Consider the following 229,736-nt stretch of genomic DNA (forward strand, 5'->3'; position numbering starts at 1 on the left):
GCGCGGGAGATTTCTCGCTTCCCGGCAAACCGTCGAGATATCGCCGTTGTGGTGGCTGAAAACGTCCCCGCAGAAGATATTTTGGCAGAGTGTAAGAAAGTTGGCGCAAATCAGGTAGTTGGCGTAAACTTGTTTGATGTGTACCGTGGCAAGGGCGTGGCAGAGGGTTATAAGAGCCTGGCTATCAGTCTGGTATTGCAGGATACCGCTCGTACACTGGAAGAAGAGGAGATAGCCGTTACCGTTGCAAAATGTGTAGAGGCTCTAAAACAGCGATTCCAAGCATCCTTGAGGGATTGAACCTATGGCGCTTACTAAAGCTGAAATGTCAGAACACCTGTTTGAAAAGCTTGGGCTTAGCAAACGGGATGCCAAAGACCTGGTAGAACTGTTTTTCGAAGAGGTACGTCGTGCTCTTGAGAACGGTGAGCAGGTGAAACTGTCAGGTTTTGGCAATTTTGATTTGCGTGACAAGAACCAACGTCCGGGGCGTAACCCGAAGACCGGCGAGGACATTCCGATTACGGCGCGCCGCGTGGTCACTTTCCGTCCAGGGCAAAAACTGAAAAGTCGGGTAGAGAACGCAAGCCCGAAAGAGTAAGTTGCGTGAAACCAAAAAAGGCCGCTTTTGCGGCCTTTTTCTTTTTTTGAAGAAAAATTCGGGTTATTCCTAAATTATGGCCGTAAGAACCTATGCGATTAAATAAAGTAGGTTGGTGTTTAATATTAAGATATAAATTTTTTGCGGATTTTTCTTATGGATATTAATTTCCTTGCTTTACCTAAAATAAAACCAGGAGCCTCGGCTCCTGGTTTTTAATAATGGTTGTAATAGTGGCCCGGGCCACCACCGCCACGATGACCGCCACCGTGGGGGCCGAAGCAGCAGGCGCTGAGCGCGGTGGTCAGCACGGCGACCGTGAACAACATTCCAATGCGTTTAATCATAATAATATCTCTTTGATAAGTGTCAGCGTCATTATAAATAGCGGCATGGCATCCGGTATGTCAGCTATTCGTTAAACGTTGTTAGCAGCTGTTTTATTTAATCTGAAAAATGAGAGTGTATGGATTATGTAAGCGAGGTGAAAACGATCTGAAAATAGGCATTGAGGCGATAGGCGTAAAATAAACGCGCTGATATAACCAGCTCAGCAAAAAATAAAGTGAGAGTGCCAAAATGAAAAAGATCCTGTTGCTGGTGTGTTTACCGCTGCTGCTGCCGCTCGTGGCCCAGGCAGATGTCTCCATTGATATCAACGTGCCGGGCGTCTCGGTCCATCTGGGGGATCAGGATCGGCGAGGTTACTACTGGGACGGCTATGACTGGCGTCCGCCACAGTGGTGGCATGCCCATCAGGGACGCGGCGTGGGTGAGCGTAACAGCCGTGGTCTGTACTGGGACGGTGGTCGCTGGCAACCCTCACCGCCGCGCGGCAACGATCACCGGAGTCCAGAGCGGGGCGGCAATCCGTTCCACGGTGAACGCGATAACCGTAACGATGGCAACCGTCATGATAATGACCACGGTAAGGGCCGCGGCAACGACAATGACCACGGTAAACCCTACCCACAAAACGGAAATGATCCGCGACGCTAATTGAGTGTACGACGTCTGGTGTTGCCCCTCAGTGGAGGGGGCAGCATCAGCCGTTGTTTTCCTGCCATAATCCTTAAGCAAGGCTTTCCCTTCTGGCGCTAACCCCCTAATATTTGACCCAGACGTCAATTATTCGACCGCCGCTCGCGGCCCGCAGGGAATCGCCACACCTATGCCAACCAGCCAGACCTTTACTTTATTACTGCACAAACAGCGTCATCGCGATAAACGCCATTTATGGCTGTTGGCGCTGGGCGTTGCCGTGGCTTTTGTTTTTAGCCTCAGCGCGGGTGATGTCTGGCTTTGGCCCTCACAGTGGTCAAGTGATGCGGCACAGCTGTTTGTCTGGCAATTACGCCTGCCGCGTGCGCTAGCGGTGATGTTGGTCGGAGCCAGCCTGGCCATTGCCGGTGCGGTAATGCAGGCCTTGTTTGAGAATCCGTTGGCTGAGCCTGGCTTATTGGGAGTGGCTAATGGTGCCGGGGTTGCACTGGTGCTAATGGTATTACTGGGCAACGGCCTGCTGCCGGTAGCGTTGATGAGTCTGAGCGCCATTGCGGGTGCGTTAATCATGACCTTTATGCTGCTGAGCTTTGCTCGTCGCAAGCGTCTGACCAACGCGCGATTATTGTTGGTCGGCGTTGCCTTGGGCATTGTGTGCAGCGCAGTGATGACCTGGGCAGTGTACTTCAGTTCCAGCCTGGATCTGCGCCAGCTAATGTACTGGATGATGGGCGGCTTTGGCGGCGTAGACTGGCGCCAAAAATGGCTGGTGCTGGCCCTGGTGCCGGTGGTGCTGTGGCTGTGTTGCCAGGGCAAGGCGCTGAACTTCATGGCGCTGGGTGAGGTACAGGCCCGCCAGCTCGGGCTTTCACTGCATTTGTGGCGTAATCTGCTGGTGCTGGCAATCGGCTGGCTGGTAGGCGTTAGTGTGGCGTTGGCGGGGGTGATCGGATTTGTCGGGCTGGTGATACCGCATATGCTGCGCCTTAGCGGTTTGACCAATCAGCGTTATTTACTGCCGGGTTGCGCACTGGCCGGTGCCGGCGTCTTGCTGGCGGCCGACGTGGTGGCGCGTATTACGCTGCTGTCGGCTGAATTGCCCATCGGGGTGGTGACAGCCACCCTGGGGGCACCTCTGTTTATCTGGTTGCTCACTCGGGTAAAAAGCGTAAGGTAGTTTCTCTGTTCACCTGCAAGTAAAACAAGAGGATAAGCTCCATGACTCAAGCTATTTATGACATTCCGCTGAACACCATCGAGAATCAATCTACCACGCTGGCACAATATAAAGGCCGCGTGTTGCTGGTGGTGAATGTGGCGTCGGAATGCGGCCTGACCAAGCAATATGAAGGGCTGGAAGCCCTGTACGAAACCTACCGGGATCAAGGTTTTGAGGTGCTGGGATTCCCCTCCAACGAATTTCTGGGGCAGGAGCCAGGCAGCAACGAAGAGATCCTGGCGTTTTGCCGGGGTACCTTTGGCGTTCAGTTCCCTATGTTTGCCAAACTGGAAGTGAACGGCGAAAACCGCCATCCATTGTATCAGGCGTTGACCGCCGCCAAACCGCACGCCGTTGCGCCGCAGGGCAGTGAGTTCCTTGCGCGTATGAGCAGCAAGGGGCGGGCACCAAAGCAAACTGGCGATATCCTGTGGAACTTCGAGAAATTCCTGATTGGCCGCGATGGCAAGGTCATCGAGCGCTTTTCCCCGGATACGACGCCGGAAGATCCTGCATTGCTGGCCGCCGTCAAACAGGCGCTGGCCGACTAAATAAGGAGCGGTAATACATCATGCTGCAACTCAGGCAGGTTGGGGTAGAAGGGCGCTTGGCCCCGTTTTCAGCACAGGTTGATGCTGGGTTGCAGTTTCACCTTATTGGCCCGAACGGCGCCGGTAAAAGCACGCTGTTGGCCTGCCTGGCGGGTATCTTGCCCGGTATCGGGGAGATCCTGCTGGACGGTCATCCGCTGAAAAGTTTTCAGGGCAATGAGCTGGCACTGCGTCGTGGTTATTTAAGCCAACAGCAGCCCCCGGTGGCGTTGATGCCGGTATTCCAGTATCTGGCATTGCATCAACCGGCGGGAGCTTCGGAAGAGGCGCTGGAAAGCGCCATTCTTTATCTGTGTCAGCGTTTAAAGCTGATGGACAAGCTGCCGCGTATGCTGACTCAGCTATCCGGCGGGGAATGGCAGCGAGTACGTCTGGCCGCGGTGCTGCTGCAGGTCTGGCCGACGGTTAACCCGTACAGCCAACTGCTGTTGTTGGATGAACCGACCAACAGCCTGGACGTGGCGCAGAAGGTGGCATTGGACCGACTATTAAGAGAGTTTTGCCAGAGTGGGCGCAGTGCCTTGGTTTGCGCGCACGATCTCAACCACACCTTACAGCAGGCCGATCGGGTCTGGCTGCTGCATGCAGGGCGCTTAGTTGCTCAGGGCAGCACGCGGGAGGTGATGGAGCCGGTTCTGCTGTCACAAATTTATGACGTCGATTTTCATTTGCAGGCGGTGGGCGATCAACGCTGGATTATGACCAAAACCGCCTAGTGCGTTAGCGTATTGAAAATGCGGCCTAAACGAAAATTAAACGGACTCGATATAAATAGCCGAGTAAGCATCGGCTTTATTTCACTCTTCGCTAAAAATCACCTCATAAATCTTGAAAACCGTCGCTGACGTGCTACGCTGATTTAGTTCGAATAAAATAAGTAAATAATTATTAATAACTATAACTAATTGATTTTTAAATCAATATAAAATGATGATGATGGCCCTCGCAAATCAGATAGTCCGCTGATAATTAATCTCGCCTTAAGGTTTAGTTAAGCTTGCGGCCGTACATTGGCAGTTAATCCACCGGGAACGATTCTCTCTGGCGTTTAATATTCGTTAAATAAAAGAGATCTACAGTGTCATTAAAAGAAATTTGATACGTTTGGGGTTAACTATGGATCAATTTTTACCTTTCTCACGCCCGGCGATCGGCGATGAAGAAATCGCGGCGGTAGAAAAGGTATTGCGCTCAGGGTGGATCACCACCGGACCGCAAAATCAGCAGTTGGAAAGTGAGTTTTGCGCCACCTTCGGCTGCAAACATGCGATTGCCGTTTGTTCCGCTACTGCAGGCATGCATATCACCCTGATGGCTCTGGGCATTGGTCCCGGCGATGAAGTCATCACTCCCTCACAAACTTGGGTTTCAACCCTCAACATGATTGAGTTGCTCGGCGCCACGCCGGTAATGATCGACGTTGACCGCGATACGTTGATGGTCAATGCCAGAGATGTTGAAGCCGCCATTACGACCAAAACCAAAGCTATTGTCCCGGTGCATTACGCTGGTGCGCCATTGCAAATGGATGCATTGCGAGACGTGGCCAAACGCCATAATCTGCCGCTGATTGAAGACGCTGCTCATGCGGTGGGTTCCCGTTACAACGGTGAATGGGTTGGCGCACAAGGAACGGCTATCTTCTCGTTCCACGCGATTAAAAACCTGACCTGTGCCGAAGGTGGCCTGATTGCCACCGACGACGATGTGCTGGCGGATCGTCTGCGCTGTCTGAAGTTTCACGGTCTGGCCGTTGACGCTTTCGACCGTCAGCAACTGGGGCGCAAGCCGCAGGCCGAAGTGGTGGAGCCGGGCTACAAATACAACCTTTCGGATATCCACGCGGCCATCGCCGTCGTACAGCTGGCGCGCCTGCCGCAGTTGAACGCTCGCCGTAAAGAGCTGGCACAGCGTTATCTCACCGCGCTGGAAGGTTCACCTTTCCTGCCTCTGGGGTTGCCTGATTATCCGCATGACCACGCCTGGCACCTGTTTATGGTGCGCGTTGACGCCGAGCGTTGCGGTATCGATCGCGACCAACTGATGGAACGCCTTAAAGACGTGGGCATTGGTACCGGTCTGCATTTCCGTGCCGCGCATACCCAGAAGTTTTACCGCGACCGCTATCCGCAATTGTCCTTACCCAATACCGAATGGAACTCGGCGCGTTTGTGCACCTTGCCGCTATTCCCTGATATGACCGACGCTGATGTTGATCGCGTGGTCAAAGCCTTATCTTCTGTTGTGGAGTCGTTACGTGTCTCGCGTTGAACCGATTAAAAAAGTTTCGGTGGTGATCCCGGTGTACAACGAGCAGGAAAGTCTACCTGCCTTGCTTGAACGTACCACCGCCGCCTGTAAACAGCTGGCCCAGCCCTATGAAATTATCCTGGTCGATGACGGCAGCAGCGACAATTCTGCCGATATGCTGACCGCTGCCGCCGAACAGCCCGGCAGTTGCGTCATTGCCGTATTGCTGAACCGCAACTATGGGCAGCACTCGGCAATCATGGCCGGTTTCAATCAGGTGAGCGGCGATCTGGTGATCACGCTGGATGCTGACCTGCAAAACCCGCCGGAAGAGATCCCGCGGTTGGTGCGGGTGGCGGAAGAGGGTTACGACGTGGTCGGCACTGTGCGCGCCAACCGTCAGGACTCCTGGTTCCGTAAAAGCGCCTCCCGCATCATCAATATGATGATCCAGCGCGCTACCGGTAAATCGATGGGCGACTATGGCTGCATGTTACGCGCCTATCGCCGCCACATTATCGAAGCGATGCTGAACTGCCACGAGCGCAGCACCTTTATCCCGATCCTGGCGAATACCTTCGCCCGTCGTACTACTGAAATTGACGTGCTGCACGCTGAACGCGAGTTTGGCGACTCTAAATACAGCCTGATGAAGCTGATTAATCTGATGTACGACCTGATCACCTGTTTGACCACCACGCCGCTGCGTTTGCTGAGCGTAGTGGGCAGCGTGATTGCGCTTTCGGGTTTCGTGCTGGCGGTATTGCTGATCGCCCTGCGTTTGATCATGGGCCCTGAATGGGCGGGCGGCGGGGTGTTCACCCTGTTTGCCGTGCTGTTTTCCTTTATTGGCGCCCAATTTGTCGGCATGGGTCTGTTGGGAGAGTACATCGGTCGTATTTATACCGACGTGCGTGCTCGTCCTCGTTATTTTGTTCAGAAAGTGGTCGGTGAACAGCCGAACCACAATACTCAGGAAGAAGAATGATGAAAGCTATTGTATTTGCTTACCATGATATTGGCTGCGCAGGTCTGAAAGCGCTGACTGACGCAGGCTATGACGTTCAAGCAGTATTCACGCATACCGACGATCCTGGTGAGAACAACTTCTTCTCCTCCGTTGCCCGTGTGGGTGCAGAATTGGAGTTACCGGTCTATGCGCCGGAGGACGTTAACCACCCGCTGTGGATCGAGCGCATTCGCCAGATGCAGCCGGACATTATTTTCTCCTTCTATTACCGTAATCTGCTGAGCGACGAGCTGCTGTCGCTGGCGCCGCTTGGCGGTTTCAACCTCCATGGTTCACTGCTGCCTCGCTACCGTGGCCGCGCACCGGTGAACTGGGCGCTGGTGAACGGCGAAACAGAAACCGGCGCTACGCTGCATAAAATGGTCAAGCGTCCGGATGCCGGCGATATCGTTGGCCAGCGCAAAGTGGCAATCACCGCTGACGACACGGCGCTGACGCTGCACAAAAAAGTGCTGGAAGCCGCACAGTCATTGCTGAAGGACGAACTGCCGAAGCTGAAAAACGGCACGGCGACATTCAGTGCGCAAAACGAAGCCGAAGCCAGCTACTTTGGCCGCCGGACTGCGGCAGACGGTGAGATCCTGTGGCATAAATCGGCGCAGGAAATCAACAACCTGATCCGCGCAGTGACCGAACCTTATCCTGGCGCCTTCAGCTATCTCGGTCAGCGTAAATTGATTGTCTGGCGTGCTCGCGTGCTGGATGCGCAGCATGACAAGCAGCCTGGCACCGTGCTCAGTACTTCTCCGCTGGTCATTGCCTGCGGCGAAGGCGCACTGGAAATCGTTGCCGGTCAAAACGATGCCGGCCTGTACGTACAGGGTAGCCGTCTGGCGCAGGAAATGGGCATCGTCACCGACGTACGTCTGGCTGCCAAGCCCAACGCAGTGATGAAGCGCAGAACCCGCGTACTGATCCTCGGCGTTAACGGCTTTATCGGTAACCACCTGACCGAACGTCTGCTGCGTGACGATCGTTACGACATTTACGGTTTGGATATCGGTTCTGATGCCATCAGCCGTTTCCTGGATAACCCGCGCTTCCACTTTGTGGAAGGGGATATCAGCATCCATTCCGAGTGGATCGAGTATCACATCAAGAAATGTGATGTCGTTCTGCCGCTGGTGGCCATCGCCACGCCGATCGAGTACACCCGCAATCCACTGCGCGTGTTCGAGTTGGATTTTGAAGAAAACCTGAAAATCGTTCGTGACTGCGTGAAATACAACAAGCGCATCATCTTCCCGTCCACCTCCGAAGTGTACGGTATGTGCGACGACAAAGAGTTCGACGAAGATCATTCCCGCCTGATCGTCGGGCCAATCAACAAACAACGCTGGATTTACTCGGTGTCCAAGCAGCTGCTGGACCGAGTCATCTGGGCCTATGGTGCCAAAGAAGGGCTGAAGTTTACGCTGTTCCGTCCGTTTAACTGGATGGGGCCGCGCCTGGATAACCTGGATGCAGCGCGTATCGGTTCTTCCCGTGCCATCACCCAGTTGATCCTCAATCTGGTGGAAGGTTCGCCGATCAAACTGATGGACGGCGGGGCGCAAAAACGCTGCTTTACCGATATCAACGACGGTATTGAAGCGCTGTTCCGCATCATCGAAAACCGCGACGGGCTGTGCGATGGACAAATCGTCAACATTGGTAATCCGACCAACGAGGCCAGCATCCGCGAACTGGCGGAAATGCTGCTCGAAAGCTTCAATAATCACCCGTTGCGCGACCGCTTCCCGCCGTTTGCCGGCTTTAAGGATGTCGAAAGCAGCAGCTATTACGGCAAGGGTTATCAGGACGTTGAGCACCGTACGCCAAGCATCAAAAATGCCCGTCGCCTGCTGGATTGGCAGCCGACCATCGCGATGCAGCAAACCGTTGCCGATACCTTGGACTACTTCTTGCGCACCACCGTTCAGGAAGGTGACGGTGCATGAAGAAAGTCGGTCTGCGAGTTGATGTAGATACCTTCAGCGGTACCCGTGAAGGGGTACCGCAGTTGCTGGAGTTGTTCGACAAGTACAACATTCAGGCCAGTTTCTTCTTCAGCGTAGGGCCGGACAATATGGGGCGCCATCTGTGGCGCCTTTTACGTCCGAAATTCCTGTGGAAAATGCTGCGCTCGAACGCCGCGTCGCTGTACGGCTGGGATATTCTGCTGGCCGGCACCGCCTGGCCGGGGCGTAATATCGCCCGTGCCTTGGGGCCATTGATGAAACTCACCGCCCAGGCCGGGCATGAAGTGGGCTTGCACGCCTGGGATCATCAGGGCTGGCAGGCCAAGGTCGGCCGTTGGTCTGAGGCGCAGTTGACGCAACAGGTGCAGCTGGGTGTTGATGCGCTGACTGCCAGTACCGGGCTGCCGGTCAAATGCTCGGCCGTTGCCGGTTGGCGCGCGGACACACGGGTGCTGGAAGTGAAGCAGCGCTTCGGTTTTCACTACAACAGCGATTGTCGTGGTACCCATCCGTTCCGTCCGCTGTTAAGCGATGGCCGTGTGGGAACCGTGCAGATCCCTGTGACGTTACCGACCTTTGATGAGGTGATTGGCAGTGAAGTCAGTATGGCTGACTTCAACGATTACATTTTACGGGCGATTGAAAACGATCGCGGCGTGCCGGTTTATACCATTCATACCGAAGTTGAGGGTATGTCTCAGGCCGCAATGTTTGAGCAGTTACTGCAACGGGCGCAACGGCAGGGCATAGAATTCTGCCCGTTAAGCACCTTGTTGCCGCAAGATTTGGCGTCATTGCCATTGGGCCGCGTCGAGCGTGCTCCTTTCCCTGGCCGCGAAGGTTGGCTGGGTTGTCAAACCGATGTGAAGGACGATTCATGAAGGCGCTAAAAGGATCCTGGGCCATTGTGTTGGCCATTTTTTTTGCTCTGGTTTACCTGATCCCCCTCAATGGTCGCCTGCTGTGGCAACCGGATGAAACTCGTTACGCCGAGATCAGCCGTGAAATGCTGCAACGCGGCGACTGGGTAGTGCCGCATCTGCTTGGGCTGCGTTATTTTGAAAAGCCGGTTGCCGGATATTGGTTCAACAACATCAGCCAGTGGCTGTTTGGCGATACCAACTTCGCGGTGCGTTTTGGCTCGGTATTCAGCACCGGCATGACCGCCGTGCTGGTATTCGCGCTGGCTATGCTGATGTGGCGCAACGCGCGCCGCGCCAGCCTGGCGACGTTGATTTTCCTGTCGATGGTTCTGGTGTTCAGCATCGGCACGTACAGCGTGCTGGATCCGATGATTTCCCTGTGGCTGGTGGCGGCCATGGTCAGTTATTACCTGACGCTGAAAGCCACCACGGTCAAGGGTAAAGTCGGCGGTTACGTGCTGCTGGGGCTGGCCTGCGGCATGGGCTTTATGACCAAGGGGTTCCTGGCGCTGGCGGTGCCGGTGATTGCGGTGATCCCGATAGTCATTCAGCAGCGACGGATCAAGGATCTCTTGATCTACGGCCCGTTGGCGATCCTGACCGCGGTATTGCTTAGCCTGCCTTGGGCGCTGGCTATTGCTCAACGTGAGCCGGACTTCTGGAACTACTTCTTCTGGGTGGAGCATATTCAGCGTTTTGCCGAGGATAACGCCCAGCACAAAGCGCCGTTCTGGTATTACATCCCGATTTTGATGGCGGCGGTATTGCCGTGGTTGGCGTTGTTGCCGGGATCTTTGCTTAAGGGTTGGCGTGAACGCGTCCAACGGCCGGAGCTGTTCTTCCTGCTGAGTTGGGTGATGATGCCGCTGATCTTTTTCAGCATCGCCAAAGGCAAACTGCCGACCTATATTTTGCCGTGCATGGCGCCGTTGGCGCTGTTGATGGCCGCTTACGCTGAGGATTATGCGGCAACCTTGCGCAGCAAAACTTTCAAGATCAACGCATTGCTGAACGGCTTATTTGGTCTGATTTGCGTGGTGGCGCTGCTGGTGCTGGGTTCAGGATTGCTGCCGAAGGTGAAGCTGTTTGGGGCACAAGAGTGGCCGAAGATCGTCATCGGCATTATTATGTTCGGCGGTTGGCTGTTATTTGCCATAGTGTCGGCGCGTAATAATGCGCAACGCTGGCGCTGGGCGGCGGCTTGTCCGCTACTGCTGTGCTTGCTGGTGGGTTACGCCATTCCGCAGCAGGTCACTGACTCCAAGCTGCCGCAAAACTTTATCAGCGTAAATATGGCGCAGTTGGGCCATAGCCGTTACGTATTGACCGACAGCGCAGGGGTAGCGGCAGGGCTGGCCTGGGAGTTGAAGCGCAGCGATGTGCTGATGTTCAGCGAGAAAGGTGAGGTGGCTTATGGCCTGGCCTACCCGGATTCCCGCAGCCATTTCATCAGCGATGCCGACTTCCCGCAGTGGTTAGCTCAAGCGCGTAAACAGGGTGACGTCTCATTGGTATTGCAACTGTCGAGAGGGGATCACGTGCCGCAAACCTTACCGGCAGCGGATAAAGTGGTTGAGATGAACCGCTTAGCGCTGCTTTGGTATCAACAGCAGCCATGATAGTCGGCTACTTGCTGGTGCTGGTGGTCAGCCTGCTCACCTGCGGTGGGCAGCTGTGCCAGAAACAAGCGGCCCAGAGTTGGCAATTGCCCCCCGACGTCAGACGGGGGGTGACGCTGCGCTGGCTGCTTCTGGCGGTGTTTTTGCTGGGGTTGGGCATGGCGGTTTGGCTCAACGTGCTGCAGCGTTTGCCGCTCAGCCTGGCTTATCCGACGCTCAGCCTGAATTTTGTGTTGGTGACACTGGCCGCCCGGTGGCTGTTTAACGAACCCACCACCGCACGCCATTGGTACGGCGTGGCGTCGATCATGCTGGGGATCCTGCTGATGAGTATCAATCCATGAGGGGCTACGCCTGGGGCGCTGCCAGCGTACTCTTGGTCACGCTGGCGCAACTGTTGATGAAGTGGGGTATGGCGCAGATCCCATTGATGTCGTTTGCCGACGTTACGTTAAGCCTGTTTGCCCAGTATTGGGTGCCGCTACTGGCGGTCAGCGGTGGTATCTTCGGTTATGCGTTGTCCATGCTATGCTGGTTCTTCGCGCTGCACCATCTGCCACTAAACCGCGCTTACCCACTGCTGAGCGTGAGCTATGCGCTGGTGTACCTGGCCGCGGTGATCCTGCCGTGGTTTAACGAATCCGCCACCCTGTTGAAAACGTTGGGAACGCTGTTTATCCTGTTTGGCGTGTGGCTGATTAACAGCCAGGCCAAGGTAAAAACGCCTCAATAGCGCAAAAAGTGGCGCCAATGCGATTATCTCCTTCACCGTGCTTGCCTTTTTCCCCTGCAGGGGGATAAATTAGCCCCAAATAGCGCTTTCCTTACGTGGTGCCGGCTTTGCCTCGCAGGCGGTATGCTTTTACCGGACGGCATGATGCGGCAACGTGTTCAATGAAGGGATATTATGCGGATGCGTATTTGGTTTTTATTAGCCAGTTTAATTCTTGCCGGTTGTAGCAGTCATGCACCGCCGCCCAGCGGTCGGCTGGCGGACTCTATCGTGGTGGTGGCTCAGTTGAATGAGCAACTGCGTCAATGGTACGGCGCACCTTATCGTTACGGTGGGGTCGATCGCGGCGGCGTTGACTGTTCCGGTTTCGTTTATCGCACCTTCCGCGACCGTTTCGATATGCAACTACCTCGTTCGACTGTGGAACAAACCTCGCTGGGAACCAAGGTCTCGCGTGATGAGCTGATGCCGGGCGATCTGGTGTTTTTCAAAACCGGCGGCGGTGAGAACGGTTTGCACGTTGGCATTTATGATACCAACGATCAGTTTATTCATGCCTCCACCAGCCGTGGCGTAATGCGATCCTCGCTGGACAATGTATATTGGAAAAAAGCCTACTGGCAGGCGCGGCGCATTTAATCTTAAGCTGTTGATTTGGTGTATCATGGCGGCATCACGTGCTTAGCGGGGACCGCCATGAATAACTTACGCTTACTGATTTCCGATTCTTATGACCCCTGGTTCAATCTGGCCGTGGAAGAGTGCATCTTCCGCGAAATGACCACGCAGAAAATCCTGTTCTTATGGCGCAATGCCGAAACGGTGGTTATAGGCCAGTCACAAAACCCATGGAAAGAGTGCAACACCCGGCGAATGGAGCAGGACGGTATTCGCCTGGCGCGTCGTAGCAGCGGCGGTGGGGCGGTATTTCACGATCTGGGCAATACCTGTTTTACCTTTATGGCGGGCAAACCGGGTTACGACAAAACTCTTTCAACCGGCATCATTCTGCAGGCGTTGGCGCAGTTGGGTATTTCTGCCACGGCGTCGGGTCGCAATGATCTGGTGATCGAAACGCCGGAAGGTGTGCGTAAAATCTCCGGCTCGGCCTATCGGGAAACCCAGGATCGCGGATTCCACCATGGCACCTTGCTACTGAATGCCGATCTTAACCGTCTGGCGGATTATCTTAATCCGGATCCCAAAAAGCTGCAGGCCAAGGGCATCACCTCGGTACGCTCCCGGGTGGCCAACCTGGTGGAATTTAAACCTGACATCAGCCACCAGCAGGTCTGCGATGCGGTGACTCAGGCATTCTTTGACTACTATGGCGAGACCGCTACGGCGGAAATCATCTCACCGGATGTCTATCCCGATCTGCCGGATTTCGCCGCGCAGTTTGCCAAACAGAGCAGTTGGGAATGGAATTTCGGCAAGGCGCCGGCATTTAGCCATTTGCTGAATGAACGCTTTGTTTGGGGCGGGGTGGATATCTTCTTTGACGTAGAAAAGGGGTTGATCTGCCGGGCGCAGATTTTCACCGACAGCCTGAGTCCGGCACCGCTGCAGCGTTTGGCAGAGATGCTGGTGGGTTGCGCCTACCGCAGTGAAGCCTTGGCTGAGTGCTGCGACAAGCTGATTGCTCAGTTCCCGGAGCAGGCTACCGAGTTAGCCGAGCTGCGGCAATGGCTGGTAGAAACGATCAAATAGTAATCAAATTTTGAATATCAAAGGATGACAGTGTTCATCCTTTTTTTACATCTCAAGTTGGCTGCGCTTTATTGTTGTTATCCATTCTTAGGGGCTGGAATCCACCTAAATCCCAGGTAGCATGAATTTCCTAAAAATCAAGGTGGGCATTTTTTCGCATTTTCAATGCAAAGAATAACGTACGGAATTGATGTGTTATTAAATTTAATCAGTTGGCGATAGGCTTGCGCTTGTGCAGGTTTCATGCTTAATTGATATTTAGATGTGTTTAAGAATTTCTTTAATGAAAACAATGACAATAAGTTAAATTTTTAGAGTGAATATACCACTTAACCTAAATACACCTTAAATTCAGCGAAGTGATGGCAATTTTGCCATAAGCCAAATTGGTTCTGACTCTGCGCCAAGTGGACGCAACATAGCTTTAATCTATCAATTAAATGATAAGTTATCACTAATTGCATTGATATTTCCGATTAATCTCAGAGGGATTGATCGATAAAATATATTGATATACGATGAGATGCTCGCCATTCAGCCTGTGGCATTGAAATGAAAATACAATTCGAAGCTGACTTTATTAGTAGCTATGTTTTTCAACCTGTTTACTCAATGGAGGGCAGGCTGTTAGCGGTGGAAATTCTGAACCGCTTTAATAGTCTGGACGGTGATTTGGCTATGCCGGCTGACATTGGGATTAATTTACTGACCGCTGAGCAAAAGATTGAGTTATTTAATGAGCAATTGAAATTGGCAGAACAGAATGCATCCTGGTTTGTCGAAAACGACGTTTTGTTGACGTTAAATATTGAAGAAACCCTGGTCGATTTGATACTCGCTGACGGTCAACTCTGTGATCGTATCAGGCAGTGGTCATTTATTGCCTTTGAAATCAGTGAGGGTTTTCCGAATCTTTCGGCCGGCAAAAACAATGAGAAAATCCTCCGGCTTAGCGAGTTGTTTTCGCTGTGGTTGGATGATTTCGGTTCCGGTCAGGCGACCCTGACCGCCTTGTATGATGGGTTATTCGACTACGTGAAGATCGACAAACGTTTTTACTGGCAGTTGTTTACCCATCAGGGATATGACGTGGTCATTGACTCGTTATTAAAGAATATCAATCTACTGTGTAAGGGGGTAATCGTCGGAGGAATTGAGAAGAGGGAATATTTTAATAAGCTCAGACACGCCGGGGTTTTTGGCCTACAAGGTTTTTTATGGCCTAGCGTTGGTGTGGATAATCTGACAGCGTTACGGGTAACACCCGATGAGTTCAATAACAATAATTGAGAGTACTACACACAACGGAGCCAATAATGGACTGGATGATGTTTACCGTGATTCCTGTGCTGTTATTCATTATGATTTTTTCGCTGAACGCGTATTTTTCCTCTCAGCGTAAAAAGGTCTTAAAGCCGTATCGGCATAAACGCTGATCCCCGCATCTGCCCAGGTATCAGGCAGATGCGTTCTCCCTGCATTTCCTCTGTGTTAATCGCCCCGTTCAAGCTCTACACTAGGTGCAACGGAGGGCCTATGCCGCAGTTTGAAAACGCTTACCAACATCAGTTAGCCGGTTTTTATACCGAATTGAAACCCACTCCGCTGAAAGGCGCTCGTTTGCTGTATCACAGTGAACCGCTGGCACGCGAACTGGGGCTGGACGAAAGCTGGTTTACCCAGGACAAAACCCCGATTTGGGCGGGTGAGAAACTGCTGCCGGGCATGCGACCGTTGGCGCAGGTTTACAGTGGCCATCAGTTCGGCGTTTGGGCTGGGCAGTTGGGGGATGGCCGGGGCATTTTGCTGGGTGAACAACGCCTGGCGGACGGCCGTAGCATGGACTGGCACCTGAAAGGGGCGGGGTTGACGCCTTATTCACGCATGGGCGACGGCCGTGCGGTACTGCGTTCGGCGATCCGTGAGTTCCTCGCCTCCGAGGCACTGCACCATCTGGGCATTCCAACCACCCGTGCGCTGACCATTGTGACCAGTGAAGAGCCGGTTTACCGTGAGCAACCTGAGCGTGGAGCGATGTTGCTACGCGTAGCGGAAAGCCACGTGCGTTTCGGCCACTTTGAGCATTTTTATTACCGTAAGCAGCCGGAACAGGTGCAGCAATTGGCCGATTTTGTCATTGCCCGTCACTGGCCGCAGTTGCAAGATCAGGCGGAGGGCTACTTACTGTGGTTTACCGACGTTGTCGAACGCACTGCACGGCTCATCGCCCATTGGCAGACCGTCGGTTTCGCTCACGGCGTAATGAACACCGATAACATGTCGATTCTGGGGCTTACCATCGACTATGGCCCTTATGGCTTCCTCGACGACTACAAGCCCGACTATATTTGCAACCACTCTGATCATCAGGGGCGCTATGCCTTCGATAATCAACCGGCGGTGGCGCTGTGGAACCTCCATCGGCTGGCACAGACCCTGTCCGGGCTGATGAGTACCGAACAGCTGCAGCAGGCGCTGGCGGCCTATGAACCGGCCCTGATGCGCGCTTACGGGGAACAGATGCGTGCCAAGCTCGGCTTCTTCACCCAATCGCAACAGGATAACGATTTGCTCACCGGGTTGCTGAGCCTGATGGCGCAAGAAGGCCGGGACTATAGCCGAACTTTCCGCTTGTTAAGTCATACCGAACAGCAACAGGCGCAGTCGCCGCTGCGTGATGAATTTATCGATCGCGCTGCGTTCGACGGTTGGTACCAACAATACCGCCAGCGCTTGCAGCAAGAACAGGTGAGCGACGCTGAGCGTCAACAGGCGATGAAGGCGGTGAACCCGAAGCTGATCCTGCGCAACTATCTGGCGCAGCAGGCGATTGAAAGTGCCGAACGGGATGATGTCAGCAAACTGGCGCGCCTGCATCAGGCTTTGTTGACGCCGTTTGCTGACGCGCCGGAATATGACGATCTCGCCGCATTGCCGCCGGATTGGGGCAAGCATCTGGAGATATCCTGCTCGAGTTAGAGGCACTGAAATGAAAGGATGACGGGCGCGGCGGGTACCGCGCCCGGTACTGCCGCTACTGGCGCAAATACACCTGCGGTAACGCCACTTCCGGGTGATGTACTACCCCCAAATCTGCCTGATACCAGCGGGTGAGTATTTCCGCCTGCAACACCTCCTGCGGCGTACCCGAGGCGACCAATTGCCCCTGATGCAGCAATAAAATGCGGTCGGCATACAGCGCGGCCAGGTTGAGGTCATGCAGCACGCAGCACACCGCGATCGGCTGTTGGCGCGTAAGCGTGCGCAGCAACCTCAGCGTATGTTGCTGGTGGTAGAGATCCAGTGCCGAAGTCGGTTCGTCAAGGAACAGCCAGGACGGGGTGGGCTGTGGCTGCCAAAGTTGCGCCAGCACGCGGGCCAGCTGTACCCGTTGCTGCTCGCCGCCGGAAAGCTGGCGATAATCGCGTTGGGCCAGTTCAAGGCAGTCGGTTTGCGCCATCACCTGTTGCACCGCATGCCGTGCATCGCGTTTGCCGTGCGGTGCCCGTCCCATGCTGACCACTTCCTCCACGGTAAAAGGAAAGGCCAAATCACTGTGTTGACGCATCACCGCGCGTACCTTCGCCAATTGCTGCGGTTGCCACTGCTCTAACGGTCGTCCCAGCAGCTGACATTCGCCGCAACCCGGAGCCAGATAGCCAGTTAACAAACGCAACAACGTAGACTTACCTGCGCCGTTTGGCCCGATTATTGCCACCATTTCGCCGCTGGCGATACTGAGCGAAACGTCGTTTATCAGCCGACGTGAACCCAGGCTGTAACGCAATTGCTGCGCCGTCAGGCTTGAGGAGTTATCCACCCACACGCTCCCGCTGGCGCATCACCAGCCATAAGAAGTAAGGCCCGCCGATCAGGCTGGTCATCAACCCGACCGGCATTTCCGCCGGTGCTACCAGGGTGCGTGCCAGCGTATCGCTGACCAACAGCAGGCAGGCACCGCCCAACGCGGAGCAGGGCAACAGCCAGCGGTGGTCGCCGCCGAGGCGCATGCGTACCAGGTGCGGCACCACCAGACCGATAAAGCCAATCACGCCGCTCATCGCCACCGAAGCGCCAATCAACAAGGCGCTAAGCAACAGCAGTTGCAGCTTGGTGCGCTGGACGTTGACCCCGAGGTAATGTGCTTCTTCGTCCCCCAGTTGCAACAGATTCAGGCGACGCGCCTGTAACAGGGTCAGTAAGGTGGTCGGCAGGATCAGCGAAGCGCATACCACCAGCGTCGGCCATTGCGACTGGCTAAGGCTGCCCATCATCCACAGCGAGAACTGACGCAACTGTTGGTCGTTGCTGAGGTAAGACAGCACGCCAATCGCCGCCATGCACAGGGCGTTGATGGCAATCCCCGCCAGCAGCAGGCGCGACAGGCTGCCGTGGCCACTGCGGCTGATACCGTAGATCAACAGCGACACCAGCATGCTGCCGAGGAATGCCGCCAGCATATGGCCATACAGGGCAATCACCGGAGGCAACGCCAGAGGCATCACGATAATCAGCGCAACAAACAGCGCGCCGCCGCTGCTGATGCCCAGCAGGCTCGGGTCAGCCAACGGGTTGCGAAACAACCCTTGCATCACGGCACCAGATACCGCTAATGCACAGCCGATCACCACCGCCAGCAGTACGCGCGGCAGACGGATGTTTAGCCAGATATGCCAGGCAGTGTCGCTGAACGGCTGTTGCCACAGAGTGCGAAACGACAGGGTCAATGCCCCCATATTGGCGGCACCCAGCGCCAGCAGCGCCAGTAACACCAGCAGGCCGGCAATCGCCACGCGTGGGGAAGTGCGACTGCGCATTACTTTTGCTCCGCCGCGTGGCGTAGTTTGGCCAACGCCGCCGGCGTTTCCAGCCCAAAGCCCAGCAGCGCCATATCGTCAACCACCAGCACGCGGTGGTTTTTCCCCGCTGGCGTGAGCGCGACGCCCGGCAAGTTCCACAATTGTTGTTGGCCACCGAGCGTTTTTATGCCGTCAGTGGTGACCAACAGCAAATCGGGCGCGCTGGCGATCACGCCTTCTTGTGACAGGGGACGATAGCGACTGAATCCCTGCATCGCATTCTTCAAACCGGCTGCCGTGATGACCGCGTCGGCGGCGGTGTGTTGCCCGGCGGCCATCGGCGTAATCCCCCCGTGGCTCATGACGAACAGGACCTTGACCGGCAGAGCATCGGTTTTCACCGCCGCCAGCTGTTGCTGATACCGTTCGCTCAGCTTTTTGCCTTGCTCGGTACGCTGCAACGCATTGGCGATCACCTCGATTTTCTCCGGCACGCTTTGCAACGTGGTATCGCCCGGAATGCGTACGACCTTAACGCCGCTTTCTTCCAGCTGTTTGAGCACCAGCGCCGGTTCGGCCAGTTCGGTCGTCAGCACCAGCGAAGGTTTCAACGCCAGAATACCTTCGGCATTAAGCTGACGCATGTAGCCGACATCCGGCAGCTTTTTGACGGCTTCTGGTTGCAGACTGGTACTGTCGCGCGCAATCACTTCATCGCCCGCGCCGAGTGCGAAGGCAATTTCGGTGACGTCACCGCCTATCGAGACAATACGTTCCGCCGCCGCAGCGGAGAAGGGTAACGCCAGCGCAATGCACAACGCCAGGCGACGGGTCAATGAGGGTTTCATGCGGCAATGTCCTTGGGTTCAAGCGCGGCAACCTGCTCACGCCACTGGGTTTGTTCCGGCTGGCCTTCGGTACGCTGGCCGTAAAGCTGGGCGATTTGCGTGCCGTCCGCGGCAAACAGCTCCAGGCTGGTGACAAAGCCGTCTTTGGTTGGCTTGCGGGTGATCCAGCTTTCGGCAATTGCGTCTTCGATCAGGTGCAGGGTGAAACGACGGTTAAACACGTTAATCCAGCCTTCCTGCGGCATCAGACGCTCGATCTGACCGGTGAAGATCTGCACGCAGCCACGGTTGCCGACAAAAATCATGATTTCGTTTTGCAGACCCAACGCTGCGTTGAGCAATTGGGACAGGGCGCTGTTATCCACCCGGTAAGCCAAATCGTTGCCGACGGCCTTGAAGGCCTGCTGACGCGTCAGCTTATTGCGGCTTAACAACTGGAAGAACTGGTGAACATCGGTCATTTCACGCCATTCGCGGTCGATCTTTTCGTTGTCCGGTGCGGCGTTACTGACGGTGGCGTCCGGGGCTTTCAGTGCCAACGCCGGGTTTTCTGCACTCAGGTGGCGTTCCACCAGCGCCATCCAGGCTGCCAGGTCGGTTTCGTCGGTGGTGTACACCTTATGCAACGCATCACCCTGATGATCGAAGAACTGAATGCTGTGACGCACACCGCGCTTGTTGGTTTCGCTCATGGCGAAGGCGCTGGCCCACTGGTTGAGGAACAGCCGCAAATCCAATTCGCGTGGGTTGAGGATCAGCCCCGCGTGGCCGTTCAGATGCTGGTTGAGGTAGCGCCCCATCTGCTCGTGCACCGCGTAGCTGTTACGGGTGATGGATTTGGTGACGCCAACCTGCTCCAGCTCGGTCAGCAGAGTGCGGGCATCGGCCTGCAGACGACGAGTATCCTGACCGACGCGAGCATGGGTCAGTTCCGCTTCGCTAACGCCAAGCAGCTCGGCCAGATCGCGCGCGTATTTGCCTGGGTTATCAATTTTTGCCTGCTGGTAGCGTTGGTAGAGGGTATTGCTCATTGATAGTTCTCCTGTGAGAGGTGCAATCGGCGGGCATTCGGGTTGCCCGCCGGATTCAAAACGTTACCACTGGTAGCTGACCAACAGTTTGGCGTTGCGGCCATCCTGCGGAATGCCCTGCGGCGAGTAGTATTCTTTGTCGAAGGCGTTGCCCAGCACCACGGTGGTGGTAACGCCCTGCAGACGATCGCGGCCTTTATAGCTCAGGTAGAAATCATTGACGCCGTAGCCGCCTTGCTCGGCGGTGCCGGTTTTCACATGTGTGGAGCGCTCGGCGAAGGTAGCGACCCAGCCGGTAGACAGGCCGGTTTCACCCAGCGGAACGTCCAACGAACTGGTGACGGTATCCGGGTTGATATCGCTCAGCCATTCACCGCTGTTGCCGTTCAATTCCCCGCTGCGCGACTTATCCTTGCCGCGCGTGCGGTTGTAAGCCAAATCCCAATTAAACCACTGGGTTTGATAACCCAGTGACGTATCCCAGCCCCAAATTTTAGCGCGTGAGATATTTTGCGACGAAGTCTGGGTCCGTGTGACGTACAGGCTAATGTAGTCCTTGGCGTCGGTATCGAAGTAGCTGGCTTTAAACTGCAGGTTATCGCCGGCCATCAACAGATCGTCAAAGCGCAGGCCGAAACCGTACTCGGCGGTGCTGGTGGTTTCCGGTCTTAGATTCGGGTTGGGTACCCAATAGTTGCCGGGGAAGTGGCGAGAATCATTGTACATTTCACCCATGGTCGGCGCACGAAATGCCTGCGAGTAAGAACCGAACAGCATCAGCCAGTCGGTTGGTGAATAAGTCAGTGCACCACGAGATGACCACTTGTCGGCATCGACGTCGTTGTGGCCCTGGCTGCTACCTTTGTAGTTGTCGTAGCGAGTGCCGGCCAGTAGGGTGACAGGAATATCACGCAGCGTGATTTCGTCCTGCATCCAGCCGGAAGCGAAGTTGATTTTCGCCTGTGGGAAGCTGGTGGTAGCGCCGCCAGGATGTTGTTTTTGCTGATAGCTTTCCGAGCCGTAGGTCAACAGATGCGAAGCAAAGCTGTCGGCAAACAGGCGGGTGCGGTTTTCCAGCTTGGCACCGTGAGTGGTTTGTTTGCGGAATTCGTCCGTGGAAGCCGCATTGTGAGCGTTGATTTTGACCTCAGAGGTATACAGCTTGACGTCGGCGTCCAGCCACTCCTGATCCAGGGGTTTTAATTTATAGCTCAATACCGCATCGCGCTGGATGGTGGAGCGGTTGGTCATCGGATTTCTGCTGGAGTAATCAGGATCCTGGGGATTTTTCGGTTCACGGGCGCTGTTATTGTAATAGCGCAAATCGCCGCTCAACGACTGGGCATCATCAATCTTCCAGGTGCCTTTGGCCAGCACATTGCTGATGGTCTCGTCGTTGGGCGCGTCAAAACCGTTGCCCTGACGCAAATCGCCAACGTCGCGGGTGCCGAATGACAGCAGGCCGTCGAGGTTGTCGGTCTTGCCATAGGCGCTGGCGCCCATACCCAGGCTGTGATCGCCACTGCCCGCTGTGCCGTAAACCCGGAACCCGGTGTCATGACCTGGCAGCAGCAGATCGGCGGCATCCACGGTTTCATAAGCAATTACGCCGCCCAGTGCGCCACTGCCGTAAAGCAGGGCCGAAGGGCCGCGTACCACTTCAATGCGTTTTACCAGTGCCGGATCCAGGAAGGTGGCGCCAAGATGACCGGTATCGGTGCCTTGACGGATACCGTCTACCAGTGTCAGTACGCCGTTTTTACCGTAGCCGCGCATGAAAACATCTTGGCCATTGGTACGGCCGGTGCCATTGACGGTTATGCCCGGCACGCGGCGCAGCATGTCGGCGGCGCTGGTGGCGGTCTGGCTTTCAGGACTATTGCCTTCGATCACGGTGACCATCATTGGCGCTTCAAAACTGCTGCGTGCATTGCCGGTGGCGGCAACGGTCAGGGTTTCGTCGTTAGCTTTGTCCGTTTTAGCCGACACATCGCTGGAAGAAGAAGCCGTGTGGTTGGTTTGTGCAAAAGTCACCGTCGGCAGAGCGCAGGCAATCGCCAGACTCAATGCGGATAAACGCAGCCGGGTGTAAGGGATCAGAGGCATGTCGCAACTCTCCGTATGTTTTTAACATATCAATAGATTTGCTGGCTGCCTGGATCAATATCGATCGGGGTGGCTGGCGTTGAGGGATGGGTGTTATTTGGTCAGGATCAATTTCCCGGCTTTGGTCTGCCGCAGCTGGTAGCGCTGGCCCTGATGGATGATGATTGCCACGCCGTCTGCATCAAGCAGCTGAGCGCTGTCGTAGCAGGGAGGCGAGGTCAGGCCACTCACCGCGGGGCTTACGGTTTTGGCAGGTAAGTCGTGATTGTGATTATCCATCGTCATGTGTTTATAAAACAGACCGTTAAATAGTAATTAATATCAAAGTGAGAATCATTATCATGTGAACGAAAGGTTACATCAAGGAAAATTTTCTTACCGATGGAACCTTTTTGTAGGAAGGGAAGGTGACAGGGGCTGAAGGGGCTCAGCCCGTCTAAAACAAGGTTATTTCAGCAGGGTTTCAATGCGGTCGAACAGGCGCTCGGGTTTGGTGATCGGTGCGAAGCGTTTCACCCGTTGACCGTCGGCGGTCAGCAGGAATTTGGTGAAGTTCCATTTGATTCGCTGGCTGCCCAATACGCCCGGAGCAAGGCGTTTCAATTCATTGAACAGTGGATGCGCCCCAGGGCCATTGACCTCAACCTTGCTGAACAGCGGGAAGCTGACGCCGTAGTTCAGAGTGCAGAAGTTGGCGATCTCCAGGGGATTACCGGGCTCTTGCGAACCGAACTGATTGCAGGGAAAGCCCAGCACCATCAGCCCCCGTTCGCGGTAATACTGCCACAGGTTTTCCAGCCCACGGTATTGCGGCGTAAAACCGCATTTACTGGCGGTGTTAACCACCAGATAGGCTCGGGCGGGGAAATCCCCCAGCGTTTTGTGTTCCCCTTGCAGGGTGACGCAGGGGATGGATAACAGTGAGTGGATCATGTCGAGGTTCCAAATCCTTTCCAGGGAGACTGCGAGAATTGCTAACAGTATAGATGAGCGGATGACAGGGGAAAAAGCCGGGACGGGCGCCCCGGCTTTGGCATCAGAAGCGGGTATCTACCGAATCGGCCAGCATGGCCAGCAGCTGTTCGCTGTCGGCCCAGCTCAGGCAAGGATCGGTAATTGACTGACCGTAGGTGAGCGGTTGACCGGCCACGATTTTCTGGGTGCCTTCCACCAGGAAGCTTTCCGCCATCACGCCGGTCACGGCAGCAGAACCGGCACGGATTTGCTGGCAAACATTTTCTGCTACTTCCAACTGGCGGCGATGCAGTTTCTGGCAGTTGCCGTGGCTGAAGTCGATCACCAGGTGTTCCGGCAGGTCGAATTCACGCAGGCTGTCGCAAGCGGCAACGATATCGGTAGCATGGTAGTTCGGGGTTTTGCCACCGCGCATGATGATATGACCGTAAGGATTGCCGCTGGTCTGATAGATAGTCATCTGGCCGTGTTTGTCCGGGGACAGGAACATGTGTCCGGCGCGCGCCGCACGAATGGCGTCAATGGCGATGCGGGTATTGCCGTCGGTACCGTTTTTGAAGCCCACCGGGCAGGAGAGCGCCGAGGCCATCTCACGGTGGATCTGGCTTTCGGTGGTCCGTGCGCCAATCGCGCCCCAACTGATCAGGTCGGCGATGTATTGACCGACCACCATATCGAGGAATTCGGTAGCGGTAGGCAGGCCGAGCTGGTTCACTTCCAGCAGCAGCCGACGCGCCATTTCGATCCCACGATTCACCTGGAAGCTGCCATCCAGCGCCGGATCGGAGATCAGGCCTTTCCAGCCCACCACGGTACGCGGTTTTTCAAAATAGGTGCGCATCACGATTTCCAGGCGATCCTGGTAACGTATGCGCAGTTGGTTCAGGCGGCCAGCATAGTCTACGGCTGCGTCGAGATCGTGTATCGAGCATGGGCCGATAACCACCAGCAGGCGGCGATCTTCACCGGTCAGGATTTTTTCAATGCGTTGCCGGGAGGCCGTCACGTTATCCGCGATTTCCGCCGAGATCGGCAACTTCTCCGCCAGTTCTTGCGGCGTGACAAGGCTGTCGATGCGCGCGGTCCGCAGTTCATCTGTTTTGTGCATGATTTTCTCTAAAGACTTTTCTTCGCTGCGGCAGGAGTGCCGGGAAGTGATGGCGATCACAATAACGTAAAAACCGATGAATTCAACCGGAGAAACTGTGTTCTGTTGATCAGAATCGCTAAAAAAAGCACAAAAAACGTCGCCAATGAAGAAATAAGCAGCACGCGGCAGGTGACCGGCCCACCGCGTGAAAACTAGAACATGCGGCGGCTCATGCCCAGAATGTCCAGAATTTTGGTCGAGATCTCCTCTACCGAATAATTGGTGGTATTGAGATAACGGATCTGGTTTTTACGGAACAGCGCTTCCACCTCGGCAAGCTCCATTCGACACTGGCGAATAGAGGCATAACGGCTGTTTTCGCGTCGTTCTTCACGGATGGCGGCCAAACGCTCCGGATCGATAGTCAGGCCGAAAAGCTTGTGCTGAAACGGCTTCAGCGCGGCGGGAAGGTGTAAATTGTCCATATCATCGGCGGTAAACGGGTAGTTGGCGGCGCGGATGCCGAACTGCATCGCCAGGTACAGGCTAGTGGGGGTTTTGCCACAGCGTGAAACCCCGAGCAAAATCACCTGGGCCTGGTCGAGATTGCGCAGCGAAATGCCGTCATCATGGGCTAACGTGTAGTCAATAGCCGCGATACGCGCATCATATTTACCGAGGTTGCTGGCCGTCAGGCCGTGGGTACGATTAGGGACCGGGGTGGGCTCCACCTCTAACTCGCCCTGCAGCGGGCCGACCAGTGCTTGCACAATATCCTGACAAAACCCTTCGCTCTGGGTGATGACTTTGCGCACTTCCGGCGAAATGATCGAGTAAAACACCAGGGGCCGCACGCCGGTATCTCGATAGATATCGTTAATCTGCTGGCAGACTCCACGGGCGCGCGCCTCGGTTTCGACAAAGGGCAGCGTAAAGGTTGTGGCCTTCACCGGAAATTGAGACAGCACGGCGTGGCCCAAAACCTCGGCGGTGATCGCCGTGCCATCCGAAATATAAAAAACGCTTCTTTCCACCCGAGGCTCCTTACCTGAAACGGTGATGCAGTTATCGCATCTGCTTGCTCTTATCATGGGCTTGAGATGATCGAGCGGTAAAGGGGCGGGCAAAAAAAATGTGATAGTGAGGGCAGAGTCGTCGATTAATTTCGCCAGAAGGGAATAAGCTTTCGTCGAAGCGTTATTGATTGAAACGCTATTTTAAATTTTATGAAAAGCAGGGATTTCTTTTTCTTGAGGAATGGTTCTACAGAACGATGTTATTTTCACCAAAGTCATTATTGATAATATGGTTTTTAAAAATCAAGTTTAAAAATTATTTAATTTGTTGAGATTTAAGCTATTAGTGCGACAGGGAACGATTCCATCCTCATTTTTCATTTCAGGAAGTTTTCCTAAAATCCATTTTCTTCGCCGGGTTGATCGATTCACCTTTCCATTTCCTATGGATCATTGTGCTAGTCTGATTCGGCACCGTTTTAGCGGCGCTGAGAAAGCAAGCGAATTAAATCCGTCTATACCCTACTGATAGCAATAAGGATTGTCTCGATGTCCAACAATGGCCCAGACTTGCGTAATGTGCTTTGGTACAACCAGCTCGGCATGCACGACGTTGACCGTGTCGGCGGCAAAAATGCCTCCCTCGGTGAAATGATCACCAATCTTTCCGATTTGGGCGTAGCCGTGCCAAACGGTTTTGCCACCACCGCGCAGGCGTTTAACGATTTCCTCGAGCAAAGCGGTGTTAACCAGCGCATCTATCAGTTACTGGATCAAACTGACGTTGACGACATTGCCCAACTGACCAAGGCCGGCGCGCAAATCCGTCAATGGATCATCGACACGCCGTTCCACGCAGAGTTCGAGCGCGAAATAAACCTGGCTTACCAGCAACTGGCCGACGGCGAGCCGGAAGCCTCTTTTGCCGTGCGTTCTTCCGCCACCGCAGAAGACATGCCGGACGCTTCCTTTGCCGGGCAGCAGGAAACCTTCCTCAACGTGCAGGGCATCGACGCCGTAATGGTGGCGATCAAGCACGTATATGCCTCATTGTTTAACGACCGTGCCATCTCTTACCGCGTGCATCAGGGTTACGATCACCGCGGCGTGGCTTTGTCGGCCGGCGTGCAGCGCATGGTACGTTCTGACCTGGCGTCTTCCGGCGTGATGTTCACCATCGATACCGAATCCGGTTTTGACCAGGTGGTGTTTATCACTTCCGCCTTCGGCCTGGGTGAAATGGTGGTGCAGGGCGCGGTAAACCCTGACGAGTTCTACGTGCATAAACCGACGCTGCTGAAAGGCAAGCCGGCTATCGTGCGTCGTAACCTCGGGTCGAAGAAAATCCGCATGGTGTACGCACCTTCGCAGGATCACGGCAAGCAGGTACAAATTGAAGACGTGCCAGAGCAGCAACGCAATCGTTTCTCTCTGACCGACGAAGAAGTACAGGGCCTGGCGCATCAGGCACTGCTGATCGAAAAACACTACGGCCGTCCGATGGATATCGAATGGGCCAAAGACGGTCATACCGGCAAGCTGCTGATTGTTCAGGCCCGTCCGGAAACCGTGCGTTCCAACGAACAGACGATGGAGCGTTACCAGCTTAACGGCAGCAGCCCGGTGCTGGTGGAAGGGCGCGCCATCGGCCACCGCATTGGCGCAGGCCCGGTAAAAGTCATCCACAACATCAGCGAAATGGACCTGATCGAGCCAGGCGACGTGCTGGTAACGGACATGACCGATCCGGACTGGGAACCGATCATGAAAAAGGCCGCGGCAATCGTCACCAACCGTGGCGGCCGTACCTGCCACGCGGCGATCATCGCGCGCGAGCTCGGCATTCCTGCCGTGGTCGGTTGCGGTAACGCTACCGATCTGCTGAAGGCAGGCCAGAAGGTCACCGTCTCTTGTGCGGAAGGTGATACCGGCTTTGTGTACAGCGATATGCTCGACTTCAGCGTGCAGAGTTCCGAAGTGACCGAGCTGCCGTCACTGCCGCTGAAAATCATGATGAACGTCGGTAACCCCGACCGCGCCTTTGACTTTGCGCGCTTGCCGAACGAAGGCGTGGGCCTGGCCCGGCTGGAATTTATCATCAACCGCATGATTGGCGTACACCCGAGGGCGTTGCTGGAGTTTGATCAACAGACTCCAGAACTGCAGCAGGAAATCAAGGCGCTGATGCAAGGCTACGACCATCCGGTCGAGTTCTATGTGGGCCGCCTGACGGAAGGGATTGCCACGCTGGGGGCGGCATTCTGGCCGAAGCGAGTGATTGTGCGCCTGTCTGACTTCAAATCCAATGAATATGCCAACCTGGTGGGCGGTGAGAAATACGAGCCGCATGAAGAGAACCCGATGTTGGGCTTCCGTGGCGCTGGCCGTTACGTCGCCGACAGCTTCCGCGATTGCTTCGCGATGGAATGCGACGCGGTAAAACGCGTGCGTAATGAAATGGGCCTGACCAACGTCGAAATCATGGTGCCTTTCGTGCGTACCGTAGCGCAGGCGGAAGCGGTGGTCGCCGAATTGGCGCGCCAGGGTCTGAAGCGTGGCGAAAACGGCTTGAAAGTGATCATGATGTGCGAAATTCCGTCCAATGCCCTGTTGGCCGATCAGTTCCTGGAACACTTCGATGGCTTCTCCATCGGCTCCAACGACATGACCCAGCTGACGCTGGGGCTGGATCGCGATTCGGGCGTGGTGTCTGAACTGTTTGACGAGCGTAACGAGGCGGTTAAAGCGCTGCTGTCGATGGCGATTCAAGCGGCTAAACGCCATGGCAAATACGTCGGTATTTGCGGGCAGGGCCCTTCCGATCATGAGGACTTCGCCGAGTGGTTGATGGAGCAGGGCATTGACAGCCTGTCGCTCAACCCGGATACCGTGGTGCAAACCTGGGTCAATCTGTCGAAGAAAAAGTAATTCTTCGACATAAGATTCCGCATTAACTCTAAAGCCGTAGCTCAGGTTACGGCTTTATTATTTCTGAATGTAAATAGAATGGATTTCGCCATTAATCTTGGCCAAAAAAAGAATAAAAAAAAGCCCATCATAGGAGACGGGCAAAGACTACACACAGCAATTCACATGTATGGCATTACATTGTTTGGAAATCTTGCTTTAAATCAGATGTTTGAAGCAATAGATGGCAATAATACTAGATATTTAAACGAAATTAGTCATTAAGAATCATCCTAATCAAGATCCAGGTTCCCATTTATTTTAAACCTTGCTCAATTCTATCTTCAGGCTAAAAAGATGTATTCATGCGGTATGTTTAATTAATGCCCGTTAGCCCGGCATTCAGAGGGACTTTATTAATTATCGCCGCGACGGATTGAAGTAAATGAGAATGGATATGGATAAAGAAAGGATTCTGCCCGGGGAGCCGGGCAGAGATCCGGATTACATCTGTTCCAGGTCTTTGGCGACTTCTTCCAGATCGGTCGTCGGTTCCGGCGCTTCGTTCATCCAGGCGGTGAGCAAGCGATAAGACACCGCCAGCACCACAGGGCCGATAAACAGGCCAATCATGCCGAAAGCCAATAGGCCGCCGATAACACCGGACAAGATCAGCAGCATCGGCAGATCGGCACCCATGCGGATCAGCACCGGCCTCAATACGTTATCCAGCGTAGCCACCACGCAGCTCCAGACCAGCAGCACGGTGCCCCAGGTGGTATCACCGCTCCAGTACAGCCAGATAATGGCTGGCACCAGCACCAACAGCGGCCCCAGTTGCGCGACACAGCAGATAAAGATCAGCACCGTCAGCAGGGTGGCGGCAGGAATGCCAGTCACCGCCAGGCCAATACCGCCCAATACCGATTGTACCAGCGCCGTCACCACCACGCCCAAAGCTACCGCACGGATTGCCTGACCACCCAGCACGACGGCAGCATCGCCTCGTTCGGCGCCCAGACGCGTTGCGAAGTGGCGAATGCCCAGGGCAACCTGTTCACCACGGGCATAGAGCAATACGCTAAACAAAAGCATCAGCGTGCAATGTAACAACAGGCGACCAATATGCGCCGCCTGCGCCACAAACCAGGTGGCGGTTTGGCCGAAGTAGGGTTGCACTTTCGCCACCAGGGCGGTGCCGCCGGCACTCACCAGCGTATGGTAGCTGTTATAAATCTTATCGCCGATCATCGGGATCGATTGCAGCCACGCCAGATCGGGAATATGCAGCTTGCCGGGGGTACTGGCCCAGGCAACCACGGGCGCGCTGTTGTCTACCACGCTGCTGACCAGCAGAGAAATCGGCAGGATGAACAGCAGGATCAACAGTAACGTCATGACCAACACGGCCAGCGAGCGGCGGCCCCAAAGTATTTTTTGCAGCTTGATCAGCAGCGGCCAGGTGGCGATAACCACCATGCCGGCCCAGGCGAAGCCGAGAATGAACGGTTGAATGACCCAAAAACAGGCGACGATCATAATGGCGATAAACAGCACGCCAAAAATAATCCGTGGCAAATCGTATCGGGACTGGGGGATTGTCATGAATGGGTTCTCATCCTGGTAAGTTAATTCCTTTGTTTAGATTAAGCATGGTGCATTTTCGTCACTTTTCATCATGCGCCGCACCTTTTATTGCGCGTCGTCTGACGACCTAATAATGTGCATGCCTTCACTAAACGAGTATGTTAGTTTTTATGCCTAATAAAAAGTAGGGTGGGTCTGAATAAAGGCCTGATTCAGCGTGCATAAGCGCATAAAAAATAGACAGACAGGGTCAAAAAGCGAATGATCCCACAGATTTCTCAGGCACCCGGCCTCGTTCAACGGGTGCTCGACTTTTTGGAAGCCTTAAAGCAAAACGGATTCAATGGCGATATCGCCACCAGCTACGCCGACCGGCTGACGATGGCGACCGACAACAGTATCTATCAGTTGCTGCCCGACGCGGTAGTGTTTCCCCGCTCCACCGCAGACGTGGCGCTGATTGCACGCCTGGCGGCTGAAGAACGTTTCAGCGCGCTGACCTTCAGCCCCCGCGGCGGCGGAACCGGCACCAACGGACAGTCGCTTAACAGCGGCATCGTGGTGGACATGTCGCGCCACATGAACCGTATTCTGGACATCAACGTCGAGCAGGGGTGGGTCAAGGTGGAGGCTGGGGTGATCAAAGACCAGCTTAACCAGTACCTGCGGCCCTTGGGTTATTTTTTCTCGCCGGAGCTTTCCACCAGTAACCGCGCCACGCTGGGCGGCATGATCAATACCGACGCTTCCGGCCAGGGGTCGCTGGTGTACGGTAAAACCTCCGATCACGTACTGGGCCTGCGGGCGGTTTTGCTGGGCGGCGATATGATCGACACTCGCGCCATGCCGACGCCACTGGCGGAAACGATTGCCTGTGAGGAAACCCTTGAGGGGCAGATTTACCGAACGGTACTCAACAGTTGCCGTGACCAACGCGCGCTGATCCTGGAAAAATTCCCCAAGCTAAACCGCTTCCTGACCGGCTACGATCTGCGGCACGTGTTTAGTGACGATCTGCAAACCTTCGATTTGACGCGTATTCTGACCGGTGCCGAAGGAACTCTGGCCTTTATTACCGAAGCGCGGTTGGACATTACGCCGCTGCCGAAGGTGCGCCGCCTGGTGAACGTTAAATACGACTCCTTTGATTCCGCGCTGCGTAATGCGCCCTTTATGGTTGAAGCCAAGGCGTTGTCGGTAGAAACCATCGATTCCAAGGTGTTGAACCTGGCGCGTGAGGATATCGTCTGGCATTCGGTGAGCGAACTGATCACCAACGTGCCGGATAAAGAGATGCTGGGCCTGAACATCGTCGAATTTGCCGGTGACGACGAGGTCCTGATCGACCAGCAGATGGAGAGTCTGTGCCTGCGATTAGATGAACTGATCTCCGAGAGGCAGGGCGGCGTGATTGGCTATCAGATCTGTGGTGATTTGGTGGGCATCGAGCGCATTTATAACATGCGCAAAAAGGCGGTCGGGTTATTGGGTAACGCCAAAGGGCGGGCCAAACCGATTCCCTTTGCCGAAGACACCTGCGTGCCGCCTCAGCATCTGGCCGATTACATCGTCGAATTCCGTCAGTTGCTGGACAGCCACAACCTCAGCTACGGCATGTTCGGTCACGTCGATGCCGGCGTGCTGCATGTGCGTCCCGCGCTGGACATGTGCGATCCCCAGCAGGAAGTGCTGATGAAACAGCTCTCCGATCAGGTGGTGGCACTAACCGCCAAATACGGCGGCTTGCTGTGGGGTGAACACGGTAAAGGTTTCCGCGCCGAATACAGCCCGGAGTTTTTCGGCGAGCAGCTGTATCTGGAACTGCGTCGCATCAAAGCCGCATTCGATCCGAACAACCGCCTCAACCCCGGCAAAATTTGCTCGCCGTTGGGCGTCGATGCGCCAATGATGAAAGTGGACGCCGTCAAGCGCGGTACCCTCGATCGCCGCATTCCTGTCGAGGTACGTACTTCATTCCGGGGGGCGATGGAATGTAACGGCAACGGTCTGTGCTTCAACTTTGACGTGCGTAGCCCGATGTGCCCGTCGATGAAAATCACCGGCAATCGTATCCATTCGCCAAAAGGCCGGGCCGCGCTGGTGCGTGAATGGCTGCGTCTGCTGTCCGAGCAGGGCGTCGATCCCGTGGCGTTGGAAAAACAGCTGCCACAGCAGCGGCTCAGTTTCCGAACGCTGATCGAGAAAACCCGTAACAGCTGGTACGCCGGCAAAGGCGAATATGATTTCTCGCACGAGGTGAAAGAGGCGATGTCCGGCTGTCTGGCCTGCAAAGCCTGTTCTACCCAATGCCCGATCAAGATTGACGTGCCGGGCTTCCGTTCGCGTTTCCTGCAGCTTTACCACACGCGTTATCTGCGGCCGGCGCGTGACTATATGGTTGCCGGAGTAGAGAGCTATACGCCGCTGATGGCGAAAGCGCCCAAGGTGTTCAACTTCTTCTTCCGTCAGCCCTGGGTACGTGAGCTAAGCCGCAATACTGTCGGCATGATTGATTTGCCGATGCTCTCCAGCCCGACGCTGCGTCAACAGCTTTCCGGCCATGGTGCTACGACCATGACGTTGGAACAGCTTGAAGCGCTGAATGCTGAACAACGCGAGCAGCACGTTTTGATCGTGCAGGATCCCTTCACCAGCTATTACGATGCCAAAGTGGTGGCGGACTTTGTACGGCTGGTGGAAAAGCTCGGCTACCGGCCGGTGCTGCTGCCGTTTTCTCCGAATGGCAAGGCGCAACATATCAAAGGATTCCTGACGCGCTTTGCTCGTACTGCGCGCAAAACCGCCGACTTCCTCAATCGGGTGGCAAAACTTGGCATGCCGCTGGTGGGGGTCGATCCGGCGCTGGTGCTGTGTTATCGCGATGAATATAACGAGATCCTGGGGGAAACCCGCGGGGACTTCCAGGTGCAACTGGTGCACGAATGGTTGCAGCAACTGCTGGCCGAGCGGGCTGAACAGCCTGCTACCGGTGAGGCCTGGTATCTGTTCGGTCACTGTACTGAAACCACCGCCTTACCGGCCAGCGGTCAGCACTGGACGTCGATCTTTGCTCGCTTCGGCGCCAGGCTGGAAAATGTCAGCGTAGGCTGCTGCGGCATGGCGGGTACTTACGGGCATGAAGTGAAGAACCTGCAGAATTCGCTCGGCATTTATGAGCTATCATGGCACCAGGCATTGCAACGTTTGCCGCGGCAACGTTGTCTGGCGACCGGTTACTCCTGTCGCAGCCAGGTCAAACGCATTGAGGGTAACGGTGTACGGCACCCATTACAGGCACTTCTGGAGATGATTGAGTGAAACTGTGGAAACGAGAAACGACGCTGGAACAATTAAACCAGGCTGGTGAAGGCTGTATGGTCAGCCATGTGGGGATCCAGTTTACTCGAATGGAAGAGGATTACCTTGAGGCTACCATGCCTGTGGACCACCGTACGCGGCAGCCGTTTGGTTTGTTGCACGGTGGGGCCTCGGTGGTGCTGGCGGAGTCGATGGGATCGATGGCTGGTTACCTGTGCAGCGAGGGCGATCAGAAAGTAGTAGGGCTGGAGATCAATGCCAACCACCTGCGAGCGGTGTTTGAAGGCCAGGTACGCGGAGTTTGTCGCGCACTGCATGTTGGTCGTCGGCATCAGGTGTGGCAGATTGAAATCTTCGATTCGCGCGACCGCCTTTGCTGCACTTCGCGTTTAACCACCGCAGTGATCGATTAAGTTTCCTTCCCCCGCAGGCATTCCGGCCTGCGGGTTTCTTGTCAGTCGGCGGGGTTACAGCTGAAACGGCACCCGCTTGACGAAGTCCTTCTGGAAGGCGTTCGCTTTCTCCCAGGTGCCTTCCATCGCGTATTTCTGGCAGATCAGGGTCAGGGTATGGCGGGCAAAATGGTAGCTCTGAACCCGAAACAGCTGGCAGCGCTGCGGATTGTTGATTTCCACGATCAGCCGATTATGCAGCTTGCTCAACGCGTGCAGATAGCTTTCATCATCGCCGTTTTCCAGGCACAGATTGGCCATGTTGAGGCTGACGTTGTTGTAGCGTTTCAGGTGGTTGATATTGCACTCCGGCCGCTTGAGCGACGCTTCTGCCATGTAGAAATCTACCGTGGCGTCACGCACGCTGAACTTATAGTCATCAATTTTGCCCAGCAGCCACGCATTCATCGAGATATTCATTTGCCCGCGCTCAATTTGTAATTGAATGATAATCATTATCATATTTACTGGCGCGTTTACGATCAATCATTCTGTTGAAATTTTTATCGCGGCAGGGGGATGCATTGAGCGCACGGCGACCCAATATGGTCAGTAACGACTAAACTTTAGTCATAGAGCGTGCGAATTGTCTGCCTGCAGTGAAGCGCGAAAGAGTGGGAAAAGTCCCTTATTGTCGATAAACGCATTTTTAAGACAGACAAAATTCAGAAATAGGTATTTTCTATGAATGTTTAAAGCAAAATAAAAATCCGGATCTGTAAAGCGTTCGAGCCAATAGGCAAGCACGAAGGTAGTACAGGATGTGCTGTAAATTCATAGGGATAAATTGATCCCCTTGCCGACCTGCAGCGATTGTGTCGCTGACTGTCCCGCGCGCTTGCCGCATGCCGAAACGAAAATCCGGGTTTTTGGCGGATACCCCCGCAAAACAAACGGTTGAAGTGATAATTGTTATCACTAACATAGTAGCAACCCAGATTGGCTGTGGAAAAACACGAGTGTGAGGTAGGCCATATGCAAACGGAAAATGTCGGCACCTTTTCTCTGGACGAAAATGTCTGGCAAGGCATTTTGCTCAGTGATAATGCCGTACAACAAATTACTAAATTAATGCAGCAGGATCCGCAGGTGAAGGGGCTGCAGCTCGGGGTGAAGCAGTCAGGCTGCGCCGGGTTTGCCTATGTGCTGGATCTCACCCGTGAACCCGCTGACGACGACCTGCTGTTTGAGCGCGATGGCGCCAAACTGTATGTGCCGTTAAAAGCCATGCCGTTTATCGATGGCACCACGGTGGATTTTGTCCGTGAAGGGCTGAATCAGATATTCAAATTTAATAACCCTAAAGCTCAGCATGCCTGCGGGTGCGGCGAGAGTTTTGGCGTTTGAGCGATGCAATCAACATGACACGAAGCAATGTAGAAATGCCTAATGAAGTGCAGGCTTGGGTCAGCGAAGGTCGCTATAAAGAAGGCTTTTTTACCCAACTGGCTACCGACGAGTTAGCGAAAGGCATCAACGAAGACGTGGTGCGCGCTATCTCGGCCAAGCGTAACGAACCTGAGTGGATGCTGGAGTTCCGCCTGGAGGCTTACCGTGCCTGGCTGCAAATGGAAGAGCCACACTGGCTGAAAGCCAACTACGACCGGCTGAATTACCAGGACTACAGCTATTATTCGGCGCCGTCCTGCGGCAGTTGTGATGACGCCTGCGGCTCGCAGCCCGGCGCAGAACAGCAACCCGGCGCGGTCACGGACAACAATTACCTGACCAGCGAGGTTGAACTGGCGTTTAACCAGCTCGGCGTGCCGGTGCGAGAAGGCAGTGAAGTGGCGGTGGACGCGATCTTTGACTCCGTCTCGGTCTCCACCACCTATCGCGAGAAGTTGGCCGAGAGCGGGGTGATTTTCTGTTCTTTCGGCGAGGCGATCCACGAATACCCGGATCTGGTACGCAAATACCTCGGCCGCGTCGTACCCTCAAACGACAACTTCTTCGCCGCGCTGAACGCCGCGGTGGCCTCTGACGGGACCTTCGTCTATGTGCCGAAGGGCGTACGCTGCCCCATGGAACTGTCGACCTATTTCCGTATTAACGCCGCCAAAACCGGGCAGTTCGAACGCACCATCCTGATCGCCGACGAAGGCAGCTATGTCAGCTACATCGAAGGCTGCTCGGCTCCGGTACGCGACAGCTATCAGCTGCATGCGGCGGTGGTGGAAGTGATCCTGCACAAAGACGCCGAAGTGAAATACTCGACCGTACAGAACTGGTTCTCCGGCGGTGACAGCAAGGGCGGGATCCTGAACTTTGTCACCAAGCGCGCACTGTGCGAAGGCGCCGGGTCGAAAATGTCCTGGACCCAGTCGGAAACCGGCTCGGCCATCACCTGGAAATACCCGAGCGTGATCCTGCAGGGCGACAACTCTATCGGTGAATTCTTCTCTGTGGCGCTGACCAGCGGCCATCAGCAGGCGGACACCGGCACCAAGATGATCCACATCGGCAAGAACACCCGTTCAACCATCATCGCCAAAGGCATCTCTGCCGGGCACAGCGAGAACACCTATCGCGGCCTGGTGAAGATCCTGCCGGGGGCGGAAAACGCCCGTAACTTTACCCAGTGCGACTCGATGCTGATCGGGCCGGACAGTGGCGCCCATACGTTCCCTTATGTTGAGGCGCGTAACAACAGCGCGCAGCTGGAGCATGAAGCCACCACCTCAAAAATTGGCGATGACCAACTGTTCTACTGCCTGCAACGTGGCATCAGTGAAGACAATGCCATTTCGATGATCGTCAACGGATTCTGTAAGGACGTGTTCTCTGAGCTGCCGCTGGAGTTCGCCGTCGAGGCGCAGAAGTTATTGGCCATCAGCCTGGAACACAGCGTGGGCTAATCGCCGGATTTACAGCGCGAAAGCGCGACCTAAGGACACTGCATGTTAAGTATCAAGAATTTAAAAGTCAGCGCGGAAGGCAACGAGATCCTCAAGGGTCTGGACCTGGAGATCAAACCCGGTGAAGTGCATGCCATCATGGGGCCGAACGGCTCGGGCAAAAGCACGCTTTCGGCGACCCTCGCAGGACGCGAAGAGTATGAAGTCACTGAGGGCGAAGTGACCTTTAAAGGTAAGGACCTGCTCGAGTTGGATCCGGAAGACCGTGCCGGCGAAGGCGTGTTTCTGGCGTTCCAGTATCCGGTGGAAATTCCCGGCGTCAGCAACCATTTTTTCCTGCAGACGTCCGTGAATGCGGTGCGAAAATACCGCCAGCAGGAGGCGCTCGATCGCTTCGATTTCGCTGATTTTATCGAAGAGAAGATTGAACTGCTGAACATGCCGCCCGATCTGCTGACCCGTTCGGTCAACGTCGGTTTCTCCGGTGGGGAGAAAAAGCGTAATGATATTCTGCAGATGGCGGCGTTGGAGCCGGATCTGTGCATTCTGGATGAAACCGACTCCGGTTTGGATATCGATGCGCTGAAGATCGTCGCCAACGGCGTTAACTCGCTGCGCGACGGCAAGCGCTCGTTCATTATCGTCACGCACTACCAGCGTATTCTGGATTACATCAAACCGGATTACGTTCATGTTCTTTCCCAGGGGCGTATCGTCAAATCTGGCGACTTCTCCCTGGTGAAACAGTTGGAGGAGCAGGGCTATGGCTGGCTTACCGACGAACAATAACTCACGCGCGCTGCAGCAGCTTTACAGCCTGTTCGAAGAGCGCGGCGGCGAGCATTCCGCGCATGCGCTGGCGCACTGGCAGCAGGCTTTACGCCTGGGCTGGCCGACCCGCAAGCATGAGAACTGGAAATACACGCCGCTGGAAGGCCTGCTGGAGCAGCAGTTCCTGGAGCCGGCTATAGAGCAGGTGACCACGGCGCAGGTGGATGCACTGGCGTTGGCTATCGATGCATATCGGTTAGTGTTTATCGACGGCCGTTTCAGTGCGGCGCTGAGCGATGGCGAACTGGGCGATTATCAGTTTGACGTTGCCTCCTACGGCACGCCACAGGCGCTGCCTGAGCCCATTCAGCCTGAAATTTTTCTGCACCTGACCGAAAGCCTGGCGCAGGAAACCAGCATTATCCGCGTAGCGGCCGGTAAAAGCGCGTCACGCCCTTTGTACCTGTTGCATATCAGCAGCGGACGCGGTGCTGCAGGCGAAGTGAATACGGTACATCACCGCCATCATCTTGAGATTGGGCGCAGCGCCCAGGCCGAAGTGATTGAGCATTACGTCAGTTTGAATGATGCCGCGCATTTCACCGGCGCACGCCTGACCGCCAATGTGGCTGACAATGCCCAACTGCATCACTGCAAACTGGCGTTTGAAAGCCAGCCAAGTTACCACTTTGCCCATAACGATTTGGTGATTGGCCGCGACGCGCAGGTGAAGAGTGACAGCTTCCTGCTCGGTGCGGGCCTGACGCGCCACAACACCAGCGCGCAGCTTAACGGTGAAGGATCTAATTTGGCGATCAACAGCCTGGTGCTGCCGGTCGGCAAAGAGGTGTGCGATACCCGAACTTACCTGGAACACAACAAGGGTTACTGCGAAAGCCGCCAATTGCACAAAGTGGTGGTTAGCGACCGCGCCAAGGCCGTGTTCAATGGCATGATCAAAGTGGCCAAGCACGCGATAAAAACCGATGGGCAGATGACCAACCACAATCTGCTGTTGGGCAAAGTGGCTGAGGTCGATACCAAACCGCAGCTGGAAATCTATGCCGATGACGTGAAGTGTAGCCATGGCGCCACCGTCGGGCGTATCGATGAAGAGCAGCTGTTCTATCTGCAATCACGGGGCATCGACAAGCACGCTGCGCAGCAGATGATTATTTTTGCCTTTGCCGCTGAGCTGACTGAGGGGATCGGTAACGAAACCATTCGTGAATCGGTGCTGGCGCGCATTGCACGGCGCTTGCCGGAGCCGGGGGAGGCCGCATGAGTTTTCCCATCGAACGGGTACGCGGCGATTTCCCGATCCTGTCGCGTGAGGTCAACGGCCAGCCTCTGGCTTACCTCGACAGCGCGGCCAGTGCGCAAAAGCCGCAGGCGGTAATCGATCGCGAGCTGGATTTTTATCGTCACGGTTATGCGGCGGTGCATCGCGGCATCCACACCATGAGCGCCGAGGCGACTCAGGAAATGGAAGCGGTGCGTGAAAAGGTGGCGGCGTTTATCAATGCCGGCTCGGCGGAAGAGATCGTATTCGTTAAAGGCACTACCGAAGGCATCAATCTGGTGGCCAACAGCTTTGGTCGCCACTTCCTGCAGCCCGGTGACAGCATCATCATCACCGAGATGGAGCACCATGCCAACATCGTGCCCTGGCAGATGCTGGCGCAAGAGCGTGGGCTGAACCTGCGCGTCTGGCCGCTACAGCAAGATGGTACGTTGGATGTGGCGCAGCTGCCTGGATTGATCGATGCCACCACCAAACTGCTGGCGTTGACTCAGGTTTCCAACGTGTTGGGCACGGTCAATCCGGTGCAGGAAATTACGGCGCAGGCCAAAGCTGCCGGTCTGAAGGTGCTGATTGACGGTGCGCAGGCGGTCATGCACCAACGGGTTGATGTGCAAGCGCTGGATTGTGATTTCTACGTGTTTTCCGGTCACAAGCTGTATGGGCCTTCCGGTATTGGCGTTCTCTACGGTCGTCAGGCGCTGTTGCAGCAAATGCCACCGTGGGAAGGCGGCGGCTCAATGATTCAGCAGGTGAGCCTGACTCTAGGCACCACCTATGCCGAGCCACCGTGGCGTTTTGAAGCCGGTTCCCCCAATACTGCAGGCATGATGGGACTGGGGGCGGCGATTGACTACGTGAACGCGCTGGGGCTGGAGGCGATTGCTGATTATGAGCATTCGCTGATGCATTATGCGCTCGAAGCGCTGCAGCAGGTACCGACGCTGAAGATCTATGGTCCGGCGGATCGCGCTGGGGTGATCGCCTTTAATCTGGGCGAACACCATGCCTATGACGTCGGCAGCTTCCTGGATCAGTACGGCATCGCTATTCGCACCGGGCATCATTGCGCGATGCCGCTGATGGCGTTCTATAATGTGCCGAGCATGTGCCGCGCCTCGTTGGCGTTGTACAACACCCGCGAAGAAGTTGACCGGCTGGTGGCCGGGTTGCAGCGAATTCAAAAACTGCTGGGATAGGGTAGACTGTCGGGCTTGGCGCTATTGGCTGAGCGCCGGTGGCCAGTGACATGGGGTCGGCATGCCGGCCCCTGAATTATTGAAAGGAACCTCATGGCGAACTTGCCGGATAAAGAAAAGTTGGTGCGTAATTTTTCCCGTTGCCTGAACTGGGAAGACAAGTACCTGTATGTCATCGAACTGGGCGCGAAGCTGCCGGCGCTTGACGATAGCGAACGTCAGGCGGGCAATCTGATTTCCGGTTGTCAGAGCCAGGTGTGGATTGTGATGCGGCTCGATGAACAAGGACAGGTCGAGTTTCACGGGGATAGCGACGCGGCTATCGTCAAAGGGCTGCTGGCGGTGGTGTTTATTCTTTATCACCAAATGACGCCGCAGCAGATTGTCGAGCTGGACGTGCGGCCGTTTTTCGCCGAACTGGCGTTGAGTCAGCACCTGACGCCTTCCCGTTCTCAGGGGCTGGAAGCCATGATCCGCGCAATCCGCAGTCAGGCCGCCAAACTCTGATATTCCTAAGGCTCATTGATAAGGCGTTTATATTTGCTATGTCAATGAGTCTTTACAAAACCCGCCCAACCCTGCCATTCACCCCGCAAATCAGTGACATATCAGCAGCTTATCCCTTGACGTTATACTGACAAATGGAGAAAGCGATTACGTTATAACATGTTGATTTTTAGAGGACTTATTGCCTTTGACGTCAGCATTGCTAGTATTAATCAGGTCTTGTCTGATTTACCGGTCACCAAGTGCCAGATAGCCTTGTGGCCGAACCGTAATAAGCATATAGGGATGATAATGAAACGTGCGTTGAGTTTAATGGGCATGCTATTTGCCACCGTACTGACCGGCACACAAGCCGCCAGCGCGAGCGAATACCCGCTGCCGCCGCCGGACAGCCGTCTGATTGGCGAGAACACCACCTATACCGTACCGAACGATGGGCGTCCGCTGGAGGCGATTGCTGCCGACTATAAAATTGGTCTGCTGGGCATGCTTGAGGCCAACCCGGGTACCGATCCCTTCCTGCCCAAGCCGGGTTCGGTGTTGACCATCCCGACCCAAATGCTGTTGCCGGACACCAAGCGTGAGGGGATTGTCGTCAACCTGGCCGAACTGCGTCTGTATTACTACCCGAAAGGCGAGAACAAGGTCATCGTTTATCCTATCGGTATCGGCCAGACCGGGATGCACACTCCGCTGCAGGTGACCTCCGTAAGCCAAAAAATCCCGAACCCGACCTGGACGCCGACCGCCAATATCCGCAAGCGCTATCTGGAGAAAGGCGTGAAGCTGCCGGGCGTGGTGCCGGCCGGTCCTGAAAACCCAATGGGCTTGTTCGCTATGCGTCTGGCTATGGGGCACGGTGAGTATCTGATCCACGGCACCAACGCCAACTTCGGTATCGGCATGCGCGTCAGCTCTGGCTGTATCCGTCTGCGCCCAACCGATATCGAGGCGTTGTTCAACATGGTACCGCGCGGTACCCGTGTTCAGGTCATTAACGATCCGGTGAAAATCTCGGTTGAACCGGACGGCAAACGTTACGTAGAAGTGCATCAGCCGCTGTCGAGAGTTGAAAGCGACGATCCGCAGACCATGCCGATTACGTTGTCCAAAGCCGAGAAGGCTTTTGTCGGCGATGCACAGACCGATAAGGCCGTGTTCGATAGCGCGGTTGTACGCCGCTCTGGCATGCCGGTGCTGGTTAACGTGGGGCAGAACCCCTCTGACGTCAGTTTAACGCCTGTAGCCTCGCAGGAAGCGAATAAGGGCCCGTTCAAGGGTGCACCTATCAGTTCGGTGAATTAAAAAGTAGCCGTAGCGGTCAATACCGATGGGTTCAGCGTGCTGAGCCCTTTTTTTTCGCCTAAAGACGGAAGGGAGGAAATGCGGAAATGACAGGCAAAAAAACGGCGCACAATGTGCGCCGTTTTCAATAACCGAAGCTATCTTACTTTTTGTAAGCGTGAGCTTGGTTGTCCAGGCGCTGGTTAGCACGTGCTGCGTCGTCTTTAGCTGCTTGAACGTCAGAACGGATTGCGTTCACGTCGTTGCTCAGCTGGTCAACTTTAGCGTTCAGAGTCTGAACGTCAGAAGACAGTTGATCGATTTTAGCATTGCTAGAGCAGCCTGCCAGCAGAGTGGAACCCAGGATTACCGCGCCCAGTACCAGTTTAGTACGATTCATTATAACACCCTCTAGATTGAGTTAATCTCCATGTAGCGTTACAAGTATTACACAAACTTTTTTCGAAAGAGAATAATTTTTTTGTATTGGAGTGCTTTATTTTGATCGTTCGCTCAAACTTACAGCTTCTTTTGAAAAATAGTTAAAAAATGTAGGGAAAACAGCTGGATTCCATGGGACAACTCCGATTTATAATTAGCTAAATAATGAGCAATCCACGGTTGCGTTTTTGAGAAAACAGTTTACCAGTGCTAAAAAAAACGCCGCTAAGCGGCGTTTTCATCAAAATAATTATGTCACGTTTTATATTAAAGCACGTGAACCGAGGCAGTATTGGTTGTGCCGCTCGGAACCAGAGCACCGGAAACCATCACCACAACGTCGCCTTTTTGTGCCAGGCCACTGGCCAGCGCCGCTTCTTTACCGATGCGATAGAAGTCGTCGGTAGAGGCAATTTCCTTGACCATCTGTGGGATCACGCCTTTGCTCAGAATCAGCTGATGCGCGGTGACTTCATTGGTGGTCAGCGCCAGGATCACGGCGTTAGGGAAATATTTACGCACGGATTTGGCTGATTTGCCGCCGCTGGTGGCAACCACGATCAGTGGCGCATCCAGTTTCTCTGCGGTTTCAACGGCGCCGCGGCATACGGCTTCGGTGATGCGGAGCTTGCGGTTGTCATTCAGGCTGTCGATACGGCTTGGCATCACGCGGTCAGTGCGCTCACAGATGGTCGCCATGATGGTAACGGCTTCAAGCGGGTACTTACCCTTGGCGCTTTCGCCTGACAGCATCACTGCGTCGGTACCGTCCAGAATGGCGTTGGCAACGTCGCCGGCTTCTGCGCGGGTAGGGCGTGGGTTCTTGATCATGGAATCGAGCATTTGGGTGGCGGTGATCACCACTTTACGTGCGCGGTTACATTTTTCGATCATCATCTTCTGCGCGAAGATCACTTCTTCTACCGGGATTTCTACGCCCAGATCGCCACGAGCGACCATGATGCCGTCAGAAGCTTCGAGGATTTCGTCGAAGTTGTTCAGGCCTTCCTGGTTTTCGATTTTGGAGATGATCTGGATCTGCTCGCCGCCGTGGGCTTTCAGGTGCTCACGAATTTCCAGCACGTCGGAACGCTTACGGATAAAGGAAGCGGCAACAAAGTCCACACCCTGTTCGCAGCCGAAGATCAGGTCGCGTTTGTCTTTTTCAGCCAATGCCGGCAACTGGATGGAAACGCCCGGCAGGTTAACGCCTTTGTTTTCGCCCAGGTCACCGCTGTTAAGCACCTTACAAACCACTTCGTTTTCGGTCACGTTGGTGACTTCCATGCCGATCAGGCCGTCGTCCACCAGTACGGTGTTGCCGATTTTCAGATCTGCGCTAAAGCCGGCGTAGGTTACTGCAACGCGTTCGTTGTTGCCGATAACGCTCTGATCGGTGGTGAAAGTAAAGGTCTGGCCGGCAACCAGAGAGGCATCTTTGCCGCCTTCCAGTTTCATGGTGCGGATTTCCGGGCCTTTGGTATCCAACAGGATACCGGCGTTCTGACCGGTTTTCGCCATCACGGCGCGCATGTTCTTGATGCGGTTGCCGTGCTCTTCGTAATCGCCGTGGGAGAAGTTAAGGCGCATTACGTTCATGCCAGCGTTCAGCAGGTTGGTCAGCATTTCTTCCGATTCGGTTTTTGGACCGATGGTACAAACAATTTTGGTCTTTTTCATGACGGAGTTTTCTACAAGTTGTGATGGATAATAAAACGAATAAAACCAGCGGTCAGGCCACTGATAAGGGATTTGAGTCGTGCCTGGTGGTGCAAAACATAGTTAAGGATAGGTGACCGGAGTCGAAATGGGGCGGAAAAATTCAGCCCGCGCCGGGATGCGGGGATGCTGCGCAACGTGATGAGATGAAAATGTGTTGTTATTGCGTTTTCGCAGATCAAGGGCTGAAACCATTCAACTGAAAGACGTTGCGCATTATAAAGGCTAAGCGGCGGGAAACAAAATAAAAAACCGGTGCTAACGCTCGGATCCGGCAAATCAGCAGCAAATGTGGCGCAAATGCAAACTGACAGCTGCAGTTTGTTGCGCAAATAACCTTAGTGTAAACATGTCATTGGCCGATTTTAGCCGGATACGATAATTTCCAGCAGCGTACCGGCCGACAGGCAGAAGCAGCCGCTGGCAATGTTAGCGGGGATGGCGATAGTTTCACCGGCCACGATCACCTGGGTATCATTGCCGACGGTGAATTCAAACTCACCGGAAACCACCCGCGTCTGCAGAGCGTAAGCCCGCTTTTGCAGTTGACCGAAGGTTCCTGCGTCGAACTTTACTTCCGTGGCGCTGGTGCCGTCGCTCATTACCCCTTGCCTGCGGGTAAGACCGGTGTCCAGTTTTTCAAACGCAGTCTCTGCGGTAAATTTCAGCATGGGATCTGTCCTGATAGGGTATTGGCCTTGATGATACCTGATGTGGTTTGCGGTAGCAGGAGCAAAGTTTTAAAGCTTGAGGAACTGTCGGGTCGAAAGGGGGGAGCTGCGGATATTATGATTTGGTGCGTCCGAGTGGACTCGAACCACCGACCCCCACCATGTCAAGGTGGTGCTCTAACCAACTGAGCTACGGACGCACTGCACTGCTTTAGAATTTTGGTGCGTCCGAGTGGACTCGAACCACCGACCCCCACCATGTCAAGGTGGTGCTCTAACCAACTGAGCTACGGACGCACTGTACTGCTTTAGGAATTTGGTGCGTCCGAGTGGACTCGAACCACCGACCCCCACCATGTCAAGGTGGTGCTCTAACCAACTGAGCTACGGACGCATCTTTTCCTGTCTGTCATGGCTGACAGCGGGGACGAATATTAACGAGCTACCCGCGCGCTGGCAAGGAGAAAAACGTAATTTTATCCGGTATTTCACGCGATTGCTGCGCTTGTGTGCAGTGCGGCGGTTTTTTCTGCAATCCATGCTGCTGAAGCCACCGGTCGGCGTAACCGACCGGTGGTGATAGTTAGCGGGTAGAGCGCTGCAGGATCAGTGCCGCAGGCTGTTTTTGCAGCCAACGCATACGCAAGGCCATCATGATGGCGGCGAAGGTCAGCCCGATAATAAACCCAATCCAGAAGCCGCTAGGCCCCATCGCCGGGACGACAATGTCGGTCAACGCCAGCAGATACCCGCTCGGCAGACCCAGCATCCAATAGGCGATAAAGGTGATGAAGAAGATCGAGCGGGTATCTTTATAGCCGCGCAGCACACCGCTGCCAATTACCTGAATAGAATCGGAAATCTGGTAAATAGCTGCCAACAGCATCAGCTGTGATGCCATGGCCACTACCGCCGGGCTGTCGTTGTACAGCAGGGCGATTTGCTCGCGGAAGGTGGCGGTAAACAGCGCGGTGCAGCAGGCCATCAGAATACCGACGCCGATAGCCGAATAAGCGGCAATCCGCGCGCCTTCGACCGATCCTTCACCCAATCGATAGCCAACGCGAATAGTCGCGCTGACGCCCAACGACATAGGCAACACAAACATCAGCGCGCTAAAGTTCAGGGCAATCTGATGCCCGGCCACCGAAACGATGCCCAATGGAGAGACCAGCAGAGCGACGACGGCGAACAGCGTGACCTCGAAGAACAGCGCCAGCGCGACCGGCAGACCGATGCCGAACAGGCGTTTTATTGCTGGCCAGTCGGGCCGCGGGCTGCTGCCTTCGTGCGGCAAAATATCGCGCTGCGACGGGGCGCGCTTCACGTACCAACGCATCGCCAGGAACATAAACCAGTAAACGCTGCCGGTTGCCACGCCGCAACCTACGCCACCCAATTCCGGCATGCCGAATTTACCGTAGATAAAGATGTAGTTGATCGGGATATTCACCAGCAGGCCGAGAAAGCCAATCACCATGCCCGGCTTGGTTTTCGACAGCCCTTCGCATTGGCCGCGCAGTACCTGGAAGAACAGATAGCCCGGCGCGCCCCACATGATGGCGTGCAGATAGCCCACGGCTTTATCCGCCAATTGCGGGTCGATATTGTGCATCAAGTCGATGACGAACTTGCTGTTATACAGCACGATAATCACCAGCAACGAGACCGCCCCCGCCAGCCAGAACCCCTGACGCACCTGATGAGCAATACGATCTCGTCGGCCCGCGCCGTTGAGCTGGGCGATGACCGGTGTCAGCGCCAACAACAGGCCGTGCCCGAACAAAATGGCAGGCAGCCAAATAGAGGTACCGACGGCAACCGCCGCCATATCTGTGGCGCTGTACGCACCGGCCATAATGGTGTCTACCACACCCATTGCGGTTTGTGATATTTGCGCGATGATTACCGGGATTGCGAGGGCCAATAAACTACGCGCTTCAATGAAGTACTTCTGCACGCATACACCTTTTCTATTTATTTATGATGGAGGGGAGGGTCGTCGCGAAAGGACAACAATTAAAAATAGCGGAATTTTGTCAAAAAGATTGTACCCGCTCGGCGAGGTTAAGCAAATGCTGTGATGAAATAGTTATTAAATGCGCAGGCACAGACTTTTTGTCGCCACGGGTTTGGTTTTCCTCGCCAACTGGGGCAAACTGCCCCAAGCGCTTTAAACATTTTCAGAAAGAAGAGGCTCACATGTTCACCGGTATCGTACAAGGCACCGCGCCGCTGGTCGCCATTGATGAAAAATCCAACTTCCGTACCCACGTCATAGAAATGCCTACCGAGCTGCTGCCTGGATTGGAGCTCGGTGCGTCTGTGGCGCATAACGGCTGCTGCCTGACCGTCACGGCGGTAGAAGGTAACCGCGTCAGTTTTGATTTGATCAAAGAAACGCTGCGCCTGACCAACCTTGGTGAACTGGCGCTGGGCGATGTGGTTAACATCGAAAGGGCGGCCAAGTTTAATGATGAGATTGGCGGTCACCTGATGTCCGGCCATATTATCTGCACGGCGGAAGTTGCCAAGATTTATACCTCCGAGAATAATCGTCAGGTATGGTTACGTATGCCGAATGCGGAACTGATGAAATATGTTCTGCACAAAGGTTTTATTGGTATTGACGGAATTAGCCTGACCATCGGTGAAGTGGTGAATAACCGTTTTTGCGTGCATCTGATCCCGGAAACGCTGGAACGTACCACGCTGGGCAAAAAACGCCTGGGTGATAAGGTGAATATTGAGATCGACCCGCAAACGCAGGCGGTGGTAGACACCGTTGAACGGGTGTTGGCAAGCCGCGAAGCGGCAATGGCGGCGGCGAGTGCGCTGGCGCAGAAGATCTGACAAACGACCCACCAGAGAGGAGCAATCGCGTGAAGTTTTATGGGAAAACGTTGATGTTAACGGCGCTGCTGGCGCTGAGTGCTTGTAGCAGTTCGCCGGACCAGGGCGCAGCCAACCCGACAGTGGATGCCGATAGCGACACCTGTGGTGCGGCGCAATACCAGAATTATGTCGGTAAACCGATGTCTTCGCTGGAAGGCGTACGAATTGAGTCGCAGGTACGTGCGATTCCGTATAACTCAGCGGTCACGATGGACTTCAACCTGCGCCGCCTGAATTTCCTGGGCGACAGCGAGGATAAAATCATCCGTGTTTATTGCGGCTGATGCTTTTGCAGGTCATGTATAAGAATAACCCCGGTTAATTGGCCGGGGTTTTTTATTGTGCGTATTTAGCGCGTCACGCGGATACCGCCTTCTACGCCTTTCGGGCTGAAGACGACCTGCCAGAGTTGAATGTCACGGGCGCGAAATGCTCCAGCGCAGGCGTTCAGGTAATAACTGAACATGCGTTCGAAACGATCCGAATAACGTTGGGCCAACTGCGGCCATGCCTGTTTGAATTTTTCGTACCACGCCATCAAGGTGCGATCGTAGTCAGCGCCAATATTGTGCCAATCTTCCATCACAAAATGCCCTTCGCTGGCCTGGGCAATATGGGTAACCGACGGCAGGCAGCCATTCGGGAAGATATATTTGTTGATCCACGGGTCAACATTCATATCTGTCCGATTCGAACCAATGGTATGCAGCAGGAATAGGCCGTCCGGTTTTAAATTACGTTCCACCACGTTGAAGTAGGTGCGGTAATTTTTCGGACCGACGTGCTCAAACATACCGACGGAAACAATACGGTCAAATTGCAGATGCAAATCACGGTAATCCTGCAGCAGGATCTCGACATCCAGCCCGGCACAGCGCTCCTGTGCCAGCTTTTGCTGCTCGGCAGAAATGGTCACGCCCACCACCGAAACGCCATAGTTTTTCGCCGCATAGGCAGAAAGCCCGCCCCAGCCACAGCCGATATCCAGCAAATTCATACCCGGCTGCAGCTGCAGCTTTTCGCAAATCATCCGTAATTTGGCTTCCTGCGCTTCTTCCAGCGTGGTCGCCTCTTTCCAGTAGGCGCAGGAATACTGCATATAAGGATCCAGCATCAGGGTAAAGAGATCGTTCCCCAGATCGTAATGTTCTTTGCCGACTATCCAGGCGCGTTTCTTAGATTGCAGATTGGTTAATCGCGCGGCGGCAATTCGCAGGGTATCTTTGAGGTGGCGGGGCAATTTCTTTTCCAGACCGGCGCGGACCACGTGATGAAAGAATATATCCAGCCGTTCGCATTCCCACCAGCCGTCCATATAGCTTTCGCCCAGGCCGAGAGAACCCTCCTGCAGCACACGTTTAAAAAAATTAGGATTTTTAACCTGAATATCGAAAGGGCGCGAGCCGTTTATTTCAATACCGGCCATGCTGAGCATTTCATGAGCGATACGGTACCATTGGTTGTCCTGGATGCTCACATCTTCTATACACGATGAACTCATAGCTTCTCCATCACCTTCTTCTGACTTATGACCCGTCAAAAAATAGCTTAGACAAATTCTGCGGGTGCATACGTTTACCTACGGTAAGAATCCCGTGGCGTCTGATATCCGACTATGAACAGAGGAAAATTTTAAGAAGGTTCCAGCGCAAGAAACGCGGGAAAGACAATCCTTAAAAAACTGTGACGCCATACGCGTACACAACAGTTGCTAGTGATAAAGAAATTATAAAAGTGTTATTTTTAAAGGTCGTTTTTGAGTATAGGCTTGCCGAGGCGCTTACTCAACTGTAAATCGCACTCGGCAAAAATATTCTTTAAGTAATTATTAATACTGGCAATTATGACGCGGAGTTAGCATGTTCCTGACGCGTCGCCTGTCGATCGTCCATTACCTTTCTCCGTTGCATCAGATAGCCCAACGCGGCCAATACCACCGTCGACACCATTACCGTGACCGTTGCCAACAGAGGCTGGGCGATAAAGGCCGAAACCAGCATGCTGGCGACAAAACACAGGCCTAATTGCAGGGTGTTTTGCAAGGCGGCAGCTTTACCGGTTCCCTCCGGGAACGGGGTCAACGCATTGGCTACCACGATAGGGTAAATGGCTCCGTTGACCAACGCCATCACGCAGAACGGAATTAACAACGTAGTGAGCGTGGGCTGAGTCAGGGTGGCAACCAGATATAATGCAACCATACTGACACCATAAACTACCAACAGCCAAGGCAACAAGGTGTTGCCATTCATGCGGTTCAATGCGGTACGACAGCCATAGCCCCCTAATAAGAACGCCAGCGTCTGCGGCACATAGCTCAGACCGATGTCGTTCGGGCTATACCCCATATCACCAAGAATAAACGGTGAACCGGTCAGCCAGGCGAAGAAGCCGGCAGAACAGGCGGCAAAAATCATAACGTTGCCACTGAAGATGCGTGACTTTAATAGTTGGAAGAAACTGAGCGCGCTTTTCTTATTGTCGTCGGAAGGCACGGTTTTGGCGCTTTCTTTCAGCAGCAGCGTCGGCAATAGCAGAAGCACGGTAATGCCCAGCAACACGGCGAAAATGGCGCGCCAGCCCATGTGGTTCAGCAACCAGGCACCCACCAACGGAGCCAGCGCCGGTGAAAGGGCTACCAGCGGCATAATGGTCGCGAACACGCGGTTAGCCTTGCCTTCGCGATAGCGGTCAATCACCAAGGCCTGCCAGGTAACGGCAGCGGAGCAAACCCCAATCGCCTGGATAAAGCGCAGCGACCAAAGTTGCACGGCATTTTGCACCCACAGCATGCCGAGGCAGCCGAGGGCAAACAGCGCCAGACCGATCAGCAACACCGGTTTACGGCCGAGGCGATCGGAAAGCGGGCCCCACAGCAGTTGTGCAAAGGCAAACCCGGCCAGGAAGATGCTCAGGCTGGCGCTGATTGCCCCGGCGGAAATCTGCAGATCTTGCTGCATCATGCCGAAGGCGGGCAGATACATATCGGTGGCCAGGTATCCCAGCATGCTCAGGCCGGCAAGGTAGAACATAAAACCAAAGGAATTTCGCATGGTATTTCTCGTTAATATTTTATTGTCGCAGGTTTTTAGCGCCGGCAAGTGTATCCGGCTGGATCTCTGCTTGTGAAACGGTAATATTTGCGAGGTGCTGTTAAAAAAATTGAAGGCAAAGCTATGTGGTCTGAATATTCCCTGGATGTCGTCGATGCGGTGGCCCGCACCGGCAGTTTCAGCGCCGCGGCGCACGAGCTGCATCGGGTACCGTCGGCGGTAAGTTATACGGTGAGGCAGTTGGAGCAATGGCTGGCGGTACCGCTGTTTGAGCGCCGTCATCGCGACGTGGAACTGACACCGGCTGGCGTGCTGTTTATTCAGGAAGCGCGTGGTGTCATCAAAAAAATGCTCGACACGCGCCGACAGTGCCAACAGGTCGCTAACGGCTGGCGGGGCCAATTGAAAATAGCGGTGGATATCATCGTTAAACCCCAACGCAGTCGCCAATTGGTGCTGGATTTTTACCGCCATTTCCCCGACGTCGAATTGCTGGTTCAGCCGGAGGTGTTTAATGGCGTATGGGATGCGCTGGTGGACGGTCGTGCCGATATGGCGATCGGCGCCACAAGGGCGGTGCCGGTGGGCGGCGGTTTCGCCTTTCGCGATATGGGAGATATGCGTTGGTTGTGCGTGGCCAGTCCGCATCACCCGCTGGCCGCGATAGAGGGGCTGTTGAACGACGATCAACTTCGGCCCTTTCCGTCGCTGTGCCTGGAAGATACCTCGCGCAACCTGCCCAAGCGCGTGACCTGGACGTTGGACAACCAGCGCCGCCTGGTGGTGCCGGACTGGGCTTCTGCGGTGGACTGCCTGTGTGCCGGGTTGTGCGTTGGCATGATGCCCGCGCATCAGGTATTGCCTTTGGTGCAGCGCGGGGAACTGGTGGCGCTACAGTTGCAACAGCCATTTCCCGCCAGTCCTTGTTGCCTGACCTGGCAGCAAAATACGCCGTCACCGGCTATGGCCTGGTTGCTGGATTATCTGGGAGACAGTGAAACCTTGAATCAGGAGTGGCTAAGCGAAGAATGACGCCGGAAACCGTGAGAGTTTCCGGCGCAGATAATTAGCGGCGGTAATCGATGAACGGGCCGTCAGCGACCGAACGGCGCTCAACCAGCTTGGGATGAACCTCAATCACCTGCGACTCTTCACGCTTGCTGATGATGCGATCCAGCAGCATGGTGAAGGCCATCTCGCCCAAACGCTCTTTGGGCTGATGAATGGTGGTCAGTGCCGGGGTGAAGTAGCGGGCGTTTCGTACGTTATCGTAGCCAATCACCGATATGTCTTGTGGTACGCGCAGGCCAAGTTCATCGGCGGCGCAGATCGCACCCATGGCCATGATATCGCCACCGCAGAAGACTGCGGTAGGACGTTGTTTCTGCGACAGTATCTGATGCATGGCCTTGTAACCAGATTCCGGCTCAAAGTCGCCCTGAACAATCCACTCTTCACGCACGTCGATATTGGCTTCTTCCATGGCTTTTAAAAAGCCCTGATGGCGGCCGCCGCCGGTATTACGCGCCAGTTGGCCCGGAATGGCCCCGATATCGCGGTGGCCGCGTTCAATCAGGTAGCGCCCGGCCAGATAGCCGCCTTCGAAGGCGTTATCGATAATGGTGTCGGTAAAGTCACCGCGTGCGGCGCCCCAATCCATGACGACCATCGGGATATTGCGATAATCTTCCAGCATGCCCAGCAGTTGGTCCGGGTATTCCGAACACATGACTAACAGGCCATCGACGCGCTTTTGCGCCAACATCGCCAGATAGGCGCGTTGTTTGTCCAGATTGTTATGTGAGTTGCACAGGATCAGCGTATAGCCTTTGCTGTAGCAGCTGTTTTCCACCGCCTCGATCACTTCGGCAAAGTAGGGTGCTTCGCTCGATGTGGCCAGCAGACCAATAGATTTGGTGTGATTGACCTTGAGGCTGCGCGCCACGGCGCTGGGTGAATAGTGCAGCTCTTTGATCGCGGCGCCAACGGCCGCTTTTGTTTCTTCGGCGACGAAACGAGTCTTATTGATGACGTGCGAAACGGTGGTGGTGGAAACGCCAGCGCGTTTGGCCACATCTTTAATCGTTGCCATGTAAAGAATGACTCCTGAACTCACATGTTGCAGTATGTAAGTGTGATGTTAATCGTTTGCCTGCGTAGATCCTTCTCCAAAGAAGCGAAAACTGAGTTTTTAGTGTGTTGAAGTCGTCAGCGCTTGGTCAGGAGGGGCATTTTGCCGGTACACAGTTGTGAACTGCGAATTTTGTCCCATATTGAGCAAAAGGGGAAGAGGTAATCGGTATTATAAACTGGGAAATGATAACAAGATTTTATCGGCCAACTGTGGGAAAATGGTTTAACACATTAATTGTGTGCCTTTTACCCTTGGGAAACCCAATCTGAAAAGGAGTTGTAATGGATACCGATTTGAAAATGTCACTGTTCACCACCCTGGGTGCGCTGGCTGTGATTATCGCTTTTAGCTTCACCGCAGCATTGAACTGATACTCTTCAGTCAACCAGGCGCAGTTCGCTACGCCTGGTTGTATTTTCCCCGCGTTACGCCAGATTTTCCTCCACAAATGCCCAGTTAACCAGCGCCCAGAAGTTTTCCAGGTAGGCCGGTCGTGCGTTGCGATAATCGATGTAGTAGGCGTGTTCCCAAACGTCGACGGTCAGCAACGGTTTGTCTTCACCAGTCAACGGCGTGGCCGCATTCGACGTATTAACAATCGCCAGCGAGCCATCCGGCTTTTTCACTAACCAGGTCCAGCCTGCGCCAAAGTTTTTCACCGCGGCGTCGCTGAATTGTTCCCGGAAGGCGGTAAAAGAACCAAAAGCCTGGTTGATCGCGGCAGCCAATTTGCCCTGAGGTTCCCCACCGCCCTGAGGTGACAGGCAGTGCCAATAGAAGGTGTGATTCCATACCTGAGCTGCATTGTTGAAGATGCCGCCGCTGGAAGCCTTGATGATTGCTTCAAGGGATAATCCTTCAAACTCGCTGCCTTTCAGCAAATTGTTCAGGTTGACCACATAGGCGTTGTGATGCTTGCCATAGTGGTATTCCAGGGTTTCTGCCGAAATGTGCGGTTCGAGGGCATTTTTTTCATAAGGTAGTGCGGGCAGTTCAAACGACATTGCTTCCTCCTTGTACAGTGTCAACTCGCCGCTAAAGCAACGGACCTTAAATTGACCTGTTTTTATTGTGGGTATTTAGCTTAGCAATTTTCGCGATGAAATACAGTGGGGGCTGGCTAAAGGATTGGGTGCTTTAGGGACAGTAGGAAAATCAGTCAGGGGAGAGCGGCTGGGCAAGCCAGCCGCCAAAGAAATTATCGAATGGTTTTCGGTGTTACTACACGGCGGGCGCCGATGTAATGGTTTTGCCAGTAGTCATTGTCGAGTTGGCTGATCCGAATTTCTTCACCGGTACGCGGTGACTGAATAAATTTGCCGTTGCCCAGATAAACGCCAACATGGTCTGCCACGCCGCGGTTATTAATGCGGAAGAACACCAGGTCACCGCTTTCCAGTTCGCTTCTCTTGATCGGCGCGGCGTCTCGCAGGTGATACATTTCGTTGGCGGTGCGCGGCATTTTTATTTTCACCACGTCTTTATACGCGTAGTAAATCAGGCCGCTGCAGTCGAAACCGGTTCTTGGTGAAGTACCGCCCCAGCGGTAAGGCTTGCCCATTTGGTCCATCAGTTTGGCCATCGCGGTTTGCTTGGCGTGCTGATAGCGTTTTTTGTGCGCTGGAGTCAGCTTCAACGGTTTATCATCACGCACCAGTTTTGCGGTGGCCATCCCGGCTTCGCGGTGGCGACCATAGCCTTTTTTGTAACCCTTTTTCGGCGGGGTAACTTTGATTTTGGCTATTTTCTGAGTTTTGCCTTTCGATTTGGCGCTGACGATCTTTTTAGCGGTTTTTTCCGTTTTGGCTTTGGAAACCTTGGCGGTTTTCTGCGGGGTGGTGGTTTTTGCTTTTTTGCTGGCTTTTACCGCTTTCTTTTTCTTGCGGTCATCTGGCCGGGCTTCGTTGACATGGCTTTTGCGTTGCTCGGCGGCAATACGCGCCTGTGGCGCAGCATGCGCCAGATTGAAGAATAGCTGTGTAAACAACAGCACAAAAAGCGTAAGAATTAAACGCATGTCGACGTTACCAACCTTGGCCCCGGAACAGATATCGAAAGAAGGACAGTATTCCCGAATTTCGCCATATAAAACAGCGAAGAACTCATAAATGATAATCCATATTGTGAGAAAACGTTAATGGCATTTTTTTTGCTGAAAAATCAATCCGTTGATGTATAAAAAAGCGACAATCACCGTCGGCGGGATTATTTAACGGCGCATTTTGATGGCAAAATATATTAGTGAAATGGCCAGATTAAAAATGTTATTCTGCGCATATGTTTTGACCGGAAAGGCTTTGCCGGTAAGACGCGACTGACTACGGGGAAATGCCCTTGCAAAAGATGGCGTTTTCTTGCGACTGTTCCAGCCGCTACAATGGCCGGTGTGATGCATGTTGTAGCCATAAGACTTGGCTTGAGGAAGCAATACAATGACGACGACGATTGAAAAAATTCAGCACCAGATCGCTGAGAACCCGATTCTGCTGTACATGAAAGGTTCACCGAAATTGCCAAACTGCGGTTTCTCTGCGCAAGCCGTGCAGGCGCTGTCTGCCTGTGGCGAACGCTTTGCCTACGTTGATATTCTGCAGAACCCGGACATCCGTGCCGAGTTGCCGAAATACGCCAACTGGCCGACCTTCCCACAGCTGTGGGTCGACGGTGAGCTGGTAGGCGGCTGCGATATCATCATCGAAATGTATCAGCGCGGCGAACTGCAGCAGCTGATCAAAGAAACGGCAGAGAAGTACAAACAGCAGGAAGACCAGCAGCCATAATCGGCTCGGTTTTATTGTTGGGATCCATCGGGCGGCACCAGTGAAGACTGGGCCGCCCGATTTTTTTGTCTTAGTCGGTGTTTTCGACCGCCAGTGGCCAGCCACCCAAGCGTTTCCAACGGTTGACCAGTTCACAGAACAGCAACGCGGTTTGCTCGGTGTCATACAGGGCAGAGTGTGCCTGGGAACTGTCGAACGGGATATTGGCGGCGATGCAGGCTTTGGCCAACACCGTCTGCCCCAGTACCAGCCCACTCAACGCCGCAGTATCAAAGGTGGCGAATGGATGGAAGGGGTTACGTTTCAGGCTGGCGCGCTCTGCGGCGGCCATCAGGAAGCTGTGATCAAAATTGGCATTGTGCGCCACAATGATTGCCCGGTTGCAGCCACGATCCTTAATGCCCTTGCGCACGGCTTTAAAAATAGCGTGCAACGCATCGTGCTCACTGACCGCACCGCGCAATGGGTTACTTGGGTCTATGCCGTTAAAGGCCAGCGCTTCCGGCTGCAGGTTGGCACCTTCAAAAGGCTCCACGTGGAAGTGCAGGGTCTCGTCCTGCTGCAACCAGCCGTTTTCATCCATTTTTAACGTAACGGCGGCAATTTCCAGCAGTGCGTCGGTTTTGGCATTAAATCCGGCAGTTTCTATGTCTATGACTACGGGGTAAAACCCACGAAAACGGCCACTCAGGGCGTTAAGATCACTTTTTTCGGCCATCAGTTTCTTATCTTCATCGAATGCAGCGCGCATTATGGCAAATTTTGCGCCCGGTTGCAGGCGGTTATCACGCAGATAAAAATAAGGGCGCAGGAAGCGCCCTTAATCGACCTCAGTGGCCCAGACCATGCCCAGCATGTTTGTTCTCGATCAGTTCGATCTTGTAACCGTCCGGGTCTTCAACGAAGGCAATCACCGTGGTGCCACCTTTAACCGGGCCGGCTTCGCGAGTAACCTTGCCGCCGGCGTTACGGATGCTGTCACAGGTTGCAGCGACATCGTCGACGCCCAGCGCCAAATGGCCAAACGCGCTGCCCATTTCGTAGCTGTCGGTGCCCCAGTTATAGGTCAGTTCAATCACCGCACCTTCGCTTTCATCGGTATAGCCTACAAACGCCAGCGAGTATTTGTATTCCGGGTTTTCGCTGGTACGCAGCAAGCGCATGCCTAATACCTTGGTATAAAAGTCGATGGAACGTTGCAGGTCACCGACGCGGATCATGGTATGGAGTAAGCGCATAATTCCTCTGATTGGATGTGCCGTTGCCAATGGCGGATGGATTGAAGCGAAATTCAGTATAGCGTTGCCGCATAAGGGATTTCAATGTATGCCGGGGCGGGAGCGGCAGAGTTTCTGTGACATTGTCACCTTATCAATAGCAATCGCACAGTATGTGCCCTATGGTTGATGGAAATAGGTACTATACCCCTCGCAAGGAACAGCAGGGTCGGATAGCGATCCAGACTCAGGGTGAATGGCCTCAATTTATACATTTGGATCTGGTTAATATGCTTTTTTGTTTTTACCCGTGTGGAATGATGGCTACTGCCGAAGGAGATCATTAATGGACGAAATGCTGATTCTGGTGGACGCCGAAGATAATTCCGTGGGGTCGCAAACCAAAACGCTGGTGCACCAGCAGGGATTACTGCACCGGGCGTTTTCAATTTTTATATTTAATAGCCAGGGCAGACTGCTGCTGCAACAACGGGCTTACGGTAAATACCATTCTGCCGGGTTGTGGACCAACACGTGCTGTGGTCACCCGCGCTGGGGAGAGGCGACGCAGGCAGCCGCACAGCGGCGGTTGCAGGAAGAGATGGGCTTTTGCACTGAGCTACTGCAGGTATCGAGTTTTACCTACCGCGCGGAAGTGCCAGGCGATTTAATTGAGCACGAATTCGATCATATTTACGTGGGCTTGTTTGACGGTGAACCGCAAGAGGATCCCGAAGAGGCCCACAGCTGGTTGTGGGTCGATATTCGGCAATTAGCCCAGGAGATAAAAAACGATCCTGATAAATTTACCGTTTGGTTCCGCACCATAATGAACAATATCGACGCCGCTGAGATCGAACGTTGGGGAAAGTTGGTTCCCCGTTAAATTGCCCCTGAATCGAAAAACGACAAAAGCCCGCCGGCATTCGCATACCGGCGGGCTTTCTTATCTGGTATTCCGCGTTATTACAGCGTCGGGTAGTCAGTATAACCCTCTGCACCGCCGCCATAGAAGGTGGCAGGCTGCGGCTCGTTCAACGCAGCATTCTGCTTGAAGCGCTCTACCAGATCCGGGTTGGCGATATAGCTGCGGCCGAAGGCCACCGCATCGATAAAGCCTTTATTGATCAGCTCTTCTGCTTTCTCGGCGGTATAAGCGCCGGCACCGACGATGACGCCTTTAAAGTGGGCGCGTACCGAGTCACGGAAGGCGTCGGAATAAGGCTTGCCGCCGGCCCAGTCGGGTTCGGAAATGTGCAGATAAGCGATATTGCGCTTGTTCAGCTCTTCCACCAGATACAGCGCCGCTTCTTCCTGATCTTCCCCGTTATCCAGGCCGTTGAACGGACCCAGCGGTGAAATACGGATGCCAATGTGTTCTGAACCCCATTCGGCGATGCTCGCGTCAACCACTTCCAACGTCAGGCGAGTGCGGTTTTCGATGCTGCCGCCGTATTGGTCGGTACGTTGGTTAGACGCAGGCGACATAAACTGGTGCAGCAAATAGCCGTGCGCAGCGTGCAGCTCAATAAAATCAAAGCCGGCTTCACGCGCGTTGGCGGTGGCCTGACGGAAATCGTTGATGATCCCCGGGATCTCGTCGGTTTCCAGCGCTCGTGGGGTAGAGGTCGGCACTCGTACCCAGGCTCCGGTTTCGTCACGCACGGTGGTGCGGGTGTCGGCATTGATCGCAGAAGGGGCCACCGGTGCCTGCTGGCCCGGTTGCAGGCTGTTGTGGGAAATACGGCCCACGTGCCACAGTTGAACGGCGATATGGCCATTCTTATCGTGTACAGCCTGGGTGATTTTTTTCCACGCGGCGATCTGCTCTGGAGTGTGCAGCCCCGGAGCGCCGGCATAGCCTTTCGCCTGGAAAGAAATCTGAGTGGCTTCAGTGACGATCAGGCCGGCACTGGCGCGCTGAGCATAATATTCGCCCATTAACGGAGTAGGGATATCGCCGGGCTCAATGCTGCGCAGCCGCGTCAGTGGGGCCATAAACACGCGGTTTGGCAGGGTGATAGCGCCAACCTTCAACGGGGAGAACAACTTTTCAATCTTCATAGTGCATCCTATATTAATAGACCGGTCGACTAGTAATGTAATAAAACTGCCCCACAGGGCAAGTTTCGATAAAACCAGGGTGTTTCGTTTAAGGTTGCGGCGGACGCAACAGCAATTCAATACTTTCCAGCGCGCTGGTCAACGGCGCGACCGAGCGGCGGATTTTGGCACGCAGCGAAGCGCCAAGCCACAGTGAATACAGCGTTTCTGCCGTTGCTGCCGGGCTCATGGCAATCGACAAGGCGCCTTCGCGGATACCGCGTTCAATCGCGTCCTGCAGGTGAGCAATCACCCGGGCGGTTCCCGTTTCCAATGCATGACGCATCGGTTCTGACAGATCACTCACCTCGGCGGAAAGCTTCACCGCCAGACAGGCATTGTGGCATTCGCTGCGGCAGTGATAGCTGATTGCCTGGGCGTAATAGCTCAGCAACTGGTGGCGCGCATCGCTTTTATCGTCGGCAAACAGCTGTTTCATTTGCCCATCATAATGCTCGAAATAACGTTGCAGCATCGCTTCACCAAAGGCTTCTTTCGAACGGAAGTAGTGGTAGAACGAGCCTTTCGGCACCCCGGCCGTATTCAGCAGTTCACTCAGCCCCATGCCGGTAAAACCAAGGCGCAGGCTTAGCGTCTCGCCGGTAGCGAGCAAATGTTCACGGGTGTCTGTCGGGCAATGCGCATGTTTAGTCATAATGGCTGTCAGCATAATAGACCAATCGGTCTAGGTCAATAGCAATAAAAAAACCGGCGTAAGAACGCCGGTTGCGATGAGCGGTATTTTGCCCGAGCGGAATGAAGATGTTAAGCGGTTATGAACCGCTGCGGCAGCGTTGCAGAATATCCAACTGCGATTGATACTCGCGAGTTTGCACGTTCATCATACCGAGCAGGGTATGGAACAGGTTGTCTTGCGAGACTTCGTCCTTTTCCGCCATATTGTTCAGACACTGGCGATCGATCTTGAAGTTGCGCTCATAGTCCGCAGACATCCACATCAGGAAGGGAACGTGGGTCTGCTGGCTTGGTGCGAAGACATAGGGCGTACCGTGCAGATACATACCGTTTTCACCCAATGATTCACCGTGGTCGGAAAGGTACACCAGCGCCGTATTGAATTTCCCGCTGTACTGCTGCAGCAGTTTGATGGTGTCGTCCAGCATGGCATCAGTATAAAGCAGCGAATTGTCATAGGTATTGACCAACTGCTCGTGGGTGCAATCCTGGATCTGATTGCTGTCGCAGGTCGGCAAGAACTTCTGGAACTCTGGCGTACTGCGGCGGTAATAGGCCGGCCCGTGGCTGCCCATCTGATGCAGTACGATCACACCGTCGTCTTTCAGGCTGTTGATGTAGTCGTTCAGCTTGTACAGCAATACCTTATCCATGCACACATCGCCGTCACAATCCTGCGGCAGTTTCAACTTGGTCATGTCTACGTGCGGTACGCGATCGCATGCACCTTTGCAGCCGCCGTCATTTTCACGCCACAGCACGTTAACACCGGCATGAGCCAGTACGTCTAGTACACCTTCCTGATGCGTAGCCAGAGTCGCATCGTAATCCTTGCGCGGCATGTTGGAGAACATGCAGGGGACGGATATGGCGGTTTCAGTGCCACACGAGCTGGCGTTTTTAAAATAGGTCACATTGTCTTGTTTCAGGCGCGGGTTGGTTTCGCGGCCGTAGCCCCCGAGCGAGAAATTCTCGGCGCGCGCCGTTTCGCCCACCACCAGGATCACCAGGGTTTTCTTTTGCTGTGAGGCTATCAGCGGCCCTTTGCGAGCATCTTCACCAATTTTCACCAGCGGCAGGTTACGGGTGAAGTAGCGTTGCTGGGTAAACTTGATGGTGCCGGCGACGAAGTTGGAGGGCGTCAGCATTTTCACTACGCTTTTGTTATTGCGGATCAGCGAAGCGTAGTCCTTATAAAACAGCGCGGCGATAATCAGGATCACCACCACGGAAAGCATCACGTTGGCGGCTCGCAGCCCGGCCATGTACCACCAGGGGCGAGTTTTTCGGATATCGGTAAAGCAGACCGCCACCGCCGGAAGAATACCGAGCAACACCAGCCACAGCCCCATGCGGGGTGTCAGCAGGGCCGTGGCCTCCTGCGGGTTGGTCTCGAAGGCGTTCTGCATCATATTGCCGTCGATGACCACGCCATAGCTGAACATAAAGTAGTTGGCGGCCGCGCTGCCGAGCAGGAAGAAAATCATCAGCGGTTTACGCAGGAAGGGCACGGTCAGCACGCTGAAGATGATATTCAACGCGCAAAAAATCACTACCGGCATGGTGGCGGCGAAAATAACGCTGTGGACGTTATCGAAGCTGATATACGACCAGGCCTTATGAAGGAATAACGCATTCTGGAACAGAGTGAAGAACAAGGCGCTGGCGAGGATAAAACCCAGGCTGTTGCACTGTAAGCGTTGACGTAACCACATTGCCAAATCTAAGTCCTGCTATTAAGTAATGCGCTGAAATTTACAGGATGAAACTTAAGAAAACCTTAGAGATTCAGAATGGTGGCGAAGTCGTTTAGTTTTGGTTTAGAAAAAAGGTCGCCAGACCGGGGGACGGTCTGGCGATGCGATCAGTAAGCGGCGGTAAATTGCGCTTTGATAAACTGCGGTTTTTCAATTTCGTCGATGATGGCGACCGACAGATCTTCCACCGAGATACCGGCTGGCGCCTGGCCATTCATCAACAGTTTGGTGGTGCCAAGGCGGAACTGGCCGGTGCGCTTGCCAGGTTCCAACAGGGCAGCTGGCGACAAATAGGTCCAGTCGAGCGAAGTCTCGTTACGCAGTTTGTTGCGTAAATCGCGTACCGCTTGTGCGCCTGGACGGATATTTTCCGGGAATTCCGGCGTGTCCACCAATTCAACGCCCGGCGCGACTTCCAGACTGCCGGCACCGCCCACCACCAGCAGGCGTTTAACGCCGGCTTTTTTAACCGCGTCCAGGATCTGCTGTGCGCCGCGGCTGGTTTTTTCGTAAAGGTTGTCTTCCGCCCAGCCTGGGTTATAGGCGCTGATCACCGCATCCTGACCGGCCAGCTGTTTCGCCAGCCATTCGGTGTCGGCGACGTCGCCCAGCGCTATGCTCAGGTTGGCGTTTTCCGGCAGGTCTTTTTGCTGACGGGCAATCGCCGTGACTTGCAGTCCACGTGCCAGAGCTTCATCCAGCACGCGGCGGCCTACAAAACCTGTTGCTCCAATAATGGCTACTTTCATCTTTATGCTCCTGTCAGTAAAGGGGTCAGTATTAACTTTCTGCTCAGATTGACCCGAGCGGGTATAGATAATGTAGTACTTAACAATGATGTTGATTAGTGCCATATTCATGCTTTCTTGATTAAGTAAAACTTCATAATCATGGATAAACTGAATCGAATGGCGGTATTCGCCACCGTGGTGGCCGAAGGATCGCTAGCCGGAGCCGCCCGGCGACTGGGAATGACGCCGTCAGCGGTCAGCCAGCACCTGCGCTCACTGGAAAAAACGCTTGGCGTGCCCTTGTTACACCGTTCTACACGCCGCCTGGCGCTCACCGAAGCGGGGGCGGCGTTCTATCCCGGTTGTGAGGCGATGTTGTTTCAGGCGCAGCAGGCCGAACAGCGTCTGGCGGAACTGCGCGATACCCTGGTGGGAGAATTGCGCATCGCGACGACCATCGGTATCGGTGGTCGCCCGTTAGCGGAGGCGATGGCGCCATTGTTGCAGGCGCATCCCAAGCTGACGCTGAAGGTGCTGGCTGACGACCGGATTGTCGATATGATTGATCAACGTATCGATATTGCGCTGCGGGTTAATCGTCAATTGGCGGACGCCAATATGATTGCCCACCCGCTGGCCGAATGGCCGATGGTGCTGTGTGCCGCTCCTCGCTATCTCAGCCAGCATGGCGTGCCGGAGACGCCACAAGACCTGGTGCAACACCGATGGATCACCGGGGCTTTCAGCGGTGCGCATCTCGATTTGCATCACCAGAGCGGCCAACAGCTTAAATTGCGTCTGGCGGAAGGGCAGATTGTCAGCGACAGCATGACCGTCATGCGCGCCTTCACCCGCAATGGTTTGGGGATCTCGATTCAACCCCTGTATGAAATAGAAGATGAGCTGCAACGCGGTGAGTTAATCCAACTGATGCCTGAATGGCGGCCGACACCGTTACGGCTGCATGCGATGACGCTCGAGCGGGCGATGCCGGAGAAAAATCGCCAGGCGCTGCGTTACTTGCGCGACTATTTTCGCCGCCACACCGAAAAGTCACTTGCCAGCGGCGCCGATGGCGTCTTCAATTAGCAAGAGATAACAGGAGGACGCGTGCCGCAGCAGCTTGAGTTTTTTGACATCCCCAGCCCGTGCCGAGGTATCTGCCAGGCCGATGACCGAGGCTTTTGCCGTGGCTGCCTGCGCAGCCGCGAAGAACGCTTTGGCTGGATGCAAATGAGCGATGCGCAAAAAAGGGATGTGCTGCGCCTGTGTCACCAACGCTTCCTGCGCCTTCAGCGAGCCAATAAACAGCCCGATGAGCCGCAACCCGAACAGCCGTCGCTATTTTGACCGGTACCCGATCCGCCGCACGTTAGCGCGGCTTTCCCCTTTCCACGTCGTTACCCGCTTGTGTATGCTGGCATCAAACACTGTCATGAGGTTTCAATAATGGAAAACCGTATTCAACTCGCGCCGCAGGGGCCTGAATTTTCCCGCATGATTTGCGGATACTGGCGTTTGATGGAGTGGGGCATGTCGCCGCAACAGCTGTTGGCGTTCATTGAACAGCATATCGAGCTGGGCGTGACCACTGCCGATCACGCGGATATTTACGGCGGTTATGCCTGCGAACAGGCTTTTGGCGAAGCGATGCGGCTGAAGCCGTCATTGCGCCAGTCGATGGAGTTGGTGTCCAAATGCGGTATCGCCACTACAGCCAAACCGGGCAACGCCATCGGCCATTACATCACCGACCGCGAGCATATCGTTTATAGCGCGGAACGTTCGTTGGCGCATCTGCATACCGACTATCTTGACCTGTTGCTGATCCACCGTCCGGATCCGCTGATGGATGCCGATGAGGTCGCCGAGGCCTTTGTGTCTCTGCACCAAAGTGGCAAAGTGCGTCACTTCGGCGTTTCCAACTTCACACCGGCGCAATTTACGTTGCTGCAATCGCGGCTGCCATTCTCGCTGGTGACCAATCAACTGGAGATTTCACCGATTCATCAGCCGAGTATCCTGGATGGATCGCTGGATCAGTGCCAGCAATTACGCATCAAGCCGATGGCCTGGTCTTGTCTGGGGGGCGGCCGCCTGTTCAGCGACGCCGAGTTCCAGCCGCTGCGTGATGAGTTGCAGGCGGTGGCGCAGGAAATAGGGGCCGAGACTATCGAGCAGGTGGTGTACGCCTGGGTGATGCGTCTGCCGTCGGCACCGTTGCCGATTATCGGCTCAGGCAAGATTGAACGCGTGCGTTCTGCATTGAAGGCGCAGCAATTGACGCTGGATCGTCAACAGTGGTTCCGCATCCGCAAAGCGGCGCTGGGTTACGACGTACCTTAAGCGGCACAATAAAACGGGCAGCCTCGGCCGCCCGTTTTTAACGTTAATGTCCCGGTGTTCAGGCCAGTACCACCTGGCCGTCCGACAGGCTATCGAACCCGACCCCGACTAAAGTGACCGTATTGCCGCCAAAATTAAACACCAGATTGTCGTTCACCTCGGAAGCAAAATCACGGAAATTACCGCCCGTACTGCTGCCGTCGGTACCGATAAATACCAGCTTGTCTCGGGCCTGATAGCCGTAAATCAGATCCTGACCGAAGTCGCCGCTGAACAGGAAGGTATTGTTGCCGCCCTGGCTGTGCATAACGTCGTTACCCGCGCCTCCGACGAACACGTCATTGCCTTTGCCGCCAAACAGCTGGTCATTTCCCTCCAGACCGAATAGCCAGGAGCCGGAATCCTTGGCGGTCAGAACGTCATCGGTCGCGGTACCGTTCGCCGAACTGGCGTAGGCGGTCAACCCCTTGGTGGAAAGTAATCCGTTGTCGGTCACCTGATGATCAACCTCTTTGGTGAAAATCAGCAGTGACGACTCTTTGCTTTTCAGCGTGCCAATCGAGTTAGCCAGAGTGATGCCACCGTCAGCATCGCGCAAATAGAGCGTATTGCCGTCGTACGCGACATCGGTATTTTTCAATGCATGTTGCAAATCCAGGGTGTTATGGCCTTCACCGCCGGAAATAATATTAAAACCCCCATCGTCACGGAAGGTGTCATTGCCGGCGCGGCCCTCGAGATAATCATTTCCCGCGCCGCCCTTGATAAGGTCATTGCCGTCACTGCCGACAATAAAGGTTGGGCCGCTGTGTTGCTCGGCGTTACGGTTGAGGTCTTCCACCCAGGTATTGCCGCGGGTAACGTCAGAAAGATTGGAGACAATCACCGTCGAATCTTTGCTGGTCAGCGAGTAGAACTCTGAATTCAATACGCGCATCAATCCGTCCTGATAAAAGAACGGCAGGTGAGATAACCAGGTTGGCACATTGAGGATAGAGAAGGGCAGAATATTCCAGGCGGTGGAGGCATAGTGGTCGTTGAAATTAACGATGTTATTGGTAGCGGACTCTTGTGGTGCGTCATGCACGCCCAGCGTTGCCGAAGTGCGCGTCGTGCCATCCAACGCGCGGAATACCGGATCGTTTTCGTAGCCGATATTAATGACTTTATCGCCGGTTTCGTATTGGGTAGGAGAAGCGAAGGCGATATAGTTGGACTGCGCATAGAAGCCACCCCAATTGCCGTCGCTGAGCGCCGCCATGCTGTTTACCGCCAAGCCGCCGAGGCTGTGACCACTGATGGTAATGTCATCCCCACTCAGCCCGTGAGACTGGGCGAACTTGGCCACATCCCCCAGCAGGGTGCCGAAGGCTTTCAGGCTGTAATTATCGGCATAACCACTGGGGCCGAAACCGGCCAGCAGGTCATTGACCAGATCGCCGATGGTATCGGTGATTAACGATTCACGCGGGCCGCTGGTGCCGCGAAAAGCAATGCCGATGCCGGTGAGATTACCCTCGCTGTCGTATTTTCCCAGTACTTCGGCCTGTGCAGTGGTATAGCCCAGAGTTTCACCGTAATAGGTGCCACGAGCGTCCGTTTTGCCCTGATAGCCTAATTGATCTGCGCTAATCAATGACCAGCCGGCGTTATTTACCGCCGCCAGCGCCGCCTTTTCCGAGTCAGGGTTCCAGGGAATACCGGGTAATCCCCCCTGTGATTGAGTACTGCCTATCAACGCGGTGACCAGGGTTAAGGGCAGGCCCAGCCCGAAGCCGGTATTATGATAGCCTTCATCAAAACCATTATCGATATTGTGATAGGCGTAGGTAGAAATTGCCATGGCATCGGTAAATAACGCTTTGGACTTCGCCTCATCGAGGCCTTGATAATTAAAGATTCCCATATCAGTTCCTTATGAATTAGCTGCGTTGCCGGGTTAATCTTTGAATAGCTATTGCAGCGAGTCGCAATGAAATGAGTATGCCGCACGGCGTCTGGTCGGAGGACCGACATCGGTAGAATTATTATTAGTAGTAATTATTAAGAATGCGAATTTGATCGCCAAAATTGTGCGTGTTTTGTGCGGTGACGCGGCAGCTTCCCCTATACTGAACACTCACAGAGACTTCAAGGAGATTGATTGATGAAACACTATTGGTATGCGGCCTTTGGTTTGATGGCCTGCGGCGTTGCTCAGGCGGCGACGGTGGATGTTGACATGAATCTGGTGACCGGACAGGGAATTGGTCAGGATATTGGCAAGGTGACGATCAGCGAAACGCCTTATGGTTTGTTGTTTACGCCACAGCTCAAAGCCTTGCCGGCCGGCGTGCACGGTTTTCACGTTCATGAGAAGGGCAGTTGCGAACCGGGAATGAAGGACGGCAAGGCCGTCGCGGCGTTGGCGGCCGGCGGACATCTTGATCCACAAAAAACCGGTAAGCACCTTGGGCCATACGCCGACGGTCATTTGGGGGACTTGCCGGCCATTTACGTGACCGACGACGGCATGGCCAGCTACCCGGTGCTGGCGCCTCGGCTGAAAAAAATCAGCGAAATCAGCGGCAAGGCACTGATGGTGCACGCTGGTGGTGATAATCACTCCGATCATCCCAAACCGCTGGGTGGCGGAGGCGAACGCTTCGCCTGCGGCGTGATTAAGTCATAACAACGGTTAGCGGGCGGTGGATGTCGTCGCTGCGCTATCAACAGGGACAATCGCCTGCTGTAGCTGCTGCAACGAACAATAAAGCCGCCAAATTAAGCCTGCCAGATCGCGCGCCGCCTGTTCCGGGTGGTGCGCCAGCGCAGTACTCATGCGCTGCAGTTCTTGCAAGCTGGCGTCCAGCGAACTGTGCTGCACGCCTTTCTCCGTCATGATTCCCCGCAGGCAATGAATACAGACGTCGCGAACCGCCGAGAGCGGATCGGAACGGGTTTGCCAGTCACGCAGTTGCCAGACGATATGGCTGCAGTTGAGCAGCACCACGCCCCAGCGCAATAACCAACTGCGCGCTTCTTGATCCTGACTTTGATTCAGTTGGCTGATGCGATGATAGATTCGCGATTCAAACTGGCTCTCGCTTTGCTGCGGTTTTTTGCTTAACTGATCGATAAAGTCCCGCCGCAGGGCGCGGATAATGCGCCGACTTTTGCGTTTGTCCGAGCTGGGTCGCAATATTTGGAAGGCTAAACCGGCCAGCAATACCCCGACAATCTTCCCGATGCTGTCATTGATAAACGACTGATAGTCGTAGCTTGGTGGATTGGTGACGGAAAGAAAAGAACCCATGAATACGATCAGTTGGCCCCAGAGTGCGGCGTAGGAGGGGTGCTGCAGCTTGATCATCTGCATCGTTACCAGCACCGGGAACAGAAAGGCACAGAACAGCCAAAAATCATCAATCTGAATCATCAGGCCAAATTTCACCACAAAGCAGGCAATCGACAGCAGCAGCACCGCCTTTAGCAGGGTGGTGATGCTGTTGATGGGGGACGGCGTGGAAGAGTAGAGCACGCAACTGATGGCAATCAGCGTCAGGGCCGAGCTGCCTGCGTCCCATTGGGTGTTAATCCAGTAAGCGCAACCGATGACAATGCACAAAAAGGTGCGCAGGCCGTTATACGCCGCTTCGTAGCTGTCGGTGTGACGAGCCAAAGAGGTGACACGCGGTGGCTGAATATCGCTGACCGGCGTGGCGCTCTCCAGACGCTGCAACCAGCGGCTGGCGCCCAGATACAGCCAGCAGAAATGGCGCAGACGCAGCCAGAAGGCGCGATGACGATAGTCGGCGGGATCTTGCGGTGCAATCTGTTGCAGTATGCGGGCCAAACGGTACTTGTCAGTCTCGGGGTTACGCAGCTCGGTCAGCAGTTGCTCCAGCACGCTGGCCAGGTTGGCCGGGCGATCCGGCCAGTTCAGCAGCATGCGGCGCAGGCTGGAGATCACGCTGGTAATACGTAACTGCTGGTGCAGCATATAGTTGAGCAGATTATTCTGTCGGCGTAGCCGGTAGTGGCTCCAGAAAGCCTGAATACGCAGCAAGTTCATGGTCAGGATTTGGCCGATAACCCCTTCGTGCGAGGTACGCATCTGCACGGTGATTTCCGGCTGCCACAGCATCGCGGCATGTTCCAATAATCGCAGATGCATGCGCCGCAACGAGGTTAACAAGGCTTCGCCGTCAGAGGTGCTGGGCAGGATCATCATCATCAGACCGCCGCACAGAATACCGGTGATAACCTCACAAACGCGCGCTTGGGCAATATCAAAGATCTGCTGAGTGTCCGTCACGTTGACGGTGCTGAAGGCGATGATGGCAGCGGTGTAGCCCGCCAGCGCGAAGGCGTAGGAAACGTTGTTCTGATAGTGGTTTGAAATGTAAGTGCACAGGCCGATCCAGGCGGCGATAAACAGCGTGAACAGCCAGGGGTCATTCAGGCAATGGCCGGCGATGGCCACCGATGCCGCAGCGCCGACCAGGCTGCCGAAAACCCGGCCGATGCTTTTACTGATCACACCGCCGACGGTGGGGAAGCTGACTACCGCGGCCGATGTGAGCGCCCAGTAAGGTTCGTCAAGATTGAGAACAAAAGCGACCCACAGTGACAGGCACATCGCCAGTGAATTGCGCAGTGCATAACGCCATTGTCCGCCGGTGGCTTTTCCCCAAGGGGTACGGTTCCATTCCAAAAAAGGCAGGTTCACACGTTAGCCTTACTGATGAATCGAGATGGTGCAGGTGGTGCCGGCTACCAGGGGCAAATCAGTCGGGACATTCAGCAATTTTATCCGGACTGGCACACGCTGAGCCAAGCGCACCCAAGGTACATTGGGTTTAACATCCATTAATAAATCTGCGCTGCTTTCGACGCTTTGATCGTAAATGGCGCGGCCAATACTCTCCACCTGCCCCTGGAGCGGAATGTTGCCATTATATAAAACGATGTCGGCTTTATTGCCCTCTTTTATATGTTTTAACTTGGTTTCTTCAAAATAACCGAGCACATAAAACGAGTGCATGTCGACCAGCGCAACCAGAGGAGAACCGGCGCTGGCGTAGTTACCCACGCGGGTTTGTAAATTGGTGATATAGCCATCGGTAGGGGCATAAATTTTAGTTTTACTTAAATTCCATTTTGCCTGTTCCAGATTAGCCTGTGCGGCTTTATACGCGGCTTTCATTGCCTGCGCCGCTAAATTTGACTCATCCATATCTTCCGCTGAAATAACATTTTTCGGCAGGCCGCGGCGGCGAGCCGCCTCATGATCGGCCTTAGCCAAATCAGACTGCGCTTTTGCCAGCGCGGCCTCAGCATTGTCCAGCGCAATCTGGTAAGGCACGGGGTCGATCGTAAAAATCAGACTTCCCGCAGGTATGAACTGATTGTCATGAACGGTTATTTTCTCTAATCTTCCAGAAACTTCTGGTGTGATATTGACGAGTTCGGCGCGCACCTTTCCATCGCGGGTCCAGGGGGATTGCATATAGTAATTCCATAACCACCAACCGGCACAGATGGCAATGGCACAGACGATTACCGTAGAAAAATATTTTAATGTTTTATACGTCATGAGTTACCAACTCGCTAAAAGCCACAGGGAGCCGCTGACGGCGATGACGAAAATAGACAAATCCATCAGCATAGGGTGCCAAATTTCGCCGGAATAAATCCAGTCTCGCAACAGGTGGTGTACCAGTAGCCATAAAATCAGGCCTAGCAAAACAGCCTTAAATAGGGGCGGAAAATAAAGCGAGGCGCCCAGCACCAAATCGGGTAGCGGGGACGAGGCATGAAGCCATGAAGTATTCACATTAACAATCCCAGTGAGTGAATATGTTGAGCGGTTGCATAGAGAATAAACAATAACTGATCAAAATGGTGGCTATTTCCACAATATACATTATATACATTTGTGTTTTTAATGTGAGTTACTCAAAATAGTCTAAGCTCTGGGAGGGTATGTTAGCATGCTAATTATAAGGAGGGGTAAGTGGAGTCAACATTAGGTTCAGATTTAGCACGATTAGTTCGTGTATGGCGCGCGCTCATCGATCATCGGCTCAAGCCGCTGGCGCTCACGCAAACGCATTGGGTTACTTTGCACAGTATCAATCGTTTGCCGCCGGAGCAGTCACAGATCCAGCTGGCTAAAGCGATCGGCATTGAGCAACCGTCATTGGTTCGTACTCTGGACCAACTGGAAGAGAAGGGGTTGATTACTCGCCACACCTGCGCCAACGATCGGCGTGCAAAGCGTATCAAACTGACTGAAGCGGCCGATCCCATCATCCGGGAAGTGGACAGCGTCATCAGCTCTACGCGGGGCGAGATTCTGAGCGGCATTACTACTGATGAAGTACAACTGTTGGTTGGTTTAATTGGCAAGCTTGAGCAAAACATCACTGAACTACAAAATAAACAATAAGAATTTCTTTTTATTCGATTAGATTTCACAGCATCGGAAATGAAACCGGAGGCCTAAAGCCTCCGGTTTTACCCATCTGTATCGCTTACAGCGGAGATACGGTAATGGTGTCGCCAGTACGAGCCATACGAACACGCTGGCCTGGGCTGAACTTGGTCGCGCCCGCCTTCTGAACCACCACGATGTTCTCTTTCTGGTCAGTTTTGATTTCCAGCTCGTAGCCTGAGGTACGGCCTGCGGCTTCGCCGATGCTGTTACCCGCTACGCCACCGGCGACTGCGCCGGCTGCGGTTGCCAGGCTGCGACCGGTACCGCCGCCAACGGTGTTACCGAGGAAGCCACCCAATACGGCACCACCGATTGCGCCAATGGTATTCGACGTTTCACCACCCTGGATCTTGACTGGGCGCACCGAAACCAGCGTGCCATAAGTCACGGTTTGAACCTGTTTGGCCTGCGAAGCGGAATAAACGTCGCCGGACATGGATTCATTGGCGCACCCTGCCAGCGTAACTGCGGCGATAGCAACGACGAGAAGACGCTTGATCATATAAAACTCCTGTTGGTAGTAGTCCATAACCTGGGGAACCTTTCCAGGCCAGATTCAATGAAAATGATAGACAAAGTATGGCTCAAACGCACGCACATCACCATGACCCGCTACTGCATGCAGCTTAACGTTGCGCTGTTCAACCAATAATAAACGGTGGTTTAGCTTTATAACAGCGCCGCAGGAAATTCCGTTGCGCGTTGAGCCATCGTTTAGCGCTGGTTATCAACCGGGGAAGTGAGCAGAAAAACAGGCGCATTGCTCACAGAGGTGAAAAAAGACAACAGAATTCATGGCGTTAATGTTTCAATTCTGGTTTATTTGTTGGGTCAAAAATTTGCTTCCCCGCGCAGGGTAAAGGATGTTGCTATGAAGTCAGGCCGCTATATAGGTGTTATGTCCGGCACCAGTCTGGATGGCATCGACGTGGTGCTTGCCGCGATAGACGGACGAATGGTGGCGCAGCAGGCCAGTTACAGCCATCCGATGCCGATTCAGCTCAAGCAGGATATTCTCGGTATGTGCCAGGGGCAACAGACCACGCTTGCTGCAGTGGGGCGACTGGATGCGCAGCTCGGCACCTTGTTTGGTGAGGCGGTGCTTGGCCTGCTAAAGCAAACCGGCGTGTCGGCTCAGGACATCACCGCCATCGGTTGCCATGGTCAGACGGTATGGCACGAGCCAGAAGGCGACGCCCGTTTTTCTATGCAATTGGGCGATAACAATCGCATTGCAGCGCTGACCAACATCACCACCGTGGGGGATTTCCGTCGGCGCGATATGGCCTATGGGGGCCAGGGCGCGCCACTTGTGCCGGCCTTCCATCAGGCGTTGTTGGCGCATCCGGTGGAACGCCGCATGGTGCTGAACATCGGCGGCATTGCCAATCTTTCGATGTTGTTGCCGGGGGCGCCGGTGCGAGGTTTCGATACCGGGCCGGGCAATATGCTGATGGACGCTTGGGTATGGCGCCATCGCTCGCAGCCTTACGATAAAGACGGCGCCTGGGCGATGGAAGGCCGTGTCTGCCTGCCTCTGTTGCAGCAGATGCTGGCCGATCCTTACTTTGCGCTGCCGGCACCGAAAAGTACCGGCCGTGAGTATTTCAATGCGGCCTGGCTGGAACGTCAGCTTACGGGACTGCCGGCGGTCAAGCCGGTTGACGTACAAACTACGTTGACGGAACTGACGGCGATCACTATCTGCGAGCAGGTCCAGTTGGCTGGCGGGTGCGAACGCCTATTGGTCTGCGGTGGTGGGGCGCGTAACCCATTGCTGATGGCGCGGATGTCGGCGCTACTGCCCGGCACCGAAGTGTGCCTGACTGACGATTTCGGCATCAGCGGCGATGATATGGAAGCGCTGGCCTTCGCCTGGCTGGCGTTTCGTACCTTGTCTGGCCAGCCCGGCAATCTGCCTTCGGTTACCGGTGCCAGCCGTGAAACCCTGCTGGGTGGGATTTATCCGGTTTTGCCTTTAGGGGGCCGTTAGCTCTGTTAGGATAGAAATCGACAGATTTCCCTAAGGAGCAACAGCATGAAAAAAATCATTATTGCCGCCGGTGTACTGGCGTTGGCCGGTTGCAGCTACGTTCTGCCGCAAAGCAGCCAGACTCTGCATTATCAGTGTGGCACCACGCCACTGACGGTGGCGCTGGACGGCAAGGAGAGCACCGTCAGCATGTTGATGGATGGCGAGCAACTGACGCTGAAGCAGGTGCTGGCCATGACCGGGGCAAAATACAGCGACGGTAAATACACCTTCTGGTCCAAAGGCCAAAACGCCTACCTTGAGCGTAATGGCAAAGTGATCATGAGCGACTGCACGCTGGCGAATTGATCCGGCGGTTGCGGCGTCAGATCGATTGAGATCCTGACGCCGCTGGCGCAGAATAGAATCACGATTTTTCAGTTGGTTGATAACCCAATGATTGAAAATAATGAATTTGATGTTGCGGACCTGCGCCGTGAATACACCCGGGGTGGCCTGCGTCGCAACGATCTGACCGCCAATCCGCTGGAGCTGTTCGAAAAGTGGCTTAAACAGGCCTGCGACGCTCGTTTGGCCGATCCGACAGCCATGTGTGTGGCAACCGTGGATGAAAATGGTCAACCCTATCAGCGTATTGTTTTGCTTAAGCATGTGGATGAAAAAGGGTTGGTGTTCTACACCAACCTGGGCAGCCGCAAAGCACAGCAATTGGCGAATAACCCGCATATCAGCCTGCTGTTCCCGTGGCACATGCTTGACCGCCAGGTGATTTTCCTCGGTAAGGCGGAACGGCTTTCCACTTTAGAAGTAATGAAGTACTTCGCCAGTCGCCCGAAAGACAGCCAGATCGGCGCTTGGGTGTCGCAGCAGTCATCGCGCATTTCCGCGCGCGGGGTGCTAGAAAGCAAATTCCTCGAGCTGAAGCAAAAATTCCAACAGGGTGAAGTCCCGCTGCCGAGTTTCTGGGGCGGATTCCGGGTCAAGTTCGACTCCGTCGAGTTCTGGCAGGGCGGTGCCAACCGCCTGCACGACCGTTTCCTGTACCAACGGGACGGGAATGACTGGAAAATTGACCGACTGGCGCCCTGAAGACCGAAAATCCCCCTTAAGCGCTGGCACTGATGTCGCCGGCGCTTTATTCTATGCGGTATTCTGAATTTTATATTTCGCCAGTGGGCGAAAGGTCGTGTACCGACAAAGGTGCATTCGTTTATACATGGAGTCATTGATGGCAAGCAGCAACTTGATTAAACAACTGCAAGAGCGGGGCCTCGTTGCCCAGGTTACGGATGAGGAAGCGTTAGCAGAGCGACTGGCGCAAGGGCCAATTGCACTGTATTGCGGTTTCGATCCGACCGCTGACAGCTTGCATTTGGGCCATCTGGTTCCTCTGTTGTGCCTGAAGCGTTTCCAGCTTGCCGGCCACAAACCGGTCGCGCTGGTGGGGGGCGCCACGGGGCTTATCGGCGATCCGAGCTTCAAAGCGGCTGAACGTAAGCTGAACACCACCGATACCGTGAACGAGTGGGTAGAAAAAATCCGCAAACAGGTTTCTCCGTTCCTGGATTTCGACTGTGGCAACAACAGCGCGGTAGCAGCCAACAACTACGACTGGTTCGGCGGCATGAACGTGCTGACCTTCCTGCGTGATATCGGCAAACACTTCTCCGTCAACCAGATGATCAACAAGGAAGCGGTGAAGCAGCGTTTGAACCGTGACGATTCCGGTATCTCGTTCACCGAGTTCTCCTACAATCTGCTGCAGGGCTTCGACTTCGCCGAGCTCTACAACCGTCACCAGGTTGAGCTGCAGATCGGCGGCTCCGACCAGTGGGGCAACATCACCTCAGGTATCGATCTGACCCGCCGCATGCATCAGCAGCAGGTGTTCGGCCTGACCGTGCCTTTGATCACCAAAGCCGACGGCACCAAATTCGGCAAGACCGAAGGTGGCGCAGTCTGGTTGGCACCTGAAAAAACCAGCCCGTACAAGTTCTACCAATTCTGGATCAACACCGCCGACGCCGACGTGTACCGCTTCCTGAAGTTCTTCACCTTTATGGATCTGGCCGAAATCAACGCGCTGGAAGAAGAAGACAAGAACAGCGGCAAGGCACCGCGTGCCCAGTATGTGTTGGCAGAAGAAGTGACCGGCATGGTGCATGGTGCGGAAGGCTTGGCTGCGGCCAAACGTATCACCCAGAGCCTGTTCTCCGGTGCACTGCACGACATGACTGAAGCTGACTTCGCTCAGTTGGCGCAGGACGGTATGCCGACCATCAAGCTCGATGGCGACGCCGATCTGCAACAGGCGCTGGTGAATGCCGAGCTGGTACCTTCACGCGGCCAGGCTCGCACCATGATTGGCTCCAATGCAGTGACCATCAACGGTGAGAAGCAGTCTAACGCCGAATACACCTTCAGCGACGCCGATCGCCTGTTCGGTCGTTATACGCTGCTGCGTCGCGGCAAAAAACATTACTGCCTGGTAGATTGGCAGTAAACGAAATTGCAGCAAAGGGGCCCTCAGCGGCCCCTTTATTTTTAAGGCATCAGAGCAAATTTTTGATGAAAAACATTCTTTCTATTCAGTCTCATGTGGTGTTTGGCCACGCGGGCAACAGTGCGGCAGAATTTCCGATGCGCCGCATGGGCGTTAACGTCTGGTCGTTGAACACCGTCCAGTTCTCCAATCACACCCAGTATGGCAAGTGGACCGGTTGCGTGATGCCGGCCAGCCACCTGACGGAAATTGCCCAGGGTATTGCGGATATCGATCAACTCAAGCATTGCGATGCCGTGCTGAGCGGTTATATCGGTTCGCCGGAGCAGGGTAGCCATATTCTTGAGATCGTGCGTCAGGTCAAACAGGCCAATCCGCACGCCTGGTATTTTTGCGATCCGGTCATGGGTCACCCTGAAAAAGGCTGCATCGTGGCACCGGGTGTGGCGGAGTTTCATTGTCAGCAGGCATTGCCGTGCAGCGACATGATTGCGCCAAACCTGCTGGAGCTGGAGTTGTTGAGTCAGCGCACCGTCGCGAATGTTGATCAAGCGGTAAGCGCTGCGCGTGAGCTAATTGCCAAGGGGCCGAAAGTGGTGCTGGTCAAGCACCTGAGCCGCGCCGGTTACCATCCGGACTGTTTCGAAATGCTGTTGGTTACGGCGGATGAAGCCTGGCACATCAGTCGTCCGCTGGTGGATTTTGGCAGCCGCCAACCGGTAGGCGTGGGCGATCTGACCAGCGGCCTGTTGCTGGTTAATCTGCTTAAGGGTAAGGCGCTTGATAAGGCGCTGGAGCACGTGACGGCGGCGGTTTATGAAGTGATGCTGACAACTCAGGCAATGGGACAGTACGAACTACAGGTGGTGGCGGCTCAGGATCGTATCGTGCAGCCAGACTGTGATTTTAAAGCGGTAAAGCTGTAATTAAGCTGACGCTGTGCCCCGGCGGATTATCGCGCCGGGGCCAGGAAATTATTTCAATCCTTCCGCGTTCAAGGTGGCATCTACTGCCGGCCGTGCGGCCACGCGATCAAAATAGGCCGATAGGTTGGCGTGCTTTTTGAGATCAAACTGCATGGCGATAGCCCAGCGCAGAACGGTAAACAAATAGGCATCTGCCACGCTAAACCGGTTCCCCAGCAAGAAATGCTGCTTCGCCAGCACCGAATCCAGATAGCTGAACTGCTTCTCCAGTTTTTCCCGCGTGAAGGCTTTGTATTCTTCAGGCGTTTTCGGGTTAAACAGCGGGCTGAAACCCTTGTGCAGTTCGGTGGCAATATAGTTAAGCCACTCAATCGCATGGTAGCGCGATAGCGTGCCCGCTGCGGGGATCAGAGCGCGATCCGGCACGCGATCGGCCAGGTATTGCACAATCGCGACGCCTTCGGTCAGCAGACTGCCGTCATCTAACAGCAGCGCAGGCACTTGTCCTTTCGGGTTGATGGTCAGATAGTCGGCACCGCTTTCCGTTTTCTTCAGCGCCAGATCGACCTTTTCCGCCGTGAAATCCAGGCCCGCCTCACGAAGTACAATGTGTGGAGACAGAGAACAGGCACCGGCTTTATAGAACAGTTTCATCGAAAGCTCCTTGATAATGATGAGTGACAGGCATGCTTAACTTCTGATCCTAGCTCTATAACGCCAAAATTACAGCGGGTTAAACGACAAATTTAACTTATCAACGCGGCTTCGGGCTGCAACTGCGCCAGGGTGACGGCAATTTGATATTGCAATGCCTGCGGCGCGATTTGCATGGGCGAACGCAGCTCGTTACGGATCAGACCCTGCTGCGCCAATGCAGCTTTGACCGGGGCTGGGTTCGGGAAGCTGAACATTTGCTGGATCATCGGCAGCAGGCCATAGAAGTTAGCGCGGGCGGCAACCAAATCGCCGTCGGCGACCTGCTGCACCAATTGCACAAAACGCTGCGGCTGAATATGCGCGGAAGCAGAAATCGCCCCGGTGCCGCCCAGGCACAGCGTCGTCAGGATCAGGTTATCTTCCCCGGTCAGTACGTCGATTTCACCGTCGTTAATCAGCGCCATGGTGGTGTCCGGATTACCGCCGCAGTCCTTGATGGCTTTCACCTGCGGATGGCGTGCAATCTGGCGCAGGGTTGTCAGCTCCATCACCACGCCGGTGCGTTGCGGAATGTTGTACAGGATCACCGGCACGCTTGAGGCGTCGGCCAACTGGGTGAAATAGTCCACCAGACCGCATTGCGACGGGCGAATGTAGTAGGGCGCGGGGATCAGCACGCCGGCGACGTCGCGCAGCTGGATCGCCTGTTGCATTTGCAATGTGTCGATCAGGTTATTGCCGGCCAGCCCCATCACCACCTGATGGGCAGGCGTCACGGCCAACACGGCATCGAGCACCGCCAGCTGTTCTTCCTTGCTTAACGCGGCAGCCTCACCGGTGGTACCGCAAACCACCAACCCATCAACGCCAGAGGCGATCAGGTGTTGGGCCAGCCGTTGGGTGGCGGGCAGGTCAACGGCGTTGTGATTAAATGGGGTCACCAGCGCAACCCAGATACCGGAAAATGAGGCCATAGTAATTTCCTTCAATGCGAACAATAAGAAGCCAGATGAGATAACAAGAGGGGAAACGAGTCGTACACCGCCCAGTCAGCTCATCTGACGGGACAGTGCGCCCCGATCAAATGAGCGTCTGTTTCTTCGAGTAAACTGCCACCAAACCTTCAAGCGGCAATGCCGATATTTGCGCAGCGTCATTGTGGTTGAGGTGAGTCATGGCGGTCTCTTGAAAAGGGGTAATGCGATGATAATGAATATTCTGCATGATGCTGTCAATTTGCAACAGGTTGATAACACGGTTATTCATGATGAAACCGCGCTGATGAGTTTGGCTAATAAGCCGGGAAAAGGAAAACCCCGCCTTGGCGGGGCGAAATTGATTAGCGGGGACGGCGTGCGCCGTTGATCGAAGCCGACCAACTGAACGTTTCCCCGGTGGGTTGAACGCGATTGGCTTTGCGTTCGGCCCGAGTGGCTTTTTCAATTTTCTCGCGGGCGGCAGTGATGCGGGCCACCACCTCATCCTTGATCTTGTTATTCTCGCCATTGGTCAAGGCGCGCCCGAGGCTTTTACGTGCCTTGTCCAACTCGGTTTTTACTTCACGTTGCTCGCTTTCCGTCATGTCTTTCAGCGTCAGTTTTTTCATTTTTGCAGCCTGGTCAGTGAAGTTGGCATCCAGTGTACAGCAATTAGCGGTGTGAAGATGCTGCTGCCGTAACGGAAATGCCAGTTTGCAGGGCGCTGGCGCGTTACATCTCTTCCAGCAGTTCGCTGAGGAAACGCCGCATGCGTTCGGTACGTTCCAGCGCCATTTTCTTGCCGGTGGCGGTTTGGAAACCTTCCTGCAGTTTGAATAACTTGGTTTCGAAGTGATCCAGGGAAAAACGCTTGTCGTCATACTGGCGCTGTTCCGCCAGCGGATCGGCGGCATCGTACAGCGCGCTGCGCATGCGTCCACCAATATAGAAACACCGCGCTACGCCAATCATGCCGATAGCGTCCAGACGGTCTGCGTCCTGAATGATTTTTGCCTCCAGGCTCTCCGGGGTAATGGCTGCGGAGAAGCTATGGGCCTCGATGGCATGGGCGGTTTCGGCAATGTCCTGCGGCTCCCAGCCCAGGTGTTTGAGCATCAGGGCGCCTTTCTCGGCCGCCATGCGCGAAGCCAGATGGCGCTGTGGCGAGTTTTTTTCCACTGCCACACAGTCATGCAACAGCACGGCCGCACACAGGATGCGACGGTTGCCACCTTCTTGTTGACTGATTTTGCGGGTGTTTTTCCACACGCGATGCAGATGTGCCACGTCATGAGAGCCATCATCGGAATCGAGCGTCAGCGGCAACAACGCCTGAGCCAGTTCCTGATGGGGGGCGAAAGGCTGTAGTAAGGCTTGCGTCAGTGGTGAAGAATGCACGTGTTTTGTTCCTTGTGGGCGGAAAACCTCAATCATAACCCCCTTTGATGCGGCGGTGATGACAGCGCAATGTTCTAATTGTTTACTACAATGCAACAGACTATTGCCGCAATCGCGGTTTTTATACCGGAATAAGCAACTTAGAATGACGCCATTCCGGTCATCTCCGCTTGGTGTAAACCTGTGTCTGCGGGGTATGGCCGGAATATCCTGCAGACGCCACCGGAGAAAGATCATGCCTACGAATCTTGAAATTGTACGCGCCACCTATGAGGGCGGCAGTGCCGAAGAGAATGGCCGCAACCTGCTGGCAGCGCTGGCGCCAGATGCCGAGTGGACCGAAGCGGCGGGGTTTCCTTATGCCGGCACCTATACCGGCCCGCAGGCGATATTCAAAAATGTTCACCAGCGTTTGGGGACGGAATGGCAGGGCTATCGCGCCGATGTCGACCACTTCTATGATGCCGGTGAAACCGTGATTGCGCAGGGGTTCTACCATGGCACCTACGCGGCCACCGGAAAGTCCTTCACCGCATCCTTTGCGCATATTTACCAGCTGCGTGCGGGAAAAATCGTTAAGTTCGTGCAAATCGTCGACAGCGCAAAAGTGCTGGAAGCAATGCAGGACTAAAGGCCGCTGTGCTTGCCAAATTTGCGATCGTACTCCCGCCGATAACCGCGCGCTTTGTTGCGATCGCGGATCCACAAATATCCGCACACCAGCGCAACGGTGCCTGAAAAGGTAATGTTGCGCATATCCCGGTCATAAAAAAATACCAGTATGGCGTCCAGCGCCGCGATAAAGGCAATCCACTTATACATATGGGATTGCCGACGCGTGGCGGCGTTGAGGCGCTTTAACTGTCTGGCTTCGTGCATAACCGGTTTTTGCTGCATTAACGTCTCGGCGGTAATAAAGTTCCTAGCTGTAAATTAGCAGAATAGTCCCAATGGCGGCAAAGGGTAACGCACGCGATGCCTACGGGCACCTTACGTTCACAGCGCCAGAACGGCTTCGATCTCAACGCTGACCTGTGGCGAGAACAAGGCGCTGACCGCGACCAGTGAGCAGGCCGGAAGTGCGCCGTCGCAATAGTCAAACAGCACCGGCCGGATGGCCGGCAAATCGCCGATATCGGTTAGAAACACGGTTATTTTAATCAGCGCTTTGAGGTTCGTGCCCTCTGTGGCGGCGATGGTTGCCAGTTGCTCCAGAACCGCCTGTGTCTGTTGCTGGGTCGTTTGCCCCTGAGCCTCGGTGGCAAATGCCGTCAGGCCGGAAACATACAGCGTATCCCCGTGGCGTACGGCATGAACATAGGGCCCCCCCGGCGTAGGCAGAAGCGGATAATTAATGCGCTTTAATGATGTCATGGTAAAAACCCCGAGAGATAAATTAAAAAAGTAAACAAACTTGGTTAGGATAGTGCGATGAACATCGGAAGTACGCTGCGATATATTGATTTTAAATAATATCACTACCATTCATTTATAACTGTGAAGGACGTTTCAGGGTAATGAATTCGGCCTTAATTCCTTACATGCAACGCTGGCAGTTACAGCCCGACGGCCAGGCGTTTGAAACTCACAGCAGCCTGCTGATGCCCGTTCGCTATCAGGGGGCCGCCGCCATGTTGAAAATAGCCCGCGAACAGGAAGAAAAGTTCGGCGGTTTATTGATGTGCTGGTGGCAGGGCGAAGGTGCTGCGCGGGTGCTGGCCTGGCATGAGGATGGGATCTTGCTGGAGCGTGCGCAAGGCAGTCGCTCGTTGCCGCAAATGGTGCGCGATGGCGACGATCGTCAGGCGACGGAAATTCTTTGCCAGGTTGTTGCCCGCCTGCATGCACCACGTGCCGAACCCTTACCGGAACTCATTCCTTTGCACCAATGGTTTAACTCACTGTGGCCGGCGGCGCAGGCACACGGTGGCATGCTGCGCCTCAGCGCCAGGGTGGCCGCAGAATTGCTGACCAGCCCGCGTGAACAGACCGTGTTGCACGGAGATATACACCATGACAACGTGCTGGATTTCGGTGAGCGTGGCTGGCTGGTGATCGACCCTAAACGCCTTTATGGCGAACGCGCCTTCGACTACGCCAACATCTTCTGTAACCCCAACTACGGTATTGCTACTGACCCAGACATTTTTCAGCGGCGAGTCGTGCAGATCTGTCAACTGGCCGGGCTGGAGCGCCAGCGTCTGCTGCAGTGGATCCTTGCATGGGCAGGGCTGTCCGCCGCCTGGTTCATGGAGGACGGCGAAGCGGCGGATATCGATTTCCGTGTCGCCGAGCAGGCGGCGCTCGCACTGGGCCTGTCGTTACCGGAAGGGGATTCAGGGTTCATCCTGCCAATAATCGAGCGACGCTGAAGGCCGCTGTAAATAGCGTACCGTTTCACCATTTTGGTCCACGGCCATCGCCTGAAATTTGCCTGAGTCAGGATATTCCACCAGTTCGGGCTGCTCGCGGGTGCTGACAGACAGATATTTTAGCGGCGCATCCGACGTATTGATGATCTGATGCGGGTATTCCGGGCCCGGCGGAATGAAAATAACGTCCCCGCTTTTGATCGGCAGCTGCTCCCCGGCAACCCGTAAGGTGCCGGTCCCCTCCAGCACGATGAACATCTCCTCCTGCGCATAGTGGAAGTGATAAGGGCATGAACGCATGCCCGGGGCTACCACGTCGATAGAAGCCCCCAGTTTTTTGGCTGCGGTACCGGTGCCCAAACGGGCGCCAATGCTGTCATACAGCGGTGGACGGCTGTCGTGTGATTTCTCAACCTGGTCGAAATTACGGATCAGACGCTGGGCTAACAGCGTGGCATGCTCATTCATAAACATCCTCGTGACAATGTCACTTAGTGATTGGCGATGGCAGTAGAAAAACCGTCCATGGTTCCCCATCAGTTAAGCAGAAGATCGCTAAAGGGGGAACATTGACGGAGGGACTAAAGCACCTTTCAACCTGCGGACTTAATTCTCGCTGCGGTTCGCGCGGTGTGGCAGTGAAAGGATGATATGAGCGATAGCCCCCCCAATAATCCCCCAAAATGCCGAGCCGACGCCGAGCAGCGTCACGCCGGACGCGGTGATCAGGAAAGCGATCAGCGCGGCATCACGTTGCTTTTCATCTTGCAATGCGCGTTGCAGACTCCCGGCAATGGTGCCCAGCAGCGCCAGCCCGGCAATGGTGTGGATCAAGGCGGCGGGCAATGCGCTGAACAACATGCCGATAACGCCGCCGAAGGCACCGGCCAGCAGGTAAAATACCCCGGCGGCAGCGGCGGCCATATAGCGGCGCTGCGGATGCGGATGCACGTCAGGCCCCATGCAGATCGCGGCGGTAATAGCGGCGATACAAACCGAAAACCCGCCGAACGGCGCCAGCAAAAGTGCGGTCAGCGCCGTCCAGCTAATCAACGGCGAGGTGGGGACGCTGTAGCCGGCGGCCTTGAGGGTGGCGATGCCGGGGGCATTTTGTGACGCCATAGTGACCACGAAGAAAGGCACACCAATCCCTAACAGCGTAGACGCACTAAAGTGTGGCGCAATAAACTCCGGCATGGCGAACGCCAACGGTTGCTGCGCAAGATGGATGTTACCCTGCAGCGCCGCAATCGCCAGGCCGGTCAACAAGGTCAGGACAATCGCGTAGCGGGCCAGATAACGGCGAGTTATCAAGTACACCAGCCCCATTCCCGCGCTCAGCACGAAATTCACCTGTAGCGAAGCGAAGGCATCCAGGCCAAAGCGCAGCAGGATCCCCGCCAGCATCGCCGCCGAAATTGCCTGAGGGATGTAATCCATCAACCGGGCAAACAGCCCGGTCACGCCGCACAGCAGGATCAGCCCGGAGGCAAAGATGAAAACGCCAATCGCTTCGTTGAGTGGGGTTCCTGGCAGACTGGTGACCAGCAGCGCGGCGCCGGGCGTCGACCAGGCGGTCAGGATCGGCGTGCGGTAATACAGGGATAGTCCGAGGGAGGTGATGCCCATCCCCAGCCCCAACATGGTCAGCCAGCCGCCAATCTGCATTGGCGTCGCACCGGCGGCCGCGGCCGCCTGAAAGATAATGGCGGCAGAACTGGTGTAACCGACCAATACCGCAACGAACCCGGCCATCACGGCGGGCAGGGACAGATGACGCAAAGAGAGGGCTGGGCGCATGGCTGACTCCGGCAACGGTCGTGCGTTATAACGCACAGTGAAGCGGCAGCATAGCACCGTGCGTTATAGCGCACAAGTGGCTATAATCAGCCGAAAAGCAAGGGAGAAAAATATGCAGGAATTGTCCGGTCATCTGGCACAAACGCTTCGTTCTTTACGCGTGCAGCGCGGTTGGAGCCTGAATCAGGCGGCGGAAAATACCGGCGTCAGCAAGGCCATGCTGGGACAGATCGAACGCGGAGAATCCAGCCCAACGGTGGCAACGCTGTGGAAAATTGCGACCGGGTTTAACGTGGCGTTCTCTGCGTTTCTCGAGATCTCACCGCTGCAACAGCAGGCCACGCTGCACCGCTATGGCGATGCGCCAGTGTTTAATCAATACAACGCCGATATGCGTGTCGTCCCGTTGTTTCCCTTCGATCGCCAACTGGGGTTCGACATGTTTGTCATCGATCTGGCTCCAGGGGCGCTCAGCGAGTCTTCTGCACATGAGCCGGGAGTGATCGAGCATGTGATTGTCATCAGCGGCGAGCTGGAGCTGGCCGTCGACGGGCAGTGGTATCACCTGAGCAGCGGCGAGGCGATGCGCTTTCAGGCCGATCGGCCACATGCTTACCGCAATGCCAGCCAACAGACGGTACGCATTCACGATCTGATCCATTACCCTAAATTTTGATTCAACGGCGTGGGCGCAGGCTTTGACTCTGCGCCGCCAAACGCCTACCTTGTTGAAAATGAGTCTTATTAACTTTCAAAGGGAGATTGAACTTGCCAGTCACCAACCGACGCCAGTTTATTAAACTCAGCGCACAAACCGCAGGAGCCGTATTCGCGATGACTTCATTACCCAACAGTATCCGCCTGGCGATGGCGGCAGACGGGGGCACCAGCGCCGCCGACCAATTCTTGTGGCTGGAAGAGCTGCAGGGCAAAGCCGCACAGGCATGGATCAAGCAGGAAAACCAACGTACCACCGCGCGTTTTGCCCAGGGCGAAGGTTTTCGTCAGGTGGAAAAGCAGGTGCTGGCCATTCTGAATAAAGAGAGCCAAATTCCGTGGGTCACCAAGCGGGGTGAGTACTATTACAACTTTTGGCAGGATCAAGCCAATCCACGCGGCCTGTGGCGACGGACCACCTTGCAGGAATATCGCAAGGATCAACCGAACTGGGAAACGGTGCTGGATATTGACGCGTTGGGCAAGGCCGAAGGCAAAGATTGGGTGTTCCATGGCTCGCAGTCGCTGGCTCCCGAATACCGCTATTGCCTGCTGGAGCTGTCGCCGGACGGCGGTGACGCCACCGAAATCCGTGAGTTCGATCTGGTGACCAAGCAGTTTGTTAAAGACGGCTTTGTGCTGCCGGTGGCGAAAAGTCAGGCCTCGTGGATTGATAAGGATACGCTGTTTGTCGCCACGGATTTTGGCGCGGGATCCATGACTCAATCAGGTTATGCGCGCATTGCCAAACGCTGGCGGCGCGGCACGCCGTTGAGCGCGGCTCAAACGCTGTATGAAGCGCAACCGCAGGATATGGTGGTGTATGCCTATCATGACCATACGCCAGGCTTTGAGCGAAACTACGTGGGCCGCAGCCTGGATTTCTATCGCCGCGAAACCTATCTGCTGACCGCACAAGATCAGAAAATCAAAATTGATATTCCCGCCGACGCCGAGTTCAGCACCCACCGCGGGTGGCTATTGGTTAAGCCGAGCAGCGACTGGCAGGTGGGGGAGACGCGCTATCCTTCCGGTGCATTATTGGCGACCCATTTTGACGATTATCTGGCCGGCAAGCGTGAATTTACGGTGTTATTCACCCCGACCGCGCAGGTGGCGTTAAGTGGCTACAGCGCCACGCGCGATCACCTGATCCTCAGCATCATGGACAACGTGGTAAACCGGTTGGAAGTGCTGACGCCGCAAGAGAATGGCTGGCAGCGCAAGCCGCTGGGCAAACCGGGGGCAATCAGCACCCTGTCCGCCGGCGGCATTGATGAAGAGACCAACGATTACTTCCTGACTCTCAGCGGCTTCCTGCAGCCGACCTCTTTGTACATGGGCAATCTGGACGGCGGGGAGCCGGAACTGCTTAAGCAAGGGCCGCAGGATTTTGACGCCAGTGGTTATCAGGTCAGCCAGCATTTCGCTACGTCAAAAGACGGTACGCGGGTGCCGTATTTCCAAATATCGGCCAAGGACATCAAACTGGACGGCAGCAACCCTACGCTGCTGTACGGTTATGGCGGGTTTGAGGTGTCGCTCACGCCGGGTTACATGGGAGCCAAGGCGCCGGCCTGGCTGGAGCGTGGCGGGGTGTACGTCGTGGCCAATATTCGCGGCGGTGGTGAGTATGGTCCAGCCTGGCATCAGGCGGCGCTTAAGCAAAACCGTCATCGTGCCTATGAGGACTTTGCCGCAGTGGCGGAGGATCTGATTGTGCGAAAAGTGACATCGTCACAACATCTGGGAGCCCGCGGCGGCAGTAACGGCGGCTTACTGGTAGGCAACATGCTGACGCTGTACCCGCAGCTGTTCGGTTGCATCGTCTGTGAAGTGCCGTTGCTGGATATGCAACGTTATACCCAGCTTTCCGCCGGGGCTTCATGGATTGCCGAATACGGCGACCCGAGCAAAGCGGAAGAGTGGGCATACATCAAGACGTTCTCGCCGTATCACAACATCAAAGCCGATGTACCTTATCCGCCGGTGCTGTTTTACACCGCCACCAGTGATGACCGGGTCAACCCGTCGCACGCGCGTAAAATGGCGGCGCGGATGCAGCAGATGGGCTACCAGCAGGCCTATTTCTATGAGAATACCGAGGGTGGGCACAGTGCGGCGGCAGACAAGCAACAGGCCGCTTTCCACGGTGCGTTGGTCAGCGAGTTCATGTGGACTAACCTGAGCGCTAAACCGAAGGTCTGAATCTCGCAGGACGAGAGATAAAAAAAGCCGGGGCAAATGATTGCCCCGGCTTTTTATTGCGATGAAAACCTCGCCGGCGATCAGTTGGCCGCAGCGGCCGCCTGTGCTTTCTTGTTGGTATCTTCAGCGGTGTCCGGTGTCCAGCGTCATGCGGTACAGCTTCGGCGCGGTCAGCATCATCAGGATGGCGATCACGGCAGTAGCGATACCGATTTGCATAAACACGTGGCTGTAGATAGCCAGCGAAGCGTGCGCGTCGTTAACATTGCTAGGCACGGCGGTCAGACCGGCGACCTTACCGGCAATCAGCGCGGCAGCGGCGGTGGTCAGGAACCAGGAACCCATGATAAAGCCCATCAGGCGTTGTGGTACCAGTTGCGCCACCATAGCCAGGCCCAGACCGGAGATCATCAGCTCGCCGATACTCTGCAGCGCGTAGCTCAGGATTAGCCAGTTAACCGAAACGATACCCTGTTCGTTGGCAAAGCTGGCGCCCCACGGCAGCACCAGGAAGGCACCGGAACACAGGATCATACCGAAAGCGAACTTGTGCGGCATCGGCAGACGGTCACCCATCTTGTTATACAGCGCCGCCAGAATAGGGCTGGCCAGCATGATCCAGAACGGGTTCAGCGCCTGATATTGCTCGGGTTCGAAACCAATACCGAGGATGCTGTGTTCCACGTTGTGGATAGCGAAGAAGTTCAGCGAGGTCGGCATCTGGCTGTAGAGCACAAAGAAGACGACCGCTTCCAGCATCAACAGGAAGGCGACGATCATCTTGCGGCGCGCAGCACCGTGCAGCGCAAAGGTTTCTTTGGCGAACACAATCACGATACCGATGGAGATAATCGCCAGTGCCCAGCGGGCAATCACCTGGTTGTGCAGCAACCAGCTGGAAATGGCTACCAGAGCGACTACGCCCACCAGGACCATCAGCAGCTTTTTCACCTGCAGGGGTTTGAAGTCAGGCTTGGAACCGTGCTGTTTAACCCACTTGTGGCACACCATAAAGTTGACCAGGGTGATCAGCATGCCCACCACGCTCAGTGAGAACGCGACGCTCCAACCGTATTTCGCCGCCAGCCACGGTGTGGCCAACATGGAAAGGAAAGAACCGATATTGACGGACATATAGTACATGGTGAATGCACCGTCCAAACGCGGATCGTCTTTCTCATAGCAGGTTGACAGCAGGGAAGATGGGTTAGCCTTGAACAGGCCGCTACCCACGGCGATGGTCGCCATACCCAGGTACACCCAGAAGATTTCATGGCCGGAGTAGGCCACCATGGCGTATCCGACGGCCAGCACCAGCGCGCCCAGCACGATCACGCGCTTGGAGCCCAGTACTTTATCTCCGAGCCAGCCACCGATGGCGACAAAGCCGTACACCAGTGCGCTGAAGGAAGAGAACAGGGTAATCGAGTCGGCTTCGCTCAGGCCAAGCATTTTGACCAGATAAACCGCCATGATGCCTTGCAGGCCGTAATAGCCAAAACGTTCCCACAGCTCGATAGAGAAGATCAGGTAAAACGCCTTGGGTTGTTTGAAGGCGTTAAGACTCACGCTTTCAGGTTGTTCGCTGTTGTTGTTTGCTGTTGACACTGGTACCTCTGATTTTTCACTGCCCCGTCCCAGAGAGACGAGAAATTGCAAAAGGTGATGCAGGACTGCATCCTTCTGCGTTGTTATAGGATGGGATGACGGCGGTTAATGTTCACTATCTTTGTCAACGAGGCAAGGCGTTTGTCATATCCTGTTACATATAACGCTCGCGGAGTGAAACAACCATGTTGCAAATGTTATGCAGCATTAACGTTCGTCTTTATTTGCTTTGCCGAGTTTTTGTTTTGATTAAAAGCTATACGGAATTTAAACAGTGATATATTCTGCTGAATGGAGTTTTATTAGTCCATATCAATAGGTGGGGTGATTAATCTATTGGATTGTTGTGCATATGACGCATTTTGTAAAATTATAGAAATTTAAGAAAACGGGACTGGCGCTTGTGACGTTAATGTGATCTTTAAAACGTGAGGTTTACCGCAATTTTTAACTAATTTTTCGCTTGAAAATAAGCGGGAATTGGGTTTTCTACTGAAATCCGCGAGAACACCAAGGTTACTGCTGCTTGATATCACATTTCCGATAAAAAATAGCTCAATGGGATATGAGGAAGAGACGGGCGCGCGTTGCGCCCGGTGGCAGCGATCAGGCGTCGGGATAAACCTTCTCGTTAAACTCGCAAAGATCTTCAATGATGCAGGAACCGCAGCGCGGTTTACGTGCGATGCAGGTATAACGGCCGTGCAGGATAAACCAGTGGTGGCAATCGACCTTGAACTCGGCCGGCACCACCTTGAGCAGCTTCTCTTCAACCAGATCGACATTTTTGCCCGGAGCGAAACGGGTGCGATTGCACACGCGGAAGATGTGGGTATCTACGGCAATGGTCGGCCAGCCAAAGGCGGTATTGAGCACCACGTTGGCGGTCTTGCGACCGACGCCAGGCAGGGCCTCCAGCGCGGCACGATCTTCCGGTACCTCGCCGCCGTGCAGTTCTAACAGCATGCGACAGGTTTTGATCACGTTCTCGGCTTTGCTGTTAAACAGACCGATAGTCTTGATGTAGTCTTTGACGCCGTCGACGCCCAGGGCCAGCAGGGCGGCCGGGGTGTTGGCCACCGGATAAAGCTTGGCGGTGGCCTTATTGACGCTGACGTCGGTCGCCTGCGCGGAGAGCAGTACGGAGATCAGCAGTTCAAACGGCGTGCTGTACACCAGTTCCGTGGTCGGCTGCGGGTTGTTGTCGCGCAGCCGGGTAAGAATTTCCAGCCGTTTTTGCTTATTCATCAGGCTTTCTCTGTCTGTCCTTGTCCCAGCGTCGGTTCAGCCAGCAAGGCTTTGGCCGTACGCGCTTTCATCCGTTCATCAATCAGGTATTTCAACGCCAACAGCAGGCCCAGGCCGATAAAGGCCCCCGGTGGCAGCATGGCCAGCAGGAACGGGCTGTCAAAGTGAACCACTTCGATGCGCAATACTTTGGCCCAGCTGCCCAGCAGCATATCGGCGCCGTCGAACAGGGTGCCGTTGCCCAGCAACTCACGCATCGCGCCAAGCGTCACCATTACGCCGGTAGCGCCCAGGCCGATTGCCAGGCCGTCCAGCGCTGACAAACCGATGGGTTTTTTAGAGGCTACCGCTTCGGCGCGGCCCACCACGATACAGTTGGTGACGATCAGGGGAATAAAGATCCCCAGCGATTGATACAGGCCAAAGGCATAGGCATTGATCAACATCTGCACGATGCTGACTGCCGCCGCGATGATCATGACGTAAATGGGAATACGCACTTCATTCGGCACCCAGCGGCGCACCGCGGAAATGGAGCCGTTGGTCAGCGTCAATACCAGGGTGGTCGCCAGCCCAAGCCCGAGAGCGTTGGTCACGGTGGACGTCACTGCCAGCAGCGGGCACATCCCCAGCAGCTGTACCAGTGCGGAGTTGTTCTTCCACAACCCCTGGACAATCAGATCTTTGGCTTCACTCATTCGCTGGCTCCACACACAGGTAAGCTATCAAGTTTAGGCGGCAGCGTTTCCATATACAATGCCGTGCGCCGAACGGCGTTGACCACCGCGCGCGGTGTGATGGTGGCGCCGGTGAATTGATCGAACATACCGCCGTCTTTCTTCACCGCCCAGCGTTTATCGTCCGGGCCTTCAATTTTCTTGCCGCTGAAGAACGAAATCCAGTTCGAGATACGCAGCTCAATTTTATCGCCCAATCCAGGCGTTTCATGGTGTTCGACCACGCGGGTACCCAGCACGGTGCCGCTGAAATCAGCGCCGACCAGCAGCTGAATGGCGCCGGAATAGCCGTCCGGTGCGGTGGTTTCTACCGCGGCTGCCGTAGGTTGACCGTTTTTACGCGCCAGATACAGGCGGTGAGGGGCACCGTTGCCCAGCGCCGGATCGCTTACCAGGAAGCACTCGGTCTGCATGTCGTTGTCGTAGTGTTCCGGGGGCACCACTTGATCAAGCAGGGCTTTTTGCTGCAATGCCGCCTGGTGGGCGATGGTTTTTTGCGTCAGGCTATGCACCACCGCGGTCAGACCGGTAGTCACTGCGGCAAACACCGCCAGCGTGGTGCCATGCTTTCTCATTGAATTCAGCATCATGGCTCCTTAGCGATGGCCGTACACGCGTGGCTGCGTGTAGTGGTCGATGAGCGGTACGGTAATGTTGGCCAGCAGAACGGCGAAGGCAACGCCGTCAGGGTAGCCGCCATAAACACGGATAAGCCACACCAGCACGCCAATCAATGCGCCATAAATCAGGCGGCCTTTTGGCGTGGTGGAAGCGCTGACCGGGTCGGTAGCAATAAAGAACGCCCCCAACATGCTGGCCCCGGAGAACAGGTGGATCAGCGGCGATGCCTGCTGCAGCGGGTCAAGCCACCAGGCCAGTCCGGAGCACACGGCGATAGCTGCCAGCATGCTGAACGGGATCTGCCAGTGGATCAGGCGGCGAGCCAGCATAAACAGCCCACCGGCCAGGAAACCGAGGTTGACCCATTGCCAACCGATACCGGCCAGAGCGCCACCAAACAGCGGCTGTTGCAACACTTGTTCGACGCTATGGCCACTGCGCAACCCGGTTTTGAAACCGTCCAGCGGGGTGGCCTGGCTGATACCGTCAATCCCCATCTGCAATTCGTGAATGGTGGCGCCCTGCGCGGTATGGCCGCTGAAGATCGCCAGCAGGGTATCCTGGAATGAAAGCGCGGTGGCTCGCAGTTCATCCGGCGGCAGCCAACTGGTCATTTGTACCGGGAAGGCGATCAGCAGCACCACATAGCCGACCATCGCCGGGTTGAACGGGTTTTGCCCGAGGCCGCCGTACAGCTGCTTGGCGATGACGATGGCAAAGAAAGTGCCGATGACAATCATCCACCAGGGGGCCAGTGGCGGCAGGCTGATGCCCAACAGCAAGGCGGTCAGCAGGGCAGAATTATCTGCCAGACGCGTGCGAACCGGCAGCTTGCGCAAGGCGAGGATAGCGCCTTCCGCCAGCAGGGCGACCAGCATCGCCAGGGCGGTTTGAATCAGAGTACCGTAGCCAAAGAACCACACCTGCGCCGCGACACCGGGAATACAAGCCAGCATGACCCACAGCATAATACGGCTGGTGCTTTGCTGGTTATGGGTGAAAGGAGAACTGGCGATGTGCAAGCCTTTGGCGGCTGTTTGTTGTACCGGCCTGAACTTCATAGAATAACTACACCTATCTTTGCCGTGCATCGGCAGGTTCAACGCGCCTCTCAGAGGAGCCGCAGGAAAAATTATAGCGCTGCATTCTACCTGAATCACTGCGAGGGTAATACGTCTTAATTGTGCGGGTATTCGGCTTTTAGCACGGGGTGTACGCGAGGGGGAAATTTCTAATGGCGCGATTAGATTTTTTTTGCCGAGAAAAGCGGGGTAGTTTGGTCAGTCAAAACAAAAATCGTCGGCATCACTGGCCGACAACAGGCGATAACCACTGGATTTGCAGGGTATTTTAGGGCCTTTTTTTCGCACAAAATAACAACTTTTGCATAATCTATGTGGGTTATTATCCCGTGTATTATTAAGTTAGTGAATGTACATTAATGACAAATGAAGATGTATTTTTTATTGAAGAACTGATTGAGTGGGTTGAGATACATCTGGAGAAACGGCCTAATCTGGACGAAGTCGCGCGTATTTCCGGCTATTCCAAGTGGCATCTGCAACGCAAGTTTAAACGCATCACCGGCATTCAGCTCGCCACCTATATCCGCTCACGTATTCTGACGCGTGCAGCGGTGGCGTTACGTATCACCCACCGTTCTATCATCGATATTTCAGACGAACTGGGCTTTGATTCCCAACAAACCTTTACCCGCATGTTCAAACAGCGTTTCGACACCACGCCCAATCGTTATCGTTCGATGGACACCTGGGATGTGAAAAACCTGATGCCGCGCTTTAGTTTCGATGCCAATTTCGCAGCTGATTATTACCCAGAAGTGAAACGCCTGACGTTGCCGGATATGCAGCTGGTGGGTTTTTCGCGCCAGTTGGATTTTGCCTCGGAAGCGGAGATCGAACATTCGTCTTGTATGGCGATGAAGGACGAAATCTTCACCGATTTCTTCCGTGGGCTGAGTGTGGATTGTCATCGGGTTTACAGCATTCATTCCGTGCGAAATCGAGATGATGACGCGTATTCGGCCACCCACATCATGGCAGTGGATCCTGAGAACAAACAGGATATTTTGTCGGGCTACCAGATCGACACTATCCCGATCGCCGGGCGTGAATATATTTCTATTAACCATCTGGGCTCTGCGAAAGAGTGTTCGCAGTTCTTTGCCTATCTGATCACCCACGTGATGCCGGGGCTGCGTAATGAAGTGAAAGGGAGCGTGGAGATGGAAATAATTCAAACCAAGGAGCGGAATCAGGATTCGAAGATGCGCCAGATTGACGTTGATTATACCTATCTGATTTCTATTGATTAGGGCGTGACTCCAAGGGCTGGGACCATTGGAACGCGCCCTGTATTACGAACCGCCTGTTTGGTCCACCAACCCTCACATCTCACGCCTTGCTGCCTGCTCAAGTGGTCGCCAGCGGCGCTCACGCATTATTGAGTGAAACAGCCAGGGCCGCCTTGCGTTTTGCAAGGCGCCGCTTCCGCTACTCTTTATTGTTTTCCGCCGTCGCCAGGTTTTGCTCGGCCTTTTTAGCTTTGACGCGTGCAATAGCCGCCGCAACCGCCGCCTTGCGCGGATCTTCTTCCTGTACGGCAGCTACCGGTTCTGCCGGCGATTCAACAGTTTCGGCCTGCTGCGCGGCTTTCTTGGCTTTAGCACGTGCAATAGCCGCCGCAACCGCCGCCTTGCGTGGATCTTCTTCCTGCACGGCAGCTGCTGGTTCCGTCGGCGATTCAACAGTTTCGGCCTGCTGCGCGGCTTTCTTGGCTTTAGCGCGAGCGATGGCCGCAGCAACCGCCGCCTTGCGCGGATCTTCTTCCTGCACGGTAGCTGCTGGTTCCGTCGGCGATTCAACCGTTTCGGCCTGCTGCGCAGCTTTCTTGGCTTTGACCCGTGCCAATGCAGCAGCCACGGCAGCCTTGCGCGGATCTTCTTCCTGCACGGCAGTGGCTGGCTCCGTCGGCGACTCAACGCTATCGGCCTGCTGCGCAGCTTTCTTGGCTTTGACCCGTGCCAATGCAGCAGCCACGGCGGTCTTGCGCGGATCTTCTTCTTGTGCCACAGCTACCAGCTCAGCAGGCGTTCCAACTGCGTCGGCTTGCTGAGCTTCTTTCTTGGCTTTAACCCGGGCTAACGCAGCAGCAACTGCAGCCTTACGCGGATCTTCGCCCTCGACAGCAGGAGACGTCGCTGGGGTGGCAGCCGCATCTTGCTGAGCACGACGTTCACGCGCCTGCGCTTTGCGGGCTTCGCGGGCGGCGATCATCTCGCTATTGTCCGGTGCCTCGCCGCTGATGGTTCCGGTTGCCGGCGCGGCATTTTTACTGCGCACGCGGGCCAGGGCGGCTTGTACCGCATCCTGATCGCCGTCGGTCATTTTGACGGCCGCTTTCTTGTGACGTTCTTCGCGCGCCAGTTTTTCACGTTCCAGACGGGCCAATTTGGCTTCGTAACGGGCCTTGGCTTCGGCGGTGCGCGCGGCTTCCTGATCGATGGCTTTGATTTCGGCCTTTTCCTGGCGGTAGTACTGCACCAGCGGAATATTGCTGGGGCATACAAAGGCGCAGGCACCGCACTCAATGCAGTCGAACAGGTTATGCTTGCGGGCTTTTTCGTGTTCTTCGCCACGGCTGAACCAGTAAAGCTGCTGTGGCAACAGGCCCGCCGGGCAGGCATCAACGCATAAACCGCAGCGAATACAGGACTGTTCAGGTTCTTGCGGCGCCATTTCACTGACGGAAGGGGCCAGAATACAGTTGCTGATCTTAACGATCGGCACGTTCAGCGCGGGCAGAGTGAAGCCCATCAGCGGGCCGCCCATGACCACCATTTGTTGGGCCTGCGGCTGAAAACCGGCAAAGTTCAGCAGGTGCTGCACCGGGGTGCCGATGCGCGCCCACAGATTACCCGGTTGGCTAAGGGCTTCACCGGTAAGGGTGACCACGCGTTCGATCAAGGGTTCGCCGTCGACAATGGCGCGCTTAATGGCAAAGGCAGTCCCGACGTTTTGCATCAGCACGCCGATAGCGGAGGAGTGTTTGCCGTGCGGCACTTCCTTGCCGATCAGGATCTTGGTGAGCTGCTTAGCACCGCCGGAAGGATATTTGGTTGGGATCACCCGCAGCGAGATGCCCGGTTGATCGCGCAACGCCAGTTTTAACGCTTCGATCGCTTCGGGCTTATTGTCCTCGATGCCGATCAGCGTCACTTTCGGCTGCAGCAGGTGGCGCAGGATCTGCGTGCCTTCGATCACTTGGTCGGCATGCTCCTGCATCAAACGGTCATCGGCGGTGATATAAGGCTCGCATTCCGCGGCATTGAGGATCAGGGTTTCTACCCCGTTCATGCCACCCTGCAGCTTGCTGGCGGTAGGGAAACCTGCGCCACCCAACCCGGCGATGCCGGCCTGATGAATCCGCTGGATCAGTTCGCCGGTAGGCAGTTGACGGTAATCCGCCACCGGTGCGCGTTCGCACCAACGGTCTTCGCCATCCGGCTGAATAATTACGCACAGCTCTGCCAGCCCTGAAGGGTGAGCGGTGATATGCGGTTTGATGGCGCTGATGGTGCCGGAGGTCGGCGCATGTACCGGTACGGTACGGCCACGGCCGACGGTCAGCGGCTGGCCTTTCAGCACGTGCTCGCCGACGTTGACGCACAATTCGCCTTCCGGTCCCAAATGCTGTTGCAAGGGGATGACAAAGGTGTCGGGCAGCGGGGCGGTACGCAGCGGTACGCCGCTGGACTGGGTTTTCATTTCCGGGGGATGGATCCCGCCGTCGAAATCCCAAATCCGGTCTTTTTTGAAGGCGGCGAACAAATTAAGCATGTTGCTCCACGTGGATCACTTGCACCGGGATCGTCTTCATATCCCACTTCCAGTTGGCGGTAGTGGTGGCGACCGGTTTCATTTCAATACAATCGGTAGGGCACGGCGCGACGCACAGGTCGCAGCCGGTACAAAGATCGGTAATCACGGTGTGCATGGCGCGCGTGGCACCCACTATTGCGTCCACCGGACAGGCCTGAATGCACTTGGTGCAGCCGATGCAGTTGGCTTCATCGATATAAGCGACCTGACGCACCGGCTCGGCGGCGGCTTCGCTGCCCAGCGGCTGCGGCTCGACGTTGAGCAGTTCGGCCAATTTCAGCATCACTTGCTCGCCGCCGGGGGCACATTTGTTGATCATCTCACCGTTGGCCACCGCCTCGGCGTAAGGGCGGCAACCGGGGTAACCGCACTGGCCGCATTGGCTCTGCGGCAGGATCTCGTCGACCTGCTCGGCCACCGGATCTTCTTCCACTTCAAAGCGGCGCGCGGCGAAGCCCAGCACCAGCCCGAACAACAGGCCGAGGGCGCTGAGCGCAGCAATCGCAATCCATAACGCGGTCATTAGAATTTCACCAGCCCGGTAAAGCCCATAAAGGCCAGAGACATCAACCCGGCAGTGATCAACGCGATGGAAGAACCACGAAATGGCGCAGGCACGTCGGCAACCGCCAGACGCTCACGGATCGCGGCGAACAGCACCATCACCAGCGAGAAGCCGGCGGCGGCGCTGAAGCCATAAACCGCAGACTGCAGGAAGTTGTAGCCGAGGTTAACGTTAAGCAACGCAACGCCAAGCACCGCGCAGTTGGTGGTGATCAGCGGCAGGAAGATGCCCAGCAAGCGATACAGTGCCGGGCTGGTTTTGCGTACCACCATCTCGGTAAATTGCACCACGACGGCGATCACCAAAATAAATGACAGGGTGCGCAGATACACCAGATCCAACGGAACCAGGATAAAGGTGTTGATCACCCAGGCGCTGACGGAGGCCAGCGTCATGACAAAGGTAGTAGCCATGCCCATGCCGATGGCGCTTTCCAGTTTCTTGGAAACGCCGAGGAACGGGCACAGGCCGAGGAACTTCACCAGGACGAAGTTGTTCACCAGTACGGTGCCGACAAACAGGAGCAGGTATTCGGTCATTGCGATGCCTAAAAAAATAAAAGCCGCCTATTATCGGGAATTGGCGGCCTGACCACAACACAGTGATAGCAAGGTTATTGCTATTTTCGCCCTTTTTTGGCGAAAATTTACACAATCATACGCACAAAACGTGCCACAACGCGCCTAGCGTTCGGTAAAGGTCCCTTTGACCCGCTTGGAACGCTTCATATAAGGCACCAACAATGCGGCCATCAGCAGGGGCCAACCCAGACTGCGTACGGCCAACTCATCCGGCACCGGCGCAAAGGCAAAGGCTTTGACCGCCAGCAACACGGTAATCAGCAACCACAGCAGGAAAAACTTGGGGAAGCGTTGCGAACGATGGCAGAACAGCCACAGCAGCCACAGCGTAAAGCACCACATTGCCATCGTGGTCAGCACTGAAAAATACCACTGTAGGCTAAACGCCTGAGCGTTGGTCAGCAGGTATTCGCGCGATTCCGGCATGAAAATCGCCATGGCATACAGAAGCAGCATCAGGCTGGCGCTAAGCAGGGTGACGATCAGATAGGACATCGGGGCCAGCAACCAACCGCCAATACGGTTGTAATCAGCTTGAGACATAAACGGCTTCCTGGGTAAGACATGATTCAATGTGACAGCCGCATAGCTTAGCGGGTAATGCGGGCTTCGTCATCAATATCAAGCGGATGGTCGGCGCCAGGAGGCCGGTGCAGCACGTTTGGCTACCGACGGCATGATAAGCCGCCGGTAGCAGGCCGATTAACGGCGATTAAGCTGATAGTAGGCTTCGTTCCAGCGCAGCTCATTTTTGAACGCCGGCAGGCTGGTGTTGTGGTCGATCGTCACAAACTCGATGTTATGCATCTCGGCGTAAAGTCGCAGCAGGTCGGCATCCAACGCCTGTGAGAACACGGTATGGTGTGCACCACCCGCCAGGATCCAGGCTTCGGCAGCGGTGGCAAGCGTTGGCTGAGCCCGCCAGATGGCACGCGCCACCGGCAGCTTGGGCAACGGATGCGGTTGTTCCACGGTATCCACCTGATTGACCAGCAGGCGGAATCGGTCGCCCAGGTCGATCAGGCTGGCATTGATCGCCGCACCGGCCGGGGTGGAGAAAATCAGCCGTGCCGGATCCGCCTTGCCGCCGATACCCAGCGGTTGTATATCCAACAGCGGTTTTTGTTCTTTGGCGATCGATGGGCAAACCTCCAGCATGTGCGAACCGACCACCAAATCGTTGCCCGATTGGAAATGGTAGGTGTAATCCTCCATGAATGAGGTACCGCCTTCCAGTCCCTGCGCCATCACTTTCAGGATGCGCAACAGCGCGGCGGTTTTCCAGTCGCCTTCGCCGCCGAAGCCGTAACCCTGCTGCATCAGGCGTTGTACCGCCAGCCCCGGTAACTGCTTCATGCCGTGCAAGTCTTCAAAATTGGTGGTGAAGGCCTGGAAGTTACCCTGTTCGAGGAAGCGCTTCATGCCTAATTCGATTCGCGCCGCGTCGAGCAGGTTTTCACGCTTTTCCCCGTTGATTTGCGCCGCATCGCTCAAGACGTAGTGGGTTTCGTATTCTTCAATCAGCGTATCCACATCGCCACGGCTGACCTCATTGATCACGCTGACCAAATCACCGATGCCATAGGCATTCACCGAATAGCCGAATTGGATCTGCGCCCCGACTTTGTCACCTTCGGTCACGGCGACCTCACGCATGTTGTCGCCGAAGCGGGCCACCTTCAACTGCTGGCTGGCCTGTTTGGCGTTGGCTGCACGCATCCACTGAGCAATGCGCCGGTGCGCTTCCGGGTCTTGCCAATGGCCGGCTATCACGCTGTGCTGCTGGCGCATACGGGCGCCAATAAAGCCAAATTCGCGGCCACCGTGTGCGGTCTGATTGAGGTTCATAAAGTCCATGTCCATGCTGTCCCACGGGATCTGAGCGTTGAACTGGGTATGGAATTGCAACAGCGGCTTGTGGAGGATCGACAGTCCGGCGATCCACATTTTGGCCGGCGAAAAGGTGTGCAGCCAGGCCATGATGCCGATGCACTGTGGCTGATAGTTGGCGTCGCGGCACAGGGCGGTGATTTCATCCGGCGTGGTCACCAGCGGTTTCAGCACCAGTTTTACCGGCAATCCGGCCTCACGGTTGAGATTTTCCACCACCTGCTCGGCGTGTGCCTTGACCTGTTGCAGGGTGTGCGGGCCGTACAGGTGCTGGCTGCCGATGGCGAACCAGACTTCGCGCTGCTTAAATGCGTCCATGGAGACTCCTGAATTGTCATGTCGAAATGGGGGTTCAGCAGGCTGAACCGGCGTTAGGGGCATAGCGCGGCTCGGCGGCCTGGCACCATTGCTGATAGCGTTGATAAAGCTGTTGGTAGCGGGCGACGCGCTGCGGATCCGGCTGGAGAGTGCGTTCGATGCCGCAGGCCATGTGGCGTTGCGCTTCGGGCACGCTGCGGAAATGACCGGCCGCCACCGCGGCGAAGATAGCCGCCCCCAGCGCGCAACATTGGTCTGAAGCCACGATCTGCAGCGGTCGGTTCATCACGTCGGCGCAGACCTGCATGATCGCCGGTGATTTACGCGCAATCCCCCCCAACGCCAGTACGTTGTCCACCGGAATAGACTGCTGCTCAAAACACTCCATAATGGCGCGGGCACCGAAGGCGGTAGCGGCGATAAAGCCACCGAACAGCGTCGGCGCATCGGTGCCGAGGTTCAGATCGGCGATCACGCCTTTCAGACGTTGATTGGCATAGGGCGTGCGGCGGCCGTTAAACCAGTCCAGCACCACCGGCAGATGATCCAGTGACGGTTTATCGGCCCAGGCCTCGGTCAGCGCGGCCAGCATGCCGGCTTCTATCTGTTGCAATTGCGGCTGCAGCTGCGGTTGGCTTTTTGCCGCTTCGCGCAGCGGCCAGCTCAGCAGGCGGCCGAACCAGGCGTACATATCGCCAAAGGCGGACTGTCCTGCTTCCATACCGATTAACCCCGGCACCACGCTGCCGTCAACCTGGCCGCAAATGCCCTCGATGGCGCGCCCGTCCACCCGCTGGCGATCGGCGATCAGGATGTCGCAGGTAGAGGTGCCAATCACCTTCACCAGGGTATAAGGCTGGGCTCCGGCCCCCACTGCGCCCATATGGCAGTCGAAGGCGCCGCCTGACAGCACCACCGTGGTTGGCAATCCGAGGCGTGCGGCCCATTCGGCACTCAGTGTGCCGACCGGCAGCTCGGCGGTGTGGCAGTCGTCAAACAGCGGGTAGGGCAAATGCTCAACCAGTAAGGGATCGAGTGCGGCAAAAAAAGGTTTTGGCGGCAGGCCGCCCCAGTCGGGGTGCCACAAGGTTTTGTGGCCTACGCTACAACGCCCGCGTTTCAACTGCTGTGGGGCGGTGGTCCCGGACAGTAACGCCGGCACCCAATCGCACAGCTCTATCCAGGAAGCCGCCGCCTGACGTACCTCGGCATCCCGTCGCGTGACGTGCAGAATTTTGGCCCAGAACCATTCGGAGGAGTAAACGCCGCCGATGTAGCGGGAATAATCGGGGAATTCGCCGCTGCGGCAGAGCCGATTGATGGCATCCGCTTCTTCAAGAGCCGTGTGATCTTTCCACAGCACAAACATGGCGTTCGGGTTGTCGGCAAATTCTGGCCGCAGCGCCAACACCTGGCCCTGCTGGTCGATCGGCGCAGGGGTGGAGCCGGTTGAGTCGACGCCGATACCCACGACCTGCAGCCGTTGCGTCGGGGTCATGCGCTGCACCAGACTGACCATCGCCTGTTCCATGGCTTCAATATAGTCGAGCGGATGATGACGAAAGCGATTCTCCGACGCATTGCAAAACTCACCGTGCTGCCAGCGAGGGTAATAAACCACTTCGGTATCCAGCTCCGCACCGTTTTGGCAGTCGACCGCCAACGCCCGCACCGAGTCGCTGCCGAAGTCCAATCCCATGGCAATAGCACCTGCCGTCATGATGTTGACTCCTGATGTGTTAATACGCTGTGACAACCATAGGAGCCGAAGCGCTGGGCAGGTGAGGAGCCATTGGCTGGAAGTATGCACTTTTCTGCTTCCCACAGTGGTTTTGTGACGGCTGTCATAAGTTAACGCTTGGCGAAATTCGCTAAATATATGCACATATCTGCTGTATTCCACGGATGTGATAGCGCTCTACATTTCAGCAACAAATACCCGCTAAAACTTAAGCCGTCTTACCCCGGCTGTAAGGCAATGCCGCGAGATAAGCGCTACACCTACAGCCATTACTCTAATGATAACGTTTTCACCGCGAGCGGGTTTCGTCGCCACAGAGAACAAAATAGCGGAGAGCATCATGCATAAATTCACTAAGGCGCTGGCGACACTGGGGCTGGCGGCCGTTATGTCACATTCGGCTATCGCCGAGACCATGAAGCTGGGTTTTTTGGTCAAGCAGCCGGAAGAACCCTGGTTCCAGACCGAATGGAAATTTGCCGATAAGGCCGGTAAGGATCTCGGTTTTGAGGTGATTAAAATCGCGGTGCCGGACGGCGAGAAGACCCTGAACGCCATCGACAGCCTGGCGGCCAGCGGAGCCAAAGGGTTTGTCATCTGCACGCCGGATCCGAAATTGGGCTCGGCGATCGTCGCCAAGGCGCGCAGTTACAATCTGAAAGTGATCGCGGTGGACGACCAGTTCGTTACCGCCAAAGGCAAGCCTATGGACAGCGTGCCGCTGGTGATGATGGCCGCCACCAAAATCGGCGAACGCCAGGGGGAAGAGCTGTGGAAAGAGCTGAACAAGCGCGGCTGGAAGCTGCCGGATACCGCGGTGATGGCCATTACCGCCGATGAACTGGACACGGCCCGTCGCCGCACCGGCGGTTCTATTGCCGCGTTGAAAGCCGCCGGTTTCCCGGAAAAGCAGATTTACCGGGTACCGACCAAATCCAACGATATCCCAGGAGCGTTCGACGCCGCCAACTCAATGCTGGTGCAGCATCCTGAAGTGAAAAACTGGCTGATTGTCGGCATGAACGACAACACCGTGCTCGGCGGCGTGCGCGCTACCGAAGGCCAGGGGTTTAAGGCGCCGAACGTGATTGGCATCGGGATCAACGGGGTGGATGCGGTCAGTGAGCTGTCCAAGGCGCAGGCCACCGGCTTCTACGGTTCGCTGCTGCCGAGCCCGGACATTCACGGTTACAAGAGCATCCAGATGTTGCATGACTGGGTCGAAAAAGGGGTAGAACCGCAAAAATTCACCGAAGTGACCGACGTGGTGCTGATCACGCGCGACAACTTTAAAACCGAACTGCAGAAGAAAGGCCTGATGTAATTACCGCGCCGCCCACAGCATGCTGTCGGGCGGCATTTTTAACTGCAGGAGGAAAACACTATGACTACCGCGCTGCCGTATCTGGCGTTTAAAGGCATAGGTAAAACTTTCCCAGGGGTGAAGGCGCTGGATGACATCAGTTTCAGCTGTCAGGCCGGGCAGATCCACGCGCTGATGGGGGAAAACGGCGCCGGGAAATCCACGCTGCTGAAAATCCTCAGCGGCAACTATTCGCCTACTCAGGGAGAAATTCAGCTGCAGGGGCGTTCGGTCACCTTCGCCAACACTACCGACGCGCTGGATGCCGGGGTGGCAATCATCTACCAGGAGCTGCATCTGGTGCCGGAAATGACCGTGGCGGAGAACATTTATCTCGGTCAACTGCCGACCAGGCGCGGGCTGGTGGATCGCAAACTGCTGCGTTACGAGTCCCGGCTTCAACTGGAGCATCTCGGGCTGGATATCGATCCGGATACGCCATTGAAATACCTGTCGATCGGCCAGTGGCAAATGGTGGAAATCGCCAAAGCGCTGGCGCGCAACGCCAAGGTAATCGCGTTTGACGAGCCCACCAGTTCGCTGTCCGCCCGGGAGATCGAACAGCTGTTCCGGGTGATCCGCGAATTGCGCGCTGAAGGGCGTGTGATCCTGTATGTCTCACACCGCATGGAGGAGATTTTTGCCCTCAGCGACGCCATCACGGTGTTCAAAGATGGCCGCTATGTGCGCACCTTTGACGATATGCGTCAGGTTGATAATGCCCAGTTGGTGCAGGCGATGGTGGGGCGCGATCTCGGTGACGTCTACGGCTATCAACCGCGTGAACTGGGGCCGGTGCGTTTAGCGCTCCAGGGGTTGCAAGCGCCCGGCGTGAAAACGCCGATCGATCTGAGCGTGCGTGCCGGGGAGATCGTCGGGTTGTTCGGCCTGGTCGGCGCCGGCCGCAGCGAGCTGATGAAGGGGATCTTTGGCGCCACGCGGGTCAGTGCCGGGCAACTGATGCTGGATGGGCAGGCGCTCGCCATTCGCTCGCCAATAGACGCTATTCGTGCCGGCATCATGCTGTGTCCGGAAGACCGCAAGGCGGACGGTATCATCCCGGTGCATTCGGTACGCGACAATATCAACATCAGCGCGCGGCGGAACAGTGTCCGCGCGGGTTGTCTGATCGACAACGGTTGGGAGGCCAGCAACGCCGAGCATCATATACGTGCGTTGAATATCAAAACCCCAAGCGCCGAGCAGCTAATTATGAATCTGTCCGGCGGCAACCAGCAGAAGGCGATTCTGGGGCGTTGGCTGTCGGAAGACATGAAGGTGATCCTGCTGGATGAACCGACACGCGGCATTGACGTTGGCGCTAAGCACGAGATTTATAACGTCATTTACCAACTGGCGCAGCGCGGCATCGCGGTGCTGTTCGCTTCCAGCGATCTGCCCGAAGTCCTGGGGCTGGCGGACCGTATCCTGGTGATGCGGGAAGGGGCCCTGTCCGGTGAGTTACTCCATGATGACGCCAGCGAGGAAAAAGCCCTCAGCCTGGCGATGCTGCGCACCCCCGAGATTGCCCTCGATACCGCTGCGGCGGTGGCCTGAAAGTGAAGGAGAAAGAGATGTCGACCATAACGACCGATTCTGTGAAAAACCGCAGCGGCCAGGGGCTGGCGCGGATTTGGGACAGCTACGGCATGCTGGTGGTGTTCGCGGTACTGTTTATCGCCTGCGTGCTGTTTGTGCCTAATTTCGGCTCATTTATCAATATGAAAGGGCTGGGGTTGGCGATATCCATGTCCGGCATGGTGGCCTGCGGCATGCTGTTTTGTCTGGCCTCCGGCGACTTTGATCTGTCAGTCGCGTCGGTGATCGCCTGCGCCGGGGTCACTACCGCGGTGGTGATCAATATGACCGAAAGCCTGTGGATCGGCGTGGGCGCCGGTTTGCTGCTGGGAATGGTCTCCGGGTTGATCAACGGTTTTGTTATCGCCCGGCTGAAAATCAACGCGCTGATCACCACCCTGGCCACCATGCAGATATTCCGCGGGTTGGCGTACATCATTTCCGACGGGAAAGCGGTAGGCATTGAAGACGAGCGCTTCTTTACGTTGGGTTATGCCAACTGGCTGGGGTTGCCCGCGCCCATTTGGATCACCGTAGCCTGTCTGATCCTGTTCGGCTTCCTGCTCAATAAAACCACCTTTGGCCGCAATACGCTGGCGATTGGCGGTAACGAGGAGGCGGCCAGACTGGCCGGGGTGCCGGTGGTACGCACCAAGATTGTGATCTTTATGCTGTCCGGGCTGGTTTCAGCCGCTGCCGGCATCATTCTGGCTTCGCGTATGACCAGCGGCCAGCCAATGACCTCGATCGGCTATGAGCTGATCGTGATCTCCGCCTGCGTACTGGGTGGGGTTTCGTTGAAAGGTGGTATCGGTAAAATCTCCTACGTCATCGCCGGCATCTTGATCCTCGGCACGGTGGAAAACGCCATGAACCTGCTGAACATCTCACCGTTCTCGCAGTATGTGGTGCGCGGCGTGATCTTGCTGGCGGCGGTGATTTTTGACCGTTACAAGCAGCAGGCCAAACGTCGGATTTAGAAAATCGGCAACCGTGTTCACAGTTCTGTTATCGGCTCAGGCAGTTCTCTGCCGGGCCGATACACTTGTTCAGGATAGTTCTATCAGCCGTTCCGGGAGGACAGATGTACCATCGCATGGCACAGGAACCGCAGCCGAACCCGCTGTTGCCGGGTTACACCTTTAACGCCTATCTGGTGGCGGGGTTAACGCCCATCATGGCGGACGGCCCGCTGGATTTCTTTATCGATCGCCCCGGCGGCATGAAGGGCTATATTCTCAACCTGACCATCAAGGGCCAGGGCAAGGTGTTCGACGGCGAAGACACCCTTTACTGCAATCCTGGCGATCTGCTGCTGTTTCCCCCCAAGGCGGCGCATTACTATGGGCGTTCGCCGGACAGCGACTGCTGGTATCACCGCTGGGTGTATTTCCGGCCGCGAGCCTACTGGGCCGACTGGCTGGAATGGCACAGCAAAACCCATGAGGTCGGGCGTTTAACTTTACCGAACAATAATTTACTGCTGGAGTTCGACCGGCTGTTCGCCAATATCGAGCAAACGCAGCGTTCCGGCCGGCGTTTCGCCGAAGAGTTGGGGATGAACCTGCTGGAGCGCTTGCTGCTGCGCGCGATGGAAGAAGATCCGCTCAGCCCACAGAAAATCATGGATCCCCGGGTGATAGAGGCCTGCCAGTTTATTACCGGTAATCTGGCCGGTGAGTTGCGCATCGACGAAGTGGCGCGCCATGTCTGCCTGTCGCCTTCGCGGCTGGCGCATCTGTTCCGTGAGCAGGTGGGTATCAATATTCTGCGCTGGCGCGAAGATCAGCGGGTGATCCGCGCCAAGCTGCTGCTGCAGACCACCCAGGAGTCGATTGCCACCATCGGCCGGGTGGTGGGTTATGACGATCAGCTCTATTTTTCCCGCGTATTCCGCAAACGGGTCGGGGTCAGCCCGAGCGATTTTCGCCGCCGTAGTCTGGAGATAAACTATCCGGCCAGGAATCAGCGTGAGACGCCTTATGCTGTGGCTACAAATTAACATTACATTTACTTCTTGTTCCCGCCAGCGTCATGGTGTCAAATCTGACTGGTCTATTGCGAGCCAGTAAGAGGAAACACCATGGCAGAAAAAATTCGGGTTGGGCTGGTCGGTTACGGCTATGCCAGTAAAACCTTTCATGCGCCGCTGATTGTCGGCACCCCAGGCGTAGAGCTGGCTGCGGTTTCCAGCAGCGATGCCGGCAAAGTGCATGCAGACTGGCCATCGATGACGGTAGTCAGCGATCCGCAAGCGCTGTTTAACGACCCCTCTATCGATCTGATCGTCATTCCTACACCCAACGATACCCATTTCCCTCTGGCGCAGCAGGCAATGGCGGCCGGCAAGCACGTGGTGGTGGACAAGCCTTTCACCGTGACGTTGTCACAGGCGCAGCAGCTGGAGCAGCAAGCGCAGCAGAGCGGCAAGCTGCTGTCGGTGTTCCACAATCGCCGCTGGGACAGCGATTTTCTGACGCTCAAGGCATTGTTGAAAGAAGGCGCGCTTGGTGAGGTGGTTTATTTCGAGTCTCATTTCGATCGTTTCCGCCCGGAAGTGCGTCAGCGCTGGCGCGAACTGGGCGGTGCCGGTAGCGGCATCTGGTACGATTTGGGGCCGCATCTGATCGATCAGGCACTGCAACTGTTCGGCAAACCGGAAACGCTGTTTGTCGATCTGGGTGAACTGCGTCCGGGCGCACAATCGGTGGACTATTTCCACGCGATATTGAACTACGGCAAACGCCGGGTCGTTCTGCATGGTACCGTGCTGGCCGCGGCGGAAACCGCACGTTATATCGTGCACGGGACTCAGGGTAGCTTTATCAAGTTTGGGCTGGATCCGCAGGAAGACCGCCTCAAAGCGGGCGAGCGTCTGCCGCAGGCCGACTGGGGTTACGACATGCGTGATGGTGTAGTGACATTGTCACGTGATGGGGTGCTGGCTGAAAAACCTTTGCTCAGCATTCCAGGCAATTACCCAGCCTATTACGCGGCTGTCCGCGATGCGATTAACGGTGAGGGTGAAAACCCGGTCACGGCTGCTGACGCCATCCAGGTGATGGAAATGATCGAGCTGGGGATTGAATCTGCGAAACAACAAAAGGCGTTGCCGGTAGTCTGACCGCGGCGTTTTATTCTCAGGGTTCGGCGTGCCGAACCCGTCTTACTCCTCGAGGGATCCTGACCCATGTCCTGGTTGCAGCGTCTGCGTATTGATAAATTTTTGCTGGTATTGATTCTGGTGGTGATTGTCGCTTCGGTTTTCCCCTGCGAAGGCAGATGGGCAACCTTTTTTGAGCATCTGACCACCGCGGCTATCGCGCTGTTGTTCTTTATGCACGGTGCCAAGCTGTCTCGTGAGGCGATCATCGCCGGCATGGGGCACTGGAAGCTGCATTTGGTGGTGTTTCTCAGCACCTTTGCGCTGTTCCCGCTGCTGGGGCTGGCGATGAACCTGATGGTGCCGGGTTTGATGACACCGACGGTTTATCTGGGCTTCCTGTACCTGTGCGCACTGCCGGCCACCGTTCAGTCGGCGATTGCCTTTACTTCGGCGGCGGGCGGTAACGTGGCGGCCGCGGTGTGCAGTGCTTCGGCATCCAGCATTCTCGGTGTTTTCCTCTCTCCGTTGCTGGTCGGGGCGCTGATGCATACTCAGGGCGGTAATACCGATGTGTTGCACGCCATAGGTTCGATCATTTTGAAACTGATGGTGCCCTTTGTGGTTGGGCATTTGGCTCGGCCGTTAATCGGCAAATGGGCCGATCGTCATCGCAAGCTGATCAATCTCACTGACCGTTCATCGATTCTGCTGGTGGTGTATACCGCTTTTAGCGCTGCGGTGGTGGAAGGGATTTGGCACAAGATTGACGGCTGGTCGCTATTGACCATTTTAGTGATGTCGCTGGTGTTGCTGACGGTGGTGCTGATTATCAACACCTATGCCGCGCGCTGGCTGGGGTTCAATACTGCCGACGAGATCACCATCGTGTTCTGTGGTTCGAAAAAGAGCCTGGCGAACGGCATCCCGATGGCCAACGTGCTGTTCCCGGCGGCGGCGGTGGGTGCCATGGTGCTGCCGCTGATGATTTTCCATCAGGTACAGTTAATGGTGTGTGCCGTACTGGCGCAGCGTTACGCGCGTAAAACGGCCAAGCAGCGCGCAGAAGCAGGCGCGTTGACCGCGAAATGAAATAAATAAAAAGGGCGCTTGGCGCGCCCATTTTCACTTAGCCCTGCACTTTATCGCGCAGCGCCTGTTTTTCCTGTTCGCTGAGGAACGCCATTTTCAGGCCGTTTTCCTGGGCGGTGCGGATTTCAGCTGGCGTCAGGCCGGCTTGCGGTGCCGCTACGCGGTATTCGTGTTCAATTTCAATGCCCTGTACGGCCGGGTCATCGGTATTGATCGACGCCATAACGCCGTGGCGCAGGAACTTCGCCAGCGGATGCTGCGCCAGAGAAGGCACGGTGCTGGTCTGAATGTTGGACGTCAGACAAGATTCGATACCGATGCCATGCTCGGCCAGGAAGTCCATCAGTGCCGGATCCTCAATCGCTTTCACGCCATGGCCAATACGTTCGGCACCCAGTTCGCGGATCGCCTGCCAGATGCTTTCCGGACCCGCGGCTTCACCTGCGTGTACGGTGATGCGCAGGCCGGCGTCGCGGGCGCGGTTGAAGTGGCTGAGGAACAGGCTGCCAGGGAAGCCGAGTTCGTCGCCGGCCAGATCCAGTGCGGTAATACCGTCGCGGTGCGCCAGCAGGCCTTCCAACTCTTGTAAACAGGCCGCTTCGCCGAAGGTACGGCTCATGATGCCGATCAGGCGTACGTCGATACCCAAATCGCGCGAACCGGAACGAACGCCGTCAATCACGGCTTCCACCACCCCAGCCACCGGCAACTGATGTTTCATCGCCATGTAATACGGCGAGAAGCGCAGTTCAGCATAGTGCAGACCGGCATTGGCCGCATCCTCGACGTTTTCGTAGGCGACCCGGCGGCAGGCGTCCAGATCGCCCAGCACCGCTACGCCCCAGTCCAGCTTCTGCAGAAAGCTGACCAGATCCGGTTCGGTGTGAGTGATTTGCACGTGCGGACGCAGCGCCTCCAGTTCGTTGGCGGGCAGGGCAAGGTTAAACTGACGGCCAAGGTCAAGAATGGTTTGCGCACGGATATTGCCGTCAAGATGACGGTGGATGTCGGTCAAGGGGAGGCGTGGGTCAATCATGATGTGCACTCGTTATTTTGTTGTAGGTAAAGTGCAGATCAGTATAAAAACAAAATGATGAAAATTGCCATCGTGTTGCATAAAAAAGTGACGAGAGTCACATTAATGTTGCTGATTGCCGCATTTATGCGCTAAGGCGGGAGCGCGCCACTCCCGCATTGATGTCGGTAACAGAGCCTATCCGACCCTCAGTTTTGCGATGTTTTTTTCCTGGTTATCGCCGACGCCGTGCTGCGCCAGCCAGTGGTTAACCCTGTCGATGTCCAGCGGTTGTGCCTGCTCAATACGCAGCACCGGGCCCAGGGCCATCGGCATGACGCGATCGGCCAGCGCCCGCAGTTCGGGTAAGTACTCCGCACCGGGGTGGCCTTTGGGACGCTGGCCGGTACGGGCGGCGTAGCGTTCTGCGGCCAGTTCACCGGATATTTGGTTCCACACCTCCAAAGCTTGCGTCACGCCCGCTTCGCGCAGGTACTGGCGTAGCTGTTCTCTGGACTGAAAGCCAAACCAGGCGTCGATGACATAGATGCAACGCAGGGGCGCCTGCGCCACCATTGACCAGATAGCCTGGTACGCGGCATAACCCAACTGACGGTTCAGTTCGCGGTCTATGTTATCCAGGCGTGCCATAAAAGGTTCTTTGATACCGTCGAGGGAGAGATAAGGCAGATCAAAATGGTGCGCCAGCGCGCGGGCAACGGTGCTTTTACCGGAAGCCGGAACGCCATTGACCAAAATAACGGTTTTACCGTCGCTATCTGTCGAAGTCATAATATTTCCACCACCTCTTGCCAGAGTTTTGCGGCGCGTAACCGCTCGAGCCGCGGCTTGTTATCCAGCAAATCCACAATCGCGCGGATGCCTTCCTCAATGTGGCTGTTACTGTCGGTTGCGCCGAACAGGATCACGATGTCGGCCTCTTCACTGTCTTCGAAGGCGATCGGCTGCTCCAGCAGCACCATGCTGAAACAGTTTTTGATCACGCCGCATTCCGGGCGCGCATGGGGAATGGCAATGCCTTCGTCGAAGACGTAATAAGCCCCATGGGCCAGCGTATTGCTGATCACCGCCTGATAATAGGATGCGTGAATATAACCGTTTTCGACCAGGGGCCGGGCTGCCAGCTCAATCACCTTCTTCCAGTCGGTTTCCTGCACGCCGACCTGTATCGCACCGGCTTCTATCAGCAGTTGTTTAATCGTCATCATATTCCCTCAAAGAGACTTCCTGATAATATTGCGCAGCTCATCCATTTTAATAAAAATTCCATCGATCTGCTGGCGATAGCTTTTATTTTTGGCATAAATCTTTAATGCGCGATTATAAGCCAGCATTAAAGCCTTATGAATTTCGCTATCCGCCGGCGCTGTGGCCAACTGCTGTTCTAATACACTAATTTCGGCTGATATTTCATTGGCTTCGGCATTCTGTAGGCCGTGATCAAGTTCTTTGTTTCGCGGGCTTTTCATAAAATTAAACATGACCTTCTCCACAAATTAAGCGTGAACTTTCCAGCCCCGACGGGCGCCGGGGCACCAGGGTTGTGGGTTTTATAAAAAAGAAAATAGGGCAGTGATTATTTAAACAGGCCGATCTTTTCCGTTAATACCTGGGTAACGGCATTGTTGGCGGGGATCAGGAATTTGCGCACGCTGTCATTGACCTTGCCCTTTTCAAAGGTTTGTTTGCATCGGTCTACCCATTGCACGTTCATCTCGGTGCCCACGTTCACTTTTTCGATGCCACCGGCTACCGCGAGCCGCATATCTTCATCGCTGACGCCGGTACCGCCATGCAGCACCAGCGGGGTACCTGTGGCGGCGGTGATTTCGGCCAGACGCTGGTGCTGGATATGCGCCTTGCCGGTATAGAGCCCGTGGACGGTGCCTACCGAGACCGCCAGCATATCGACCCCGGTTTCATCGACAAAGCGTTTGGCATCTTCCACCGTGGTAAAGCAGATATCCTCTTCCGCCACCGCCTTACCGTCTTCGGAGCCGCCGATGGCACCCAATTCGGCTTCTACCGACACGTTATGTTGACGAGCAATGTCGATCACTCGACGGGTATTGACGATGTTCTCATCCATTTCCAGGTGCGAACCGTCATACATTACCGAACTGAAGCCTGCGTCAATCGCCGTCTCGATGGAGGCAATGTCAGAGCAGTGATCCAAATGCAGGCAGGTGGGAACATCCTCGCTTTGGGCCAGAGAACGTACCGAATCAACCAGCAGCCTGTAACCCAAATATTCGGCAGTACCGGTCGAAATCTGGATCATCAACGGGCTGTGCATACTTTTGGCCGCTTTGAAAAAGGCCGGTAACATTTCCAGACAGTGGAGATTGAATGAACCTATCGCCTTGAAATCTCGGGCTTTGGCCACTGACAACAGCTCGTTGAAATTATAGAGTTTCATGGACTTTTTCCTCATGGTGCTTGGTTGATTTACCGTTAACAAACCACGCAATCAGCGTGACGAAGGCGATGAACAGGGCGATGAATAGCCAGTTGCCCTGGAAAGCATGTCCCATCACCAGCCCACTGCTGATGACGTCGGAGTCGCTGAAGGTCACCCCGACAAAGCCGTAACTTTCCAGCATCGGTACCAGAATGGCCGGCAGGAAGGTGATAAACAGGCCATGAACCACCCCGCCAATCATGGCGCCGCGACGGCCACCCAGCGCATTACCGAAGATGCCTGCGGTGCCGCCGGCGAAGAAGTTGGTCAGCAGACCGGGCAGGATCATCGCCAGACCGAACATTGGGAAAACGATCATGCCGATGATTGAGCCAAGGGTGGTGGCGAGGAAGCCGACGATCACCGCGTTGGGGGCGTAAGGGAACAGCACCGGACAATCCAGCGCCGGTTTGGCATCAGGCACGACGCGCAGGGCGATACCGCGGAAGGCGGGTACCAGCTCATTGAGCAGCAGGCGTACGCCGCTGTAGAGGATAAATACGCCAGCGACAAACTGGATGGCCTGCATAAAGGAATACATCAGGTAATTCATGCCGCCGGCATACTGGGCGATGTACTGCGGACCGGCAGCCAGCGCTGGGATCAGATACATCGGGATCATCACCACCGCCATCGACAGGTAGGTGTCCTGCAGGAACTTGAAGTTATCGGGCAACTCCAGGTCTTCGGTAGAGCGGGAGCCCTTACCGACTACCTTGGCGACGGCAGCCTGTACCAGATAGCCGATGGTGCAGAAGTGCCCCAGGGCCACATCGTCCGAACCGGTAATTTTGCGCACCACCGGCTGGGCCAGTGCAGGCATCAAGACCGCCATCACGCCGCCGAATATGCCGCCGGTCAGAATCAGCGGCATGCCGGTCAGCCCGGCCTTATAGCCGATCACCGCCCCTATGGTGGCCATCCACAGCAATGCCTGGCCGGTCAGGAAGATGTATTTGAACGGAGTAATGCGCGCAATGATGATATTCACCGCGAAAATTACCATCAGGGTCAGCGCCACTTCTGAACCCAACTCGCGGTTGGCCAAGCCGGCGATGGCGGCGACGTCGGTGATATAACCGGTCATGCCGAACCCTTGGGTGAATATACTGTTCAGATAGGTCAAGGCACCGACAATAATGTTGATGCCCGCCATCATGATCAGGAAACCCAGCAGGGTTTTGAAGGTGCCTTCGGCCACTTTGCCGATGGATTTCTTCTGCAGCAATAGCCCCAGCATGGCGATAAAAGCGACCAGAATGGAAGCCTGGCCCAACAGATCTTTGACGATAAAGTCAATCAGGCTATTCATGGCGGGTTTCCTTCATGTCACGTTCTTTCAGGAAGGCCACGATCTTTTGCTCAATTTCCACTTTATCGGTAAGCCGATGCAGAATAATGACCCGCTTCTTTTCCTCTTCGCTGGCGTCGGCATTTAAAATATCGGCGAAGGTTTTCTGGGTAAGAATAATATCTGATTTAAAGGCGCTGGCCTCAGAGATAGTAGTGTGATCAATATCTGCCTCAATCTCTAATTTCTTCAGCACCGCTCTTGCGCTCATTTCAATGGCAAAGCTGGAGCCGAGGCCACAGCCACATACGCACAGTATTTTAAGCATGGGTATCTCCTCAGATTATATTTAATTGCCTGGCGAGTTTGTAATGGTGTCCTTCGGTATCAACCAAACGTTTCTGCATGCTGATTAAATCGATGGGAATAGGTTGGTTGCCGGCATTAATAATGATTGCCTTGTTCTTCATTCCTGAATGAATACAGCGAACCACTTCGCTGGCCATAATGGTCCCCTGATAAATCTCTTCGCCGGTCGGTTCACCATTGCGCAGACCGTAGCCCATAATCGTTTTACGAATACGCACGCCAATTTTTGGCTCCAATTGTTTTATCATGGTGTCGATAGCGCCTTGAAAACCGGGCGAGTATTCTTTGGTATAACCCTCTGAGCACAAAATAATCACGCTATTTTGCTGCTCAAGTCGTCGAGTTATTTTCTCTGCCAGCTGATTCAAGGCATATTGGCATTCCGGGATCAGGGCAAAATCCGCATTGGATTTGATGGCCGATTGCAGCGTCAACTCCCCGCAGTAACCGCCCAGCAGCTCAATCATGAACACGCGTCCGGGCAGGGCGCGCCCGGTGTTTCTCAGTTTTGAAACTTCATTTATCACCTGTTCGCAGGCGGTGGAAAAGCCAATGCTGTAATGACTGCCGAAAACGTCATTGTCGATAGTCATCCCCACGCCAAAACAGTTAATACCGAATTCACTGAGCGTATTTAAAAACTGCAGCGACCCGTCACCACCGGCCATAATAAGCACGTCTATGTGCAAGGCCTTAAGCTGTTTGCTGATGGTTTCATATTCTCCAGCCGTCAATTTCTTGGCCGTGCGGCCGGAAGAGATTATCGGCATTGATGAAATGGAGAAATCAACCAAATCGCGTTGGGCAATAGGATGGTGCTGATTAGCCAATAATCCGGGGATGCCGCCGTTAAACAGAATGATATCTGCCTGCGCCAACCTGGCGACCTGGAAAATAAAGTTATTGATCCCGGTGACATCGCCGCCGCTTATTACTACGCCAATCTTCATATACCTGTCTCCAGCCAATTCCGTGGAGATCATTGTCATTTTTGGCATCGGTAAAATTTGCAGGCGACATCACAAAACAATCACAAATATTTTTATGGATGGCCTTGACAGGCTTGCCGGCAGGATTAATTTTGCGAAGGATATCTCATTTTATTTTTGGCGGCTTCGAGATTTTTAGATGATGATTATTAATAATCAAAGAGTTGCGTTCACGTCGCGTTAAGGCCGGCTTTACCGCCATCAATGGCGAGGAGCAAAGAAATAAGTTTAATGAAGTGTGATAACTCTCGCATTTTTATTCGATACGCTGAGTGTGACGTTAATAAATACGCGGATAAAAGAAATAACCACGTATTTATTAAGTTATTTAATGATTGAGGTTATTCAGGCTCTAACCACGGTCAAACCGGCCTGTTCCAGCGGGCCCGTCAGTGCAACATCGGTGGAGCGCTCGACGATAATACTCTGCGCCATGGAAATATCGCCAATGGCATATTGCGAGGCGGCATTGAGCTTGGCGGCCGAGGCCAATACCACGGTTTCTGCCGCCCGTGCGGCCAGTGCCCGCTTGATGTAAGCCTCTTCGAGATCGCCGGTGCTCAGGCCGGCGGTAGGGTGCACGCCAGTCACGCCCATAAAATAAATATCGGCGCGAATATGAGACATGGCTTCCACTGCGGCTGCGCCAACGCTGACGATCGAATGTTTATATAAACGCCCGCCGATCAGGATCACTTCGACCTTCGGGTGGTCTACCAGACCGACGGCCACGCTGGGGCTGTGGGTGACGACGGTGGCTTCCAGCGTGGGCGGGAGCTGCCTGACCAATTCGGCAGAAGTCGTGCCGCCATCCAGAATCACCACTTGCCCAGGGGTAATCATTGCCGCCGCGGCTTTGGCAATCGCACGTTTGGCGGCGGATTCCTGCCCGTTTCTTTCGGCAAAGGTGGCAATGGCCGGGGAGACCGGCAGCGCTCCGCCGTGCACTCGTTGCAATAGGCCTTCACTGTCCAATTCGCGCAGATCGCGCCGCAGGGTATCTTCGGACAACCCGAACATCTCGCTGAGCTGTTTGGCCAGAACCTGTCCGTCCTGAGCCAGTTTTTCCAGAATGATTTTTTTACGTTGGCTGGTGAGCATGGCGTTTTCCCGTTAAATTTGCGCTGCACGAAATATCTTGATCATACACGAAAATGCACGATAGTATCAATTTCCTTTCCTGCTTGTGGAGTTGAGCACCATGATCGCTACCCAAGATCGGGTTCGCATTGTCGAAACCCGGGTACTGTCTGATGACTGGTATTTGCTGAAAAAAACCACCTTTGATTTTTTGCGTCGCGATGGCGTATGGCAGCGACAAAGCCGTGAAACCTACGACCGCGGCGATGGAGCCACCATTTTGCTGTTTAACCGGCAAAGGCAAAAGGTAGTGCTGACGCGTCAGTTCCGCTTCCCGGCGTTCGTCAATGGGCACGACGGCATGCTGATAGAGGCTGCCGCCGGGTTGCTGGACAATGCGTCGCCAGAAGAGCGCATCCGGGCTGAAGCGGAAGAAGAAACCGGCTATATCGTGCAAAACGTGCAAAAGGTGTTTGAAGCATACATGAGCCCCGGTTCGGTGACGGAGAAACTGCACTTTTTTGTCGGCGAATACCAGGCTGATGAGCGGGTCAGCGATGGCGGCGGGGTGGAGGCGGAAGGCGAAGATCTCGAAGTGATCGAACTGCCGTTGGCAGACGCACTGCGCGCTGTCAGCCAGGGCACCATTGTCGATGCCAAAACTATCATGCTGCTGCAGTTTGTTGCCCTAAACCACACTCTGGAGAAGCGTTTATGAGCGCCCAATTGATCCTGATTGCCGGCCCGTACCGTAGCGGCACCGATGGCGATGCACAACGCATTGCCGACAACTTGCACCGGTTGGAGCAGGCCGCGCTGGCGGTCTATCAGCGTGGGCATGTGCCGGTGATCGGCGAATGGTTGGCGCTGCCCCTGGCGACGGCGGCCGGTTCCACCCAGTTGGGGGATGCGGTGAGTGAAGCGTTTCTCTATCCGGTGGCCCACCGACTGATAGCCCAGTGCCAGGCTATTTATCGCATCGAAGGGGCGTCGGCCGGCGCGGATAACGACGTGCGCCTGGCTAATGAGTGGGGAATGCAGGTGTATTATCGTCTGGATGATATCCCGCAGTTGACACCGTAAGAATGAAAAAAGGCAGGCTTTCGCCTGCCTCAGACTGCGGACATACCCGCGAAAGGCTAAGCCGGTAGGGGTCGAACATGTTCGACCCGATTTAACTCATTGATTATGCTAATGGGCGCAGCATACAGCGCCCCTACAGTAAAACAACAGAGCACTTCGTCAACGGTTTCAGGCAGGCTTTCGCCTGCCTTCCAGCCCATCAGTTCAAACCTCGTCCAACACAAACTTCAACCCATTTATCAGCTTGTCCATGCCCGCCTCGAGCTTGCTGCGCGGGCAACCTACGTTCAGCCGCAGGAAGCCACGGCCTTCTTCGCCGTAGGTGAAACCGGGCATAATCGCTACCTTTTCGCGTTCGATCAGTACCTGCTGTAGCTGGCGATCGTCTATGCCCAGTGGACGCAGATCGATCCAGGCCAGATAGGTAGACTGCGGCGGCTGCCAGGCCAGGGCAGGAAAGGCCTGATTCAGCCGCTCGGCGACGTACGTCAGGTTGTCCTGCAGGTAATCACGCAGCGCATCCAACCAGGGTTCGCCGTGGCGATAAGCGGCAATATGCGCCGCCACTGCCAGCACCGCCGGGGAAGATAAGCCGTCGCGCGCTTTCAACTGCTGGAAATAAGCCTCGCGGCTGGCATCGTCACTGATAAAACCGTAGGCGCCGGTCAACGCCGGGATATTGAAGGTTTTCGAACCTGAAGTCAGCAGTGCCCAGGGCGTGGTGGCGACCTGACTCCACGGCGTGTGGCGGTTTTCCCCCCAGACCATATCCATGTGGATCTCATCGCTGATCACCCGTACGTCGTGGCGTTCGCACAGCTCAGCCATCTGCTGTAATTCTTCTGCGCGCCATACCTTGCCGGTCGGGTTCTGCGGGCTGCACAGCAGCAGAATTTTGGTCTGTGGCCGTGCCAGCAAGGCTTCCAGGTGCGCCATATCGCACAGCCAGTCGTTACCCTGCTGATGCAGCGGGCAGGCCAACAGTTGGCGCTGATTACCGAGGATCACCTTATAAAAGGCGTCATAGGCCGGGGTATGGGTGACCACGTATTCACCCGGTGCCGACCACTGGCGAATCAGTTGCGCCACCATATAAATTACCGACGGGCCATACACGGCCATGTTGGTGTCGACGGGGCTCGCAAAGCGCTGTTGATACCAGTGGCGTACCGCACCGAGAAAATCTTCATGCTGCCAGCGGCTGTAACCCAGTACGCCATGCTGCAGGCGCTGTTGCAGCGCCTCGATAATGCAGGGGGCGGTGGCGAAATCCATATCGGAGATGGTAAAAGGCAATAAATCGTCATGGCCAAAGCGATCGGCAATGTAATCCCACTGCGTGCACCAGGTACCGTGCCGATCGACCGGGGTAGAAAAATCAAACATGAGACGCTCCCTGCAGGGCCGCAGCAGGTTGCGCGGCGGCTATCAGTGAGTCTAATTCATCTTTCACCGATTGCACCTGCGGGCCGATCACCACCTGCAGGTTATGCTCGTTAAGGTGCACCACGCCAATCGCGCGGTTGGCTTTAAGCGCGGCATCGTCCACTTTGCTCATATCATCAACGGACAAGCGTAAACGGGTGATGCAGTTATCCAAAGAGACGATGTTCTCGCTACCGCCCAGCGCCGCCAGGATTGCCGGCACGTTATAACCGGATTTGCCTACCACACCGACAGGGGCGCTTTGGCTGCCGGCAGTCTCGCTTTCACGGCCCGGCGTTTTGATATTAAAGCGCTGAATGGAGAAGCGGAAAATAGCGTAGTAGGCCGCGAACCAGATGGCGGCAACGATCGGCACCAGATACCACTTGGTGGCGGTACCGTGCAGGATGCCGAACACCACGAAGTCGATGATGTTGCCGTCGGTGTTGCCGATGGTTACACCCAGCAGCGCCATCACGGTGAAGCCCAGCCCGGTCAGGATGGCGTGAATAAAGTACAGGAAAGGCGCGACGAACAGGAACAGGAACTCGATCGGTTCGGTAGTCCCGCCGACCACGCAGGCCACGACGCCGGAGATCAGCAGGCCCTTAATCTTGTGGCGGTTTTCCGGTTTGGCGCAGTGATACATTGCCAACGCCGCTCCCGGCAGACCGCCGAGGAATGCCGGCATTTTACCCTGTGACAGGAAGCGGGTGGCGCTTTCGGCAAAGCCGGTGGTGGTCGGGCAGGAGAGTTGAGCCTGGAAGATGGTCAGTGCGCCGCTGACGCTATGGCCGCATACGTCCAGCGTGCCGCCCGCCTCGGTAAAGCGAATTAGCGCCACCAGAATATGGTGCAGGCCGAACGGCAACAGCAGGCGTTCGCCGGTACCGAAAATCATCGGCCCAAAGGCACCGGCACCATTAATCACCCAGCCCAGGCCGTTGATGCCGGCGGCAAACCACGGCCAGATCAGAGGAATCACCAGACCACACAGGCCCAGTACCAGGGTAGTGACGATCGGCACGAAGCGGGTGCCGCCAAAGAACGCCAGCGCATCCGGCAGTCGAATGGTATTAAAACGCTCATGCAGCAGGTAAACGATAATGCCGACGATCACCGCCCCCAGAATGCCGGTATCGATCGACTGAATGCCGAGGATGTTCTGGATGTTATTGGCTTTCAGCACCAGCGGATCGGTGGTGGGCAAAATGCCAGCGGTGGTCAGATAGAAGTTGGTGGCCAGGTTCAGCACCGCAAAACCGACAAAGCCCGAGAACGCGGCGACACCCTTGTTTTCACGCGCCATACCCAGCGGAATGGCGATGGCAAACATCACCGGCAGGAAGCTGAAGGCGAATGAGCCAATCTTGCTCATCCAGGTGAACAACAACTGGAAGGCAGGGTGGCCGATAAACGGCATCAGGGTGATGACGTCGCGGCTGCTTAGCGAACTGCCGATCCCCAGCATGATGCCGCAGAACGACAGCAGGGCGACGGGCAGCATGAATGTTTTGCCCAGGCTCTGGAAAAACTCCCAGAGCGTAATTTTTTGTTTTTTAGGTGCTGGCATAACCGGCGGCTCCTGGCGAAAAAGCGTGCAAAAGTGGTGTGTACCCCTGTTAGGTAAAAATAAGATAAAACGTTTTACCTAGCAAAAATGCGCCGCTAATCACAATTTCAAAGCCTGCTTTGCGGTGAGAATGGATGAGCCAGTAAAACGTTTTACTGATCAAACAGATTCGGTATACCATTTGCTCCAAGAGACATCCCCCTGGCTTGCTACCCTTGAGTGGCCAGGGGACAGAATGCCCAGGATCGGGCTCGCCGAGGTCATGACCATCAAAAAGATCACCATCACTGATGTTGCGCAGCAGGCCGGCGTCTCCGTCACCACGGTTTCGCTGGTGCTGAGTGGCAAAGGGCGCATTTCATCGACCACCGTAACGCGGGTGAATCAGGCGATTGAAAGCCTGGGCTACGTGCGTAACCGTCAGGCGGCGACGCTGCGTGGCGGAGAGTCGGGCGTGATTGGGCTGATCCTGCGTGATATTTGCGAGCCGTTTTATGCGGAAATGACCGCCGGGCTGAGTGAAGTGCTGGAGGAACACGGCAAAGTGCTGTTCCTGACCCAAAGCGGTCGCGATGGCAAAGGGCTGATGCGTTGTTTTGATACCCTGCTGGAGCACGGCGTTGACGGCATGGTGCTGGCGGGCGGCGTGCGTATGGCCGGGGGGCTGAAGGAAAAAGCCGCAGAGCAGGGGGTTCCGTTAGTCTGTGCGGCACGTTCCAACGGTTTGGACGGGGTAGACGTGGTGCGGCCGGACAATATGCAGGCCGCCAAACTGGCCACTGAATTTCTGATCAAACGCGGTCACAGCCAAATCGCCTATCTCGGCGGGCAAAGCAGCTCGTTGACCCGCGCCGAGCGCCTGGGGGGCTTTTGCGCCACGTTGGTACAGTACGGCCTGCCTTTTCGCACCGAATGGATTGTCGAGTGCGATTGTCAGCAACGGGCGGCGGCGGAAGCGGCAGAAAATCTGCTGCGCCAGTATCCGAACATCAGCGCACTGGTCTGCCACAAGGCGTCGGTGGCGCTGGGGGCTTATTTTGGCATCGTGCGTAGCGGACGCAGTATTGGCTCGGAAGGTGTGGATACCTATTACGGTCAGCAGGTGGCCCTGATCGGTTTTGGCGACGTTCCGGAAGCCGAACTGACCGAGCCGCCCTTGACGCTGGTTTCCAGTTCTGCGCGTGAAGTGGGCCGCAGCGCGGCCTCACGCTTGCTACAGCGGATTGCTGATACCGGGTTGCCGCCGCAAAACGTTATCCTGCCACCGATGTTGATTAAACGCGGTTCTGCCTGAATTTACGCCGACTCTTCATTGGCCTGTTGCTGTATCCAACCGACAAACACCTTCATCGCGGGTGTCATATCGCGTGATTTCAGGTGGGTGAGCCAGTAAGCACCAAGATTGGCTTCGGCGGCAAAGGGGCGCTGCAATACCCCCTCGCGTAATTCGCGAGCAAACATGCGGGCCGGTGCCAGGGCGACGCCGCCGCTGTGAATGGCACCTTCCACCATCAGCCGAGAAGAGTCGAATACCGGGCCGTTTATCCGCCATGGCGTGACCTGTGCCGCGGTGAACCAACGCTCCCATTCGTCTTTGCGATAGCTGCGCATCAGAAGTTCGTGTTGCAGATCCTGCGGCGTACGCAGGCGTTGGGCGATTTCCGGCGGGCACAGCACCGTCAGCGGGGCGTCAAACAATTTAAGGTTGTGGGTAGCGGGCCAGCGTCCTTCGCCGAAACGGATAGCAAAATCCATTCCGTCGGCGGACAGGTTAACCAGGTTATTGTTGGTCAAGACACGCAGATCGATAAACGGATGCGATGCTCTGAAAGCCGCCAGACGTGGCATTAGCCACCCAACGGCAAAGGTACCGACCACCGCCACCGTCAGCACCTCATGGAAATGCCCGCCTTCGAACTGCTGCAGCACCGATTCAATGCGGTCGAAGGCGTCGGTCAATATCGGCAGCAACGCCTGTCCTTCTTCGGTCAGATCCAGACCACGCGGCAGCCGCCGGAACAGTTGAATACCCAACTGTTGTTCGAGCGTTCGCACCTGTTGGCTGACGGCGGCCTGGGTAACGCTCAGTTCCAATCCGGCGCGGGTAAAATTCAGGTGGCGGGCGGAGGATTCAAACGCCCGCAGAGCATTCAGAGGAAGTCGATTGCGCATAAGCTAAGCCATAAGTTTTTCTTTATGCTGGCTGAAATTATTATCGCTTGTCAATCTATGTCTAAACCCCGATATTTTGCGCAGCTGGTGCGGATATCACGCAGTCAGAAAAGGAATACCTTCATCAACCAGGGATGTCTTTGTGTCGAATGACAACAAAATCTTTTAGCCTCGGCCGATACCCTAAAACTCAAGAGCTTCATTATGACGAAAATAAATCGCTTGGCGGCCGCGTTGTTCGCCGCACTGATCCTGCCGGCAGGCCATGCCGCCGATAAGGCCGACATTGACGCCATTATTCAGCCGCTGATGCAGAAATATGCCGTTCCAGGCATGGCAATTGCGGTATCGGTAGAGGGGAAACAGCAGTTTTATCACTATGGCGTGGCGTCCAGGCAGACCGGCAAACCAATCACCAGCCAGACGCTGTTTGAAATTGGTTCATTGAGCAAAACCTTCACTGCGACCTTGGCCACCTACGCGGTCAGTGAAGGCAAAATGTCGTTTGCCGATCCGGCCAGTCGTTATTTGCCGGCGTTGCGCGGCAGCGCCTTTGACCATGTCACCTTGTTGAATTTGGCGACCCACACCTCCGGTCTGCCGCTGTTTGTCCCGGACGACGTGACCAACGACGCGCAGTTGATGGCCTATTACCGACAATGGCAGCCGCCGCATGCGGTGGGCAGCTACCGCGTTTATTCCAACCTGGGCATCGGTATGCTGGGGATGATTACCGCCAAGAGCCTGAACCAGTCCTTTACTCAGGCGATGGAAAAACAGCTGCTGCCGGCTCTGGGGATGAATCACACTTATATTAAGGTGCCGGCCGAAGAAATGGCGAATTACGCCCAGGGTTACAATAAAAAAGACCAACCGGTGCGCGTCACGCCGGGGCCATTGGATGCCGAAGCCTACGGCATCAAATCCAACGCCCAGGATCTGATCCGCTACCTCGACGCCAACATGCAGGTGGTCAAGGTCGGGGATCCGTGGCGCAAGGCGCTGGCGGCCACCCATACCGGTTATTACCGTACCGGGGTGTTTACTCAGGATCTGATGTGGGAAAGCTATGCGTATCCAGAGAAGTTGGCGACGCTGACGGAAGGCAACAATGCCGGGATGATCATGAACGGGGCGCCGGCCACGGCGATAACGCCGCCGAAGCAGGATCAGGGCGCGGCCTGGTACAACAAAACCGGTTCGACCGGCGGCTTCTCCACTTATGCGGTATTTATCCCATCGCAAAAAATTGCGGTGGTGATGCTGGCCAATAAATGGTTCCCGAACGATGACCGGGTTGCAGCCACTTACCGTATTGTTCAGGCGCTGGACAAACGCTGATACCAATAGGGGCGCTGCGGCGCCCCTGACTTCACTCGTTATAAATTAACGCCAGCCCTGCTGACCGCGACGCAAATAGGGTGAAATTGACAACAGAGCCAATACTGCCAATGCCATCCCGATCCACAACGCCGAACGCAAGCCATAACCGGAGGCGATCGCCATTCCCCCCAAATAAGAACCGCCACCTAAACCAATATTAATCACTGAGGTATGAACCGCATTAACCATAGGCCCTGGATGAGCCACGCTAACAATTCTCGCCATCATGGCAGGGTTCATTGGCACACCGGATAGGCCAATCAGTATTACCGCGCAAATGGCGATTAACGGGTATTCGGCAAATAACGCCATGCCGAACAACGACAGGCTGAGAATAGACAACCCCACCACCATAATCGCCAGACTGTGGCGATAGGCCAAGCGCCCGGTGATCATGTTACCGACAATATTGGCCAGGCCGTAAAGCATCAAAATAAAGGGCACGGTCTGCATGGTAAAGCCGCTGACGTCGACCAAAACGGGAACGAAATAGCTGAAGGCCGCGAAGCTGGCACCCAGAATTAAGCAGCTGGTGGTGCAGGCTTTCCAATAGGCCTTGTTTTTAAACGCCTTGATTTCCTCTGCCATTTTGAGCGTCCTGCCTGCGGCGATAGCGGGTAACAGGCGCACCAGCGCAAGCAAACAGATAAAGACCAACACGGCGACCAGACCGAAGGTGATGCGCCAGCCCCAGTGTTGATCGATGATAGTGGCAAGAGGGACGCCGAATACGTTAGAGACCATGAAACCGCCGATGACTATTGAAGCGGCGCGCGGGCGGTGTTGTATCGGAACCAGCGCCATGCTGGTCGCCAGCGAAAGGCTCAAACACCCAGCGCACAAAATGCCTGTCACAATTCGGATAGCAACCAGAATAGAATAATCGGAAATAAAGGCACTCAAGCCTTGTATCACGACATACAGAGCTAATAGCCACAATAAGGTGGTTCGGTAGGGGGCTTTAAATTTCAAGAAAAAATAGGTTAATACCGGACCACCCAACATCACGCCAAAGGCATAATAAGAAATTAAATGGCCAACTTCCCCGACGGTGATGCTAAAGGCTTCGGACAAAGTAGACATCATGCCTGCCACCATTAATTCTGCTGTGCCAATTGAAAAAATGGCCAACCCCAATATATACACTGCTAACGGCATAGCTTTACTGCTCTCCTGGATTTTGAATGATCGTTACAAAAATATTTAATACTCTGCGTGAGATTTTTTCTTTGTTTTATAAGTTGATTAACAGACCTGCGACGACGTCTTCGAGGGTGTTTCTATCTGAAATGTTTTTATTCAGCACGCGCAAACCGTAATAACCGGCTAAAAAGCCTCTGGCCATTTCAATCGCGGATGCTTTGCTACCGAGTTCTCCTGTTTGTTGGCCTTCGGTAAACACCGCGACCAGGGTTTGTTCTAAACGTTGCCGATATTCCTGATTCAGACTGGCTACCGCCTGGTCTTTGCTGCCTCGCTCCAGTGCCGAGAACAAGACCATGGCGTCATGTTGCTCGGGTTGCGAGAGATCTTCGGCAATTCCCCACAGCAGCAGGGTACGTAGTCGTTCCTTCACCAGGCCAGGCTGTGTGAGAATGGCTAATTGCGCCGACATGGTGTGTTCATGGCTGCGCAACAACGCTTGCTCGTACAGAGCTTGCTTGCTACCAAAGGCATTATATAGGCTTCCTCTCCCCAACCCGGTACCGTTGCATAAATCTTGCGCAGAGGTGCCTGCATAGCCATTGACGCTAAAAACGGCCACGGCGGCATCAATGACATCCTCATCTTCGAACTGTCTCGGACGACCTGGATAGATAGGTTTTTCAGCACTCATGGCGGATTGGGGGGCTTTAAATGAGTTGAGGCCGTATAGTATTGATTGTGGAACGATCAGTCAAATATTTTCCCCTCGGTTATTTATCGAATGGCCTAATAAAATATATTTATATTTATCAGTTAATTACGATATTTCCGGTCACGGTGAAGCCAAAAAAGACTCAGGGCGCGCTAAGGCTGTTTTCGAAAGGAGACTGTTGCGCTCGTTTTTCGCGCATAAAATCAATAAACACGCGCAGCTTGAGCGGCATATGCCGACTGGCGGGAAAATAGAGGAAAAATCCGGGAGCATCGCTGCCGTAATCGGCCAGAACTTCCACCAGTTGCCCACTGCTCAGTTCACGGTGTACCGTGCCGCTAAACCGCTGGGTGATGCCCAATCCCGCCAGCGCGGCATCTTTAATCAATCTGTCTTCGTTAAATATCAGGCTGCCGCCGACCTCCAGCGTCAGCTGCGCGCCATCCTGCTTGAAGTACCAGGGTTCGAATTTACCGCTGCCGGGAAAACGGTAGCGCAGACAGTCGTGATCGTTCAGCGCTTGCGGTGTTTGCGGCGTGCCGTGCTGCGCCAAATAGCCGGGGGCGGCGATCACCACCCGTTTCTGACCGTTGTCGATGGGAACCGCAATCATGTCTTTTTGCAGCATGGCGTGCATACGGATACCGGCATCAAAGCTGTCCAGCACCAGATCGGAGAAATGGTCGTCAGTAAACAGTTCAAGTTGGATCTCGGGGTAACGCGCCTGAAACTCGGCCAAATGCGGGATAACCAGCAGCGAAGCCGCCAGCTGTGGCAGAGTGATGCGTAACAGCCCGGAAGGGCGGCCGCGCAAAGTTCGCAGATCTTCGGCCGCCACGTCAATCTGACCCATAGCCGGAGCCACCCGTTGATAAAACAAGCGGCCTTCATCGCTTAACCGCACGGAGCGGCTGGTGCGGTTGAACAGCCGTACGCCCAGGCGGGTTTCCAACGCCTGAATGTTTTGCGAGACAGCCGGAGGCGTGACGCCCAATTGATTGGCTGCCTGAGTAAAACTGCCCAATCGGGCGACGGCCTCGAAAAACGGCAGCAACTGCAACAGTGAGCTCATCTATCAGTAATTCCTGCTTAATGATCCGTTAAGAAATGCGGCATTTAATTTTATAATAATCGCTTTAGACTGATTTCATCATCCTCAGAGAGCAACAAAACATGTCGATAGCGGATCAGTCATTAGCAAAAAGAGTGCAGGGCGTTAGCCAACAGGCGATTGATGAAGGGCGTATCGTTGGCAGCGTGGTGCTGGTCGCTCGGCACGGTCGCGTGGTTTACGCCAATGCCAGCGGCTATGCCGATCGTGAACAGAAGAAGCCTATGAGGCGTGAGACCCAATTTCGGCTGTCGTCGGTGTCCAAGCCTTACATTACGCTGGCGGCCATGCGCATGATCGAACAGCAAAAGCTGGGGCTGGATGATACCGTCAGCCGTTGGTTGCCGTGGTTTACCCCGGTGCTGGCCGATGGGGTTCGCCCGCAAATTAAAATCCGTCATTTGCTGAGCCATACTGCCGGCCTGGATTATCGTTTGAGCCAACCTGCGGAAGGATCGTATCATCGACTCGGCATTAAAGACGGTATGGAACTGTCGTCGTTAACGCTGGAGCAGAATCTGCGCCTGTTGGCGCAGGCCGATCTGTTGGCCGAGCCGGGCAGCGAGTTTCGCTATTCACTGGCAATCGATGTGCTGGGGGCGGTGCTGGAACAGGTGGCGGGCGAGCCCTTGCCGCAGGTGTTCAACCACTGGGTTGCCCAACCTTTGGGGTTGCGTAATACCGGTTTTTACACCGCCGATGCCGATAATCTGGCAACGGCGTATCACGACACTGCCGCGCAGCCGGAACCTATACGAGATGGCATGTTGCTGACCCTGCCGGAAGGGTTCGGCTTCGAGATTGAAATGGCACCCTCGCGTGCGCTGGACGCTCAGGCCTATCCTTCTGGCGGCGCTGGCATGGTCGGCGATGCAGACGATGTGTTGCAGTTGGTGGAAACCTTGCGCACTGGCAAGGAAGGCATTTTACAGCCGACCACTGCAGCGCTGATGCGTCAAGCGCATGTCGGGTCGCACGCCGAGACTCAGGGGCCCGGCTGGGGGTTTGGTTTCGGCGGTGCGGTACTGGAGGACGCGCAGTTGGCGGCAACGCCTCAGCATAACGGCACTTTGCAGTGGGGCGGTGTCTATGGCCACAGCTGGTTTTACGATCCGCAAGCGGCGATCAGCGTGGTAGCCTTGACCAATACGGCCTTTGAAGGCATGAGTGGACGTTATCCACTGCAAATCCGCGATGCTGTTTACGGGTAGGCGAGCTTCTTTGCTGAGCGGATGCATCTGCCAAAGGCGAACCAACAAAGGGGATCGGCAAGCCGAACCCCTGGGTAGATTATTGTTTATTGTATTTGCCAGCTATCACTTCTGAGAACTCATGGAGCTCAGTATTTTATCAAACGCTTGCAGGGACATTTTTTTTCCGTTGAACTCGATTTGGTTGTCAGCGTAGTTAATATGGACGCCGATCACTTCGTCCTTCAGGGTGGTTAGTTTTAACATATCCCGCGATGCCAATAGCTCTTGCATCTGTCGCTGCGCTATTTTCTGCGCATTTTTGACGTCGCCGCCTGGCTGCCACGAGGTTTGTAAAACTGTTTCAGTCGCCATTGCCACCGGAATGCTTATGTTTAAGTCGAGTCTTTTTACCGTTCGGGTAATCAACTGATCCATCGATGTTGCCGGCGAACTGGCCTGCCCCGTAACGTTCAGGTCCAAATTTAGGAGCAGGGTACTTTCACCCTTGCTGTTTTTCCAGCTCAGTGGCGCGATGCTGAGGGACGGATTGCCCTTCAACAGCAGCGGCAGAAGACCCTCAGTCTGCTGTTGACTGGCGGCTGTCTCTGCAATTTGAGCCTGCCCCTGTACTAACATGGCCATTACCTGTTGGTTGCAACGGTCGGCGAACGCTTTCAGTGATTTGGTATCCAATTTGTCGATGTTGAACAACAGCTTACCGGAGCCGAAGTCGATGTTTTGGATCTTCAGCGCATTAATGGCGAAGTCGACCCGGCCATTAAGGTTACTTTCTTTTTCATCTAACAGGGTCGCCAGCTTGATGCCTTCCAATAACAGGGGGTCTTTACCGTCAACGGCAACCTTAATCTGTTTCAACACCAGGTTCTGATTACCCAGTTGGAGATCGAACTGGCCGGCATGGGTCTGGCTTTTGAACGAGATGCCCAGCAACTGGACCTGCTCGGTCTGACCGAACTGATTGGGGCCGCTGATCACGGCGCTGTCGCTGCTGGCTTCAAGGGTAATGGTTTTCATGTCGCGGGAGACATCGGCATTGATGGTTGCGCCGCCGAATTTCAGCGCCGACTTGTCTTTTTGGTAATCCAGCGGGATCACGTCAATGGTGGAGGTGGTGTCGCCACCATAAGAGATGCGTGATTCTGCGGTAAACAGCGACTTGCCCTTGGTGATATCAAACAGGCCTTTGGTCGCTGCGGTGTTTTCGAGCTCGGTGTGCACCGATGCCATGCTTGGCAGCAGGTTGAATTTCTTCAACTGGGCAAACGGGAACGGGCCATGGTCGATGATTTCCTGGAACGCCACTTCGTCACCCGGCTTCAGCGGAGCATCGTCGGTAGTGACGCTGCCGTCGGCGCGCAGCACATAGCGAATTTTACTGCTGAAAATACCGCGCTGGTAATTTTCATAACCGAGTTTAACGCGGAATTTAGGCAGATGAGATTTTAATAAGCTGTTGGCATTATCAACCAATGCACTCATCCGCTGTTCGATTAGTTTGCCGGTGTACCAGGAGGCTCCGGTCCATGCTGCGCCAAGAACCACAATAATACTTAACGCAACAAGTGATTTTTTCATGGTTTATTCATCCTTAAATTAAATTGAGCCATCTGTTCCAAACAGATTAATAGGCAAGTTGGGGCCAACAAATAATGCCCGCAACCGTTTAATTGTGTGCTTAGTCCACTTTTTCAGCAATCAATTTTCGTGGGGCTAGTGAGGGGAAACATCAACAGATGATAAACAACCGCGATTTAATAAGTGCGGCTTAACCGTCAATACGTGTGTTAATTGCTGAACAGCATGCACTGAAGGTTGCAATTGCCCGCGGTAGTATATTTGGCGAGTGCAGCGCGAAAAATAAAAGTAATGAATCGAGGTAAGTATGGGGAAATAAAAAGGGGCTCGGCAAGCCGAACCCTTGGGTGTAAATTTGCGTTTATTGTGCCGGTGCGCTGTCTTCCGCCGGTGCGCCCAACTGGCCGAACATGCCGATGAATTCTTGCAGCGACATTTTACTGCCGTTCAAATCAACCTGGTTTTCGGCGTAGTGGAAGCGACTGCCGATTACACCCTCTTTCAGGGTGGTCAGTTTAAATATTTGGCCGATTTCCGCCAGTCCATTTATCTGTAGTTCCGCCACTTTCTGCGACTCTTCGGCACTGTAGCCTTGCAGTAATGTCAACCGCGCCGCGGTTTCCGTCGCCATTGCCAGCGGAATGCTTAGGTTCAAGTCGAAGCTTTTTACCGTGCGGGTAATCAACTTCTCCCTCGATATTGCCGGCGAGCTGGCCTGCGCCGGATCGGTTAGATCCAGATTCAGACTCAGCGTAAAGGTGCTTTCACCCTTGCTGTTTTTCCAGCTAAACGGTGCAATGCTGATGGACGGATTGCCCTTCCGCAGCAGCGGCAGGTTTTGCAGCAGGATATCGGTTTTCTGTTGTTGATAAGCAATCGGATCCATGGTTTGCACCTGTTGCGACATGGCCACCGCCTGCTGGTTGTAATGGTCGGCGAACTCTCTCAATGATTTGGCATCCAGTTTATCGATGTTCAACGACAGCTTGCCGGAACCGAAGTCGACGCTTTGGATCTTCAGCGCATTAATGGCGAAATCGACCCGGCCATTAAGATTACTATCTTTTTCATCTAACAGGGTGGCCAGCTTGATGCCTTCCAGCAACAGGGTGTCTTTACCGTCAACAGCAACCTTAATCTGTTTCAACATCAGGTTTAGGTTGCCCAAGCTGAGATCGAACTGACCGGCATATTTCTGGCTCTTCAGGGATACACCCAGTAACTGAATCTCTTTGGTCTGCCCAAGTTTGTTCGGGATACGGAGTAATATGTTGCTACTGTTGATGTCCAGGGTAATGGCTTTCATGTCGCGGGATACGTCGGCCTTAATGGCCGCTCCGCCGAATTTCAGCGCCGACTTGTCTTTTTGGTAATCCAGCGGGATCACGTCAATGGTGGAGAAGGTATCGCCACTGTAAGAAATACGGGATTCTGCGGTGAACAGCGACTTGCCTTTGGTGATATCAAACAGATCATTGGTCGCCGGGGTGTTTTCGAGCTCGGTGTGCACCGATGCCATGCTTGGCAGCAGGTTGAATTTCTTCAACTGGGCAAACGGGAAGGGACCATGGTCGATGGTTTCCTGGAATACCACTTCGTCACCCGCTTTCGGCGCTGCGTCGTCGGGTCGGAGTACATAACGAATTTTACTGCTGAAAATACCGCGCTGGTAATTTTCATAATCCAGTTTAATACTGGCTTTCGGTAGATGCGATTTTAATAATCTGTTGGCATTATCAACCACTGCAACCATCTGCTGTTCGATCAGTTTGCCGGTGTACCAGGAGGCTCCGGTCCATGCCGCGCCAATAACCACAACAGTACTTAACGCGACTAACGATTTTTTCATGGTTTTATTCATCCTTAAATTAAATTGAGCCATCTGTTCCAAACAGATAAATAGGCAAGTTGAGGCCAACAACGAATGCCTGCAACCGTTTAATTATGTGTGTAACTCTCTCTTTTAGCAATCAATATACACATGCTTTGTGAGGGAAATTTCAAAAGAAGAAAAATAACCGTATTTAACCAGTACTGCTTAACTGACAATGAATTAATTGCTGAACAGCATGCACCGAAGGTTGCTATTGCCAACGGTGGTGATATTTGACGAGTGAAGCGCGACAGATAAAAGTAATGAATCGAGGTAATTATGGGGGAAATAAAAAGGGGCTCGGCAAGCCGAACCCCTGGGTGTAAATTTGCGTTTATTGTGCGGGTGCGCTGTCTTCCGCCGGGGCGCCCAACAGGCCAAACATGCCGATGAATTCCTGCAGCGACATTTTGTTGCCGTTCAGATCAACCTGGTTATCAGCGTAATGGAAGCTACTGCCGATCACACCCTCTTTCAGGGTGGTCAGTTTGAACATCTGGCCCATGGCTGCTAACCCTTGCACCTGTTGTTCCGCCAGTTTTTGCGACTCTTCGGCACTGTAGCCTTGCAGTAAGGCCGTTTGCGAAGTGGTTTCCGTCGCCATCGCCACCGGAATACTCAGGTTGGCGTCGATCTTTTTAACCGAGCGAGCAATCAACTGGTCCGGAGATTCTGCCGGGGAGCCGGCCTGCGCTGGATCGGTCAGATCCAGATTCAACGTAAAGGTGCTTTCACCCTTGCTGTTTTTCCAGCTCAGTGGCGCGATGCTGATGGACGGATTACCCTTCAACAGCAGCGGCAGGTTCTGCAGCAAGATGTCGGTGGTCTGCTGTTGGTAAGCCACCGGATCCATAGTTTGCGCCTGTTGCAGCATGGCCATCGCCTGCTGGTTGTAACGGTCGGCGAACTCTTTCAGTGATTTGGCATCCAGTTTGTCGATTTTCAGCAACAGCTTGCCGGAGCCGAAGTCGCTGTTCTGCACCTTCAGCGAATCGATGGTGTAATCAATTTGACCGTTCAGGTTACTGTCTTTTTCGCCAAATTGGCTCGCCAGCTTAAAGCCGTCCAACAACAGGGTGTCTTTACCGTCAACGGCAACCTTAATCTGTTTCAACACCAGGTTCTGATTACCCAGGCTGAGATCGAACTGCCCGGCATGGGTCTGGCTCTTCAGTGATACACCCAGCAACTGAACCTGTTCGGTCTGACCAAACTGATTCGGGCCGCTGATCACCGCGCTGTCGCTGTTGGCGTCCAGGGTGATTGCTTTCATGTCGCGTGACACATCGGCATTAATGGTCGCACCGCCGAATTTCAGCGCCGACTTGTCTTTTTGATAATCCAGCGGGATCACGTCAATGGCGGAGGAGGTGTCGCCACTGTAGGAAATACGCGACTCCGCCGTAAACAGCGACTTGCCCTTGGTGATATCAAACAGGCCTTTGGTCGCTGCGGTGTTTTCCAGTTCGGTATGCACCGATGCCATGCTTGGCAGCAGGTTGAATTTTTTCAATTGAGCAAACGGGAACGGACCATGGTCGATGGTTTCCTGGAACGCCACTTCGTCACCCGGCTTCAGCGGAGCGTCGTCGGTAGTGATGCTGCCGTCGGCGCGCAGCACATAGCGAATTTTACTGCTGAAAATACCGCGTTGGTAATTCTCATAACCCAGTTTAACGCCGGCTTTCGGCAGGTAGGCTTTCAGCTGGCTGTTGGCGTTCTCAACCACTTCACCCATCCGTTGTTCGATCAGTTTGCCGGTGTACCAGGAAGCCCCGGTCCATGCCGCGCCAAGAACCACAATGACGCTAACAGCGACTAACGATTTTTTCATAGTTCTGTTCATCCTTATTAAGCCATCTGTCTCTCGCAGATGGATGGGCAAATTTGGGCCAACAAAAAAACGCCCGCAGGCGTTTAATTGTGAAGGTAAGCTACTCTTTCAGCAACTAATTTGCGGAAATTTACCGAGTGTTTACGCCAACAGATTATAAACACGCGCGATTCGACCGGTGCCGCTAATGCTGACCGGCGATTCGAAAGCGCCGATAAAGCAGGATTCACCGGGCTTAAGCACCAGTTGCTGATCCTGTTTACTCAGTACCGCTTCACCCTCAACGCAGAAAACAATTGCCGCGCTATCTTGCGCCAATGCCTGTGGAGCGGCGGAAAGATCGTGCAGCGAGAAGGCGAAATCCTCTACCGGGATCGGGAAGAACAGTTCGTCACCACGTTTTTGCGGCTGGGTCAGCAGCCCTGAGGCTGGTTGCGGGCGGAACTGCAGGTTGGCCAGCAGTTCCGGGACATCGATGAATTTTGGCGTCAGGCCGGCGCGCAGCACGTTGTCCGAGTTGGCCATCACTTCCAGCGCCACGCCTTTCAGGTAAGCGTGTGGCGTTTCGGCATACAGGAACATCGCTTCGCCAGGTTGCAACTGCACCACGTTCAGCAGCAGCGGCGAGAACAGGCCGCTGTCATCCGGATAGAAACCGGCAATGAAGCGCACTGTGTCCCAGGTTTCCCCCTGTTGGTTATTCAACGCGGCTTTCAACACCCCCAGCGCCAGCGATTTCTGCTCGCCGCTCATCGCCAGCAGGCTGGCAAACAGAGCGGACAGATGGCTGACATCCGGTTGCTGCAGGAAGGCAGCGATATCGTGGTGTGCACCGGCGATCGGCTGCAGCAGGGAAACAATGTCGGACAGTTCGCGGAAGCCATTCATCGCCAGGAAAGGCGTCAGGGCAAATACAAGTTCCGGCTTATGATTGGGATCCTTGTAATTCCGTTCGGCAGCATCCAACGGAATGCCGGCCGCGTTCTCTTTGGCGAAGCCCGCTACGGCGGCGGATTTGCTTGGATGCACCTGAATCGACAACGGCTGATCGGCGCACAGCACTTTGAACAAGAACGGCAGCTCGCCGAAACGACGTGCGACTTCGGCACCCAGCTGCTTAGGCTGATCTTCATCAATAACATCGCGCAGCGAGCGCAAATTACCGTCGGTACCGGCTACGCGAGAGCTGCTCTTCGGGTGAGCCCCCATCCACAGTTCCGCCATCGGCAGTCCTTGTGGGTTGGCAATGCCATACAGCTGGGTTAACGCGTCGTGGCTGCCCCATGCATAGTTTTGCACTGCGTTGGTCATTTTTTGCATTTTGATAAACATCCTTTGCATTCGCCGCCAGGTGACGGTAAGTAGCTGACTGTAAAACAAACAAATTTGGTGCGTCTTATCCTACACCCGAAGGAGGGCGAAAAAGTGGTGCGCGATCAAACAAGTGGCGTCGTCGTGGGGGTGAAAAGGCGTTACGCCGAGCCGCAGTTCAAGGTGGGTAAAGTATAACGAGATAACAATCTCTGTCACCCTCCATATGTCGTTGAATACCGGTAATGGTCGCTCAAAAAAACGCCACGTTCGCTTGCGAGAGAGCACATAGCGGAAATATTAAATTCAAAACTGTCATAAGTTCAAAAATAAATCCAATTTGGGTTCCTTTTATTCGTTATATTTCAATCTGTGTTTTTTGACGTAAATTATTACCTGCTGAATATCTCTATCATCATAATTATTCCGTTTTTATCGCCAACCACACAAATGGCTTAAATTAGGCAATAGTGCCGCTATACAGTGCAGGCCAATAAAATGATTCTCCGATTATTCCTAACGTTGAGACGCTAATGAAAAAAATCTTGCTGGTTCTGATGATGTGTACTTTCGGTGCACATGCGGCTGTAGTGGTCACTCATGCATATGGATACGGTGTCCATCCGGTGGTAATCGCACCACGCCCGGTGGTAGTCGTACCGCGCCCAGTGGTTGTTGCGCCGGCTCCGGTGGTAGTGACCGCTGCGCCCGTAGTAACTTCAGCACCGGTCGCCCACCCGGTTGCCGCCGCGGTCGGTGCGGTGGGGGTGGGTGTTTACCGCCATAATGAACGCCAGGATGCCTACGATGAAATCAACCATCTGCAGGACCAAAGAATTAATGCTTATAATCAACATCACCATTAATTCCCTCGTGAGAAATTAATAAAGAGAGCGCCAGACGGCGCTTTTTCTATTGTTAATATTCAATTTGTCGATGAAAAAGGCAAGGACGTGCTGCCAGAAAATTAAACCCGCACAATAACCATGACAATGGAGGAAAAATGCTGTGAGGCAACTCTCTTAATGCGAATAGTTATTATGTCACTATACTGGATGGGTGTGCCGGCGGCCTCGCACGCGCTGGCGTAATCGTACATTTTTAGGAATTGTACTAAGGAGATAGTGATGGCAGCCGTTCGTATTGAAAAAGACTCTATGGGACCCATCGAAGTGCCGGCCGACCGGCTATGGGGAGCACAAACGCAGCGTTCCCTGGAGCACTTCCGCATTTCTTCCGAAAAGATGCCGACCGCGTTGATTCATGCGCTGGCATTGACCAAACGCGCCGCTGCCAGCGTGAACATGGACCTGGGGCTGCTGCCTGCGGAGCGGGCCAACGCCATTATCAGCGCCGCCGATGAAGTGCTGGCGGACCAGCATACGAACGAGTTCCCGCTGTCTATCTGGCAAACCGGCTCCGGCACCCAGACCAACATGAATATGAATGAAGTGCTGGCCAACCGCGCCAGCGAGCTATTGGGCGGCGTGCGTGGGGAAGAGCGGCGAGTCCATCCGAACGACGACGTTAACAAGAGCCAAAGCTCCAACGACGTGTTTCCGACGGCGATGCACGTAGCGGCGGTGATCGCCGTGCGCGAACACCTGATTCCCGAACTGAAAGTGCTGCATAAAACGCTGAGCGACAAAGCGGAAGCCTATCGCGATATCGTCAAAATTGGCCGCACCCATTTACAGGATGCCACGCCGCTGACCCTGGGGCAGGAGATTTCCGGCTGGGCGGCGATGTTGGCGCACAACCTGCAGCATATTGAAGCCAGCATTCCACATATTTGCGAACTGGCGCTGGGCGGCACCGCTGTGGGCACCGGCTTGAATACTCATCCGGAATACGCGGTTCGCGTAGCCAAGGCCCTGGCTGATCTGACCCGGCAGCCGTTTGTCACCGCCCCTAACAAATTTGAAGCGCTGGCTACCTGCGATGCACTGGTGCACGGCCACGGCGCGTTGAAAGGGTTGGCGGCTTCGCTGATGAAAATTGCCAATGACGTGCGCTGGCTATCTTCCGGCCCACGTTGCGGCATTGGCGAGATCTCGATCCCCGAAAACGAGCCGGGCAGTTCCATTATGCCGGGCAAGGTCAACCCAACCCAGTGTGAAGCGATGACCATGCTGTGTGCTCAGGTGCTGGGTAATGATGTGGCGGTCAATATTGGCGGCGCCTCCGGTAACTTTGAGCTAAACGTGTTCCGGCCTATGGTGATCCACAACTATCTGCAGTCGATCCGCCTGCTGGCTGACGGCATGCAGGGCTTTAATGAGCATTGTGCTGTGGGCATTGAACCTAATCGCGATCGCATCAGCCAGTTGCTGAATGAGTCGCTGATGCTGGTTACCGCGCTGAACACGCATATCGGCTATGATAAGGCGGCCGAAATTGCCAAGAAAGCGCATAAGGAAGGCCTGACGCTGAAAGCCTCCGCGCTGAAGCTGGGCTACCTGACCGAAGAGCAGTTCGACCTGTGGGTACGTCCGGAAGACATGGTTGGCAGTATGAAGAAGTAATTGATTGCTCGGCTTGTAAAAGGCTTACTGAGGTAAGCCTTTTTTATGGAGAAAATGCATGTCACGCACCGAGCGTCTACTCGAGCTGATGCAAATCTTGCGACGGCATCGCTACCCGGTTGCCGGCCACGCATTGGCGCAGGAAATGAATATCAGCATGCGCACGCTGTATCGCGATATTGCCACCTTGCAGCAGCAGGGTGCCGAGATTGTTGGGGAGGCGGGCGTGGGATATGTACTGCGGCCGGGGTTTATGCTGCCGCCGATGATGTTCTCACAGCAGGAAATTGAAGCACTGGTGTTGGGCATGCGCTGGGTAGGCCGCCGGGGCGACAGTCAGTTAGCCGAAGCGGCCAAGAATGCCCTGGTAAAAATTGCCGACGTGCTGCCTGCAGCATTACGCGACGAGCTAGAGGCCAGCACGTTGTTGATTGGCCCCTTGGATTTGATCAAGGTGGCGGACGAAACCCTGGTGTTGATCCGCGAAGTCATTCGCCAGGAACGCAAGCTCGAGGTGCATTACTGCGATAACGACGGCAATGAAAGCGAGCGTATCCTCTGGCCTTTTGCCCTCGGTTATTTTGAGCAGGCGAGGATGCTGGTGGCCTGGTGCGAACTGCGTCAGTCATTCCGCCATTTTCGTCTCGATCGTATCCGGTTGGCTACGCCGCTGGCGCAACGCTATCCACGAGGACGCCGCCTGCTGATGAAAGAGTGGCATCAATCGCAGGGCATCCCTACACAGTAATCCCACACTGCTGCCAAAAACTGTCAGTAGGGGCGCTTAGTCTTAAGGTCTCGGGAGCCAGCCGGTTCCCTCACCCTAAGGTTAATGCGATGACAACCCCAAATATGACCCTTCTCTATGTCGATAACCCAGAAAAAAGCGCCATCTTCTACCGTCATTTACTGGGGCAGGAGCCGGTGGAGCTTTCGCCCACTTTTGCGCTGTTTGTGTTGAGTAACGGCCTCAAATTGGCCATGTGGTCGAAGCATACCGTGCAGCCTGGCGCGACGGTGACCGGTGGCGGTGGTGAACTCGGTTTTCTGTGCGAATTGCCGCAGCAGGTGGATGCGCTTTATCAGCAGTGGCGCGATCGGGGGCTAAATATCATTCAGCCGCCGGTGACGCTGGACTTCGGTCATAGCTTCGTCGCCAGCGATCCTGACGGCCACCGTCTGCGGGTTTACAGCCTCAGCGAGTAGGGGCGTCGGTATACAGGTGGAGCCGTTTGATCAGCAACCTCAACGGCTTGGCGTCCGGCTTATATTTATGTTTGACCGTCGCCGCGTCGTAATTGAACAACTCGCCAATCTTCGGCACCTGGGCGCCATGTTCCACCTGGCATAGTGCAATCAGCGGCAACGGGCAGGGGTGCTGCACCTGTTTTTGCTGCGGCTGATACCATACCCGCGCAATGGGTTGTACTTTCACTGGCCGCTTGATTTTCAGCGCCGCCTGCTGGGGCAGGCGACTGACATCATCGATTTCACGGCTGACCAGTTCTGCCCACTGTTCACGGTTATGTGGCGGTACCGCTCGGCCGGCTTTCAGGCTTTTTTCCAGTTGCGCCAGAATATCGTCGCGCTTTACGTTCTTGATAATATGCTTGTTGGCCCAACCGAAACGCACCGAGTCCGGATCCGTCACAACGGTCAAACTACGGTAGGCGCTAAGAGTAATCAGGCCGTGCAGATGAGTATGAACGAAGTCAAAGCGTTGCTCCGGCGCCAGGCCGGAATCGACGGTAATAATCTGTTCCAGCTCGGCTTTCAGCCGGTTTATCAGACCAATTTGCGTCTGGATCTGCAGATATTCCGGCGGCTCTACCGCCAGGCAAATAACGCCGGGCAGGCGTACCGCCGCCTTGCTGCTGACGTTGTGTTTATTGTGATGGATAAATAACCGCTGATAATGCTCCAGCGCCAGGTCGCGTGCGGCCTGGCCGACATGCTGCTCGACGGCAATCTGTTCTACCGTCGCATGCTCTTTGCCTTTCTCGATTTCCGGCAGGCTGAACACCCTGCCGGCTAACAAACGTAACGGTAAAACCTGCTGGTGGAGGGCTGTCAGCGCCTGTTCCAGTTGGTTAAAACAACCATTCATCCTGCCAATTAAATCGTATTTATCCATCTGGCACCTCTCATTTTAGTTACAACATACATTAAGGAGGCGAAAAACGGAAGGGCAGCATCGGCTAAGGTGAGGAATGAGACACCGAGTGGTCCAGGCTAACCAGAGGGGTTAAGGCCCCCCGCACCCGTGGGTACAGGGGGGGGTTAAACGCGAGCTGCTTCCGGCAGTTTTTTCAGGTAATGCACGACTAGCAGGGCGAGTAGCAACATCACGCTGATAAATGCCACGACGCCATTCCAACCGAAGCTGTGCCAGAAAACACCGCCGAGGGTCCCGGCGACGCTGGAGCCAACGTAATAGCAGAATAAATACAGCGAGGATGCCTGCCCCTTGGCACGGCGGGCGCGACGTCCGATCCAACTGCTGGCAACCGAATGGGCGGCAAAGAAACCGGCGGTGAACAGCATCATGCCGATAAAAATCACCGCGACCGGGGCCAGGGCAGTAATCAGTATCCCGATCAGCATAATCAGGGTCGAAGCCAATAACACTGGCCCGCGGCCGAAGCGGGACGTCATGGCACCGGCCTTCGGCGAACTGTATGAACCTGTCAGATAGACCACCGACAACAGGCCGACAATCGCCTGGCTCAGGTGGTAAGGATCAGCCAGCAGGCGGTAACCAATATAGTTGAACATGGTGACAAAGCTGCCCATCAGCAGAAAGCCTTCGGCAAACAGCAGCGGCAGGCCTTTATCGTGCCAGTGCAGACGGAAGTTGATCAGCAGGGTACGTGGGCGCAACGAACTGGCGCGAAAATGTTTTGAAGCGGGCAAAATACGCCAGAACATGCAGGCGGCGGCCAGAGCGAATAGCCCGATCACCGCCAGTGACACGCGCCAGGAGAAGAAGTCGGTCAGCACCCCGGTGACCAATCGGCCGCTCATGCCGCCGATGGAATTCCCGCTGATATACAGCCCCATGGAAAAAGCGACAAAACTGGGGTGGATCTCTTCGCTCAAATAGGTCATGCCAACGGCGGCGACTCCGCTCAGGGAAAGCCCGATCAGCGCACGCATTAGCAGAATGCCTTGCCAACTGGTCATAAAGGCGCAAATCAGGGTACAAATTGCCGCCAGCAGCAGCGCCACAACCATCACCGGTTTACGGCCGATAGCGTCAGACAGCGGGCCGGTAAACATCAGGCCCAGGGCCAGCAATCCGGTAGACACCGACAGCGACAGGCTGCTTTCCGCTGGGGAGATGCCAAAGTCTTGCGACAAAACCGGCAGAATCGGTTGCACGCAATACAGCAAGGCGAAGGTAGCCAGTCCGGCGGAAAACAGCGCCAGGGTCACGCGCATAAACTGCGGCGTACCGCGCTCGATGTAGGGAAGTTTGTTAAGAGTGGAACGTTGGGTTTTTGGCGCAGCAGCCGCGTCGTCGTTAGCGGCCAGCGTCGACGGCATACCGGCCGCAGAACGCACAGGGGTTGTCACAGTCTTTCCTTACACAGCACTTGATGAGTTAACAAAATGATAGGGAGAGGGCAGTTTTTTGTCTAATATATTAATAATTAAAATTAAGACGTTTAAAGTATGAATATTGAGTTGAGGCATCTGCGTTATTTTATCGCCGTGGCGGAAGAGTTGCATTTTGGCCGTGCAGCGGAGCGGCTGCGTATTTCACAACCGCCGCTCAGCCAACAAATCCAGGCGCTGGAGGAAATGGTCGGCGCTCGCCTTTTGGCGCGGAATAACCGGAATGTCAGCCTGACTCAGGCGGGAGAGATGTTTCTGAAAGAAGCCTATCAGGTGCTCGATCAGGTCAGTCGTGCGGCGGAAAAGGCAGCGCGATTGGAACGCGGCGAACTTGGCGAACTGACCATTGGTTTCACCTCTTCGGCACCCTTTATCAGCGTAGTGTCGCGCAGCCTGCGGGCTTTCCGTCAGCAACACCCGCAGGTGCACATCAAGATGCGAGAAGTGAATACCAAGCAGCAGATCGAACCTTTGCTCAATGGCGAGCTCGATTTGGGCGTGATGCGTAACACCCGCTTGCCGGACGTGTTGAAACATCAGCTTTTGCTGTGTGAGCCCCTGGTGGCGGTGGTGCCGGAAGGGCATCCGCTAACCCAGGTGGCTTCCGGTACCTTGCGTTTCCAACATTTGGCGGAAGAACCCTTTGTGTTTTTCTCGCGTGAGGTGGGAACCGCGTTGCATGACGAAATTTTGTCGCTGCTGGCCAAGGCGGGGATCACGCCCTATATCACTCAGGAAGTTGGCGAGGCGATGACCATCATTGGCCTGGTGTCTTCTGGCCTGGGTATCTCTATACTTCCGGCGTCTTTCGCCCGGGTTAGAATCGACGGAGTACAATATTTGCCGCTGGCGGAGCCGGAGGCGATGACTGAAGTGTGGCTGGTGCACCATCGTCAACGGCCGTTGACGGCGGCAGCAAAATCCTTGATGGCGTTACTGTTGCCCTGACGGAGCAACTGGGTAAATAAAACACAATCCGTAGCGAAAGCAGGGTGAATTTGTGCAGCAAATCACATAACGAATCAAATAGTTGACGCTGTATTCCAAAAGCCCCACCATAGCCGATAGTCTTTATTTAGAAGCGCGAAAAATAGTAGGAGCAGGTTTGTGATTGCTGTTGGGCAGCCTGGGCATATTGATCAAATCAAGCAAACAAATGCAGGGGCAGTTTATCGGTTAATCGATCAACTGGGCCCAATTTCGCGCATCGAACTGTCAAAGCGAGCACAGCTGGCGCCCGCCAGCATCACCAAAATCGTGCGGGAGCTGTTGGAAGCCCATCTGGTTAAAGAAACCGAATATCAGGAAGTGGGCAGCCGCGGCCGCCCGGCGGTGGGCCTGGTGCTGGACACCGAAGCCTGGCATTACCTTTCCGCCCGCATCAGCCGTGGCACCATCACGCTGGCGCTGCGTGATATCAGCAGCAAGCTGGTAGTTGAGGAAATCCTCCCCCTGGCCGCCGAACACCCCGATCCGCTGCTGAAACGCATTCTGACCGAAGTCGATCAGTTCTTTATCCGCCATCAAAGCAAACTGGAGCGGTTGACGGCCATTGCCATTACCTTACCGGGGATGGTGGATGCGATTTCCGGCGTGGTGCATCGCATGCCGTTTTACGACGTGGAAGATATGCCCTTGGGGCCGGCGTTGGAAACGCGCACCGGTCTGCCGGTGTATCTGCAGCACGACATCAGCGCCTGGACCATGGCCGAAGCCTTATACGGCGCTTCACGCGGCAGCCAAAACGTCATTCAGGTGGTGATCGATCATAACGTCGGCGCCGGCGTCATCACCGGTGGTCGGGTGCTGCATGCCGGTAGCCGCAGCGTGGTAGAGATTGGTCATACCCAGGTCGACCCTTACGGCAAACGCTGTTACTGCGGCAACCACGGCTGCCTGGAAACCGTAGCCAGTATCGAGAATATGTTGGAAATCGCCCGCACGCGGCTCGGGACCTCGATGAGCTCCAGCCTGCACGGCATGCCGCTGACGGTCGAATCGCTGTGTGATGCGGCGCTGGCAGGCGACCAACTGGCCAAAGATATCATCCTTGGCGTGGGCCACAGCGTAGGCCGTATCCTGGCTATCATGGTCAACCTGTTCAATCCGGAAAAAATCCTGGTCGGCTCCCCGCTAAACCGCGCGGCGGAAATTCTGCACCCGGCCATTGCCTCCTGCATTCGTCAGCAATCTCTGCCAGCTTACAGCGAGCATATTAAGGTAGAGTCCACCCAGTTCTTCAACAAAGGCACCATGCCTGGTGCGGCTTTGGTGAAAGAAGCGTTATACAACGGTTCACTATTGGTTCAGTTGCTGCAAGGCTAACACCAATCAGTAATACTTATCGTTTAACGCCAAAATGTTGCGCTACCTCAAGCTCGTGCCTGTCGGCATCCTCTAGACTTTTCCCCGTTCGACTCTTTCGCCGTAAACCCGGCGATATTTTGGTTAACGGTGTATCTCGGGGCAATTAAGTCATGTTAACGCGTTTATTTGTAACAGGAACGGATACCGATGTCGGTAAAACCGTGGTTTCTCGCGCTTTGTTGCAGGCCTTTGCCGCACAGGGCCGCTCAGTGGCCGGCTACAAGCCGGTTGCCGCACGCTGTCAGGAAACCAGTGAAGGCCTTCGCAATAAAGACGCTTTGGTTCTGCAGGCTTCTTCAACTCTGCCGCTGTCATATCAGGAAATTAATCCCATCACCTGTCTGGAAGAAGTGTTTCACGCGCAACCTACCGACGATATCAACTATGGTGTGATGAGCAGCGGACTGCAGCATCTATCCGCCAAGGCCGATACCGTGGTGGTCGAGGGCAGTGGCGGCTGGCGCGTGCTGATGAACGACATGCGGCCTTATGCCGAATGGGTGGTGCAGGAGCAACTGCCGGTAGTTTTAGTGGTGGGGATTAAATTGGGCTGTGTCAGCCATGCGTTGTTAACGGCTCAGTCGATCATTAATGACGGCTTACCTTTGCTGGGCTGGGTGGCTAACCGCATTAACCCGGGGCTGGCGCACTATGCCGAAACCATCGACGCGTTGCAGCAGCGCATTCCTGCGCCGTTGCTGGGTGAAATTCCTTATCTGCCGCGGGCTGAGCAGCGTGAATTGGCGCATTACCTGGATATCTCACCGCTGCTGAACCGCTAGGCGTTGTGATAGACCGACACCGAGCGCAAACCCCGTGAAACGGTAGTGGCGATCACGCAGGCCAGCAAAATGCCCGGCAGCAGGGTGTATTCACCGGTCATTTCGAACACCATCAACGCAGCCATGATCGGCGCGTGGGTGGTTGCGGCCAGCAGCGTGGCCATACCGGTCAGCGCCATCAGCAGCGGCACCGCGCTGCCCAGTTCCGGCCAGGTGGCGCACAGTTGCCCAACCACCGAACCCAGGGCGGCCCCGACAAACAGCGTTGGCGTGAATACGCCGCCGGGCGCTCCGGAACCGCTGCTGGCGAGCACCGCCAACAGTTTACAAATCAGAATGGCGCCAACCAGCAATACGCCGGGCGGCGCACTGAGCAGTGACTGCACCACGCTGTAGCCATTGCCCCACACCTCAGGAAACAGCAGCGAAAGCAACCCCACGATCAACCCGCCGAGCGCCAATTGCAAAGGGGGCTTCAGGCGCAGCGAACGGAAAGCATGGCCGCTGGCCTGCATCGCCCATAAAAATAGCGGGCCGCAAATGCCGGCCAATACGCCCAGTAGCGCCATCAGCAAATATTGCACTGGCCAGGGGGCGGGCAGAGGCTCAACCAGGTACAGCGGCGCCTGGCCACCGTTAAGCAAGTTGGTCATCAGCAGTGCGCAAACGGCGGCAATCACCACCGGGCCCAGCGAGGCCAGCATCAGCGTGCCAAACAGGATTTCCGCAATAAACAGGCTGCCTGCCAACGGGGCGTGGTAGGCACTGGCCATCCCGGCAGCCGCGGCGCAGGCGACCCACAGTTTCCATTCTTTCTCGTGGGTGAAGCGTTGAGCAAACACGGAACCTACCAGCGCGGCCAGCAGGATCATCGCACCTTCGCGACCGATGGCGCTGCCGCTGGAGACCACCAGCAGCGAAGCAAGGCATTTCACCAGACTGGCACTGACGTCCAGCCGCCCGTCGCCGGTTTCGATCGCTTCCATATAATCGGTTGGCGCTATCTGTCGTTGATGTTGATAGCGCTGGTAAACCCACAGCAGCGTGCCCGCCGCCAGGCCGCCTAACGCTGGGGTCAGCGCCCTTCGCCAGGCCGGTAACGCGGAGGCGGCAGCGACAAGACTGCCGCTCTCATGGTCGAGCAACAGCCATTCCAGGCCCAGCATCGCACGGTGAAACAGCCAAACCACCAACGCGGCGGCGATACCAAGAAAGATGGCAATAAACAGGCGGCGCAGCAGGGCGCGATAGTGGTGCAGGTGGACCCATCGTTTCATGCGTCAGTAAAATCAGGAGAAAAATGAAAGGTTCAGCGGAGTATTGTGCTTGGCGTGTCAGCCGAAGGCCAGTGAATCTTTGCAGAATTGGCAGAGGGTTCATGGTTTAGCGGGATGGCAGGGATTCACCCTGATTTTTGTGACGATGTCACTTGAAGTTCAAATGGTGCGTTTTTCGCCAGTGAAAACAGCTAACTAGACAGCGGTAACGGCAGCGACTCGTCGGGCTGATATAATGGGATGAAAATGAGAATCCAAGGTTTGTAATCACGCTATGACAAATAACGAAGCCCCAGCGCCACTCCCTCATCGTCCGTTGATCCTGATTGCCTGCATGTTGGCGATGTTTATGTCAGCCATTGAGGCGACGATTGTCGCCACGGCGATGCCCACAATTATCGGCGACCTGGGCGGGTTTTCTCTGCTGGGCTGGGTGTTTGCAGTGTATTTATTGGCGCAGGCCATTACCATTCCGATTTATGGCCGGCTGGCGGACTTCCTCGGGCGCAAACGGGTATTTTTCTTTGGCGCCACGCTGTTTTTGCTGGGTTCGGTACTGTGCGGCTTCTCACCCAATATGTACTGGCTGATCGGTTTTCGGCTGCTGCAGGGCCTGGGTGCCGGGGCGATTATGCCGATAGCCACCACCATCATCGGCGATGTTTACAGCGCCACCGAACGGCCGAAGGTAATGGGCTATCTGTCCAGCGTCTGGGGTGTTTCGGCGATCGTTGGCCCGCTGCTGGGCGCGTTTATCGTCCAACATCTGCCTTGGGCGTTGGTGTTCTGGGTTAATTTACCCATTGGCCTGTTGGCGATGTTTTTCCTTGGCCGTTATTTGCCTTCTCACCAACAGCTACATAAGCATGCGTTGGATCTGGCGGGTACTGCCTGGCTGACGCTGTTTGTTTCGGCGCTGTTGTTATCGCTGCTACAGGCCGAAAACCTCGGGTGGTGGGTGCTGCCGCTGTTAGGGGGGGCGGCCGTTGCGCTGATGTTGTTGGTTCGACAGGAGCGCCGTGCGCCGGAGCCATTGTTCCCACTGGCGCTGTGGCAAAGCCGGGTGATTGTGGCCGGCAATATTGGCGGTCTGGTTATTGGTGCGGCGATGATGGGGATCAGCGCTTTCCTGCCGACCTTTATTCAGGGCGTGATGGGCGGGACACCGCTGGAAGCCGGTACCACGCTGGCGCTGATGTCGATTGGTTGGCCGCTGGCCAGCACCTTCAGCGGGCGGCTGATGCTGATGACGTCCTACCGTACGACGGCGCTGCTGGGCGCGCTGTTGCTGGTGGCCGGCGGGCTGATCTTATTGCTGATGCAACCGAGCGGCGGTTTGCTGTGGGGCAGAGTGGCCGCCTTTATGATCGGCGCCGGTATGGGGCTGTGCAACACCACGTTTTTGGTTTCGGTGCAGAACGCCGCGCACCACAGCATCCGTGGCATCGCCACTGCTTGCACGGTGTTTACCCGCATGATGGGCTCGGCGATCGGTACCGCGATCTTGGGGGCCACGCTGAACATTAACCTTCAGGTTCGCTTGCCGCAAACGACCGATCCGGTCCAACAGTTGATGGAGCCGGCTACGCGTGGCGCAATGGGGTCGGAAATGCTGGCAGAGATGACGCAGCAGGTTGCCGCCTCACTGCATTGGGTATTTTTGGTCTCCGCTATCATTTCACTGTTGGCATTGGCGGCTGCGATGTTGATCCCCGCCCGGCATCGGCCGCAGGGTGAGGGAGAAGAGGCGGAACAAGCCTAAAGGAAAGGGCGCTGATAGCGCCCTGGATCAGAATTACTGTGCGGTTTTGGTATCTTGACTGGTGCCGGTCTGGGCCGCATCACCGCTGTCGTCGCCGTTGCTCAGGCGAGTATATACAATCTTTTGGGTGTCGTTCTCGCAGTGGCCAACCACCAGCCCGCCGGCCTGTTGGGCCTGATCGTTAGGCACGATGTCCAACTTGAAGCCGGATTCCGGCACGCCGTTGTTGATAATTTTCTGCGAAATGTCCGCCTTCACGCTCTCGCACGAGGCCAGGGCGGCCAGGGGGGCTGCGGCCATCAGCACTGCACCCAAGATAAGCGCTTTTTTCATCAATTCGTCCTTTTTGAGAATGGGCTTCCTTAGTCAGAATAGCAGCAACGGCGGCGGAGAGTAACGGCCGCCGCGTGCTGCCGCAAGATTAAGGATTAATCTGACGACCGGTCTGACGATCCAGACACTTGCGAGTATTGGGTTCCCAATATGCATTAACGTTCAGGCTGTCGTTGCAGCGGTCTTCGTTATCAATCGCCTTGTCTACCTTGTCGAACTCTTTCTCCACGCGGGTGTTGACCTTATGGCGCAGAGATTTGGTGTCGTTGAACTGTTCTTTGCTCTGACGAGCCGCTTCGGTACTCATGGCGCCGCTGTTACTGCCGTCGACGGTCACGCAGGTGCTGCCCTGAGTGCAACTGGCGGCCAGTGCCGGTGCCTGCCAGGCGCCCATCAGCATCAGCATGGCGACCGGCAGCATCCCGCGCAGCAGTCGTTGAGTAGAAAGTGTTTTCATCGTTTCATCCTTATGAGTTAGTGTTGCCTGATAGCGGCAGCACTGGCTTTAACGCGCCCTCGGGCGTGCTGATAAATATACCATCCTGCTCTTGGAGTGCACCAATTAAGCGCCGCATCGTTTACTTTACAGAGAGAAAGCTTTCCCCATGTTAAAGACCACCCTGTTATTTTTCGCCACTGCTCTGGCTGAGATCGTCGGCTGTTTCTTACCTTATTTGTGGTTGAAAAAGGGCGCCAGCGCCTGGCTGCTGCTGCCGGCGGCGGCCAGCCTGATGCTGTTTGTTTGGTTATTGACGCTGCATCCTGCAGCCAGCGGGCGCGTATATGCGGCGTATGGCGGAGTCTACGTTGCGACGGCACTGTTGTGGCTGCGGGTGGTTGACGGGGTGAAACTGTCGGCGTTGGACTGGCTGGGCGCCGGGGTGGCGCTGGCGGGGATGCTGATTATTGTTTCGGGCTGGCGAGCGGCCTGACAAGCGGCGGCAGGGGCTGGCCCTGCCGCATAAAATCACGCTTCGCGGTGGATATTCAATCCGGCAAAGGATTGGCTGACCGGCATGATCTCCAGCGAGTTGATGTTAACGTGGGCCGGCAGAGTCGCCACCCAGAACACCGACTCGGCAATATCTTCCGGCGTCAACGCATTGGCGCCGTCGTAGACCTTATCCACCTTGCCGTCATCGCCTTTGAAGCGCACGTTAGAGAATTCCGTTCCGCCCACCAGGCCTGGCTCAATGTCGGTTACGCGGATGCGGGTGCCGTGCAGGTCGGCGCGCAGGCCGAGGCTGAATTGCTTGACGAAGGCCTTGGTCGCGCCGTAGACGTTACCGCCGGGATAGGGCCAGTTGGCAGCAACGGAGCCGATATTGATCACATGGCCGACGTTGCGTTCAACCATTGCCGGCAGCAGGGCGCGGGTCATGTTCACCAGGCCTTTGGCATTGGTGTCGATCATGGTTTCCCAATCATCGGCGTTGGCCTTGTGCGCAGGCTCCAAACCTAACGCCAGACCGGCGTTGTTCACCAGCACGTCAATCTGGCGCAGTGCCGCAGGCAGCTCATCAATCACCTGCTGAATTGCCGCGCGATTACGTACGTCCAGACGGACGATATGCAGCGCCTCGCCCAATTCGTCTTTCAACTCTTCCAGACGCTCAATACGGCGGCCGGAGGCGATTACCTGATGGCCTTCGCGGATAAAACGTCGTGTGATGGACTCACCAAACCCTGAGGTGGCGCCCGTGACAAAAATGATCATGCTACTGTTCCTCAACTGTTTTTAACCACATGCTAATAGCATTAGCATAATCCCGGTTTAAGTGGCAGTGGTTATCGGCGTCGACATAAAAAAACCGCCATCGCTGCTGCCAGACGGGCGGTTTTTTGGTCAGAGGGTTATACACGCCGGGCAGAAAGTGCCCGTTCTGCAATGCAGCTACAGCTGAGGCGGTACGTGGTACACCACGCAGTCATATTTGGTATTTTCGCGTCGGCCTGCCACTACGCCGCCCAGAGATTCGGCGATGCGTCGGCTGGGGGTGTTTTGTTCTGCCACCGGATAGATAAAGTGACGTGGCCGGTAGCGCTCGCTGGCCCACACCGCCATGGCATGAACGATTTCGCGACCGTAGCCATTACCGTGCAGGCTCTCTTTTACCCAGATACCCAGCTCCGGGGTGGTGTTGTGCAAGTCATGCAGGCCGCCCATGCCGACAAACTCTTTGCTGTCGCGCAGGCGAGCGACGAAAATCAGCTCCTCACCTTCACGGATCAGCGGCAGCCAGGTTTGCCAAACGTTGGCGAAGGCCTCCGGCGACTCTTCAGGCTCAAAATTCATAAAGCGCGTCAGTGTAGGGGTAATCGCCTGGTAAACATCGTCGGCATCTGCTGCGGTAAAAGGGGCAATCAACAACCGGTCGGTGTTCACGCGGCACTGAGAAAGGTCACTGTGGATCATTATTATTACCTCGCTTTTCAGGCCAAAACGGCAAAAAATCCGCACCGGTGAAACGGGGCGGATCATCGATATTACGTTGATTGGCGACAGATGCGACTTATTTCTGCAATCGCTGAGGCGAGAGCGGCAAAGGTTCGGCCGCCGGTTTTCGCTGGCGTACCTCACTGCCGGCGTTCGGATCCAGGGTAAAGCTGTCAATCACCGCCAGCAGCGCGATAACGCCGATGACCACAAACGCCAGTTGGAAATCGACCAATGGAATGCGCGCTGTGGACTGCGGCATCAGCATTTCCGCCAGGCGCAGTGCCAACGCGCCGATGGCGATACCCAGCCCGCTGCCCATTTGCTGCGATACATTAAACAACGTATTGGCGCCGTTCATTTGCGGCTGCGGCACTTCGGAAAATGCTAACGTGTTGAGCGCAGTGAACTGCATAGAGCGCGTCAGTCCACTGACGAACAGTAGCCCCAAAATCAGCCAGGTCGGCGTCTGCGGCGTCAACAACGCGCAGGCGAAAATGGTAGCGGCATTGAGCAAACCGTTCACCACCAGCGTAGTACGGAAGCGAAAACGGTACAGCACCGCCGAGGTAAAGGGCTTCATCACCAGATTGCCAGCGAACACCGCCAGCACCAACAACCCGGCATCGAAGGCGTTAAGGCCAAACCCAATCTGGAACAATAGCGGCAGCAAGAAGGGCACGGCGCCGATGGCGATACGGAACAGCGTACCGCCCCAAATTGTGACGGCGTAACTTTTTATCCGCATCGCCCACAGGTTGATTAAAGGATGTGCCGTACGCTTGGCATGGCGAACCGCCAGTGCACCCAGTGCCAGGCTGCCAAAAATGCACAACGCGGGTACCAGCCAGGACAATTGCGGATGGTTGATCAGATCCAAACCGAACATCAGGCCGAAACAGGCAATGCCGGTCAGCACGAAGCCGAGTGCGTCAAAGGGAACGCCTTTCTGCGGCGCTTCCTGAGGGATCAGTCGCCAGGCCAGCCACAGTGCGGCGATGCCCAGCGGCACGTTCAGAATAAAAATCCAGTGCCACGAGGCGTAAGTGGTAATAAATCCCCCGACCGGCGGGCCGAGGATCGGGGCCACCAGGCCCGGCCAGGTAATGGTGGCGATGGCTTTGATTAAATCGGGTTTGGCGGTATTGCGCAGCACCACCAGGCGCCCGACCGGCACCATCAACGCTCCGCCGAAGCCCTGCAGAATTCGGGCAGCAGTAAACGTCGGCAGGTTAACGCTGGCGGCACAGAGCACCGATGCCAGGGTAAAAATCAGCACTGCCGCCGCGAAGATATTGCGCGCGCCAAAGCGGTTGGCAATCCAGCCGCTGGCAGGAATAAATACCGTCAGCGTCAGAATATAGGCCGAAATACCGATGTTCATGTCCACCGGTCGCACGCCGAAAGCCGCCGCCATCTGCGGCATGGCGGTGACGATCACTGTCCCGTCGAGGTTTTCCATAAAAAAGGCACCCGCCACCAGCAGTGGCAGCGCAGTGGCGCGTGAAAAGAAACTCATGGCAAAGCACGCCGGACGAAGCGCGGACAGGATGCGGACATGACAGAAACCCCGTTTCAAAAATGTTAACGCCGGAAGAGTTTTTGAGGATAACGCATTGCGCCGAGGTTAAAAAGAGGTTGAGCGGGTGATAATTAGCGGGCGCAGCGCTTGCGCCCGCACAGGGAAATCAGAACTTCACTGAACCTTGCAAATACAGAGTTCGTGGCTGACCGATGTATAGCCCCTTGTTGTTATCGTCGTAAGCGCGGGTGAAATATTCATGGTTAAACAGGTTTTTAACCCCGACGCCCAGATTCAGTCCGGCCATTTCCGGTCCAAAATCATAGGCGGCGCGCAGGCCCCACAGCATATAGCCAGGAATGCGGCCGGTACTGCCGTCGGCACTTTCCGCCACGGTGTTGGCATTGTCGGCGAACTGGCTGGACTGGAATTCACTGTTGAGGTTGAACGTCCAACTGCCCGGCGTGTAATCCAGCCCCAGCGTACCTTTATGCTTCGGTGAGAACGGCACCTGGTTGCCTTTGTAGGCGCCTTCCTCACGGATGGTGGCGTTGACATAGGCATAGCTGGCGTAAACCGTCACGTCGTCCAGTTTGGGAGTCAACTGCGACAGATCGTAACGCAGGTTGCCCTCCAGCCCGGCGTGTCGAGTTTTGCCACGTGCGGTGACGCTGTCGGTGACCTGGTTCGAATCGTACTGATTATTGAAGTTTATCAGGAACAGGCCAATCTCACCTTGCAGCGCATCGCCTTCATAGCGGGTGCCCAGTTCCCAGGTTCGCGCTTTTTCCGGTTCGATATTGCCGCTGTCGACCGCTTTACCCATCTGGCTGTATTGCACCGTGCCGAACGAGCCTTCGGTATTGGCGTACAGGTTCCAATATTCGTTCAGATGATACATGACATTCAGCGCCGGCAGCGGGGCGTTGTAGCTGACGTCGAGGCGATTATTCTTGATGTAATTATTCTGATAGGAAGAGATATGCTCATAGCGCATGCCCGGCGTGATGGTCCAATCGCCGATATCTATGCGGTCATCAATGTAAAAGGCGTGGGCGTCAGTGCCGGACTGAGTATCGCGATCGTAAGGGCTGCTGGTTGAAGGTAATACGCCGCTGCTGGCCTTGCTGTAGTAGCGTAGCTCATGGGTCGATTCGCTGACGTAGCGATAACCTACGCCGACTTCATGCGCCGACTGGCCCCAACGGAAGCTTTGGCTGTAGCGTGGCTCCACGCCGCGTACCCAATATTCGCGCGGCGAAAGCGTCAGGTTCTTGCCCTGATCGAGATAGCCGCTGCGCAGGGTATAGGTATAGAAACTCTGCACGTCGAATTTGTGTTGCTGATTCGGCTGATATTGATAGCCGAAGTTGGCCAACTGGCGACGGCCCCAGAATTTGTCATAAGGACGCGTAGACTGGAATGGATTGGCGTTGTAATCCGCCCGGCTTAATCCACCCGGCATATCGGCCTGGCCTTCGTAATATTGCAATAAGCTATTAAAGGTGTGCACCTCGTTTGGCGCATAGCGGCTTTTCAACATCACGTCGTCGATTTTGGTCGAACTGTGTTCGCGCCAGTCGCTGCCGCGGGTGCCGGAATAAAGCAACGCGCTGCCAAAGCCGTTGTCGGCGGTACCACCGATCATCAGGTTGCCGGTGCCTTTGGGGTGATCCTGACGGGAGGTCGGGCTAAGTTGGCCCTGCATGCCGGCTTCCATGCCGAAGGTTTTCGGGATGGCCTTGGTGACAAAGTTCACTACGCCACCGACGCTTTGCGGCCCGTAACGTACGGCACCGCCGCCGCGGACCACGTCTACCGCATCCATATTGCCGAGGGATACCGGCGCCAGCGACAGCTGCGGCTGGCCATAAGGGGCAAAGGGCACCGGAATGCCGTCCATCAGCACGGTCGAACGGCTGGCCAGGCGTGGGTTTAAACCACGAATGCCGAAATTGAGTGCCATATCGTGGCTGCCGGTGCCGTTATTTTCCGGAGCAACCACGCCCGGCACGCGATTCAGCGCTTCTCGCAAGGTGGTGGCGCCGGTTTTGGCAAACTCTTCTCGGCGCACCACGTCACGCGCGCCGGCGTGTTCGAATACGTCAATCTGACGGCCTTCAGCCAGCCAGTCACCGACCACGGTGATGTCTTGTTCTTGCTGCACTGTCGGCTGTTTGACCAGCGTAAAGCCATTAGCTCCCAACGCCTTGGCCTGTAAGCCGCTGCCCGCCAGCAGTGCGTTCAGCCCCTGATTAACGTCGTAGTTGCCTTTCAGCCCTGGTGAACGCTTGCCGGCGGTCAAACTTCCGTCAACGGACAGCGCAATGCCGGCATGGGCGGCAAAGGCATTTAACGCGCCATCCAGATCGCCTGCGGGGATCTGATAAGCGGTAGCGGCAACCGGTGCTGTCTGCGCTGCCAGCAAGGGTGAAGCGAATGCCAGACCCACGGCGACCGCCAGTGGTTGAAGCGGTTTTCCCCAAAAATTGTTCATACCTTCTCCTGATTATTCTATTTTTTGCTGCAGTGTTTTAACTGGAGTCGGATGAAAACGAAAAAGGGACAATCAAGAATGCGATTTTTTATCATTTTCATTTAAATAAATCAGGCGGGGACCACTTTTAACCAATAACGGGTAAAGCTTTGCAGCCGGATCGGCAGAGTTTGGCTGAGCAGCAGGAGTGCGCGATCGGGCTCCCTCAGGGGGAAACTGCCGCTCACGCGTAGGCCGGCAATGGCAGGATCGCAATCCAAACGGCCGTGGCGGTAACGCGCCAGTTCGGCAAGCACCTGATCCAGCCGCCATTGACTGACGCTCAGCACGCCGCGGGTCCAGCTGTCGCCGTTGCCGGCTGCCTGTTGTTGGCCGAATGCCACAGCGCTGAAGCTGATTTGTTCCCCGGCGTCAATCCGTCGTTTTTCCTGTGGGAACTGTGCCAGTTGGGCTTCTACGGCGTGTTCAAGCACCGTCAGTTTCGTTTGATCGTCGTTTTCTCGCACCAGGAAATGGGTGCCGAGTGCGCGCATGGCACCTTGCCGGCTTTCGACCCAAAACGGCCGGTCGTCGCGGCCGGTAATCAAACTGATTTCTCCGCTGTGCAACAGGATCAGCCGTTTTTCAGCGCTGTAGCGAACATCGACAGCGCTGGCGGTATTGAGTACCAACTGGCTGCCGTCGCTGAGGACGATGGGTTTAATTTCACCGGTAACGGTACGGTAGTCGGCGCGCAGCTCGCGGCCCAGCGGGGACTGAAAGCCCAACCAACTGCCACCGACGCCCAGCAACAGCAACAGACTTTTCAGCAGGGTGCGGCGATCCAGCGTGGACTGACGGCCGGCCTGATCGAGCGTGCGATAGCTGAATTTTCCAGGTACGCCCTGCAACTGACTTTGCAGTGCTTCAACGCGTTGCCAGGCCCAGCGGTGATCTTCGTTTTGTTGGTGCCAGGCCTGCCACTGTTGCCGTTGGTGCTCGGTGACGTTTTCGTCGCATAACAGGGCAAACCATTGGGCGGCCATTTTCAGCGCCTGGCGCTGCTCGGGGGTGAGGGTGTGGCTCATTACGGGTATTCTGTTTCCAGGCTGAACAGCAGGCAGTGCTCGGCGGCTTTGGCCATGTATTTTTTTACTGAACTGACCGAAACGCCGAGGCGTTGTGCAATCTCGGCATAGCCCAGTCCTTCGAGCTGCGACAGCAAAAAGGCCTGTTTGATCTTCGGCCCCAGCCCGTCGAGCATGCTGTCGATGTGTTGCAGACTTTCAAGCAGGCTGTGACGCTGTTCGGGTGAGGGCGCCAGCGCCTCCGGCATCAGCGCCAGCATATCCAGATAAGCGCGCTCCAGCGTTTTGCGGCGGAAGAAATCGACCATCACCCGCTTGGCGAGGGTGACCAAAAAATCTTTGGGTTCGCGAATAGCGGCGGCGGAGTCGTTTTTCAGGACCCGCATGAAGGTGTCCTGTGCCAGGTCGTCGGCGTCAAAAGCGCAACCGAGTCGACGTTGCAGCCAGCCCCGCAGCCAACCGTGATGGGTTGCGTAGAGGCGTGTAAGCGCATCTGAGGAAGTAGGGGCTGTGGCTGACATGGGTTCCGCGCTGCCGGTCAAAAAAGATGCGCGGATGATAATTGAGAATGGTTATCGTTTCAAGTTTGACGCCATCCCTGGCCACGCGAACTTTCAACTTTCACTCAAGCGCAGTCCCGTCGCGGCATCGAACAGGTGGATCGCGTCACGGTTGGGCGCTAACCACAGCGGCTGGTCGTTTTGTGCGTTAATTCGTCCGTTGAACTGTACGTGCAGCCGATAACCGCCCCAGTTGATATGCAGCAGGCTGACATCGCCGGTGATCTCCATCAGTCGCAGTTGGGCGGCAGGTTGCTCGCTGGTGTCGACCAGGTGGAAGTCATGGGGACGCAGCCCGAGGATCACCTTGCTGCCTGCCACAACATGCCGCCATTTCGCGGGCAATGGCAGCCAGAGTTCGCCACAGGCGATGCCAGGCCGGTCGTCGCGCGGCATGACGACGCCGTCCAACAGGTTCATTGGCGGTGAGCCGATAAAGCGCGCCACAAAGGTATCGGCGGGGGCGTCGTAGATCTCCAACGGTTTGCCTTGCTGCACGATATTGCCATCTTTCATCACCACGATTTGGTCCGCCAGCGTCATGGCTTCAATCTGATCGTGGGTGACATACACCGTGGTGGTTTTGAACTGCTGATGCAGGGCCTTGATCTCGGCACGCAGCTCCATGCGCAGTTGGGCATCGAGATTGGACAGCGGTTCGTCGAATAAAAATACCTTGGGATTACGCACCATGGCGCGGCCCATCGCTACCCGCTGCCGTTGGCCGCCGGAGAGTTCTTTTGGATAGCGCTGTAAAAGATGATCGATCGCCAAAATGCGCGCTGCTTGCTGAACCTTGGCCTGCTGCTCAGCCTTGGTTACCTTCATCACCCGCATGTGAAAAGCCATGTTTTCCGCCACCGTCAGGTGCGGATAGAGCGCATAGCTCTGGAACACCATGGCGATGTCGCGGTCGGCAGGATCCAGATCGTTGATCTTCTTTTTATCCAGCAGGATCGTGCCTTCCGTCAGGCTGTCCAGCCCGGCCAACAGGCGCAGCAGCGTGGACTTGCCGCAGCCTGACGGGCCGACCAGCACGGTAAAACTGCCGTCGGGGATCACCAGATCCAGGGGGTTCAATACCCGCTGTTTGCCATAGTATTTGGCCACTTTTACCAGTTCTACACTTGCCATCAGACCATTTCTCCGGCGCAGGTTTTCAGGGTATTCCAGTCCAGGTATTGGCGCGGCGAGCTGCTGATAGCGTGGCTGGCAGCACGAATACCCCAGCGCAGCGCCACTGCTGACGAGTGGCCATGCAGGCAGGCGGTCAGGAAACCGGCATTGAAACTGTCGCCGGCACCAATGGTGTCGACCACCTTGATCGGATGTGCCGCCGCCTGCAATAAGCGTTCGCCGCACCACATGCGCGCACCGTCCGGCCCACATTTCACCACGCAGGCGGCGTCGGCAGGCTGTTGACGATTCAGGGTACGAGCGGCGGTGTACAGATCTTCACTGCCCGCCATGCCACAGGTTTCCACTTCATTGAGCAGCAAAACATCACAGAACGGCAGCCAGTCGGCGATTTGCGTGCGTAACGATTCGCTCCAGCCCTGTGGGGGCCAACCGGTATCAACCGCAATGCGATAGCCGCGCTGGCGCAGGGTCTTCAGCAACGCCGGGTAGTCCGCCAACAAGGTGGTGCACAGGAAGGTGCCGCACAACAAAACGGTGTCGCCGCTGCCGGCCAACACCGGGATCTGATGCAGCACATCGTCCTGGCTGAGGCGGGTAATATGCCCCTGATTGCTAAAAAACGTGCGTTCATTGTCGGGGTGGGTGACGCCGAAAGTCAGCGAAGTTTCGCAGCTGTAGATCGGCCAATACGGCGAGCTGTCCGGAAACAGCTGCGCCAGCCAGGGGCTGAAATAGTCATTGCCCTGATTGGCCACCAGCCGGTAAGGGGTTTCCAGCGCCGCCAGCGCCAGTGCGCAGTTGCCTGCTGAACCGCCGGGGCGCAGTTCACTGTGTTCGAGCATCGCTTCAGTTCCTTTCTGCGGCCATTGCTGCAAGGTGCTCATGATCACATCGACGTTGATATTGCCCACCACGTACAGCGTGGGTTTGGTGTTGGTCTTCATCATGTCTATTTTCCCTGAATAAATTAGCCCTTGCTGCCGCCGCTGGTTAAGCCGCTAACCAGGTTTTTTTGCAGCCAGAGGGCAATGAACAGCGGTGGAATGGCAGCCAGAATGCCGACGGCGGCGATCAGCCCGTCATCGGTGGCCCGCCCGGCGGTGAAACCGGCTATGGTCACCGGCAAGGTCTGCGCCTGAATATTGCTGGTAAACAGCAGCGCGTAGAAAAATTCGTCCCAGGCCAGCAACCAGCCGAACAGCGCCGAGGCACCCAATGCCGGTTTGGCCAGCGGCAGGGTAATGCGCAACAGCACTTGCCACTGGCGTAACCCGTCCAGCCGGGCGGCCTGCTCGATGTCGATCGGCAGGGCATCAAACTGGTTTTTCAGCATCCAGGTGAGAAACGGCAGGATCAGCGAGCAGTAGACCAGCACCAGACCGATATGGGTGTTCAACAGCGCCAACTGTTGCAGGATAAAGTACAGCGGCAGCACGAAAGCCACCGGCGGCACCATGTAGATCGCCAGGCTGGCAAACAGCCAGCCGTCGCGGCCGGGGTAGCGGGAAAAGCTGAACGCCGCAGGAATGGCCAGCAATAACGAAATCAGCGTCGCGCCGCAGGCAACCAGCAGGCTGTTGAACAACGCATGCAGAAACAACGCACCGGGTTGGCCGGGTTGCAACGACAGCAGGCTGACGTAACGCGAAAAATCCCAGTGACGCGGCAGCCATTCCAGCGGCACGCGGGTCAGATCGGCCGAAGAGCTGACGCTCATCAGAAACAGCCATAGCATCGGTGCGAGGATCGACACTGCCAGCAGCAGCGCGGCGCCGTAGCGCAAGAGCAGGCGGAGTTTAGGCTTCATCGGCGAGGCTCCTTCTGCGCTGGCGGAACAGCATCAGCATGTACAGCGCAATCAGCACGCCGCACAGCAAGGTCATCAGCACGGCGTAGGCGGCACCGCTGCCGGCGCGCAGATAGCTGAACGATTCCTGATAGACAAAGAAACTCAGGGTTTTGGTGCTGTCCATTGGCCCGCCGCGCGTCATCACGTAAATGATGTCGAACACTTTGAACGCGTCGATGGTACGCAGCACCAACGCCACGGCCAGCGGCGCCAGAATGGCGGGCAGGGTGATGGCGCGGAATCGTCGCCAGGCAGAGGCGCCGTCCAGCCGAGCCGCCTCGTACAAATCGTCCGGGATGGTTTGCAATGCCGCCAGCGTCAGCAGGGTGATCAGCGGATAGTTCTTCCAAATGTCCGCGAGCATTACCGCGTTGAGTGCCGAAGCCGGGTCTCCCAGCCAACTGCGATAGTGGTCGATCACGCCGAGTTGAGTCAGCAGCGCGTTGATGCTGCCGTAATCCGGGTTGAAATTCAGTCGCCACATCGTGGCGTTGACGATGGTCGGTAGCGCCCAGGGTAAAATCACCAACACCCGCAGCAGATTGCGACCGTGGAATTTTTGATTGAGCAACAGCGCCACCAGCACGCCAATCACCCCTTCAAACGCCACCGAAACCAGGGTGAAATACAGCGTACGCCCCAGAGCAGCCTGAAAGTCCGGGTCGGTCAGGGCATAAAGAAAGTTATCCGCACCGACCCAGGCCGGCGCAACGCCGTCGCCGACCAGCGCCGCATCGGTAAAACTCAGCCACAGGGTACGACCCAGCGGCCAGGCGGTAAGCAGCAGCATCATCAGCAGCATGGGTGCCAGCAGCACCCATGCCTGACGACGCTCACGTTGGGGCAGAGTGAGCATCGTCATCGCTTAACGCAACCGTGCCGCGCTTTGGGTCGCGGCATCCAGCCCGGCCTGCGGCGTGACTTTACCCTGCAGGATTTGCTGCAGGTCCTGCTGCAATCCGTTGGACAGCCGTGAGTAATCCGCGGTTTCGGGGCGCGAAAGCATCACGTTCAACGACTGTTTGGCGGCGGCGATCAGCGGTTCCTGACCTTTCTGCACCGCGGGATCCTCATAGGAGGATTTCCAGATCGGCAGACTAAGCTTGGCGTACTTGTCCTGCACCGGCTGCGAGGTCATGTAACTGATGTACTGCCAGGCCTGATCGGGGTGGGCGCTGGCCTTGGCAATGCCGAGACCCATGGAGCCATTCACCGCAGAAACCTGACCGGCCTCGGAGCCCGGTGCAGGCACGATACCGACGTCGCCGGCCACCTTGCTTTGCTTCGGATCGTTGGCCATGTTGTACATATAGGTCCAGTTCAGTGCGAAGGCTGCATCCCCGTTGGAGAAGGCCTTGCGCACGTCCTCCTCAAGATACTCGCGAGAATTCGGGTTGGTGAGCCCCTTATCCAGTGACGCTTTCATGTAGCTGGCGGCCTGCAGCGAACCCGGGCTGGAGAAGGTGATTTTGCCCTGCTGGATGAACTGGCCCTTGAAGGCCGACACCAGCGTGGTGTAGTCGCAAACCAGCGCTTCGGCCTGTGACCAGCTCCACACCAGCGGGTACTTGACCACGTTTTTCTGCTTCAGAATTTCCGCCTGCTGTTCCAGCTCCTGCCAGGTTTTCGGCGGGGCGGCAATACCGGCCTTGGCCAGCATGGCCTTGTTGTAATACAGGTATTTGGTATCGAGGATCCACGGCATGCCCCAGCGCTTGTCTTTGTAGGTGACGGTGGTCATGGCGCCGGCAAAGATTTTGGCGCTGTCGTCGGCGCTGATGCGCGCGGTGACGTCTTGCAGCAGGCCGAACTTGGTGAATTCCGCCGGCCAGATGGCGTCGAACAGCACCACGTCGTAGCCATTGCTGCCGGCACCACGTGCCGCGACGATTTTATCGTGCAGCGCCTCGTAAGGGACAAACTCCAGATTAACGGTGATATCCGGGTGTTGTTTGCTGAAGTCCGCGGTCATGGCGCGGATATCGTTTTCACTGTAGGCCGCCTGGGTCATAAACAACGCGCTAATTTGCGTGGGGGCGGCATAGGCGGATGAGAGACTGAGCGCCAGGGCAGACAAAGTACAGACTGCCGTAGCGGCAAGGGTATGGCTTTTCATTGTGCGTTCTCCGGTGTTAAAAAGATTTTTAAATCAATTTGATTGCTTTATTGGAGGGCACCATACTGCAAAGACGATTTCCCTTTCTGCATAGGCAGTTATGACGACTTCCGGCACTAACCTTGAACATGCTCGCGCACACAACCGGCGCGTAGTGATAGAGGCTATCCGTCTGCACGGAGAACTGACCCGTGCCGAAATTGCCCGGCTGACCTCACTGACGCCGCAAACCGTTTCAAACATCGCAACCGAGCTGGAACAGGCCGGCATTCTCTCCTCGCACCTGCCGCGTCGTGCCGGCGGGCGAGGTCAGCCGGCCACGCCGTTGACTCTTAACCCAGACAGTGCGTATTCCATCGGCATCCATCTGGATCACCAGTCCCTGCTGATGATCGTGGTTGATCTGTCAGGTAGCGTACGTTTCCACCGGCTGATTATGGTGCAAAAGCCGCAACCTGCTGCGACCTTGAAACTGATTTGTGATGTACTGCAAGAAATGCGCCAGCAGCCGGATCTGGCCTGGGGGAAAATGCTGGGGATCGGCGTGGTAATGCCGGGGCCGTTTGGCGTGGAAGGGATTTCATCGGTGGGGCCGACCACGCTCAACGGTTGGGAAAATATCGATGTGGTGGCTGAACTTAACGCGCAAAGCGGCCTGCCGGTGACGCTGGAGAACGATGCCACCGTCGCCGCCATCGGCGAGCGTTTGCACGGCGTAGCCAGACAGCTGAATTCGTTTATTTATTTGTATCTCGGTACCGGGCTTGGCGCGGGGATTTTCACCGATGGCCGAATTTATACCGGCCATGCGCACAATGCTGGTGAAGTCGGCCACATGATTGTGCAACCGGGCGGGCGCGCCTGCTACTGCGGTAACCAGGGCTGCCTGGAACGTTATGTCTCGCTGCAGGCGGCCTACGAGAGCTGCGGGCTGGATCCGATGAGCGCCAGACCACAAGACTTGCTGGCATTGCCGCAGTCGCAGATTGACACCTGGCTGGATTCGGCGGTGCCTGCGTTACGTCAGGCGATCAACATCGTCGAATGCATGTTTGACGCTGAAGCCGTGATTATCGGCGGCCTGATGCCGGAAAGCCTCGTGGCGCAACTGATCAAACGGTTGGTGCCGCTGCATCGCTCGGTGCGCAGCAAATACCTCGACGGCCTGCGGGTGCGGCTGGGCACCACCGGTGCGGATACCGCCGCATTGGGGGCGGCGGCACTGCCGCTGTTCGATGAATTCAATCCCCGTTATGAAGTGTTATTGAAGTCATAAAACCCATCCTCCGATTTATATTCTTGCCCAATAATGGTGCAGGCTAATCATTAATCCAATATAAGCAAACGGTTGCTATTTAAGGGCAACCGTTTGCTTATATTCTGCTTATTTTTCGTTGGCTCGGAATATTGTTCGGTGAATTTTATCCTTCTGTTTTTAAACATAAATAGTCAATAAAAAACCGACTGGCACGCGGCTTGCTATTCTTAAATCAACATCTGCGATCGATAAAAAGACCGCCATCGCTCTCCAGGCTGAATTGACTCAGCCGGGTGCTGTGCGCTGGTCGGTAGAGAAGGAAAGCAAAATGAACATGCCATTCACCACGGCGATCCGTGGCAATTTTTTCGACATCGCGGCCTGCGTGGATCATCCGCAGCAATTAGGTCAGCAACTGCGACATATTCCTGACGGGTTAATGCTGCTCCATGAAGGTGCGATTGCCTGGTTCGGCAGCTGGCAGCAGGGCGAATCGCTGTTGCCGCCGGGGTTTGAGGTCGCTCATTATCCGGACAAACTGATCGTGCCGGGTTTTATCGACACCCATATTCACTACCCGCAAACCGAAATGATCGGCGCCTATGGCGAGCAACTGCTGACCTGGCTGAAAAACTATACCTTCCCGACAGAAAGCCAATTTTGCTGCGAACAGCACTCTGACAAAATGTCGGCATTCTTTCTGCAGCAGCTGTTAAGCAACGGCACCACTACGGCGCTGGTATTTGGCACCGTGCATCCTCAGTCGGTTGAAGCGCTGTTCCGCCAGGCGGCGGCGCTGAACATGCGCTTGATTGCCGGTAAGGTGATGATGGATCGCCATGCGCCGGAAGCCTTGCTGGAAAGCCCGGAACAGAGCTACCGCCAAACGCGAGCGCTGATTGAGCGCTGGCACGGCAAACAGCGGCTAAGTTACGCCATTACGCCACGCTTTGCGCCCACCAGCACCCCGGCACTGCTTGAGCAGGTGCAGCGGCTGCGCCAGGAATTTCCGGACGCCTACCTGCACACCCATCTGAGCGAAAATCTTGATGAAGTGGCCTGGGTGAAAGAGTTGTTCCCCGACAGCCGCAGCTATCTGGACGTGTACCACCAGTACGGGCTGACCGGAGAGAAAAGCGTGTTCGCCCACTGTTTGCATCTGGAAGAACAAGAGTGGGATTGCCTGTGCCAAACCCGTTCGGCGATCGCCTTTTGCCCAACCTCGAATCTGTTTCTGGGCAGCGGTTTGTTCAACCTGCAAAAGGCCTGGCAGAAGCAGGTCAGGCTGGGTATCGGCACCGACGTCGGGGCCGGGACCACCTTTAACATGCTGGAAACGCTGGGTGAGGCTTACAAGGTCGCTCAGCTGCAGCGCTATCAGCTTTCCGCCTGTGAAGCCTTCTACCACGCGACGCTGGGCGGAGCTCGAGCCCTGTCGCTCGACGACAAAATCGGCAACTTCGACGTGGGCAAAGAGGCGGATTTTGTGGTGCTGGATCCGGCCGTGTCACCGCTGCAAAAGTTGCGACATGAAAACAGCCGCGAACTGGCGGAGCAACTGTTTGTGTTGATGACCCTGGGTGACGATCGCAATGTTTATCGTACTTACGTCGACGGCAAAGTGGTGTACCGAACGGCCAAGTGCCAGGAGGCGGCATGATCCAGTTTCTGCTTAATCAAACCCTGAAAACAGAAACCGCACTCGATCCCAACACCACGGTGCTGAACTATCTGCGGCGTGACCTTGGCCGCTGCGGCACCAAAGAGGGCTGTGCCTCCGGCGATTGCGGCGCTTGTACCGTGGTGTTGGCCGAGCCGGAAGGCGATCGGCTGCGTTATCGCAGCGTTAATGCCTGTCTGACCTTCGTCAGCGCGTTGCACGGCAAACAGTTGATCACCGTAGAGGATCTGAAACAGCAGGGGGAATTGCACGGCGTGCAGCAGGCTATGGTCGACTGCCACGGCTCACAGTGCGGTTTTTGTACACCGGGTTTCGTGATGTCGATGTTCTGCCTGCAAAAAAACACAGCGTCCTATCAACGCGAACAGGCGCAGCAGGCACTGGCCGGCAACCTGTGCCGCTGTACCGGCTATCGCCCGATTTTGGCGGCGGCGCAGCAGGCGTGCGATAACCCTCAGCCAGACAGCTTCGACCACCACCAGCCACAAACGCTGCAACGGCTGCAGGCCATCCGTGCCGCAACGCCGCTGGAGGCTGAGGGCAAGCGCTGTTTGCTGCCGCAGAGCCTCGATGAGCTGGCGCGGCTCTATCAACAGCACCCGCAGGCCAAACTGCTGGCCGGCGGGACCGATCTGGCGCTGGAAATCACCCAGCGGCATCAGGATATCCCGCTGATCATCGCTATTGGCCAAATCGAGGCGCTCAGGCAGGTAAGCTGGCAGGGCGATCGTCTGGTGATTGGCGCCGGCGCCGCGTTGAGCGATTTGTATCCGATGTTGGCCAACTATCATCCGGCCTTTGGTGAACTGCTGGCGCGTTTTGCTTCTCAGCAGATCCGCAATCAGGGCACGTTGGGGGGCAATATTGCCAATGCTTCACCGATTGGTGACGGTGCGCCCTTATTGCTGGCGCTGGACGCGCTGCTGATCCTGCGCTGTGGCGCTACCCAGCGTGAACTGCCGTTGAACGACTTCTTCCTTGGCTACCGCCAAACCGCACTGCAGCCGGGGGAACTTATTGAAAGTATCGTACTGCCTGCCAGCGCACCGGCGGACTTTCGTGCCTGGAAAGTCTCCAAACGCCTGGAAGACGACATTTCGGCCGTGTGCGGCGCTTTCAATTTGACCTTTGATCAAGGCGTTATCTGCAGCGCCCGCGTGGCGTTCGGCGGCATGGCGGCGACCCCGAAACGCGCCGAACTCTGTGAGCAGCAACTGGTTGGGCAGCCCTGGCGGCGAGAAACCCTTGAGCAAGCGGCACAGGCGTTGGCGCAGGACTTTACGCCGCTGAGCGATTTCCGCGCCAGCAGCGCTTACCGTTTGCTGGTGGCGCAAAACCTGCTGCGCCGCTACTTCATTGCGCTGACAGCGCCGCAGCTGGCAATAGAGGTGACCGCTCATGAGTAATCGCAAAGGGACCGAACACACCCAGGAACACCTGGCAGAACGTTTCCGCCAGTCGTTAACCAGCGGCGTAGGCCGCAGCCGCAAGCACGAGAGTGCCGACAAGCACGTCAGCGGTGAAGCGCAATACATCGACGACAGGCTTGAGTTTCCGAACCAATTGCATCTGGCGGCCAGGCTGAGCGAACGGGCTCATGCGCAGATCGAAAAGCTGGACCTGTCGGCTTGTTACGACTTTCCCGGCGTGGTAAGGGTGATCACCTGGCAGGACGTACCGGGCGAACTGGATATCGCCCCTTTAACGCACGGCGATCCGCTGATGGCGAAAGATAAGGTGGAATACGTCGGACAGGTCATTGCGGTTGTGGCGGCGGAAGATCCGGAAATTGCCTGGCGTGCCGCTCAGGCGATTAAAGTGACCTATCGGGATTTACCGGCACGGTTGGACGTCACTCAATCTTTACGGGAAGGTTTCCTGGTGCAGGAGGCGCATCGTCATCAACGGGGCGACGCCGACCGCGCGTTGGCGCAGGCGAAACACCGCATTCAGGGGGAGCTGCATGTCGGCGGTCAGGAACACTTTTATCTGGAAACCCAGATTGCATCGGTGATGCCGGCCGAGGACGGCGGCATGCTGGTGTATTCCTCGACTCAGAACCCGACCGAGATCCAAAAGCTGGTGGCCTCGGTGCTCAACCTGCCAATGCACAGAGTGACAATCGATACGCGGCGCATGGGCGGTGGTTTTGGCGGTAAGGAAACGCAGGCTGCCGGTCCTGCGTGTTTGTGCGCCGTGATGGCGCATCTCACCGGGCGACCGGTCAAAATGCGCCTTAACCGCCGCGATGACATGTTGATCACCGGCAAGCGCCACCCGTTTTATATTCAATATGACGTAGGTTTCGACGACAGCGGGCTGCTGCACGGGGTGAAAATCAGCCTGGCAGGCAACTGTGGTTATTCGCTCGACCTTTCGGGTTCTATCGTCGATCGCGCCATGTTCCACGCTGATAATGCCTATTTTCTGGAAGATGTGCTGATTACCGGCCACCGCTGTAAGACGCATACCGCTTCCAATACTGCTTACCGGGGCTTTGGCGGGCCGCAGGGCATGATGGCGATTGAGCAGGTTATGGATCATATTGCACGCTATCTGGCGTTCGATCCGCTGGCGGTGCGAAAAACCAACTATTACGGCAAGGATCAACGCAACGTTACGCATTATCACCAGCCGGTGGAGCAGAACCTGCTGCAGGAAATCACCGCAGAGCTGGAGCAAAGTGCCGATTATCAGGCCCGCCGTCAGGCGATCCGGCAGTTCAACGTGCAAAATCCAATCCTGAAAAAAGGGCTGGCGCTGACGCCGGTGAAGTTTGGTATTTCCTTCACCGCCGGCTTCCTTAACCAGGCAGGAGCGTTGGTGCTGGTGTACACCGACGGCAGCATTCAACTTAACCACGGCGGCACCGAAATGGGCCAGGGGCTAAACACCAAGGTGGCGCAGATTGTCGCCGAAGTGTTCCAGGTGGACATCGAACGTATTCAAATCACCGCTACCGATACCGGCAAGGTGCCGAATACCTCGCCGACGGCGGCGTCATCCGGCACGGATCTCAACGGCAAGGCGGCGGAGAATGCCGCGCTAATCATTAAACAGCGGCTGATCGAGATGCTGAGCAAACAGCATCAGGTCAGTGCGGAGCAGATTATTTTCAATAACGGCCAGGTCAAAGTGGCCGAGCGTTATTTCAGCTTCGAGCAGGTGGTCGAGCAGGCGTATTTCAATCAGGTTTCGCTCGCCAGCACCGGCTATTACCGCACGCCGAAAATTTTCTACGATCGCGACCAGGCCCGCGGTCACCCGTTCTATTACTTCGCCTACGGCGCGGCCTGCGCGGAAGTGGTGATCGACACCCTGACCGGCGAGTACAAACTGCTGCGCGCCGACATCCTGCACGACGTGGGCGACTCGCTGAACCCGGCAATCGACGTCGGTCAGGTCGAGGGGGGCTTTGTGCAGGGCATGGGCTGGCTGACCAGCGAAGAGCTGGTGTGGGACGAACAAGGGAAGTTGCTGACGAACGGGCCAGCCAGCTACAAAATCCCGGCTATCGGCGATGTGCCTGCCGATTTGCGTGTCAGGCTGCTGGAAAACCGCAAAAACCCGGAAGATACGGTGTTTCATTCCAAAGCGGTGGGCGAGCCGCCGTTTATGCTGGGGATTTCGGTTTGGTGCGCGATCAAGGATGCGGTCGCCAGCCTGGCGGATTACCGCCTGCAACCCAACATTGACGCACCGGCCACGCCGGAACGGGTGCTGTGGGGCGTGCAACAGATGCTGGCAAGTGACATTGTCACTGAATTGACGCGGGAGAACGGCGATGGACGAATGGATTGAGGCGCTGGCAGAGGCACGCAGGCGCGGCGAGCCCTGCGTGCTGGTGACGCTGGTGGACGAACTGGGCTCCACGCCGCGCAACCGGGGTACCAAAATGCTGGTAACCGTTGAACGTGCGGTGAATACCATCGGCGGCGGCCATCTGGAGTTTCAGGCATTGGCGATTGCCCGCGAAATGCTGCAACAGGCTACGCCCCAGTTACGGCTGGAGCGTTTTCCGCTGGCGGCGCGACTGGGCCAGTGCTGCGGCGGCACCACCAGCGTGCTGTTTGAGCCGATGATATCGCCGCGCCCGCAGATCGCTCTGTTTGGTGCCGGCCACGTCGGGCGCGCGCTGGTGAATATCCTCGCCACGCTGCCGTGCCGGGTGCGCTGGGTGGACGGCCGCGCGGCGGAATTCCCGCGGGTTATTCCCGCCGGGGTGCAGCAAGAAATCAGCGATGAGCCACTGGAGATCGTCGACGCCATGCCGCCGGGCAGTTATTTTATCGTGATGACCCACGATCACGCGCTGGACCTGGCACTGGCGGAGCGAATTTTACGTCGCGGCGACGCAGGGTACTTCGGCCTGATCGGATCGCTGACCAAACGCAAACGCTTCGAATACAAGCTCGGCCAACGCGGCATCAGCGAAACGGCGATCGCCGCCATGCGCTGCCCCCTGGGCCTGCCGGACGTGAAGGGCAAACTGCCGGCGGAGATCGCGGTGGCGGTGGCCGGAGAGGTTATTGCCTGCTACGGACAAGGTTTACGCTGAAAAGGTTTTCATTAAACCGAAGGCCAAAAAGCCTGATGCTTAGGCCAACTCAACATTCTAATCACTTGTTTTTGCTCAAACTGCCAACTGCGCCTAAGCTAGGATGTGGCCTGGGAACTGGGGTTCCCGCGCAATTTATTCTGTGAACATGGAGGAGTTTCGATTTGATGCGTTTATCTACATTGGTGTTGGCGATCGGCATGGCGCTGAGCTCGCAGGCACAGGCAGCAGAAACTAACCCGCACGCTGACCACACCGCGTTGCCGAGTGGTCAGGCGAAGGAGGCTAACGTGACCGGTGAAGCCAACCAGCACAACAATAAAAAGAACCAGAACCCGTTCTTCTACCAAAGTCGCCTGCCGTTCCAGGCGCCGCCGTTCAATTTGATTAAAGAGAGCGACTACGCCCCGGCAATTGATGCCGGTATCAAGCAAAAGCTGGAGGAAGTGGAGAAGATTGCCAACAACCCGGCCAAGCCTGATTTTAAAAATACCTTCGTGGCGCTGGAACAGTCTGGGGCGTTGCTGTCACGCGTGATGAACGTGTTTGGTGCCATGACCTCGGCCAACACCAGCGACGCGCTGCAAAAGTTGGATGAAGAAAGCTCACCGAAGCTGGCGGCGCTGGACGACGCCATCATGCTCAACAGCAAACTGTTCGCGCGTATCAAGACGATTTATCAGCAGCGTGATGCGCTGAAGCTGGATGCCGAATCTCGCCGCCTGGTGGAAGTGACTTACAAAAATTTCGAGCTGGCGGGGGCCAATCTCTCCGACGCCGATAAAACCAAGCTGAAGGCGCTGAACCAGGAAGCGGCGACGCTGAGTACCCAGTTCTCCAACAAGCTGCTGGCGGCGACCAAAGATGGTGCGCTGGCTATCGCCGACAAGGGTAAGTTGGACGGATTGTCTGAAAGCGAACTGGCCGCTGCCGCTCAGGCCGCCGGTGAGCGTAAGCTGGACAAGCAGTGGTTACTGGTATTGCAAAACACCACCCAGCAGCCGGATTTGCAAAGCCTGAAAAATCGAGACACCCGCAAGGCGCTGTTTGACGCTTCGTGGAACCGGGCAGAAAAGGGTGACGGCAACGACACTCGCCAGACGATTGCCCGCCTGGCCAAAGTCCGCGCCGAGCAGGCCAAGCTGCTGGGCTTCCCGAACTATGCGGCCTGGAAGCTGCAAAACCAGATGGCCAAAACGCCGGATGCGGCGCTGAGCTTCATGCGTAATATCGTCCCGGCAGCCACTGCGCGTGCCGAACGTGAAGCCAAAGACATTCAGGCGGTGATCGACCAGCAGAAAGGCGATTTCAAGGTTGCCGCCTGGGATTGGCAGTTCTATGCCGAACAGGTGCGCAAGGCGAAGTACGATCTGGATGAATCGCAGATCAAACCTTACTTCGAATTGGATAACGTGCTGAACAATGGCGTGTTCTATGCCGCCAACCTGCTGTACGGCATCAGCTTCAAAGAACGTAAGGATATCCCGGTTTACCAGCCGGACGTGCGCGTGTATGAGGTGTTCGATAAAGACGGCAAATCGATGGCGCTGTTCTATACCGACTTCTTTAAACGCGACAACAAAGGCGGCGGCGCCTGGATGAGCAACTTCGTCGAACAGTCGAAGTTGAAAGGCACCAAACCGGTGATTTACAACGTTGCCAACTTTACCAAACCGGCAGCAGGTCAGCCTGCGCTGCTGTCTTACGACGACGTGATCACCATGTTCCACGAGTTTGGTCATGCGTTGCACGGTATGTTCGCCGATCAGGAATACCCAAGCCTTTCAGGTACCAATACCGCACGTGATTTTGTCGAATTCCCCTCGCAGTTCAACGAGCACTGGGCCAGCGATCCTAAAGTCTTTGCGCATTACGCCAAACACTACAAAACCGGTGAAGCCATGCCGCAGGAACTGGTCGATAAAATCAAAAAAGCCGACAAGTTCAACAAGGGCTACGACATGACCGAGCTGCTGTCTGCGGCACTGTTGGATATGCACTGGCATATGCTGAGCGCCGATCAGCCGCAGCAGGACGTGGATAAATTCGAAGCCGAATCGCTGATGAAAGACAAGATCGATCTCAGCTACGTGCCGCCACGCTATCGCTCAAGCTACTTCAAACACATCTGGGGTAACGGCTACGCCGCCGGTTATTACGCCTATCTGTGGACTGAAATGCTGGCGGATGACGCCTTCCAGTGGTTCAGCGAGCACGGTGGGCTGACGGCGGAGAACGGCCAGCGTTTCCGCGATATGGTGCTGTCGCGCGGCAACAGCCAGGATCTGGAGAAGTTGTACGTCGAGTGGCGCGGTAAAGAACCGAGCATCGAGCCGATGTTGATCAACCGCGGTCTTAAAGACGAATAACAGTTCGCGGCATAACCCAAAACTCCCAGAAGGGCGCAAGTTTCTTGCGTCCTTTTTTTCGTCGGGACATAGCTGAAACGAGGATTTGTCATGCGCCGGATATTTTTGGCCCGTGAGCAATCAAGGACAAAGATGGCAGACCGATCCTGTGGTTGCCAATAAGTCAGGCCCCGCGAGCGGGGCCCAACGTCCTCAGCGGTTAACCACCTTGGCAGGCAATGCAACTACCAGCAATGAACTGATCAGCAGACACCCGGCGAATGCCCACAGAGCGCCGCCGCTTTTACCGGTCAGGTCCAATGCCAGCCCCATCAGCGAGTTACTCACTAACCCGGCAATGTTTGCCAGCGAACAGGCCAGCGCGAAGCCGGTTGCCGCTGCTGTGCCGCGCAAAAAGGTGGCTGGCAGGCTGAAAAACACCGGTACCGCACCGATGATTGCGGCCTGCGCAACAGAGAACAGCAACACCGTGGCGATCACGTTATGGGTGAAGAACGTGCTGCCGGCCATCGCCATCGCGCCGACAATAAAGGGCACAATGATGTGCCAGCGACGCTCACGCATGCGGTCGGAACTGGTACCGATCAGCAACATGCCCAGCAGGGCAGCAACGCTCGGTAACGCAGTCAGCAGGCCGATGGTAGTGATGTTGGTCACGCCGGCAGTCTTGATAAAGGTTGGCATCCAAAAGCCCATGGCATAGGCGCTAAGCAGGATCGAGAAGTCAATGCCACCCAACATCCACACTTTGAGGTTAAAGAAACCGTCGCGAAAACTGTGCTTGCTGTGGCTGGCTTCGGCGTCGTCCTGGGCCAGATCTTCTGCAATGCGTTGTTTTTCGTCATCGGACAGCCATTTGGCCTGTCGATAGTTGTTCGGCAGCACCCAGAACGTGAGTACGCCCAACAATACGCTGGGAATGCCTTCCAGCAGAAACAGCCATTGCCACCCGTGCAGCCCGTGTCGCATATCAAAATGTCCCATGATCCAGCCAGACAGCGGGCCGCCAAGCACGCTAGACAGGGGCAGGCCGATCATGAACAGCGCAATGATGCGGCCGCGACGGTAAGTCGGGAACCACAGCGTCAGATAATACAGTACTCCTGGCAGGAAGCCGGCTTCCGCTACGCCAAGTAAAAAGCGGATGATGTAAAACTGGTTGGGGGTAGTGACAAACATCGTACAGGCGGAAAGCAGGCCCCAGGTGATCATGATGCGGGCAATCCACACCTTGGCGCCGACGCGCTGCAGGATCAGGTTACTCGGCACTTCAAACAGGATATAGCCGACAAAGAACAGCCCGGCGCCCAGCCCGAAGGCGGCCTCGCTCAGTTGCAATTGGTCGGCCATCTGCAACTTGGCCAAACCGACGTTGATGCGGTCGAGATAGGCGGCCAGATAGCACAAACAGAGGAACGGGATCAGCTTCCAGGTGATTTTGCGGTACAGAAGCGATTCTGCTCCCGCTTTCCCGGTTAACGGGGTTTCAACAATGGCCATGATGATGTCTCCAGGTGGTGCATGGTGGCCTCCGGAGGAGGAGCGTTGTGTGTTTGCTTTTGAGGCGCTTTCCGCGCCTTCTTTATTGTTCAGCTCTCCGTGCAGGTGAAGCTCTGGGTTACAGCCGGTTCAGATAATCGAGGGCCTCCTTTTTAGTCACGACATCACCGTATTTACTGTCGATGTCGAACAGATTGGCCTCATGCGGCCCGGGGTGACGATCGCCTACGCATTCCCGCACGACGATGGTGCGGAACCCGTGCTGTACCGCGTCCACTGCGCTGGCACGGATACAGCCGCTAGTGGAGCAACCGGCCAACAGCAGGGTATCGACGCCCAGCGCCACCAACATCGGGGCCAAAGAGGTGCCGAAAAAGGCGCTGGCATACTGTTTGGTTAATACCACTTCTGCGGCCAGAGGAGTTACCTGCGAGCAAAAAGCCGCCAGCGGGTTGCCTTCCACCATGTCCTTCATAACCGGAGCTTTTTTCACCCAAATGCCGCCATCGGCAAAATGCCTTGCATGATAGCGGATATTGGTGTGAATCACCGGAATTCCCGTTTGGCGAGCGGTGGCCAACAGCGCCACGCTCTCTTCGACCGCGCTGACCACGCCGGGAGCGAACAGTGGTGCATCCTCGGTTGTGTAGCCCTGCATAAAGTCGATCATCAGCAGGGCCGGATGTCGGCCGAAGCCGATGCGGTTGCCCCAGACGCCGCTGTAATTATCGGTGAGTGAGTTATCGGCTGCGGATGCCATAGTTGCTCCTTAATAGGCGCCGGACAGCAGGGCACCTGCGCCGGGAACGATCGGCTCCAGCTCCAGTGCGGTCAGCATGGCGTAAGTGGTTGCGATGGCGGCGGTCAATACCGGTTTGCCGGTTTGTGCTTCAACGGTAGCCACCGCCGGTAAGGACGGCATTTGCACGCAGGCGGACAGCACGATGGCGTCAACGTCGCTCAGATCCATCTCGGCGACAATGCCCGGCAGTTTGGCCGGGTCATGACGTCCCACGGCCAGATTGTCGGCAATCTCCAGTGCCCGCCATACCTTGACCTCAATACCCTCGTGCTCGATATAGTCCACCACCATTTGGGTCAGGGGTTTCATGTAGGGGGCGACTAACGCAATGCGTTTGGCCCCCAGCACTTTCAGACCGTTGACCAGCGCTCCGGCGCTGCTGATGACCGGAGCGCCGGCGTTATTATCTTGTGTCACCTGTGCCAGTCGAGCCTGTGACTCACGATGATAGCCCAGCCCCATCGACATGATTGCCACCAGGCAGGCATAACCGAGCACGTCGACTTGTGCGTCGGAAAGTTCCAGAGCACAACGGTCGGATTCGGCGTCCATCGCCGCCAATTCCGCCTTGCTGACGTGTTTCATGCGCATGCGGCTGGAGTGAAAGGTGAAACGCTCCGGGCGGATCAGTTGGCGAGCGTTCAGCATCGCCGGAATTTCGGTTTCCATCGTGGTGTTGGAGCTGGGGACGATTTGGCCGATACGGTAATTTTTAGTCATGACACCACTCCTTAATTAATCCAGAAAATTGCCCAGAGCACGGAAGAAACCGTCAAAGTCGTCCCACGGGATCATATGTCCGGCATTTTCAACGTGCGCGAGAGTTATCTCTGGCTGCAATGCGCGGATCTCCGCCTCGTCTTCCTGCTGGATCACGCCGCCAAGGCCCGCGACCATCAGTAATGTCGGCATGCTCAACGCGGGATAATCGCGATGACTATCGACCTGATGGAAATCTTCATAGGCGCGTTGGATGGCCGGTTCATAGCAGGTGTGCAGCCATTCGGCACGCAGTTGGCGCTGCGATTCGCTCCAGCTGGGGCAGTAAGTGCGCATCTGTTCGGCGTTCATGCCCAACAGTGACTGACGGATCGAATCGACATACCAGGGCCACTTGCCCGGATATTCACGACGACCGGGGCCGGAAACTGGCGGGTCGATCAGCACCAGCCGTCGTACCCCTGCCGGATGGAGCGCGGCAGCGCGTAAGGCAAAGCGCGCCCCCATTGAATGACCGAGCAGGGCGTAGTTTTCCAATTGCAAAGCGCAAGCGAAAGAGGTTATGTCCTGGGCACAGGTTTCGGCGTCATAAGCCAGGTCCGGCCCGCTGGCGGATAGTCCGCGCCCGCGCACGTCCAGCACGTAGGTGTCGTACTTTTCAGCCAGTCGTTCGGCGACGAAGCCCCAGGTGATCGCCGGGCTGGTGATGCCGGGGATCAGGATCACCACCGGGCCTTGCCCGCCGTAGCGCAGATAGTGCTGGCGAATGCCGTTGGCCTGCACGTTGGCGCCATACAGAAAGTGGCTCATGCGGCGTTCTCCGATTTCAGCGCTTGCGCGTACAGGTCATAGCCGTAAACCCAGGCGGGATCTTCCTGCGTGCGCAGGAATGTATTGGCATTGGATACCGCCTGCACGCGAGAAGCCCGCTCTTTGCGGTTGGCTTCATACAGTTGGAAAGCGGTGCGGTAGTCGGTCAGCCCGGTTTCCTGCAGACAACGCGCCAGCATGGCGGCGTCTTCGATCGCCATGGCTGCGCCCTGAGCCATGTGCGGCTTCATCGGGTGGCAGGCATCGCCGAGCAGTACCATGCGGCCTTCGCTCCACAACGGCAGCGGTTTACGGTTCAGCAACGGCCATTTGGTGACCTGTTCGCTGGACTCGATCAATGCCTGCACAATCGGGTGATAACCGGCGAAGGTTTCGTACATTTCCTCGCGGCTGCTGTCGATAAAGCTGCCCTGGAAATCCCATGCCGGGTGCGGCACGCCGCTGACGTAGTAGTATTCGTCGCGCTTTTGGGTGGTGTAATAGACCATCAAGTGACGATCCGCCGACCACCATTTAACGCAGTCTTCAAAACTCAGGTTGTATTTGGCCAGTTTGTCGCCGCGGATCAACGCCCGGTGCGCCACCCAACCACTGTAGGTTGGGGCTTCAGTGCCCAGCAGGTGTTCGCGAATGCGGGAATTGATGCCGTCGGCGCCAATCACGATGTCTGCACTGGCCTGAGTACCGTCGGCAAAATTCAGCACCACATGGTTTTCGCGCTCTTCAATCTTGCTCAGGTGCTTGCCAAAATGCACGCTGCCCGGTTGCAGTGCCGCCATCTGCAAGGCCTGCAGATCGCCGCGGTGTACCGTCACGTAAGCGGCACCGTATTCTTTGCGGGCAAATGCCCCCAGTTCGATGCGAGATAGATAATCACCCGTTTCGGCGTCGCGGCTGAACCAGAAGTCCGGGTGAGACGCCATTTGCTCCAAGGGCTGTTCAATGCCGAGACGGCGGAAAATCTTCAATACGTTTGGCCCCATATGGATACCGGCACCCAATCGTGAAAACACCGGACTCTGTTCGTACAGGTCGACGGTAAAGCCCGCTTTTTGCAGCAGACCGGCGGCGGCGGCGCCACCCAAACCGGCGCCGACTACGGCAATGCGTTGTTGTTTGCTCATCATTTTTCCCCTGACTGTTGGTTTTTTTACCTGCTATCCGCTGCGATAACGGATAATCGATTTATAGTGTATACGCTAAATAACGCAAAGTTGCACAAGTGTTAATTTTGACTTGGCTCACGCTAATTGGTTGCCAGTTTCTGTTAACCTTATGTTAATCACAGGATGGTAAGGGCTTAAAATAGGATTTGCTTATAGGTGTCTCGGGCTTCTTGCTTCCGGTGGGTTTTTAGTCTTAGATAATTAAAAGAGTGTATTCACTGTAATTTGTGCAAAATAACCTCGTTGACGCCGGGCGCGTCGACCCCTTTAGGCAAAACAGGAGATACCGCATGGCGGTCAATGATAGTCAGTTGGTTCAGCTGTTCGAGCAGGTGCTTACGCTGTCAAAGGTTGATGCTTCGCAAAGCGTGGCGATCCTGAAAAGTCACTATTCCGATGCGCGCACGGTACGCGCAGCTACCGATGCTGCACTGCGATTGGGCGCTAAGGTTTATACGGTGGAGTTGCCCTCGTTTAACCATCCGCGCGCCATGGGCAACGACATGACTGCTTATTGCGGTGATACGGCATTGACCGGCAACCATGCGGCTCAGCGCGCGCTGGAGGCCGCCGATCTGGTGGTCGACACCATGATGTTGCTGCACTCGCCGGAGCAGGAGCAAATCCTTAAGACCGGCACGCGTATTTTGCTGGCGGTCGAGCCGCCGGAGGTGTTGGCACGGATGTTGCCTAATGCGGAAGACAAAGCGCGAGTGTTGGCGGCGGCTGCCGTGCTGGAACAGGCAAAATTAATGCAGGTGAAATCTGTCGCCGGCAGCGATTTTCGCGCCCCGCTGGGGCAATACCCCACGGTAACCGAATACGGTTACGCCGACGAACCGGGACGTTGGGATCACTGGCCAAGCGGCTTCCTGTTCACCTGGCCGAATGAGGAACAGGCCGAAGGGGTACTGGTGCTGGATGTGGGCGATATCCTGCTGCCGTTCAAGAGCTATGCGCGGGAACGGATCACGCTGGAGATAGACAAGGGCTTTGTGACGCGTATTCACGGGGGGTTTGAGGCGGAATATCTTCGGGAGTACATGAAATATTTCAACGATCCGGAAGTGTACGGCATCTCGCACATCGGCTGGGGCTTACAGCCACGTGCACAGTGGACGGCGATGGGGCTGCACGACAAAAACGACGGGATGTGTATGGATGCACGTGCCTTCTATGGCAACTTCCTTTTTTCCACCGGGCCGAATACCGAAGTCGGTGGTACGCGTAAAACGCCGTGCCACATGGATATCGCGCTGCGCCATTGCGACATTAGCCTGGACGGCACGACGGTAGTGGCGGATGGCGAAGTGGTGGCTCCTGCGGCGTCCCGAGTAAGCCAGGGCTAACCTTGCTGCTAAACGCGGGGGTTTGTACTATTCTCGGTGGTTTCCATAGATGGTGAGAGTAACGCAATGACGCCCCCCGAATACCCGGCTGTAGAAAACGGCAAGACCGAAAATTATCATTTTACTGAACAAGTCGGGCACCTGCTTCGTAAGGTTTACCAGCGCCATGTGGCCATCTTTCAGCAGAACGTTGGCGATTCGCAGCTGACCGCGGTGCAGTTTATTACCCTGTGCGCGGTGCGTGACATGGGCCCGAGTTCGCTAACTGAGCTGGTGCAGGTGACGGCGGTCGATCAGGCCACCATTCGCGGCATTGTCGAGCGCCTCAAAGCGCGTGAACTGATCACCGTTATGCCGGATCCTGTCGACCGGCGCAAAGTGGTGGTCGGGCTGACTGATACCGGTGCCGATCTGTTGAGGGAAACGGTGCCGCATGCGGCGAAGATCACAGAATTAACCTTCGGCACGCTCAATCCGGCCGAACGTATAGCACTGATGTTCCTGCTCAATAAAATGCTGGAAGACCAGCCACCCGGCTGATTCGCCCCGCGCAACTGCTGTTGTCTGGTGAGTGCGGTGGCGGCGAGGTCACGGCCCACAATTCATACCCTATAGCTTTCAAGTTGCAGCCAGGCTGGCAGCTTGCTCACTCTCAAGTCAGTAACTGGGCTGGGCAAGTGCGGCAACGACGCAGCGGCGTGAAAGATGACGGGTATCACCAGAGCGCAGGCGGAGACGCGAGAATGGCGATATCTGAAGTGCAATCGCCCAGGGAAGGCGCGGTAAAAACGCTGACGGAGCATCCATTGATGCTGTCGGTAAATGGCGAAAATATTCATACCTGGGTGATGGCGGATACGCCTCTGTTATTGGTGTTACGCAACGATTTGGCGCTCAATGGCCCAAAGTACGGCTGCGGCCTCGGAGAGTGCGGCGCATGCACCGTATTGGTTGACGGCATTGCCGCACGCTCCTGCGTGATCCCGGCTCTGGGTGTGACCGGCCGTGAGGTCACCACGCTGGAAGGGCTGGGCGATCGCCAACATCTGCATCCGGTCCAGCGCGCTTTTATTGAGGAACAGGCGGCGCAGTGCGGTTATTGCCTGAACGGCATGATCATGACCACCAAAGCCCTGTTGGATCGAAATCCCTCGCCCAGTGACACAGAAATCCGTCAGGCACTGTCCGGCAATCTGTGTCGTTGCGGCACCCATATCGAAATCCTGCGTGCGGTTCAGCGCGCTATCACTCTGTATCGCAACGAGGAAACCTCGTCCCATGACTGATACCCACTCCTCATTGCCGAGTCAGGCGGAGCTAATGCAGCGCCAGGGCACATTGCTGATTGTCGATCAGATCCAACCGCCGCCAGGGCTGGTACCGAAAGGTCAGATGCCGAGCCTGAAACCCAAAGAACAAGGGTTGTTCATTGCCATTTGCGACAGCGGTGAGGTTTATGCCTTCAACGGCCATGTCGATCTGGGCACTGGCGTGCGCACCGCATTAGGTCAGATTGTCGCCGAAGAGCTTTACCTGCGCATGGATCAGGTGCGCATGGTGCTGGGCGACACTGAAAGCACGCCGAATCAGGGGGCGACTATCGCCAGTGCCACCCTGCAGATTTCGGCGGTGCCCCTGCGTAATGCCGCCGCCGAAGCGCGCCGCTGGTTGCTGCAGCAGGCGGCACAACGTTTTGACTTCAGAGTAGAGCAACTGACGCTGGACGACGGCATCGTTGTTAGCCCTGACGGGCAAAGGCTGAGCTATGGCGAACTGGTGGCTGGTGTACATATTGCATTAACGATAAGCGGTGATGCACCGCTTAAGCCGCAGGCCGAGTACCGTTTGGTGGGTACCAGCACCTCACGTGTCGATATCCCGGCCAAGGCCACAGGCGAATCCACCTATGTGCACGATATGCGGCTGCCGAACATGTTACACGGGCGGGTGGTGCGACCGCCCTATGCGGGCTACGACAGCGGTGAGTTTGTCGGCACCAGCCTGCTGGCAGTGGACGAACGATCGATTGCCCATATTCCCGGCATCGTCAAGCTGGTGGTGATAGAAGACTTTATCGGCATTGTTGCCGAGCGCGAGGAGCAGGCGATCAAGGCGGCACAGGCGCTGCAGGTGAGCTGGAAAGACTGGCGGCGTAACCTGCCGCAGATGACCGATGTGGCTCAGGCGCTGCGCGATAATCCCCATTCGACGCGGGTGGTGCATGATACCGGCAACGTGGATACAGCATTGGCTGCCGCCGACCGACGCTTTACCCGCAGTTATCTTTGGCCATATCAACTGCATGCGTCGATTGGCCCGTCCTGCGCATTGGCAGATTACCAACCACAGCAACTGCGGGTGTGGTCGGGCAGCCAGAACCCGCACTTGTTGCGCGCCGATCTTGCCTGGCTGCTGGAGTACCCGGAAAATCAGATTGAAATCATCCGCATGGAGGCAGCCGGCTGTTATGGTCGTAACTGCGCCGATGATGTCTGTGCGGATGCGGCGCTGCTGTCGCGAGCGGTAGGCCGTCCGGTACGGGTGCAGCTAACCCGTGAGCAGGAACATCTGTGGGAACCGAAGGGCACTGCGCAACTGATGGAGGTTGACGGTGGGTTGGACGCCGCCGGTGATCCGGTCGCCTATGATTTTCGCACCTATTATCCTTCCAACGGTGCGCCCACCCTGGCGCTGTTGCTGACCGGAAGGGTGGAGCCGGTGCCGGTGGCTTATGAGATGGGGGATCGCACTTCGGTACCGCCCTATGAATATCCGGCGTTGCGCGTCAGCATTGAGGATATGGCACCGATTGTCCGCGCTTCCTGGATGCGGGGCGTATCGGCACTGCCGAATACCTTCGCGCACGAGTCCTATATTGACGAACTGGCTATCGCCGCCGGCGTCGATCCGCTTGAATATCGACTGCGTTATATCAAGGATCAACGTGCCACCGAACTGATGCGCAGTACCGCCGAACGTGCCGGCTGGACGCCGCATACCGAACCTATGCAAACCCCGGCGGAAGACGGCGTACTGCGTGGACGAGGCTTTGCCTATGCGCGTTATATTCACAGTAAGTTTCCCGGTTTCGGTGCCGCGTGGGCCGCCTGGGTCGCCGACGTTGCTATCGACAAAGTCAGCGGCGAAGTGGCGGTCACGCGGATTGTGGTCGGGCACGACGCCGGCATGATGGTCAATCCGGACGGCGTACGTCACCAGATCCACGGCAACGTTATCCAGTCGACCAGTCGGGTACTAAAAGAGCGAGTGACCTTCGAAGAATCCACGATCTCCAGCAAAGAGTGGGGTGCTTACCCGATCCTGACTTTCCCGGAGGTGCCGGAGGTGGATGTCGTGATGATGCCACGCCCTTACGATCCGCCATTGGGGGCCGGTGAGTCTGCCTCGGTGCCCAGCGCGGCAGCCATCGCCAATGCGGTGTTTGACGCCACCGGTATTCGGTTTCGCGAGTTGCCGATTACCTCTGATCGACTGCGCGAGGCGTTGAACGGTCCGGATAGTCAGCGGCAGCCGTCAACGCAGCCAGTCAAAACCAAACGCAGTAAATGGTGGTTTGGTGGCGTGGCTGGGATTTTAGGGGCCGCGCTGGGTGTCGTGACGACGGCACTGCCATGGCGTGCCGAAATTGCGCCGGTGGCTACCCCTGGCTCAGGTACCTGGTCTGCCGCGACCCTGGAAAGGGGGCGTCAGTTGGCCGCTGCCGGGGATTGCGCGGTATGCCATACCGCCTCAGAAGGGCTAACCAATGCCGGGGGGCGGGCGATGGAAACTCCGTTTGGAACCCTGTACAGCACCAATATCACCCCAGATGTGGAAACCGGTATCGGCAACTGGTCGTTTACCGCGTTCGACCGGGCGATGCGTCAGGGCATCAGCCGCGATGGCAGGCATTTGTATCCGGCATTTCCCTATACGGCGTTCAGTAAGATGACCGAGGGTGACATGCAAGCGCTGTATGCCTATATGATGTCGCAACCGGCGGTGGTGCAAAGTACCCCGGCTAATCAGATGCGTTTCCCGTTCAATGTGCGCCCGTTAATGGCCGGCTGGAATGCGCTGTTTCTCCGCCAGGGCGAATTTCAGTCAAATCCCGCGCAAAGCGCGCAGTGGAACCGTGGCGCTTATCTGGTTAACGGGTTGGGCCATTGTGCCGCCTGCCATTCCCCGCGCAATCTAATGGGCGCTGAAAAGGGCGGCCGCAGCTTTTTGGCGGGGGCGATGGTGGATGGCTGGGAAGCGCCGGCATTAAACCAATTGGTCAATGCGGACAAATCCTGGACCGAAGAGCAGCTATTCCAGTATTTGCGTAGCGGTCATTCTGCCGAGCACGGCGTCGCGGCCGGCCCGATGGGGCCGGTGGTCGGCGAACTGGCCACACTGCCGGAAACCGACGTTCGAGCGATGGCCAATTACCTGATTTCATTGAGCAACCCGACCGGATTGAACCTGGAACCGCAGGCCAAACCGGCTGCCACTCTTTCGACCGCCGTAGGGCAATTGGGTGGAGAACGTCTGTTTCAGGGCGCTTGCCAAGCCTGTCACAGCGCCGCCAGCGGCGGGCCGCAGCTGTTTGGCGTCAGCCCGGACTTGGCGAACAACACCAATATATTCAGCGAGCGGCCGGATAACCTGATTAACGTGATTTTGCAGGGAATTTCCAAACCGGCTACCGCTGATTTGGGCTTTATGCCTGGATTCAAAGACAGTTTTTCCGATCGTCAAGTGGCTGATCTGGTGAATTATCTACGGCAGCATTATGCCGGGGACAAACCGGCATGGCGCGATGTCGAAACGCAGGTTGCCAGGCTACGTGCCAATCCGGGCAGCCATTAACTGTCGTTAAAAAACGGCGCTATTGCGGTTGCAGGAAAGCGATAAGCCGCTGCGCCGGTAGCGGTAACTGGGCCAACTGACGCACTACGATAGACAGCTGGCGTGTGGCCCAGGTATCGTCCAGCGCAAGAATTCTGACTTGCATGCCCGGCCATTGCCGGGCGATCTCCTCCGGTACCACGGCGATACCGGCACCACGCGTCACCATCCGACACACCACTTCAAAGCTTCCTGCACGGGCGCGTAAACGCATTGGGCCGCCGTTGCGTAGGGCGTGTTGCGCCAAATGTTGCTGCAGCGCGCTGTCGTCGCTTAAGCCAATAAAGTCATATGCCAGCGTTTCGCTAAAACTGACGCTGGCGCGGCCGGCTAACGGATGATCGACCGGTAGCGCCAGCACCAGGCGATCCTGGCGGAACGGGTAGCTTTCCAGCCCGCGCAGGTCGGCGTGGTTGGCGACAATGCCGATATCCGCAGTTTGATCGAGGATCGACTGGCTGATCGCCGTGCTGGGCAACTCTTCCAACACAATGTCCGTCTGTGGGTTAAGCAGCAGATAGTCTGCCAGCAACTCCGGAAGAAAAGCGCTGGCGGCGACGGTATTGGCCAGAATACGCAAATGTCAGGCGTTGCCCGGGGAAAACTCTGCCATATCCCCCCGTAGCCGTTCGCTTTGCTGTAACAACAGACGAGCATGGCCCAACAGGCGTTCACCGGCCTGAGTGGTTTGTACTCCCCGCGCGCCGCGGGCCAAAAGCTGAATACCAGCCTGTTGCTCCAATCCGCGAATGCGGGCACTGGCCGATGCCAGCGACAGGCAGGCACGATCGGCCCCGGCGGTGATGCTGCCCGCCTCAGCCACGGCGATAAACAGCCGCAGGTCGGTAAAATCGAAATGCATCGGCTTCTCCTACGTATTTGCCTCAGGCTGGCTCAGTGATTGCCGCATTGTGCGGCAGGCAAGGGCTGCGGACAATCCATGCACCAAGGGATAATGAGGAAGGATAGACCTATGACGTTGACGCTACCTGAAATTTTAGCCCTGCTGGGCATCTTTATGCTGGCGGGCACGGTAAAGGGAGTGATTGGCCTGGGGCTGCCGACGGTGTCTATGGGGTTACTCAGCCTGCTGATGTCTCCGGCACAGGCTGCGGCGCTGTTGCTGGTGCCGTCGCTGGTGACCAACTTCTGGCAGCTGTTCACCGGGCCGGACGTCCGTGCACTTTGCCGCAGGTTGTGGCCGATGATGCTCTGTGTCGCCATGGGCACAATGCTGACCACGGGCACCTTGACCACCGGTCAAAACCGGTTGGCACCGATAGCGTTGGGGGTCTGTTTGGTCGTTTACGCGCTGTTGGGTTTTAGCCGTTTTCAGTGGCGGCTTTCATCCACGGCTGAGCGTAGGTTGGGCCCTCTATGCGGTGTACTTACCGGGCTGATTACCGGTGCTACCGGGGTATTCGTGATCCCGGTGGTTCCTTATTTAAATGCATTGGGATTGGCGCGTGACGATCTGGTGCAGGCGTTGGGGCTGTCATTCACCGTTTCGACGTTGGCATTAGCCGCCGGCCTGGCATGGCAACATGCATTGCCGGGCGCGTTGCTAGGCACCTCATTATTGGCATTGCTTCCTGCGCTGGTGGGGATGTGGTTGGGGAGTGTGCTGCGCCGGCATTGTCGCCCTGCGGTATTTCGTCGCTGTTTTTTTATCGGCCTGTTAGTTTTAGGAATTGAAATAGTGTGGAATGGCATTAATTAAATGCGAGTAAATAATATTTCACGCAGTTGCGAAGTAATTGGTTTGTATTAGAGGTTGAATTAAGTATTCCGCATAATTCATTCTATTTAGTTAACTTGACTCTATCGGCGGAAATGGTTTTATATATTGACATGGCGGCGACGTGTATTTATATCTATATCTTCCTTGCGTTCTTCAAAGAGGGAGGGCGAAAACAATTTCGACAGCTTTTATCATTGTACTCTTTGTCATTGCGCTATCCCATAATCTGTTTTTATTGTGGGGCTTATCCAATATGTCGGCCTGATGAGGAACAGTAACCCTGATGCAATGGCTAAATGGATGATTTGTTTTTCATTGTCGCCAGAGATAATTATATTGATGAAAAAATTATATAATTCAGCGCGAGGATGAGTCCGCAAATGGAAGCGTCGCGGTCAGTAAGATAATTATCTTTCCAAGATCCCGATAAAGGTGTAACCCCCATGTCAGAACGTTCTCCCCAGATTTATCGTGAGGGTTATTTCGCTGCGCAGGTCAATAAAGCGGAGGGTGAGGTAATTATTCCTGCCAGCCTCAGTCTGACCGCCTACGCCTGGGCCAGCATCTTGCTGGTGTTGGCTATCGGGCTATTTCTGATCCTGGGTGAATATACCCGTAAAGCGCGTTTGGACGGTGTGGTGATGCCATCCAGCGGCTTGATCAAGGTAGTTGCCCGCAGCGCCGGACAGGTTACAGAACGTTTAGTGACGGAGGGGGCGACCGTCAAAGCCGGCCAGGCACTTTATCGGCTCAGCGGCGAATATTTCAATGGTCAGGGTATCGCGACGCTGGCGTCGGTTTCCGACTCGTTAAAACGGCAATATCACATGCTGGAGCGCCAACGCGCACAAGAACTGGCCACTCGAATTTTACAGCAAACCGGTGTGCGCCAGCGCATGACGCAACTTCAGGATGAACTGGCCAGCGCAGAGGCGGCAATGGTGGAGGTAAAGCAACAGGCGGAATTATCGCATTCGCTGATGGCGCGCTACCGCAAGCTGATCGGCAAAGGTTACGTTTCCGAACTTGAGTTTCAGCAGCAGAAAATGACGTTGTCGACGGCGCGGGAAAAAGTAGAAATGCAGCGTCAGGCGCAGTTGCGGTTAAAGCGTGAGCTTGCCGCGGCGGCCTCGGAACTGCGGACGCTGGCGCAACATCAACAAGGGCGTGACGCCGAACTTGAACGCCAGTTGCAGGGCATCAGGCAACAGGAAATAGAACTGGTTGCCCAGCGTGACCACACGCTCACTGCGCCGGTAGACGGGCATGTCGTAGTAGTGCTGGCCCGGGCGGGGCAGACGGTCAAGCAAAACGATCCTTTGCTGATGATGGTCGCTGACGGTGCCGAGCTGCAGGTTGAACTCTTTGCGCCCAGCAAAGCGGTGGGCTTTATCAAACCTCACCAACGGGTCGGGTTGCGCTTTGCCTCCTTCCCCTATGAAAAGTTTGGCGTGCAGTATGGCGCCACCCGCGCCATCACCGATGCCAGCCTGAGCGCCAATGACGTCATGCAGCAAAACCCGATGACCTGGAAGGAAAACGAAGGGCATTACCGCGTTATCGTTGCGCTGGAGAAAACCACCATTACCGCCTATGGTCGCCAGGAACCATTGCGCGTCGGGATGACCGTGTCCGCAGACGTGGAGTTGGATCGCCGCCGCCTGTACGAGTGGCTGCTGGAGCCGTTATGGAGTCTGCAAGGAAGGATATAAACATGGACGTTACAGAAGGGCTCAACTGGGGCTGGCGAAAGCGCCTGCCGTTGATACGCCAAACGGAGTCCGCAGAATGCGGCGTGGCGTGCCTGGCGATGATTGCCGGTTGGTATGGGCATCGCATAGATCTGCCTACGCTGCGTGCGCAGTTTAAAGTTTCTCAGCTCGGCATGACCTTCTCGCAGCTGATTGCCTGCGCCGAACGGCTGCACCTGAGCGGCCGAGCGGTGCAGCTGGAGCTTGAAGAGCTACACCTGTTGTCGCTGCCCTGCATTTTGTACTGGGACATGAATCATTTTACCGTGCTCAAGCGGGTGCGAGGGCAAACTCTGGAGTTGCATGATCCTGCGCGGGGCCTGGTTAAAATGAGTCTGCAGGAGGCAAATCGTCACTTTACCGGCGTGGCGATGGAGTTGACGCCAACCCATCAGTTTGTCGTCAAAGATCAGATAAAAAAGATCCGCCTGCGGGAGCTGATCGGTAAGACCCAGGGGCTGAAGGCGGCCTTGGCCCGGATCTTCTGTTTCGCGTTGGCGCTGGAAGTGTTTGCGTTGATCGGCCCATTAATCAACCAACTGGTGATTGATGAGGTGCTGGTGGCGTTGGACGCCAGCTTATTGACGTTGATCGTCATTGCCATGCTGCTGATGGCCGCCACCCAGACGCTGCTGGAGCTGGCCCGCCAGTGGGCGACGCTCACCATGGCGGTCAACTTCAATATGCAGTGGACGGCGAATGTTTTTCACCACCTGTTGCGGCTGCCTATCAACTGGTTTGAATCGCGCAACATGGGCGATATCAGCGCGAAATTTGATGCCGTCGACACCATTCAGGACACCCTCACCACCACGCTGCTTGAAGCCTTTTTGGATGTGCTTTTGGTCCTTGGTACCTTGACCATGATGTTTTTCTACAGCGTGAAGTTAACCCTGGTCGCTTTGGCCGCCGCGATGGTGTATGGGCTGCTGCGCCTGTTTTGGTTCAGTACGTTGCGTAAAGCGGCGGATGACTCCTGGGTTGCCGGCACCCAGGAATCCAGTCATTTTCTTGAAAGCCTGCGCGGCGTGCTGAGCCTGCGGGTCAACGGGGCGCTTACGCCGCGGGAAACGGTTTGGCGTAACCTCAATGTCGCACGGCGCAATGCTGAACTGCGCGAAAGCAAGCTGATGATGGTTTACGGCATTATGCAAACCGTCATTGGCAGCCTGGTTGGGGCGGCGGTGCTGTGGCTGGGGGCAGGGGCGGTGTTGGCCGGGCAGTTTTCAGTCGGCATGCTGGTGGCCTACATGTCTTTTCAGGGCCGGTTTTCCGCCAGTATCAGCGGCCTGATCGACAAGGCCGTTGCCTACAAAATGCTGGATGTTTACAACCAACGGCTGGCGGATATCGTGCTGACGGCGAGTGAAGACGCAGCGGCGCAGGCGGCGGGCAACGCAACGCTGTTATTGTCCGCCAGCGCCTGGCCCCAAGATCGGCCGGCGCTGAGTTTGGAACAGGTCAGTTTTCACTATGCCGGCACCGAATCTGAAATCCTGTCGCAGGTCTCGCTGGACATTATGTCCGGTGAGGTAGTGGCACTGGTAGGGGCGTCCGGCAGCGGCAAAACCACATTGGCCAAACTGGTGTTGGGGCTGTATTCGCCCACGGCCGGCGTGATACGTACGCTGGGCATTGAGCATCGACAGGGGGATTATTCGCAGGTACGTCAGCATATCGGCGTAGTCTTGCAGGAGGATCAGCTGTTTCGCGGTTCTATCGCCGAGAACCTGTCATTTTTCACGCCACGGGTTGATCAGGAAAAGCTCGTTGAATGCGCGCGGCTGGCGCAGCTGGATCAGGATATCGATAACCTGCCGATGGGTTACCAGACGTTAATCGGTGAAATGGGAGGCACCCTGTCTGCCGGGCAAAAACAGCGCTTGTTGTTGGCGCGGGCGCTTTACAAAAAACCACGGCTGTTGATCCTGGATGAGGCGACCAGCCATTTGGACGTGAATAATGAAATGTTGATTAGCCATACCCTGCGCCAGCTTGGCCTGCCGATTTTACTGATTGCCCATCGCCCGGAAACCATCGCCTCGGCGGATCGGGTCGTCGAACTGGCGGCCGGGCGTCTTCACCGGCGCAAAGGGTGAATCAACCCTCTTCGACTCGAAGAGGGGGCGGATCAGGCCAGCGGCCCACCCAGAATCGTTTCTTTCATGCCTGAAAGAATGCGTTCACCGGTTTCGGTTTTCAGCTCCTCGTACCAACTGCGGGTGACGTCCATCTCTTTGCCGTGTGTGACATCACAGCGCTTACGTGCCTTCAGCACCAAATCTTTCACCCGATAGCTGCGTTTTTCCTGATAGCGCAGCAACGCATCTTCAATACCCAGTGAATTGGTCTGCAAAGCGATCGCCAGCACCACCGCGTCCTCCATTGCCGCGCAGCCGCCCTGACCGATGTCCGGAGTGGTGCTGTGCCCGGCATCGCCCAGTAAGGCTACGCGGCCCCGCACCAATTGTTCGAAAGGTTCGATATCGTGGATCTCAATGCGGTTGACGCTTTCCGCATCAATTGCGGCAATCAGTTTCTGTACCGGTTCGGCCCAGCCGGTAAAGTAACGTTGCAGGTCGGCTCGCGCGGTGCTGCGGTCTTCCGTCAGCCCGGTCGGCAAGGGAACGTCGAAGAAAAAGTAGAAGCGGTTGCCGGAGACCGGCATCAGCGACACGCGCTTACCTTCGCCGACAAAGGTGGTCCACTGGTCGGCCGGCGCGATGGACTCATCAATGGTGACCAGCCCGTTCCAGTTGACGTATCCGGCATAGCGCCGATCCACGCCATGGCCCAGCACATAAGGGCGAATAGCAGAATGGGTGCCGTCGGCGGCGATCAGAAAATCTCCGCTGGCCTGGCTGCCGTCTTCAAACCAGGCGGTAACGCCCTGTGGGGTTTCTTCAATACCGCTAACCCGTTTGCCGAAGCGTACCTGGTCGCGGCCGTAGGTGTCCAGCAACATGGCCTGCAGCTCGGCGCGCGCTACCGGGTAAGGGCGTTCGCCGACGCTGGTGATTAACGGATCCAGACTAAAACGCGTCAGCGTTTGTCCGTGCAGGTATTCCTGATAGGCCATGAAATGCATCGGCCCCCCGAGCGCCCGCAGTTGTTCTTTCATCCCCAGATAGTTGAGGCATTTGACGCCGTTAGGCCAGATCGAGATTGCTGCGCCAACCGGTTTGATCGCTTTGACCGCTTCAAAAACCTCGGTCTCGATACCGCAACGCTGCAATGCGATGGCGCTACACAGCCCACCGATACCACCGCCAATGATGATTGCTTTCATGTTTTTCTCCTCCATAGCCACGATGGGGAGAAGCAATTTCCGTACCAGTCAACCAATACCGCTGCCGTCAACGTGGCCGTAGCACCTCAGGGGCGTTTCTGATGCAATTTGGTGCAATCCATGAGCGATAACGGAGCAGGGTTTCGAGGACCATTGAGATCTCGCAGAGCACGAATCAGCAACGGAAAACGGCGACTGAATGTTAAACAGACAAAATAATAGACTACGCTAACTATTAGCCCGTCGCGTCAGTGCAGGCAGACGGCGCAGATAAAAAGAACGATGTCGCCGCATTGATTAAGGTTGATCGGCATTTTGGAGCGATGAGCAATGAAACTACCTCAAGTCCCGCTTACCCGGCGGCGGTTTATCGTTGGCGCCAGTGCGCTGGTGATCGGCGCCTATCTGCCGTCAACCGGCGCACTGGCGCGTACAACGACGACCACGGCGCCAGAAAACACCGCTTATGAAGCCAATGCTTTCGTGCAGATCGACGAAAATGGCATTGTCACCGTCCTCAGTAAACACACCGAAGTGGGCCAGGGCGTTTATACCGGCATGGCAACGCTGGTCGCTGAAGAGCTGGATGCCGACTGGTCGCAGGTGCGGGTGGTTGCCGCACCGGTGGATACCAACGTCTATAAGAATCTGGCGTTCGGTTTTCAGGGCACCGGCGGCTCCAGCTCGGTGGCCAACGCCTACGAGCAGATGCGTCGCATGGGCGCGATGGCGCGCGCCATGCTGGTTCAGGCCGCTGCCCAAAGTTGGAAAACCTCAGCGGAAGAAATCACCGTGCAGGCGGGCAAGATCCGCCATGCCGCAAGCGGTCGCGAAGCAGGGTTCGGTGAGTTTGCGGCGCTGGCCAGCCAGCTGCCGCCGCCTGACCCCGCCAGCCTGACCCTGAAGGATCCGAGCCATTTCACCCTGATCGGTAAGGTCAGTGGCTTGCACCGCGTAGACTCGTTGGCGAAGACCAACGGCTCGGCGCAGTTCACTCAGGATATTCATGAGCCGGATATGCTGACCGTTACCATTAAAAAACCGCCGCGTTTTGGCGGCAAGGTGGCCGCGTTCGACGCCAGCCGGGCGCTGAAGGTGCCGGGCGTGGTGGATGTGAAACAGACCGATACCGGCGTGGCGGTATATGCCAAAAATACCTGGGCGGCGATCCAGGGCCGTGAAAAATTACAGGTGGAGTGGGACGACTCGCAGGCAGAGCGGCGAGACACCGAGCAGATATTTGCCGAATTCCGTCAGGTGGCGCAAAAGCCCGGCGTAGTGGCGAAAAGCCAGGGCAAGCCGGGCGAGATTTTCGATCAGGCGGATAAGGTGATCGAAGCGGAATACACCTTCCCCTATGTGGCCCATGCGCCGATGGAGCCGCTGGATGGCTATCTGTTTTGGGATGGCGAGAGCGTCAAGGCACGCTACGGCTGCCAAATCCAAACCCTCGACCATAAACAGCTGTGCGATCTGTTCCAGCTACCGCCGGAAAAAGTGCAAATCGACACCATTTTGGCCGGCGGCAGCTTTGGCCGCCGCATCGATCTGGGCAACCCGAAGCTCGGGCCCGATCTGGCGGCGGACATGGCCGCGGCGGCCAAAGCCATTGGTCCTGGTCACGGGGTCAAAGTGGTGTGGACGCGAGAGGATGATATTCGCAACGGCTGGTATCGTCCGATGATCCTCCACCGGATGAGAGGGGCGATCCGCGACGGTAAAGTCGTGGGCTGGAGCGATACCGTCGTTGGTCATTCCTGGACGCTTAACAGCGCGATGACGGCGCTGGTGGTTAACGGTCTCGACCAGATGATGGTCGAAGGTGCCAGCGAAGTGCCGTACACCTTCGAAAACTTCCTCTGCGACGCGCATATCGTCGCGGGTAAAGTGCCGACCACCTCATTAAGATCGGTCGCCAGTACTCATACCGGTCACGCCGTCGAAAGTTTTATTGACCAGTTGTTGCAGGAGACCGGGCAGGATCCGGTCGAGGGGCGTCTGGCATTGATGGGTGATGCGCCGCGTGAGGCCGGCGTGCTGCGGGCGGTGGCCAAAGCCGCCAACTGGCAGGGCGCGAAGGTGGTGGATGGACGAGCACGCGGCGTAGGCGTCGCCAAGGCGTTTAATACTCGGGTGGCGCAGATAGCCGAGGTGTCAATCGGCGAAGGTGGCATTCCGCGCGTGCACAAGGTGTGGTGCGCGGTGGATTGTGGTGTGGCGGTCAATCCGGATGTGATCCGCGCGCAGATTGAGGGCGGCATAGGTTATGGCCTGAGTATTGCGCTGTACGGCAACATTACGCTGAAAGACGGGGTGGTTGAGCAGTCCAACTTCAATAATTTCCGTCCGCTGCGCATCGACGAAATGCCGGAGATAGAGGTGATTATCGTACCTTCAAGCGAAGCGCCTACCGGCGTTGGCGAGTTGGGGGTGCCAACCATCGCTCCGGCAGTCGGCAATGCACTGGCACTGCTCGGGAGACCTCGCAGTTCACTTAGCCTGCCTTTACACCGTCCCAACCGTGACGCCAGCGTCTGAGCAAGGAGAACAGCATGATAACTTTAACTGTAAACGACCAACCGCTGACGTTTGATGGCGATCCCCATATGCCGCTGCTGTGGTTCTTGCGTGATGAGGCCGGATTGACCGGCACCAAATTCGGCTGCGGCATCGCGATGTGCGGGGCCTGTACCGTCCACCTGGATGGGGTGCCGGTGCGTTCTTGCATGACGCCGGTCTCTGCCGCCGAAGGCAAGAAAATCACCACCATTGAAGCGATCGGCGAAACGCCGGCGGGCAAAGCGGTGCAGGCGGCCTGGGTTAATCTGGACGTAGTGCAATGCGGCTACTGCCAGTCCGGTCAGATCATGAGTGCCAGCGCACTGCTGGCCCAGAGTAAAAATCCGAGCGATGCGGATATCGATGCGGCAATGAGCGGCAACGTCTGTCGCTGCGCCACCTATGTGCGCATTCGCGCTGCCATCCACCAGGCCGCCAAGGCGTTGGATTAAGGGAGAAACTCATGAGCAACGCCCTGAGATGGCTATTTTGGTTGATCGTGGCAATCGTGGTGCTGGCCGGCGGTTATGCGATCTATACGCTGCTGCGGCCGGTTGGCCCGGAACCCGCTGCGCCGATCGCCGGTGCCCCTGCCGGGATCAGCGATAAATTGGCGCGTGGCGAATATCTGGCGCGGGCTGCGGACTGCGTGGCCTGCCACACTGCGCCCGGCGGTAAACCTTTCGCCGGCGGTTTTGCCTTTAAACTGCCTTTCGGCACCATTTACGGCACCAATATAACCGCCGATCCCGACACCGGTATCGGTAATTGGAGTGACGATCAGTTTGTGAGTGCGGTGCGTGAAGGCGTTGGGCCGCAGGGTAATCTTTACCCGGCAATGCCGTACACCTCATACACGGCCATGAGCCGTGACGACGTGTTGGCGATCAAAGAGTATCTGTTCAGCCTGCCGCCGGTGAAGCAGGCCAATCCGGAAAATGGGCTGTCGTTCCCGTTTAACCAGCGCTGGGGCATGAAGTTTTGGAACCTGGCGTTCTTCAACGAAAAACGCTTCGAGCCGAACCTGAATCAGGATGAGCAATGGAACCGAGGCGCATATCTGGCCACCGCACTGGGACACTGCAGCGAATGCCACACGCCGCGCAATTTGGGCTTTGGCATTAATCAGAGTAAAAACCTCAGCGGTGAGGTGATCCAGGGGTGGTTTGCGGCCAACATTACTCCCGATCCGCAGACCGGTATCGGTGCCTGGAGCGAACAACAGCTGTCGCAGTATCTGGCGACCGGCCACGCGGAAGGACGCAGCAGCGCAGCCGGTCCGATGGCAGAGGCGGTGGAAAACAGCCTGCAGTATCTGACGCCGGAGGATAATCAGGCGCTGGTGAAATACCTGCGCAATATCGAGCCTATCGCCACGGACAGTGCCAGCGCGGTCAATCTGCAGCCGAAGGGGGCAACGTCGTCCAGCGCGATATTGCCGGGTGGGCAGGAAGACTCGTTGGGACGCCGACTGTTCGCCGGAGACTGCAGCGGTTGCCACCAGTGGAACGGAACGGGACGCCAGAGCAAATATGCTTCCTTGGTCGGCAGCACGGCGGTTAACGATCCGCAGGGCCGCAGCGTGGTGCAGGCGATCCTGAAGGGGACGCGCATCAGCATCGGCGAACAGCATGAATTCATGCCGGACTTCGGTGCTCAATACTCGGACGAGGAAGTGGCGGCGGTTGCCAATTATGTTGTCGGCCAATTTGGCGAAAAACAGGGCCAGGTAACGGCCAAACAAGTCGCTGAACAACGCAAACAGTAAGAGGCGGCGAGGGGGGCTGCCCCCTCGCTACCTGTCATTTTCTGCGCCGGGACATTACCAGTTTGTCTTTGGGGCGATCCAGCCAATCGGCAACCTCGTTATTGAAGTTATCCGCTAACAGGTAGGCAGGAGTTTTCGCCAACCAGTCAGACAGCGAAATGTCCTGATAGATGCCATTATCCAGCACGATTAATACCTTAAGATCGTCATCCCCCATGTTTTCGATATAGTGCCCAAAACCCTGTGGAACATAGCCAACGTCGGTAGGAGAATATTCTTCAGTCTGCGCATGGCCGTGCGAACTGAACACCGTCATGCGCCCCTTGCCGGAAATATAGTATTGCCACTCATTGGCATTGGGATGCCAGTGTAATTCCCGCACCGCCCCAGGCTTAACGATTTCTATAATGCCGGTCATGGTAGTGGAAATAGGGAATTCTTTTGAAGAGACCAAGTGCACGCTGCCGGCATCATTTTCGAAGAAAGGCTTTTGTTTCATTAATTCATAGCGATGAGCCAAAGGTGCATTATTTAAACCGCCATCGTGGGCTGGTAAGGGCAGTGCGGGCGGAATGGCACCGCCGACAATATAAGCCTCACCTTGTTTTGCCTTGGAAAATACCGCCGCCGGCATATTCACGCTTTTTTCCAACACTTCTTTGGGCATGTGGGCTACCCAGTCGGTAATGCTGAAGGTGCCGAACTCGGAAAAGTGACCATTATCAAAGGTCAGAACAAAATGTGCGCCGTCTGCCAGCGCCTGAATCGAGTGGCCGTAACCCTTGGGGAAGTACCAGACGTCGCCGGGGCCGAAATCTGCCACCTCACATTTTCCTTCAGGATCAATGATGGTGATGCGGGCATGCCCCTCCAGCATAAATGCCCATTCGGCAGCGATGGCGTGCCAGTGCAGTTCACGTACGCCACCCGGCTCCAGCGTCATATCCACCCCGGCAACCCCCTCGGAAATCGGGAATTGTTCGACGGTAGCCTCCCTGGCCCAGCCGTTGGGTAAACTGCGTTTCTTACTGTGGCTAAAGACGTATTTATACAGATTTTTCACATCGGCAGCGGGTTGGAAATTGCTGGGGGGAACTATATTTCGATGTTCATCGGCGCTGGCGGATTTAATCATGCCGCCCATAACACCGGCGGCTGCTGCGCTGACTGCGGAAACTTTCAATATATCTCGACGCGATAACATAGGACTTTCTCCAAATAAAAGTGGCCCACAGCGAATACGGCTGACTGGGTTTATTCTTTGGTTTTATTGTGTGCAGGTGGCTTATTGCTGAAATGGAAGCATTCGGCAACGGTTAAAGCATAGTGGGTTAAAAACAGGATGCCGCGAATAATATATTAATTTATGTTACTAATTGAGTGTGGCTGTAATTTTTAAATCCGCTTTAAAATAGTTATCTACCGGTATCAAATAAATGCATTTCATTATTAAATAAAGGATAAACAAAGTGAGTTTAATTAAAGTGGATAATGTGTTTCAGGTGCTATTTTATGCGGTTGAGTAAATGGGCATCAGTAAAAAAGGCATGGCAGGGTACGGCGGGCAACGTTGAAGTGCGTTTTCGGTAAAGAGTGATGTGAATCACAAAGCGTAACTAAGACTATTGCCGAAAAATGGCAACTATGACGATACTTTCGCCGCGATCTTAGCGATCGCCAGACATTTTTATTACGGCGTGTTACTGCTCAGGCAGGCAAGACCAAAATAGGAATGCACCTCTCCTTGTGATGAGGCGCATTTTGATTTTGGTCTTTTTTTTTGCTTTTTTACCGGGGATATTCGATGGATTACAAACAGTTGGGCCTGGAAATTTTGCTGCAGGTCGGGGGCAAGGACAACGTCAGCAAACTGACGCACTGTGCCACCCGTCTGCGGATGGAGTTTAACGATGACAGCAAGGTACAAGCGAAAGCGATCGAGTCCTTGCCTGGGGTGATCAGCGTGGTGGAGCGTGGTGGCCAGTTTCAGATCGTGGTCGGCAACAACGTGCAGCAAACCTTCCGCGCGATGCAAAAAGAAATCGGCGATCTCAGTGGCCGTCAGAGTGAGAAAAACTCCCAGGCGCGGGGCGGGGTGATTTCACAGATTATCAGCGTTATTTCAACCACTTTCACACCGGTGATCCCGGCTATCACCGGTGCGGGGATGATTAAGGCGCTGCTGGCGATCCTCAAACTGACCGGGGTGATAGATGCCGCCAGCCCGACCTACCATCTGCTGGACACCATCGCCGATGCGGCCTTTTTCTTCCTGCCGGTGCTGCTGGCCTACGGCGCGGCAATCAAATTCGAATGTAACCCGATCCTGGCAATGACCATTGCCGGCGCGTTGCTGCACCCCAATTTGGCGCAGATGCTGGCGGCGGGCACGGTGATTGATTTCGTCGGCATACCGGTGCGCCTGGCGGATTACGCCGGCTCGGTGTTGCCGATCATTTTCACCGTCTGGTTAATGTCCTATATCGAACGGTTTGCCGAGAAAGTGTCGCCGACGATGATCAAGTTCTTCACCAAGCCTATGATTATCCTGTTGGTGACCGCCCCGTTGGCGTTGGTGGTGGTAGGGCCGTTCGGTATTTTCCTCAACGATCTGGTGGCCGCCGGTGCCGCTATCGTCGACGGTAAAGCCAGTTGGCTGATCCCGATGCTGATGGGCGGCCTCCAGCCGTTTCTGGTGATCACCGGTACGGCCTGGGCAATGACGCCGATTGCTACCGGTCAACTGAGTAAAAATGGTTTCGAAATGATTAACGGCCCAGGCATGTTGGCTTCCAACATTGCACAGGGGGCTGCGACGCTGTGCGTGGCCTTTCGCACCAAAAACAAAAATCTGCGCCAGCTGGCGTCCTCTGCGGGTTTCACCGCGCTGCTGGGTATCACCGAGCCTTCGTTGTACGGCGTGACGCTCAAACTGCGCAAACCGCTGATTGCAGCAATGATCGGCGGCGGCTGTGCCGGTATTTACGCCGGGCTGAGTGGGCTGGTGCGCTATGCCTTCGTTTCTCCCGGATTAGCGGCGCTGCCGGCGTTTATCGGCGAAAACCCAATGAACATTGTCCATGCGCTGATCACCTGCGCCATTGCCATTGTGGTGACTTTTGCACTGACCTGGATGCTGGGGTTCGACGATCCGGTTGAAGAAACGGGATCTGGGGGCTCGGAGGCCGTCAGTGGCGCCGAACAGCAAATTTTCAGTCCGCTCAACGGTCAACTGGTGGCATTGGCGCAGGTTAACGACGACGTGTTCTCGCAGGGGCTATTGGGTCAGGGTGTCGCAATACGGCCGCAGGAAGGCGTGTTGCGCGCGCCGCTGACGGGGGAAGTAGTGACGTTCCTGCCATCCATGCATGCGGTCGGTATCAAAGGTGACAACGGCGTCGAGCTGCTGGTGCATATCGGCATTGATACGGTCAATCTGGCGGGACAGCATTTCACTTCCGAGCTTAAAGTTGGCGACCGCGTCCAGGTAGGAGATGAACTGGTGCGCTTTGATCTGGCGGCGATCGTCGGGCTGGGTTACGACATCACCACACCGGTGCTGGTGGTTAACAGCGAAGCTTTTCCTGAGTTGAATTGCCGCCAACCGGGGGCAGTGGATTTTGGGCAGCCCATCATCACCCTTAATAATGCGCAGCAGGAGCAGGCATGATTTACCAACGACTGAACGATTTCCCCGCAGATTTTCTGTGGGGGGCTTCCACCTCTGCCTATCAGGTGGAGGGGGCCTGGAACGAAGACGGCAAAAGTCCATCGATTGTGGATATGCTTGATCACCCGGCAGAAACCGCTGATTTTAAGGTCGCCAGCGATCACTATCACCGCTTCCGTGAGGATGTGCAGCTGTTTGCCGAGCTGGGATTAAAGGCCTACCGTTTCTCGATTGCCTGGACGCGAGTGCTGCCGCAGGGGACCGGTGAGGTCAACGCCGCAGGGCTGAATTTTTATCGCCAGTTGATTGATGAACTGCTGAGCCATGGCATAGAGCCTGTGGTAACGCTCTATCACTTCGATCTGCCTTATGTACTTGAGCAACAGGGCGGTTGGTCGAATCGCGCCACCATCGATGCCTTTGTCGATTATGCCGAAGTGTTGTTTAACGCATTCGGTGACCGGGTAAAGTATTGGCTGACCATCAACGAGCAGAACACCATGATCCTGCATCCGGGCGCCATTGGCACGCCGAAGGGTGGTGAACTGCCATCCAGGCGAGTGCTGTATCAGCAAAGCCACCATATGTTGCTGGCTCAGGCCAGGGTGATGGCGTTGTATCATCAGCGCTGCCCGGCCGGGAAGATCGGCCCGGCGATAAATACCACCTCGATGTATCAGGAAACCTGCAATCCGCTGGATGCCATCGCCGCCCATAACTGGGAAACGCTGCGTTGCTGGAGCTTCCTCGACGTGGCCGTGCAGGGTCGTTATAACCCGCTGGCCTGGCGTTACCTACTGGATCGTCAATTGGCGCCACGGATGGAACCCGGTGATGCGGCGCTGTTGCTGCAGGGCAAACCGGACTTCGTGGCGATAAATTATTACTCGACCGCCACCATTGCCGCCAGCCGAGGCGATGCGTCGGACATCAGCGCGCGAGCCGGCGATCAGCAAATCATGCTGGGGGAGCCGGGCGTGTATCGTGCTGCGGAAAACCCGTTCGTCGGTAAAACCCGTTACGGCTGGGTGATCGATCCTGTCGGATTGCGGCTGACGCTACGTAAAACCGCGGAGCGTTACCATTTACCGATATTAATTACTGAAAACGGCATTGGCGCCCCGGACCAGCTACAGGCCGATGATACAATCAACGACGATTACCGCATCGAGTTTATGCGACAACACGTCGAACAGATGCAGTTGGCCATCAACGACGGCGTCGAACTGATCGGCTATTGCCCCTGGGCGGCAATAGACGTGGTCAGCACCCATCAGGGCTATGCCAAGCGCTACGGGTTTATCTATGTAAACCGGGGTGAGCAGGATCTGAAGGATCTGCGGCGGATCAAAAAGCGCAGTTTTGACTGGTACCAGCGGCTGATTGTCTCCAATGGCCGGCAACGATAATAAAAACAGAGGGTGTGGCCGCGACGATGAAAGTCATTAAGGTACTCAATAATAGCCTGGTGCTATCGGCGGATGACGATAACAATGAAGCTATCGTGATGGGCAAGGGTATTGGCTTTAACAGCAAAGTGGGTGACGTTCTCGACCCGGCCGCGATAGAGAAAGTGTATGTGGTGCAGAACAGTCAAAAGGGCCGCGATTACCTGCGGCTGATTGAAACCACGCCGGAAGAGCACATCGAGATTGTGCAGATGATCCTGGCGGAGGCTAACCGGCAGCTTAACGGGCGGATTAACGAGCAGATTTTCTTCACCCTGGCGGACCACATCAGTTTCGCCATTGAGCGCTATCACAAGGGTATCGCAATCCAAAATCGCCTGTTGTTCGAGGTGAAGCGCTTTTACCCGCAGGAGTTCGCAGTGGCGAGCCAGGCACTGGCACACATCAACCGGCGGTTGAACATTGCGCTGCCGGAAGAAGAGGCGGGCAATATCGCTTTTCATCTGGTTAATGGTCAAACCGACGTGCAGAACATGGAGCACACACTGCTGTCGGTGAAGATGCTAAAAGACATTTTCAATATCATCAAATACCATTTTCGCATCACGATCGACACTGACTCGCTCAACTACTCGCGTTTTTTGGTGCATATGCAGTTTTTCATACAGCGAATGGTCGAGGGGCAGCAAATGGCGTCGAAAGACGACTTTATCTTCGCGCAGGTGACCAGGGAGTATCCGCATGCCTATCGCGGCGCACTGCTGATCCGCGACTACGTGAAGAATCTGCTGCAGATGGAGATGTCGAACGATGAACTGCTGTATCTGGTGATCCATCTGACGCGTATCGCCGACCGGTCTGATTAGCCGGGCGACTGCTCGCTGACGGCTTCGGCCACCAGATCGCGAAAGCGTTGGATGATGGCCGACGTCCGGTTGCTGCGCAGCGCCAGATAAAGCGGCGCGCTGAGCTGGGCCTGTTCGGCAATGGTTCGGTAAACGATGCCGTCCCCGCCCAACCGCCGCATGGAGGCCGGTACGATCGACAACCCCAGACCGGCACCTACCAGGCTAAGGGTTGCGGGCAGGCGCGGGGCTTCCTGAATAACGCGCGGGCTGAACCCGGCACCGTGGCAGGCCGCCAGAATCGCATCATACAAGCCCTGGCCCGCCGGGCGACGATAAAGAATAAAGGCCTCCCGGGTTAACGCAGTCAGCGGTAGCGGCTGGTCATCATGGGTGGCCAGCGGGTGACCGATGGGCAGGGCGATCAGCATCGGTTCGCGCAGCACCGGCTCAATTGTCAAACCGGGAATACCGCCCACCGGCGAGCGGACAAAGGCCACGTCGAGCCGCTCATCCACCAAGGCATCCAACAGTTCGCCGCTGCCTGCCTCTTCCAACTGAGTGGTAATGCCAGGCAGGATCTCACGGTAGCGGCGCAGCAGATTGGGCACGAAGGGATGCAATGCGGCGGAGCTGGTGAAGCCGATAGCGATATGCCCTTGTTCACCCCGCGCGGCGCGGTGTACTGCTTCGGTCAGATGCTCTGCCCGCGTCAGTAGCGCCCGCGCTTCATTGAACAACACGCTGCCGGCTTCGGTAACGCGTACGCCACGGGGCAGGCGTTGCAGCAGTTTTACCCCCAATTCCTCTTCCAGCCCCTGTAACAGGCGGGTCAACGGCGGTTGTTGTATAAACAGTCGTTCGGCGGCGCGGGTGATGTTGCCTTCTTCCACCACGGTAACGAAAGCCCGCAGGCGGCGAAGTTCGATCATTGACATACTTTGAAGGTATCCTTGTTGCTTGTGAAATGCATTAGACATCATGGCATGGCGACGCGCATCATACCAGCCATCAAAATAAGCGATGTGGAACGGACAATGTCGGAATCTGATGCGGTAAAAAATGACCCGCAGGCAGCACCGCCGGGCAACGGCGAGTTGTTTTTGGGCTTTCTGATGCTCGGGCTGATTGGCTTTGGCGGCGTACTGCCGTTGGCGCGCAATATGCTGGTGGAAGATCGCCGCTGGCTCAGTGGTCAGCAGTTTACCGAGCTGCTGGGGCTGTGCCAGTTTTTGCCGGGTGGCAACGTGATTAACCTTTCGGTAGCGGTTGGCATGGAGTTTCGCGGCCTGCGCGGGGCTTTTTGCGCCCTGCTGGGGCTGATCAGCGCACCGACGGCCATCGTAGTCGGTTTGGGTATGGTTTATGCCCGCTTCCAAAATGACGCGCATGTACAACACGTGTTTGCCGGTCTGGCTGCCGCGGCGGCCGGTTTGTTGCTGTCTACCGGGGTGAAAATGCTGCTGCCGCTGCGCGGTAAATGGCTGGCACTGGGCATTGTGGCGCTGTGTCTGATCGCCATCGCCTGGCTGCGTTTGCCCTTACTGCCGACCATGCTGACATTGGCGCCGCTGAGCATCCTGCTGATGTGGTGGAGGGATCGCTCATGATGGCGGTATTGATCTCACTGGCGATCATATTCACCGAGCTGTCACTGCTGGCATTTGGCGGCGGTATGACCATTCTGCCGGAAATGCAGCGTCAGGTGGTGGAGGTTCACCAATGGATGAGCGCGCAGGAGTTCAGTGCGCTGTTCGCCATGGCGCAGGCCGCGCCGGGGCCGAATATGATGATTGTGCCGCTGGTGGGGTGGCACGTGGCCGGGTGGGCCGGGCTGTTGGTGTCCTCCATCGCCAAGTTCGGCCCGTCGTCGATTGTTACCCTGCTGGTGATGGGCGTCTGGCGGCGTTTCAAGGACAAGCCCTGGCGGCGTCGGGTGCAAAGTGGATTGGTGCCGGTGACCGTTGGTTTGGTGGCGGCCAGTGGCGTGCTGATTGCCGAAGCTTCCGCACCGAATTGGCCGTTGGCGATGATTATCCTGCTGGCAACGGTGCTGAGCATGAGCAAACGTATTCACCCATTATGGGTGTTGGCGGGCGGGGCGATACTGGGGCTGTTGGTGGCGTAATCGATATTGGCGGCAGGGGCTGCTGCCGCCAGAGTAAGTTACTGGCGCGGCGTCAGCGAAAAGCGGGGCTTGCCGTTATGGTTCATCACTTCATAGCGTTTGGGGGCCGTCAACGCCAGAAACGCTACCATGCTGCCATCGGCATTGGTCAGCGTCATGCCGTCCGGCGTCGGACGCCAGGCCACCGGCAGTTCGGTGAGCGACAAGGGTTGCAGACACTGCTCTTCAGCGGTGAAACGGTAGGCGTTAGTTCCTTCGATCAGTTCATCGCTTAATTCAACGTTGCAGGCTGGGGCTTTGCCTTCGGCATCGTTCAACTGCCAGTGCCCCTTCAGCGCAGAGGGGGCCAGCAGGGGCAGTGAACTGGCAAAGGTAGTGCTGCTTAACATAAGGCTCATAACAACTCCTGTCAGGGCAACGCGCCTGAGTGCGCGCAAAGAGAGAAATCTCGACATCGGCCACTCCTTACTGAAATCCGTTAATACCATAGCACGATCCTTGTTGCTGGGTGATCCAAGGATAAGTGATTTTAATACTCGTTTATTCTGAATCAATGAATAACCCGCAGTATAAATGACGAGCAATTAAAGCCAGTAGTCTTCTTGTTATTGTGGTCTATATTTTTCAATTATTTGTTTTTAATTGCTTTAATGATTTTATTTGATTTGAAATGCCTGCTTATTATTCCACTGTTGTATGGTTGCGCCGTCAGACTAATTCCCTATGCTGGATTGCGGAACTGGAATGTTCCCATTAGTTATTTTGATTGAATGCCTCACCAATTGAGTGAATTCCTATTGTGTAAAGGAGAATGCGATGAACCGCAATCACAATGAAATTTTGCAAGATGACGAAGCGTTTACCGGCCTGGCGGCCACATCCCCCCACGATCCCAACTATCAATTCTACTATCACCAAACCGGCAGCATCTACAATGGACTGGGCTATGGCGCTTATCTGACGTTGGATAATGCCAATCTCTACAGCAACCAGCGAGGTACCGGCCCGCTGACTACCTGGGGTAAGACCCGCGAAAACTACAGCTCCGAGCGCGCTGCCGATCAGCTGACTCGCAGCGGGTATACGCACAACGGCGACAACGTTTTCCATCAGCCGGCAGATCTGACCTTTTCCTTCCTGACCCAGGAAGCGCTGGATGTTATCGGCAGAACCGGAACGGGTAACAACGCCAATAAAGGGCTGGAGCCGTTGACCGAAGCGGCTAAAAGTCAGGCGTTAAAATCGATGCAGGCCTGGGCAGACGTGGCAAATGTCACCTTTACCGAAGCGCAGTCCACGGATCTGAACCACCGGGCAGACATCACCTTCGCTTATTACACCCAGAAAGCCGATGGCAGCGCTGCGGATGACAATGCCTTTGGTTACTATCCCGCCACCTCTGATCCTGCGGATGATAACAGCTACGCCGGTACGGTCTGGTTTAATAAAGGTTTTCTTACTCATCAAGCGCCGGTGCCGGGGGATTTCAGCAGCCAGACCTTCACCCATGAAATTGGCCATGCATTGGGCTTGATGCACCCTGGCGATTATGATGCTTCCGACGACAAGGACCCCACTTATTTCGATGACGCCGTGTATTATCAGGATTCGGTACAATATTCGATAATGAGCTACTTCAGCGGCAATAACACCGGCTCCGATACCAAAGGGGTCAACGGTTATGGCCCGATGATTGACGACATCGCCGCGATGCAGAAACTGTACGGTGCCAATATGGAAACGCGCACCGGGGATTCGGTGTACGGGTTTAATTCCAATACCGGGCGTGACTTCCTGACCGCAACGGCGGATAACGGCAAGCCGGTGAACTTTGCGGTGTGGGACGCGGGCGGCAACGACACGCTGGATTTTTCCGGCTACAGCCAGCAGCAACTGATTAATCTCAATGACGGCGCCTTTTCCAGCGTCGGCGGCGGCACGCAGAACGTATCGATCGCCAATAATGCGGTGATCGAGAACGCCATTGGTGGCAGTGGTCGTGATGTGCTCATCGGCAACGAACAGGACAATTTACTGGCCGGCAATGCCGGTTCGGACATGTTGTATGGCGGGTTGGGGGCGGATCATCTGTGGGGCGGCAAAGACGCCAACAACTTCGCCGATTATTTCGTTTACCTCAATGCTAATGAGTCCACCACGACGGCATTCGATGTGATCGAGGATTTCGAGCACGGCGTCGACAAAATCGACCTTTCCGGGCTGCGTTTCAACAACAGCCTGAGTGAACTGCGGTTGATCGACAGTGCCGACAGCTTCAGCGGACAGAAAGGCGAGTTCAAACTTAACTTCGATACCTTTAACGGCACGACCGATTTATTGCTGAATACCCATAACGACAGCTATGCGGCGGATTTCAAAATCCAGGTCGTAGGCCAGGTGGAGCAAAGCGATATTCTGTTTGCCTGAGTGCCGTGCTTGATAAGGGCCCGAGGGCCCTTTTTCTCAAGCTGCCATCTCCGGTCTTTAAGGGCGCAGAGCCCTGATCAGCGCCTGATTGAACCGTTCGGGCTCTTCCATTTGCGGCGCATGCCCCAGGCCCGGGAATTCGATCAGGTTGGCGTGCGGGATCATTTTCGCCACCTGTTTCCCCAGCAGATTATAGTGCCCGAGCTGAGCCTTGACGGCGGGGGGAGCGATATCGCTGCCGATGGCGGTGGTGTCGGCGGTGCCAATCATCAAGGTGGTCGGCGTTTGCAGATCCTTGAACTCGTAGAACACCGGCTGGGTGAAAATCATGTCGTAAATCAGCGCCGAGTTCCAGGCCACCAGGCGATGACCAGGCCCATTATTCAGCCCGGCCAGCATATCGACCCAGCGGTCATATTCCGGCTTCCAGCGGCCAACATAATAGGTCTGCAGTTCGTACTGTCGAATACCGGCAGCGGAGGTTTTCAATTCACGCTCGAACCACCGATCGACGCTGCGCCACGGCACGCCTTTGGCTTTCCAGTCTTCCAGCCCAATCGGATTGACCATCACCAGCCGTTCCACCGCCTGCGGGTACATCAGGCTATAGCGGGTTGCCAGCATGCCACCGGTAGAATGGCCGACGATCACCGCTTTAGCGATTTTAAGGTTATTCATTAGCGCGTGGGTATTGTTCGCCAACTGCTGAAAGCTGTATTGGTAGTGCTGCGGTTTGGTGGAGCTGCAAAAGCCGATTTGATCGGGCGCGATCACCCGATAACCGGCCTTGCTTAGTGCTTTGATGGTGTCTTGCCAGGTGGCGGCACAGAAGTTTTTGCCGTGCATCAGCACCACAGTATGGCCGTTGGCATCGCCCTCTGGCGGCACGTCCATATAGCCCATGCTTAACTGCTGCCCCTGAGAGCTGAAGCTGAATTGTTGCAGCGGGTAAGGGTAGTGAAAGCCCTGTAGCTCCTGACCGTATTTGGGGGGGTCGGCAGCCACGCTGGCAGAAAAGGCGGCCAGAGCAGCGGCTAGCGCGACTCGACGGGTCAATCTCAGCATCCTGATGTCCTTATGAAAATCGGCAAGAGTCTGAGTATAGCCGTAAAGACCATGCCTCCCTGATGAAAAGGAGGCATGAAACGCTAGGCGCTGCGCAACTGTTGTTGGCGCTCAAGCTGCTGGTTGAAATGCGCGGGGGCCCAATCCGCCTGCAGCGCCTGCATCAGCAACTGCTGCTGGGTCTGCGGAGCCAGTCCGGCCAGCGGCGGATCGCTGTCCAGATTGGTGGGGAAAGAGTAGCCGTCTGCCGCCGCCGCGACGGTCGCCGCCAACTCCGCACCCAGCAGTTCTCCAGCTTGATAGCGCCGCAGCAACGCCGGATAGATCTGCTGCAGCAGGCGCAAGCGGTTCACGGTTTCCATCGGCTTGCCGAATGCCGATGAGACCTGCAACAGATTGGCGATGCGCACATGGTCGTGGGTGACATTGTTGCCCGCAGCATGGAACAGCGCCGGGTTAAAGAACAGCGTGTCTCCCAGCTCCAGCGGCAGCTGTACGGCATGTTGCTGGAAATAGTCGATAAACTCCGGACGTCGCCAGGCCAGGTAGCCGCCGGGATACTGGTGTGAGAACGGCAGTAATTGAGTTGGGCCGGACTCCAGCGGCATCGCGGAATGCGCCACCGCACCTTGCAACGTCAGATACTGGGACAGCAGTTGCAGCGGCAACGGAAAACGTTGTACGTCCTGATTTTCCTGAAAGCCCAGATGGTAGTCACGGTGCGGTTGCTGTGCTTTGCCCCCAGGGCGCACTACGTTGACCTGCGCCGTCATTTGATACCAGGGGCCGAGCCAGGCTTCGCTGACCAACGCCAGCACAGGGTTGGCGTAGTAATCAATAAAAGCATCGGGATCGTGCTGGGCGGCCTTTTGCAGAGAATTCCAGATGCGGCCGTTATTGCCGGCGGCAGAGAAGTGATCGCCCGCGTTCCCTCTGGCGGCTTCTTCCTGGAAAATGGCCTCGAAAACCCGGTTGTGGCGCTCTATGATGCTCTTGTCGGGATAGGTGTTTTTAATCACCAGCACGCCTGGGCCGGTGGAAAGCGCCCGGTGCAGCTCACTCAATACCGAGGTTTTATCGGTTTGCGCACACTCAATCAGCGTGGCAGCGTGATAAATCAGTACGTTTTTTTGCGCGTCGGCCGCCAGTGGATAGTCACTCAATGTGAGCGACTGCTCACATGTCTGGCCAAAGTCATCAACCGAAAGCCGGTCAGGCTGTAAAAAAAGAGTTTCAGTCATGATGTGCTCCCGAGTTCAGGCTCAGCGGGTGGTCCGGTTTTGGTGAGCCGCCATCGCCGCAGCCAATCACCCCCTGATCGAAGTCGACAACCGCGCCGGTCATCATTCCGGACTCCTCAGACAGCAAGAACGCCACCGCACGCGCCACTTCCCGTGGTTTCAACAAGCGCCCAAACGGCTGTTGCCGTTCCGCCTGCGCTAACCAATTCTCATCGGCGTCGTGATACTGGCGCTGAATTTCATGCTCATGTGGCGTGTCCATCCAGCCGATATTCAGGCCGTTTACCCGGATGCGGTTGCGCATGGCGCTGAAGGCGACGTTTTTGGTCAGGGTGATCAGTGCGCCTTTTGACGCGGCATAAGGCGCGAGAAACGACTGACCCCCGTGCGCAGTAATGGTAATGATGTTAACGATGGAACCCGCAACCTGATGCTTGATCATCACTTTGATGGCTTCCTGCATCAAGAAGAAGGGTGCGCGAATATTGACGGCGAAAATGGCGTCGAACAGCTCTGGCGTGGTGTCGATTATGGTACCGCGGTCGGACATGCCGGCGCAGTTAACCAACCCATGCAGGGTACCGAAAGCCTTTTCCGCTTCGGCAATGACGTTGCGGCAGGCTGCCGGATCGGCAATGTCAGCGGTGACGAATCGGGCATCGCAACCGGTAGCGCGTAACTTCTCTGCCTGGGCGGCCCCCGCTTTCTGATTGCGGCCGCAAAGCATCAGCCCTGCGGCTCCGCGCTCGGCCAGCAGTTGTGCCACCGCAGCGCCCAGCCCCTGGGTTGCCCCCGTCACCACGTAATAGTTTCCTGAAAACATAGTGTTTACATTCTCGTGCATTGCGTCAGCCTCAGATAATTTTTGATATTGAAAATCAATCGGTTGTTTTTATCTTCATCTTGCTATTGCTAACACTAGCATCTACATTTTGTTAACAAAACCTCACTGAAACCTCAAAAAGACCTCAATTTGGTGACGTCATGAAATTCTCTATCAAGCAAATTGCCGGGCAGGCGGGCGTCAGCAAGGCAACGGTCGATCGCGCGCTGCATCAGCGGGGCAAGGTGCATCAACAAACCTTGCGGCGTATTGAGCAGGCGCTGCAGGATTTGGAAAATCAGCAGCGCAGCGGGCTCGCCAGCGGCCGTACGCTGCCGATTGACGTGGTGATGCACACGCCGCAGCGTTTCAGTCAGTTGGTTACGGATGCACTGTGTAGCCAGTTGAGTGCTTTTGTGCCGTTTCGCATTACGCTGCGCTTTCATATTTTCGAACAGATCGGTACCGCTGAACTGCAGCAGGTGCTCGAGCGCTGCCGTAGCCAGGGCTCCTACGGGGTGATCCTGAAGGTGAGCGATGAGCAATTGCTCAATGACAGCGTCGGTTTGTTGCAGCAGCAGGGCATACCGGTGGTGACCATAGTGACCGATCTGCCACAAAGTCGGCGCATCAGCTATATCGGCATGGATAACCGAGCCGCCGGTCGTACAGCGGCTTATCTGATGGCACGCTGGTTACCGCCCCAGCCGCAGCGGGTGGCAGTGGTGATCAGCAGCCAGGGTTTTCGCGGCGAAGAAGAAAGAGAGAGTGGATTCCGTCAATGGCTGCGGGAAAGGGCACCGCATCTGAGCGTGGTGGACATTAGCGGTGGCCTGGGGGTGTATGCACCGACTCTGGCACGAGTGACGGAAACGTTGCGCTGTCATCCGGATATTCACGCGGTTTACAGCGTCGGTGGAGGGAACTCCGCGATTGTTGAGGCGTTCAGCCGGCAACAGCGGCCGCTGGCGGCGTTTATCGGCCACGATTTGGATCAGGAGAATCGCCAACTGCTGGCACAAGAGCGGATTGATGCGGTGATCGACCACGATTTACAACGGGACGCGCGCAATGCCTTCCAGGCCATTTTGCAACACCACGGCTTTGTTCCCGGCAATATCATCACGCATGCCTTTTCAAGGGTTAGCGTGGTGACGCCGTTTAATCTTTCAATGGTCGACGAACCCTCTGCCGGTGTTTAACGCCGAAGGTTTTTACCACCGGCGAACCGGTGGCGAAGGGGGGAATCAGCCTGGTGACGGGCTCTTTTTAACAGCAATAGGTTATTAAATCTCTTTATTGATGATATCGGCAACGCGCAGGGCAATGGCATAGCCGGTTAAGGTTGGATTCACCACGGTAGAGCTGGGGTGGACGCTGGTGCTGGTGATAAAGAGATTGGCATGATCGAAGGAGCGGCATTCGTGGTTGACCACCGAGTCCCGTGGATCACTGCCCATAATAGTGGTGCCCATGATATGGGAACTGGGTACCCATGCCTGGATGTCATTTAGCACTTCAGTTGCGCCAAATAACGCCTTGAACTGCTCATAGTCTTGATAAAGTTGGCCCATGGCGTTCAGGGTGTATTCATGCGCGATGTCGTAATTGATACGGGGCGTCGGCAAATTAAGCGCATCGCGCTTATTGCTCAAAGTGACGCGGTTCGCGGGATCGGGTAATACCTCGACGTAGGACGCAATTTTCAGGTAGCGTGCGCTATTGTGACGAATAAGACGATCCAGCTCAGGGCCGACGATACCCTGGTCCAGCAAACGCTTGGTGATCAACTCGTTAGGGACGGTATTATCGAGAAAGTGGCGGATTGCCGCATGCTGGTGTCGCAGCGGCGTGTCGCGCCAGGTGTTGATGCTTCCCTGCTGCGTCGGACCACGACCTGCCCAAACGGGATCTTTCGCCAGCATGGCGATAGCCCGCCCAGTATGCCCCATCATGTTACGTCCGACCTGATCCGACGAGTTGCCTATGTCCGACATCAGCATCAATTTCGGTGTTTCTACCCCATGGGCAGCCAGCACGAAATAGCGAGCCGTGAGGCGCGTACTTTCCCCCTGCGGATTCTTATAGTGCACGGCGACGATTTTGTTGTCCGGGCCTTTTTCGATACGGTAAACCACCGCATTCACCCGCAGCTTTGCGCCCCGATGCTCTGCCCAAACGACCGGCTTATCGCCAGAGAACTGCGCACCGATCGGGCAGATAGGGGCACAGTTGTTGTTACCCGCGCATATTGGTCGCCCTTGATAGGGGCGGGTCGCACGTGCATTGGGTTCATCGACGAAGTGGTGATGGGCACTGGAGACTTTTTCCGCTACCTGCTGGGTCAGATAGGTCCAGGGTTGCATCGCCATGGGATAAGGTTTGGAACGTGGGGGATAGGGTTCTTCACCATGGCCACGCTGGTCATCGGTATCGGAGCCGCTCACGCCAATTTCTTCTTCGGCCAATTGGTACCAGGGTTCCAGCGTGTCGTAGTCAATAGGCCAGTCACGACCGTGCCCATAGAGTGTTTTTAATTTGAAGTCGGCAGGCAGATTACGCCAGGTTGCCCCGCCCCAGTGCCAGGTAGTTCCCCCAACCAGACGCAAGAAAGAAGGCTTTTGGGTAATATTGCCCACGCTCTCAATATAGTCGTCAGAATACTTGCCGGTCGCCGACTTGGGCGCCCAGGGCAGGTCTGGGTAAGGGCCGTTATAATCTGATTTATTCCCATATTGGCGAAATGCTTCAAGGATTTCCGCACGCTTAACGCGGGGGCCCGCTTCTAAAATGATGACGGATCTTCCTTGCCTGACAAGGCTGTTCGCAATAGCACCGCCTAAAATACCGGCACCCACGACGATAATGTCGCAATCATATTCAATGGCCATATTTGCTCACTAATGATCTTCAATTTTCCAAATTTGGCGTGGCTATCCAGTAATTGGGTCGCGCGCGAATATAGGTAGGGATCACGGTCACATCACTCGTTGCTTGGAACATCAAGGCTTTCTCGTAATTCACTACTACGGCCTGGCGGCCACGCCCTACATTACCGGTATAAAAGCTCTCTATAATTAGCAGTGCTAATTTCCGATTTTCATCCTCTGCGGGCAGGGCAGAAATAAAGGATTGCACATCGGGGGCACCACTATCGCTTATCCTTTTTTCCAACATGGCGAGCCTGTCGCCAAACTTCTCGGTATGGGACGCCATGGTTGAATACATGGCTGCGGTAAATGCCGGATCGAGGTTCTGTCGGAGGGTCAGCCACTGAGCCAACTGATTAAAAAGCACCTCTGTGTGTTTGTCATCGAGCCGTTTTAGCGGGGTTGATACGGCATTGACCGACAGAAAGGCAGCTCCCGCGATGAGGGTGCTTTTCAACAGATGGCGACGAGAAAAGCCGTAGCTCGCTTTACTTTTGCTCTCTTTTTTCATTGCACGACGTCCTCATTGCTGGAACCACGCAGTTTTTCAACCTGATCGGGGGTGACGTTGAGTGCATGTCCGCCGAAGCTTTCCACCAGATATTCAGCCAGTTGAGCGATTTGTTGATTGCTCAACTGATCTGAGAACGCGGGCATAAAGTAGTGGTCCTTACCGTTGTTCACGTTGGCGCCGTGTAGAATGACCTGAATCAGGTTGTTGGCGTCGTTCGCGCCGATCACGCTGTTGCCGAGCATTGAAGGGTAATAACCGTCCGTTGTGCCGGCACCTTCTCTGCCATGGCAGCTTGCACAATTGTTCAGATAAATGTTGGCGCCCGGCATTTCGTCGTTGCGCCTCGGCTGTACCTGAGATGAGCGCGGTCGGGTCTGTTCATCACCTACGGCCTGTATGTCTTTCAAATACCCTGCAATGGCGTTCAGGTCCGCATCATTCATTTTGCTGAAGCTGTGGGTAATGGCTTCCGCCATGGAACCGGCTGCCTGAGCTTTAAAGGGGACATTGCCTGTTTTCAGATATTGAACGATCTCTTGCTGTGTCCAGCTACCGATACCAGATGCTTTGTCGCTGGTGATGTTAAACGCCTCCCAGCCGCCAATCTTGGCGCCGGCCAGGAAACCTTTCTGACTTTCGTCATAGGCTTTTTCTTGCATGCCCAATCCGCGGGGGGTGTGGCAAGAGCCGCAGTGTGCGGCGCCTTGCACCAAATAAGCGCCACGGTTCCACTCTGGGCTGCGGTCTGATTTGTATTGATAAGCCCCTTTCTCCAGAAATAGAGTATTCCAGGCCATCAGCGGCCAGCGCAGGGTAAGGGGCCAAGAGAAGTCAGGCTTTTTATTCGGTTGGTTAACAGGCTCAACGCCATGCATAAAATAGGCATACAGGTTGGCAATGTCTTCGTCCGTTAACTTGGTGTAAGAGGGGAATGGCATTGCCGGATAAAGATTTGAACCATCACGTCTAATCCCTTCCCGTAATACCTTCTTAAAATCTTCCAATGTATATTCGCCAATACCGTAGGTTTTATCTGGCGTGATGTTGGTGGAGTAAATATTGCCCATGGGCAATGGCATAGCCAACCCCCCGCTAAAAGGCTTGCCACCCGACGCGGTATGGCAGGCCACACAGTCTGAAGCAATGGCTAAATAACGGCCTTTGTGCTGTGCAAAATCACTCTCTGCGTCAGCAGGTTGCGCGTAACTCAATGAAGAATATAAAGGCATCGCGACGACCAGGAAACGGGTCAGCCTCTTTATACTCCAATGAGTTTTTTTATTACTCATCTTTGTTTTCCAAACCAAAATGGTGATATATGCGTTAAGATACAAAAATACTGTAACGGTTTAGTATTCAATGTATTGATCTGCAGCCGCTAATGTCAACGGTTATGTCTGTCGTTCAGCATTAATTGTTAATTTTTAGTGGGATTTAAATGGCGGAGTCAGGTTGGGGAGTTTTTGGATAAAGCGCCTTGGGATCAGGCGCTTTTGACGTATGTTTATGCCACCGGGCGCCGCCATAACCCAGCAAACCGGCCCGGTTTGGCAAACATCACCAGATTGCCAAGCAGGATCAGGCACAGGCCTATCACCGCATTGGTGTGCCACTGATAGCCTTCATACAGGGTTGAAATGGTCAGTGCCACCAGAGGAAACAGCAGGGTGCTGTAGGCAGCCGCCCCGGCGCCGATCCGCCCCAGCAGGCTGAAATAGGCCGCAAAGGCAATCACCGAGCCGAAAATCGCCAGATACAGCAACGAGCCGATGTAACGGGTGCTGAACTCAATCTGGAATGAGGCACCCTGGGCCAACGCAATCAGCGCCATCAGGATTGCGCCGTAACTCATGGCATAGGTATTAGTGGAAAGAATGTCCAACCCATGCCGCTGGTGGCGGGAGCTGATCATATTCCCCAAAGAGAAGCCGTAGGTGCCAAGAGCGCTCAGCCCGATGCCTTTCAACAGGTCCGGCGCCATTTGCGTTGCCACCAGATCTTGCCAGAACAGGGCGACGATCCCGGTCAGGCCCAGCACTGCTGCCGGTAACAGATTGGGGCTAGGGCGCTGGCGAAAGAAAATAATGCCGTTAACGGCATTGAACAGCACTGCCATCGAGAAAATCACCGATTCCAGCCCGCTGCTGATGTAGGCTGCGGCATGGTAAAAACAGTAGAAGTTAAAACCGAAAACGCAGCAGCCTTGCAGGACGCAAAACAGATGGTCGCGCAGGGCGATACGGCGCAAACGTCGTGCCAATAAAAGAATGACGAGCATCACTACTGCGGAAACCACAAAGCGGTAACTGATGGAAACGGGAATGGCCACCGGGCCTTCCTGCTGCAGAGTTATGGCAATCCAGGTGGTGCCCCAAATCAGCACCACGGCAAGGTACAACAGCACGTTCATAATTAACTCCGGCAAAATGGATAGGCTGAGTATCCGCCGCTGCACGGCGCCGCGCTTTCAGCGCTTTGCGAGCAATTGCATATTCTTGCGCTTTTTTTGGCAAAAGCGCGTGCTGATGGCTGGTATGGCACCGCGCCACTCTCTAAACTGGAAAGATTGAGCAAAGCGGGGTCGGTAATGTCCAGATACAAGGCGTTTGAAACGCTGCGGGAACATAAAGCGCAGTTGCACGACAGTGTGCGATTAAGCTGCGGCGTGGAGCTGGCCGCCTGGTCCAACTGTGACGATCGCATTACCCAGGAAAGCGCGGAGCACCATACTCTGAGCCTGTACGTCGCCGACGGTTACGAGTGCTATCAAAAAGTGCCAGGAGGGTGGAGAAACGGCGGCGGACCTGACCGTTTCTGCATTATGCCGCGCCAGTATGAATCCACCTGGGACGTGCGCAGCGATTTGTCTTTCGTCCACCTTTACTGTACCGATAAGCACCTGCGTCAGGTGGCGGAACAAATCTGGGATCGCAGCCCTGCGTCGATAAATCTGGTGCCCAACGCGTTTGCCGAAGACCCGCAAATCACCTTGCTGTATCGCCAGTTTCTACTCAGTTGCAACTGGCAGGAACGGGCCAATCAGCTGTCCCTCAGCAGTGCCACAACGCTGCTGATGACCTGTCTGGTTCAGCGCTACAGTGAACTGCAATGGACGCTGCCGCAGGTCCGTGGCGGTCTGGCCCCGGCCGTTGCCAAACGGGTGAAAGAGTATATCGAGCAGCATCTCGATCTGCCGCTGGTATTGGCCGATTTGGCCGCGCAGGCGGGGCTGAGCGAGTTCCACTTCGCCCGTATGTTCAAACATGACACCGGTCTGGCGCCGCATCAGTTTGTCATGCGCGCACGGCTACAGCAGGCAGAGCAGTTGCTTTGCCACAGTCAGTTGCCGCTGACGCAGATAGCGCTGGAGTGCGGTTTCAGCTCCGCCAGTCATTTCAGCAATCGCTTCAAAGTGGCCTATGGATGTTCCCCAACGCAGCGGCGTCAGGGGCGTTAACCTCAACAGGAGAGAACATGGAACAGCAGTTCGCAGGACTGGGCGTGTTGTTTGTCGCCGGATTTGGGCCTATTACCCAACAAACAGAGCACAGCAAGGCATTTTACGTCGATGCCCTGGGGCTGCCGTTGAAGCCGATGGAAGGCAATGCCGATTATCTGCTGAGCGAGCACGGCGCGCTGGAAGGCGTGAAGCACTTTGCTCTCTGGCCGCTGGCGCAGGCCGCGCAGTCGTGTTTTGGCAGCGATCAATGGCCGACGGACCTGCCGGTGCCGCAAGCCTGGATGGAATTTGACGTCGCTGATATGGCGCTGGCAACTCAGGGGTTGATTGACCGTGGCTACCGTCTGCTGGTTGCCAATCGCGAAGAGCCTTGGGGCCAGAGTGTCACACGGTTGCTTAGCCCTGAAGGGCTATTGATTGGCGTTACCTTTACCCCTTGGTTGCGTGATTGATTTTCACTGGTCTAATTCCCTCGCCGCTGGTGGGGGATATATCGTTTTTTAGAAAAATTGATTATTAGCTTATTCAAAACCCCAACTGATAAACCTATTGTTCTCGAGCTCTTCATGTGATTGGTGATAGTTATTCCTGTCAGTTAGATAAAAACATCATCCATAGATCGTTATTTCCTTTATTTAGAAGCAAAAATAAAATTAGGGTGCTCATAATTACACACTAAGGAAAATTAAATAGAGATAATTCTTATATTCCACACCCATCGCTAAAATAATAATGATTCTCGTTTTCAACCAAGGAAAGGAAGAGGGAACTATGGGCAAATTAGCAAGGGTAGGGATGACAACATTAATATCCCTGGGAATGACGATGATATTACCTACGGCAATGGCGGAGAATATCAATATGCCAAATAAGGATGTTACGGCCCAGCAAACGCAGCCGTCGTTTATCGCGGCCGGAAAAGTTGTGCAGGTCACTTTCGGTGACTTTGCCTTCAAACTGGATTTCACCGACGACAAAACCATGACCTTTACGGGGGTTGGCGCGGCCTCTCAGGGCGTAACCGACACCGTTCAGTATACGGCGGTTGAGATACGTCCCAAGGTCTACATGGTTTACTGGAGCGAACCCAAGTCCGGCGATAATGTCACTCATGTCGAGGATTTTCAGCGGGGTGAGGTCTACACCAATATCGCCAGTAAGGATGGGACTTTCACCCATCTGAAAGGGCAATTGAAAATCATAGGTCACTCAGGAAAATAAAGGAGCTACAATGAAAAAGGTATTTATCCCTTTGGTTATCGTCGGCAGTATGCTGGCCAATTACCCTGCATTGGCGGTTAAAAATAGCGAGCCTCATAAAGTCGCTGGAAATAAAAACATTCAGGATCAAAAGAAATTAAAGGTAGTGGAAGATCTGTACGCCGGTTTCTTTAATAAGCATGATATCAGCGTGGCGCAGCGGCTGATTGTGGAAAACTACAAGCAACATAATCCGTTTGTTGGCGATGGCATTAAACCGTTCCTGGATTTCTTCAGCCAGAATTTTAAAGATAATCCACAGTTCAGCGCGAAAATATACCGCAGTGCAGTGAGCGGCGACCTGGTGTATGTCCACGTATTGTATAAAAACAATCCACAAGACCGCGGTACCGCCAGCGTGGATATTTATCGGGTGAACAATCAGGGAAAAATCACCGAACACTGGGACGTCAATCAGGAAGTGCCGGAGAAATCGGCCAACGACAACACCATGTTCTAACGCTACAGGGCCGCTCCGGCGGCCCTGTTACTCATCTGCGCCCATTCTCGACCTGTTTGAACTGCCTGCGTACCTGTAAGCAATTGAGCAGCACCAATACCGCCGTGACGGCAAACACCCAGCGGAACCCCATCAGCGCCGAAACCCCAGAACCAATCAACGGACCGACCACGTTGCCAAGATACATAAACGACTGGTTGTAGCCGAAGATACGGCCGGTGACCTGATCGGAAGAGTACTTCAACAACAGCGTCTGTACCGCAGGCATCAGGGCACCGTCGGCAAAGCCCAGCAGAAAACGCAGGATCCCCAACTGGAGCGGTGTTTCCACCCAGGCCATGATGGCGAACAGCAGGGTGGTTAGCCCCAGCGCCGCCAGCAGAATGCGTGCGGTGCCAATACGATCGCCCAGCCGGCCGAGGCGTGGTGCGGAAATTAACGCCGCCACCCCAGGCACGGCGGCAATCATGCCGCTAATAAAGGCGATATTACCGCTATCACCTGACAACTCTTTTATAAACAGCGTCAGTATCGGGCTGATGGAGGAGTTGGCAAGTTGAATCATCAGGGTGCTGATAAACAGCGTTACAATCAGCGCAGGATAGGGCAGCGACTGGAAAACGGCCTTGCCGCTCAATCGGTCGGCTTTTTTTACCTCGACACGCCGCTCTTTTATCAGGAACAAGGTAATCAAAAAGCTGACGAACATCAGCCCAGCGGTAACGAAAAACACCACGCGCAACCCCAAGTGGTCCGCCATCAGCCCGCCGAGCAGCGGGCCGGCGATCACTCCGGAAATTTGACCGGTGGACAAGGTGCCCAGTGCCCAACCGCTTTTATCACGCGGCACCTGCGAGGCAACCAGCGCCATTGCATTGGGGATATAGCCGGAGGTCAGGCCCATCAACGCACGCAGCGCAAACAGCTGATAAACGTTAGTGACCATGCCCTGCAGTGCAATGACAATAGCCATGCCCAGCGAGGCGCGCAACAGCATCAGCTTGCGGCCTTTGCGGTCCGCCAGGCTGCCCCACAGCGGCGACACCAGTGCAGACACCAAAAAAGTGCCGCTGAACACCAGGCCCGACCAAATGCTGAGCGACTGGTGACCGCTGACGCCGAGCTGTTCGACGTACAGCGGCAGAAAAGGGAGGATTTGGCTCATTGCCAGCCCGGTGAAGAAACAGCCGAGCCAGACCGAAATCAGATTGAGTTTCCACGCTTCCATCAGCTTGTCGTACCACTTTGAATTAGGAGGGAATTATTGAGCAAGATAATAATAACACCGGTTACCAGGGCATGCCGGATGAAATAAGTGAACAAAAGTAAAACCTGCCGGTTGGCGGATGGCTCTGTAACGGCAATATCCCGCGCTATGGCGCCGTAATGCTACTGTAAAATGATCACCGGTAACGCAAGATTGCCGGTTGCCATCGGCGATGCAGTCATGGTGCTATAGCAAGGAATCAGCATTGTTCAGGAGACGCGGGAAATGACGTTTACGCTGCGAGAGATGGGGGCGGCCGATGTTGCGCCCGCACATCTACTGTCGCAAAAAATACAGTGGCCGCATCGGCTGGAAGATTGGCAGCAAGCGTGGTCATTGGGTGGCGGGGTGATCGCTGAAGTCGAGGGAGACGTGGTTGGCTGCGCCCTGCGCTGGCTATGGGGCGACCAACGGGCCACGCTAGGGTTGGTGATAGTTGCAGAGCAATGCCGTGGGCAAGGTATCGCCAGAGCCATGTTACAGCAGATGATAGCGCCTTTGCCCGACTATCAGTTTCATCTGGTAGCGACCGATCACGGCAAACCGCTGTACCAAAAATTGGGGTTTATCGATCAGGGATTACTGGCGCAGCACCAATGCCGGGAGATGCCGGCAGGCCATACCGCACCTTTGCCCAAGGGGGCAAGTTTACGGCCGGCCTTGCCGCAGGATCTTGCCACCCTGGTTGAGCTGGATTTGGCCGCCAGCGGCCTCAGCCGCCACCCCCTGTTGGCCGCAATGTTGGCAAGCGCCGAACAGGCTTTGGTGCTGGAGCAGCAGGGGATTGCCGTCGGATTTGCCTTCCGCCGTCGTTTTGGTCACGGCAACATGATCGGCCCGGTGGTCGCGCCTGGTCTAACGGGGGCCATTGCCATGGTTGACGCCTTATGCCTGCCTTGTCAGGGCGAGTTTGTGCGGGTGGATACTCCCCTGGCCAGCGGCCTCAGCCCTTGGCTGGCCGAGCGCGGTTTACCCTGCGTCGATACGCCGACCATTATGGTGCGTGGCGTGCCCCATAGACCGGATTGCGACGTTGCACTGACATTTTCACTGGTTTCGCAAGCCTGGTCATAAAATTGAAATTAAGGGTTCAGGGTGGTGCATCGCCCGATGCATTGCCCAAATGTTGTGCAATAGTTATCAACTGATGACTATGTTGTAACCGCAGGTTTTTGTCGTTCCTGCGCCGCCGTACGCCGTCGCGCGTGAAATTTCCCCTGCAATCCGCAATTGGCACAGGCCATGCATTGTCATCATCTCGCTTTGTTATCTGAGTAACAAAGTGGGGTTTGGTGACAACTCAACAACAGCGGGCGAACTATGGCAGAGCATCCAGATGTGATGGCACAAATAGAAGCGTCATTTGCGGTGCAAACCCCCACCGGGAAACGCATTGCCGGATATCTGCTGGCCAATTTGCCGCAGGTGCCGTTTGAGACCGCCGACAGCATTGCTCGTAGCACCGCCACCAGCGGTATTTCGGTCGGGCGCTACCTGCGCAGCCTGGGTTACCGCAACCTTGAGGACTTAAAGCGCACCTTGCGCGAGCAGGGTACGGCTTTGCATCAACCCTGGGGCGTGACCGATCGCCTGGGGGCTTATCGCCGTCGGCGCGAACAGCCGCAACCCCAAAAATTACGTCAGTCATTAACGCTGGAGCTGGAAGCGATCGAACACGTTTACCAATTGGCCGGCGGCGAAGCCTTTGCGCAGGTCAGCCGTCAGTTGGCGCAGGCGGAAGCGGTGTTTGTCGTGGGCATTCAGTCTACGCGCGGCATTGCCAATGCCTTTTACAGCCATCTGGAATATCTGCGGCCCAAGGTCTATTACGCGGACGGGTTATCCGGCACCTATGTGGAGTCGCTAAATTCGGAATTCAGTGCGCCATATCTGGTGCTGACGGACACGCGCGCGTATTCGACCATCGCACAAAAATACTGCCAGGCGGCCTGTGCGCGTGGGCTGCGGCTGGCGCTGATTACCGATATTTACTGCCCCTGGGCTCGGGATTACCCGATCGACCTGCTGCAGGTAAAAACCGACACCGGTCAGTTTTGGGATTCGCTGGCCCCGCTCAGTTGCCTGTTCAACCTGCTGCTGTCTTCGGTGCTGGAACAGGGCGGTACAGCGGTCGAGCAACGGCTGGCAAGCAACCGAATGCTGCAAAAAGAGCTGGGGCAATTTGAATCTTAACCGTATGGGAAAACGCAATGAGTGACAATGTAACATTAACCGATCTGGCCGAGGCCTTTCCTGGTCTGCCGATTGAGTTGAAATATGCCGGCGCCGACAACCTGACGGGCCGGGCGATTTATCGCGAGAGCCGCTGCCTGCTGCATCCTGATGCGGTGCAGGGGCTGACGCGTTGCCTGCTGGCGGCACGGCTGGCCGGTTTTTCCCTGCTGGTATTTGACGCTTATCGACCGCAGCAGGCGCAGGCGTTGCTGTGGCAAGCCTGTCCGGATCCGCAGTATGTCACCAGCACCTTGACCGGATCGCATCATAGCCGGGGTGTCGCGATCGACGTGACGCTGTTGGACGCCGAGGGTATCGCTCTGGATATGGGCACCGGCTTTGATGAAATGAGCGAAAAATCACACCCGTTTTATCCTGATTTCCCTCCGGAGGTGCAGCGCAACCGGCTGCTGCTGAATGCGGTGATGGCCGCCGGAGGTTTTCGCGGGATCGCCAGCGAATGGTGGCACTTCGAGCTGCCCAACGCCGGGGATTATCCGCTGCTGGTCGATCGCTTCGGCTGTTTTTCTTACGACTAAAACAACACACATTCAACGCATCAGGAGCTTTGTTTATGAATCAGATCAAATACGCCGCTCTGGCGGCTGCAGTGACGTTGGGCATGACGGTAGCCGGGCCGGTACAGGCGGCGGTACCAAAGGACATGTTGGTGATTGGCAAAGCGGCCGATCCGCAAACGCTGGATCCGGCGGTGACTATCGATAATAACGACTGGACGGTGACCTACCCGGCCTATCAGCGGCTGGTGCAGTACAAGACCGAAGGCGGAAAAGGTTCGACCCAGGTGGAGGGTGAGCTGGCCGACAGCTGGACCAGTTCAGACGACCAACTGGTCTGGACCTTTAAGCTAAAACCCGGCAACAAGTTTGATGACGGTTCGGACGTGAACGCCGATGCGGTCAAATGGTCGTTCGAGCGTCTGATGAAGATTGGTCAGGGACCGTCAGAGGCCTTCCCGAAAGACCTGCAGGTCACGGTGGTGGATCCGCTGACGGTACGTTTCACTCTGAAAACGCCGTTTGCGCCGTTCCTGTACACCCTGGCCAATGACGGTGCCGGCATCGTTAACCCGGCGATTGCCAAGGCGAATCCGGCGGACGAGGGCAAGGCCTGGCTGGCGAACCATAGTGCCGGCTCTGGGGCGTACAAACTGGATCGCTGGCAAAAGGGCCAGCAGTTGGTGCTGGTGCCTAACCCGCATTACAGCGGTGCCAAACCGGCGTTTAAACGCGTCACGGTGAAAATCATCGGCGAAAGCGCCACCCGCCGTCTGCAACTGACCCGAGGCGACCTGGATATTGCCGAATCGCTGCCGATTGACCAGCTCACGGCGCTGAAAAGTGAAAACAAGGTTGCGGTGAACGAGTACCCGTCGCTACGGGTGACCTATTTGTACCTTAACAACGGCAAAGCGCCGCTTAACCAGGTGGATCTGCGTCGCGCCATCTCTTACGCCGTGGATTATCAGGGCATGGTGAAGGGCATTCTCGGGGGCAACGGCAAACAGATGCGCGGCCCGATCCCGGAGGGCATGTGGGGCTATGACGCCAATGCCCAGCAGTACAGTCAGGATGCGGACAAGGCCAAGGCAGCACTGGCGGCGGTGAAAGACAAACCCGCTTCGCTGAACTTCCTCTATTCGATCAGTGACCCTAACTGGGAGGCGATTGCGCTGTCGGTACAGGCCAGCCTGGCGACGGTCGGCCTCAACGTCAAACTGGAGAAGCTGGCCAACGCTACCATGCGGGATCGCATCGGTCAGGGTAATTACGATATCGCCATCGGCAACTGGAGCCCGGATTTCGCCGACCCCTATATGTTCATGAACTACTGGTTTGAATCCGACAAGAAAGGGCTGCCGGGCAACCGGTCGTTCTACAGCGATCCGCAGGTGGATGCCCTGTTGAAGAAAGCGGTATCGGTGTCCGATCAGCAGGTTCGCACCGCGGATTACCAGGCGGCGCAGAAGATCGTCATCGACCAGGCGGCCTACGTCTATCTGTTCCAGAAAAACTATCAGGTGGCGATGAACAAAGAGGTGAAGGGCTTTGTGTATAACCCGATGCTGGAGCAGGTGTTCAACGTTGGGCAGATGAGCAAGTAATTTTTTTCGGGCAGCCGTTTGGCTGCCCCTGCACCATGGGAAACCGCTATGAACGTTTGGAGCCTTATCCGTCAGCGCTGCTGGGGGTTGGTGCTGGTGATGTTCGGGGTGTGCGTGATCACCTTTACCATCTCGCACCTGATCCCCGGCGATCCGGCGCGCTTGCTGGCCGGTGACCGCGCCAGCGAGGAAATCGTCCAGCATATTCGCCAACAGCTGGGGCTGGACCAGCCGCTGTATGTGCAATTTGGCCGCTACGTGCTGGATTTGCTGCATGGCGATTTGGGGACTTCCATTCGCACCGGACGGCCGGTGCTGGACGATCTGCGCGCCTTCTTTCCCGCCACGCTGGAGCTGGCTTTTTGCGCTTTACTGTTGGCGATCGCGTTTGGCGTCCCGCTTGGGGTGGTGTCGGCAGTGTATCGTAATAAATGGCCCGATCATCTGGTGCGGCTGTTGTCGGTGACCGGCATCTCCACCCCGGCGTTCTGGCTGGGGTTGGGGGTGATTATCCTGTTCTACGGGCAACTGAATCTATTGCCCGGCGGCGGCAGACTGGACGACTGGCTGGATCCTCCCACCCACATCACCGGGTTTTACCTGCTGGACTCCTTGCTGACCGGCAACGGCGAGGCGTTCTGGAACAGCCTGCAACACCTGATCCTGCCGGCGCTGACGTTAGCCTTTGTTCATCTTGGGGTAGTGGCGCGCCAAATCCGCTCGGCGATGCTGGAACAATTGGGGGAAGACTATATCCGCACGGCCCGTGCCAACGGCCTTTCGCACTGGCGAGTGGTGCTTGGGCATGCGTTGCCCAACGCGTTGATCCCCTCGGTGACGGTGTTGGGGCTGGCTTTGGGGGACTTACTCTATGGCGCGGTGCTGACCGAAACGGTCTTCGCCTGGCCGGGCATGGGCGCTTACGTGGTGGATTCCATTCAGGCGCTGGACTTTCCGGCGGTGATGGGGTTTGCCGTGGTGGTCTCTTTTGCCTACGTGATGGTTAATTTGATCGTCGATCTGCTCTACCTGTGGATCGACCCAAGAATGGGGCGCGAGGGATAATGACAATGACTCAAATCGAACAACCACCGATCGCGGAACCCGTATTGCGCTATCTCAGCCTGCGCCGCGCCTGGTACCGGGTTCGGCGGAGTCCGCTGACGCTGCTGGGTGCTGCCATCATGATAGCCGTGCTGTTCCTGATGCTGTTCTCGCCGTGGCTGGTGCCGCATAACCCGGACGCCATTGACCTAACCGCGCGCTTACTGCCGCCTTCGCCCGAGCACTGGTTCGGTACCGACGAAGTGGGCAGGGACCTGTTCAGCCGAGTCCTGGTTGGCAGCCGTCAATCGGTGGCCGCCGGGCTGGCGGTGGTGGTATTGGCGGGGAGCATTGGCTCGCTGCTCGGCTGTTTCTCCGGCGTGATGGGCGGTACGGTTGATGCGTTAATTATGCGCTGCATGGATATCATGCTGTCGGTGCCGTCGCTGGTGTTGACCATGGCGCTGGCGGCGGCGTTGGGCCCCAGTTTGTTCAACGCCATGTTGGCGATTGCCGTGGTGCGCATTCCTTTCTACGTGCGGCTGGCGCGCGGCCAAACGTTAACGCTGCGTCATCAGGCGTATATGCAAGCGGCGCGCACCTTTGGCGCTTCGCGCTGGCATCTGATTGGCTGGCACGTGCTGCGCAATGTGATGCCGCCGTTGGTGGTGCAGGCGTCGCTGGATATCGGTACCGCGATCCTGATGGCGGCTACGCTGGGCTTCATCGGCCTGGGTGCCCAGCAACCGACCGCCGAATGGGGCGCTATGGTGGCCAATGGACGCAACTATGTGCTCGACCAATGGTGGTATTCGGCCTTTCCCGGCACGGCGATCCTGATCACCGCCACCGGTTTCAACCTGTTCGGCGACGGTCTGCGCGACCTGCTGGATCCTAAAACCCGGGGGCGCTGATGAGTGAAACCACCGTTTTATCAATCGATGAATTGCAGCTGGAGTTTCCGATTTACGGCGGCAGCGTCAAGGCGCTCAATCGCGTCTCGTTGCAGGTCAAGGCGGGCGAAATCGTCGGCGTGGTGGGCGAGTCCGGCTCCGGCAAGTCGGTCACTGCGATGATGACGTTACGGCTGCTGGCGGAAGAGGGTTACCGCGTGACCGGCGGTTCGCTGGAGATGCTGGGCACCGACGTGCTTAACGCCAGCGAGCGGCAAATGCGCCAGTTGCGCGGTGCGCGGGTGTCGATGATTTTTCAGGAGCCCATGAGCGCGCTCAATCCAACGCGCAAGATCGGCCGCCAGATGTGCGAGGTGATCCGCCTGCACCAGCGACTTTCCGCCTCGGCGGCTCGCGACAAGGCGATTCAGCTGTTACAGGAAATGCAGATTGCCGATGCACCGCGGGTGATGGAGCGATATCCGTTTGAGTTGTCCGGCGGTATGCGCCAACGGGTGCTGATTGCCATGGCGTTTTCCTGCGAACCGGAACTGATCATCGCTGACGAACCCACCACTGCGCTGGACGTCACGGTCCAGCGTCAGGTGTTGCGTTTGCTACAGCAGAAGGCGCGAGCCAGCGGCACGGCGGTGCTATTTATCACTCACGATATGGCCGTGGTGTCGCAACTTTGCGACCGGGTGTATGTGATGTACGCAGGACACGTGATTGAGAGTGGCGCCACCGCCAATGTGATTGAGCATCCCAGTCATCCGTACTCCATTGGGCTATTGCTGGCGGCGCCGGAGCGTGCCGAACCGCGCAGCCTGCTGCAGGCTATCCCCGGTACGGTGCCCAACCTGAGTGCGTTACCGCCAGGCTGCGCTTTTAGCAACCGTTGCCGCCATGCTGACGCTCAGTGTCGGCTTACGCCGAGGCTTACGCCATTGGTGGCAGAGCCGAGCCAAAGGGTAGCCTGTTGGCATCCGCAGTCTGTCGATTTGGAGGTGCAAAATGAACGTTGAGGCACTGCTGGAACTGCGCGACGTGCGATTACGTTTCCCCGCCAGCTATAACTGGCGCGGCAAGCCGCGAGAGTATGTTCATGCGCTCAATGGGTTGGATCTGAACATTATGCGCGGCGAAACCTTGGGCATCGTTGGCGAGTCCGGCTGCGGCAAAAGCACCCTGGCGCAGTTGCTGATGGGGTTGTTGAAGCCCAGCAGCGGCGAGCTGCTGCGGGCGCGCAATGCCGGCTCCTGGTTTGGCAGCGGCATGCAAATGGTGTTTCAAGATCCGCAGTCATCGCTCGATCCGCGCCTGCCGGTATGGCGAATTATCACCGAGCCGGTGTACGTGCAGCAACACAACAGCGTGGCGGAACGACGGGCGCAGGCGGCGGAGTTGGCTCAGCAGGTGGGACTGCGGCCGGAGGCGATTGACCGGTTGCCGCACGAGTTTTCCGGCGGACAGCGACAGCGTATCTCCATCGCCCGCGCACTGTCGTCACAGCCGGACATCATCGTGCTGGACGAACCTACTTCGGCGCTGGATATTTCGGTGCAGGCGCAGATCCTCAATTTACTGGTGGAACTGCAACGCCAGCGCAACCTGACTTATGTGCTGATCTCGCATAACGTTTCGGTGATCCAGCACATGAGCGATCGGGTAGCGGTGATGTATCTGGGGCAGATTGTCGAATTGGGGCCGACCGCGCAGGTGTTGCGCCAGCCTCAGCACCCTTACACCCGGTTGCTGTTGGATTCGGTGCCCCGTACCGGCCGTTCACTGAGCGACAGCGCAATTGAAGACCGCAAAGGGGAATTACCGGGCAACCGTCAGTTGCCGCAGGGCTGCTTTTTTCGCGAACGTTGCCCTTACGCCGGCGAGGGGTGCCAGCGACCGCAAAGTTTGAGAGTCAATTTGGGCGGCACGGCGGTGCGTTGCCATAAGGTAGGATGACGGCGATACGCTCAGCGGATAATGCCGCGCGTCGAGCGTGTGAAGAAGTCGAGGAACAGGCGTAGCAATGGGTATTCCACGCTCAGGTGGATAACCTCTTGCCGTACATCCTCCAACGCCATCGACCGGTGATACAGCATGTCGTAGAGAGCGTGAATAACTCGCTGTTGTTGCGGATCGGCGGCCAGAAAAGCCGGCGCTGCCAGATGCAGGCCGTCAGGTTTGGCGCGATGGCCGCCGGCCTGAACAAAGGGCGGCAGATCCTGCACCAGCAGGGCACCGTCGGCAACTTTTGCATGGGCACCGATAATGCAAAATTGGTGTACCGCGCACCGGGCGCCGACCCATGCAGCATCGCCCATCTCAACATGCCCGGCCAGGCCGCTGTGCTCGCCGACGTAAGCACCGTTTCCGATGACGCAGTCGTGGGCAACATGCACATTATCCCGCAGGTGATTGTCGTTACCGATGACGGTGCGCTGGCGCCCCTGTACCGTACCGCGATGTAGGGTGGCGTAATGGCCTATACGGTTACGATCGCCAATGATTAACGAGGTCGGTTCATCGGCATACTTCAAATCCTGGCTGGCTTCGCCGATCGAAGAAAACGAGCCGAAAACGTTGTCGCGGCCGATACGGGTCAGGCCGTTAATTACCGAGTGCGAGGCAACAGTGGTGCCTTCGCCTATCTCAACCCCGGCGGAGATGACGCAAAAAGGCCCGATACGCACGTGCGCACCGATCATCGCGCCGGGCGCGATCAGGCTGTTGTCTGCAATAAGGGCAGAGGGAGAAATCATCACGTTTCCTGATGGCGGCGCGTGGCTATCCATCAGCCAGGCCAGTCATCGGTTAATTATTAAGCCGGATTCTGGATTAATTGGGGGAAACAGGAACGCGTGGGCAGGAAGTTTGCCTTCCGGTCGGTGTGACAAGGTTTGTCTGCGGCCAGCATAAGCCGGTATTTGCCTCAGACTGCTACCTTATATTTTATTTATTTTGTGAACCTTTGGGTAATAACGGGATGTTACCACCGGCGATTTCAACTCTTTGCTCTGCAGGGCTGAAAATGGTCAGGCTGACAACGGTCAATTCCGTCGCCAGCGAATGCCATAACTCAGGGCAGTGGCCAATCGGTAGGGGTGTTACTGACGACCTCGACATACATGTCCCAGGCGTGGGACCAGAATTGCGTAAAGCCTTCCTGACTGAAGCTAATACCCATCAGGCCCATCACGAACCAGCAGGTGGTGAACAACCCGAGGCTGCTGAACATAAATGCCATGCCGTTGCGGCTGGTCTTACGGCAAACGACGTTTAGCTGGCTGGCCATAAACATCATAACGGCGCTAAGCAACTCCCAGCGCATCATAATAAAACCTGTGGCAATGGCACTCATCGAACGGGATCCTTGGTGATAAAGCTGCTCCCGGCGAGCGGCCGGAAGGTCAGGGCAACGGGTGAAATAGTGTGATCTGTGTCACATTGTAGCACTGGGATAAATCGCTGCTCAATCCCTGAGCGGGAGAAAAATCGGCATTTGGTAACATTCCAACATGCTGAAACATTTATGCCATTTCATTAGCAACCTTTTAATGGGGAGCGCAAACCAATAACGCTATGCTTGCCGACTTTTCACTGCCCTGATTTATCTTGGGAAAATGTGACGTCTGACAGGTAACTCGCCACGTATGGCCCTATTAAAAGATAAAATTCGCGACCATTCCGCCGAAGAAATGTTGTTTATACGCCGCGCCGGCGTGGCAATGGTGTTGGTTGTCGCCTGTTTTGGCGTGTTGATCCTCAACCTGTACCGCCTGCAGGTAAAACAGCATGCGTTCTACCAGACGCGATCCAATCAAAACGACATCAAGATGGTGCCGATTGCCCCCAGTCGCGGGCTGATTTTCGACCGCAACGGCATTGCGCTGGTGCGTAACATTACGCTGTATCAGATCCAGATTATCCCCAGCAAAATCGACAATATGACTGCGCTGCTGCAGGCGCTGACGCCGATTGTCGATCTGACCCCCGAAGACATCGCCGCTTTTCGCGATGACATGCACCACAATGGCCGCTACAAGCCGGTTACCTTGAAAAGCGGGCTGACGGAAACCGAGGTGGCGCGCTTCGCGGTCAATCAATACCGTTTTGACGGGGTGACGATTGACACCTATCAGCAGCGGGAATATCCCTACGGTGCCGAACTGGCCCACGTGGTGGGTTACGTGTCTAAAATCAACGATGGCGATTTGAAGCGGCTGGACAAGGCGGGCCTCAGCGAGAACTATGCCGCCGACCACAATATCGGCAAGCAGGGCATCGAGGCTTATTATGAGTCAGAGTTGCATGGCACCACCGGTTATCAGGAAGTCGAAGTGGATAACCACGGTCGCGTGATACGCCTGCTGAAAGAACAACCGCCACAGGCGGGCAAAAACATTTACCTGACGCTCGATCTGCCGCTGCAGCAATATATCGAATCGGTGCTTAAAGGGCAGCGGGCAGCAGTGGTGGTGGAAGACCCGCGCGACGGTGGCATTTTGGCCATGGTCTCCAGCCCCAGTTACGATCCCAACCCTTTTGTGAAGGGCATCAGCTATCCCGCGTATAAAGCTCTGCTGAGCAACCCCGATCTGCCGCTGATTAACCGCGTCACGCAAGGGCTTTACCCACCGGCATCCACGGTGAAGCCTTACATGGCCACTTCCGCGCTGTTTGCTGGAGTGATCACCCCCAACACCACCTTCTTTGGCGCTCCGACCTGGACCTTACCGGGTACCCAGCGCCGTTATCGTGACTGGCTTAAAACCGGGCATGGCATGCTGAACGTGACCAAGGCGATAGAGGAGTCCGCCGATACCTTCTTTTATCAGGTGGCGTTTGAAATGGGCATTGACCGTATTCACAGCTGGCTAAGCCAGTTTGGTTACGGTCAGGCGACCGGGATTGACCTTAACGAAGAGTATCGCGGCGTGCTGCCAAGCCGCGAATGGAAACAGCGGGTGCATAAAAAAGCCTGGTATCAGGGGGACACCATCTCGGTAGGCATCGGCCAAGGATATTGGGTGGCTACGCCGATCCAGATGGTGAAGGCGTTAACGACGCTGATCAACAACGGCAAGGTGAAAACGCCCCATTTGTTGTACTCCATGCGGCAGGGCAACCTGGTGAGCCGCTACCAGCCACCGGTAGAGAGTGCACAGATTGGTGATGCCAAATCGCCGTACTGGGGCATCGTTCGCAATGGCATGTACGGCATGGCCAATCTGCCAAACGGCACCGGTTATAAGCTGTTCCATACTGCGCCGTATCAGATTGCCGCCAAGTCCGGGACTTCACAGGTGTTTGGTCTGAAAGAGAATCAGACTTATAACGCCAAAATGATCCCGGTACGGCTGCGCGACCATATTTTCTATACGTTGTTCGCGCCTTATAAAAATCCGCGGGTGGCGATGGCATTAATTCTGGAAAACGGCGGTGGTGACGGTGTGGTCGCGGGGCCGACGGCCCGGGCGATCCTCGACCATATTTTTGACCCGGCCAACGCCCCGCAGCCTGAGGTTAACCAGAAAGTTAAACCGGAGTTAAACGATAGCGCGGATGTGCAACAGTAAACGCGTTTGTTTTTACTTTCTTACAAACTGCAATCTTCTAACTATTTCTGTCAGGGTAGACTGAAATAATCACATAACTTTAATAAAAACGCAGGGTTAACAGTGGCGCCATTAACAAAAAAAAGCGGTAAAAATTATTCGACCCTTCGCTTTGGTTGGATTTGCGGCGGGATCCTGGTTTGCTTTTTCCTGCTGGCCTTTCGGGTCGGCTATTTGCAGTTGCTGGAGCATCAGCAGTTGGCGGATCAGGCCGATCAGCGTTCGATTCGCACCCAGGTGCTGCCCACCAACCGGGGGATGATCACCGACCGTAACGGCGAGGCCTTGGCCGTCAGCGTGTCATCGAAAGATATTGTGTTGGATCCCAAGCATATTCTCGACACCCATACCGATATCGGCAATGAACGCTGGCAGAGCCTGGCCAACGTGCTGAAAATGCCGCTACCCGAGGTGCAAAGGCTGATCCAGGCTAATGCCCACAAGCGTTTTGTCTATCTGGCGCGCAAAGTCGAAGATGATAATGCCGATTACATCAGCAAGCTGCGTTTAACCGGCGTCAGTACCCTGCAGGACTTCAGCCGTTTCTACCCGATGAGCCAGGATGCCGCCGGGCTGATCGGCATTGTCGGGCAGGACAATCAGGGTCTTGAAGGTATCGAGCTGGGCTTTAACCACCTGCTGCAAGGCAAGAACGGCCTGCGGGTTTACCAGAAGGACGGCAGCGGGGCGGTGATTGGCGTGATCAAGAACGTCGATCCTGTGCCGCCGCCGAATGTCACGCTGAGTATTGATAAATTCATCCAGTACGTGCTGTACGCGCAAATTCGCGACGGCGTGGTGGCAAACCAGGCCGATTCCGGCTGTGCGGTGCTGGTAAAAGTGAATACCGGTGAAGTGCTGGGGATGGCCAGCTACCCGTCATTCAACCCGAACAACTACGCCAATACCCCGGCCAAAGATATCCGCAACGTGTGCAGCAGCGACAGTTTCGAACCGGGTTCTACCGTGAAGCCGGTGGTGGTGATGGTCGGGCTGGAACACCGGTTGATTAAACCGGATACCGTACTGGACACCACGCCTTACCGGGTCAATGGTCATTTGATCAAGGACGTAGGCCACTGGTCGAAATTGACCATTACCGGCGTGCTGCAAAAATCCAGCGACATCGCAGTTTCACATATTGCGCTGGCGCTGCCCGCTACCGTACTGCCTGCGGTTTACAAGAGCTTTGGCTTGGGTAGACCGACCGACCTGGGCATCGGCAACGAAAGCAGCGGTTATTTGCCGCAGCACCGCGAACGCTGGGCTGATATCGAACGCGCAACCTTCTCGTTTGGTTATGGTTTGCGTGTGACCCCGTTACAGATGGCGCGTGAATACGCGGCTATCGGTTCCTATGGCGTTTATCGGCCATTGTCGATCACCCGAGTGACGCCACCGGTGATGGGGCAGCGCATTCTGCCAGAAGATACGGTAAAAACCGTGGTGCATATGATGGAAAGCGATGCCTTACCGGGGGGCAGCGGGGTCAGCGCTGCGGTACCGGGTTACCGTTTGGCGATTAAAACCGGTACCGCAGAGAAAATGGGCACCAACGGCAAATACGACGGCGGTTACATTAACTACACCGCCGGCGTGGCGCCGGCCAGCGATCCGCAGGTGGCGCTGGTGGTGATGGTCAACAACCCGAAAGCAGGCAAGCACTTCGGTGGTTCGGTGGCTGGCCCGGTGTTCGGCAAGATCATGGCGCAGGTATTGGAACATATGAATATCTTGCCTGATGCCCAGCCGTTGAACGTCGTTTCGCAGGTTAAAGGCTAACCTGATGTTCCCCCTCTGCGGAGGGGGAACCAGTCACTTTTTCAACGTCGCAAGGTGGGTCTGTACCCATTCGACATCACGAGTGAAGTTAAGATAAATCTGGCGGTTTTATTAAAAAGGGGAATATTTTTTAAGCGTCGATACTTTGTCTGGGCGGGAATATTTATAGATAAGACAATCTGATTAATTCGATAAAATAAAAAGAATCTGACGCACCAATGCGTGGCGAATAAAATAAATTCGGCCGGGTATTTTCAATTGAAAACAACCCGGCCTAAAAATATTAACGGCTGGTTTGGTGGCCGATGATACCGCCCAGCGCTGCGCCACCCAAGGTACCCAGCGTACTGCCGTCGGTCAATACTGCGCCACCCAGCGCGCCAACGCCGGCACCGATAGCGGTGTTGCGATCGCGGTGAGACATATTCCCACATGCGGTGACAGAAAGTGTTGCCATGATGATAACCATCACGCCTGCGGCACGTTTAAGGTTCATAAGAGTTTCCTGATAAATTGCCTAATTAACAGACAAAGAAAGCACTGATTAATCGGCCGGTAGAAGTTGAGATGAATGTATTCTGCCGAAAGAAAATAGAACAGGTAAATATTCTTAATTTTGTGCCATCGGATTTTATTTAATCGCCATTTTACTTTGGGGTGATGATTAAATCGCCAGCCTGTTATCTCTTGGGGCAGGTTGGATAATCCTTAAAACGCGTTAAAAATCCTAAGGCCCAGGGTTATGGGCTATGACGCGTTCCGGCCTGCATTGGCGTACGGATACCGCTGGGTGTTGGCGCCACTGCTTCTGGTGCGGGTTGTCCCTGACAGAGAGCATTTTTTTGCATTGCGGTAATGCAACTGTGTAAGTTACATTAGCGATATTGAGTTGTGATCTGCATCACAGATTGAAATCAAGCAAAAATAACCTTAAGAAATTCCAGGGAAATTTTCCTTTCTGGGCAGGCTTTTTGCTGCTTAAAAACCAGGAGACAACGATGTTAGAAATACTAGAGAGTTTGGCCACCGTGGTGATCATGGTGCCGGTAATGATTGCCTTGTTGCTTGGCTCGATTTATGGCTTGGGTGAGCTGTTTAATCTGTTTTCTGCCGTGGGCGGGAAAAAGAGCTGACGCTGAAATAATGTTCGAGGGGCGCAATGCCCCCCGATGCAGGTTTAAAGT

215 protein-coding genes, 3 tRNA genes, 1 other RNA gene and 1 pseudogene (2 of these 220 only partly in view) are annotated in these 229,736 nt (G+C 55.7%); 106 read left to right on the top strand and 114 right to left on the bottom strand.

Annotated elements, in window-relative coordinates:
• Positions 1–300, top strand: the 3' end of a protein-coding gene (pheT, locus tag M495_RS10465) for a phenylalanine--tRNA ligase subunit beta (protein ID WP_020826622.1). Its footprint begins 2,088 nt before the window's first position; the window shows 300 of its 2,388 coding nt (coding positions 2,089–2,388); its start codon lies off the left edge, out of view; its stop codon occupies positions 298–300.
• 4 nt (positions 301–304) lie between these two features.
• On the top strand, positions 305–601 hold the full coding sequence (gene ihfA / locus M495_RS10470) for an integration host factor subunit alpha (RefSeq protein WP_004943604.1): 297 nt from the start codon (positions 305–307) through the stop codon (positions 599–601).
• A 215-nt stretch (positions 602–816) separates the two neighbouring features.
• On the opposite strand, the gene M495_RS26130 is transcribed toward ihfA, so the two are convergent.
• Positions 817–948 carry a hypothetical protein gene (locus tag M495_RS26130; protein WP_020826623.1) on the bottom strand — a complete coding sequence of 44 codons (132 nt, stop codon included), beginning with the start codon at positions 946–948 and terminating at the stop codon, positions 817–819.
• Positions 949–1,180: 232 nt separating this feature from the next.
• Here M495_RS26130 and M495_RS10480 point away from each other — a divergent pair, with 232 nt between their 5' ends.
• The 15 genes from M495_RS10480 (at position 1,181) to M495_RS10550 (ending at position 16,638) form a co-directional block, all read left to right on the top strand.
• Positions 1,181–1,600 (top strand): DUF2502 domain-containing protein, encoded by a 420-nt coding sequence (locus M495_RS10480; RefSeq protein WP_020826624.1) that lies wholly within the window; start codon positions 1,181–1,183, stop codon positions 1,598–1,600.
• A 172-nt stretch (positions 1,601–1,772) separates the two neighbouring features.
• Positions 1,773–2,780, top strand: a complete 1,008-nt coding sequence (btuC, locus tag M495_RS10485; protein WP_020826625.1) for a vitamin B12 ABC transporter permease BtuC — start codon at positions 1,773–1,775, stop codon at positions 2,778–2,780.
• Between the two features lie 41 nt (positions 2,781–2,821).
• Positions 2,822–3,373, top strand: coding sequence for a glutathione peroxidase (locus M495_RS10490; protein ID WP_020826626.1), 552 nt, complete (start codon positions 2,822–2,824; stop codon positions 3,371–3,373).
• Between the two features lie 20 nt (positions 3,374–3,393).
• Complete coding sequence (gene btuD / locus M495_RS10495; RefSeq protein WP_020826627.1) at positions 3,394–4,149, top strand: vitamin B12 ABC transporter ATP-binding protein BtuD; 756 nt, start codon at positions 3,394–3,396, stop codon at positions 4,147–4,149.
• Positions 4,150–4,549: 400 nt separating this feature from the next.
• Positions 4,550–5,704, top strand: a complete 1,155-nt coding sequence (gene arnB, locus M495_RS10500) for a UDP-4-amino-4-deoxy-L-arabinose aminotransferase (protein WP_020826628.1) — start codon at positions 4,550–4,552, stop codon at positions 5,702–5,704.
• Positions 5,691–6,671: an undecaprenyl-phosphate 4-deoxy-4-formamido-L-arabinose transferase gene (gene arnC, locus M495_RS10505; RefSeq protein WP_020826629.1), complete on the top strand. Its 981-nt coding sequence runs from the start codon at positions 5,691–5,693 to the stop codon at positions 6,669–6,671. The genes arnB and arnC overlap by 14 nt, the downstream gene beginning before the upstream one ends.
• The gene (gene arnA / locus M495_RS10510; RefSeq protein ID WP_041415355.1) at positions 6,671–8,653 is read left to right on the top strand and encodes a bifunctional UDP-4-amino-4-deoxy-L-arabinose formyltransferase/UDP-glucuronic acid oxidase ArnA; all 1,983 of its coding nucleotides are present in this window, start codon (positions 6,671–6,673) and stop codon (positions 8,651–8,653) included. Before arnC ends, arnA begins: the two co-directional genes overlap by 1 nt.
• Positions 8,650–9,555: a 4-deoxy-4-formamido-L-arabinose-phosphoundecaprenol deformylase gene (arnD, locus tag M495_RS10515; RefSeq protein WP_020826631.1), complete on the top strand. Its 906-nt coding sequence runs from the start codon at positions 8,650–8,652 to the stop codon at positions 9,553–9,555. Before arnA ends, arnD begins: the two co-directional genes overlap by 4 nt.
• Positions 9,552–11,216 carry a lipid IV(A) 4-amino-4-deoxy-L-arabinosyltransferase gene (arnT, locus tag M495_RS10520; RefSeq protein WP_020826632.1) on the top strand — a complete coding sequence of 555 codons (1,665 nt, stop codon included), beginning with the start codon at positions 9,552–9,554 and terminating at the stop codon, positions 11,214–11,216. The genes arnD and arnT overlap by 4 nt, the downstream gene beginning before the upstream one ends.
• Positions 11,213–11,560, top strand: coding sequence for a 4-amino-4-deoxy-L-arabinose-phosphoundecaprenol flippase subunit ArnE (arnE, locus tag M495_RS10525; protein WP_020826633.1), 348 nt, complete (start codon positions 11,213–11,215; stop codon positions 11,558–11,560). The genes arnT and arnE overlap by 4 nt, the downstream gene beginning before the upstream one ends.
• The gene (gene arnF, locus M495_RS10530) at positions 11,557–11,949 is read left to right on the top strand and encodes a 4-amino-4-deoxy-L-arabinose-phosphoundecaprenol flippase subunit ArnF (RefSeq protein ID WP_020826634.1); all 393 of its coding nucleotides are present in this window, start codon (positions 11,557–11,559) and stop codon (positions 11,947–11,949) included. Before arnE ends, arnF begins: the two co-directional genes overlap by 4 nt.
• Before the next feature lie 174 nt (positions 11,950–12,123).
• Entirely contained in the window at positions 12,124–12,588 is a 465-nt protein-coding gene (locus M495_RS10535; protein ID WP_041414519.1) for an NlpC/P60 family protein, read from the top strand.
• Positions 12,589–12,645: 57 nt separating this feature from the next.
• Complete coding sequence (locus tag M495_RS10540; RefSeq protein WP_020826636.1) at positions 12,646–13,659, top strand: lipoate--protein ligase A; 1,014 nt, start codon at positions 12,646–12,648, stop codon at positions 13,657–13,659.
• Positions 13,660–14,211: 552 nt separating this feature from the next.
• Positions 14,212–14,949, top strand: a complete 738-nt coding sequence (locus M495_RS10545) for an EAL domain-containing protein (protein ID WP_020826637.1) — start codon at positions 14,212–14,214, stop codon at positions 14,947–14,949.
• Between the two features lie 246 nt (positions 14,950–15,195).
• Entirely contained in the window at positions 15,196–16,638 is a 1,443-nt protein-coding gene (locus M495_RS10550; RefSeq protein ID WP_020826639.1) for a protein adenylyltransferase SelO, read from the top strand.
• A gap of 55 nt (positions 16,639–16,693) precedes the next feature.
• Here M495_RS10550 and M495_RS10555 read toward each other — a convergent pair whose 3' ends face one another.
• The 9 genes from M495_RS10555 to ppsR form a co-directional block, all read right to left on the bottom strand.
• On the bottom strand, positions 16,694–17,479 hold the full coding sequence (locus tag M495_RS10555) for a heme ABC transporter ATP-binding protein (protein WP_020826640.1): 786 nt from the start codon (positions 17,477–17,479) through the stop codon (positions 16,694–16,696).
• The gene (locus M495_RS10560) at positions 17,472–18,476 is read right to left on the bottom strand and encodes a FecCD family ABC transporter permease (protein ID WP_020826641.1); all 1,005 of its coding nucleotides are present in this window, start codon (positions 18,474–18,476) and stop codon (positions 17,472–17,474) included. The genes M495_RS10555 and M495_RS10560 overlap by 8 nt, the downstream gene beginning before the upstream one ends.
• On the bottom strand, positions 18,476–19,306 hold the full coding sequence (locus M495_RS10565; protein WP_020826642.1) for a heme/hemin ABC transporter substrate-binding protein: 831 nt from the start codon (positions 19,304–19,306) through the stop codon (positions 18,476–18,478). The genes M495_RS10560 and M495_RS10565 overlap by 1 nt, the downstream gene beginning before the upstream one ends.
• Positions 19,303–20,337 (bottom strand): hemin-degrading factor, encoded by a 1,035-nt coding sequence (locus M495_RS10570; RefSeq protein WP_020826643.1) that lies wholly within the window; start codon positions 20,335–20,337, stop codon positions 19,303–19,305. Before M495_RS10570 ends, M495_RS10565 begins: the two co-directional genes overlap by 4 nt.
• Positions 20,338–20,400: 63 nt before the next feature.
• Positions 20,401–22,443: a TonB-dependent hemoglobin/transferrin/lactoferrin family receptor gene (locus M495_RS10575; protein WP_020826644.1), complete on the bottom strand. Its 2,043-nt coding sequence runs from the start codon at positions 22,441–22,443 to the stop codon at positions 20,401–20,403.
• Positions 22,444–22,536: 93 nt separating this feature from the next.
• Complete coding sequence (hemP, locus tag M495_RS10580) at positions 22,537–22,728, bottom strand: hemin uptake protein HemP (protein ID WP_172958947.1); 192 nt, start codon at positions 22,726–22,728, stop codon at positions 22,537–22,539.
• Positions 22,729–22,890: 162 nt separating this feature from the next.
• On the bottom strand, positions 22,891–23,376 hold the full coding sequence (locus M495_RS10585) for a glutathione peroxidase (RefSeq protein ID WP_020826646.1): 486 nt from the start codon (positions 23,374–23,376) through the stop codon (positions 22,891–22,893).
• Between the two features lie 103 nt (positions 23,377–23,479).
• A complete protein-coding gene (locus M495_RS10590; protein ID WP_020826647.1) occupies positions 23,480–24,526 on the bottom strand; it encodes a 3-deoxy-7-phosphoheptulonate synthase in 1,047 nt (348 codons plus the stop codon).
• 194 nt (positions 24,527–24,720) lie between these two features.
• Positions 24,721–25,542, bottom strand: a complete 822-nt coding sequence (ppsR, locus tag M495_RS10595; RefSeq protein ID WP_017892646.1) for a posphoenolpyruvate synthetase regulatory kinase/phosphorylase PpsR — start codon at positions 25,540–25,542, stop codon at positions 24,721–24,723.
• 531 nt (positions 25,543–26,073) lie between these two features.
• On the opposite strand from ppsR, the gene ppsA reads away from it, so the two are divergent.
• Positions 26,074–28,452 carry a phosphoenolpyruvate synthase gene (ppsA, locus tag M495_RS10600; RefSeq protein WP_020826648.1) on the top strand — a complete coding sequence of 793 codons (2,379 nt, stop codon included), beginning with the start codon at positions 26,074–26,076 and terminating at the stop codon, positions 28,450–28,452.
• 112 nt (positions 28,453–28,564) lie between these two features.
• Here ppsA and rprA read toward each other — a convergent pair.
• Positions 28,565–28,675: antisense sRNA RprA (gene rprA / locus M495_RS24960), an RNA gene on the bottom strand.
• 260 nt (positions 28,676–28,935) lie between these two features.
• Positions 28,936–30,036 (bottom strand): AI-2E family transporter YdiK, encoded by a 1,101-nt coding sequence (gene ydiK, locus M495_RS10610; RefSeq protein WP_020826650.1) that lies wholly within the window; start codon positions 30,034–30,036, stop codon positions 28,936–28,938.
• Positions 30,037–30,279: 243 nt separating this feature from the next.
• Between ydiK and ydiJ the strand changes: the two genes are divergently transcribed.
• Positions 30,280–33,336 carry a D-2-hydroxyglutarate dehydrogenase YdiJ gene (gene ydiJ / locus M495_RS10615; protein ID WP_020826651.1) on the top strand — a complete coding sequence of 1,019 codons (3,057 nt, stop codon included), beginning with the start codon at positions 30,280–30,282 and terminating at the stop codon, positions 33,334–33,336.
• Entirely contained in the window at positions 33,333–33,749 is a 417-nt protein-coding gene (menI, locus tag M495_RS10620) for a 1,4-dihydroxy-2-naphthoyl-CoA hydrolase (RefSeq protein WP_020826652.1), read from the top strand. The genes ydiJ and menI overlap by 4 nt, the downstream gene beginning before the upstream one ends.
• A gap of 54 nt (positions 33,750–33,803) precedes the next feature.
• Here menI and M495_RS10625 read toward each other — a convergent pair whose 3' ends face one another.
• Entirely contained in the window at positions 33,804–34,208 is a 405-nt protein-coding gene (locus tag M495_RS10625) for a hypothetical protein (RefSeq protein WP_041415357.1), read from the bottom strand.
• A gap of 555 nt (positions 34,209–34,763) precedes the next feature.
• Between M495_RS10625 and sufA the strand changes: the two genes are divergently transcribed.
• The 7 genes from sufA (at position 34,764) to M495_RS10660 (ending at position 41,731) form a co-directional block, all read left to right on the top strand.
• A complete protein-coding gene (sufA, locus tag M495_RS10630) occupies positions 34,764–35,135 on the top strand; it encodes a Fe-S cluster assembly scaffold SufA (protein ID WP_020826654.1) in 372 nt (123 codons plus the stop codon).
• 14 nt (positions 35,136–35,149) lie between these two features.
• A complete protein-coding gene (gene sufB / locus M495_RS10635) occupies positions 35,150–36,646 on the top strand; it encodes a Fe-S cluster assembly protein SufB (protein WP_041414521.1) in 1,497 nt (498 codons plus the stop codon).
• Positions 36,647–36,688: 42 nt separating this feature from the next.
• Complete coding sequence (gene sufC, locus M495_RS10640; RefSeq protein WP_020826656.1) at positions 36,689–37,435, top strand: Fe-S cluster assembly ATPase SufC; 747 nt, start codon at positions 36,689–36,691, stop codon at positions 37,433–37,435.
• Positions 37,410–38,702 carry a Fe-S cluster assembly protein SufD gene (gene sufD, locus M495_RS10645; RefSeq protein ID WP_020826657.1) on the top strand — a complete coding sequence of 431 codons (1,293 nt, stop codon included), beginning with the start codon at positions 37,410–37,412 and terminating at the stop codon, positions 38,700–38,702. Before sufC ends, sufD begins: the two co-directional genes overlap by 26 nt.
• Positions 38,699–39,919 carry a cysteine desulfurase SufS gene (gene sufS / locus M495_RS10650; protein WP_020826658.1) on the top strand — a complete coding sequence of 407 codons (1,221 nt, stop codon included), beginning with the start codon at positions 38,699–38,701 and terminating at the stop codon, positions 39,917–39,919. The genes sufD and sufS overlap by 4 nt, the downstream gene beginning before the upstream one ends.
• A 93-nt stretch (positions 39,920–40,012) precedes the next feature.
• Positions 40,013–40,426 (top strand): cysteine desulfuration protein SufE, encoded by a 414-nt coding sequence (gene sufE / locus M495_RS10655; protein ID WP_020826659.1) that lies wholly within the window; start codon positions 40,013–40,015, stop codon positions 40,424–40,426.
• A gap of 291 nt (positions 40,427–40,717) precedes the next feature.
• Positions 40,718–41,731, top strand: a complete 1,014-nt coding sequence (locus M495_RS10660; RefSeq protein ID WP_020826660.1) for a L,D-transpeptidase family protein — start codon at positions 40,718–40,720, stop codon at positions 41,729–41,731.
• Positions 41,732–41,873: 142 nt separating this feature from the next.
• Here the strand turns inward: M495_RS10660 and M495_RS10665 are convergent, their stop codons facing one another.
• The 7 genes from M495_RS10665 to M495_RS10695 form a co-directional block, all read right to left on the bottom strand.
• Complete coding sequence (locus M495_RS10665; RefSeq protein ID WP_004943717.1) at positions 41,874–42,110, bottom strand: major outer membrane lipoprotein; 237 nt, start codon at positions 42,108–42,110, stop codon at positions 41,874–41,876.
• A gap of 308 nt (positions 42,111–42,418) precedes the next feature.
• A complete protein-coding gene (pykF, locus tag M495_RS10670) occupies positions 42,419–43,831 on the bottom strand; it encodes a pyruvate kinase PykF (protein WP_020826661.1) in 1,413 nt (470 codons plus the stop codon).
• Positions 43,832–44,235: 404 nt separating this feature from the next.
• Positions 44,236–44,541, bottom strand: a complete 306-nt coding sequence (locus M495_RS10675; RefSeq protein ID WP_020826662.1) for a cupin domain-containing protein — start codon at positions 44,539–44,541, stop codon at positions 44,236–44,238.
• Between the two features lie 123 nt (positions 44,542–44,664).
• Positions 44,665–44,741 (bottom strand) — tRNA-Val (locus M495_RS10680).
• A 20-nt stretch (positions 44,742–44,761) separates the two neighbouring features.
• Positions 44,762–44,838 (bottom strand) — tRNA-Val (locus tag M495_RS10685).
• A gap of 20 nt (positions 44,839–44,858) precedes the next feature.
• Positions 44,859–44,935, bottom strand: a tRNA-Val gene (locus M495_RS10690).
• Between the two features lie 189 nt (positions 44,936–45,124).
• Complete coding sequence (locus M495_RS10695) at positions 45,125–46,501, bottom strand: MATE family efflux transporter (RefSeq protein ID WP_020826663.1); 1,377 nt, start codon at positions 46,499–46,501, stop codon at positions 45,125–45,127.
• 242 nt (positions 46,502–46,743) lie between these two features.
• Between M495_RS10695 and M495_RS10700 the strand changes: the two genes are divergently transcribed.
• Both M495_RS10700 and M495_RS10705 read left to right on the top strand, forming a co-directional pair.
• Positions 46,744–47,394: a riboflavin synthase gene (locus tag M495_RS10700; RefSeq protein ID WP_020826664.1), complete on the top strand. Its 651-nt coding sequence runs from the start codon at positions 46,744–46,746 to the stop codon at positions 47,392–47,394.
• A gap of 29 nt (positions 47,395–47,423) precedes the next feature.
• Positions 47,424–47,720 carry an I78 family peptidase inhibitor gene (locus tag M495_RS10705; RefSeq protein ID WP_020826665.1) on the top strand — a complete coding sequence of 99 codons (297 nt, stop codon included), beginning with the start codon at positions 47,424–47,426 and terminating at the stop codon, positions 47,718–47,720.
• Positions 47,721–47,785: 65 nt separating this feature from the next.
• On the opposite strand, the gene cfa is transcribed toward M495_RS10705, so the two are convergent.
• Together cfa and punC are read right to left on the bottom strand one after the other, a co-directional pair.
• Positions 47,786–48,937, bottom strand: coding sequence for a cyclopropane fatty acyl phospholipid synthase (cfa, locus tag M495_RS10710; RefSeq protein ID WP_020826666.1), 1,152 nt, complete (start codon positions 48,935–48,937; stop codon positions 47,786–47,788).
• 340 nt (positions 48,938–49,277) lie between these two features.
• Positions 49,278–50,489, bottom strand: a complete 1,212-nt coding sequence (gene punC, locus M495_RS10715) for a purine nucleoside transporter PunC (RefSeq protein ID WP_020826667.1) — start codon at positions 50,487–50,489, stop codon at positions 49,278–49,280.
• A gap of 123 nt (positions 50,490–50,612) precedes the next feature.
• Here punC and punR point away from each other — a divergent pair, with 123 nt between their 5' ends.
• Positions 50,613–51,521, top strand: a complete 909-nt coding sequence (gene punR / locus M495_RS10720) for a DNA-binding transcriptional activator PunR (RefSeq protein ID WP_020826668.1) — start codon at positions 50,613–50,615, stop codon at positions 51,519–51,521.
• Between the two features lie 34 nt (positions 51,522–51,555).
• Here punR and purR read toward each other — a convergent pair whose 3' ends face one another.
• Positions 51,556–52,581, bottom strand: a complete 1,026-nt coding sequence (gene purR, locus M495_RS10725; protein ID WP_020826669.1) for an HTH-type transcriptional repressor PurR — start codon at positions 52,579–52,581, stop codon at positions 51,556–51,558.
• 323 nt (positions 52,582–52,904) lie between these two features.
• Here purR and cydH point away from each other — a divergent pair, with 323 nt between their 5' ends.
• Positions 52,905–52,994, top strand: coding sequence for a cytochrome bd-I oxidase subunit CydH (gene cydH, locus M495_RS25565; protein WP_020826670.1), 90 nt, complete (start codon positions 52,905–52,907; stop codon positions 52,992–52,994).
• 54 nt (positions 52,995–53,048) lie between these two features.
• On the opposite strand, the gene sodB is transcribed toward cydH, so the two are convergent.
• On the bottom strand, positions 53,049–53,627 hold the full coding sequence (gene sodB, locus M495_RS10730; protein WP_020826671.1) for a superoxide dismutase [Fe]: 579 nt from the start codon (positions 53,625–53,627) through the stop codon (positions 53,049–53,051).
• Positions 53,628–53,821: 194 nt separating this feature from the next.
• Complete coding sequence (locus M495_RS10735; RefSeq protein ID WP_020826672.1) at positions 53,822–54,640, bottom strand: C40 family peptidase; 819 nt, start codon at positions 54,638–54,640, stop codon at positions 53,822–53,824.
• A gap of 415 nt (positions 54,641–55,055) precedes the next feature.
• Between M495_RS10735 and M495_RS10740 the strand changes: the two genes are divergently transcribed.
• Positions 55,056–55,403: a Grx4 family monothiol glutaredoxin gene (locus tag M495_RS10740; RefSeq protein WP_020826673.1), complete on the top strand. Its 348-nt coding sequence runs from the start codon at positions 55,056–55,058 to the stop codon at positions 55,401–55,403.
• Between the two features lie 70 nt (positions 55,404–55,473).
• Here the strand turns inward: M495_RS10740 and rnt are convergent, their stop codons facing one another.
• Both rnt and gloA read right to left on the bottom strand, forming a co-directional pair.
• Positions 55,474–56,154 (bottom strand): ribonuclease T, encoded by a 681-nt coding sequence (gene rnt, locus M495_RS10745; RefSeq protein WP_020826674.1) that lies wholly within the window; start codon positions 56,152–56,154, stop codon positions 55,474–55,476.
• A 79-nt stretch (positions 56,155–56,233) separates the two neighbouring features.
• Complete coding sequence (gloA, locus tag M495_RS10750) at positions 56,234–56,641, bottom strand: lactoylglutathione lyase (protein WP_041414525.1); 408 nt, start codon at positions 56,639–56,641, stop codon at positions 56,234–56,236.
• A 325-nt stretch (positions 56,642–56,966) separates the two neighbouring features.
• Here gloA and idi point away from each other — a divergent pair, with 325 nt between their 5' ends.
• Positions 56,967–57,506, top strand: coding sequence for an isopentenyl-diphosphate Delta-isomerase (gene idi / locus M495_RS10755; protein WP_020826676.1), 540 nt, complete (start codon positions 56,967–56,969; stop codon positions 57,504–57,506).
• 80 nt (positions 57,507–57,586) lie between these two features.
• Here the strand turns inward: idi and nemA are convergent, their stop codons facing one another.
• The 4 genes from nemA to M495_RS10775 form a co-directional block, all read right to left on the bottom strand.
• Positions 57,587–58,684 carry an alkene reductase gene (gene nemA / locus M495_RS10760; protein ID WP_020826677.1) on the bottom strand — a complete coding sequence of 366 codons (1,098 nt, stop codon included), beginning with the start codon at positions 58,682–58,684 and terminating at the stop codon, positions 57,587–57,589.
• Positions 58,685–58,772: 88 nt separating this feature from the next.
• Entirely contained in the window at positions 58,773–59,393 is a 621-nt protein-coding gene (locus M495_RS10765) for a TetR/AcrR family transcriptional regulator (RefSeq protein ID WP_020826678.1), read from the bottom strand.
• A gap of 103 nt (positions 59,394–59,496) precedes the next feature.
• Positions 59,497–61,134, bottom strand: a complete 1,638-nt coding sequence (gene eptA, locus M495_RS10770; RefSeq protein WP_020826679.1) for a phosphoethanolamine transferase EptA — start codon at positions 61,132–61,134, stop codon at positions 59,497–59,499.
• Positions 61,135–61,283: 149 nt separating this feature from the next.
• Positions 61,284–61,925: an NAD(P)-dependent oxidoreductase gene (locus M495_RS10775; protein ID WP_020826680.1), complete on the bottom strand. Its 642-nt coding sequence runs from the start codon at positions 61,923–61,925 to the stop codon at positions 61,284–61,286.
• A 141-nt stretch (positions 61,926–62,066) separates the two neighbouring features.
• Between M495_RS10775 and M495_RS10780 the strand changes: the two genes are divergently transcribed.
• The 3 genes from M495_RS10780 to M495_RS10790 all read left to right on the top strand — a co-directional run bounded on the left by M495_RS10780 (position 62,067) and on the right by M495_RS10790 (position 64,253).
• Positions 62,067–62,996, top strand: a complete 930-nt coding sequence (locus M495_RS10780; protein ID WP_041414527.1) for a LysR substrate-binding domain-containing protein — start codon at positions 62,067–62,069, stop codon at positions 62,994–62,996.
• A gap of 21 nt (positions 62,997–63,017) precedes the next feature.
• On the top strand, positions 63,018–63,257 hold the full coding sequence (locus M495_RS24965; protein ID WP_046373691.1) for a DUF1289 domain-containing protein: 240 nt from the start codon (positions 63,018–63,020) through the stop codon (positions 63,255–63,257).
• Positions 63,258–63,356: 99 nt separating this feature from the next.
• Positions 63,357–64,253: an aldo/keto reductase gene (locus tag M495_RS10790; RefSeq protein WP_020826683.1), complete on the top strand. Its 897-nt coding sequence runs from the start codon at positions 63,357–63,359 to the stop codon at positions 64,251–64,253.
• A 58-nt stretch (positions 64,254–64,311) separates the two neighbouring features.
• Here M495_RS10790 and M495_RS10795 read toward each other — a convergent pair whose 3' ends face one another.
• Entirely contained in the window at positions 64,312–66,159 is a 1,848-nt protein-coding gene (locus M495_RS10795; protein WP_020826684.1) for a polyurethane esterase, read from the bottom strand.
• Between the two features lie 240 nt (positions 66,160–66,399).
• Here M495_RS10795 and sodC point away from each other — a divergent pair, with 240 nt between their 5' ends.
• Positions 66,400–66,924 (top strand): superoxide dismutase family protein, encoded by a 525-nt coding sequence (gene sodC / locus M495_RS10800; RefSeq protein WP_020826685.1) that lies wholly within the window; start codon positions 66,400–66,402, stop codon positions 66,922–66,924.
• 6 nt (positions 66,925–66,930) lie between these two features.
• Here sodC and M495_RS10805 read toward each other — a convergent pair whose 3' ends face one another.
• From M495_RS10805 to M495_RS24970, 3 genes are read right to left on the bottom strand one after another with little or no spacing between them, the layout of a single operon-like run.
• The gene (locus tag M495_RS10805; protein WP_020826686.1) at positions 66,931–68,964 is read right to left on the bottom strand and encodes an FUSC family protein; all 2,034 of its coding nucleotides are present in this window, start codon (positions 68,962–68,964) and stop codon (positions 66,931–66,933) included.
• Between the two features lie 9 nt (positions 68,965–68,973).
• On the bottom strand, positions 68,974–69,831 hold the full coding sequence (locus M495_RS10810) for an efflux RND transporter periplasmic adaptor subunit (RefSeq protein ID WP_041414529.1): 858 nt from the start codon (positions 69,829–69,831) through the stop codon (positions 68,974–68,976).
• A gap of 3 nt (positions 69,832–69,834) precedes the next feature.
• Positions 69,835–70,071, bottom strand: a complete 237-nt coding sequence (locus M495_RS24970) for a DUF1656 domain-containing protein (RefSeq protein ID WP_104410897.1) — start codon at positions 70,069–70,071, stop codon at positions 69,835–69,837.
• A 180-nt stretch (positions 70,072–70,251) separates the two neighbouring features.
• Between M495_RS24970 and slyA the strand changes: the two genes are divergently transcribed.
• Positions 70,252–70,686: a transcriptional regulator SlyA gene (gene slyA, locus M495_RS10815; protein ID WP_012144945.1), complete on the top strand. Its 435-nt coding sequence runs from the start codon at positions 70,252–70,254 to the stop codon at positions 70,684–70,686.
• An 85-nt stretch (positions 70,687–70,771) separates the two neighbouring features.
• Here slyA and M495_RS10820 read toward each other — a convergent pair whose 3' ends face one another.
• Complete coding sequence (locus tag M495_RS10820) at positions 70,772–71,236, bottom strand: outer membrane lipoprotein (RefSeq protein ID WP_041415361.1); 465 nt, start codon at positions 71,234–71,236, stop codon at positions 70,772–70,774.
• Positions 71,237–71,605: 369 nt separating this feature from the next.
• Between M495_RS10820 and anmK the strand changes: the two genes are divergently transcribed.
• The 5 genes from anmK (at position 71,606) to pdxY (ending at position 76,156) form a co-directional block, all read left to right on the top strand.
• On the top strand, positions 71,606–72,727 hold the full coding sequence (anmK, locus tag M495_RS10825) for an anhydro-N-acetylmuramic acid kinase (protein ID WP_020826691.1): 1,122 nt from the start codon (positions 71,606–71,608) through the stop codon (positions 72,725–72,727).
• Positions 72,728–72,772: 45 nt separating this feature from the next.
• Positions 72,773–73,075, top strand: coding sequence for an MliC family protein (locus M495_RS10830; protein ID WP_020826692.1), 303 nt, complete (start codon positions 72,773–72,775; stop codon positions 73,073–73,075).
• 87 nt (positions 73,076–73,162) lie between these two features.
• Positions 73,163–73,816 carry a pyridoxamine 5'-phosphate oxidase gene (gene pdxH, locus M495_RS10835; RefSeq protein ID WP_020826693.1) on the top strand — a complete coding sequence of 218 codons (654 nt, stop codon included), beginning with the start codon at positions 73,163–73,165 and terminating at the stop codon, positions 73,814–73,816.
• 139 nt (positions 73,817–73,955) lie between these two features.
• Positions 73,956–75,230, top strand: coding sequence for a tyrosine--tRNA ligase (gene tyrS, locus M495_RS10840; protein ID WP_020826694.1), 1,275 nt, complete (start codon positions 73,956–73,958; stop codon positions 75,228–75,230).
• A gap of 65 nt (positions 75,231–75,295) precedes the next feature.
• Positions 75,296–76,156, top strand: coding sequence for a pyridoxal kinase PdxY (pdxY, locus tag M495_RS10845; RefSeq protein WP_020826695.1), 861 nt, complete (start codon positions 75,296–75,298; stop codon positions 76,154–76,156).
• A 48-nt stretch (positions 76,157–76,204) separates the two neighbouring features.
• On the opposite strand, the gene gstA is transcribed toward pdxY, so the two are convergent.
• From gstA to M495_RS10870, 5 genes are all read right to left on the bottom strand, one after another.
• A complete protein-coding gene (gene gstA / locus M495_RS10850) occupies positions 76,205–76,810 on the bottom strand; it encodes a glutathione transferase GstA (RefSeq protein WP_020826696.1) in 606 nt (201 codons plus the stop codon).
• Between the two features lie 92 nt (positions 76,811–76,902).
• Positions 76,903–77,787 (bottom strand): 4-hydroxy-tetrahydrodipicolinate synthase, encoded by an 885-nt coding sequence (gene dapA / locus M495_RS10855; protein WP_020826697.1) that lies wholly within the window; start codon positions 77,785–77,787, stop codon positions 76,903–76,905.
• Between the two features lie 106 nt (positions 77,788–77,893).
• Entirely contained in the window at positions 77,894–78,079 is a 186-nt protein-coding gene (locus M495_RS10860; protein ID WP_020826698.1) for a hypothetical protein, read from the bottom strand.
• Between the two features lie 73 nt (positions 78,080–78,152).
• The gene (locus M495_RS10865) at positions 78,153–78,419 is read right to left on the bottom strand and encodes a DUF3811 domain-containing protein (RefSeq protein ID WP_020826699.1); all 267 of its coding nucleotides are present in this window, start codon (positions 78,417–78,419) and stop codon (positions 78,153–78,155) included.
• Positions 78,420–78,522: 103 nt separating this feature from the next.
• On the bottom strand, positions 78,523–79,188 hold the full coding sequence (locus tag M495_RS10870; RefSeq protein ID WP_020826700.1) for an HD domain-containing protein: 666 nt from the start codon (positions 79,186–79,188) through the stop codon (positions 78,523–78,525).
• A gap of 235 nt (positions 79,189–79,423) precedes the next feature.
• Between M495_RS10870 and M495_RS10875 the strand changes: the two genes are divergently transcribed.
• The gene (locus M495_RS10875) at positions 79,424–79,819 is read left to right on the top strand and encodes a nuclear transport factor 2 family protein (protein ID WP_020826701.1); all 396 of its coding nucleotides are present in this window, start codon (positions 79,424–79,426) and stop codon (positions 79,817–79,819) included.
• Here the strand turns inward: M495_RS10875 and M495_RS10880 are convergent.
• Positions 79,816–80,085: a hypothetical protein gene (locus M495_RS10880; RefSeq protein ID WP_020826702.1), complete on the bottom strand. Its 270-nt coding sequence runs from the start codon at positions 80,083–80,085 to the stop codon at positions 79,816–79,818. The genes M495_RS10875 and M495_RS10880 overlap by 4 nt on opposite strands.
• A gap of 99 nt (positions 80,086–80,184) precedes the next feature.
• The gene (locus tag M495_RS10885) at positions 80,185–80,562 is read right to left on the bottom strand and encodes a RidA family protein (RefSeq protein ID WP_020826703.1); all 378 of its coding nucleotides are present in this window, start codon (positions 80,560–80,562) and stop codon (positions 80,185–80,187) included.
• Between the two features lie 143 nt (positions 80,563–80,705).
• Here M495_RS10885 and M495_RS10890 point away from each other — a divergent pair, with 143 nt between their 5' ends.
• Complete coding sequence (locus M495_RS10890) at positions 80,706–81,560, top strand: aminoglycoside phosphotransferase family protein (RefSeq protein ID WP_020826704.1); 855 nt, start codon at positions 80,706–80,708, stop codon at positions 81,558–81,560.
• On the opposite strand, the gene M495_RS10895 is transcribed toward M495_RS10890, so the two are convergent.
• Together M495_RS10895 and M495_RS10900 are read right to left on the bottom strand one after the other, a co-directional pair.
• Complete coding sequence (locus tag M495_RS10895; RefSeq protein WP_020826705.1) at positions 81,525–82,028, bottom strand: cupin domain-containing protein; 504 nt, start codon at positions 82,026–82,028, stop codon at positions 81,525–81,527. The two genes, M495_RS10890 and M495_RS10895, sit on opposite strands and share 36 nt — an antisense overlap.
• 138 nt (positions 82,029–82,166) lie before the next feature.
• On the bottom strand, positions 82,167–83,360 hold the full coding sequence (locus M495_RS10900) for a benzoate/H(+) symporter BenE family transporter (protein WP_020826706.1): 1,194 nt from the start codon (positions 83,358–83,360) through the stop codon (positions 82,167–82,169).
• 112 nt (positions 83,361–83,472) lie between these two features.
• Here M495_RS10900 and M495_RS10905 point away from each other — a divergent pair, with 112 nt between their 5' ends.
• Both M495_RS10905 and M495_RS10910 read left to right on the top strand, forming a co-directional pair.
• Positions 83,473–84,036 carry a helix-turn-helix domain-containing protein gene (locus tag M495_RS10905; protein ID WP_020826707.1) on the top strand — a complete coding sequence of 188 codons (564 nt, stop codon included), beginning with the start codon at positions 83,473–83,475 and terminating at the stop codon, positions 84,034–84,036.
• Positions 84,037–84,194: 158 nt separating this feature from the next.
• Entirely contained in the window at positions 84,195–86,285 is a 2,091-nt protein-coding gene (locus tag M495_RS10910; protein ID WP_020826708.1) for a prolyl oligopeptidase family serine peptidase, read from the top strand.
• Positions 86,286–86,365: 80 nt separating this feature from the next.
• Here M495_RS10910 and dtpA read toward each other — a convergent pair.
• The 5 genes and pseudogenes from dtpA to rsxD form a co-directional block, all read right to left on the bottom strand.
• Positions 86,366–87,893: pseudogene (gene dtpA, locus M495_RS10915) on the bottom strand (dipeptide/tripeptide permease DtpA).
• Between the two features lie 606 nt (positions 87,894–88,499).
• Positions 88,500–89,141, bottom strand: a complete 642-nt coding sequence (gene nth / locus M495_RS10920; RefSeq protein WP_020826710.1) for an endonuclease III — start codon at positions 89,139–89,141, stop codon at positions 88,500–88,502.
• On the bottom strand, positions 89,141–89,839 hold the full coding sequence (locus M495_RS10925; protein ID WP_020826711.1) for an electron transport complex subunit E: 699 nt from the start codon (positions 89,837–89,839) through the stop codon (positions 89,141–89,143). Before M495_RS10925 ends, nth begins: the two co-directional genes overlap by 1 nt.
• Positions 89,836–90,465: an electron transport complex subunit RsxG gene (rsxG, locus tag M495_RS10930; protein ID WP_020826712.1), complete on the bottom strand. Its 630-nt coding sequence runs from the start codon at positions 90,463–90,465 to the stop codon at positions 89,836–89,838. The genes M495_RS10925 and rsxG overlap by 4 nt, the downstream gene beginning before the upstream one ends.
• 9 nt (positions 90,466–90,474) lie before the next feature.
• Positions 90,475–91,560, bottom strand: a complete 1,086-nt coding sequence (gene rsxD, locus M495_RS10935; protein ID WP_020826713.1) for an electron transport complex subunit RsxD — start codon at positions 91,558–91,560, stop codon at positions 90,475–90,477.
• Positions 91,561–91,940: 380 nt separating this feature from the next.
• Between rsxD and M495_RS10940 the strand changes: the two genes are divergently transcribed.
• Complete coding sequence (locus M495_RS10940; protein ID WP_020826714.1) at positions 91,941–92,834, top strand: helix-turn-helix domain-containing protein; 894 nt, start codon at positions 91,941–91,943, stop codon at positions 92,832–92,834.
• A 178-nt stretch (positions 92,835–93,012) separates the two neighbouring features.
• Here M495_RS10940 and rsxC read toward each other — a convergent pair whose 3' ends face one another.
• The 6 genes from rsxC to M495_RS10970 all read right to left on the bottom strand — a co-directional run bounded on the left by rsxC (position 93,013) and on the right by M495_RS10970 (position 100,474).
• Positions 93,013–95,358, bottom strand: coding sequence for an electron transport complex subunit RsxC (gene rsxC / locus M495_RS10945; RefSeq protein WP_020826715.1), 2,346 nt, complete (start codon positions 95,356–95,358; stop codon positions 93,013–93,015).
• The gene (gene rsxB, locus M495_RS10950; protein WP_004943888.1) at positions 95,351–95,923 is read right to left on the bottom strand and encodes an electron transport complex subunit RsxB; all 573 of its coding nucleotides are present in this window, start codon (positions 95,921–95,923) and stop codon (positions 95,351–95,353) included. Before rsxB ends, rsxC begins: the two co-directional genes overlap by 8 nt.
• Positions 95,923–96,504 (bottom strand): electron transport complex subunit RsxA, encoded by a 582-nt coding sequence (gene rsxA / locus M495_RS10955; protein WP_004938443.1) that lies wholly within the window; start codon positions 96,502–96,504, stop codon positions 95,923–95,925. The genes rsxB and rsxA overlap by 1 nt, the downstream gene beginning before the upstream one ends.
• A 144-nt stretch (positions 96,505–96,648) precedes the next feature.
• Positions 96,649–97,089, bottom strand: coding sequence for a DUF2569 domain-containing protein (locus M495_RS10960; RefSeq protein WP_020826716.1), 441 nt, complete (start codon positions 97,087–97,089; stop codon positions 96,649–96,651).
• Between the two features lie 159 nt (positions 97,090–97,248).
• A complete protein-coding gene (gene araA / locus M495_RS10965; RefSeq protein WP_020826717.1) occupies positions 97,249–98,754 on the bottom strand; it encodes an L-arabinose isomerase in 1,506 nt (501 codons plus the stop codon).
• Positions 98,755–98,788: 34 nt separating this feature from the next.
• A complete protein-coding gene (locus M495_RS10970) occupies positions 98,789–100,474 on the bottom strand; it encodes a ribulokinase (RefSeq protein ID WP_020826718.1) in 1,686 nt (561 codons plus the stop codon).
• A gap of 361 nt (positions 100,475–100,835) precedes the next feature.
• On the opposite strand from M495_RS10970, the gene M495_RS10975 reads away from it, so the two are divergent.
• The 6 genes from M495_RS10975 to M495_RS11000 all read left to right on the top strand — a co-directional run bounded on the left by M495_RS10975 (position 100,836) and on the right by M495_RS11000 (position 107,631).
• Positions 100,836–101,819, top strand: coding sequence for an arabinose ABC transporter substrate-binding protein (locus tag M495_RS10975; protein WP_020826719.1), 984 nt, complete (start codon positions 100,836–100,838; stop codon positions 101,817–101,819).
• A gap of 60 nt (positions 101,820–101,879) precedes the next feature.
• Complete coding sequence (gene araG, locus M495_RS10980) at positions 101,880–103,415, top strand: L-arabinose ABC transporter ATP-binding protein AraG (protein ID WP_020826720.1); 1,536 nt, start codon at positions 101,880–101,882, stop codon at positions 103,413–103,415.
• Between the two features lie 17 nt (positions 103,416–103,432).
• Complete coding sequence (gene araH / locus M495_RS10985) at positions 103,433–104,416, top strand: L-arabinose ABC transporter permease AraH (protein WP_020826721.1); 984 nt, start codon at positions 103,433–103,435, stop codon at positions 104,414–104,416.
• Positions 104,417–104,520: 104 nt separating this feature from the next.
• Positions 104,521–105,438 (top strand): arabinose operon transcriptional regulator AraC, encoded by a 918-nt coding sequence (araC, locus tag M495_RS10990; protein WP_020826722.1) that lies wholly within the window; start codon positions 104,521–104,523, stop codon positions 105,436–105,438.
• Between the two features lie 81 nt (positions 105,439–105,519).
• The gene (locus M495_RS10995; RefSeq protein WP_020826723.1) at positions 105,520–106,560 is read left to right on the top strand and encodes an oxidoreductase; all 1,041 of its coding nucleotides are present in this window, start codon (positions 105,520–105,522) and stop codon (positions 106,558–106,560) included.
• A 66-nt stretch (positions 106,561–106,626) separates the two neighbouring features.
• A complete protein-coding gene (locus M495_RS11000; protein ID WP_020826724.1) occupies positions 106,627–107,631 on the top strand; it encodes a bile acid:sodium symporter family protein in 1,005 nt (334 codons plus the stop codon).
• Positions 107,632–107,668: 37 nt separating this feature from the next.
• Here M495_RS11000 and add read toward each other — a convergent pair whose 3' ends face one another.
• The 9 genes from add to M495_RS11045 all read right to left on the bottom strand — a co-directional run bounded on the left by add (position 107,669) and on the right by M495_RS11045 (position 114,878).
• Positions 107,669–108,667, bottom strand: coding sequence for an adenosine deaminase (gene add / locus M495_RS11005; protein ID WP_020826725.1), 999 nt, complete (start codon positions 108,665–108,667; stop codon positions 107,669–107,671).
• Between the two features lie 177 nt (positions 108,668–108,844).
• Positions 108,845–109,438: an AAA family ATPase gene (locus M495_RS11010; protein ID WP_020826726.1), complete on the bottom strand. Its 594-nt coding sequence runs from the start codon at positions 109,436–109,438 to the stop codon at positions 108,845–108,847.
• A complete protein-coding gene (locus M495_RS11015) occupies positions 109,435–109,872 on the bottom strand; it encodes a PTS sugar transporter subunit IIA (RefSeq protein ID WP_041415363.1) in 438 nt (145 codons plus the stop codon). Before M495_RS11015 ends, M495_RS11010 begins: the two co-directional genes overlap by 4 nt.
• Positions 109,873–109,881: 9 nt before the next feature.
• Positions 109,882–110,148: a hypothetical protein gene (locus M495_RS11020; protein WP_020826728.1), complete on the bottom strand. Its 267-nt coding sequence runs from the start codon at positions 110,146–110,148 to the stop codon at positions 109,882–109,884.
• Positions 110,149–110,243: 95 nt separating this feature from the next.
• Entirely contained in the window at positions 110,244–111,086 is an 843-nt protein-coding gene (locus M495_RS11025) for a class II fructose-bisphosphate aldolase (RefSeq protein WP_020826729.1), read from the bottom strand.
• Entirely contained in the window at positions 111,073–112,440 is a 1,368-nt protein-coding gene (locus M495_RS11030; RefSeq protein ID WP_020826730.1) for a PTS sugar transporter subunit IIC, read from the bottom strand. The genes M495_RS11025 and M495_RS11030 overlap by 14 nt, the downstream gene beginning before the upstream one ends.
• Positions 112,433–112,747 (bottom strand): PTS sugar transporter subunit IIB, encoded by a 315-nt coding sequence (locus M495_RS11035; protein ID WP_020826731.1) that lies wholly within the window; start codon positions 112,745–112,747, stop codon positions 112,433–112,435. The genes M495_RS11030 and M495_RS11035 overlap by 8 nt, the downstream gene beginning before the upstream one ends.
• 10 nt (positions 112,748–112,757) lie before the next feature.
• Positions 112,758–113,738, bottom strand: coding sequence for a 6-phosphofructokinase (locus M495_RS11040; RefSeq protein WP_020826732.1), 981 nt, complete (start codon positions 113,736–113,738; stop codon positions 112,758–112,760).
• Between the two features lie 384 nt (positions 113,739–114,122).
• Positions 114,123–114,878, bottom strand: coding sequence for a DeoR/GlpR family DNA-binding transcription regulator (locus M495_RS11045; RefSeq protein ID WP_020826733.1), 756 nt, complete (start codon positions 114,876–114,878; stop codon positions 114,123–114,125).
• Positions 114,879–114,978: 100 nt separating this feature from the next.
• On the opposite strand from M495_RS11045, the gene M495_RS11050 reads away from it, so the two are divergent.
• Together M495_RS11050 and M495_RS11055 are read left to right on the top strand one after the other, a co-directional pair.
• Positions 114,979–115,575, top strand: a complete 597-nt coding sequence (locus M495_RS11050) for an NUDIX domain-containing protein (protein WP_020826734.1) — start codon at positions 114,979–114,981, stop codon at positions 115,573–115,575.
• Positions 115,572–115,940, top strand: a complete 369-nt coding sequence (locus M495_RS11055) for an NUDIX hydrolase (RefSeq protein ID WP_020826735.1) — start codon at positions 115,572–115,574, stop codon at positions 115,938–115,940. Before M495_RS11050 ends, M495_RS11055 begins: the two co-directional genes overlap by 4 nt.
• Before the next feature lie 204 nt (positions 115,941–116,144).
• Here M495_RS11055 and M495_RS11060 read toward each other — a convergent pair whose 3' ends face one another.
• Both M495_RS11060 and malX read right to left on the bottom strand, forming a co-directional pair.
• The gene (locus M495_RS11060; RefSeq protein WP_020826736.1) at positions 116,145–117,326 is read right to left on the bottom strand and encodes a MalY/PatB family protein; all 1,182 of its coding nucleotides are present in this window, start codon (positions 117,324–117,326) and stop codon (positions 116,145–116,147) included.
• Positions 117,319–118,938, bottom strand: a complete 1,620-nt coding sequence (malX, locus tag M495_RS11065; RefSeq protein WP_020826737.1) for a maltose/glucose-specific PTS transporter subunit IIBC — start codon at positions 118,936–118,938, stop codon at positions 117,319–117,321. Before malX ends, M495_RS11060 begins: the two co-directional genes overlap by 8 nt.
• Before the next feature lie 262 nt (positions 118,939–119,200).
• Between malX and M495_RS11070 the strand changes: the two genes are divergently transcribed.
• Entirely contained in the window at positions 119,201–120,232 is a 1,032-nt protein-coding gene (locus M495_RS11070; protein WP_041415365.1) for a Mal regulon transcriptional regulator MalI, read from the top strand.
• A 2-nt stretch (positions 120,233–120,234) separates the two neighbouring features.
• Here M495_RS11070 and M495_RS11075 read toward each other — a convergent pair whose 3' ends face one another.
• Positions 120,235–121,110, bottom strand: coding sequence for a LysR family transcriptional regulator (locus M495_RS11075; protein ID WP_020826740.1), 876 nt, complete (start codon positions 121,108–121,110; stop codon positions 120,235–120,237).
• A 204-nt stretch (positions 121,111–121,314) separates the two neighbouring features.
• Between M495_RS11075 and ampC the strand changes: the two genes are divergently transcribed.
• Complete coding sequence (gene ampC, locus M495_RS11080; protein ID WP_020826741.1) at positions 121,315–122,451, top strand: cephalosporin-hydrolyzing class C beta-lactamase; 1,137 nt, start codon at positions 121,315–121,317, stop codon at positions 122,449–122,451.
• Between the two features lie 45 nt (positions 122,452–122,496).
• Here ampC and M495_RS11085 read toward each other — a convergent pair whose 3' ends face one another.
• From M495_RS11085 to M495_RS11095, 3 genes are all read right to left on the bottom strand, one after another.
• Positions 122,497–123,651: an MFS transporter gene (locus tag M495_RS11085; RefSeq protein WP_020826742.1), complete on the bottom strand. Its 1,155-nt coding sequence runs from the start codon at positions 123,649–123,651 to the stop codon at positions 122,497–122,499.
• Between the two features lie 76 nt (positions 123,652–123,727).
• Positions 123,728–124,330, bottom strand: coding sequence for a TetR/AcrR family transcriptional regulator (locus M495_RS11090; protein WP_020826743.1), 603 nt, complete (start codon positions 124,328–124,330; stop codon positions 123,728–123,730).
• 163 nt (positions 124,331–124,493) lie between these two features.
• Positions 124,494–125,423: a LysR family transcriptional regulator gene (locus M495_RS11095; RefSeq protein ID WP_020826744.1), complete on the bottom strand. Its 930-nt coding sequence runs from the start codon at positions 125,421–125,423 to the stop codon at positions 124,494–124,496.
• Between the two features lie 101 nt (positions 125,424–125,524).
• Here M495_RS11095 and M495_RS11100 point away from each other — a divergent pair, with 101 nt between their 5' ends.
• A complete protein-coding gene (locus M495_RS11100) occupies positions 125,525–126,673 on the top strand; it encodes a serine hydrolase domain-containing protein (protein WP_041414534.1) in 1,149 nt (382 codons plus the stop codon).
• Between the two features lie 105 nt (positions 126,674–126,778).
• Here M495_RS11100 and M495_RS11105 read toward each other — a convergent pair whose 3' ends face one another.
• The 4 genes from M495_RS11105 to manA form a co-directional block, all read right to left on the bottom strand.
• Entirely contained in the window at positions 126,779–128,251 is a 1,473-nt protein-coding gene (locus tag M495_RS11105) for a YdgA family protein (protein ID WP_020826746.1), read from the bottom strand.
• Between the two features lie 361 nt (positions 128,252–128,612).
• The gene (locus M495_RS11110) at positions 128,613–130,100 is read right to left on the bottom strand and encodes a YdgA family protein (protein ID WP_020826747.1); all 1,488 of its coding nucleotides are present in this window, start codon (positions 130,098–130,100) and stop codon (positions 128,613–128,615) included.
• Positions 130,101–130,458: 358 nt separating this feature from the next.
• Entirely contained in the window at positions 130,459–131,958 is a 1,500-nt protein-coding gene (locus M495_RS11115; RefSeq protein ID WP_020826748.1) for a YdgA family protein, read from the bottom strand.
• A 141-nt stretch (positions 131,959–132,099) separates the two neighbouring features.
• Positions 132,100–133,278 (bottom strand): mannose-6-phosphate isomerase, encoded by a 1,179-nt coding sequence (gene manA / locus M495_RS11120; RefSeq protein ID WP_041415368.1) that lies wholly within the window; start codon positions 133,276–133,278, stop codon positions 132,100–132,102.
• Positions 133,279–133,802: 524 nt separating this feature from the next.
• On the opposite strand from manA, the gene M495_RS11125 reads away from it, so the two are divergent.
• The 4 genes from M495_RS11125 (at position 133,803) to M495_RS11140 (ending at position 137,000) form a co-directional block, all read left to right on the top strand.
• A complete protein-coding gene (locus M495_RS11125) occupies positions 133,803–134,135 on the top strand; it encodes a hypothetical protein (protein ID WP_020826750.1) in 333 nt (110 codons plus the stop codon).
• Positions 134,136–134,396: 261 nt separating this feature from the next.
• Positions 134,397–135,794 carry a class II fumarate hydratase gene (fumC, locus tag M495_RS11130; protein ID WP_020826751.1) on the top strand — a complete coding sequence of 466 codons (1,398 nt, stop codon included), beginning with the start codon at positions 134,397–134,399 and terminating at the stop codon, positions 135,792–135,794.
• A 58-nt stretch (positions 135,795–135,852) separates the two neighbouring features.
• Positions 135,853–136,542, top strand: coding sequence for a helix-turn-helix transcriptional regulator (locus tag M495_RS11135; protein ID WP_020826752.1), 690 nt, complete (start codon positions 135,853–135,855; stop codon positions 136,540–136,542).
• A gap of 89 nt (positions 136,543–136,631) precedes the next feature.
• Complete coding sequence (locus tag M495_RS11140; RefSeq protein WP_020826753.1) at positions 136,632–137,000, top strand: VOC family protein; 369 nt, start codon at positions 136,632–136,634, stop codon at positions 136,998–137,000.
• Here M495_RS11140 and tus read toward each other — a convergent pair.
• The gene (gene tus, locus M495_RS11145) at positions 136,990–137,928 is read right to left on the bottom strand and encodes a DNA replication terminus site-binding protein (RefSeq protein WP_020826754.1); all 939 of its coding nucleotides are present in this window, start codon (positions 137,926–137,928) and stop codon (positions 136,990–136,992) included. The two genes, M495_RS11140 and tus, sit on opposite strands and share 11 nt — an antisense overlap.
• 146 nt (positions 137,929–138,074) lie before the next feature.
• The gene (locus tag M495_RS11150; protein WP_170868547.1) at positions 138,075–139,340 is read right to left on the bottom strand and encodes an MFS transporter; all 1,266 of its coding nucleotides are present in this window, start codon (positions 139,338–139,340) and stop codon (positions 138,075–138,077) included.
• Between the two features lie 129 nt (positions 139,341–139,469).
• Here M495_RS11150 and M495_RS11155 point away from each other — a divergent pair, with 129 nt between their 5' ends.
• The 3 genes from M495_RS11155 to bioD all read left to right on the top strand — a co-directional run bounded on the left by M495_RS11155 (position 139,470) and on the right by bioD (position 142,561).
• Positions 139,470–140,360, top strand: a complete 891-nt coding sequence (locus M495_RS11155; protein WP_020826756.1) for a LysR family transcriptional regulator — start codon at positions 139,470–139,472, stop codon at positions 140,358–140,360.
• Positions 140,361–140,519: 159 nt separating this feature from the next.
• Positions 140,520–141,737 carry a sugar metabolism global transcriptional regulator Mlc gene (gene mlc, locus M495_RS11160; RefSeq protein ID WP_020826757.1) on the top strand — a complete coding sequence of 406 codons (1,218 nt, stop codon included), beginning with the start codon at positions 140,520–140,522 and terminating at the stop codon, positions 141,735–141,737.
• A gap of 152 nt (positions 141,738–141,889) precedes the next feature.
• The gene (gene bioD / locus M495_RS11165) at positions 141,890–142,561 is read left to right on the top strand and encodes a dethiobiotin synthase (RefSeq protein WP_020826758.1); all 672 of its coding nucleotides are present in this window, start codon (positions 141,890–141,892) and stop codon (positions 142,559–142,561) included.
• Here the strand turns inward: bioD and clcB are convergent.
• Positions 142,558–143,838 (bottom strand): voltage-gated ClC-type chloride channel ClcB, encoded by a 1,281-nt coding sequence (clcB, locus tag M495_RS11170; protein WP_020826759.1) that lies wholly within the window; start codon positions 143,836–143,838, stop codon positions 142,558–142,560. The two genes, bioD and clcB, sit on opposite strands and share 4 nt — an antisense overlap.
• A gap of 274 nt (positions 143,839–144,112) precedes the next feature.
• Between clcB and M495_RS11175 the strand changes: the two genes are divergently transcribed.
• Positions 144,113–145,600: an MDR family MFS transporter gene (locus M495_RS11175; protein ID WP_020826760.1), complete on the top strand. Its 1,488-nt coding sequence runs from the start codon at positions 144,113–144,115 to the stop codon at positions 145,598–145,600.
• Between the two features lie 33 nt (positions 145,601–145,633).
• On the opposite strand, the gene M495_RS11180 is transcribed toward M495_RS11175, so the two are convergent.
• Both M495_RS11180 and M495_RS11185 read right to left on the bottom strand, forming a co-directional pair.
• A complete protein-coding gene (locus tag M495_RS11180; protein WP_020826761.1) occupies positions 145,634–145,933 on the bottom strand; it encodes a DUF1161 domain-containing protein in 300 nt (99 codons plus the stop codon).
• A gap of 88 nt (positions 145,934–146,021) precedes the next feature.
• Complete coding sequence (locus M495_RS11185) at positions 146,022–146,390, bottom strand: DUF1283 family protein (protein ID WP_020826762.1); 369 nt, start codon at positions 146,388–146,390, stop codon at positions 146,022–146,024.
• A gap of 148 nt (positions 146,391–146,538) precedes the next feature.
• Between M495_RS11185 and M495_RS11190 the strand changes: the two genes are divergently transcribed.
• Positions 146,539–146,865 (top strand): YnfA family protein, encoded by a 327-nt coding sequence (locus tag M495_RS11190; protein ID WP_020826763.1) that lies wholly within the window; start codon positions 146,539–146,541, stop codon positions 146,863–146,865.
• 35 nt (positions 146,866–146,900) lie between these two features.
• Here the strand turns inward: M495_RS11190 and ydfG are convergent, their stop codons facing one another.
• The 11 genes from ydfG to M495_RS11245 all read right to left on the bottom strand — a co-directional run bounded on the left by ydfG (position 146,901) and on the right by M495_RS11245 (position 159,121).
• Positions 146,901–147,650 (bottom strand): bifunctional NADP-dependent 3-hydroxy acid dehydrogenase/3-hydroxypropionate dehydrogenase YdfG, encoded by a 750-nt coding sequence (gene ydfG, locus M495_RS11195; RefSeq protein ID WP_020826764.1) that lies wholly within the window; start codon positions 147,648–147,650, stop codon positions 146,901–146,903.
• 177 nt (positions 147,651–147,827) lie between these two features.
• Complete coding sequence (locus M495_RS11200) at positions 147,828–148,349, bottom strand: GNAT family N-acetyltransferase (RefSeq protein WP_041414537.1); 522 nt, start codon at positions 148,347–148,349, stop codon at positions 147,828–147,830.
• 97 nt (positions 148,350–148,446) lie between these two features.
• Positions 148,447–149,889, bottom strand: coding sequence for an MFS transporter (locus M495_RS11205; protein ID WP_020826766.1), 1,443 nt, complete (start codon positions 149,887–149,889; stop codon positions 148,447–148,449).
• 169 nt (positions 149,890–150,058) lie between these two features.
• Complete coding sequence (fecA, locus tag M495_RS11210; RefSeq protein ID WP_020826767.1) at positions 150,059–152,389, bottom strand: TonB-dependent Fe(3+) dicitrate receptor FecA; 2,331 nt, start codon at positions 152,387–152,389, stop codon at positions 150,059–150,061.
• A 110-nt stretch (positions 152,390–152,499) separates the two neighbouring features.
• Positions 152,500–153,456, bottom strand: coding sequence for a ferric citrate uptake sigma factor regulator FecR (fecR, locus tag M495_RS11215; RefSeq protein WP_020826768.1), 957 nt, complete (start codon positions 153,454–153,456; stop codon positions 152,500–152,502).
• Positions 153,456–153,977, bottom strand: a complete 522-nt coding sequence (gene fecI, locus M495_RS11220; protein WP_041414539.1) for a ferric citrate uptake sigma factor FecI — start codon at positions 153,975–153,977, stop codon at positions 153,456–153,458. The genes fecR and fecI overlap by 1 nt, the downstream gene beginning before the upstream one ends.
• 93 nt (positions 153,978–154,070) lie before the next feature.
• On the bottom strand, positions 154,071–155,150 hold the full coding sequence (locus M495_RS11225; protein ID WP_020826770.1) for an ABC transporter ATP-binding protein: 1,080 nt from the start codon (positions 155,148–155,150) through the stop codon (positions 154,071–154,073).
• The gene (locus M495_RS11230) at positions 155,150–156,103 is read right to left on the bottom strand and encodes a carbohydrate kinase family protein (protein ID WP_020826771.1); all 954 of its coding nucleotides are present in this window, start codon (positions 156,101–156,103) and stop codon (positions 155,150–155,152) included. Before M495_RS11230 ends, M495_RS11225 begins: the two co-directional genes overlap by 1 nt.
• A 20-nt stretch (positions 156,104–156,123) precedes the next feature.
• Complete coding sequence (locus M495_RS11235) at positions 156,124–156,963, bottom strand: carbohydrate ABC transporter permease (protein WP_020826772.1); 840 nt, start codon at positions 156,961–156,963, stop codon at positions 156,124–156,126.
• A complete protein-coding gene (locus M495_RS11240; protein ID WP_020826773.1) occupies positions 156,953–157,861 on the bottom strand; it encodes a carbohydrate ABC transporter permease in 909 nt (302 codons plus the stop codon). Before M495_RS11240 ends, M495_RS11235 begins: the two co-directional genes overlap by 11 nt.
• Positions 157,862–157,870: 9 nt before the next feature.
• Positions 157,871–159,121 carry an extracellular solute-binding protein gene (locus tag M495_RS11245; RefSeq protein WP_020826774.1) on the bottom strand — a complete coding sequence of 417 codons (1,251 nt, stop codon included), beginning with the start codon at positions 159,119–159,121 and terminating at the stop codon, positions 157,871–157,873.
• A 100-nt stretch (positions 159,122–159,221) separates the two neighbouring features.
• Between M495_RS11245 and M495_RS11250 the strand changes: the two genes are divergently transcribed.
• The 6 genes from M495_RS11250 (at position 159,222) to dcp (ending at position 168,987) form a co-directional block, all read left to right on the top strand.
• Positions 159,222–160,397 carry an ROK family transcriptional regulator gene (locus M495_RS11250; RefSeq protein ID WP_020826775.1) on the top strand — a complete coding sequence of 392 codons (1,176 nt, stop codon included), beginning with the start codon at positions 159,222–159,224 and terminating at the stop codon, positions 160,395–160,397.
• 310 nt (positions 160,398–160,707) lie between these two features.
• Positions 160,708–162,039, top strand: coding sequence for a guanine deaminase (gene guaD / locus M495_RS11255; protein ID WP_020826776.1), 1,332 nt, complete (start codon positions 160,708–160,710; stop codon positions 162,037–162,039).
• Positions 162,036–163,466 carry a xanthine dehydrogenase small subunit gene (gene xdhA / locus M495_RS11260; RefSeq protein WP_020826777.1) on the top strand — a complete coding sequence of 477 codons (1,431 nt, stop codon included), beginning with the start codon at positions 162,036–162,038 and terminating at the stop codon, positions 163,464–163,466. Before guaD ends, xdhA begins: the two co-directional genes overlap by 4 nt.
• Positions 163,459–165,861 (top strand): xanthine dehydrogenase molybdopterin binding subunit, encoded by a 2,403-nt coding sequence (xdhB, locus tag M495_RS11265; protein ID WP_020826778.1) that lies wholly within the window; start codon positions 163,459–163,461, stop codon positions 165,859–165,861. Before xdhA ends, xdhB begins: the two co-directional genes overlap by 8 nt.
• On the top strand, positions 165,845–166,618 hold the full coding sequence (gene xdhC / locus M495_RS11270; RefSeq protein WP_020826779.1) for a xanthine dehydrogenase accessory protein XdhC: 774 nt from the start codon (positions 165,845–165,847) through the stop codon (positions 166,616–166,618). The genes xdhB and xdhC overlap by 17 nt, the downstream gene beginning before the upstream one ends.
• Before the next feature lie 167 nt (positions 166,619–166,785).
• Positions 166,786–168,987, top strand: a complete 2,202-nt coding sequence (dcp, locus tag M495_RS11275; RefSeq protein ID WP_020826780.1) for a peptidyl-dipeptidase Dcp — start codon at positions 166,786–166,788, stop codon at positions 168,985–168,987.
• A gap of 192 nt (positions 168,988–169,179) precedes the next feature.
• On the opposite strand, the gene M495_RS11280 is transcribed toward dcp, so the two are convergent.
• From M495_RS11280 to M495_RS11300, 5 genes are all read right to left on the bottom strand, one after another.
• Positions 169,180–170,487, bottom strand: coding sequence for an MFS transporter (locus tag M495_RS11280; protein ID WP_020826781.1), 1,308 nt, complete (start codon positions 170,485–170,487; stop codon positions 169,180–169,182).
• 118 nt (positions 170,488–170,605) lie between these two features.
• Positions 170,606–171,247, bottom strand: coding sequence for an N-carbamoylsarcosine amidohydrolase (locus M495_RS11285; protein WP_020826782.1), 642 nt, complete (start codon positions 171,245–171,247; stop codon positions 170,606–170,608).
• A gap of 9 nt (positions 171,248–171,256) precedes the next feature.
• Positions 171,257–172,009: a maleate cis-trans isomerase family protein gene (locus tag M495_RS11290; RefSeq protein WP_020826783.1), complete on the bottom strand. Its 753-nt coding sequence runs from the start codon at positions 172,007–172,009 to the stop codon at positions 171,257–171,259.
• Positions 172,010–172,024: 15 nt separating this feature from the next.
• On the bottom strand, positions 172,025–172,819 hold the full coding sequence (locus M495_RS11295) for an alpha/beta fold hydrolase (protein ID WP_020826784.1): 795 nt from the start codon (positions 172,817–172,819) through the stop codon (positions 172,025–172,027).
• Complete coding sequence (locus M495_RS11300) at positions 172,816–173,967, bottom strand: FAD-dependent monooxygenase (protein WP_041414542.1); 1,152 nt, start codon at positions 173,965–173,967, stop codon at positions 172,816–172,818. Before M495_RS11300 ends, M495_RS11295 begins: the two co-directional genes overlap by 4 nt.
• A 329-nt stretch (positions 173,968–174,296) precedes the next feature.
• On the opposite strand from M495_RS11300, the gene M495_RS11305 reads away from it, so the two are divergent.
• The 4 genes from M495_RS11305 to M495_RS11320 all read left to right on the top strand — a co-directional run bounded on the left by M495_RS11305 (position 174,297) and on the right by M495_RS11320 (position 180,209).
• On the top strand, positions 174,297–175,355 hold the full coding sequence (locus M495_RS11305) for a 2,5-dihydroxypyridine 5,6-dioxygenase (protein WP_020826786.1): 1,059 nt from the start codon (positions 174,297–174,299) through the stop codon (positions 175,353–175,355).
• Positions 175,356–175,421: 66 nt separating this feature from the next.
• On the top strand, positions 175,422–175,895 hold the full coding sequence (locus M495_RS11310) for a MarR family winged helix-turn-helix transcriptional regulator (RefSeq protein WP_020826787.1): 474 nt from the start codon (positions 175,422–175,424) through the stop codon (positions 175,893–175,895).
• Positions 175,896–176,098: 203 nt separating this feature from the next.
• Positions 176,099–176,641: a (2Fe-2S)-binding protein gene (locus tag M495_RS11315; RefSeq protein WP_020826788.1), complete on the top strand. Its 543-nt coding sequence runs from the start codon at positions 176,099–176,101 to the stop codon at positions 176,639–176,641.
• Entirely contained in the window at positions 176,634–180,209 is a 3,576-nt protein-coding gene (locus M495_RS11320) for a molybdopterin cofactor-binding domain-containing protein (protein ID WP_041414544.1), read from the top strand. The genes M495_RS11315 and M495_RS11320 overlap by 8 nt, the downstream gene beginning before the upstream one ends.
• A 19-nt stretch (positions 180,210–180,228) precedes the next feature.
• On the opposite strand, the gene M495_RS11325 is transcribed toward M495_RS11320, so the two are convergent.
• Complete coding sequence (locus M495_RS11325; protein ID WP_020826790.1) at positions 180,229–180,828, bottom strand: LysR substrate-binding domain-containing protein; 600 nt, start codon at positions 180,826–180,828, stop codon at positions 180,229–180,231.
• Between the two features lie 3 nt (positions 180,829–180,831).
• The gene (locus tag M495_RS26020; RefSeq protein ID WP_020826791.1) at positions 180,832–181,110 is read right to left on the bottom strand and encodes a LysR family transcriptional regulator; all 279 of its coding nucleotides are present in this window, start codon (positions 181,108–181,110) and stop codon (positions 180,832–180,834) included.
• A gap of 111 nt (positions 181,111–181,221) precedes the next feature.
• Between M495_RS26020 and M495_RS11330 the strand changes: the two genes are divergently transcribed.
• The 3 genes from M495_RS11330 (at position 181,222) to M495_RS11340 (ending at position 185,839) form a co-directional block, all read left to right on the top strand.
• On the top strand, positions 181,222–181,968 hold the full coding sequence (locus tag M495_RS11330) for a sulfite exporter TauE/SafE family protein (RefSeq protein ID WP_020826792.1): 747 nt from the start codon (positions 181,222–181,224) through the stop codon (positions 181,966–181,968).
• A 464-nt stretch (positions 181,969–182,432) separates the two neighbouring features.
• Positions 182,433–183,701, top strand: coding sequence for an HlyD family secretion protein (locus M495_RS11335; RefSeq protein ID WP_020826793.1), 1,269 nt, complete (start codon positions 182,433–182,435; stop codon positions 183,699–183,701).
• Between the two features lie 2 nt (positions 183,702–183,703).
• Positions 183,704–185,839 carry a peptidase domain-containing ABC transporter gene (locus M495_RS11340; protein WP_020826794.1) on the top strand — a complete coding sequence of 712 codons (2,136 nt, stop codon included), beginning with the start codon at positions 183,704–183,706 and terminating at the stop codon, positions 185,837–185,839.
• Positions 185,840–185,871: 32 nt separating this feature from the next.
• Here M495_RS11340 and hpxO read toward each other — a convergent pair whose 3' ends face one another.
• Positions 185,872–187,029 (bottom strand): FAD-dependent urate hydroxylase HpxO, encoded by a 1,158-nt coding sequence (hpxO, locus tag M495_RS11345; RefSeq protein WP_020826795.1) that lies wholly within the window; start codon positions 187,027–187,029, stop codon positions 185,872–185,874.
• Between the two features lie 330 nt (positions 187,030–187,359).
• Here hpxO and M495_RS11350 point away from each other — a divergent pair, with 330 nt between their 5' ends.
• The 3 genes from M495_RS11350 to M495_RS11360 are packed head-to-tail and all read left to right on the top strand — an operon-like array spanning position 187,360 to position 191,356.
• Positions 187,360–189,567, top strand: a complete 2,208-nt coding sequence (locus M495_RS11350) for a xanthine dehydrogenase family protein molybdopterin-binding subunit (protein WP_020826796.1) — start codon at positions 187,360–187,362, stop codon at positions 189,565–189,567.
• Between the two features lie 14 nt (positions 189,568–189,581).
• Positions 189,582–190,040, top strand: coding sequence for a (2Fe-2S)-binding protein (locus M495_RS11355; protein WP_020826797.1), 459 nt, complete (start codon positions 189,582–189,584; stop codon positions 190,038–190,040).
• 11 nt (positions 190,041–190,051) lie between these two features.
• The gene (locus tag M495_RS11360) at positions 190,052–191,356 is read left to right on the top strand and encodes a c-type cytochrome (RefSeq protein WP_020826798.1); all 1,305 of its coding nucleotides are present in this window, start codon (positions 190,052–190,054) and stop codon (positions 191,354–191,356) included.
• Between the two features lie 34 nt (positions 191,357–191,390).
• On the opposite strand, the gene M495_RS11365 is transcribed toward M495_RS11360, so the two are convergent.
• Positions 191,391–192,560: a cupin domain-containing protein gene (locus M495_RS11365; protein WP_041414546.1), complete on the bottom strand. Its 1,170-nt coding sequence runs from the start codon at positions 192,558–192,560 to the stop codon at positions 191,391–191,393.
• 600 nt (positions 192,561–193,160) lie between these two features.
• Here M495_RS11365 and M495_RS11370 point away from each other — a divergent pair.
• The 3 genes from M495_RS11370 to licT are packed head-to-tail and all read left to right on the top strand — an operon-like array spanning position 193,161 to position 197,301.
• A complete protein-coding gene (locus M495_RS11370; RefSeq protein ID WP_020826800.1) occupies positions 193,161–195,026 on the top strand; it encodes a beta-glucoside-specific PTS transporter subunit IIABC in 1,866 nt (621 codons plus the stop codon).
• The gene (locus tag M495_RS11375; RefSeq protein ID WP_020826801.1) at positions 195,023–196,435 is read left to right on the top strand and encodes a glycoside hydrolase family 1 protein; all 1,413 of its coding nucleotides are present in this window, start codon (positions 195,023–195,025) and stop codon (positions 196,433–196,435) included. The genes M495_RS11370 and M495_RS11375 overlap by 4 nt, the downstream gene beginning before the upstream one ends.
• Positions 196,436–196,461: 26 nt before the next feature.
• Complete coding sequence (licT, locus tag M495_RS11380) at positions 196,462–197,301, top strand: BglG family transcription antiterminator LicT (RefSeq protein WP_020826802.1); 840 nt, start codon at positions 196,462–196,464, stop codon at positions 197,299–197,301.
• Here licT and M495_RS11385 read toward each other — a convergent pair.
• Positions 197,298–198,218: a LysR family transcriptional regulator gene (locus M495_RS11385; RefSeq protein WP_020826803.1), complete on the bottom strand. Its 921-nt coding sequence runs from the start codon at positions 198,216–198,218 to the stop codon at positions 197,298–197,300. The two genes, licT and M495_RS11385, sit on opposite strands and share 4 nt — an antisense overlap.
• 99 nt (positions 198,219–198,317) lie before the next feature.
• Between M495_RS11385 and M495_RS11390 the strand changes: the two genes are divergently transcribed.
• On the top strand, positions 198,318–198,890 hold the full coding sequence (locus tag M495_RS11390; RefSeq protein ID WP_020826804.1) for a chromate transporter: 573 nt from the start codon (positions 198,318–198,320) through the stop codon (positions 198,888–198,890).
• Positions 198,887–199,408 carry a chromate transporter gene (locus M495_RS11395; RefSeq protein ID WP_020826805.1) on the top strand — a complete coding sequence of 174 codons (522 nt, stop codon included), beginning with the start codon at positions 198,887–198,889 and terminating at the stop codon, positions 199,406–199,408. Before M495_RS11390 ends, M495_RS11395 begins: the two co-directional genes overlap by 4 nt.
• A 38-nt stretch (positions 199,409–199,446) precedes the next feature.
• Here the strand turns inward: M495_RS11395 and M495_RS11400 are convergent, their stop codons facing one another.
• The gene (locus tag M495_RS11400) at positions 199,447–199,806 is read right to left on the bottom strand and encodes an AprI/Inh family metalloprotease inhibitor (protein ID WP_020826806.1); all 360 of its coding nucleotides are present in this window, start codon (positions 199,804–199,806) and stop codon (positions 199,447–199,449) included.
• A 418-nt stretch (positions 199,807–200,224) separates the two neighbouring features.
• Between M495_RS11400 and M495_RS11405 the strand changes: the two genes are divergently transcribed.
• Positions 200,225–201,835 carry a serralysin family metalloprotease gene (locus M495_RS11405; protein ID WP_020826807.1) on the top strand — a complete coding sequence of 537 codons (1,611 nt, stop codon included), beginning with the start codon at positions 200,225–200,227 and terminating at the stop codon, positions 201,833–201,835.
• Between the two features lie 57 nt (positions 201,836–201,892).
• Here M495_RS11405 and M495_RS11410 read toward each other — a convergent pair whose 3' ends face one another.
• The 3 genes from M495_RS11410 to M495_RS11420 form a co-directional block, all read right to left on the bottom strand.
• Positions 201,893–202,900 carry an alpha/beta fold hydrolase gene (locus M495_RS11410; RefSeq protein WP_020826808.1) on the bottom strand — a complete coding sequence of 336 codons (1,008 nt, stop codon included), beginning with the start codon at positions 202,898–202,900 and terminating at the stop codon, positions 201,893–201,895.
• Between the two features lie 83 nt (positions 202,901–202,983).
• Positions 202,984–204,141, bottom strand: coding sequence for a phytanoyl-CoA dioxygenase family protein (locus tag M495_RS11415; RefSeq protein ID WP_041414548.1), 1,158 nt, complete (start codon positions 204,139–204,141; stop codon positions 202,984–202,986).
• Positions 204,134–204,964 carry an SDR family oxidoreductase gene (locus tag M495_RS11420; protein ID WP_232103184.1) on the bottom strand — a complete coding sequence of 277 codons (831 nt, stop codon included), beginning with the start codon at positions 204,962–204,964 and terminating at the stop codon, positions 204,134–204,136. Before M495_RS11420 ends, M495_RS11415 begins: the two co-directional genes overlap by 8 nt.
• Positions 204,965–205,125: 161 nt before the next feature.
• Here M495_RS11420 and M495_RS11425 point away from each other — a divergent pair, with 161 nt between their 5' ends.
• Entirely contained in the window at positions 205,126–206,166 is a 1,041-nt protein-coding gene (locus M495_RS11425; protein ID WP_020826811.1) for a LacI family DNA-binding transcriptional regulator, read from the top strand.
• 84 nt (positions 206,167–206,250) lie between these two features.
• Here M495_RS11425 and M495_RS11430 read toward each other — a convergent pair whose 3' ends face one another.
• The 4 genes from M495_RS11430 to M495_RS11445 form a co-directional block, all read right to left on the bottom strand.
• Entirely contained in the window at positions 206,251–207,855 is a 1,605-nt protein-coding gene (locus M495_RS11430; protein WP_020826812.1) for a GMC family oxidoreductase, read from the bottom strand.
• A gap of 19 nt (positions 207,856–207,874) precedes the next feature.
• Positions 207,875–208,405, bottom strand: a complete 531-nt coding sequence (locus M495_RS11435) for a sugar dehydrogenase complex small subunit (protein WP_020826813.1) — start codon at positions 208,403–208,405, stop codon at positions 207,875–207,877.
• Positions 208,402–209,697, bottom strand: a complete 1,296-nt coding sequence (locus M495_RS11440; protein WP_051150512.1) for a cytochrome c — start codon at positions 209,695–209,697, stop codon at positions 208,402–208,404. Before M495_RS11440 ends, M495_RS11435 begins: the two co-directional genes overlap by 4 nt.
• A 215-nt stretch (positions 209,698–209,912) precedes the next feature.
• Positions 209,913–210,818 (bottom strand): DMT family transporter, encoded by a 906-nt coding sequence (locus M495_RS11445; RefSeq protein ID WP_020826815.1) that lies wholly within the window; start codon positions 210,816–210,818, stop codon positions 209,913–209,915.
• A gap of 177 nt (positions 210,819–210,995) precedes the next feature.
• On the opposite strand from M495_RS11445, the gene M495_RS11450 reads away from it, so the two are divergent.
• From M495_RS11450 to M495_RS11465, 4 genes are all read left to right on the top strand, one after another.
• Positions 210,996–211,865 carry a helix-turn-helix domain-containing protein gene (locus tag M495_RS11450; protein ID WP_020826816.1) on the top strand — a complete coding sequence of 290 codons (870 nt, stop codon included), beginning with the start codon at positions 210,996–210,998 and terminating at the stop codon, positions 211,863–211,865.
• 17 nt (positions 211,866–211,882) lie between these two features.
• Positions 211,883–212,320 carry a VOC family protein gene (locus M495_RS11455; RefSeq protein ID WP_020826817.1) on the top strand — a complete coding sequence of 146 codons (438 nt, stop codon included), beginning with the start codon at positions 211,883–211,885 and terminating at the stop codon, positions 212,318–212,320.
• Positions 212,321–212,639: 319 nt separating this feature from the next.
• Positions 212,640–213,089: a MoaF-related domain-containing protein gene (locus M495_RS11460; RefSeq protein ID WP_020826818.1), complete on the top strand. Its 450-nt coding sequence runs from the start codon at positions 212,640–212,642 to the stop codon at positions 213,087–213,089.
• Between the two features lie 10 nt (positions 213,090–213,099).
• Positions 213,100–213,588 carry a nuclear transport factor 2 family protein gene (locus M495_RS11465; protein WP_020826819.1) on the top strand — a complete coding sequence of 163 codons (489 nt, stop codon included), beginning with the start codon at positions 213,100–213,102 and terminating at the stop codon, positions 213,586–213,588.
• 31 nt (positions 213,589–213,619) lie between these two features.
• Here the strand turns inward: M495_RS11465 and M495_RS11470 are convergent, their stop codons facing one another.
• Entirely contained in the window at positions 213,620–214,816 is a 1,197-nt protein-coding gene (locus tag M495_RS11470; protein ID WP_020826820.1) for a multidrug efflux MFS transporter, read from the bottom strand.
• 264 nt (positions 214,817–215,080) lie between these two features.
• On the opposite strand from M495_RS11470, the gene M495_RS11475 reads away from it, so the two are divergent.
• From M495_RS11475 to M495_RS11510, 8 genes are all read left to right on the top strand, one after another.
• Entirely contained in the window at positions 215,081–215,929 is an 849-nt protein-coding gene (locus M495_RS11475; RefSeq protein WP_020826821.1) for a GNAT family N-acetyltransferase, read from the top strand.
• Positions 215,930–216,175: 246 nt separating this feature from the next.
• Entirely contained in the window at positions 216,176–217,048 is an 873-nt protein-coding gene (locus M495_RS11480; RefSeq protein WP_020826822.1) for a MurR/RpiR family transcriptional regulator, read from the top strand.
• Positions 217,049–217,065: 17 nt separating this feature from the next.
• The gene (gene ddpX, locus M495_RS11485; protein WP_020826823.1) at positions 217,066–217,629 is read left to right on the top strand and encodes a D-alanyl-D-alanine dipeptidase; all 564 of its coding nucleotides are present in this window, start codon (positions 217,066–217,068) and stop codon (positions 217,627–217,629) included.
• Positions 217,630–217,664: 35 nt separating this feature from the next.
• The gene (locus tag M495_RS11490) at positions 217,665–219,215 is read left to right on the top strand and encodes an ABC transporter substrate-binding protein (protein ID WP_020826824.1); all 1,551 of its coding nucleotides are present in this window, start codon (positions 217,665–217,667) and stop codon (positions 219,213–219,215) included.
• Between the two features lie 48 nt (positions 219,216–219,263).
• Complete coding sequence (locus tag M495_RS11495) at positions 219,264–220,280, top strand: ABC transporter permease (protein ID WP_020826825.1); 1,017 nt, start codon at positions 219,264–219,266, stop codon at positions 220,278–220,280.
• 5 nt (positions 220,281–220,285) lie between these two features.
• Entirely contained in the window at positions 220,286–221,173 is an 888-nt protein-coding gene (ddpC, locus tag M495_RS11500; protein WP_020826826.1) for a D,D-dipeptide ABC transporter permease, read from the top strand.
• On the top strand, positions 221,173–222,177 hold the full coding sequence (locus M495_RS11505) for an ABC transporter ATP-binding protein (protein ID WP_020826827.1): 1,005 nt from the start codon (positions 221,173–221,175) through the stop codon (positions 222,175–222,177). Before ddpC ends, M495_RS11505 begins: the two co-directional genes overlap by 1 nt.
• The gene (locus tag M495_RS11510) at positions 222,167–223,114 is read left to right on the top strand and encodes an oligopeptide/dipeptide ABC transporter ATP-binding protein (protein ID WP_020826828.1); all 948 of its coding nucleotides are present in this window, start codon (positions 222,167–222,169) and stop codon (positions 223,112–223,114) included. Before M495_RS11505 ends, M495_RS11510 begins: the two co-directional genes overlap by 11 nt.
• 11 nt (positions 223,115–223,125) lie before the next feature.
• Here M495_RS11510 and lpxA read toward each other — a convergent pair whose 3' ends face one another.
• Together lpxA and M495_RS11520 are read right to left on the bottom strand one after the other, a co-directional pair.
• Positions 223,126–223,914 carry an acyl-ACP--UDP-N-acetylglucosamine O-acyltransferase gene (gene lpxA, locus M495_RS11515; RefSeq protein WP_020826829.1) on the bottom strand — a complete coding sequence of 263 codons (789 nt, stop codon included), beginning with the start codon at positions 223,912–223,914 and terminating at the stop codon, positions 223,126–223,128.
• Between the two features lie 317 nt (positions 223,915–224,231).
• On the bottom strand, positions 224,232–224,513 hold the full coding sequence (locus M495_RS11520; protein ID WP_020826830.1) for a YjcB family protein: 282 nt from the start codon (positions 224,511–224,513) through the stop codon (positions 224,232–224,234).
• Positions 224,514–224,805: 292 nt separating this feature from the next.
• Between M495_RS11520 and mrdA the strand changes: the two genes are divergently transcribed.
• A complete protein-coding gene (gene mrdA, locus M495_RS11525; RefSeq protein WP_020826831.1) occupies positions 224,806–226,731 on the top strand; it encodes a penicillin-binding protein 2 in 1,926 nt (641 codons plus the stop codon).
• Between the two features lie 102 nt (positions 226,732–226,833).
• Entirely contained in the window at positions 226,834–228,552 is a 1,719-nt protein-coding gene (locus M495_RS11530; protein ID WP_020826832.1) for a penicillin-binding transpeptidase domain-containing protein, read from the top strand.
• Between the two features lie 283 nt (positions 228,553–228,835).
• On the opposite strand, the gene osmB is transcribed toward M495_RS11530, so the two are convergent.
• Positions 228,836–229,048 (bottom strand): osmotically-inducible lipoprotein OsmB, encoded by a 213-nt coding sequence (gene osmB / locus M495_RS11535; RefSeq protein WP_020826833.1) that lies wholly within the window; start codon positions 229,046–229,048, stop codon positions 228,836–228,838.
• Between the two features lie 502 nt (positions 229,049–229,550).
• Here osmB and M495_RS24975 point away from each other — a divergent pair.
• The gene (locus tag M495_RS24975) at positions 229,551–229,685 is read left to right on the top strand and encodes an AcrZ family multidrug efflux pump-associated protein (RefSeq protein ID WP_020826834.1); all 135 of its coding nucleotides are present in this window, start codon (positions 229,551–229,553) and stop codon (positions 229,683–229,685) included.
• Positions 229,686–229,729: 44 nt separating this feature from the next.
• Here M495_RS24975 and M495_RS11545 read toward each other — a convergent pair whose 3' ends face one another.
• Positions 229,730–229,736 carry the end of an amino acid ABC transporter ATP-binding protein gene (locus M495_RS11545; RefSeq protein ID WP_020826835.1) on the bottom strand. Its footprint extends 755 nt past the window's final position, so the window shows 7 of its 762 coding nt (coding positions 756–762); its start codon lies off the right edge, out of view; its stop codon occupies positions 229,730–229,732.

Origin of the sequence: Serratia liquefaciens ATCC 27592, assembly GCF_000422085.1 — a bacterium.
Taxonomy (GTDB): Bacteria; Pseudomonadota; Gammaproteobacteria; order Enterobacterales; family Enterobacteriaceae; genus Serratia; species Serratia liquefaciens.

Excerpts from the sequence above, each read along its gene's own strand:
- ihfA (WP_004943604.1), top strand. The coding sequence starts at position 305 with ATGGCGCTTACTAAAGCTGAAATGTCAGAACACCTGTTTGAAAAGCTT.
- M495_RS26130 (WP_020826623.1), bottom strand. The coding sequence starts at position 948 with ATGATTAAACGCATTGGAATGTTGTTCACGGTCGCCGTGCTGACCACC.
- M495_RS10480 (WP_020826624.1), top strand. The coding sequence starts at position 1,181 with ATGAAAAAGATCCTGTTGCTGGTGTGTTTACCGCTGCTGCTGCCGCTC.
- btuC (WP_020826625.1), top strand. The coding sequence starts at position 1,773 with ATGCCAACCAGCCAGACCTTTACTTTATTACTGCACAAACAGCGTCAT.
- M495_RS10490 (WP_020826626.1), top strand. The coding sequence starts at position 2,822 with ATGACTCAAGCTATTTATGACATTCCGCTGAACACCATCGAGAATCAA.
- btuD (WP_020826627.1), top strand. The coding sequence starts at position 3,394 with ATGCTGCAACTCAGGCAGGTTGGGGTAGAAGGGCGCTTGGCCCCGTTT.
- arnB (WP_020826628.1), top strand. The coding sequence starts at position 4,550 with ATGGATCAATTTTTACCTTTCTCACGCCCGGCGATCGGCGATGAAGAA.
- arnA (WP_041415355.1), top strand. The coding sequence starts at position 6,671 with ATGAAAGCTATTGTATTTGCTTACCATGATATTGGCTGCGCAGGTCTG.
- arnD (WP_020826631.1), top strand. The coding sequence starts at position 8,650 with ATGAAGAAAGTCGGTCTGCGAGTTGATGTAGATACCTTCAGCGGTACC.
- arnT (WP_020826632.1), top strand. The coding sequence starts at position 9,552 with ATGAAGGCGCTAAAAGGATCCTGGGCCATTGTGTTGGCCATTTTTTTT.
- arnE (WP_020826633.1), top strand. The coding sequence starts at position 11,213 with ATGATAGTCGGCTACTTGCTGGTGCTGGTGGTCAGCCTGCTCACCTGC.
- arnF (WP_020826634.1), top strand. The coding sequence starts at position 11,557 with ATGAGGGGCTACGCCTGGGGCGCTGCCAGCGTACTCTTGGTCACGCTG.
- M495_RS10535 (WP_041414519.1), top strand. The coding sequence starts at position 12,124 with ATGCGGATGCGTATTTGGTTTTTATTAGCCAGTTTAATTCTTGCCGGT.
- M495_RS10540 (WP_020826636.1), top strand. The coding sequence starts at position 12,646 with ATGAATAACTTACGCTTACTGATTTCCGATTCTTATGACCCCTGGTTC.
- M495_RS10545 (WP_020826637.1), top strand. The coding sequence starts at position 14,212 with ATGAAAATACAATTCGAAGCTGACTTTATTAGTAGCTATGTTTTTCAA.
- M495_RS10550 (WP_020826639.1), top strand. The coding sequence starts at position 15,196 with ATGCCGCAGTTTGAAAACGCTTACCAACATCAGTTAGCCGGTTTTTAT.
- M495_RS10560 (WP_020826641.1), bottom strand. The coding sequence starts at position 18,476 with ATGCGCAGTCGCACTTCCCCACGCGTGGCGATTGCCGGCCTGCTGGTG.
- M495_RS10565 (WP_020826642.1), bottom strand. The coding sequence starts at position 19,306 with ATGAAACCCTCATTGACCCGTCGCCTGGCGTTGTGCATTGCGCTGGCG.
- M495_RS10570 (WP_020826643.1), bottom strand. The coding sequence starts at position 20,337 with ATGAGCAATACCCTCTACCAACGCTACCAGCAGGCAAAAATTGATAAC.
- M495_RS10575 (WP_020826644.1), bottom strand. The coding sequence starts at position 22,443 with ATGCCTCTGATCCCTTACACCCGGCTGCGTTTATCCGCATTGAGTCTG.
- hemP (WP_172958947.1), bottom strand. The coding sequence starts at position 22,728 with ATGACGATGGATAATCACAATCACGACTTACCTGCCAAAACCGTAAGC.
- M495_RS10585 (WP_020826646.1), bottom strand. The coding sequence starts at position 23,376 with ATGATCCACTCACTGTTATCCATCCCCTGCGTCACCCTGCAAGGGGAA.
- M495_RS10590 (WP_020826647.1), bottom strand. The coding sequence starts at position 24,526 with ATGCACAAAACAGATGAACTGCGGACCGCGCGCATCGACAGCCTTGTC.
- ppsA (WP_020826648.1), top strand. The coding sequence starts at position 26,074 with ATGTCCAACAATGGCCCAGACTTGCGTAATGTGCTTTGGTACAACCAG.
- ydiK (WP_020826650.1), bottom strand. The coding sequence starts at position 30,036 with ATGACAATCCCCCAGTCCCGATACGATTTGCCACGGATTATTTTTGGC.
- ydiJ (WP_020826651.1), top strand. The coding sequence starts at position 30,280 with ATGATCCCACAGATTTCTCAGGCACCCGGCCTCGTTCAACGGGTGCTC.
- M495_RS10625 (WP_041415357.1), bottom strand. The coding sequence starts at position 34,208 with ATGAATATCTCGATGAATGCGTGGCTGCTGGGCAAAATTGATGACTAT.
- sufA (WP_020826654.1), top strand. The coding sequence starts at position 34,764 with ATGCAAACGGAAAATGTCGGCACCTTTTCTCTGGACGAAAATGTCTGG.
- sufB (WP_041414521.1), top strand. The coding sequence starts at position 35,150 with ATGACACGAAGCAATGTAGAAATGCCTAATGAAGTGCAGGCTTGGGTC.
- sufC (WP_020826656.1), top strand. The coding sequence starts at position 36,689 with ATGTTAAGTATCAAGAATTTAAAAGTCAGCGCGGAAGGCAACGAGATC.
- sufD (WP_020826657.1), top strand. The coding sequence starts at position 37,410 with ATGGCTGGCTTACCGACGAACAATAACTCACGCGCGCTGCAGCAGCTT.
- sufS (WP_020826658.1), top strand. The coding sequence starts at position 38,699 with ATGAGTTTTCCCATCGAACGGGTACGCGGCGATTTCCCGATCCTGTCG.
- sufE (WP_020826659.1), top strand. The coding sequence starts at position 40,013 with ATGGCGAACTTGCCGGATAAAGAAAAGTTGGTGCGTAATTTTTCCCGT.
- M495_RS10660 (WP_020826660.1), top strand. The coding sequence starts at position 40,718 with ATGAAACGTGCGTTGAGTTTAATGGGCATGCTATTTGCCACCGTACTG.
- M495_RS10665 (WP_004943717.1), bottom strand. The coding sequence starts at position 42,110 with ATGAATCGTACTAAACTGGTACTGGGCGCGGTAATCCTGGGTTCCACT.
- pykF (WP_020826661.1), bottom strand. The coding sequence starts at position 43,831 with ATGAAAAAGACCAAAATTGTTTGTACCATCGGTCCAAAAACCGAATCG.
- M495_RS10675 (WP_020826662.1), bottom strand. The coding sequence starts at position 44,541 with ATGCTGAAATTTACCGCAGAGACTGCGTTTGAAAAACTGGACACCGGT.
- M495_RS10700 (WP_020826664.1), top strand. The coding sequence starts at position 46,744 with ATGTTCACCGGTATCGTACAAGGCACCGCGCCGCTGGTCGCCATTGAT.
- cfa (WP_020826666.1), bottom strand. The coding sequence starts at position 48,937 with ATGAGTTCATCGTGTATAGAAGATGTGAGCATCCAGGACAACCAATGG.
- punC (WP_020826667.1), bottom strand. The coding sequence starts at position 50,489 with ATGCGAAATTCCTTTGGTTTTATGTTCTACCTTGCCGGCCTGAGCATG.
- punR (WP_020826668.1), top strand. The coding sequence starts at position 50,613 with ATGTGGTCTGAATATTCCCTGGATGTCGTCGATGCGGTGGCCCGCACC.
- purR (WP_020826669.1), bottom strand. The coding sequence starts at position 52,581 with ATGGCAACGATTAAAGATGTGGCCAAACGCGCTGGCGTTTCCACCACC.
- cydH (WP_020826670.1), top strand. The coding sequence starts at position 52,905 with ATGGATACCGATTTGAAAATGTCACTGTTCACCACCCTGGGTGCGCTG.
- sodB (WP_020826671.1), bottom strand. The coding sequence starts at position 53,627 with ATGTCGTTTGAACTGCCCGCACTACCTTATGAAAAAAATGCCCTCGAA.
- M495_RS10735 (WP_020826672.1), bottom strand. The coding sequence starts at position 54,640 with ATGCGTTTAATTCTTACGCTTTTTGTGCTGTTGTTTACACAGCTATTC.
- M495_RS10740 (WP_020826673.1), top strand. The coding sequence starts at position 55,056 with ATGACGACGACGATTGAAAAAATTCAGCACCAGATCGCTGAGAACCCG.
- rnt (WP_020826674.1), bottom strand. The coding sequence starts at position 56,154 with ATGCGCGCTGCATTCGATGAAGATAAGAAACTGATGGCCGAAAAAAGT.
- gloA (WP_041414525.1), bottom strand. The coding sequence starts at position 56,641 with ATGCGCTTACTCCATACCATGATCCGCGTCGGTGACCTGCAACGTTCC.
- idi (WP_020826676.1), top strand. The coding sequence starts at position 56,967 with ATGGACGAAATGCTGATTCTGGTGGACGCCGAAGATAATTCCGTGGGG.
- nemA (WP_020826677.1), bottom strand. The coding sequence starts at position 58,684 with ATGAAGATTGAAAAGTTGTTCTCCCCGTTGAAGGTTGGCGCTATCACC.
- M495_RS10765 (WP_020826678.1), bottom strand. The coding sequence starts at position 59,393 with ATGCTGACAGCCATTATGACTAAACATGCGCATTGCCCGACAGACACC.
- eptA (WP_020826679.1), bottom strand. The coding sequence starts at position 61,134 with ATGTGGTTACGTCAACGCTTACAGTGCAACAGCCTGGGTTTTATCCTC.
- M495_RS10775 (WP_020826680.1), bottom strand. The coding sequence starts at position 61,925 with ATGAAAGTAGCCATTATTGGAGCAACAGGTTTTGTAGGCCGCCGCGTG.
- M495_RS10780 (WP_041414527.1), top strand. The coding sequence starts at position 62,067 with ATGGATAAACTGAATCGAATGGCGGTATTCGCCACCGTGGTGGCCGAA.
- M495_RS10790 (WP_020826683.1), top strand. The coding sequence starts at position 63,357 with ATGGAAAACCGTATTCAACTCGCGCCGCAGGGGCCTGAATTTTCCCGC.
- M495_RS10795 (WP_020826684.1), bottom strand. The coding sequence starts at position 66,159 with ATGGGAATCTTTAATTATCAAGGCCTCGATGAGGCGAAGTCCAAAGCG.
- sodC (WP_020826685.1), top strand. The coding sequence starts at position 66,400 with ATGAAACACTATTGGTATGCGGCCTTTGGTTTGATGGCCTGCGGCGTT.
- M495_RS10810 (WP_041414529.1), bottom strand. The coding sequence starts at position 69,831 with ATGACGTATAAAACATTAAAATATTTTTCTACGGTAATCGTCTGTGCC.
- M495_RS10820 (WP_041415361.1), bottom strand. The coding sequence starts at position 71,236 with ATGATCAAGCGTCTTCTCGTCGTTGCTATCGCCGCAGTTACGCTGGCA.
- anmK (WP_020826691.1), top strand. The coding sequence starts at position 71,606 with ATGAAGTCAGGCCGCTATATAGGTGTTATGTCCGGCACCAGTCTGGAT.
- M495_RS10830 (WP_020826692.1), top strand. The coding sequence starts at position 72,773 with ATGAAAAAAATCATTATTGCCGCCGGTGTACTGGCGTTGGCCGGTTGC.
- pdxH (WP_020826693.1), top strand. The coding sequence starts at position 73,163 with ATGATTGAAAATAATGAATTTGATGTTGCGGACCTGCGCCGTGAATAC.
- tyrS (WP_020826694.1), top strand. The coding sequence starts at position 73,956 with ATGGCAAGCAGCAACTTGATTAAACAACTGCAAGAGCGGGGCCTCGTT.
- pdxY (WP_020826695.1), top strand. The coding sequence starts at position 75,296 with ATGAAAAACATTCTTTCTATTCAGTCTCATGTGGTGTTTGGCCACGCG.
- gstA (WP_020826696.1), bottom strand. The coding sequence starts at position 76,810 with ATGAAACTGTTCTATAAAGCCGGTGCCTGTTCTCTGTCTCCACACATT.
- dapA (WP_020826697.1), bottom strand. The coding sequence starts at position 77,787 with ATGGCCTCATTTTCCGGTATCTGGGTTGCGCTGGTGACCCCATTTAAT.
- M495_RS10860 (WP_020826698.1), bottom strand. The coding sequence starts at position 78,079 with ATGAATAACCGTGTTATCAACCTGTTGCAAATTGACAGCATCATGCAG.
- M495_RS10865 (WP_020826699.1), bottom strand. The coding sequence starts at position 78,419 with ATGAAAAAACTGACGCTGAAAGACATGACGGAAAGCGAGCAACGTGAA.
- M495_RS10875 (WP_020826701.1), top strand. The coding sequence starts at position 79,424 with ATGCCTACGAATCTTGAAATTGTACGCGCCACCTATGAGGGCGGCAGT.
- M495_RS10880 (WP_020826702.1), bottom strand. The coding sequence starts at position 80,085 with ATGCAGCAAAAACCGGTTATGCACGAAGCCAGACAGTTAAAGCGCCTC.
- M495_RS10885 (WP_020826703.1), bottom strand. The coding sequence starts at position 80,562 with ATGACATCATTAAAGCGCATTAATTATCCGCTTCTGCCTACGCCGGGG.
- M495_RS10890 (WP_020826704.1), top strand. The coding sequence starts at position 80,706 with ATGAATTCGGCCTTAATTCCTTACATGCAACGCTGGCAGTTACAGCCC.
- M495_RS10895 (WP_020826705.1), bottom strand. The coding sequence starts at position 82,028 with ATGAATGAGCATGCCACGCTGTTAGCCCAGCGTCTGATCCGTAATTTC.
- M495_RS10900 (WP_020826706.1), bottom strand. The coding sequence starts at position 83,360 with ATGCGCCCAGCCCTCTCTTTGCGTCATCTGTCCCTGCCCGCCGTGATG.
- M495_RS10905 (WP_020826707.1), top strand. The coding sequence starts at position 83,473 with ATGCAGGAATTGTCCGGTCATCTGGCACAAACGCTTCGTTCTTTACGC.
- M495_RS10910 (WP_020826708.1), top strand. The coding sequence starts at position 84,195 with ATGACTTCATTACCCAACAGTATCCGCCTGGCGATGGCGGCAGACGGG.
- nth (WP_020826710.1), bottom strand. The coding sequence starts at position 89,141 with ATGAATAAGCAAAAACGGCTGGAAATTCTTACCCGGCTGCGCGACAAC.
- M495_RS10925 (WP_020826711.1), bottom strand. The coding sequence starts at position 89,839 with ATGAGTGAAGCCAAAGATCTGATTGTCCAGGGGTTGTGGAAGAACAAC.
- rsxG (WP_020826712.1), bottom strand. The coding sequence starts at position 90,465 with ATGCTGAATTCAATGAGAAAGCATGGCACCACGCTGGCGGTGTTTGCC.
- rsxD (WP_020826713.1), bottom strand. The coding sequence starts at position 91,560 with ATGAAGTTCAGGCCGGTACAACAAACAGCCGCCAAAGGCTTGCACATC.
- M495_RS10940 (WP_020826714.1), top strand. The coding sequence starts at position 91,941 with ATGACAAATGAAGATGTATTTTTTATTGAAGAACTGATTGAGTGGGTT.
- rsxC (WP_020826715.1), bottom strand. The coding sequence starts at position 95,358 with ATGCTTAATTTGTTCGCCGCCTTCAAAAAAGACCGGATTTGGGATTTC.
- rsxB (WP_004943888.1), bottom strand. The coding sequence starts at position 95,923 with ATGACCGCGTTATGGATTGCGATTGCTGCGCTCAGCGCCCTCGGCCTG.
- rsxA (WP_004938443.1), bottom strand. The coding sequence starts at position 96,504 with ATGACCGAATACCTGCTCCTGTTTGTCGGCACCGTACTGGTGAACAAC.
- M495_RS10960 (WP_020826716.1), bottom strand. The coding sequence starts at position 97,089 with ATGTCTCAAGCTGATTACAACCGTATTGGCGGTTGGTTGCTGGCCCCG.
- araA (WP_020826717.1), bottom strand. The coding sequence starts at position 98,754 with ATGGACGCATTTAAGCAGCGCGAAGTCTGGTTCGCCATCGGCAGCCAG.
- M495_RS10970 (WP_020826718.1), bottom strand. The coding sequence starts at position 100,474 with ATGACGGCAGGTGCTATTGCCATGGGATTGGACTTCGGCAGCGACTCG.
- M495_RS10975 (WP_020826719.1), top strand. The coding sequence starts at position 100,836 with ATGCATAAATTCACTAAGGCGCTGGCGACACTGGGGCTGGCGGCCGTT.
- araG (WP_020826720.1), top strand. The coding sequence starts at position 101,880 with ATGACTACCGCGCTGCCGTATCTGGCGTTTAAAGGCATAGGTAAAACT.
- araH (WP_020826721.1), top strand. The coding sequence starts at position 103,433 with ATGTCGACCATAACGACCGATTCTGTGAAAAACCGCAGCGGCCAGGGG.
- araC (WP_020826722.1), top strand. The coding sequence starts at position 104,521 with ATGTACCATCGCATGGCACAGGAACCGCAGCCGAACCCGCTGTTGCCG.
- M495_RS10995 (WP_020826723.1), top strand. The coding sequence starts at position 105,520 with ATGGCAGAAAAAATTCGGGTTGGGCTGGTCGGTTACGGCTATGCCAGT.
- M495_RS11000 (WP_020826724.1), top strand. The coding sequence starts at position 106,627 with ATGTCCTGGTTGCAGCGTCTGCGTATTGATAAATTTTTGCTGGTATTG.
- add (WP_020826725.1), bottom strand. The coding sequence starts at position 108,667 with ATGATTGACCCACGCCTCCCCTTGACCGACATCCACCGTCATCTTGAC.
- M495_RS11010 (WP_020826726.1), bottom strand. The coding sequence starts at position 109,438 with ATGACTTCGACAGATAGCGACGGTAAAACCGTTATTTTGGTCAATGGC.
- M495_RS11015 (WP_041415363.1), bottom strand. The coding sequence starts at position 109,872 with ATGACGATTAAACAACTGCTGATAGAAGCCGGTGCGATACAGGTCGGC.
- M495_RS11020 (WP_020826728.1), bottom strand. The coding sequence starts at position 110,148 with ATGTTTAATTTTATGAAAAGCCCGCGAAACAAAGAACTTGATCACGGC.
- M495_RS11025 (WP_020826729.1), bottom strand. The coding sequence starts at position 111,086 with ATGAAACTCTATAATTTCAACGAGCTGTTGTCAGTGGCCAAAGCCCGA.
- M495_RS11030 (WP_020826730.1), bottom strand. The coding sequence starts at position 112,440 with ATGAATAGCCTGATTGACTTTATCGTCAAAGATCTGTTGGGCCAGGCT.
- M495_RS11035 (WP_020826731.1), bottom strand. The coding sequence starts at position 112,747 with ATGCTTAAAATACTGTGCGTATGTGGCTGTGGCCTCGGCTCCAGCTTT.
- M495_RS11040 (WP_020826732.1), bottom strand. The coding sequence starts at position 113,738 with ATGAAGATTGGCGTAGTAATAAGCGGCGGCGATGTCACCGGGATCAAT.
- M495_RS11045 (WP_020826733.1), bottom strand. The coding sequence starts at position 114,878 with ATGCTCACCAGCCAACGTAAAAAAATCATTCTGGAAAAACTGGCTCAG.
- M495_RS11050 (WP_020826734.1), top strand. The coding sequence starts at position 114,979 with ATGATCGCTACCCAAGATCGGGTTCGCATTGTCGAAACCCGGGTACTG.
- M495_RS11055 (WP_020826735.1), top strand. The coding sequence starts at position 115,572 with ATGAGCGCCCAATTGATCCTGATTGCCGGCCCGTACCGTAGCGGCACC.
- M495_RS11060 (WP_020826736.1), bottom strand. The coding sequence starts at position 117,326 with ATGTTTGATTTTTCTACCCCGGTCGATCGGCACGGTACCTGGTGCACG.
- malX (WP_020826737.1), bottom strand. The coding sequence starts at position 118,938 with ATGCCAGCACCTAAAAAACAAAAAATTACGCTCTGGGAGTTTTTCCAG.
- M495_RS11070 (WP_041415365.1), top strand. The coding sequence starts at position 119,201 with ATGACCATCAAAAAGATCACCATCACTGATGTTGCGCAGCAGGCCGGC.
- M495_RS11075 (WP_020826740.1), bottom strand. The coding sequence starts at position 121,110 with ATGCGCAATCGACTTCCTCTGAATGCTCTGCGGGCGTTTGAATCCTCC.
- ampC (WP_020826741.1), top strand. The coding sequence starts at position 121,315 with ATGACGAAAATAAATCGCTTGGCGGCCGCGTTGTTCGCCGCACTGATC.
- M495_RS11085 (WP_020826742.1), bottom strand. The coding sequence starts at position 123,651 with ATGCCGTTAGCAGTGTATATATTGGGGTTGGCCATTTTTTCAATTGGC.
- M495_RS11090 (WP_020826743.1), bottom strand. The coding sequence starts at position 124,330 with ATGAGTGCTGAAAAACCTATCTATCCAGGTCGTCCGAGACAGTTCGAA.
- M495_RS11095 (WP_020826744.1), bottom strand. The coding sequence starts at position 125,423 with ATGAGCTCACTGTTGCAGTTGCTGCCGTTTTTCGAGGCCGTCGCCCGA.
- M495_RS11100 (WP_041414534.1), top strand. The coding sequence starts at position 125,525 with ATGTCGATAGCGGATCAGTCATTAGCAAAAAGAGTGCAGGGCGTTAGC.
- M495_RS11105 (WP_020826746.1), bottom strand. The coding sequence starts at position 128,251 with ATGAAAAAATCACTTGTTGCGTTAAGTATTATTGTGGTTCTTGGCGCA.
- M495_RS11110 (WP_020826747.1), bottom strand. The coding sequence starts at position 130,100 with ATGAAAAAATCGTTAGTCGCGTTAAGTACTGTTGTGGTTATTGGCGCG.
- M495_RS11115 (WP_020826748.1), bottom strand. The coding sequence starts at position 131,958 with ATGAAAAAATCGTTAGTCGCTGTTAGCGTCATTGTGGTTCTTGGCGCG.
- manA (WP_041415368.1), bottom strand. The coding sequence starts at position 133,278 with ATGCAAAAAATGACCAACGCAGTGCAAAACTATGCATGGGGCAGCCAC.
- M495_RS11125 (WP_020826750.1), top strand. The coding sequence starts at position 133,803 with ATGAAAAAAATCTTGCTGGTTCTGATGATGTGTACTTTCGGTGCACAT.
- fumC (WP_020826751.1), top strand. The coding sequence starts at position 134,397 with ATGGCAGCCGTTCGTATTGAAAAAGACTCTATGGGACCCATCGAAGTG.
- M495_RS11135 (WP_020826752.1), top strand. The coding sequence starts at position 135,853 with ATGTCACGCACCGAGCGTCTACTCGAGCTGATGCAAATCTTGCGACGG.
- M495_RS11140 (WP_020826753.1), top strand. The coding sequence starts at position 136,632 with ATGACAACCCCAAATATGACCCTTCTCTATGTCGATAACCCAGAAAAA.
- tus (WP_020826754.1), bottom strand. The coding sequence starts at position 137,928 with ATGGATAAATACGATTTAATTGGCAGGATGAATGGTTGTTTTAACCAA.
- M495_RS11150 (WP_170868547.1), bottom strand. The coding sequence starts at position 139,340 with ATGCCGTCGACGCTGGCCGCTAACGACGACGCGGCTGCTGCGCCAAAA.
- M495_RS11155 (WP_020826756.1), top strand. The coding sequence starts at position 139,470 with ATGAATATTGAGTTGAGGCATCTGCGTTATTTTATCGCCGTGGCGGAA.
- bioD (WP_020826758.1), top strand. The coding sequence starts at position 141,890 with ATGTTAACGCGTTTATTTGTAACAGGAACGGATACCGATGTCGGTAAA.
- clcB (WP_020826759.1), bottom strand. The coding sequence starts at position 143,838 with ATGAAACGATGGGTCCACCTGCACCACTATCGCGCCCTGCTGCGCCGC.
- M495_RS11175 (WP_020826760.1), top strand. The coding sequence starts at position 144,113 with ATGACAAATAACGAAGCCCCAGCGCCACTCCCTCATCGTCCGTTGATC.
- M495_RS11180 (WP_020826761.1), bottom strand. The coding sequence starts at position 145,933 with ATGAAAAAAGCGCTTATCTTGGGTGCAGTGCTGATGGCCGCAGCCCCC.
- M495_RS11185 (WP_020826762.1), bottom strand. The coding sequence starts at position 146,390 with ATGAAAACACTTTCTACTCAACGACTGCTGCGCGGGATGCTGCCGGTC.
- M495_RS11190 (WP_020826763.1), top strand. The coding sequence starts at position 146,539 with ATGTTAAAGACCACCCTGTTATTTTTCGCCACTGCTCTGGCTGAGATC.
- ydfG (WP_020826764.1), bottom strand. The coding sequence starts at position 147,650 with ATGATCATTTTTGTCACGGGCGCCACCTCAGGGTTTGGTGAGTCCATC.
- M495_RS11200 (WP_041414537.1), bottom strand. The coding sequence starts at position 148,349 with ATGATCCACAGTGACCTTTCTCAGTGCCGCGTGAACACCGACCGGTTG.
- M495_RS11205 (WP_020826766.1), bottom strand. The coding sequence starts at position 149,889 with ATGAGTTTCTTTTCACGCGCCACTGCGCTGCCACTGCTGGTGGCGGGT.
- fecA (WP_020826767.1), bottom strand. The coding sequence starts at position 152,389 with ATGAACAATTTTTGGGGAAAACCGCTTCAACCACTGGCGGTCGCCGTG.
- fecR (WP_020826768.1), bottom strand. The coding sequence starts at position 153,456 with ATGAGCCACACCCTCACCCCCGAGCAGCGCCAGGCGCTGAAAATGGCC.
- fecI (WP_041414539.1), bottom strand. The coding sequence starts at position 153,977 with ATGTCAGCCACAGCCCCTACTTCCTCAGATGCGCTTACACGCCTCTAC.
- M495_RS11225 (WP_020826770.1), bottom strand. The coding sequence starts at position 155,150 with ATGGCAAGTGTAGAACTGGTAAAAGTGGCCAAATACTATGGCAAACAG.
- M495_RS11230 (WP_020826771.1), bottom strand. The coding sequence starts at position 156,103 with ATGATGAAGACCAACACCAAACCCACGCTGTACGTGGTGGGCAATATC.
- M495_RS11235 (WP_020826772.1), bottom strand. The coding sequence starts at position 156,963 with ATGAAGCCTAAACTCCGCCTGCTCTTGCGCTACGGCGCCGCGCTGCTG.
- M495_RS11240 (WP_020826773.1), bottom strand. The coding sequence starts at position 157,861 with ATGCTCACTCTGCCCCAACGTGAGCGTCGTCAGGCATGGGTGCTGCTG.
- M495_RS11245 (WP_020826774.1), bottom strand. The coding sequence starts at position 159,121 with ATGAAAAGCCATACCCTTGCCGCTACGGCAGTCTGTACTTTGTCTGCC.
- M495_RS11250 (WP_020826775.1), top strand. The coding sequence starts at position 159,222 with ATGACGACTTCCGGCACTAACCTTGAACATGCTCGCGCACACAACCGG.
- guaD (WP_020826776.1), top strand. The coding sequence starts at position 160,708 with ATGAACATGCCATTCACCACGGCGATCCGTGGCAATTTTTTCGACATC.
- xdhA (WP_020826777.1), top strand. The coding sequence starts at position 162,036 with ATGATCCAGTTTCTGCTTAATCAAACCCTGAAAACAGAAACCGCACTC.
- xdhB (WP_020826778.1), top strand. The coding sequence starts at position 163,459 with ATGAGTAATCGCAAAGGGACCGAACACACCCAGGAACACCTGGCAGAA.
- xdhC (WP_020826779.1), top strand. The coding sequence starts at position 165,845 with ATGGACGAATGGATTGAGGCGCTGGCAGAGGCACGCAGGCGCGGCGAG.
- dcp (WP_020826780.1), top strand. The coding sequence starts at position 166,786 with ATGCGTTTATCTACATTGGTGTTGGCGATCGGCATGGCGCTGAGCTCG.
- M495_RS11280 (WP_020826781.1), bottom strand. The coding sequence starts at position 170,487 with ATGGCCATTGTTGAAACCCCGTTAACCGGGAAAGCGGGAGCAGAATCG.
- M495_RS11285 (WP_020826782.1), bottom strand. The coding sequence starts at position 171,247 with ATGGCATCCGCAGCCGATAACTCACTCACCGATAATTACAGCGGCGTC.
- M495_RS11290 (WP_020826783.1), bottom strand. The coding sequence starts at position 172,009 with ATGACTAAAAATTACCGTATCGGCCAAATCGTCCCCAGCTCCAACACC.
- M495_RS11295 (WP_020826784.1), bottom strand. The coding sequence starts at position 172,819 with ATGAGCCACTTTCTGTATGGCGCCAACGTGCAGGCCAACGGCATTCGC.
- M495_RS11300 (WP_041414542.1), bottom strand. The coding sequence starts at position 173,967 with ATGATGAGCAAACAACAACGCATTGCCGTAGTCGGCGCCGGTTTGGGT.
- M495_RS11305 (WP_020826786.1), top strand. The coding sequence starts at position 174,297 with ATGGCGGTCAATGATAGTCAGTTGGTTCAGCTGTTCGAGCAGGTGCTT.
- M495_RS11310 (WP_020826787.1), top strand. The coding sequence starts at position 175,422 with ATGACGCCCCCCGAATACCCGGCTGTAGAAAACGGCAAGACCGAAAAT.
- M495_RS11315 (WP_020826788.1), top strand. The coding sequence starts at position 176,099 with ATGGCGATATCTGAAGTGCAATCGCCCAGGGAAGGCGCGGTAAAAACG.
- M495_RS11320 (WP_041414544.1), top strand. The coding sequence starts at position 176,634 with ATGACTGATACCCACTCCTCATTGCCGAGTCAGGCGGAGCTAATGCAG.
- M495_RS26020 (WP_020826791.1), bottom strand. The coding sequence starts at position 181,110 with ATGCATTTCGATTTTACCGACCTGCGGCTGTTTATCGCCGTGGCTGAG.
- M495_RS11330 (WP_020826792.1), top strand. The coding sequence starts at position 181,222 with ATGACGTTGACGCTACCTGAAATTTTAGCCCTGCTGGGCATCTTTATG.
- M495_RS11335 (WP_020826793.1), top strand. The coding sequence starts at position 182,433 with ATGTCAGAACGTTCTCCCCAGATTTATCGTGAGGGTTATTTCGCTGCG.
- M495_RS11340 (WP_020826794.1), top strand. The coding sequence starts at position 183,704 with ATGGACGTTACAGAAGGGCTCAACTGGGGCTGGCGAAAGCGCCTGCCG.
- hpxO (WP_020826795.1), bottom strand. The coding sequence starts at position 187,029 with ATGAAAGCAATCATCATTGGCGGTGGTATCGGTGGGCTGTGTAGCGCC.
- M495_RS11350 (WP_020826796.1), top strand. The coding sequence starts at position 187,360 with ATGAAACTACCTCAAGTCCCGCTTACCCGGCGGCGGTTTATCGTTGGC.
- M495_RS11355 (WP_020826797.1), top strand. The coding sequence starts at position 189,582 with ATGATAACTTTAACTGTAAACGACCAACCGCTGACGTTTGATGGCGAT.
- M495_RS11360 (WP_020826798.1), top strand. The coding sequence starts at position 190,052 with ATGAGCAACGCCCTGAGATGGCTATTTTGGTTGATCGTGGCAATCGTG.
- M495_RS11365 (WP_041414546.1), bottom strand. The coding sequence starts at position 192,560 with ATGTTATCGCGTCGAGATATATTGAAAGTTTCCGCAGTCAGCGCAGCA.
- M495_RS11370 (WP_020826800.1), top strand. The coding sequence starts at position 193,161 with ATGGATTACAAACAGTTGGGCCTGGAAATTTTGCTGCAGGTCGGGGGC.
- M495_RS11375 (WP_020826801.1), top strand. The coding sequence starts at position 195,023 with ATGATTTACCAACGACTGAACGATTTCCCCGCAGATTTTCTGTGGGGG.
- licT (WP_020826802.1), top strand. The coding sequence starts at position 196,462 with ATGAAAGTCATTAAGGTACTCAATAATAGCCTGGTGCTATCGGCGGAT.
- M495_RS11385 (WP_020826803.1), bottom strand. The coding sequence starts at position 198,218 with ATGTCAATGATCGAACTTCGCCGCCTGCGGGCTTTCGTTACCGTGGTG.
- M495_RS11390 (WP_020826804.1), top strand. The coding sequence starts at position 198,318 with ATGTCGGAATCTGATGCGGTAAAAAATGACCCGCAGGCAGCACCGCCG.
- M495_RS11395 (WP_020826805.1), top strand. The coding sequence starts at position 198,887 with ATGATGGCGGTATTGATCTCACTGGCGATCATATTCACCGAGCTGTCA.
- M495_RS11400 (WP_020826806.1), bottom strand. The coding sequence starts at position 199,806 with ATGAGCCTTATGTTAAGCAGCACTACCTTTGCCAGTTCACTGCCCCTG.
- M495_RS11405 (WP_020826807.1), top strand. The coding sequence starts at position 200,225 with ATGAACCGCAATCACAATGAAATTTTGCAAGATGACGAAGCGTTTACC.
- M495_RS11410 (WP_020826808.1), bottom strand. The coding sequence starts at position 202,900 with ATGCTGAGATTGACCCGTCGAGTCGCGCTAGCCGCTGCTCTGGCCGCC.
- M495_RS11415 (WP_041414548.1), bottom strand. The coding sequence starts at position 204,141 with ATGACTGAAACTCTTTTTTTACAGCCTGACCGGCTTTCGGTTGATGAC.
- M495_RS11420 (WP_232103184.1), bottom strand. The coding sequence starts at position 204,964 with ATGTTTTCAGGAAACTATTACGTGGTGACGGGGGCAACCCAGGGGCTG.
- M495_RS11425 (WP_020826811.1), top strand. The coding sequence starts at position 205,126 with ATGAAATTCTCTATCAAGCAAATTGCCGGGCAGGCGGGCGTCAGCAAG.
- M495_RS11430 (WP_020826812.1), bottom strand. The coding sequence starts at position 207,855 with ATGGCCATTGAATATGATTGCGACATTATCGTCGTGGGTGCCGGTATT.
- M495_RS11435 (WP_020826813.1), bottom strand. The coding sequence starts at position 208,405 with ATGAAAAAAGAGAGCAAAAGTAAAGCGAGCTACGGCTTTTCTCGTCGC.
- M495_RS11440 (WP_051150512.1), bottom strand. The coding sequence starts at position 209,697 with ATGAGTAATAAAAAAACTCATTGGAGTATAAAGAGGCTGACCCGTTTC.
- M495_RS11445 (WP_020826815.1), bottom strand. The coding sequence starts at position 210,818 with ATGAACGTGCTGTTGTACCTTGCCGTGGTGCTGATTTGGGGCACCACC.
- M495_RS11450 (WP_020826816.1), top strand. The coding sequence starts at position 210,996 with ATGTCCAGATACAAGGCGTTTGAAACGCTGCGGGAACATAAAGCGCAG.
- M495_RS11455 (WP_020826817.1), top strand. The coding sequence starts at position 211,883 with ATGGAACAGCAGTTCGCAGGACTGGGCGTGTTGTTTGTCGCCGGATTT.
- M495_RS11460 (WP_020826818.1), top strand. The coding sequence starts at position 212,640 with ATGGGCAAATTAGCAAGGGTAGGGATGACAACATTAATATCCCTGGGA.
- M495_RS11465 (WP_020826819.1), top strand. The coding sequence starts at position 213,100 with ATGAAAAAGGTATTTATCCCTTTGGTTATCGTCGGCAGTATGCTGGCC.
- M495_RS11470 (WP_020826820.1), bottom strand. The coding sequence starts at position 214,816 with ATGGAAGCGTGGAAACTCAATCTGATTTCGGTCTGGCTCGGCTGTTTC.
- M495_RS11475 (WP_020826821.1), top strand. The coding sequence starts at position 215,081 with ATGACGTTTACGCTGCGAGAGATGGGGGCGGCCGATGTTGCGCCCGCA.
- M495_RS11480 (WP_020826822.1), top strand. The coding sequence starts at position 216,176 with ATGGCAGAGCATCCAGATGTGATGGCACAAATAGAAGCGTCATTTGCG.
- ddpX (WP_020826823.1), top strand. The coding sequence starts at position 217,066 with ATGAGTGACAATGTAACATTAACCGATCTGGCCGAGGCCTTTCCTGGT.
- M495_RS11490 (WP_020826824.1), top strand. The coding sequence starts at position 217,665 with ATGAATCAGATCAAATACGCCGCTCTGGCGGCTGCAGTGACGTTGGGC.
- M495_RS11495 (WP_020826825.1), top strand. The coding sequence starts at position 219,264 with ATGAACGTTTGGAGCCTTATCCGTCAGCGCTGCTGGGGGTTGGTGCTG.
- ddpC (WP_020826826.1), top strand. The coding sequence starts at position 220,286 with ATGACTCAAATCGAACAACCACCGATCGCGGAACCCGTATTGCGCTAT.
- M495_RS11505 (WP_020826827.1), top strand. The coding sequence starts at position 221,173 with ATGAGTGAAACCACCGTTTTATCAATCGATGAATTGCAGCTGGAGTTT.
- M495_RS11510 (WP_020826828.1), top strand. The coding sequence starts at position 222,167 with ATGAACGTTGAGGCACTGCTGGAACTGCGCGACGTGCGATTACGTTTC.
- lpxA (WP_020826829.1), bottom strand. The coding sequence starts at position 223,914 with ATGATTTCTCCCTCTGCCCTTATTGCAGACAACAGCCTGATCGCGCCC.
- M495_RS11520 (WP_020826830.1), bottom strand. The coding sequence starts at position 224,513 with ATGAGTGCCATTGCCACAGGTTTTATTATGATGCGCTGGGAGTTGCTT.
- mrdA (WP_020826831.1), top strand. The coding sequence starts at position 224,806 with ATGGCCCTATTAAAAGATAAAATTCGCGACCATTCCGCCGAAGAAATG.
- osmB (WP_020826833.1), bottom strand. The coding sequence starts at position 229,048 with ATGAACCTTAAACGTGCCGCAGGCGTGATGGTTATCATCATGGCAACA.
- M495_RS24975 (WP_020826834.1), top strand. The coding sequence starts at position 229,551 with ATGTTAGAAATACTAGAGAGTTTGGCCACCGTGGTGATCATGGTGCCG.